We start from the raw sequence: 230,686 nt of genomic DNA on the forward strand, positions 1-230,686 counted from the left end.
GCGGGAGGAATCGGTATCAGATGGTCGCGGTCGAAGACTGCGCGCGGCTCGTCCTCCTGGCCGGCCTCGACCGCGGCTTCGCCGCGTACAACTGCGGGTCGTCCGACGTGCCGCCCATGCGCCGCTGGGTCGAGGAGGTCGCGCGCCGCGCGGGGTCCCGATCGCGGGTGGTGAACCTGCCGGGCGCGCTCGTGAAGCCCGCGCTCGCCGCCCTCGAGGCGGTGCGCCTCTCGCCGCTCCGCAAGGACCAGTACCTCATCGCCGATCTCGACTACATCGTCGACACGACGGCCGCCCGGGCGCGGCTCGGCTGGGTGCCTCGGTACAACGACGTCGACGCCGCGCTTCAAACCTTCGCGTGGTACATCGAGCACAGGAACACGGCGCGCGCAGCGCCGGTCGCGTCGTGAGCGCGGACGCCGCGACGGCGGCGCCTGCGCCGGCGCGCTCGCGGAGGCTGCGGCTCCTGGTCGGGGCGCTCGGCTACGCGGCGATCGCCGCCCTCGCGTGGCGCAACCTGGACCGCGATGGCGTCATCGAGGGCCTCTCCCGCCTCCGGCCTGCCCACCTGCTGCTCATCGTCGCCGTCTCGCTCGCCCACATCGCGGCGCGGGCGCTCCGTTACCACGCCCTCCTCGTGCGCGAACGGCCGCAGGACTACCGCTGGATCGACGGCGCGCGGATCTTCCTCGCGGGGTTGAGCGTCGCGGCGGTCACTCCGGCCAGAGCGGGCGATCTCATCAAGGCCGAGCTGGTCCGCCGGCATGGCGTCGCGCGCAGCGCGGGGGTCGGCCTGGTCCTGGTGGAGCGGGCGCTGGACCTCCTCGCGGTCGCCGCCTCCATCGCGGTCACGGGCGCGCTCCTGTCCGGGCGGGCGGCGGCCGACGCGTGGCGGGGCGCGAGCCTCGCGCTGCTCGCAGGGCTCGCCGCCGGCGTCGCGGTGATCTCGATGCGCCGCGTGCGGACGCCGCTGCTCGCGGCGCTCTCGCGCCTCGCCGGGCGTGTCATGGGATCGGGCCAGAAGGGCCGTGCGCTGGCGCTCCTGGAGGGGCTGTTCGCCGCGTGGGATCGCAGCTTCGGCTCGCCGGCGCGGCTCGCCGCCTACGCGCTGCTGTCGGCGGTCGCCTGGGCGATCGAGTTCTCGAAGCTGTACCTGGTGCTGGTGCTGCTCGGCTTCGAGGCCGAGCTCGCCGTCGTGTTCTTCGTGTACCCGATCTCGATCATCGCCGGGATCCTGACCCTGCTCCCGGTCTCCGAGGGCGTGATGGGGCTGACGGGCGTCGCGCTCCTCACGTCGCTCACGGCGATCGACGCCGACGCCGCGACGGTGGCCGTCGTCGTGGACCGGGCCGCTTCGGTGCTGCCGCCGCTCTGTCTCTGGGGCGCGTGGTCGCTCTTCGGGGCGCCCGGCGCGCAACGCGGCGCGGGCGAGCCCGCGCCGGTCGAGCGAGGCTGACGCGCATGGTCAGGGCGCTCGTCGCGCGCGCGCTGCTCCTCGTCCTCGGCCTCGCCCTGCTCGTGCCGGCGCTCTGGCACGTGGCGACGCTCGCGCAGATCTTCGCGGCTCGCATCGGCTACCCGATGGACATCGAGTGGATGGAGGGCGGGGCTCTCCTCCACACCCATCGCCTGCTGGCGGGAGAGGCGGTCTACGGGCCGCCGTCCCAGGGGTTCTTGCCGTACCCGTACCCGCCAGTCCACTTCACGGCCGTCGGGATCGCCGCCGCGTTCGCCGGGCTCGATTACGCGACGGGCCGCGCCGTTTCCATCGCCGCCTTCGCGCTCGCGTGCGCCGTGCTCTTCGTGGAGGCCATGCGCGCCTCGGGCCGTCGCCGCGGCTTCGGCGTCGCCCTGGGCCTCACCGCGGTCGCGGCGGCCGCGTCCAGCTTTCCCGTGGTGGGCGGCTGGTACGATGTCGTGCGCAACGACTCGCTCGCCATCGCGCTCCCGCTCCTCGGCGCCGCGCTCGTCAGCGGCGATAACCCTTCTCGCAAGCAGCTGATCGCCTCGGCCGCCGTGTTCACCGCCGCGCTGTTCACGAAGCAGACGGGGGTCTTCTTCGCCGCCTGGGTCGGCCTGTTCCTGCTCGTGCGCCGCTTCCCGCGCGCGATCGTGTTCGGCCTGTCGATGGCGGTCCTGTCGGGCGCCCTGCTCGCAGGGCTCCAGATCGCCACGCAGGGCCGCTTCTGGCTCTACACGGTCAAGAACCTCTCGCACCATCAGGTGCGCGGGTCGCAGGCGCTGGACGGGCTGCGGATCCTCTTCGAGTTCGCGCCGTTCCTCGCGCTCCTCCCGCTGCTCGCGATCCTCGCGCGCCGCCGTCGCTGGCTGCGGCCCCGCACCGCGCTCTGGATAGGCATGCTCATCGCGGCATTCCCGGCGGCGATCCTGCCGTTCGCGAAGGCCGGTGGCTTCCTGAACAACCTGATCCCGGTGGCGCTCCTGGCCGGCCCGGTGTTCGTGCTGCTCGTGGGGGACGTCCTCCAAGGCCTCTGGTCCTCGCCCCGCGCGCGCGCCGCCTCGGAGATCGCCGCCCTCGCGCTGGCAGCCGCGTTCTTCGTCCACCACCGGTACGACAAGGCGCGCTACATCCCCTCCGAGGACCTCTGGAAGAGGGCGGTCGAGCTGAACAAGTTCGTCGCCTCGCTGGAGGGCGGCGTGCTCATCCCGAGCCACCCGTTCCTCGCCGTCCGCAACGGGCACACGACACCCCAGTTCCATGACATGCCCTACTGGGATGCCATGGTGGGGAGGATGCGCGGCATCGATCTGCCCGGCTTCCTGAAGCGCACCCAGGCCAGGTGGGTGATCCTGTCGGGCCTCGAAGGGCCGACGATCCGGGGCTGGATCCACCAGATCTACAAGCCGCACAAGCAGCTCCCCAAGCGGGCGCGCGTCAACCCGTTGACGGGCTATCCCTCGGCGCCGCGGCACCTCTTGCGGCTGCGGGAGCCGGTGAACAAGAAGGGCCGGCGCGTGATCTTCGACTTCGAGGCTGGGCTCGACGGCTGGACGACGTCAGGGGACGCGTTCAATCCGGGCGTCGTGGGCGCCTCCCGGCACAAGCTGCTCACGAGCTTTGCTCCCAAGCTCTACGACGAGGCGGTGGGCGAGGCGATCTCTCCCGCGTTCGTCGTCGATCGCGATCGCCTCGGCTTCTTGATCGGCGGCGGCAAGTCCTCGACGACGCGGGTCGAGCTGCGCGTCGACGGAAAGAAGGTCTTGAGCGAGGTGGGGATCGAGAGCGACATCCTCACCGAGGTGACGTGGGACGTGCGGAAGTTCCGGGGCAAGACGGCGCAGCTCGCGGTGATCGACCAGGAGAAGAAGGGCTGGGGCCACATCGCGATCGACGAGGTCGAGCTCTTCGACGAGGCGTCGCCGGCGCGCTGACGCTGCCGGCGCCTCCACGAACGCTCGGCCCTTCACGCGATCCGGGGCGTCTGATACCATCGCTCCCGACCGCGGCGCCTGCCGCACTGGAGCATGACGTGAACTGTCCGAAATGCACCGCCTCGATGGATGTCGTCACCTTCGGCGGGATCGACGTCGACCGGTGTACGGCGTGCGGCGGGATCTGGTTCGACAGCCGCGAGAAGGAGTCCCTCAAGGCCATGGCGGGCTCCCAGCAGATCGACACCGGCGACCCCTCGGTGGGGCGGAAGAACAACCAGATCCGGCGGGTGCCGTGCCCCCGCTGCTCGACGCCGATGGTGCGTATGGTCGACCCGGAGCAGTCGCACATCTGGTACGAGAACTGCAGCGTCTGCGGCGGCGTCTACTTCGATGCCGGCGAGTTCCGCGATTACAAGGAGCACACGCTGAGCGACTTCTTCCGGGACCTGTTCGCGCGCCCGCGCAGCTAGAGCGGCGGTCACCCGCTTCGGATACGGGCCCATCTCGGCGTTTTCGGTGCTCAGCGCACAGGAGTGCGCTTCCGCGCCGAAAACGCCGATCTGGACCCGTCTCCTGTGCGGGAGACCGCCGCTCTGCGTCGCGTGCACCAGAGGCGGGGGAGGGAACCGCTCTAAGGAGCCCGTCCGTCCGCTCCCGGGAGCGTGCTCGGCCCGGGGAGCTCGGGGCCTGAGCCCTCGCGGGGCTCGGGGAACGTCGCCAGGAGCTCGCCGGCGCGGAAGACCCACAGCGTGCCGGGCGTCGCCTTGCGCCATAGCTCGTCGCGCGTGAGCGGCTCGGTGGCCACGACGGCCATGCGCGCGTCCGGGCCGACGCCGTGGAGGTCGTTGAAATTCACCTTGAGATCCGCGTCCACGAGCGTGGCCTCGCCGAACGGGGCCTGGCGCAGGATGCAGGACAGGTGGTCGCCGCAGCGGGCGAAGAGGTGCTCGCCGTCCGCAAACAGGAAGTTGAAGACGCCATCGGCGCCGAGCTCGTTCCCGAGCTCGTACAGCGTGCGCCCCAGCTCCCGTCCGTCGGCCGGGTACCTCTCGCCGTACGAGCTCCGGATCGCCTCGAGGAGGATGCAGAAGGCGTGCTCGCTGTCGGTGTCGCCGACCGGCGTCTCGAGGTGGAGCTTCCGATCCCTGACCGTGGGCAACGTGCCATTGTGCGCGAACACGATGTGCCGGCGGTGGAGGACCCGCATGAAAGGGTGCGTGTTCTTCAGGGCCGCTCCCCCCCGCGTCATCTTGCGCACGTGCGCGATGGCGAGGGCCGTGTGGATCGGGTTCTCGCGGATGAACCGCGCGAGCGGGCTCGAGAAGGCCGGGTGAGACTCGAGGAACGTGCGCGCGAACAGTCCATCGTACAGCGAGACGCCCCAGCCGTCCGCGTGCGGCCCCGTCTGCCCGCCGCGGAGCGCGAGCCCCGTGAACGAGAACACGATGTCCGTCGGCACGTTCGACACCATACCAAGCAGCTCACACATGACGGGCACCCTCCCGCGGCGCGCGCGCGCCATCGACGATCACGAGCCCCGTGACCCCGCCTCCCGCGGAGACGTTGCTGACCTCCGAGGCGGAGAGCCGGACCATGGCGCCCTCCATGCGCGTGGTGAAGGTGGGGAGCGGGCCCTCCACGCCGCGGGCGAAGACGAAGGGGCAAAGGTCGAAATAGACCTGCTCTTCCTCCACGGCGCCGCCGCGGAACGTCGGCATGCGCGCGGTGCGCGGGCGGCGCCGCTCCTGCGCGATGCAGGGCTGATCCGCGGCGGCCCGGACTGCCTCTCTCCAGGCCGCCGGCGTCGCCGTCCACCCGAGGAGCACGCCTTTGCCGCCGTACTCGTCGTTCGGCTTCAACACGAAGCTCTCCTGCTCTTCGAGGAGGAGCTCGACGAGATCCACCTCGCGGCCCCGCCACGCGGCGCGGCCGGCGGTCAGCCGGCGCGTCCAGGGGATGTGCTCCGCGATGGCCGCGCGCTGCTCGGGCGTGAACAGGCCCGAGAACATGGGGTTGCTCAGCACGGCGAACGCCGCCTTCTTGTTGAGGGGCCTGATCCGGAACGAGTTCGCCACGTGCGCCGCGCGATCGCAGTAGGCGCGGATCAGGGGGTGATTGAGGCCGCGCCGCCCGATGAGCTCCTGCGTGATCACGCGCCGGTAGACGAGATCGATCCGCTCCCCGCCCGCTCCGAGGCGGCGGCCATCGTACGTGAGCTCGTCCGGATCGACGATCCTGGTCCGGTGCCCCTCGGCCGAGAACAGGTCGGCGAGCACCCTGAGCTCGGCCGAGGTGTCCAGCGTGGCCCAGTCGACGATGGCTATCGCGGGCCGCGCCTCGCGCCCGCCCCACGCGGCGTAACCCTCGCGCAGGGCGCCGAGGAGCGCCCGGTGCGGCGCCGGCGTGCGCAGGCCATGTCCGTCCCGGAGCGGCGCGAGGTGAGGGAGCTCCATCAGCGTCCGCTCGACGAGGATCTGGTCGGTGAGGCCGGCGGGGGAGTCGGCGTTGTACTCGATGAAGGAGAAGCCGCCGTCGGTGACCAGCATGTCGAGGCGCCCGACCGTGTGGAGCGGCCCCGGACCCGGCACGATGGCCGCGAGGGCGCGCTCGTCCGCGGAGAGCCCGACCTCCTCGGCCAGGAAGTCGTCCCGGATCGCGCGCTGCGCGACCCTCTCCAGCGCGGAGGCGATCTGCTCGGCCGCGCGGGCGATCGCGGCGAGGTCCTGCTCGGCGATGAGGTGCGGCCGCAGGTAGCGGCACAGCGGGCGCGCGCCGTGGACCAGCCCGAGCCGCCGCTGGGCGTCGAGGAACGCCTCGAACCGCGCCGCATCCATCGCCCCCGGCGCGGCGAGCCGGGCGTCGAGCTGCTCCGCGAGGGATCTCGTGGCGTCCTGGCTCATGGCGACCTCACGTCGCGCCCGCGCGCGGGGTCCCCCAGGCGTGCACGGGCGCGCCGGAGTCGACCTCGGCCATGTACCGCTCCAGCATCTTCCTCAGCGCCTCCTCGCGCGACGCGGAGCCCATCTCCAGCGCCGAGAGCGCGCGGAGCTGCCATGTGGCGCCCGTGATGCCTCTGGCGACCCGCGCCTCGAAGATCCGGAGATAACGGCGGGCCTCGTCTCCGTCGACGCCCTCGGTCACGAGCCCCTCCTCGACCCGCGGCAAGAGCGAGAGGAGGAGATCGCGCGCCCGGACGCACCTCGGCGCGGCCCCCGGCGCGGCCGGCCAGACGAGCTCGGCGTCGAGGCCGTAGTGCGCCGCATGGTAGAAGTTCCTCACGGCGAGCTCGAACGGGAACGACGGCAGGAGCTCTCCGATGGAGGGCGCGAGCGCGAGGATGCCCCCGAGCAGGAAGCTCCCGTTCGCGAGCATGTCATCGAGCGTGGGCCCGGACGGCAGGGCGCGAAGCTCGATCCGCAAGTGGCCGTCGCCGGCCGGATCGTACACCGGTCGATTCCAGTTCCAGACGGTGCCGTGGTGCAGGCGGAGCTCGTGGAGCTGCGGTATCCCGCCGGCCCGCGCGCAGCCGACGACGTCCTCGTCGCAGCACACGGGGAGGATGGGCTCGTGGAGCGCGACGCTCTCCATGAAGAGCTCCGCCGCGCCGTCGCGCACCCAGCCGGTCCCGAAGCCGATGCGGGCCGGCATCTTCCAGTCCGCGCCAGGCGCCGGCGGGCGATCGTCGCCGGCCTGCTTGAACACCGCCACCCGCGTCTCGTGCCACAGCCGGTGGCCGAGGAAGGTGGGCGAGTTGCACGCGGCCGCGAGCGCGGGCGCGGTCATCATCATGGCGGCGTTGAACAGCCGCGCGAAGGCGTCGGGCGTGGCCCGGAGGTGGATCTGAAAGGCGGTGTTCGCCGCCTCCATCGCGGGGTCGTCCGACGTGAGCTCCAGCGGCTCGGCGCCGTCGATCCGGATATGGAAGGGCGCCCTGCGCAGCCTGCAGAGCCCCGCGGCGAGCGCGCGATACCGGGGCAGGTTCGTGATCGTCGCAGGGCTGAAGTCGCGCCGCTGGAAGGTCGGCAGGATGCTGACCGGGACCACGCGCGCGCCCAGCGCCGCCGCGCGCTCGCGGATCGCCTCGACGGTCGCGCGCATCTGCTCGCGCAGCGCCGAGAGCGGCCTGCCGGCGAGCGGCACCGGCTGCGTGCTGAGCTCGATGTCGAACGCGCCCATCTCCGGCGTGATCATCGGGCTCGCCGCGGCGCGCGCGATCTCCGCCCCGATCGGCACGGGGCGCGCCTCGCGATCGACGAGGAACATCTCGAGCTCGGTGCCGATCGTCGCTTCCCCGTGGCCGAACCCCGGCCGGGCGAGCACCATCTCCAGCGCCGCGAGGTTCTGCTGGAGCCGCCTCTTGAAGAGCCGATAATCGACGGTCTTGAAGTGGTCTTGCTGGATCTCGATGCCCAAGGGACCTCCCGCTGCGATCCCGGCGAGGGTCCGTCCTCCAGCACGGCGAGCGCCGTGGGCTCCAGGAGAGCTCGCCGACGGGGTCGCGATGTTCCCGCGCCCTACGCGCCGCGCAATGCAAGCGCAGGGCCACGGACGGCGGTCTCGACATGAAGGAGGCCGGAGGCCGCAGCCCGCTGGCCTCGAGCTCGATCGGTGTGGCGCGGATGCAGCCTGTGGCAAAACGCGCCGTGGGCGCTGGGTGAAGGTATCCCCTGGATTTCGCGTAGGTGTCGGGGAGGTTTCAGCCCGGGCGCCGGCTCATCGGTCGACGTGCGGGACGCGCTCGACCACACACGCGCCGGCCTTGCAGCGAGCGACCGAGTCCTCCTTCGGTGCCATGCACTTGGCGACCGGGCAGCTCTCGGCGGCGCAGCTCGCGGCGCGCCACTTCTGGAGCTCCGCGAGCGCGTCGCGGTGGAACGCCTGGTCGCACGGCGGGCACAGCTGGTCGCAGCACTGCCCGGCCCGCGCGCAGGACACCACGCAGTCGGCGTCGGCCTCGCACCGAGCTTCCGACGCCGCGGCGCGCGGCTCGCCGCCGGCAGCCGGCGGGGGCTGCGCCGCGGGCGCGCTCTCGGCCCCCGGCGGGGCCTGCGACGCCAGCGGAGCCTCGACTCCCGGGGCCTGCGGCGCGGGTTCCTTGGTACAGCCGGCGAGACAGGCGAGGCCAGCGAGCACGAGCGAGCGAGAGGGCAGCAGCGATGTCTTCATGCCGGCCATGATGGCACGGGGCGAGCCCGCGGCGCGCGGGGCGATGGCCGATCCATCTGTTCTTTCTGCGACTTTGCGGCTCTGCGACTTCGCGTTGACATCTCCCTCCGGATCCTGCCCGGACCTGCTAGCAGAACGAGAGCGGCTGCCCCGTGGCCTCCACGACGGCCATCCACAGGTCGTCCGTCGGGTCCACCTGCTTGCGCATGCGGACGGCCATGGGCATCGGCACGTGCACGAAGCGGCCGTGCCACCGGCCGATCAGCATCTCGGTGTTGCCCGCCATGGCCGCGTGGACCGCGTTCCGGGCCATGTTCCAGCAATACACGCTGTCCGACGGGGACGCGGGGACGCTGCGGATATGATAGCTCGGGTCCAGGTACTTCAGCGTCGCCTCGACGCCGCGCGCCCGGAAGTGCGCGTTGATGCGGTCGCGCAGGAAGAGGCCGATGTCCTTCAGCTTGAGGTTGCCGCTGAGATCCGTCGCCATGGGCTCCGCGCTGGAGGTGCAGTGTTCTTGCATGGCGCCCTCGGCGACGACGATCACGGCGTTGCCGTGGCGGGCGAGCCGGCGCTCGAGGTGCGCGAGCAGCCCGCACGGGCCGTCGAGCTCCGCGTGGACCTCGGGGATGAGGACCACGTCCACGTCCGCCGACGCGAGCGCCGCCGCGCACGCGATGAAGCCCGAGTGGCGGCCCATCAGCTTGACGAGCCCGATGCCGTTCTTCGCCCCAGAGGCCTCCACGTGCGCGCTGCGGATGACGTCGACGGCGGCGGCGAAGGCGCTCTCGAAGCCGAAGCTGCGGTCGATGAACTTGATGTCGTTGTCGATGGTCTTGGGCACGCCGACGACCCCGATCGACAGGCGGCGCTCCTCGATGGCCCGGACGAGCGACATCGCGCCGCGGATGGTGCCGTCGCCGCCGACGACGAAGAGGACGTTGATGCCGAGGGCCTCGAGCGTGTCCACCATCTGGTGCGGGTCCTGGTTGCCGCGGGAGGTGCCGAGCACGGTGCCGCCCATGCGGTGGATCTCCTCGACGCTGCGGGGATCCAGGCGCATCGGGGCGTGCCCGAAGCGGGCGACGAGCCCCTCGTAGCCGTAGCGGAAGCCGAAGATCTCCGGCACGCCATAGCTCTGCGCCATCGTGAGCACGAGGCCGCGGATGACGTTGTTGACGCCGGGGCAGAGCCCGCCGCACGTCACGATGCCGGCGCGCACCTCCTTCGGATCCCAGAAGACGCGGTTGCGCGGCCCGGCCAGCTCGAACGCCGGCGGCCGCGCGCCGGAGGCGTCCGCGAGGACGGCGGACAGGCGATCGTCGAACAGCACCTTGTCGGCCTCGCCGACGTACACCGTGGCCTTCTCGCCGAGCTTCTCGGCGACGGGCGAGGGGTGCCGGCAAGGGCCGAGATCCTTGATGGCGAGGTCGGCAGGGGTCACCACGCGCAATGCCTCCAGGTGGGGAGAACAGCGCCCCTCCGGCGAGCACCGCCGCGGGGACCCTGCCATGATCGGACGGCGCCTGTTTCGGCCGGTTTTCGGGAGCGATAAGCTATCGTAACGCCGCGCGCCGGGCGGGAGCCGATCGGCTCCGAGCGGTTCGCGCAGGACGGCGCGGCCGCGCTCCGCGGAGGTGCGCGCGTCGATCGTCCGGTGCTCTGGATCTAGAATTCAGCCATCAGCCCTACCGACGGGTAGACGATGAAGCTGTCGAGATCGAGCGCGACCGCCCGCTGACCGAGCACGGTGAGCTCACCGCTCGAGAAGATCTCCGCCATCGTCAGCTCGAAGCCGAAGAATACGTGTTGATAGCCGAGCGCGACGCCGGCCTGGCCGCCCAGATAGAACCCGGTGCCGGAGAACGACGCGAGCTCGCGCTCTCCCGCGTAGCCCGTGAAGGCGGGCAGATCCAGGACGAGCGACGTGTCGAAGGTCGTGAACATCAGGCGAGGGCCGCCCCAGACCCGGTACCATGTGCCGGCCTTCCCGATCTGGATGGGCAGATCGACCTGCCATCGCGTGAAGTCCTCCAGCTCGACGATGCCCAGGATGCTCCCGACGGGGAACTCCATCACGTAGCGCCCGACGCCGGCGCCGGCCGTCAGATCGACGCCGTGCTCGTCGCTCTTCAGGAGCTGGTAGCGGGTGCCCAGGCGGAACGCGCTGCCGGTCGTGCGGAGGTTGAGCTCCCAGCGATCGAGCGCGGTGTAGCCGACGCCGATGTGCGGCGTGACCGAGGGCGGGTTCAACGCGAGCGCGCCGCCCGCCTCGAAGAGCGCCTGCCGCTCGGCCTCGGACAGCTCCCGTGACTCCGCGGCGTCCGCCAGCACGACGCCGGCGTCCACCATCGACGCGAGCGTGCCGGTCGGGATCGAGACGTCGAGCCCGAGCTCGGCCTGGACATGGCCCTTCTTGGCCACATGGGCTGGCTGGAACGTGGAGAGCGCCGGGGCGCAGCCGCAGGTCCACAGGGCGACCAAGGCGAGGGAGCGAGGAAGCATCGGCCGATCACGCTATCATGACCGTCCTCTGGAGGTGCGCGTCGACGAGGGGCGCCGGTCCCGGACACCGGCCTTTAGCTGTACGATGACGGCGAGATCCGCGCGGTGGTGCGGACGGGGACGGTCATCCCGGGTCGGGGCATTCTGACCGGTCGTCGCGCGGCAGGCCGGCTCTCACAGGCGTCCAGGCGGGCGGGTCGCTGGCAGGAAAGGATTGCTGACAGGCCTCGTCCACGACATCACCCACAGGCACGGCCGGCGCGACCCGCGCCGCGGCTCGCCCCGCGCGCTGCTCCCTGGCCGGGCGCGCCTCGTCGCCTGGCTCTCTCGAGCCACTCCGGATCGTCCGCGCCTGCGCATGTCCCATGGTGCGTCCTCCGCCGGCGGACATTGCGCTTCGCCGCCGCCATGGCAAGGTCCTGCGCTGCGCTGACGATCTCGGGCGACCGAGCAGGTCGCGGCTGGCGGAGGGCCGCGCGCGACGTGACGGCGCGGCGGGCGCGGCGATCGAGCGGAGGCGCTCGCGGGAGGAGCCCACGATGGACAAGGCGAACCAACCGTTCCGAGTCGGGATTTCAGGGTCCTACGGCGGCATGAACCTCGGCGACGAGGCCATCCTCGATGGCATCCTCACGCAGCTCCGGGAGTCGATGCCAGCGGAGGTCACCGTGTTCTCGCTGTGCCCGGAGGACACGAAGATGCGCCACCAGGTGGAGCGCGTCGTCCCCGTTCGTGACCTCACACGAATGGAATCGACCGCCGAGATCGATCGCCTCGATCTCTTCGTCCTCGGCGGGGGAGGCATCCTGTACGATCGGGACGCGGCGGTCTATCTGAGAGAGGTGCTCATCGCGGAAGAGCGCGGCGTCCCCGTCGTGATCTACGCCGTGAGCGCCGGGCCGCTGTCGGACCCGAGCGCGAAGCAAGCCGTGCGGGCGGCGCTGAACGCCGCGGACATCGTCACCGTACGAGACAAGCAGGGACGTCGCCTCCTCGAGGAGGTGGGGGTGAATCGCGAGATCCGCCTCACGGCCGATCCGGCCCTGCTGCTGCGCGAGGAGGCGCTGCCCATCGAGGCCATCCGGGCCGAGGGGGTCGAGTTCGAGCGGCACCTCGTCGGCTTCTCCGTCAGGGAGCCGGGCCCGGCCGCGCCCGACATCGACCCTGACGAGTATTATGGCCTGCTCGCCAACGCCGCCGACTTCGTCGTCGAGCGCCTCGACGCGGACGTCGTGTTCGTGTCCATGGAACGGACGGACGTGCAGCACAGCCACGCGGTCGTCGCCCACATGAAGAACGCCGAGCGGGCAGAGGTCTTGAGGCGCCGGTACACGCCGCAGCAGATCCTCAGCCTCGTCGGGCACCTCGAGTTCGTGGTGGGCATGCGCCTCCACTTCCTGATCTTCTCGGCGCTCCGCGAGACCCCGTTCGTCGCGCTGCCCTACGCGTCCAAGGTCGCGGGGTTCATCGAGGACCTCGAGATGGAGACCCCGCCCCTCGGGAGCATCAGCTCCGGGCAGCTCATCGCCAGGCTCGATCGCTCGTGGGACACGCGTCACGAGATCCGCGCGAAGATCCGCCGGCTGCTCCCTGGCCTGAAGGCTAGGGCGAGGGAGACCAACCAGCTCGTCCTCGAGCTCCTCGCGCGGCGAGCCCAGGCGGCGCAGCCCGCGCGGAGGAGCGCGTGAGCGCGGGGAGCTGGCGATGGACGTGATCCGGACCGACGTCGCCGTCATCGGCGGAGAGCTCGGCGGCTTCGCGGCTGCGCTCGCGGCGGCCCGGACGGGCCGCCGCGTCGTCCTGACGGAGGAGACTCGCTGGCTCGGGGGTCAGCTGACGAACCAGGCGGTCCCTCCGGACGAGCACCCGTGGATCGAGGACATCGGGGCGACCCGGAGCTACCGCGCGCTGCGCCAGGGGATCCGCGAGTATTACCGCAGGCATCTACCGCTCACCGCGTCGGCCAGGGCGCTCCCCGAGCTCAACCCCGGCAACGGCTGGGTCAGCCGCCTGTGCCACGATCCGCGGGTCGCGGTGGCCGTCCTGCACGAGATGATCGCGCCGTATCGGCTCAACGGGCGCCTCGTCGCGCTCCATGCTCACCGGCCCATCTCGGCGTCGACGCAGGGCGATCGGGTGACCGGCGTCGTGGTCCGAGGGCTGGAGTCGGGGCGCGACGTCCTCCTCGTGGCCGACCTCTTCATCGACGCCACGCCTCATGGCGAGCTCCTCTCGCTCGCGGGCGTGGAGCACGCGCTCGGGGCGGAGTCTCGCGCGGAGACCTGCGAGCCGCACGCCCCCGAGCGCGCGGATCCGAGGGCCCAGCAGGCGATCACCGTCTGCTTCGCGATCGAGCACCACCCCGGAGAGGACCATACCATCGACAGGCCCCCTCAGTACGAGCGCTGGCGCTCCCTCGAGCCGCCCGGCTGGCCGGGTCGACTGCTGGACTGGACGGCGGTTCGACCCGAGACACTCGAGCCCCTGACTCGAGGTCTTTTCGTCGCGGAAGACAGGCATCCCTGGTGGAGCTTCCGGCGGATCCTCGACAGGACGGTCTTCGAAGAGGGGTTCGCGCCGAGCGACATCACCATCGTGAACTGGCCGCAGAACGACTATTGGTTCGGGCCGGTCTGCGGCGTCGACGAGGTGGAGGCCGCGCGGCACCTGGAGGGAGCGCGGCAGCTCAGCCTGAGCCTTCTGTACTGGATGCAGACCGAGGCGCCTCGCCCGGACGGCGGGGTCGGATATCCAGGCTTGCGCCTCCGCGGGGACGTGGTCGGCGGCACGGTCGACGGCCTCGCGCCAGCGCCCTACATCCGCGAGTCCCGCCGGATCCGGGCCGAGCTCACGGTGCTCGAGCAGGACATCGCGTATCCGCTCCGGCCCGACGGCCCCGCGACGTTCGAGGAGAGCGTCGGGATCGGGTGTTATCGCATCGATCTGCACCCGCGCGTCGGGGGCGCCGGGTACCTCGATCTCGGCTGCTGGCCGTTCCAGATACCGCTGGGTGCGCTCATTCCGGTGCGGGTGGAGAACCTGTTGCCGGGCGGGAAGAACCTTGGCGTCACGCACATCACGAACGGCGCCTACCGGGTCCACCCTGTGGAGTGGAGCGTCGGCGAGGCGGCGGGGCTGCTCGCGACGTTCTGCCTGGAGCGCCGCGTGCTGCCGCGGCAGGTGCGCGCCCGGAGGTCGCTCCGCGAAGAGCTCCAGGCGCTCCTGGTCCGCGAGGGCATCGAGCTGGCCTGGCCGGCGCTGAGGCCGGTCTGAGCCAGCGCCGCGCCGCCGCGTGTGTCGGCGAGACGACCGCGCTACGACGAACGGGGGAGCTTGACGCGGAACGTGGTGCCCTCCTCCAGCGTGCTCGTGGCCTGGATGGAGCCTCCGTGCGCGTCGACGATCGATTTGACGATGAAGAGCCCGAGTCCGAGCCCCTTCGAGCGTTGTACGACCCGCTGGCTCTGCTCGCCCCGGCGAAACGGATCGAAGAGGACGGGCAGCTGCTCGGGCGGGATCGGGGTCCCGCGGTTCGTCACCTCGATCACGACGCCATTCTTGTGCCCGCGCAGCTCCACGTGCACCGGCTCCTCCGGTGGGCTGTAGTCGACGGCGTTGCCGATCAGGTTCGACAGGAGCTGCCCCATCCGGCCCGGATCCCACTTGCCCCGCCCGTCGCCGTGGGCCGTGAAGCGGATGGTGTGCTCCGGGTGGGCGAGCTCGAACTCCTCGACCACGCGCTGGCAAATCGCGCGGAGGTCGACGGGCTCCGGCTCGACCGGAAGACCATGGTGGGAGCGGATGCGCGTCAGGTCGAGCAGCTCCTCGACCATCCGCACCGCCCTCTCCGTGCTCGCGGCGATGCGCTGGGCGAGCCTCGCGATGGCGGTCGTGACGTCCTCGCGCTTGAGCAGGGCGGCGGTGGCGAACCGGATGGCCGAGAGCGGGTTGCGCAGGTCATGCCCGAGGACCGCGATGAACAGCTCGTGGAGCGCGACGTCACGGCGGAGATCGGCCGAGCTCGCGCGCTCGTACTCGACGGCCGCGGTGATCATCACCTCGTCGAGCGCCGAGTGCACGAGCTGGGCCTCCTCGCCGCCGAGCACCACCCCCTCCCGCGCGCACAGGTCCACGATCACGGCGCGAAGGACGCCGAGCTCGCGCAGCTCCTCCGCGAGGGAGTAGCCCTCGGCGATGCGATGCGAGACGTGCACCTTGGCGGCCTCCGAGCTGCCGATCTCCGGGCCGCTGGCTCCGTCCGGCGCGCCCGGCTGCGCGCCCTGCGCGAGTGAGTCGATGAGGTCGTCGAGGAGCTTCGGCGTGTAATCTCTCAAGGTTTCATCGGTGAGCTCACGGGCCCGTGGGATCTTCGGCGCGCTCCGCACGCGCACCATCCACTGGCCTATGATCTCCTCGCTTCGCTCACGGAGCAGGACCGTGATGCGCGACAACGTGTGGCTCACGTGCGCTCTCCCCCCGTCGACGTCGATGCGCCTCGTCATCCGGCGCGGCGAAGCTGGCCATTGTCATGGATCCCGCAAGGCCCCCCAGGAGAAACACGAGCCGGACGGAGCCAGGTAGCCGAGGTGGGAGCCGATCGCGCGTGCGCCGTGGGAGCGTCACCTGCTCCGCATGCTTCCTGCAGGCCGGGGAGCGGGCTCGGGCGCTGGTGCCAGCGGTTCCTGGATCTCCCGCTGCGCGCCGGTCAGGCAGGCCGGGAAGGGTTGCGGTCCTCGGGGCTCCATGCCCCGGAACCTTGATCCAATTCTCGGCTAAGCAAGCTCCGAGAGCTCGACCTGGCGGACCGCCGGCGCTGCGGTCCTGGAGGGCTCCTCCCTGCGGCGCGGGCTCATCAGGGCGTCGAGCTGCTCGATGAAGCAGGTGTTCTCCGCCGGAAGGCCGACGGTCACGCGAAAGTAGTCGTCGTATCGCTCGTCGCCGAACGGCTCGAAGGCCTTCACCCTCACGCCTCGGGCGAGCAGCGCGTCGTGGATCTTCGCCCCGGACCACGCCCCGCGCGCGCGGCACAGGATGAAATTGGTCTGTGACGGATAGGCCTCCAGCGCGCGATGCGCTCCGATGGCCGCCATGAGCCTGGCCCGCTCCCTCGCTGTCTGGTGCCGGACGAATCCGAGGTGTCCGCCGTCCTCGAGCGACGCCATCGCGAGCTCCGCGGCCAGCTGCCCGACGCGGTGCGGCGTCATCTTGGCTTCCATCTGCGCCACCACCGTCGCGTCTCCCATGGCGTACCCCACGCGCACCGACGCGAGCCCGTAGGCGAAGGAGAAGCTGCGCAGCACCATCAGGTTGGGATGGCGCAGCACCAGGTCTGCCACCCGGGTGTTCGGGCTCTCCTCGAGGTAGTGTACGTACGCTTCGTCGATGAAGAAGAGGGAGTCCGGGAACCGGGTGAGCAGCGGACCGAGCTCCTGCCTCGTGATGAGGACATTGCCTGTGGGGTTGTTGGGGTTGCAGAGGTAAACCAGGCCGTCCTGCCGCGAGAGGCGCGACTCGAGCATCCCCACGTCGAGCGCGAAGCCGTTCTCCGGATGGAGCGGGAGCAGCTCGCATCGCAGCCCCACGCGGACCCCGGACGCAGGCACCTTGGAGTAGGTGAGCCGGGTGGTGATGATGGGATACGCCGTGCGCTTCAGCAAATGGCGCAGGGTCCGCGTCGCCGAACGCCTGATCTCGCGCTCGATCAGGAACGGGATGCAGGTCTTGAGCAGCGGGCCGCTCCCGTTGGCGACCAGCACGTTCTCCGGCCTGACGCCCGCGTCGGCGGCGAGCGCGCGCCGGAGATCTCCGTTGTCCCCGGCCGGGTAGCTCCGCAGGGAGATGTTGCCGGCGTGGCGCCGCAGGACGTCCGCGCACCGCTCGGAACAGTAGGTGCCGTGGTTCAGCGCCATGTCGATGGGCGGCGCGCCGGACCGGCGATTCGGTGCATCGAGTGCTTCGCTCGCTTTCGTTCGAGGCTGCATGGAGTGCTCCTCTCGTGGTGTTCAACCAGCATCGACCAGGCGATTCGTCCCCGTGATCCAGGAGGCCACCGTCGCGGGTCAAGCGCAAGAAGGAAGAGCGAGAGGCGCGGGCCCGGAAGCTGTGTGCGAAGGCGTGCGATCAGGGAGAGGATGGGCCGTGGTGCGAGCTCGGCTCACGGAGCGTGATGTCCTCACCGCAGGCGCTCGTGGGCCGGCCGCGCCTGCGCGGACCGCGCTTCGATTCGCCGGCCGGCAGGCGAGCTGGCTCGCGAACGATCACGGCCTTGAGCGCAGCGCACGGCCGCAGGCCCTGTCGATAGCAAAAGGCGGTGTGAGAGAAGACGCCTCCGACGTGGGCGATCGTCGCCCAACTCGGCGATGGGGCCGACGGTGAGCGCTGTTTCGTTGCGCTCGCGAGAGCGCCCTCGATTCGGTGGCGGCCTCGCGCGACAGCTCAGCTCGCGCGGAGCGGCGGCGCCCGCAGCGGGGCGCTCTCTCGCTCTATCGCGAGCGCGGCGCGCAGCACCAGCGCTTCCTCGAAGTGGCGCCCCACGATCTGCAGCCCGAGCGGCAGGCCGGCGCTGGTGAGGCCCATCGGCACGCTGATCGCCGGCTGGCGCGTCAGGCTGAAGGGCGCGGCGAAGGAGGGCGGGAGCGCGCCGCCGTCGATCAGGGGCGCGGCCCCGGCCGACGTCGGCGTCACCAGCAGATCGAAGCGGCGATGGAACACGGCCATGGCCAGGGCCAGCTCCGCGCGCTGCCGCTCCGCCTCGAGGTACGCCACCGCGCTCAGCGCCTCTCCCTGGGCTGCCGCGCTCTGGACCGCCGGATCGAGCAGCGCGCGCTGCTCCGGCCCGAGCTCCCGCACCGTGTGCGCGGCGCGCGCCGCGAACAGCGTCCGCAGCACGCCCCCCGGGTCCGCGAACGGCGGCGCCACCTCCTCCACCTCGGCGCCGAGACGTCGCAGGAGCGCGACCGCCGCGTCGAAGCAAGCCCGCGTATCACCCGGCAGATCGACGTACCCCAGCGTGGCGCTCACGCCGACCCGCACGCGGCGCAGGAACCTCGCGTCGAGCGCGCCGGACGGGTCGAGCGCGTCGGACGCGCCGGGGGCGTCGACCGCGACGAGCGCGCCCAGGTACAGCGCGTCCTCGCGCGGCGGCGGGGCCCGGAACGGATCGCGGTCGTCAGGGCCGGAGAGGACCGAGAGGAGCAGCGCCGCGTCGCCGACCGTGCGCGCGATCGGCCCCACGTGCGGGGGCACCCCCACCACGCTCGCGGGGTGCGCGGGCACGCGGCCGAAGGTCGGCTTGCACCCCACCACCCCGGAGAACGCGCTCGGCACGCGGATCGAGCCGCCGCCGTCCGTTCCGACGGCGAGCGGCCCGAAGCCGGCCGCCACCGCGGTGACGGCGCCGGCGCTGCTGCCGCCCGGCGTGCGCCGCGGGTCCCACGCGTTGCGCGTGATCCCCGTCAGCGGGCTGTCGCCGAGGCCCTTCAGCCCGAACTCGGACGTCGTCGTCTTCCCGAAGAGCACCGCACCGTGCTCCCGCAGCCGGGCGACGGCGGGCGCGTCCTCCGTCCAGGGGCCGGCCGCGTCCACGGTGCGCGAGCCCCGCCGGGTCGGCCAGCCGCGCGTGAGCAGGAGGTCCTTCACCGAGACAGGCACCCCGTCCAGGCGCCCCACCGGCTCGCCCCGAGCCCAGCGCGCCTCGGACGCCCGCGCGGCCTCGAGGGCCCGCTCCTCGTCGAGGAGCGCGAACGCGTTGAGCGGCGCTCCGTGGCGCTCCACATGGGCGAGGACGGCGCGGAGCGCCTCGACGGGGGAAGCGCTCCGGGAGCGATAGAGCGCGAGGAGCTCGACGGCGGTGGCTTGCACGAGCAAGGCGGGCGGCATGTGTCCACTATAACGGATGGTGTGTCCTTTGCAACGGATGCGACGGATGCAACGGATGCGACGGATGCGACGGATGCGACGGATGCGACGGACGCGCGCGTTCGCCTCGGTGTTCCCGCCATGGTCGTTGTCGCGTGGATGGGCCGTGCATCACAGCCGACTGCGACGCCGGGCTCAGATCGAGCTCAGCCGCGACTACGCGGTCGCATCCACGGGAAGCATAAAGGCTTGCGCTCCGGGGGCCGGCGAGGCCGTGCTCGCCAAGGGGGCACAGGGGAACATAGGCGCGTTCGTGGGATTTTTCCCCTCGAGTGTTGAGACGCTGTTCATGATCGCCTGCGCTTTGAATCCATCAGCTCAGTGCAGGCCCCACCCGCGTAGGTGCCCCGAGCTCGCGCAAAATCCGTTTTGACCGACTTCCTCTGGACGCTCGCGCCCATCGAGGCACTCGCTTTGCGGCGTTATCCCCCGACGAGCTCGCTTCTTTTGAGCACCCGGCCAGCCCGGATCGTCGCCAGGCGGACGCGGCGTCGATCCAGGGACGAACTTCGGGAACGATGCTGTACCAGGATGGGTCGACGTGGGCGCGACGAGGTGGTAGGCGTACGAGCCCCAGGCGTGCAACATGGCGCCGACACGTACGCGAAAAGTGAGTCTCTGCGGCAAGGAGCTGCATGGCCTGCAGCACATCTGCGCGTTCTTTGATTCGCGCAAGGAAATGTACGAGGTCCTCAATCCGTACTTCCAGGAAGGAATCGATACAGGCGACGAGGTGGTGACGATCCTCGAGTCGAGCGTGCATGACGACCATGTGAATCGGATGCAAAAGGGCGGCGTGCCCGTGCAGGAAGCGATGGAGCGTGGCCAGCTCAAGGTCGTGCCTTCCGAGCAGACGTACCTCCAGGACAACGTGTTCGTCGCGGACCGCATGTTCTCGACCCTCGAGGGCGTGCTCAAGGGCGCAGCCGAAGGCGAGTTCAAGTCCGTTCGCACTTGCGGCGACATGGAATGGGCGCTGAAGAACCTGCCGGGCACCGAGGACCTGATGGTCTATGAAGCGAAGGTGAACACGCTGGCGCCCAAGCACGACTGCACGCTTCTTTGCTGCTACGACGTCAATCGCTTCAGCGGCCGGGTGATCGCCGATGTGCTCGCCACGCACTCGCACGTGATCATCGGCGGCCACGTGCACGAGAACCCGTACTACCTCGACCCGGTGACGTTCCTGAAGAAGCTCGCGCTGCGGCGGGCGCCGGTGTCTCTCGCGAACGAGGCCTGACCCTCACGCCTTCGGCTGGTCCGCGTCCCTCCGAGAGGTCAGGGGGGCGGAGCGCTCTCCTGAACGACGTCGGCCGCCTGCCCTGCTTCGCGCACCGCCCAGCCGATCGCTGGGCGCAGCGCGAGCCCCTGCTCGTCCTGGGCGACGCCGACGAAGCCGGCGAGGAGCTCCATCGCATACGTCGATCCAAGGTAATGCCACACGAAGGGCACGGTCGAGATCCCGGAAGGGATCGAGTACCATGCTGTGCCCCAGTCCTCCTCGTCCTTGTCGCGGTGTGTCTTCGTCCACCGGTCCACATCAGCGTTCCGCTGGAAGGACTCCTTTTCGGTGCGCTCCCTGAGGTAGGGAAAGAGCACGTTGATCCACCCGCTGACACGAGGCCCCCCCGACCAGTCGAGCTTCTTGAACAACGCCTCCCAGAAGCTCGTGTCGACGCGGCCGCCGGCAGCGGCGACGAACTGGTCGAGGACGGGATCGAGCGCTCGTGTCCACCACGATAGCTCGTACTCCTCGAGCGCCCTGGCGCGGCGGCGGATCGACATCCAGTCATCTCGGGTGCCCTCGAGGGTGATCTCGGGGATACCGCACGCCGTCTCGAACTCATACTTGAAGTAACGTTGAAGCGCGTCCATGAGGACGATCTCCGAGGCGGCGCGCTCGCAAGGGCCGGTGGTCGAGAAGTCGCACACCACGAGGTCGCGCTGCTTCCCGATGTGGCTGGCGATCTGATCCGAGAACGCGCCGAAGACCTCTGGCCAGCGGTTGTCAGGGGCCCCCTTGACGAAATCGTCTCGGACGACCCGGAGCATCTGCTGACCCTCGTGTCTCACGAACTTGCCGCGCAGCCGCTCGGCGTTTGCCTTGACGTGGAGGGCAAGACCCTGGGCGATGCACAGCCAGATGGCGTCCGGCGTGAGGACCAGGGGATAATGGCAGGCGTACGCCCTGTGGACGGTGTTCAGGAGCCCGTGCTCCTCGGTGGGGAGGAACGGCCATGGGTTGCTGCCCCACGCCTCGACCGCCCGGCCGTGGAGCCGCCGCGTCGAGCTCGCGCCTTCGATTCCGGTCGGCATCTCGAGCCGGGCCGTCGTTCGCCTGACGTTCGATACTGCGAAGGTGATCGCCATGGGTCCCCGTTCTCCTCGGCGCGGGAACGTATCACCTCTCCGGCGGTGCGCGCCCTCCCGCCAACCTTGGCGCTCGCTCTACGCGATATCGGAACCTGAGCGCGAGCTCGCCCTGCAAAGAAGCACGGCTTCCGCTGCGTCACGCCCGATCTGCTCGGGGGCCGCGCCGGCAGCCACGACGAGGGGCTCTTTCGCCGCTCGCTCCGCGTGGTATACCGCCGGGCGTGGGACGCTTCGATCATCTCGCCACCACGCCCGCGCGCGGCGCGGCCGACGTCCTCAAGTGGAAGCTCGGCGCCCGCGAGAAGGCCGTCGCCGACGGGTTCGTCACGCCGCACCGCACGTACGACCGCTCGCTCGTCGAGAGCGGCCGCGCCTCGCTCACGTGGATTGGCCACGCGTCGTTCCTGCTGGTGCTGGGCGGCCTGCGCATCCTGATCGATCCCATCCTCGCGACAGGCCTCGGCACCACGAAGCGGCTCGCCCCGGCGGGCATCCCGATCGAGGACCTCACCGAGATCGATCTCGTCTTGATCACGCACAACCACCGCGATCACCTCGACACGCCGACGCTGTCGCGCATCCTCGCGGCGCACGCCGTGCACCCGGGCAAGCTCGGCAAAAAGAACGCGCCGCTCCGGCCCCGCTTCGTGGTGCCGCAGGGCAACGGCGCGCTGCTCGCGAAGCTGGGCGCGGGCGCGATCGACGAGCTCGCATGGTGGCAGTCCGTCCACGTCGGCCAGGTCGAGATCACGCTCGTGCCCGCGCGGCACTGGTCGATGCGCATGCCCTGGGACAGGAACGAGGCGCTCTGGGGCGGCTTCGTGATCCGCGGCCCCGAGGGCGCCGCGTACCACTCGGGCGACACCGGCTTCTTCGACGGCTTCGCCGAGATCGGCGCGCGCAGCGGCGGCTCCATCGACTGGGCCATGTTGCCCATCGGCGCTTACGCCCCGCGCTGGTTCATGGAGCCGCAGCACATGGGCCCGGAAGAGGCCGTGCAGGCGTCCGAGCTGCTCGGCGCGCGCACCTTCGTCGCGATGCACTGGGGCACGTACAAGCTCACCGACGAGCCGACCGGCGAGCCGCCGGTCCGCGCGCGCGAGGCCTTCCTGAAGGGCCGCGGCGACCTGGAGCGCCTCTGGATCCTCGACGTCGGCGAGACCCGCGGGCTCTGAGATCACTCACCCTTTGACGGCGGGGGCAGGCCCGGCTGGCCGTCGATGCTCGTCGTGTTCTTCTCCAGCCGATAGCGCGAGAGGCCCTCCGGCCCCTTGCGCTCCGCCCACTTCGATGGTCTCGACGCCGCTGCCGGTCAGGTCGAGGTTGGCCACCGTCCGCGGGTCGAGCACGCGGAAGGTGTCGTGCCCCTTCACTCCACAGCCTGCGGGGCTCGGTCACGGGATCGGGAACCCGCGGAGCGGCGCGGCACTGCCGTTGTCGCGCCGCGATCGGCCGCCAGCTACGTGATGAGCGGACCTCGACACCAGTCAGCGCGGCCGACAGACGTCACGTTCATGCCGATCGCCCGGGCAATGCTGACATAAACGTCGTTGTGATTGCGCCCACCGGCGTCGAGCATGCGCCCGGTCGTCCAAGCACCTCCACAGCTGCCGGCAACCACGAAAGGTGCGTGTTGGGGCGGGTGGTCGGTCTCGGCGAAGTTCTGGCCGGAGCCCAACTGGCTGCTGCCGTTCTGGGTGCAAAGAACCGCTGCGGTGTTGTCGAGCACCGAGAACTCGCCGTCGGAGAGGCCTTTCAACTTTTCGACGAAATAGCGGAACTCTCCCGCAAAATAGGCCTGGAGCCGGGTGATTTGTTGTCCAGGAGCGCCGTCCGGATCGCCGTGTGAGACGGAGTGCCAGGCTGAGATATCGATGTCACCGAACTTGACGGCTTCGTTGTTCTCGCCGCCGCCCCACATCATGGTCGCCACGCGAGTGATGTTGCAGGCGAAAGCCATCGCCATGATGTCGAGATACAGCCGGCTGTGCTCCGGCATGTCGTTCATCATGGTGTCCTTGCTGAGCAGCGTCGACCCGATCTGCTTGCACGAGCTCTCTGTGGGGATGCTGCCGCCGACATCGCGTTCGAGCGTGCGCAGCGACTCGAGGTAGAAGTCCATCTTGGCGGCTTCCTCCGGCCCGAGCCGCCCGCGGAAGGACCGGACATCGTCCTTGATGAAGTCGAGCACGCTCTGACGGCGGAGCAGTGCCTGCTCGGCGGCGTTCGGCGTGTTCATGGACATGCCGCCCCCGCTGATGCGGTCGGCGATGCGCTGATACGCAGCCAGCGGGTTTTTCACGCTGGGGATGAACCTGCCATCGACCTGAGACAGTCCGGGGATGACGCCGCCGTCGCCGGACGTCTGACCGACCGCGATCTCCAGCGATGCCAGGGGGGTCGTGTCCTTGAGGAACCTGGCGAACTCCTGGTCGATGCTGGTCCGCGCGCCGAGGCCGAACACCGAAAACGACGCCGAGCGGTGCGCGTTACCGCCGTCGCGTTTGAGCGTCAGGTTCTTGAACACCAGGATGTCGTCGCGCACCGCTTCGAGCGGCGCCATGTGCGGCTTGAGCACGAAATTTCTTTCGCCGCCGGTCGGCTCCGATTGATACTGAGAGCCATTTGCGTAGCCGAACATGGCGACGCGCGTGATTCGCGGAACGGTTTGTGCGTAGAGGTTGTCGGCCAGCCCAGAACAGAAGAGCGTTCCGTAGCCGAGGCCACGAAGCATCGTACGCCGGGAAAATTTCACGTTGCGCATGGCGAACTCCTAGTTCCTCCGGTCGATGAAGCTGGGTGACGCGATCACGCCCAGCACCAATTGATCAATCGCGTGCTGTGAGCGCGCAAATTCGTCCACGAGGCGCTCCTTCTCACAGGCGTCGAGCTCCGGCAAGTCGTATCCTGAAGCGTAGGCGGCGAACTGCTGGGCGAAGCAGCCGTAGACATCCGGCTTTTGCGCCAGCTCGTCCACAAGCTCCACGAAGTTGGAAAACACGATTCCGGGAAGCGCATTCTCCTCGCTCGGCAGCGGCAGGCTGCCGCTTGCATCGATCGGCTGCTCGTGCTCCGTCGTTCTGTAGCGACCGATAGCATCGTAGTTCTCGAGCGCAAACCCGATTCCATCGAACAGATCGTGACAGACGGCGCAGCCCGGACTCGCATGAATGCCGAGTCTTTGCCGACCCGTGGCGTCCGGCTCGGCAAAACGGCCGGGATTCGGGATACCGCCGGGCGGCAGCGGCACGCGGTGGCATAGGACCTCTGCGCGGACGTAGGAGCCGCGCCCGACGAGGCCCGTATCTTGGCTGTGCGCGTGGCCCCAGAGAAACGGTAGCGAGGTGAAGATGCCTCGGCGTTCCGTCGGATTGAGCTCGCGACGCACCATGGCGTCGCCGGTCACCCCGCTCAAACCGTAGAGCGGAGCGGTGCGCTCGTTCACGAACGCGTACGTGCCCGTGAACAGCGAGTCGAAGCGACGATCCGCTCCCTCGTCGAAGAGTACGCTGTTCGTGAACAGGCGCAACTCTTCTTTCAAATCGGCGGTCAGCTCGGGCGTCACCATCGGAAAGACGCTGGCCTCTTTCACCGAATTCGAGAGATTCTCGAGCTCCAGCCACTGCTCGAAGAAGTGGTTCATGGCCGGCGCCGCCTTGTCGCGCGCATCGAAGAGGCGCTTGGCCTGGGCCAAGAGCACTGTACGGTCGCGCAGCTCCCCTTGATCTGCGAGCGCGGTGAGCTCAGCATCCGGCGCGCTATCCCAGAGCAGGTACGAGAGCGCCGAAGCGATCTCGTGGTCCGTCAGCGCCGTCACCGCTCCGGTATCCTTCACCGTGCCGAGCTCCGTGCGGTGCAGGCTGTTCGGCGACATGAACAGCGCCTGCACGACGCTCTTGACGCCTCCGGCAGCACCTTCGCCCTGCGCGGCGGTCTTGGCGAAGAGCGCGCTCAAGGAGGTGACTTCAGTCGTCGAGAGCGGGCGGCGCCAGAGCTTTTGCCCCGTTTTGGTGACGAAACCGTCCAGGCAAGGGCCAGGAGCCAAGCTGTCGACGTCGCAGGCGATCCCAAACTTGTCGGGGTTCTGCAGCGCGTGCGCCCCGAGCTCTTCACCGACGGCGAAATATACGTCGGCGAGGAGCGGCGCGATTCGCAGGTCTGAGGCCTGGTTGGCGAAGCCGTCGAGCCTGGCCTCGTCCGGCAAGTTCGCGAGCGCTGCCGGCTGGATGTCGAACTCGTCGCGCAAGGTGTTGGCAAGCTGGGTGTTGGTCAACCGCCAGATGCGCGGTTTGGCCAGCGCAGGGGTGGCGCCACACTCGGCCGCCGGCGGCGTCTCGGTCGCCGGCGCCGTCTCGCCCTCGACTCCCAAGACGCCCGTGCACCCGCTGGCCACGACGATCGCGAGCGGCGCCGCAAGGCCAAACGAGCGGCTCATGAGTGAACGTAGTACACCGATTCGTTTTGCGATTGGCATGGAACGCTCTTGCTAGGATGAAATGTTAGAGGAAGCTGGGTGAGGCCAGGAAATCCAAACGCGATCCGAACATCGAGCTCCTTGTCGTTGCGTCTCCGTTGATGGTTACAATGGCGGCGTTCGTGATCAAAATCGATGTCGCTCCCGGGGTTCAGCGCGAGTCGCCGCGCCACAGCCAGAGCAGCGTCTGCGCGATGACGCCGCTGTCGCCGTGGCGGGCGTCGCGCGGAGCTTGAACCGTCGCATACCGGTGTTCGGTGTCCCAGCCGACCGGAAGTATCGCGGCTGGAAGACCATGTTGAAGGAAGGACGCGATGCGACCGCCGTGTGTCGCGTTTTACCCTAAGGTGGACCCGAGCGTCCGAGAACAATCACGATTCGCTCGAGGTTTCTCGAGAGGCCGTGAAGAGCGCCCATTGCAGTATTTCTGCGCCGGGGGTGGATGCGGCAGACTCGGCCGGTTGGTTCACCAGATGAGCCAGGCTCAATCCAGCGAGAGCGACGATTTGTCGCTGCATATGAAGGCACGGCAGCCTCGACGATGTTGGTTATGTACGGCTGAAAGCTGAGTGAACCGGTGCGTGTGCGGATCGCAGGTGAGGCCTCGCGCTCAGAGCGCGGCATGGCGCGAGCGATGCCCCCGCGAACGCGCCGCTGCACGCGTGCTCGACGACCGAACGAACGTACCCGGTGCCGAGATCGATCCCGATCCCGGGGACGAAGGGCCGGCGCGCACGACGGCCTGTCCAGGGCAAAGCAAAGGACACCCCGAGAAGATATTGTGAGCGTTCACATTGCCGGTGTCAACCAGAAATGGAGCGGCGCGCGGCTGCCATGGTCATCGGCCTGACCATGAACAGAAATTGGTGCACCACGGCACAGGAGCTCACGATGACCACGAGACCTCGCCTGCCGGGCACCTCTGATCACGGCGCGCACGCACCTGCCACGCAGGTTCCAGATCTCCGTTTGGCGGACCCGCTCGCACGGAGCTCTCCGGGCCAGTGCTCGCCTCGGCCCGGCGGGTACGGCCGGGGCTGCCAGGAGAGCGCGCGCCCGGCGCGAGGAGCGGAGAGGGGGATAGTAGAGAGAGGCGCCTCAGAAGGCGGCGTCGCGGAGCTTCGCCTTGTACTCCGCCTTGTACAGATCGTGGCAGGCCTTGCAGCTCGCCTTGGCGCCGTCGATATCGCCCTTCTTGGCCTTTTCCGCGCCATCCTTCGAGATCGCGACCCACTTGGGCATCCCGGGCGGCGGCTTCGACGCCACGTATTCCAGCGCCGACGCGATCTTCGCGCCGTCGCCGCTCGTCGTCGCCGACTGCATCACCGTCTTCATCCAGCCCTGCATCGGACAAGCCTTCTGTCCTTTTGCACCGCAGCCAAAATCCTTCCCCTCGGCAACAGAACCGGGGACGTCCGCGGTCCCGTTCGCGGCCCATGCTGCGCCCGCAAAACCAATGCCGACGCTCATCAACACCGCACTCATCAGCTTCATGCTCATCGACATCCGACGTCTCCTGTCATGCAAGAAGCAACCTCAGCCAAGTCATCGCAGCTCGGAGAATCGTATTGTGAACGTTCACATGGCCGGTGTCAACCACTATCGGCCGACGCGCGGCTATCCTCGATCCCGATGGGCGCGCAGCGGCGGCCGGCCGCGGCGCCCGAGCGCGGAGAGGTCCGGCGAGCGCAGGAGCAGCGGGCGAGCTCGCGCTGGAGCGCGCGTTCGATTCACCGCGCACAAGAGGCGGCGACCAGGCACCGGCGGGCTCGCGGCGTCGAGCGCCAACCGGCGATGCGCTGCTCGGCTTCGAGCGCGTCGGGCGGGCCGGCGATCAACGCGGTCCGGCGTCCGCCCATGTTGACGCGGCGCGCTGGAAGAACCCCGCCAGCCTTGCCCTCCCTCGGGCTCGGGGAACTCCCCGCCGGCCCATCAATTGGCGTTGACACCGGCCATGTGATCGTTCACATTCCCCTCGACAGGTATCCTTTTGCTTCGCTTCGGGTGGGTTGTCATGCGCGCCGAGACCTTCGTCATCTGATCGGTCTTGGCACCGATCCCGTTCGGTCGGTCATCACGGAAGCGAGCGCCGATCGATGGTGCTTGGCGTTTTGTCAATTTCAATGCACTGGAGACCACGGCAAGCCTCGGTTCGGCTGTCGTGAGATCTATTGTCCACCGGAATTCTCCGAGATCCGGCAAGGCGGCCGGACGGCAACTTTGGGTGCGGCGTGACCTATGTTGCGGCGGGCTCTGGTCAGCCCCTCCTCGGGTGCACGGTGTCATCACATCGGCCCGTCCGGGATCAGGTGCTCCAGGTTCCGTCACACTGCGGGACCTGCTCTGGATTGACAGACAAATTTTCTATACGACCCCCCTGGAAAAGCGACGCTACGCCAGCAACTTATCCATGCATCGAAGGGGCCGCCTTCACTCCACAGCCTGCGGAAGCTCGTCCAGGTCCCCTGTAGGCTGACGCGCGGGCAAGCCCCGGTTGACGTCTCTGCCGCTAGCGAGAGGCCCGTGCGCAAACCCATTAGAACTACAACGCTGTTCCTTTCCATGAGCCTCTGCGGGCGGATCCTGCTCGGGCTCTCCGCCGTGACCGCCGCGACGTTCGCGCTCGCGCCCGCCGCGCTCGCCGCCCCCAAGGCGTCGAAGTCGATCGCGGTGCGCATCGAAGGCCCCAACGCGGATGACATCCGCGAGGACATCCTCGCCATCATGCCGGAGACGCTGGGGGTCGTGGACCCTGACGCGTTCTCGAAGTCGCTGAAAGGCGCCGGCCAGACCAAGCCCGTCGGGGATGCGCTCGTGTCGAAGGCTCAGCGGAAGAAGGCCATCGACCGCATCCGCAAGGCAGGCAAGGCTGCGAAGGCAGAAGGGGTGATCTACGGCGTCTCGCGGACCAACAAGAAGAAGAAAGAGGTCCACCTCGTCTACGTCGACGAGAATGCCGGCGACCTCGCCGTGGACAGCGCGGTGCCGCTGAGCGGCTCGCGGGACGACCGCAAGAGGGCGCTGGAAGAGCTGCTCGGCCCGACGCTGGCGCAGATCGCGCCGCCGCCCGCGCCGCCGCCCGCCGAGGAGGACGAGGCGAAGGGCGACCGGGAAGGCGAAGGCGAGGATGGCGACGGGGGGGACGAGGAGAGGGACGCCGACGAGGGCGGGAAGGGCGGCGAGCGCGAGCCGCACGAGGCCGGCTCGGCGCTCTTCTCGATCGAGCTCGGCGTCGAGTTCGTCGGCCGCTGGTTCGACTACTCCGATCCGCGCACGCAGAACCTCCCGCCCTACAGCGTCTTCGGACAGCCCGCGCTGTCGATCTCGGGCGAGCTGTACCCGCTCGCGTCGACGGACATCGCGGTGCTCAAGGGCCTCGGGGTCACCGCGGGGTATGCGCGGGCGCTCGGCCTCAACTCGGCGGTGGGCAGCGGCGACCCGATCAGCACCACCTACGAGCGCATCAACCTGGGGCTCCGGGAGCGGCTGTCGCTCGGCGAGGCGTCCGTGCTCGGGATCTCCGCCGGGCTCCGGTTCCTGACCTTCGAGATCGACGCGCCGGCGGACCTCGCCAGGACGGTGCCGAACGTCTCGTACACCCTGTTCCGGGCGGGCCTCGACGGGCGCTTCCCGGTCGGCCCGATCGCGCTGGCGCTGGGCGCCGAGTACATCCTGCCGCTCTCGTCAGGCCCGGTCTACGAGCGGTTCACCGGGGCGAGCGTGCAGGGCATCGGCGCGCTGGCCGGGGTGATGGTCCCAGTCGCGACCGGCATCGAGGCGCGCCTGCTCGTCGAGTACGCCAGGTTCTTCTCGTCGTTCCAGCCCGAGCAGGGCGACGCGTACATCGCAGGCGGGGCCATCGACCAATACCTGGGACTGCGGCTCGCCGGAGCCTACGTCTATTGAGAGAGAGGTAGCACGTGACGTTCATGACTTCCCTTTACGGGCGCGCCGCGCTCACCGCGGCCGCCCTGCTGACCGGCGGCACGCTCCTCCTGAACTGCGCTGGGACCCTGGACGAGGACGAGTTCCCCCTGGACGACCAGGGCAGCGGCGGCACCGCTGCGGTGACCGGCAGCGGCGGCGCCACGACGGGCGGGGGGTCGAGCGGATGCGCCGAAGCGCCGGCCCTGGTCGCGATGAAGTGCGCCACCGCCGGCTGCCATGACGCGAACTCCAAGCTGGCGGGCCTCTCGCTGGCCGCCGGGTGGGAGAACACGCTCCGGGGCCAGGCGTCCGTGTGCGGCGACGGCAGCACGGTGCTCGTCCCGGGCGACCCGGACGCCAGCACGATCTACACGAAGGTCACGCCGAACCCGCCGTGCAACGAACGGATGCCGTTCGGCGGCGCGGCGCTCAGCGATACCGAGATCGCGTGCATCCGCGACTTCATCGCCGCGCTCCCGCCCTGAGGAAGTGAACGAGCGTCTGGCCGCCACGGCGGCGCGGGCGGTGCGGTCTCAGCCCGAAGGAGGCGGTAGAGCGAGCCCTCGCGCGAACGATCGAACGTGTGAAGTTCGCCGGGGGCCGTCCGGTTGCGAGGAGGGAAGTAGGGCTGTCGTGCACGTGAGGTCGCTGGAACGGCAAACACGGATCGGTTCTACCGCGCATGCCGTGCGCCGCAGCGCGCTCCGAATGGCCAAGACCGGCTCCGGGACCGTGGTACAGCGAACGTCGAGCGAGCTCCGGCTCAATCCGCCGTGGTCAGCGCTCCTCGACCACGCACTCGTGCTGCGCGCCGCGGAGCACCATGAGCAGGTCGGTCTCCCGATCGGCGTCCGTCACTGGTACCCGACGATCCGGTGGGGGACATAGGGCTCCTCGAGGGAGGCGACCTCCTCGGCGCTCAGCTTGACCGACAGCGCGGCCACGGCGTCGTCCAGGTGGGAGCTTCTTGTCTTGACCCCCGCCGGAGGATCGATCCCGAGGCGCCTTCCTGGCGCGGCGCGGATCCGGTAGTCCTCGCCCCGCCTCCGGTCCGCGCATGCCCCCGTCGACCACGCCTCCCTCCGTCGCCCAGCGCCTCGCGCGCGCCCTCGAGGTGCTCGTGCCGGCGCTCGACATCGTCGAGGCCCGCGTCGACGAGGGCGCGCCGCCGGCCTGGTGCGAGGCGCGGGGCTGGACGGGCTTCCTGCTGGCGCTCTCCGACGCCGATCTCGCCCGCTGCGAGGCCGAGGGGCTCGCCGCGTGCATCGACGGCCTCGAGGGCGCGCCCCCGAGCCTCGTGGCCCTGGCGCGGGCCGCGGACGAGGCGGCCAGGCTGCCGCGGCGGCCGGTCGAGCCGCTCCCGCCGGCGTCGCTGGACGAGCTGCGGGCGGTGCCGGCGCGCAAGCGGCTCCAGCTGGAGGCCCTGCTCGGCGCGGTGGCGCCCATGGCGGCCCGCGCCCGCCGCCTCGTCGACGTGGGGGCGGGGCACGGCCACTTCACCCGCCTGGCCGCCGCGCGCTTCGACCGCGATGCGGTCGGCCTGGAGCGCGAGCCCGACCGCGTGGCCACGGCCTCCGCGCTGGCCGCCGGGGGCCGGGCGCGCTTCGTGGCGTTCGACGCCTTCGAGCAGGCGCTGGCGTTCGCTCCGGACGACCTGGCGGTCGGCCTCCACGCCTGCGGCGAGCTCGGGGACCGCACGGTGACGGCCGCCGCCGAGGCGCCCTGCGACCTCGCGCTCGTCTCGTGCTGCCTGCAGAAGATCGGCGCGCCGGCCCGCGCCCCGCTCTCGGCCGCGGCCAGGGCGGCGGGGCTCGTCCTGAAGCGCGAGGCGCTGGGGCTCACCAACCTGACGGCGCGCCCGGCGGGGGTCGAGGCCAGCCTGGACGAGGAGCTTCTGGCCCGCGAGCGGCGGCACGCGCTGCTGTCGCTGCTCCGCGGCCGCGGGCTCGACGTCGCCCTGGGCGAGGAGATGCGCGGGATCAACCGGCGGCGCGCGCACGGCGGGCTGCGCGAGCTCGCGGCGAGGGCGCTCGCGCTGCGGGGCCTCGGCCCGGCGACCGAGGCCGAGCTCCGCGAGCGCGAGGTCGCGGCGCGCGCGGCGTTCGGCCAGATGCGCCGGCTCACGCTGCCGCGCGCGCTCCTGGCCCGGCTCACGGAGGTCGCGGTCGCGCTGGATCGCGCGAGTGCCCTCGGCGAGCGAGGGCACGAGGTCGAGGCGGCCATCGTGTTCGAGCCCGAGGTGACGCCGAGGAACGTCGCGATCTTCGCGAGCGCCCGGCCGGGAGGCCTCGGCGGCTGACGCGGCCCCGCGGTGGGCCGCTCGCCAGCAGCCCTGCGGATCGGGTGCTTCCCTGGCAACAGCGCCGCGCGGCAGACCCTTGATTCCAAGCGTTCCATGGAATGGCACGCACGGTGCACATCACGGCGCCATGCAAAGACGTCAGTTCTTGGGAGGCGCCGCAGCGGCGGTGTCGGCAGCGCTCATCGGAGGCAGGGCCCGGGCCGCAGCGCCCAGCGTGATCCGCGTCGGTGTGCCCGGTGTCGGCGTGGGCAATCGCCCCGTCACCGGAGGAAGCTTCTTCTCCCTCTTGCACCTCCAGGGGACCCTGGCCGAGGAGTTCAAGAAGGACGGCATCGAGGTGAAGTGGAACTTCTTTCGCGGCGCCGGCCCTGCCGTGAACGAGGCGGTCGCGAACAACCTGCTCGACATCTGGACTCACGGTCACCTGCCTTCCGTGGTCGGCCGGGCGAGCGGCCTCAAGACGCGGCTCCTGGCCAGCGCAAGCCGGCGCGGACACGCCTACCTCGTGGTGCCCGCCGACTCGCCGATCACCGGCGTCAAGGATCTGCGCGGCAAGAAGGTGGCCTTCCAGAAGGGCACGGCCTCGCAGCTGTCCGCGAACCGGATCCTCGAGGGCCACGGGCTGAGCGAGAAGGACATCCGGTCCATCAGCATGGATGCCTCCACCGCGAAGGCGGCGATCGCCACGAAGGACATCGACGCGGTGTTCGGCGGCACCGATTACCTCTCGCTGCGCGACCAGGGGATCGCGAAGGTCGTCTACACGACGAAGGGGGATTCCCCGACCTACCCGAGCAATTCAGGCATCATCGCGCGGGAGGACTTCATCAACGAATACCCCGACGTCGTGCAGAAGATCATCACGCTCGCGGTGAAGTCCGCGTCGTGGCTCGCGGACGAGAAGAACCGCACGCAAGCCTTCCAGCTCTGGTCGAAGTCCGGCACGCCCTTCGCGAACTACAAGGAAGCGCAGCAGGGCGAGGACATGAAGCAGAACGCCAGCCCGCTGCTCGACGAGTACGCCATCGCCCGGTACAAGTCGGCGGTCGCCGACTCGAAGAAGTACGGCCTGATCAGGAGCACGTTCGAGGTCGAGCCCTGGACCGATCGGCGCTTCCTCAACCGGGCGCTGAAGGACACCGGACTCGAGCGCTTCTGGGCCGAGTGGGACGCGAACGGCAAGCCGAAGGGCTGACGGCCTGGGGGCGCGGGCCGTGTGGCGCGGCCCGCCCCGCCGGCGCCGGCGACTCGCTGGCTCCCACCACGCTGCAAGGAATGTCCTGATGGAGAAGAGGCGGATTGGATCGGTCGAGGTGTCCGTCGGCGCCGCTCCCGGCCCGCTGAGCGAAGAGGGATCCATGGCCGTTTCGACATCCACGTTGCGTGTTCAGGCTGCCGTCGAGCAGCTCCGGTCCGGTGGCATGGTGATCCTCGTCGACGACGAGGCGCGCGAGGACGAGGGAGATCTCGTCGTCCTGGCGGAGCACGCGACGCCGGCCGCCATCAATTTCATGGCGACCCACGGCCGGGGGCTGATCTGCCTCGCCCTCACCGAAGACCAGGTGGACCGCCTCGGGCTGCCGCTGATGGCGACCCGGCCCGGCGCGCGCCGGTCGACGGCGTTCACGGTGAGCATCGAGGCGCGCGAGGGCGTCACGACCGGCATCAGCGCCCGCGACCGGGCGCGCACCGTCGCGGCCGCGATCGCGCGGGACGCGTCGCCGGGGGACGTGGTGTCGCCAGGGCACGTGTTCCCGCTGCGGGCGCGCCGAGACGGCGTGTTCGAGCGCGAGGGGCACACCGAGGGCGCCGTCGACCTGGCGCGGCTCGCCGGGGCGCTGCCGGCGGCCGTCATCTGCGAGATCCTGAATGACGACGGGACGATGGCGCGCCGCCGGGATCTCGCGCGCTTCGCGGCGCGACAGGGGCTGCCGCTCGTCTCCATCGACGACCTCATCCGCCACCGGGTGCGGAGCGAGGACGTCGCCGCGCGCGTCCGGAGCGCCCCGTTCCGGCCCGCGGGCCTGAGCGGCGAGTGGCGGGCGCACACGTACACGCTACGTCGCGAGAGGCAGCTGCTCCTCCTGACGCACGGCGCGCCGGCGCACGCCGGCGACCCCGCCATCGTGTACACCCACCGCGCCGCGCTCGTCTCGGACCTCCTCGGCGACGCCCATCTGTTCGACGCCCTGCGAGACATCGAGGCTGCCGGCGCCGGCGCGGTGGTCTATGTGCCCCCGCTCGCCGACGCGACAGCCGCGATCGCCGACGAGACCACGGGGCTAGAGCTCGCCGTCGCCGCGCGCGAGCTCGTGGCGCTCGGGGTTCGCCGGGTGACGCTCCTCGACTCGAGGGCGCCCTGGCCCAACGGTCCGAAGAAGGAGATCGACCTCGAGACGGGCGAGCCAGTGACGCCGGTGGGGGTCCACAGCCATCGATCCAACGTGGGCCCGACCGCCGAGCTGCGTGCCTGAAGAGCTCCCGCCCTCCGCCCCCGCGCGCTCGGGAGGACCTCCGTCGCCGCCTCTGCCGACCCCCGCCACGCCGGCGTCCCGGCATCGGAGGCCTGGCGGGCGACCTCGACAGGATTGGCACTCCATAGTAGACAACGTGCCATGGCAGATCTTGACTCAATCGGTGTGCCGCCGGATGGGGAGGAGCTCGAGCTCCCCGATCCCATCCTGGCGGAGGGTGTCGATGCTCGATGTCGCGCGATCGAGATCGTCGAAGGTCCGCAGCTCGGAGTCCTGGCGTTCATCACCGAGGGTTCCGCGGGAGCGACGCGCGCGTGGACCAAATTCGGCCCGGGCTGGGAGCATGCCTGTCAGCTCGCGCGGAGCAACACGTGAGCCTCGCGTATCCGGCCGGGCTGCACGTGGATCGGAACTCGCTCGGCCCCGGGCGACTCGAGTCGATGGCCTGGCACGTGGAGCGGCCGAACCTGGCCCCGCGGTGCCTGCCCCTGGCGGGGGTCGACGCCGACGGGCAACGCAGCCTGATCTGGGTGAACCACGATCAGGCTGCGCCGGACGGCGCGATGAAAGAGCGCTGGTTCGCGGTCCCGTCCGAAGTCCCCGCCGTGCGCCTCGAGCTCGACAGGGTGTCGCTCCCGTCGGGGGTCGGGAGCTCCGGCGCGTTCCAGCTCCAGATCCTGGACGCGGTGGGCTCCGCCGTCCTGATGTCGGCGTCGTTCACGCCCACGAGCACCCCGACGGACTGCATCACGCCATCGCTCGCGGTCACCGCGGGGCTGTCGTACCGCGCGCGGGTCGTCGTTCGCAGCGGCGCGACGCAGGCCACGTTCCTGTGCGGCAGGCTCCGCATTCGCCCGGTGGGCGCCACGGGGGCCCTCTATCCCGACTTCTACCGTCTGGACGTGCACCCGGCGCTGCTCCACGGCTCCAGCGAGGCGGGGTACGAAAAGCTCACTGCCTGGCGCAACCCTCGACATCTCCAGATGTCCAACCTGGCGTATTACGCGTTGTCCACCGACGCCGACGTGTTCGACGTCGAGTATTACGACACGGTGAACCGGCGAAACGGAAACCGCTCCTATCCGTCCGTCTGGGCCGACGGCGAGCCCATCGATCCGGTGCTCCCCGTGGCGTGGAACTCGACCACGTTCAGCAGGGTGAGCGTCCCGGCCGCGCGCAGCACCGTGCCGCGCAAGATCAGAGTCTATTCTGGTCCTCAGATGGCATCGCCGTACACGGCGTCGCTGGTCGCCATCCGTGGCGAGAACCTCGGCGTTTTCCCTGTTGGGATCTACGTGCCAGGCGCATCGATGTTCGAGGTCACGCCTCCCCGGGCTCGCGTGGTCATCGCCGTCGTCGATTCGAAGGGCGCGGGCGCGTACACCGCGTTCTCTGGCATGACGTCGTGGCAGCTCCAGATGCAACGCAAGGGCCTCGAGTTCATGACCCATGGCAGCGGTGGGGATGGCCTCGTGCATCTTACCGGGACGGCGACGCCTTCCGTTGCTGCGTGCCGTGCGCTCGCCAGAAAGATCCTGGCGCACCGTCCCGACGAGGTGATCGTCCAGATTGGAAGGAACGACTTCGCCAACCAGAAAACGACGGCCGCGAACGTGGTTCAGTTCAAGGTGGACCTCGCGAACGCGATCAAAGAGGCCGATCCGCGCGTGGTGGTGCGCGCCATGACCTACACGCGCGAGGTGACCGAGAACGACGTTGCCGGCACGTCCTGGGACGCGCAGCGCGACGTGGAGGCGGCGGCGGTCGCCGCGCTCGCTCCGTGGGGCGAGGTGATCTATGCCGATTCCGCGTGGACGGCGGAGGCGGCGGCCGCGCACAACGCGGCGGACACCGTTCATCCCAACGAAAAGGGGCAGGAGAAGATGACGGCGATATGCGCCGGGGACGACTTCCCGTTCAGCCCGATACACCTTCCGGGGCTCTTTACCTGGGTCAAAGCTGGGTTTGACCTCCCCGGTGGAGCCGTGACCGGGACGCCCACCGGGTTCGGCCCCTCACCGCCTGCCCTGACCGCTGCCGGCACGTCGGCGGTCACTGGCTTGCTGCATGTCGAGGTGGTCCTGGGGGGGCCGCGCGGCACCGCGAGGTTCGACTGGAGCATTCACGGCGGTGGCGTGTGGGCAGAGAATAACGTCCTGGTGCCGTCGAGCGGCGTTGTCGCGCTTGGTGCGACTGGGATCACGCTCACGTTCCCTTCTGCCACGTACAGCAACCTGCATTACTGGAGGTTGCCGCTCGGGATTGGCCAGGCCGTTGACCGGAGCGGGAACTCGAGGCACTGGACGATCCAGTACCCAGGGAGCCCCGCAGCATTCGAGATCGACGGCCTCAACCACGCACCGGCGATCTCGTTTTCTAACATCCTGCAACAGTATCGCCTGAACGGGATCTCCCTCGCCGCGCCATATGCCCTGTTCGCCGTGTTCAAGAAGAATTCCACGGCTCTCGGTGCCATTATCGGAAGGACAAACGCTGGCTCAGGGGCGCTGTTCTACAACAACACGGCCACCTCTCTGGCGTTCAGCGACGGCGCGGTGACCAGGCAGGTCACCGGATATAACCCGCTCGTGGCGCACGCCGCGGGCGTGATCGTGAACGGGGCCAGCTCAGCGATCCTCATCGACGGCACCTCGACCACGGTGTCGCTGAACAACGTGACGGTGACCGGGCTTACGCTCGGCGGAGACAGCCAGAGCAGCTTCCCGCATGACGGCACCATCCTGGAGGCGCTCGCGGTCTCCGGCGTCCCCTCGGCGAGCGCGGTCAGGAACCTGTTCCGCCGCTTCCGGCACGAGTACGGCACCCCGTAACGGCGGCGCCTGGCAGGCCGTGCGCTCTTTTCCGCGCGGCTCGAGCGTGTCCGCGTGGTCAGCATCTCCGGGCCGCTGCAGGCCCGCGCGCAGCAGCACATTGGACGCGCGGAGCTATGGATAGCTGACGGTGATCTCGGCGAGGAAGGTCCTGCCGTTCTGCCGGCTCGTGGCCGAGAGGTAGCTCTCCGCGGCCGGGTAGTCGTACCGCGTGTCCATCGCGTTGTAGATGCCGATCACATAGCGGCTGTGGAAGCGCTGGAGCTCCCCGGACACCGTGAGGTCCGCGACGATCGCGCCCGCTGTCTCGTCGGCCGAGCTGCGGCCGATGCGCCGGGGCGCCTCCAGGTTGATCCGGAGCCCCGCGGCGGCGAGCCGCTCCACCACCGGGACGACGCCGCGAAACGACGCGAGGTGCTCCGGCGCGTTGATCAGCCGCTCGCCGCGCCTGAGCTCGCCGCGCTGGTAGCCGTACGTCGCCGCGAGCATCCAGCCCTGGCGCCACTCGCGGCGGAGCTCGACGTCACACCCCGCCACGAACGCGTCTCGACGGCTGTTCACGTAGCGCACCACGCCGGGCACGCCGGGGATGTCCTCCGCGGAGGTGATCCTGTCCGACAGCTTGCTCGCGTGAACGGCGCCGAGCGCGGTCCAGTCGTCGCCGATGCGCTGCGAGTACTCGATCTCGGCGGAAGCGATGGACTCCGGCTTGAGCACGAGGCCCCGCGCGGGGTCGACGGCGGGCACCTGCGTCTTGCCGTCGGTGTAGAACTGCTCGGAGATGCTCGGGGCGCGGAAGGCGCGCCCGCCCATGATCTTCAGGACCCCTCCCGGCGCGGGCCGGAGGATGACCGCGGCGCGCGGCACGACGATCGGCGCGAACGTGCTGTAGACGTCGAGGCGCGCGCCCCACGAGAGGCGGACCCACGGGGCGGGCGAGCTGTCGAGGATGAGGTAGCCGGCGCCGAAGCGGTACGGCACGGGCTTCGTGTGCGCGCGGCCGTCCGCGAGCACGCTGCTCAGCGTCGCCTCGGCGTGCTCCTGCACCTCGCCGCCGCCGGTGACCCTCAGCCAGGGGAGCGGCGTCCACGCCGCCCTGAGCTCGCCGCCCAGCCAGGTGCCGTGCTGCTGCTCGAAGACCGTCCCCTCGTCGAACGCGTAGGCGCCGTGCCAGACGAAGCGGTTCACGTGGGCGCGCGCCATGAGCTGCAGGTCGGGCGTGAGCCGCGGCTCGAAGCGCACCTCGGCCATCATGTGCGCGTCCTCGTAGCTCGTCCCGAGGTCGTTGAGCCGCGTGCCCACGTAGCCGATCGGGACCAGCTGCTCGCGCGCGTGGTACATCCACTGCGCCGTGAACGGCCCGTACCAGGCGCGCCCGGACGTGCCGCCGGCCCGGAAGGTCTCGGCGCGCTCGGCGATCTGCACGCGCGGCCCCTCGCCCGGGTCCCGCAGCGCCACAGGGACGTCGAACCCGTCGGAGCGCGCCCCGGAGACGCTCGCCTGCACGCCCGCGTCCCTGCTGGCGTTGTAGTGGAACCCGGCGCGCGCGTGGCCCACGCCGTCGTAGTAGGTGCCGGCCGAAGCGTGCGCGCTCGTGGGCTCGTCGCGCCCGCGCGGGACGAGGTTGACGATGCCCGAGAGCGCGCCCGTGCCGTAGAGCAGCGAGCCAGGGCCGCGGACGACCTCGATGTGATCCACGTCGTGGAGGTCGTCGCGCGCGTCGGAGCCCACGAACGAGGCGTTCAGCACGTTGTCGTTCGTCGAGTGGCCGTCGGAGAGGACGAGGAGCCGGTTGCCGTAGTCGAGCGGCTCGCCGAGCCCGCGGATCCCGGCCGAGTAGACGACGTGATCGTTCGAGAGATAGATGCCGCGCGTGCCGCGCAGCGCCTCGGCGATGGTCGGGTACCCGAAGGCGCGCAGCTCGTGCTGCTCGATGACGCTGATGGATGCGGGCGCGTCCTCCAGGCGCTCGACGACGCGCGAGGCCGACGACACCTCCCGGAGCGGCGCCAGCGTGACGTCGCGCAGCTCCGCCTGCTGGCCGGCCGTCACCTCGATCGTCCGCTCGACGGGCGCGAAGCCCCGCAGGCTGACGCGGACGCGGCGCCGGCCCACGGCGACGCCCTGGATCACCGACGGCGTGAAGCCCATGGGGCGGCCGTCGATCTCGACGAGGGCGTCGGGCTCGTCGGCGCGCACGAGGATCGAGCCGGTGAGCGGGCTGAGCGTCGCCGTGATCGGCACCGTCTCGTGCGCGGCGACGGTCAGCGGCTGCGGCGCCGCCTCGAAGCCCGGGCGCGAGAAATGGAGCACGTGGCGGCCCGGCGGCAGATCGAGATCGCACGGGGCGGTGCAGGCGGGCGGCGCGCCGTCGTGGTCGACGTGCACCGTGGCCTCGCTCGCGCCGCGCACGTCCACCCGCACGGTGCCGACGATGCGGCGGAGCACGATGAGGACCTCCTTGCTCTGCCCCAGCTTCACCGGGACGTCGTCCACGGCCACGGGCTCGTAGCCCGCGAGCTCGACGAGGATCCGGTAGCGCCCCTCGGACATGGCGAGCCGGCGCGGCGCCGTGCCGCGCGCGCCGAGGTCCTTGCGATCGACGTAGATCCTGGCGCCCGGCGGCGACGTGACGATCTGGAGCACGGCCACGCGCGGCGCGATCCGCTGGAGCGCGGCCTGGACCTCGGCGACGACCTCCGGGTCGGCCTCGCCCTCGAGCGCGTCGTCGTAGTACCGGTGCGCGTCCGCGAAGCGGCCCAGCTCCTCGTAGGTGAGCGCGATGTTGAAGACGACGTTGCGGTTCGGCACGAGCCGGTTCGACGCGAGGAAGTGCTCGAGGGCGGTCTGGAACTGCCCCTGCTTGTAGAGGTCGCGGCCCAGGTCGAAGTGGAGGTCGGCCTCGTCGGCCTGGCCCTCGCCGTCGGCGCGGGCGGCGGGGGCCTGGAGCAGGGCGCCTGCGAGGAGGGGCACCGCGGCGAGCCTCCACCGGCGAGCGCGCGTGCTCGAGGGCGCTCGACGCATGCCGCTAGCGGTGCTCGCGCAGGCGCGTCGCCTTCGTCGGCGCCGGCTCGCTGCTGGCCGGGTACGGCGACGACGGCGCGAGCACCGCGCGCGGGCGGCCCGCCTTCGCCGAGCCGAGCGGCGCGAGCGCTGCGCCGGCCGTGGCGAACCCGCTCGCCGCGGCGGCCGCCGCGGCCGTGGGCGGCGAGGCGACGTCCGGCGGCGGGAGGGACGAAGGCCCGGGCTCCTCGCTCGAGGGCGCGGAGGGCTCGCCCTGCGCCGGCGCGGCCTGCGAGGCCGCCTCGCCGGCGGGCGGCGCGCCCGCGGCCGGCGCCGCGCCGCGCCCGAGCCACGCGGTCGCCGCCATGCCCCCGAGGAGCGCGACGAGCGCCGCCGCCGCGAGGGGCGCGACCAGGCTTCGCCGGCGCCGCCCCTGTGGATCCCCCGCGGCGGCGCGCTCGCCCCGCCTGGACGGCGCCGCCGTCGGCGCGAGCGACTCGTCCGGGGGCAACGTGTGCACGGAGGGAGGTCCGGCAGCCGGCGCCTGCGCGGGCGGCACCGACGGCGAGGCCGCCGCGGTGGGCGTGAGAGGAACGACCGACACCCGCGCGGGCGGCACCGACGGCGAGGCCGTGGCGGTGAGCGTGAGAGGAGCGACGGACACCCGCGCGGGCGGCATCGATGGCGAGGCCGCCGTCGCGAGGGAGGGTGGAGCGACGGAGGCCCGCGTGGGTGGCATCGAGGAGGCGCGCTCCTTCGCCTGCTCGCTCACGCTGTGCCGGGACCCACGCGTGGGGCCGATCGGCCCGGTCAGGGTCTCGGCTTCCTCGTCGATGGCCCGCGGGCGGTCCGGCGCCGGCGGCGCGTCGACGGCCTCGTTCCCCATCGCCCTGCGCAGGATGCGCGCCACCGTCTGGCGCGCGGACTCCGACCCGAGCGGCTCGAGCAGCGTGGCCAGCTCGGCGATCGTCTGGGGACGGCGCGCCGGATCCTTCTCGAGGCACATCAGGATGACCCACTCGAGCGCGAGCGGGATCTCTGGCCGGTGGCTGCGCGGGGGCACGGGCGCGTCGGTCACGATGCTGACGAACAGCGCCGAGACGGACTCGGTCTCGAACGGCAGCCGCCCTGTCAGGAGCTGATAGAGCGTCATGCCGAGCGCCCAGATGTCGCTGCGGGCGTCCACCGTCCGGGTGCTGCGGATGTGCTCCGGCGACATGTAGCGGGGGGAGCCGAGCACCACGGCGGATGCGGTCAGCTGGGCGTTCAGGCCGAGCACGCCCTCCTCGGACGCCTTCGAGATGCCGAAGTCGAGCACCTTGATCAGGGTCGAGCCGTCCTTGCGGCTCGCGAGGAAGAGGTTGCCCGGCTTGAGGTCGCGGTGGACGATCCCGAGCGAGTGCGCCTCGGCGAGCGCCTCGCAGGCCTCGATCACGTAGCTGACCGCCTGCTCCACGGGCAGCGGGCCCCGCGATTCGAGCAGCGCCTCCAGATCGATGCCATTCAGGTACTCCATCACGAAATAGGGCAGATCGTCGTCGGTCTGCCCCACATCGATGACGCGGGCGATGTGCTCGCTGGCGATCGCCGCCGCGGCCTGCGCCTCCCGGAAGAAGCGCTCCGTGGCGCCGGGCGTGGTGCGCCCCTCGGGCAGCAGGAACTTCAGCGCGACGCGGTGGCGCAGCGAGAGGTGGTGCGCCGCGACGACGATCCCCATGCCGCCGCGGCCGAGCACCCGCTCGACGCGGTACTTGCCGCCGACGACGTCCCCGACGCGCGGAATCCTGCGCCATGAAGCCGGTTCCGCCGCGTCCGAGCCTGCGTGGGCCATCGGCCGCCAGTATACACCAGCACCTCTGGGACCCGGCACAATCTCGGCCGTCCGCCGGCGTCGTGTGCGACACGCCCGCTCCCAGCCCCACCCGCTCTGTCGGGCGGCGATCCAGGCGGGGTGTGGCGCCGCGCGCTCGCAGCAGCGGTTGCGCGGCGAGCGGCGGCGGACGGGGCAGGGGGCGCGCGAGCCGGCGGGCCGCCCGACAACCGCCGAGCGGGCTCCGTCTTTGCGCACCGCGTGGTGGTTCGTCTTCCGTGGATGACGCGCATTGCTATGCTGGCCAACGGTCTCTCAGCGAGGTCACATCGTGAACGAATTCACCGTGATAGGGCCCCTCCTCGGCGGCGCCCTCATCGGCCTGGGCGCGTCTCTCCTCCTGCTCTTCAACGGGAGGGTCGCTGGCATCAGCGGCATCGTCGGAGGGCTGCTCTTCCGGAAGCCTGGCGATACCGCCTGGCGCGCGGCGTTCGTCGCGGGCCTCCTCCTCGGCGGCCTCGCGCTCGCCGCCGCGCACCCGGTCGCCTTCCCCTCGGCGGGGGGCGGCGGCTCGCTCGGCCTCGTGATCGTCGCCGGGTTGCTCGTCGGCTGGGGCGCGCGGCTCGGCAACGGGTGCACGAGCGGCCATGGAGTCTGCGGCCTCAGCCGCCTGTCGGTCCGGTCGCTCGTCGCCACGCTGACGTTCATCGCGACCGCGGCCATCACGGTGTACGTCAGCCGGCACCTGCTCGGGGGCGCGCGATGAGGCAGAGCGCGGTCGCGTTCCTCGCCGGCTTGCTGTTCGCCGTGGGGCTCGGCGTCTCCGGCATGACCCAGCCGTCCAGGGTCATCGGCTTCCTCGACGTGGCCGGCGGCTGGGACCCGAGCCTCGCGTTCGTGATGGCCGGCGCGGTCTTCGTGCACTTCCTGGCCTACCGTGTCCTTCGCTGGCGGCGGCGCGGCGGCGGCGCCGACGCGGCCGGTCTTGCCCGCGCGCCGCTGTTTCCCCTCCTGGCCGATCGCGCGGACGTCCCGACCCGCGCCGACATCGACGCGCGCCTCGTCGCCGGCGCCGCGCTGTTCGGCGTCGGCTGGGGTCTCGCGGGGTACTGCCCCGGGCCGGCGCTCGTCTCGCTGGCGAGCGGATCGGGCGCCGTCCTCGCGTTCGTCGCGGCGATGGCCGCCGGCATGGCGATCGAGCGTTTCACCTCGGCCAGGGCGAGGGGCGAAACGAGCGAGCAGACGACGGAATGAACGGCAAGTGAAGCAATTCGTGGTTTTCTTGGCGTCTTATGGCGTCTTGGCGGTTCAAAAGACCCCACCTTCGGCCAATGCACCCCACCACCCCCTGATGAGCCGCTCACCGTCGCAGCCAGCCCGTGCGCTCGACCATACCAGCCGCGCACGAGCTCGCGTCACGGCTGTGCCGCGAGCCGATCGGGATCTGCAGGCCAGAGCAGGCGGCGCGCGTTGTCGCGGTAGATCTTCTGCAGCACGGGCGCGGGCAGGCGCATACCGTAGATCCTCCAGAACCCCTGGCGGCCGTTCGCGGCCTCGGTGTCGAAGTAGTCGTCGTCGGTCTCGAGGAAGCGCGCATAGACCTCGTAGCCTGCGGTCTTGGCGCTCTTGAGGTCGGTGCCGAAGAGCACGCGGTCCTGGTAGCGCACGAAGAAGCGGTGTGCCGCGCGCGGCTGCCGGCCCAGCTCGCTGATGCTGGCCGACATGTCGACCTGCAGATTGGGGAAGCGATCGAGCCAGCCCGCGAGCTGCTTCAGGTCTTCGGACGAGCTTCCCATGTGCGCGCCCACGAAGGTGACGTCGGGGTGGCGTTCGATCACGCGGTTGCGCTCCTCGAGGAGCCGCGCGCGGGTTGGAAAGCGCGTCCGGTCCGCGAACGACCAGCCCGGGAACTCGTGCAGCTCGTGCCAGCGCTCGTTCTTCGCGTCCAGCGGGGCGAAGAACGCCGCCGGGTCGGCCACGTGCCAGAGCACGGGCCGGCGGTAGCGCGCGCACGTGCGCCAGACCGGCTCGAGCTCCGGGCTGTCGAGCGCGACGCGCCGGCCGTCGGGCGTGCGCACCGTGAGCCCGAGCTCCTTGAAGATCTTCAGTCCCTTGGCCCCGGCGTCGAAGTCGGTCGCGAGCTGCGCGGCCACGCGCTCGCCCCAGCCCGGCGCGCCCACGAGCGCGAGGTCGAGGTTGGCATAGGTCAGGAAGCGCCCTGGATAGGCGCGGTCGAAGCGCTCGAGCTCGCGCAGCAGGCGCTTGCCCGAGGAGCCATCGAGGTTGATCAGGGTCTCGACGTGGAACGCGTCCATGCGCGCGACCTCGGCCGCCACGTCGACGACCCGGTGCAGGTGCGTGTGGACATCGACGGCGGGCACGGCCAGGTGGGTGATCGCGGTGCGCTCGAGCGCCAGAAGCGGTACGGGCTGCCAGTCCGCGAGCCGCAGCGCCGCGATGCCGGCGGGCCGCGACGGCGCGGCGAATGGCGCTTCCGGGCCGCGAGCGCACGCCGCTGGCATGAGGAGAACGAGCATGAGCGCTGCGATGTCCGCGCGGGACACGAGGCGACCTCCGGACGCGAGCATGACGGAGCATAGCGCGCAGGAGGCCGCTCTCGGCATGATATGCTGAGGAGCGCAGGCGGACGGAAAGGGGGCAACGTGCTTCGACTTCGCTTGGCTCTTGGCTACGCGGTGCTCATGGCTGCAGCGTGCGGCAACGATGTGCGCGAGCCGGGCGCGACGGGTGGTGCTGCCGGCAATGGCTCTGGCGGCAGCGGTAGCGGCAGCGGCGCCGGCGGATCCGTCGCGAACAGCGGCGAGGGCGGCGCCGGCGGCTCGGCGGAAACGGCCGGCGCCGGCGGCGACCCGGGCGGCAGCGGAGGCAGCGTCGCGGGCGGGGGCGTGGACAACGCGGCCGACCCGTGTGGGGGAGCGTTACCGATCACGTGTGGCGATCGTTTGAATCACAGCACGACGAGCCAGGGGCGCGCGAATGTGTGGACGGGATACGACCGGACCGCTCGTGCCGAGTCGGGGCGTGAGACGGTCTATGCCTTCTCCTCGACGACCGAGTGCATGGTGGTCGCAAGGCTCGAGAACCTCGCGACGGACCTGGACCTGCTGCTGCTGTCCGCCTGCGACCCCATCCGGTCGAACGAGATGGCTTCCTCGACCCCGCTGGATCTACAGACCGTCGAGACGGTGAGCTGGACGAGCGCGCCAGGCCAGACATCCTATCTGGTGGTGGACGGCTACGCCGGGGCCGAAGGCAGCTACACTCTCTCGGTCGACTGCGCGTGTCGATGATCTGACCGCTCCAATCGCGCCGGTCCTGCCCGTCGCGCAGCGGTCAGAGCTGCGCGACGGCGGCTGAACCCCCTGGCCGGGGAGCTGTGGCGCACCGGGGACCCCGACACCGTCCACAAACTGCGCCACGTCCAGCACCCCCTTCGGAATATGTCACCGTCACGCTGCCCATCCATCCCCTGAAGGGACGGCGGCTTGCTGTGGTCGCGTCCGTGCGTGGCCAGGATGGCCGGCGGTACGTCGACGCCGAGCATCCGCAGGGCTGGACGATCCGTCTTCCGGTTGAGTGGACCGATCGAGCCGCCACATGGGTAACGCCGCGGTTGTACGGCCGCGAAGTCCGTCTGGATGCTCGCGGTTTGCTTGAGCTCGCTGGCGCCGTGCGTACCGCCCTGGACCTCCACCGAGAGACGCCCAAGACAGAGGCGGTGGCACCCGAAGAAACGAGACAACCCGCCCATGCCTCGGCCGAAGATCCCTCGGTGGTCAGCGCTCCCCGCAACGATGCAGCGAGATCTGCTGGGCGCGTGGGCCACGCTCGTCCTCAAAATGCTACGCGTCGAGCCCACACCCGTCGAGGTCGGCCATGAGCGACAAGATCCAGCCGCAGCATCTGGAGCGTCGAGCGATGGTCTACATGCGCCAGTCCACGCTCCGTCAAGTCTACGAGCATCCTGAGTCCACGTCCCGGCAATACGCACTGAAACAGCGTGCGATCGAGCTTGGCTGGTCTGCCGACCGTATCGACGTGATCGATGAGGACCTTGGTCAGAGCGCTACAAGCGCGCAGTGGCGCACCGGCTTCCAGCGGCTGGCCGATGATGTAGCGCACGGACGCGTCGGAGCCATTTTCGCGCTGGAAGTCTCACGGCTCGCCCGCTGCTCAGCGGACTGGTACCGGCTGCTTGACTTGTGCGGCCTTGCCGATGTGATTCTCGCTGATGAGCACAGCGTCTACACTCCACGTGATTCCAACGATCGGCTTCTCCTTGGACTTAAGGGTACTATGAGCGAGGCAGAGCAGATGTGGATGCGCTTGCGACTGCACGGCGGAAAGCTCAGTAAGGCGCGTCGCGGAGAGCTCTTCTTTCACGCTCCAGGCGGCTACGAATGGGATGAAGCTGCGTGCCGTTTCCGACTCGATCCGGACGAGCACGTCCAGCGTGCTCTCCGACTCGTCTTCGAGCGCTTCCGCCTTGATGGGAGCGCCTATGCTGTGATGCGGTACTTCGCCGATCGCGGACTCAAGATGCCGGCGCGTAGCATCGCGACAGGCGAACTGCGCTGGGGGCCTCCGCGGCATGGCACAATCCTTCGCATATTGCACAACCCGACGTATGCCGGCGCGTATGTCTTCGGTCGACATGAGGAACGCCTCGCGCTTGTGAACGGTCAACCGCGCCGCCGCGTGACACGCCTGGCGCAAGAGGCATGGAAGACGTGCCTCCGCGATCGCCATCCGGCCTACATTCCATGGGAGGAATTCATGGCCAATCAACGAAAGCTGCATGACAACCGGACCCATCAAACATCACCTGATCAGCACGGCGCCGCTCGTGAAGGGCAGGCCCTGCTCCAAGGCCTCGCATTGTGCGGCAAGTGTGGTCATCGCATGGTCACGAATTATCAAGGCACGCTGCGGCGGGCATACTACAGATGCCGGACCCCGATCACGCATACCGGCGGCCGGCATGTGTGCTGTACTGTTTCGGCGCGGGTCATCGATGAGGCGGTCTCAAGGCTCTTTCTGGAGGCGACCCAGCCGCCCGATATCGAGATTGGTCTGGCTGTAGTCCGCGAAGCAGAGCGACAGTCAGACGAGGTGAACCGACAGTGGAAGCTGCGACTGGAACGGGCACGGTATGAGGCACGGCTCGCGGAGCGCCGCTATAAGGCAGTTGATCCGGACAATCGCGTCGTCGCGCGCACGCTCGAACACGAATGGAACGAGAAACTTCGTGAAGTCGAGGCGTTGGACCGAGAGCGCCAGGAGATGTTCCGACGTGAGAAGGTCAACATTACCGATGAGGACCGCCGTCGCATCTTGTCGCTTACCAAGGACCTCTCTCAGGTCTGGAACGCGCCATCCACCACGCACGCCGAGCGGAAGAATCTTCTTCGCATGCTCGTTCAGCAAGTCACCTTGAGTCCCATCGAGGTCCCTGCGCGCATGACCCGCGTGCAACTGCTCTGGAAGACGGGTGTGGTCAGTGACTTTACCGTCCCGCGGCACAGCAAGCCCATGGCCGTGGTGACGCCCCCCGAGGCGATCGAGCTTATCAAAATGCTCGTCGCTGACCAGAAGCCCGATCGGGTGATCGCCGACGAACTCAACCGCCGCGGGCTGCGCACAGGCCGCAGCGCTCGATGGAGCGCGATGTCTGTGCGCTGGATCCGCTGGCGCCACGACCTGCGGCGCCCCAGCCTCCCATCCCCCTCCGCACGTCAGCCGGACCGGCGCGCCGACGGCCTGTATTCTATCCACGGCATCGCTGCACGCTTCCACGTCACCGAGCACGCCGTGCGCTACTGGGTCGCCAAAGGCTGGCTCAAGAGCGTCGAGGGCGGTGGCCTTGGTCGTACGTTATGGTTCAAGCTCGACCGGGCAACGACCAAACGCCTGAATGAGGCCAAAGCCCGCGGCTATGGTCCGCGACCTCGAAGACATTCCCAAACCAGCATGCAGGAGGAGAATCAGTATGCGTAGGGCGTCCCGGTCAGAAGTGTTACCAGGGCTCCGCTCGTACAACTGTGCGGCCCCGTCGACCCTCCTGCGCAGCGCCGTCGGCCGTCCTGCGCAGCCCGTTGGCCTTCCTGCACAAGACCCGGCGCCCTCCTGTGCGGCCCCGTCGACCGTCCTGCGCAGCCTGGGCGCCTTCCTGCGCACCCCCGTTGGTGTCCTGCGCAACATTTGCCCTTGTCCTGCGCGGCCTCCGCGCCCCTCCTGCGCGCCCTCGCTGGTGTCCTTTGTCACCATCGTCCGGCTCCTGGGCAGCCCCGTTGAGTCTCCTGCGCAGCCCCGGCGTCGTCTCGCGCGCCTTTGGTGTATGTTGCGCAACTTTTTCTCCCTCGTGCGCCCCCTCCGCCAGCTCCGTGGCCTGCTGCCCGCGGCGCAGCCGCGGCGGGCGCGTCGCCAATTCTCCTCGATCGTTTGAACGCCGCAGCGCGCCCACGTCGTGCGTCGATCCACGCTCATGACAGCGACAGGAGCGACGATCCCGGTGTCGCGTGACCGATACAATGAAGCGGTTGACAGCGACCGAACTCTTCTGATTTAGGACATCGGGGGCATCATTCACCCGGGGAGGGCGGGACGTGCTGCTGAAAACTGACACGGGCGCTGCGGACGGACGCCAGCGCGGTGGCCGCCGATGACGGCCATGATGCCGTGATCGTGGGCACCGGGATCGCCGGCGCGATCGTGGCCCGGCGCGCCGGTCGCTGCCTGTCGTCGGCGAGCGATAGCGCCGCGGGGGCAACGCGGGGTCGCGAGGGATCGGCCGATCGCGAGGCCGACCGAGGGCCCCTCGGCGGATTCGAGGGTTGCGTCGAGCCCGTTCGGTAAGCGATAGAAGTCCCGGAGGAGGAGCGCATGGTCGGGATGGGGAGGGAGATCTGCGGCGACCTGAGGATCGCCGAAGAGCGCGAGTGGCTCGTCACCAACGGCATCGGCGGCTATGGCTCCGGGACCGTGGCCGGCTCGCTCACGCGCGGCTACCACGGGCTGCTCGTCGCCGCCCTCCGGCCGCCCGTCGATCGGTGGCTGATGCTGGTCAAGCTCGACGAGGCCGTCATGTACCGCGGCGCGGCCTGGGACCTCGCGACCAACCGCTGGGCGAGCGGCGCCGTCGCGCCGAGCGGCTTCGTCAACATCGAGCACTTCGCGCTCGAGGGCTCGATCCCTTGCTGGCGCTACGCCTGCGCCGACGCGCTGCTCGAGAAGCGCGTCTGGATGGAGCACGGCCAGAACACCACCTACGTCGCTTACACCGCGCTCCAGGCGCGCGAGCCGTTGCGCCTCACCGCGCGCGCCATCGCCAACAACCGCGTCTTCCACAACACCGGCACCGTCGCGTGGCCGGCCGAGGTCAGCGCCGCTTCGGGCGGCGTCCGCGTCGTCACGGCCGGCGACGCGCTGCCGCTGTTCCTCAAGCTGGAAGGCGGCGCGGCCACCCCCGCGACGGAGCTCTACCGCGGCTTCGCGCTCCCGGCCGAGACGGCGCGCGGGCTCCTCGACCGCGACGACCACGTCCACGTCGCGACCTTCGAGGCGACCCTCTTGCCCGGCGAGACGGTGGTGTTCCTCGCCGCCGCCGGAGACGGCACCACCGCTGTCGATCCGGAGGCCCTCCCGCGCCGCCGCGCGCGCGATCGGGCCCTCCTCTCGGCGTGGAGCGGGGCGTGGCCGTCGGGCGCGGCCGCCGCCCCCGGCTGGGTCTCGCAGCTCGTCCTCGCCGCCGACCAGTTCGTCGTGGACCGCGCGCAGACCCCCGGCGGCAGCCCCGGCAAGAGCATCATCGCCGGTTATCCCTGGTTCGAGGACTGGGGCCGCGACACGATGATCAGCCTCCCCGGCCTCGCGCTCTCGACAGGACAGGCGAGCATCGCCGCGCCGATCCTCCGCACGTTCGCCGCTTTCGTGGATCAAGGGATGTTGCCCAACCGGTTCCCCGACGGCGCCGCGCGCCCCGAATACAACACGATGGACGCCACGCTCTGGTACTTCCAGGCCATCCGCGCCTGTCACGAGGCGACCGGCGACGACGGGCTCCTGCGCGATCTGTTCCCGGTGCTGCGGGACATCGTCGACTGGCATATCCGGGGCACGCGGTATGGGATCCAGGTCGACCCGGGCGATGGCCTGCTCCGCGGCGGGCAGGACGGCGTCCAGCTCACCTGGATGGATGCCAAGGTCGGCGATCGCGTGATCACGCCGCGCATCGGCAAGCCGGTCGAGATCAACGCCCTCTGGTACAACGCGCTGCGGGCGATGGTCGCCTTCGCCGCCCGCCTCGGCGAGCCCGCCGAGCCGTATCAGGGGATGGCGGCGAGGGCCCTCGCGTCCTTCGAGCGCTTCTGGAACGCCGCCGCGGGCTACTGCTACGACGTCCTCGACGGGCCCGCCGGCGCCGAGGTGGCGCTCCGGCCGAACCAGATCTTCGCCGTGTCGCTCCCCGAGAGCCTGCTCTCCCCCGAGCGACAGCGCGCCGTGGTCGACGCGTGCGCGCGGGCGCTCCTGACCTCGTATGGGCTGCGCTCGCTCGCCCCGTCGGATCCGGCGTATCAGGGGTTCTACGGCGGCGATCAGGAGCGCCGCGACGCCGCTTACCACCAGGGCATGGTGTGGGCCTGGCTCATCGGCCCGTTCGTCGAGGCGCACCTCCGTGTTTATGGCGATCCCGACGCAGCCCGCCGTCTGCTCGCGCCGATGGGCGACCACATCAACGCCGCCGGCCTCGGCTCGATCAGCGAGATCTTCGATGGTGACGCCCCCTTCGCGCCGCGCGGCTGCATCGCTCAGGCGTGGAGCGTCGCCGAGGTGCTCCGCGCCTTCACGCTCCTCGACCAGGTGGCGTTGCCCGGATCGCTAAGCCCGTGAGATCCTGATCAGTCGCCCTTGCAGACGTCAGCGCAGGTGCCCGTCGCATCGCTGCACGCGAAGGACGCGCAGTCCGAATCGGCGGAGCAGGGCGAGCCGGCGGCGCCGAGCGGCGCGCACGCGGCGCCATCACACGCCGTGCCGGCCGCGCAGTCGTCGTCCGACGCGCATGGACCGCCCGCCTGCTCGCGCGACTGGCACGTCCCGTCCTGGCTACAGCGAAGCTCCTCCTGGCAGTCGAGGCTTCCTTTGCATGACCCGCCCGTGGCGAGCCGTGGCGCACACGTCCCCGCGTCGGGCGGCGAGGGCTGGTCGCACCGGAGCGCCTCGTCGCAGTCGAACCTCGACGAGCATGGCTCTCCGGCCGCCGCCCTCGCTTTGCATGCCGACGTCGACTGCCCGCTCGCGTCGACGGTGCGCACGCAGCGGTCCCGGGCGCAGTCCCAGTCGTTGCCGCACGTCCCGCCCTCGGGCACGGCGCCGTCCCACGCGTCGCGGCAGGACGGCGTGAACTCGGCGTTCACCCCCAGAAGCACGCCCAGGACTTCAATCTCGGCACAGGGGGCCGCGTCCACCTCGGCGAGGCACGCCTCCGCCTTCTCCGGGACGAAGGTGCCCTTCACCTCGCCTCCGCCGCTGACGGCAACGAGGATCGCTTCGAGCTGCGAGGCGCACGCGTCGGCGGAGCTCGCGTCCAGGTCATGCGCGGCCCGGGTCGCCGCGTCGCAGCACGTGAACGTGCGGTCGCAGAGGGCCTTCGCATAGCTGGAGAGGAAATCGCTGCCTGTCCGCGCCCGCGCCTCGTCGTCCCCGCATCCGGGCACGGCGGACACGGCGACGGCGACGGCCGATAGGAGCGTCGCGAACAAGACAGATCGATGCTTGCGCATGAAGAACCTCCTTGGTTCGATCGTAGATGGAGCGCCGGAGCCGAACCAGCGTGAGCGCCATGGCAAGATCCGGAATCTCCTCGCCAGGGGGTCGAGTGGTTGGCCGTTCCACGAGATCGAGCCGAGCCGGCGCCGGGCGAGCGCGTCTGTTGCGCCCCTTCAGTCGTCGTCCGTTCCTCCGGGCTGATCGCCCTCGCGCGCGGGCGAGAGCGGCCCGTCGCGGAGCTCTCCCAGCACCTCCGCGAGGCTCGACGCGACGTCGGCGAGCGCCGCGTCCACCCGGTCGGCGTGTGTCCTGAAGCTCAGGATGCACATCCGCAGCAGGAACCGCCCCCCGGCCACCACCCCCGTGAGCAGCACCCGCTGCTTCGCGTTCACCCGCGCGAGGAGGCGCCGGTTCAGCGCGTCGAGCGCCGGCCCGTCGTCGACGCCGGGCGGGCGCGCCCTGAAGGCGAGGAGCGACAGCTCGGGCTCCGCCACGACCTCGAGATGCGCCATCTGCCGGAGCGCGCCGGCGGCGCCGCGCGCGAGCGTGAGCTTCTCGTCGAGCTCGGCCCGGAAGACGGAGGCCCCATGCATCTTCAGCGGCAGCCACACCCGCAGCCCGCGCGCGTCGCGCGACAGCTCGGGGCTGATCGCGCAGAAATCCACGAGATCGTCCTCTGCCTGCATCGGCGGCATGTACGACGCGGAGAGCGCGTGCGCGCGCCGCAGCGCCTCGCGATCGCGCACCGCGAGGCAGCCCGTCCCGTACGGCAAGAAGAGGCTCTTGTGCGGGTCCAGCGTCACCGAATCGGCGCGCTCGATCCCCCGCATTGCCGCGCGGCCTCGCTCGGTGAGCGCGAAGAAGCCGCCGTACGCCGCGTCGACGTGCAGCCAGAGGCGCTCGGCCTCGGCGAGGCCGGCGAGGGCGGGCAGATCGTCGATCGCGCCGGTGCCCGTCGTGCCCGCGGAGGCGACGAGGAGGAAAGGCGAGAGGCCGCGCGCCCGGTCGCGCGCGACCGCCTCCGCCGCGGCGTCGGCCCGCATGCGGAAGCGCCCGTCCACCGGGATCTCGCGCACGGCCTCCGGCGGAAAGCCGGCGAGGAGCGCGGCCTTCGTCACCGAGTGGTGCGCTTCCTCCGAGGCATAGAGGGTCCCTCGCAGGAAGTCCGGCGGGAGGCGCTCGCGGCGCGCGGTGATCACCGCGACGAGGTTCGCGAGCGAGCCGCCCGTCGTGAGGATCCCCCCGGAGCCCTCGGGCAGGCCGAGCATGGCGCAGAACCAGGCGATGACGTTCGCCTCGATCTGCACGAGCAGGGGGGCGGCCTGGAAGACGCCGACATACCGGTTCACCGCGTCCGCGATCAGATCGGCCACGGCCGCGTGAAAGAGCCCGCCGCCCGGGATGTACCCCATGTAACCGGGGGACGCCGTGTTCAGGCTCATCGGGATGAGCTTGCCGAAGAGCTTCCGGAGGAGCTTTTCATAAGGCACGCCGCGCTCCGGCAGCGGCTCGCGGAGCGAGCGCGCGACCCGCTTGCCTCCCCGCGTCGCGTGCATCGGCTGCTCCGGCAGGCTCTCGATGTGCCGAACGATGCGGTCCATCGCGAGCTCGACCATCTCGCGCATGGCGTCGCCCGGCAGCTCGAGCGGGTGGGGGCCTGACGGTGGTCGTTTCGGGCGGGCCAACGCGCGGCATCCTACGTCATCGCGCGCTCCACGGCGGGCGGCGTTCGGGGCGAGAGCGCCGCGGGGACGCCGCGAAACGTCCAGCGACGTCCAGCGACGTCCAGCGAGGCGAGCCGCCTCGTCCGGGGTGGGCGCCGGCCTGCGATCGACGCACGAGCCGGGTCCTCCGCGAGCTCGCGGAGCGTCACGCGCGTCCGTACCCTCGTTGCCCGTGCACCACCACCGCGCGCATCTCGCGCTCGGCGTCTTGCTCCTTGATGGTCTCGCGCTTGTCGTGGCTCTTCTTCCCCCGCGCCAGCGCGATCTCGACCTTGGCAAGGCCGCTCTTGAAGTAGAGCCGGGTCGCGACGGCGGTCATCCCCTCGCGGGCGATCGAGAGGTCGATGCGCTCGATTTCGCGCCGGTGGAGGAGGAGCTTGCGCGCGCCCTTCGGCACGTGGCCGAAGGCGGCGCTGGCCATCGCGGCGATGCTCACGCCGTGCAGGAACACCTCGCCCCGGAGCACCGTGCAGAACGAGTCGGTCAAGTCGGCCTTGCCGGCGCGAAGCATCTTCACCTCGCTCCCCTTGAGGACGATGCCCGCCTCGAACCGGTCGCCGAGGTCGTAATTGAAGCCAGCGCGCTTGTTGCGCGCGATGAGCGTCTCGCCAGGCCTGGCCTTTTCCTTGGGCACGAGGGGATCTTATCCGTCGATCCCCAGCGCGGCGAAGCGCCGGGCGAACGAGAGGCCCGACGGGAGCAGCGGGCGCGCCTCGGCGAAGGCCGCGCGCGCATCGGCCTCCCGGCCGGCGCGCGCCAGGAACCAGGAAAGCAGAGCGCCTCGAGCGCCCAGAAACGTCAGCGCGCCGAGCAGGCTGCCGGCGGCCGCGATCCCCCGGCAGGGGGGCGTCATGGCGGGGACGGCGACGAGGCCCCCGGGCTCGCCGCGGTGGCGAACGCGATCCCGCTCTGCAGATCGCGGCGGGTCACGATGCCGGCGAGATCGATATCGAGGCGGACGATGGCCTGGGACACCTCGGGCCGGATGCCCGTCAGGACGACCTGCGCCCCGAGCAGCCGGACCGCCCGCGCCACCTGCAGGAGGGCGCTCGCCGAGGCCGTGTCGATGTCCGGCACGCCCGTGACGTCGATGATCGCCACCCGCGCCTGCCGCTCGACCACCTTGCCCAGCAGGTTCTCCATCATCTGCTGCGCCCGCGCCGCGTCCAGCGCGCCCACCAGCGGCAGCACGAGGACGCCCTGGCTGATGGGCACGATGGGCGACGACAGCTCCAGCAGCGTCTTCGCCTGCATCCGGAGCTTGTCCTCGAGCTGCTTTCGCTTGGTGATCACCTCCGAGAACAGCACGATCCCGCCGATCTCGCCGGTCGTCGTGTGCCACGGGAAGATCCTCCAGCTCCCCCACTCGACGTGCCCGTCGGCCCGCGGGAAGGGCTCCTCGTCATTCCCTTCCGAGGCCCCTGCGAGGCAGCGCTGGTGGATGGCCTTCCAGTGCTCGGGCATGTCGGGGAAGATCTCGTAATGGCACCGGCCAAGGACATCTTCTTCGCGCAAGCCGAAATCCGCCAGGTGGCGGTGACTGGCCAGGATATAGCGCATGTCCCGATCGAACATGGCAAACGCGGCGGGTGTGTAGGTGACAAAGAGGCGCACATGCTCCTCGCTCCGGTGCAGCGCAGCGCGGAGGTGATCCCGCTCTTGGTCCGCCTCCTCCAGCTCCCGGATGCGCTGCCTCAGGCGCTCGTTTTCCGCAATGACATCTTTGTGATCCGATTCACCGTTCATCCGTGCCCCTTGCTCTCTTCTGACCTGTATACCAAAAGCAGCGGCACAGGTCGCGGCCCGGGCTCCTGCCGCCCGGGCTCCCGCCGCCCGGGCTCCCGCCGCCCGGGCTCCCGCCGCCCGGGCGCCCGCCGCCCGGGCGCCCGCCGCCCGATCCGCCGTCGTTCCCCGCGCCGCTGCAGCCCGCCGCGAGCAGGAGAGAAGTGAGCAAGCCCAGACCGAGGGACAAGCGCCGGTACATTCCAAGGACATCGCAATCGGCGCGCCGTCGGTCACCTGAGCATAAGACAATCGATCGTAGGAGTTGCATCCGGAGTCGATGGCATGTCAGGCGGTGGTGTGCCAGGTGACGCTGCACGCCCTGACGACGTGATCGAGGTGCGGCGCGCGCCTCATCGGCGCGCTGCCTACGTGGAGGTACCGTGTTCACCTGTCGACCGATCCTCCAGCCGGAGGGCTCGCTCGCGGTGAGCCAGGGATCGCTTCCCTCTGCTGCTCACTTCCTCGGCGCGACGGCGATGGTGCCCTTGATCATCCCCCATGCCGCACTCGAATCGGAGCTCTCCTGCCTTCAGCTCGGGGAGGTCGATGGTCACCGGCTGTCCGGTCGGCAGCTCCTTGCGGATACCGAGGCTCGGGAAGACGACCTCCTTGGTGCAGTCACCGCTGTCGTGGCGGACGAGCCTGAGCTCTAGCACTACTGCGGGAGCTTCATCGCGGAAAGGGAGGAACCGCCAAGGACGCCAAGAACGCCAAATTCACGGGGAATGAACCACTCGCCTGACGCCGGTACGGACGACGGCCACGTTGAAGGTGATCAAGAGGCCAAGCCGGAGTCTTGCCGTCTTGAGATATGACAGAACCTGCGCAACGTGGATCGCGGCGATGCACTCGGTGGCCTTGAGCTGGACGACGAGCTGACTATCCACCACGAGATCCATACGAGCCTGGCCCACCAGATTCCCCTTGTCGTCCACGCCGATGGGCACTTGCCGGGCGAACGGAATGCGGCGCAGGGAGAGCTCGACGCAGAGCGCTTCCTCGTAGACGGCTTCGAGGAAGCCGGGGCCGAGAGTTCGGTGTACTTCGAGCGCGGCGCCGATGACCCAGTGAGCGAGGCGATCCAACTCCGCGTCGGGCTCGCTCCTCACTTCTTTCTTGGCGTCCTGGGTGTCTTGGCGGTTCATCTCGTGTCTATCGCCATAACCCCGCCCTCAGCTGCGTGCTCCGCCGCAAAACGCGGTTGGCACGTTGGATGCCCTCGAGAGGAGCGCCATGAAGAGCCTATCCCAGGAAGAGATCCGCGATCTGGCCAGGGTCGTCCTCGCGACGAAGCCCGACGAGCTGATCTGCGACGAATGGCTTGAGCACGCGCCGCGGTACGCCGAGCTCGTCGCGGAGGGCGCCCCGGTGCCCGAGGCGCTGGTCGAGGCCGCGCAGCACCTCGACCTGTGCCCCGAGTGCGCCGAGGAGCTGCGCGCCTGCCTCCTCGCGCTGGCGGCGCGCTGACGACCGGAAGTGCCGATTCCATCGCCTGGTCGGTGAGTGAGGCTCCTCCGTTCGCCTAGTTATCGAAGAGGACGTCCGCGCGGCTGTCCGCCAGCGCGTCGTTGCTCTCGCTCCTCCTCGGACCTCCGGCGCCGTGATAGCGGAAGCCGCTGTGGCCCTGCGCCTGGCTCAAGGAGGCACCAGGGACCGCGTCCGTCACGATCATCGGTTGCCCGACGACCGTGGGGAACGCCCCAGGGTGCGCAATCCTCGCGGGGGTTGCGGCGGTCGCCTCGGTGTGAAGACCGGAGTTGGCCTTCAGGTTCGAGGTGGCGGGCGTCGATGCGTGCGCCATTGCCCCGCCGACGAACAACAACATACCACTGATCGCCATGATGTTCTTGCGAACCATGCTCGTCCCCTTTCATTCGATCGTGTGACGTTTGTATCCATCGGACATGATATCCGCGAATGTCGAGCGCATCGCCCGCGCGAACGAGGTCTCCGCAAGGCTCCGCGCATCGAGCCGGCGCCCAAGTGGCGTCAGGACGCCCCGAGCAAAAGCACGCGTCGTGCCCGCCTCTCGCGCCGCCGGCCTGGCGCGTACCGCCGCCGCATCACCGAGCCATGGGCGGGGCGCCGCCGGCTCGACGGCGAGACCCGCGCGCAGCCTGCGTGATCGAGCAAACCGTTGCGCGCAACCTTCTGCCCGGTTTATCACGCTCCTATGCCAGGAGGTCGCCACCTCCGGCGGCGACGTGGCGCGACGGGCCAGCCCGACCAGCACAGGCCAGCTGACGCCGCCATCCGGTCGACGGCGAGCTGCGCCTGGAGCCAGGGGAGAAGGTCCCGGTCCGCCTGGACGGGCGCGAAGGAGATGAACGAATACCGGCCGATCAGGGCGTCTCGGAGAGCCGCGGCGTACACCGGCCCTCCGAGCACACCGCCGTCATTCCCTCCGGATACACGGGCGCGCAGGGAGGGCACGCGACGATCTCTTCAGGGCAAACGAGGGCGCCGAGATCCCCGCTCTGGTTGAGGGCGACGATGCCTTTGCCGTCGCACGACTCGCAGCACCCGACGCCGTCGCGCAGCGCGCAGTCCGCGTCTTTCGTGCATTCCGTCAGCGGGGATTCGCGCACGTCGACGACGACGCAGCGCCCGCTCTCGCATGTGGCGGCGAAGTACTGGGAGGTGCTCTCGGCCTCGCCGACCTCCGGGCATCGCTCGCACTGCGTGTCCCCGCACCCGCTGGCATTCCAGAAATCCGCCACCGCGTCGCGGTGGAGGGCGACGAACGCGCTGGCGTCGACCGGGTCGCAGGAGGCGCAGCAGCGCGGCGGCGCGAGGACGCAATCGCCCGGCGCCGCGCATGCATCCATGTCCGTGGTGGTGCCCTGACAGGTCTCCAGGCACGCCGCGAGCGACTCGAAGCGGTTCGCGTTGCCCTCGCAACCACCATAGATGAACGGAACACACTCGCCGGTGCCAGGGTCGTGCCAGTAGCTCGGGATCGCCGCGTCGCAGGGGCCGGTCTCCTGCGGCAGCGCGCAACGGTCCGGCGATTCGCCGCCGGCGCCGCTGCTCGCGGCCGAGCCGCCGCCGCTGCCAGCGACCGAGCTGCTGGAGCCGCCGCCGCTGCCAGCGACCGGGCCCCCGCCGCCCGGGCCCCCGCCGCCCGGGCCTCCACCGCCCGATCCGCCGTCGTTCCCCGCGCCGCTGCAGCCCGCCGCGAGCATGAGAGAAGTGAGCAAGCCCAGACCGAGGGACAAGCGCTGGTAGTTTCCAAACACGTTGCAATCGGCGCGCCGTCGGTCACCTGCGCATAAGACAATCGATCGTAGGAGTTGCATCCGTGGTCGATGGCATGTCAGCCGGTGGTGTGCCAGGTGACGCTGCGCGCCGTGACGACGTGATCGAGGTGCGGCGCGCCCCTCTCCGGAGCGCCCCCTACGTGGAGGTACCGTGTCCCACCTGTCGACCGATCCGCCAGCCGGGGGGGTGGCTCGCGGTGAGCCAGAGATCGCTTCCCTCTGCTGCTCACTTCCTCGGCGCGACGGCGATCGTGCCCTTGATCATCCCCATGCCGCACTCGAATTGGAGCTCCCCTGCCTTCAGCTCCGGGAGGTCGATGGTCACCGGCTGCCCGGTCGGCAGCTCCTTGCGGATACCGAGGCTCGGGAAGACGATCTCCTTGGTGCAGCCGCCGCTGTCGTGTCGGACGAGCCGGAGCTTCAGCCGCTCCCCCTCGACCGCGGCGATCTTGTCCGGCACGAAGGCGCCGTGGACCATGATCTCGACCACGCGAGGGGCCTTCTGCGGCTCGGCGCTCGCGGGCTGAGAGCAGCCGAGCGCGGAGGCGACCGAGGTGATGCCGAGCGCGATCGAGAAGATTGCGTGCGTGACCTTCATGAGAAGCTCCTTTCAGGTGCCGCGGGAGGACGCGCGGGTCTCCGTCGCATTACAGTCGAGCGTGGGAAACCGGCTCGCCTGCCGGGACCGGCGACGCGCGCCCCCGCCGGGCCCTCGTCGGGGAGATTGACTTTCGGAGCGCGTTTGGATTTCTTAGCCCCATAGCCGGGCGACACTGTCCCGACCCAGGGGGAGGCGACGTCTTGCCGTACCGCGACAAGCTGGATGCTGCTTCGGGCACGGGGAAGCTGATCACGGTCCGCCGCTACCTCGATCCGGTCGCGGCCCAGATGGACCGCACGCTGCTCTCGGCCAACGGCATCGAGTCCCACGTGTTCGAGGCGGCGAGCTACAACCCGATGCTGAGCGGCGCCGCCGGCGGCACGCAGCTGCAGGTGCGCGAGGGCGATCTCCAGCGCGCGGAGGGGCTGCTCGAGGTCCACCCCGGCGGGGAGTCGGCCAGCAACGACGACGAGGAGGCCGCCGGGGTCCGCTGCCCGCGCTGCGAGCTCCCCTACTGCTTCCACGAGCGCCTGCGCCTCGAGGGCTCGAGCGCCGCCGCCGCGCTCGCGATCCTCGCCGCGCCGCTCATGCTGTTCCTGCCGAGGCGCTGGCACTGCCACAAGTGCGGCCATGTCTGGGACGATCCGCAGGCGGGGCCCGCCGCGATGACGAAGCTCGAGGAGGGCGATCCGCGACCGGTCTTCCGCCTGCGGCGGGCGCACTCGGGCATGGGCCTGTTCCTCGGCCTGCTCGCGGGCTTCTGCGGGGCGATCCTGGTCGCGGCCGCCCTGCCGCGCGGCGCCGGTGGGGGGCTCGCCTTCGCCGTGCTCCTCGGGGCGCCGCTCGTCGGCTGGGCCGTCGGTCACTGGTGGCAGTACGATCTCTGCTCCGAGCCGGGCTGCCGCACGGCGCTGGCGTCCGATCGGAGCGAGTGCCCGCGCTGCGGCGGTGCCATCGCCGGCGTCGTTCGGTCGGCTGACGAGCACCACGCGGCGGCCGCGGATTTCCGGCGCGAGCTCAGCGCGCTGCGGGCGGCGGACCGGGCGCGCGAGGGCGAGAGGAAGAAGCGAAGGAAGAATCGGCCAGCCGGCGCCGCGGGTTGAGGACGAATGGCCCTTGCCCCTCGAACGTCTTGGCCGCTTGGAGGATGTCGCCCCCATGCCTGACGGCGCTCTCACCGCCGTGGTCGATGACACGATCTGGACCCTGGACCGCCCCGTGTGGTTCAGCGGGGTACGGATGCGCGCCCGCACGACGGTCGTACGCCTCGAGGACGGCAGTTTGCTCCTGCACACCCCGGCCCCTCCCACCGATGCGCTGGCAGAGCAGCTACGCGCCCTGGGCCCCGTGCGCTGGCTCCTGGTACCCAACTGCTGGCATCACCTCGGGACACCCGCGGCGGCGGCCCGTTTCCCCGAGGCGCGCGTGGTGGGACCGGCGTCGGCGCTCGACAGGAACAAGGCGTTGAGAATCGACGTGGATATCCACGACGCCCGGTTCGGCGAGCTTGTCCCCGAGCTCGAGGCCTTGCCGCTTCGGGGCGTGCCGTTCTGGGACGAGACAGTGCTCTACCATCGGCCGACGCAAACCCTGCTGGGCGCAGACATCGTCCTTTGCGCTTGCGCCAAGGACCACTGGACTTTGCGTTACGCCGCGCGCCTTACTGGCTTCTACGAGCGGGTGCGCGTGCCTCCCGACGCCAGAAAGAAGATTCCGGACAGGAGCGCGGCGGCGCGCTCCATCCGCGCCATGCTGGAGCGACCGGCCCAGCGCCTCATCGTGGGGCATGCCGAGGTCATCGAAGAAGGTTGGCGCGACGGCCTCGCACGAGCCTGGCGACTGGAGGGCGTGGAGGTGTAGGTTGACAGCGCCGCTTCCATGAGGCTCTCGCCGAGCGAAAGCCCCGTCATAGCTCGAGCGAGAAATGAGCCGCCAAGGCGCCAAGGACGCCAAGAACAAAACACAAAACACAATCTTGGCGCGCTTGGCGGTTCAAATCCCTGCTCTTTTCTGGGGTTTCACCCCGTTTGTCGCTCTAGCCGGAGCGCCGGAACAGGCTCAGCAACCGCCGGAGCAGCCCCGGCTTCGCGGCCGGCGCGCTCGCCGCCGGCGCCGGCGCCGCCTGGTCGCGGCGTGTCGACCTCGGCGCCGCATCGCGGGGCTTCGCCACGGCGGCGTCACGGGGCTTTGCTGCAGCGGGAGGCGCTCCGGGCTCCTCGCGGGCGGCCTCCACGCGCTGGTCCGCGGTGGGCTCGGCCGCGCGGCTCGGTGCCTGCTTCGCTGCCTTCTTTTCGGCCCGCGCCTGGACTCTGGCCTTCATTGCCTCCTTGGCGGTGAGCGCGGGCTTCTTCTTCCGCGGGAATGCGGCGCTCGGCGGAGGCACCCATACGGCGTCCCGGCGCGGCTCGGGGGTCGCCGCCGTCTCCGGCGCGGGAGCCGGCGCCACGCCGCGCGTCTCGGCGGGCTGCGGCCGCCGCGACGCCCTGGAGGCGCCGGCCTCTCCCGCGGCGGGCGCGCGCTTCGCCTCGGCGAGCGCGGCGTTGCGCTCCGCCTCGCTCTGCGCGGGGTCTGCGGTGGCGGCCGCGCGCTGCTCTCGCGTGGCGGCGCCCGGCGCTGGATGGGCCGCGGGCGCGCGGGTCTGGGTAGCGCCCCCGGCGCCTGTCCGGCCGCGCGGCGCCGCCCCATCCCGCGCCCACCTGGTCTTGTCCGGCGAGCGGCGCTCGGCCGCGTTGCCGTCGCGCGCCCCGCGCTCGGCCGGGCCGCTGTCGTGTCCTGCGCGCTCCACCGGCCCGCGCCCGCGCGCTCCGCGGTCGGCAGGTCCGCGCTCCGCTGGCCGCGCCGGGCGCCGCGGCGGCGGTTCCTGCGCGGGCGCTGGCGTGCGCGGCCGGCGCATGTCGATGACCCGCGGCGGCCGCGATCGAGCCGGCGCAGCGGCGGCAGGCGCAGCGGCGGCCGGCGCCGCCACGGCGTCTGCCGCGCTCGCTGCGCCCGCCGTCGTGGTCGTGCCGCCGGAAGAGGCCTCCGCGCCCGCCTCCGCCGGCTCTCCGGCGGCTTCCGTCGCGCGCTCCTCGGCGGGCCCCGCGCTCTCCGGTTGCCCCTCCCCGTTTTCCGCTGTGCTTTGCTCGACCATGGGGCTCCTCCATAGCGTTGTCGGGCGCTCCGCGAAACCGGATCTCACCGCCTCGCACGCGCGGCCTGCGCGGTGCGTCGCGTTCGAAGAGGGAAAAGAGGGATGAGGCGGCCGCGCCGCGCGAAGCTGCGCGCCGCGCGCCATTGCGGCAAGCCGGCCCGGTGCGCTCGGCCCCGGCCGGCTTGCCCGGCGGCCCGGCTACTCGCCCAGGTAGGGGACGAGGTTGACGGTCTCGCGATCGAGCTGGTGAATCCCGAAGCGGCCGGCGGCGAACAGGACCTCCTCGCCGCTGGTCACGAACCTCTCGGGCCAGCCCCAGAGCGGGAAGAACGCCTGTGCCTTCGGCGCCTCGGGCTGCTCGAGGGAGATCGCCAGGGCGCCGCCCGGCACCTCGAAGAGCGCCCGCATGTCCGCCGTGTGGCGCAGCGACGCCCACGAGGCGAGTCGGACGGTGGAGAGCTCGTCGAACTCGGGGATCGCGGGGTCCTCCTCCTCCTCGTTCTCCGGCGCGGGCGGCGGCGCCTCATCCGCCGGCGAGAGCGTTGTCAGCTTCTGGTTGGGATCCCAGCCAGCGTACCACCCGCTGCTCGGACGCCAGATCAGGCTGTGGGACAGGACGGGCAGCCCGCGGCCGTCGATGGAGATCGCGTTGACCTGGCGGTCCGGGAACTTCTGGTACTCCTGCAGGTACGCGAGCCCCTCGTGCACCTCGAGCCGCGCGATCGCCGTCTCGATGAACTGCTGGCCCCACACCCTGTCCCTCGCGAAGATCGACGCGCCCTGGATCGCGAGCACCTCGCCGGGCACGTTGATCCCCGGATCGAGCGCCGGCTGCGACGGGTTGGTCAGGTCGAGGTGCGTGAGGAAGTACTGCGTGCGCGGGCGCGGGTCGTCCGGCGCGCGCCCCGCGATCGAGCGCTTGATGTTGAAGTAGAGCTCCCCGTTGTCGTTGAGGACGTTCACGGTCTCGTTGTCGTCCGGCAGCGCGACGGCCGGCGCCACGGTCGGGTGGTCCGGGTCGGAGAGGTCGACCACGTGGATCTCGATCTGTGCCCAGCTGCGGCGCGGGACGTACTCATAACAATACGTCGACGTGATCCCCACGATGTCGTTCCGGTCGACCTCGACCGGCGTGCAGCTCGTGTCCGCGCCGGGGTGGTCCGTGCACTCGGCGAACCCGCCGTTGCAGTACTCCTCGCCGCCGATGTTGCGGCACGTCCGCTCTCCGGCCATGTACGTGCAGCCTTCCTGCCCGAAGCAGCCCGGGTTCTCGACCGAGTTGGTCCGGCACGCCCAGCCGACCCCGAGGTCCTCGGAGTGGCCGATGACGCGCAGGAAGGCGAGGGCATCGCGCGCGGGGTGCACGGTCGAGAACGAGCTCCCCCCGCCGTAGTAGGCGCCCGTGGCGGGGAGATCGCTCGTGTCGAGCGTGCCCGCCCGCCGCGGCGCGGTCGGGTCGGACAGGTCGATCACCTCGAGGTGGGTCACCTTGCCCACCCAGTTCTCGAAGGTGGTCGTCAGCGACACGAGCAGGTTGCCCACCTGGTGGAGCTGCGCGTCGGCCGGCAGATCGAAGGTGGCGATCGGCTGCGCGAGCTGGGTGAGCCCGGCGCTCGGCACGACCTCCGCCTTCATCTTCCGGCTCTCCGCGGGTGTCCAGTAGAGATCGTAAGGCATCTTCACGCGGACGCGGTGCTCGCCGAACGCGAAGACCTTCACGTAATCCGGGGCGAGATCGAGGTGTCCGAGCTTCTCTGGCGTGTCGAGCTTGTCCTGCGCGTAGAGGGTGAGCTCCTCATCGGAGACGTTCGCGGTGGCGATGTCCTCGGCGCGGAACGTGCGGCGCGCGGGGGTCCCGTGCTCCATCACGCCGCGGCGGGTCAGCGTGGTGTCCGAGAAGGTGAAGATCTGCACGCCGGAGAACGGCCGCCTGGTGTTGTCCACGGTCCTGCTCGCGGAGAACGGGAGCAGCACGAGGCCCGTCTCGGGCTCTCCGGTCGCCGCCACGGCGTCCACGGCGTCGTCGAGCACGGTGAACGCGCGGTGATCCCAGTCGGCCTCGGACCAGCTCCAGCCCTGGGCGCCGCCGTCGATCTCGGCGCGCGCCACCAGGGGATCCTGGCTCGTCAGATCGGTGATGTCGTAGAGGCTGGCCGCGAGCTGCCGGCCGTTCTGATCGTTCACGCCGATGCCGATCAGGCGGGTCGCGCCGAAGACCGGGCGGAAGAAGTTGTTCCACCCGGACACGATGAACTCGCTCTCCTCGGTGACGTTCCCGCTCGGATCGATGGAGAAGGCGTGGAAGGGATCCTGGCGCCGGTAGGTGACCGCGAACGCCCTGTCGTCCAGGAAGATGGCGCCGTAGAGCGACTGTTCGGCGCCGAACTCCTCGCTGTCGATCGGCACGATGTTGTCGGGATCGGCCGCGTTCCACGTCTCGAGGTAGCTGGGCGTCCCGTCGGCCCACTGCGGACCGGAGAAGACCCGCAGCATGTTGTCGCGGAAGTCCATGTGGAACTGGGAGCGCACGTAGCTGGCCGTGCTCACGCTGTCGCGCAGCACCATCGACCCGTCGCGGTTCGAGATGTCGATGATCGAGATCTCGCTGGGATCCTGCGACCAGCTGCCGCCGTTGCGCGCCACGAGGAGCACGTCCGCCTCCGCGTGGATGGCGGTCACGGTGTCGCCGAGCTCGATCTCGCTGCGCGGGGCGAGCGCGTCGGCGCCGACATCGAAGCTCCGGACGAGGGTCTTGTTGACCCACTGGAACTGCCCGGGGTTGATCTCCTCGAGCTCCGAGCCGTTCGAGGCGATGTAGAGCGAGCTCGCGCTCTCGCCGCGCGCGAGGCGGCTCGTCATGATGGCGCCCGTGACCGGGTATTGTGACAGGAGCTTCGGCACGGCGCGGTCGGCGATGTCGATGAACAGGACGGTCCCGCCGGTCCGCCGCTCCACGGTGAGGCCGTCGGCCTTGAGCTGGTAACCGGCCCAGTCGTTCAGGAGCACGACCGCGCGGTCGCCGACGACGTACATCTCGACCGGGGTGCCAGCGATCTGCATCTGGCCGAGGAACTTCGGGTCCGACGGGTCCTGGATGTCGATGACCTGCAGGCCGCGGAAGGTGTTGAGGTTGAGGATCTGCCCGTTGCCGAGGACGCGGTAGATGTCGCCTTCCTCGAGCTCGCGGCTCTCTTCCTCTTCTTCCTCCTCCTCTTCCTCTTCTTCTTCCTCCTCGCCGAGGTACCCCTCGGTGAAAGGATCATCGGCCGACACGAAGTCGGTGGGCCCCTCCGGGGTCTCGGGCTCCTCGGGCTCCTCGGGCTCCTCGGGCTCTTCCTTGGGAGGATCAGGCTCCTCCTCCTCGGGCGGAGGGTTCTCGTTCTCTTCTTCGGGTGGGGTCTGCTCCTGGGGCTCGGGCTTGTTGTCGTCGCTCCCGCATCCCTGTCCGAACAGCAAGAGCAGCGCGGCCATCACGCTGGCCTGCGCTGACAGCACACCTCTGAATAGTGCTCTTCTCTTCGCCACTGCTACTCCTCCCTGGTACCTCGATCGAGGTACGGAGACTGCACACATCGATGGGTCAACCACGGTTCAACGTGGTCGGAACGTCGCGGTCCGAGGGCGGCGGTGCGGCGAGTCTCCGGCGAGCGGTCGAGGGCGCGTCCGGCACGGCGCATCCCGCGATCGAGCCGGTCTTCGCGGCTTTGCGCTACCTCGGACCGTAAGCTTGCATCCAGTGGAGTATCCACCTTCTGGAGGAGCCGCTCAACGTGGAATGCTCTGACGGAACGGAGGCAGAGCGGATGGCTCCGCATGACGCAGGATGGGTTCTTGGGTGGAGCGGAGCGCCGGAAGCTCACATGTGGCGGCGTCTGCCCACACGACGGCTCGGACAGCGCTGGTTGCCGTCGACCCGAGCCGGTCTGCGGGGCGCTCGACGCCTTCTATCGTGACGTCGAGCGGCGTGGGGCCAGCGCTCGTCGCGCGCCGGTCACGCGGCCTCTTCCTTCTCCTCCGCCCGCGCCACCGGCAGCGCCACGAAGAACGTCGACCCCTTCGAGACAACGCTCTCCACCCAGATCCGCCCGCCGTGGCCCTCGACGACCCGCTGCGCGATCGCCAGCCCGAGGCCCGTCGAGCGCTCCCCCCCGGTGCTGACCGTCCTCGCCCGCCCGAACGGCCGGAAGAGCTTCCCGAGGTCCTCCGCCGCGATCCCGGGCCCCTCGTCCTTCACCGACAGGATCACCTCGGCCCCCCCGCCGGCGTCCTCCCCCCGGCCGCCGTGGACCCGGACGCGGATGGTCGTGCCCGGAGGCGAGTAGTGGATGGCGTTGCTGATGAGGTTGTTGAGCACCTGCTCCAGCTTGTGGGCGTCGACCTCGACCCGCGGGACGCCCTCGTCGCTCTCGACGACGAGCTCCATGTTCTTCTGCCCCGCCAGCACCATGTTGAGCGCCACGTTGGACTCGACGAGCTGGACGATATCGGTGCTCTTCCTGTCGAGGTTCAGCTTGCCGAGCTCGATCATCGACACGTCGAGCAGATCGTTGATGAGCGAGAGCATGAATTTGCTCGAGCTCCTGATCATGTTGACGATCTCGACGCCGCCCTCCTTGAGCAGCGACGACGGCTCCCCGCGCCGGTGGCTCATCAGCATGAAATCGCTGTAGCCCAGGATGACGCCGAGCGGGTTCCTGAGGTCGTGGGCCGCCATGCCGACGAAGCGGTTCTTCTCCTCGTTCAGCCGGACCAGCTCCGCGTTCTTCGCCGCGAGCTCCTCGTGCATCTGGAGGAGCTGCCGGTTGCTCTCCTCCAGCGTGTCGGCGTACTGCTTGAGCTTGAGCTGGCTCCGCTTGTGCTCGATGGCGTAGCGGATCGTGCGCTCGAGGATCTGCGCGTCGAACCTCCCCTTCACCAGGTAATCGGCGACGCCCGCGCTCATCGCGGCCATGTCGATCTCCTCGTCGCCGACCCCCGTCAGCATGATGATGGGGATCGCGCAGCCGACGTGGTTGGCCTCGCGCACGACGTCGAGGCCCGTCCGGGCGTCGAGCCGGAAGTCGAGGAGGCAGACGTCGTAGCCGCCGGCGCGCAGCGCCCGGATCGCCTCGTCCGAGCTGCTCAGCCACGTCACGTCGTACCGGGTGCGGGGAGCGTCGCGGAGGAGCCTCCGCGTGACGAGGTGGTCGACCTCGTCGTCATCCACAAGCAGGACCTTCATCGCGCTGTCGTTCATCGGGAGCCTCGACCACGCCGGACATCGGCGCTCTCCCGCCGGCAAGCTTCGCGCCACGCCGCCGGTTCTACCCCCGCCGCGGCGGAGGCCCGGGTCTTCGCCCCGCCCCTCATGGCCGGCGCTTCTGCTCTTCCGCGACGCCCACGAGCGCGCGCGCCAGGGTGATGAGCTGCCCCGCGTCGAACGGCTTGACGAGGAACGCCGACGCGCCGAGGCGCGACAGGCACTGCCAGTCGGCCGCGCCCCCGGTCCCGGTCGCCACGATGATCGGGAAATCCCCTTGTGGGAGCTGGCGCACCGCCGCCGTGAGCGCGATGCCGTCCAGCCCGGGCATGTCGAGGTCGAACACGCCGAGCGACGGGCGGTTCGCCTCGATGGCCGAGAGCGCCGCGGCGCCGTCGGGCGCGGTCTCGATGGCCGCGCCGGGCAGCGCCTCCGCGAGGACGCTGGCGAGGAAGCTGCGGAACGACGGGCTGTCGTCGGCGACCAGGACGCGCGTCGTGCGCGCGTACGCCGGCAGGGCGCCGCGCGCGTCGAGCAGCGCCTCGCGCAGCGCCTCCGCGCTCGCCGTGCGCTGGTCGGGCTCCTTGGCCAGCGCCGCGAGCACCGGCGCGTCGAACGACGGCGGCAGATCAGGGCAGATCTCGCTCGGCGGGATCGGGGGCTGATACGCGTGCTGCATGACCAGATCCACCGTGCTCGTGCTCTGGAACGGCAGGCGGCCGGCGAGCAGGTAGTACGCGACCACCCCGAGGGCGTAGACGTCGATGCGCGGCAGCAGCGCCGGATCGAGCTGCCGGCCCAGCGCCACCTCCGGCGCCAGGTACGCCGGGGTGCCGGAGAAGGCGAGCTCGACCCGATCGCCGCGGGGGATCCGCTTCGCGAGCCCGAGATCGGCCACCACGACGCGGAGGGCCTGGCCGACGAGGATGTTGCTCGGCTTCACGTCGCGGTGGGCGATGCCCGAGGCGTGGATCGCCGCGACGCCGAGGCAGGCCTGGTCGAGGACGCTCAGCGCCTCGTCGAGGCCGAGCCGGCCCCCCTTGCTGTGGACATGCGTGTCGAGCGTGACCCCAGGCACGTACTGCATGACGAAATACGGCGCGTTTTCATACTCGCCGAACGCATAGATCTCGACGACGTTCGGGTGGTGGACGCGCGCCATCGCCCGCGCCTCCGCCAGCAGGCGGGCCTGCATCTGCGCGTTGTCGAGCTGCTCCGGCCGGAGCAGCTTGATGGCGACGTCCCGCTGGAGCTGCTCGTCGCGCGCCAGGAGGATGACGCCCATCGCCCCCTCTCCGAGGCGACCGACGATGCGATAGACCCCTCCGAGCAACGTGCCCTCGGGCGGCACCTGAACCGGGCTGCCTCCCTCGTGCAGGCTCGAGCGCGCCGCGGCCCGCCAGAGGTCCTCGTCGCTCAGCGTGGAGCCGTCGCCGTTCCGCTCGGCCGGCGGCTCCGCCCGCGTGGGGGGACGGTCGCGCACCACGGTGTCGACGCCCTGCAGCGTATCCGCGGCGTCGGGCGCGAGCGGCGCGGGGGGATCGCCGCCGTTCGCGCTTCCAGAGCTGAAGCCGGGCGAGCCGTCCGCCGCGTCTGCCATGGTGCGCATGATACGTGCCCTGCGCATGCCTATCAACGGAGAGCGACACGCGCTCCAGCTGCGAAGCGCGGTGCACGCGGCGGTCTGACGGCGCCTCGCGGGCGCGTCACGGTCAGGCGGGATGTCGCTGCTGTGGCAGGATGCCACGCTGCGCGGCGACCGTGGCTTTGCGCCGCGCTCGCCGGCGGGCCAGGCCGTCGGGCGCTCCGAGGGCGTCGATCCCTGCGAGGTACGGGCGACGGCCTCGTGCTCGATCTCCTCGGCGGCGTGCCAGAGCAGGAGCGCCCGCGCGGTCGGGTGCGCGAGGTCGAGCGTCCCCGCCTGGAGCGCTTCCTCCGCCAGGATCGCGGCCGAGCATGGCGACGGGCGAACCAGCACGGCGGCAGGGTCGTCACGATCACCTCGGTCGTGGGCTTGCAGGCAGAGCCGGGCCGCATGCCTGCCTGTCGGCGGAAAGGCGGTTGCCGAGGGAGTAACCGTCCGGCGGTGAGGGGCTTTCCGAAGGCCGACGTGAATCGGAATGGCTATACTCGAATGGCCATGAGGACGCTCTCAGCTTGAGCGCCATCTCGGAGAACTGAAGCGCGCGCGGGATGTCGCGGTAGATCGAGACCAGCACCATGCCGTAATTACTATAGATGAAGGAGGACTCTTCGGCGTGCCCGCGCTGCAGAGAGACGCTCACCCCCTTGGCGGTGAGCAGGGCCCAGAGCGCTGGTCGCGAGGTGTATACGATGGGGAACGACTCGGCGATCAGGCCGATGAGCGCCCGCGCGCCACCGAGGCTTTTGCCTTGGTCCCCGCGAGGAGGTTGAGCCGGCAGAGCGCCTCCTTCTCGCGCGGGTCCGTGAGGAGGTGGGCGCCGTGATTGAGCTGGTTTGCGACATCGAAGGCCCGCTCTGCGATCCCCTGCTCTGGCGACCGAGACAAGAGGAGCCGGCCGAGCTGAATCAGGCGCTCTTCATGCAGCGAGAGGAGGAACTGAATGGCGAAGAAGGGGTTGCCGGGCGTCATGAGCCTGCGTCCCAAAAAAGGAAATGCGGCCAACCAGGCAGGCGGGTCTGGCCACGCTTGCCCGGACGGCGCCCCGCGCCGGCGGCGCCGTCCTGCGCGCGCAGGAGGCCGGGATCAGGGATTGTAGCGGCGGCCGCTGCGGTAGCTCGCGATGGCCAGCTCCACCGGGCGGAACAGCGGGGTGGGCAGCGCGTCGAGCGGGTACCAGCCCCAGCCGGCGATCTTGTGGGGCTCGCGCTCCTCGGGCTCGCCGTCGAACTCCTCCGCGAGGAGCTGGATGTCCACATAGTGCTTGCCGTAGGCGAGGATGTTGCTGAGGCACAGGAAGGAGAGCTTCCTGACGACAAGGCCGCTCTCCTCGCGCACCTCGCGGGCGGCGCAGTCCTCGAACGACTCGCCGAGCTCGAGGTGGCCGCCGCACCACGAGTAGCTGCCGTCGCCGTGGCTCCCGCGGCGCCGCGCGAGCAGCACGCGCCCGTCGCGCACCAGCATCACGCCCACGCCCACCAGCGGTCGCTCCGCGGCGTTCCCTCCGACCATCGCCTCTCCCAAGGACACCTCCCCGCACGCGACGCCGTCGTGCGTGGAGCGCGCTCTAGCACGGCGCGCAGCGGCGCCGCTCGGGAGGCGTCGGGTCGACCCGCCGCGCCAGCCGCGCCGCGCACGGAGCCACCCCGCCCACGGAGCCACCCCGCGCACGTGCAAGCGCCGGTCCCGATTGACTTTTCAGTGAACACGCGTACCGTGCCAGACACGATGGATGCGTCCTTGCCCTGGGAGCTGAACCCCGTCCTCCAGCAGAGCCGGCTCGTCCTCCTGGCGCAGACGGCGGTCGATGTCCGCAACAAGGCGTTCAGCGAGGCGAACCGCGAGGAGGGTGACACCAGCTGGGGCATCGGCTGCAAGGCGCACGAGCGGTTCGGTCATTCCCTCTGCAAGCTGGCAGAGAGCGGAAAACACCCCTGGCTGTCCGTCCATCGAGACGGGCTCTATTTCATGCCGCACATCGAGGGCGTCGCCGTGCGCGTGTACCGCGGTCCGGCCGACAAACCCTCGCAGCGGCACCTCGAGGCCGCGCGCAGCGAGCACGGTCGCCGCTCGGAGTCGCGACAGATGGCCTTCTCGTTCATGGGGCAGGAAACCGAGCCGGATGGCCCGTGGTTCTGGATGATGGCCGTGGAGACGGACGTCGAGGGGAGGGCGCTCCGTGCCGTGTTCTTCCAGGCCAACGAGGCCGGCGGGACCCGACACGCATGGGAGGCCCCTGTCGAGAGGGTGTCCGCCGAGCCTGCGCCTGCGCCTGCGCCCGAGCCCGGAGACAAGCCGGCGCGCCCGGCGCGACCGCGCACGGCACAGGGCCAGCAAGCGAAGGATGCGCTCCTGTCGCGCGACGGACGGCCGCTGCTCCGCGCGCAGACCATGACCCTTCCGCTCGTATCACAGCCGAGCTGACGGCCGGCGAACGAGGCGGATCCGCCGGCAAAGGAGGCTGTCCTATTCTATCGCGGGGCGCAGGTTCGTGCGCTCCGCGATGAGGCGGTGAGCACCCGCCGACACACCCGCGCAGGAGCCCGGGTCATACCGGCATGCCCATCGTCCGGCGGAGCGCGTCGAACTCCTCGGTGAAGCGCCCGTTCCGGCCCCGCAGCACGAGCGGCGGCTCGTCATGGCACGACGCCACGGCCTCGGCGTGGCGCAGGGCATAGACAGAGAACAAGGCCGCCTTGCCCTCCTTGGGCACGACGTCCCGCCACGCCTCGAGCGCGAGCCCGGCCGCCGCCGCCGCCGCCTCGACGCGGGGCCGCTGCCGCGCCGCCGCGCAGGCCACGAACGGCGCGCCGGGAGCGAGCAGCCGCGCGGCCGCGACGCAGTAGTCCTCCACGCCGCCGCGGTGCTCGAAGCGGCACGGCCCGCACTGGAGCCGAGCGGACTCGATGCCGGTGCCGACCGGCAGGTACGGCGGCGTCCCCGTCACGAGCTCCGCGGGCACGAGCCCGTCGAGCACCGCCGGATCGCGCAGGTCCCCCCACCGGACCTCGCCGCGCGCGTCGACGCCGTTCCACGCGACCGAGCGCCGCGCCATCGAGGCGCTCACCTCCTGCGCCTCCACGCCCGCGCAGCGCGCGTCCGGGAAGCGCCACGCGGTGAACAGGAGCACCGTGCCGATGCCGCAGCCGAGATCGACCGTGCGGCGCGGGGGCGCGTGCGCGACCCGCTCGGCCGCGAACCAGGCGGTCACGAGGTCGTCGGCCGACCAGCGGTGCCCGTCGAGCCGCTGCAGGATCCGGAAATCGCCCGAGAGATAGCAGAGATCCTCGCCCGGGCCGGGCCAGACCTCCGGGCGATCCGGCGTCGCCGGCCGCGGCCCAGGGGCGACCCACCCGGGCGGCCGGCGCGCAGGGCGCACGACCCCGCCGCGCGGCGCGAGAGAGGGCTGGACATCAGGGGGAGCGATCATCGACCCCATGTACCACGCCCCCGCGGCGTCAGGGGCGCGCGCAATCCCCCCCGAGCGCGCGGCCCCGCGGCGTCAGTGGTTCTTGCAGCCATCCTCGAGCGAGGGATCATCGCAGAAGAGGCACGGGGTGGTCTCGCAATCCAGCGGAGGGCACGACTTGGGGCAGGTCGGCTCGTTCGGATTGCAGTGGATGATCTGCCAGGTGAGCGAGCTCATGTCGTCCGGGTCGGCCGCGCAACTGCACTTGTTGAAGGCGTGCGATGCAATCATGGTGATCGTGTGGCACTCCTTCTCCGGCGTCACCCCCTCTGCCGGGATTGGCGTCGTGAGATCCCACGTGAGCTCGAAGGGGCGCTGTCCGCCAGCCATGGTCCCGGCTGGGAACACTCGTGGGAACGTGACCCTCCGGAACGGGAGCGGGAACGGGGTATCGTCACTGCTGCGCCGCCCATAATCGATGTACAGGACGCCCTGCAGAGGGGTGCCGTTGTCCTCGGATAGCACCGTCGCGCCGAAATTCTTGAAGCTGTCCTGCTGCTCGACGATGTACACGGGTATGTGCTGGGGAGGGAAGGCCGCCGTGAGCACCGGCGCGGTCCGCTCGGGGTGCTCGTACGTCGGCGGCTCGAGCACGAGGCAGCCCGTGGTCGAGGCGGCGAGCGCCGCCGCCGCGAACGAGCGAGCGAGCGCGGCGGAGCGACGCGGGCGCGCCGCGAGGACAGGGGCACGGCGAAGGGAAGGGCGAGACGGAGCGATCATGGTGCGCTGTGCAGGGGCCGATTGGGGGGTGGGGTCCGTGCTGGGTGCTGGGACTTTACCCATTGGGGCGACGCGCGGTTGATCTAGCTGGAATCCGACCGCCGCCGCGCGGGCAGGCGCGCCCGCGGCCCCTCCCTTCGCGCCGCGGCGTCACTTGCGCGGGCCCGCCGGCGCGCGCTCCAGCGCGTAGACGACCTTCACCTGCGTGCCGAACGGGACCTCGCCGGACGACACGGGCGTCCCCATGTCCGCGGAGTACCCGCCGGAGGCGAGCGCGGCGCGGGGGGCGTAGACGGGGCCGTGCTCGACGACCTCGCTGATCGAGACGACGGGGCCGAGCGAGACGCCCTGGAGCTTGGCGAGCGCCTCGGCGCGAGCCCGCGCGTCCGCGATCGCCTTCTCCCGAGCGCGCGCCTCGAGCGGGTCGGTCGCGTCGAGGCCGAACGAGACGCCCCAGACGTTGTTCGCGCCGGCGGCCACGGCGGCGTCGAGCACCGCCCCGACCTGATCGAGCTTGCGGATGACGACCATCACGGTGTTGCTCACCTGATAGACGTGCGTCGGCGGAGGCGGCGCTGCCGGCGCCAGGTCGGCAGGCGGCGGCTTCGGCGCGGGCGGCTGAGGCGCCTTCGGTCCGCGCCCCGCGGGCGCCGCGGGCGCCGCGGCCGGGGCCGCCGGCGCCGGCGCGACCGCCGGGGCGGGCTGCGCGTGGCCCATGGCCATCCAGGGCGGCACGTCGGGCTGCCGCACGAGCTGGATGGAGTAGTTGCTGGTCTGGATATCCTTCTCGGCCAGGCCGGCGTTCTTGAGCGCGGCGAGGATCTCGGTCATGCGCGCCGCGGCGAGCTTCGTCGCCTCGTGCACCGTCGGCGCCATCACCTCGATGCCCATCTGGGCCCGGGCGACGTCAGGCCTCGCGCTGACGTCGCCGCGGCCGACGACCGTGATGGTGTTGACCTCCGGAGCGGCGGCCACGGGCGGCGTCGCCTGCGCCGCGCACGCGGCGAGCAGCGGTGTGACCGAAAGCATGAGCCCGGCGAGGTACGCGCGGGACAGGGAGCGCTGGTTCTTCATGCCCGTGCAACGCGCGCCGCCCAGGCCGGCTTACAGGGGACGCGCGCTTCGGCGCCCGCGCGCTCGCCGCCGCGAGCAGGCAGACCGACGGGCCGCTTGCCGAGCCGCGCCGGCGACGCCCGAGGCGGCGGCGTTGCTCCCCCTCGGCAAGTTGTTCCACGCCGCGCCGGGTGCGCTATGGTCGTTCACGTGCTCACAATACCCAGCGATGAAGAGGCCCTCGGAGGTCTGCAGGGTGCCACGATCGCCAGCGACCTCTCGCCAAGCATCGGCTACCGGATCGTGTCGCGCGCCGGGGCCGGGGCGATGTTCGTCTCGTTCTACGCGGTCCGCACCGCGCCCGAAGGCGAGACGCCCGTGGTCGTCAAGATCCTCCGGCCGTCGCTCTTCAGGCAGCTGGGTCCGTCAGCGGCCGTCATCGTGAAGAAAGAGGCGGTGTCCCTCGGCCGCCTCAACGAGCAGGTCCCTCCGACCCCCTTCGTGGTCCGGCTCATCGATACCGGCACGTTCGAGGTCCGCCGCGGCACGAAGGCGCTCAACCTCCCCTGGATCACCATCGAGTACGTGCACGGCGGCGTCCAGGGCGTGACGCTCCGGCAGCGGGTGCAGGGGACCATCCAGGCCACGGGCCACGCGTTCGATCCGGCGCGCGCGACGCGCGCCATCGAGTGCATCACGAGCGGGCTGTCGGCGGTGCACGACGTCGGCGTCGTCCACCGGCAGCTCACGCCGGAGAGCATCCTCTGCTGCGGATCCGGCGACGACGAGCTGTTCAAGATCAGCGACTTCGGCATGGCGCGGCCGCGCGGCATCCGCGAGACGATCATGGCCGGCGTCGTCGGCAACGCCGGGGTCGTGCCGCCGGAGATGCTGTCCGCCGATCCGAGCACGATCGGCCCGTGGACCGACATCTTCAACCTAGCGTCCGTCATCTTCTTCCTGCTGACGGGCGAGGAGTACATCATCGCGGAGTCGCAGGCGCAGGCGCTCATGGCCGCCATGGCGCGCACGCGCCGGAGCATCGTCGAGACGCGGTGGCTCCACCCGGCGCTGCGCGGCAACGACCAGGCGTGCAAGTCGATCGACTTCGCGCTCCGCTGGGCGTCCACCGGCGAGGCGCAGGAGCGCCTCCAGGAGGCGGTGGCCGTGGCCGCGATGCTCTCGCCGTACCTCCGCCCCGCGTCGCCGATCTCCGCGCTGGAGCAGCGGATCGTGGCGAGCGCGGGGGAACCGCGCGTGCGCGCCGCGGAGGAGGTCGGCCCGATGACCGTCCCGTCCACGCACCTGAAGGCGCCCGTGCAGCTCAAGGGGGAGCTCGGCCAGACGCTGCTGTCGCCGCGAAACGCCAAGGCCGCCGAGCGCCCGAGCCAGGACCGCCCGCTCGAGGCCGAGATCATCAGCGCGCCCCCGCGCGCCTCGCGGGAGCCCGCGCCGCGCCTGTCGGCGGTCGTCGAGCGCTGGACGTGGAGCGTGCTCCACCACCCGAGCCTCGATTCGGTCATCCGGAGCGTGGCCTGGGACGGCTACGGCCGGTGCCTCGCGGCGGGCACGGGGGGGCTGCTCTTCTGGAACGGGACGAGCTGGAGCGAGGCGTCGTCCGGCGGCCTCCCGAGCCCGCAGGGCGTGCGCTTCGTGCACCGGATCGGGCCCGGCCGGTGGCTCATCGGCGGCGACGCCTCGACGCTCGCGGTGTACACGACGGGCGGCGTGACGGGCGTCTTCCAGCTGCCGGGAGAGCCGCAGAGCCACGTCGCGCTGAGCGGCGACCTCGAGGACATGGGCATCCTCGTCTCGACGACGCCGAACGATCCGCGGCCGCTCCTCCACGCGTTCATCGCCAAGCGCTGGCTGCGGCCGATGCCGGCCGACGGCGTCGCGCTCCTCGCCGCGGTCGCGCGCGTCGAGGACGAGCGGTGGCTGGTCGTCGGCCGGTCGACCAAGGGCGAGGGGCTGGTCGCGCTCTACGCGCCGCTCGACTGGCACCTGGAGCGCATCCCGGCGCCGCCGGCGCGGGCGTTCGTCGCGTGCGCCGGGCGGCCCGATCTCGGCGTGGGCATCGCCGTCGGCGCGGAGGGCAGCGTCGTCTGGCGGTACGGGCAGAGCGTCTTCACGGAGATCATCGAGCCGCGGCGCGCCCTGTCGGCCGCGACGATCGACGCGGAGGGGCGCGCCTGGGCGGGCAGCGCGGGGCGCATCTGGGTGCGGCGCGGCGGCATCCCGCCCATGGCCGGGGTGTGGGAGTGCGTCTGGGAGAACGACGCCTGGGTCGGCCCGGTGGTGTCGCTGTTCGTCGACGGCGAGGTGGTCGTCGCCATCACCGCGGACGGCGGGATCATCGAGGGCCGCGTCACCGGCTGACGAGCCCGGTGAGCCGCGATCACCGCGGCGCGCGGTACCTGCCCACGACGATCGTGATGTCGTCGTCAGGGCTCGGGCACCAGCCGTCGACCTCCCGCAGGATCCGGTCGCGGATGTCGTCGACAGGCGCGTCCTGGGCGGCTTCGACGGTGGCGCAGAGCCGCGAGAGCCCGAACTGCTCCCGGTGCGCGTTGCGCGCCTCCGTCACCCCGTCGCTGTAGAGCACGAGCAGGTCGCCGTCCTCGAGGAGGAGCTCGGCGTCCCTGGTCATCGCGTCGATGGACGGCAGGACGCCGACCCACACGCCGGAGCTCGGGATGCACTCGCTCCTCCGCGTCCTCGCGCGGCACACGATGATGTCGTCGTGCGCGCCCGCGAACGTCACCCGCCCGCCGCGCTCGTAGCGCAGCAGCAGCAGGGTCGCGTGCTCGTCGCGCTTCAGCCGGTCGCGGATGTTGTCGTAGATCGCCCGGTTGAGCGCCGAGACGACCTCGCCCGGTCGGGCGCCCGGATCCCTGCGCGTCATGGCCGCGACCATGCTCTGGATCATCAACATGACGAGGCCCGCCACGAGCCCGTGCCCCGCCACGTCGCCGATCCCGAGCCACCCGCCGTCCCGCGTGGGGAGCACGTCGTAGTAGTCGCCGCCGACCTCCGCGGCCGGCCGCATCATCGCGGAGAGCTCGAGCCCCTCCACATGCAGGTGGGCCGGGACGAGCGTGGTCTGGATGTGCTTCGCGACCAGGGTCTCCTGGTGGACCCTCTCCTGCTCCAGCCGCTCGCGTACCTCGACGTGCCGGACGATCTCCCGGTGCATCGACACCGCCTTCATCGCAGAGCCGATCTGGAGGCGCGCCGCGTCGTAGACCATCTCGTTCGCGCCGCCGTTGACGAGCGCGATGCCGTAGTGCTCCGTCTCGCCGAACGTGAGCGGCATCGCGACGACGCTCCAGCGCTCCGACGAGCTCAGGAAGCCGGGCGGCGCGAGGCACGAGGCCGCGAAGCTCGCGGGCGGCGGCTCCACCTCGCGGCTGTTCTCCATCAGAAAGAGCGACTGCAGGGTGGCGCGCTGGGGATCGTCGAAGAGCGATATGGCGACGTGCGTGAGATCCAGCTTCGGCAGCTCCGCCGCGAGCGTGCGCCGGAGGGTGGGCATGCCGAGGCAGGTCGAGAAGAACATCCCGGTCCAGCTGAGGTTGACCGACGCGCGCTCCAGGTACAGCCGCTTCTCGCCCTCGGCGCGCACGGAGGCGTGGCTGATGAGGATGCGGCACGTGTGCCAGAGCCGCTCGAGGCGGTCGTCGGGGGCGCCGCCGGGCGTCCGGCCGATCTTCGCGCGGAGCAGCGTGATCGCGCCCTGGAACTGGTCGAGGGCGACGCCCTCGCGCGCCGCCGCGTCGAGGAGGTCCTGGAGCGCCGTCACGAAGCTGTCCTCCCGCCCGGCCAGCTCCTCCTCGAGCGCCGACAGCAGCGCTCGGGGCCAGGCCTCACGCGACGCCGCCGGGACGGTCACGCACCGCGCGAGCGCGCGCTCCAGCGGCTCCCGCTGCGCGGCGAGGGAGAGCGGCTCGCGGCGCGGAGGCGCCCCGGTCGCGCGCGGGAGGGCAGCGTAGTAGCCGCAGCCGCACGACTCGCGCCGCGTGAGCTCGACGGGGAGGAGGCTGCACTCCGGCACACGCTCGCCGCGGAGCTGGCGCACGACCGTCTCGACGGCGAGCGCCCCGAGCTCCTTGATCGGATGGCGGACGGTCGTCAACGACGGCCTCGTGACGCGCGAGACGGCGACGTCGTCGAACCCGCACACGAGGACGTCGCGAGGGATGTCGATCCCGTGCGCCTTCAGCGTGTCCATCGCGCCGAGGGCCATGTTGTCGTTGCCGGCGACGACGGCATCGAACTCGACCCTGCGCCCGAGGAGCTCGCGCATCGCGCGGCGGCCGCCGTCGATCAGAAAATCGCCGTACACGAAGAGGCGCTCGTCATAGGGGAGCGCGCGCGCCTCGAGGGCCCTCCGGTACGCCACGGCGCGCAGCTTCGCCTCCTCGTTGTGGGCCGGCCCGCTGATGTAGGCGACGCGCTTGCACGCGTGGTCGTCGAGCACGTGCGCGACCGCCGCCTCCCCCCCGACCGCGTTGTCGACGATGACGCTCGGGACGCCGTCCAGCGCGAGCCCCACGCTGCACACGGGCAAGGACGCGAGCGACCGGCAGAACTCGTGCGCTCCCTCGGGGCCGATGTGGTTCGTGAGCGCCGACGACATGATCACCGCCCCGTCGACCGTCGTCGCGCCGATGAGCGAATAGATCCCGCCCCGGGCGTCCAGCGTGTAGCCCTGGCGGGCGCGCGTCTCGCCGAAGGCCACGATGAGGTTGACGTCGTGCGCCTCGGCCGCGCGCTCGACCCCGAAGCGCGCCTCGGACTGGTACTCGCCGCAGAGGTAGTCGGTCAGGAGGGCGATCGTGTGGCGCTTCGCCGCCATGATCTATCGCTCCCCGTTCACTTGTCGTGGATGGAGACGAGGCCGGGGGACATGCGCTCCAGGGCCGCCAGGCTCCGCCGCTGCCATCCGAGCCTCGCGTCCGTGACGAACCGGATCTTGCAGCTGGGGCCCTGGCCGGTGACGCCGGAGATGAAGGCGATGAACGCCTTCAGGCAGCTCGAGTTCAGGAAGTACAGCGCGCGTATGTCGAACTCGACGGCTGCGAGCGAGAGGCGACGGACCTCGTGCTGGACCTCCTTGCAATAGGCGCCGAGCGGCGCGGCCGCCGCCATGTCGCCCGTCCCGGTGAGCTTGATACTCAGGCGATCGCCGAGCAGCGCCGGCTCGATGCCGAAGCTGTCCGTGGTGATGCGATCAACCCTTAGGCTGTCCATTCATCCTCCACCGCTCGAGCGGCGCGTGCGCGATGATCGTGAGCTCGTTGCCCTCGATCTTGTAGTCGACGTCGAGCCCCCCCTCGGCGCGGACGCGCGCGAGGCCCAGGCCGGAGACGCCCTCGACCATCGCTGTCTCCGTGATGAGGTCGTCGTAGTGCTTCAGCGGGTCGCTCGCGGTCTTCAGGTCGAGCAGCCGCTTCTCGACCTCTCGCAGCCGCTCCGGCGACGCCTCGTTGCGCGCGCGGATCTTCATGATGTGCGACCGCTCGTCCTCCTCCAGCGCGAGCTCGAGGCTGACGCGAGGGCCGGTGGAGTATTTGGTGATGTTCTCGGCGAGCTCGTGCGCGGCCATGTAGAACCGCGAGCTCACATTCGCGTCGTCCAGCACCGCGCCGCAGAAGCTGGACACCAGCCGCAGCACCGCCGTCGCCAGGCGCTCGCTCGGAAAGAAGGTGATGCAGAGGAATAGCGAGGCGCTCTGCGTCGGTTCGGGGGATGACACAATCTGTTATATTACGCCGCCCTCGCGCAGGATCCAACCACTAGTTCCGCGGGCGGCGCGGCTTCTCGTTCCGCGCTCGTTCCTCTCTCGTTCCGCGCTCGTGAGCGCGTGAGCGCGGGCGAGCGCGGAAGAAGGCGGGCACACGGAGCGAACTCCGCCATCGCGCCTCCGATGTAATGCGGTTCTCACCTCGGGATGTGATGCGCTTCGCAGTTCGCGCGGCGGCGCGCTTTCCTCCAGGGCATAACGCGACGCGTTGCCCGCGGCGGAGTGGCATGCTCGTTGATGACGAACGTGGCGTCCATCGGTGCCCAGGTGTGTCCATGGATCCGGTGCGGCCACCGCGCGCCTCGCGCACATACGCCTTCACCTGAGGGAAACATCCGGCCGGGCGACCCAGCAAGGAGGGTAGTGCTGTATGGAACAACGATGCTTCTCGCTCGGGCCGCCCTGGCCACTCGGGCCGTCGCGCCGCCGCCCACATCGCTTGGCGGCGATGACGGGTGTCCCCTTTCTCGTGATGCGCGGCGTCCTGGCCGGCGCCGGCGCGGCGGCGGCGATCGGCTGCAGCACCGCGCCCGGGACGGAGGGCGAGCTCGAGCGCCCCGCCGGCGCGATTCCAGGTGTCGGAGAGGGGGATTCGGCGGCGCTCGGAGCGGCCTCGGCGGCGCTGTCGAGCGATGGTGAGCCGTGCGCCGACGGGGCCGCGATGCCGCCCGATCCGCTGCCGCCCGCGCGGCTCTCCGAGACCGGGCTCTACGCCGACATCACGACGGGATCGCGGGCAGCGGGGACACGTGAGTTTCGTCCTGCTCACGAGCTCTGGTCGGACGGGGCGGCGAAGCGGCGCTTCGTGTACCTGCCGCCCTGCTCCACGGTCGACACGAGCGACATGGATCACTGGTCGCTGCCGGTGGGCGCGCGCTTCTGGAAGGAGCTCCGCGCGGAGGGCGTGGCCGTGGAGACGCGGTTCATCCACCGTTTCGGGCCGGGCATCGACGACTGGCTGTTCGCCGCGTACGCGTGGGATCCGGCGAGGAACGACGCGTTCCTCGTCGAGGCGGGCGTCGAGGACGCGCGCGGGACCGCGCACGACATCCCGCGGACCGCGGACTGCTGGGAGTGCCACGGAAAGCTCCCGGAGCGCGTCCTCGGCTTCAGCGCGCTGCAGCTGAGCCACGATGGACCGGGCGAGACGATGGCGTCCCTGAGCGACGCCGGGCGGCTCACCGTCCCGATGCGGGGAGGGGTGCGCCCGCCGGGCGACGCCCGGGCGGCCGCCGCGCTCGGCTATCTCCATGCGAACTGCGGCAATTGCCACAACAGCACCGGCGTCGCGACCCTGCGGACACGCCTCCTCGCGGCGAATACAACGGTGGAGAGCACCGATACGTACACGACCGGCGTGGGCGTGACACCCAGCTTCTGGGAGCCCGGCGCGCTCTACCGGATCACGCCGGGAGATCCCGAGTCGAGCGACGTCGTGCGGCGGATGGAGCACCGCGGCTCCAGGGCGCAGATGCCCCCGATCGCGTCGGACGCCGCCGACGCGGCGGGCCTCGCGGCTGTCCGCTCCTGGATCGAGGGCCTCGGGCCGCCGCCCGAGGCAGGGAGCGGGGGCGGCGCGAGCGGGGGCGCCAGCAGCACGAGCGCGAGCTCCGGCAGCGGTACCAGCGGCAGCGACGGCGCCGGCGGCGTCGGCGCCGGCAGCGGCGGCTCCGGCGCCGCGTGCGCCGGGGTGCCGCGCCTGAAGCTCACGCAGGTCGCGGCCGGCCTGGCGACGCCCGTCTTCCTCGCGAGCCCGCCGGGCGACCGAGCGAGGATGTTCGTCCTCGAAAAGGAGGGCGTCGTCCGCCTGATCAAGGACGGTGTCCTCCGGTCCACCCCGTTCCTCGAGCTCCGGGGCGGGACATCGTGCCCGCCGTCGCGGCCGGCGAGCGCGAACCCGCTCGTGTGCGCGCCCAGCCCGACCGCGGAGGGCGGGCTGCTCGGGATGGCGTTTCACCCGGGCTACGCGGACAACGGCAGGTTCTGGCTCTTCTACACCGCCGCGCCCACGGGCAACGTCACGATCGCCGAGTTCCGCCGCTCGGCCTCGAACCCCGATGTCGCCGACACGTCGGCGGAGAGCGTGCCTGTCCGGACGCTCCTCGACGCGAGGCACGGCGGCTGGAACCACGCGGGCGGCACGCTCGCGTTCGGCCCCGACGGCTACCTCTACGCGTCGGTCGGCGACGCGGCAGTCACGCCGTATTCGGCCTCTCCAGCGAAGGATCTCTCGTCTCCGCTCGGGAAGATCCTGCGGATCGACGTGGATAGCGGGCTCGGCCCGCCTGGCAACCTCTCCGGCCCGGGCGTGAACCCGCTCGTCTGGGACTACGGCCTGCGCAATCCTTGGCGCATCAGCTTCGACCGGGGCACGGGGGATCTCTACATCGCCGACGTGGGACAGAACGCCTGGGAGGAGCTCGACATCGAGCCGGCGCGCGCCGGGCGGCGCGATTACGGGTGGCCGGCGATGGAGGGCGACCACTGCGTCGCCGCCGGGTGCTTCCGCGTCGGCGTCGCGCCCGCCGTGGAGCACAGCCACTCGAGCGGAGAGGGCGGCTCGATCACGGGCGGCTACGTCTATCGTGGCTCGGCGATTCCGTGCCTCCAGGGAAGGTACGTTTACGGCGACTACGGGACGCGCCGCTTCTGGACGCTGCGGTGGGACGGCTCGAGGGTGCGGGATCACGTGGAGATCACGGCGGACCTCGAGTCGCGCCTGCCCGCGGCCTCGTTCGGCGAGGACGCCGCGGGCGAGCTTTACGTCGTCATGCTGACCGGCGAGGTGTTCCGCGTCGATCCGAGGTGAGACAGCGTGATCGGCGCTCTAGCGCGTGGACCTGGCCGGCACCTTTGCGAACAGCGAGCCGAGGCCTTCCGCCATCGTCGGGTGCGTCAGGACGGCATCTCGCAGTCCTGTGTAGGGCATGCCGGCCAACATCGCCGTCTGCACCACGGCGACCACCTCCCCGGCCTCCGCGCCGAGCATGGTGAAGCCGAGGATTCGGTCGCTCCGCGCGTCGACGAGAGCCTTCATGAAGCCCTGCGTCTCGCCGGTCGTCGCCGCCCGCAGCACGTCGCTCATCGGCAGCGTGGCGACGCGCGCCTCGACCCCACGGCTCTTGGCCTCGCGCTCGTTCAGGCCGACACGGGCGAGCTGCGGGTCGGTGAACATGCAGAAGGGGATGAGCCTGTCGCGCGTGGTCCGGTGGCCCCCGGCCTGGTTGTCGCGCACGACGCGAAAGTCGTCGACGGCGGCGTGGGTGAACTGGGGGCTGCCGGCGCACTCGCCCATCGCCCATACGTCAGGCGCGGTGGTCTCCAGCCTATCGTTGACCTTGATGTAACCTCGAGCGTCCAGCTCGACCCCGGCGGTCTCGAGGCCAATCCCGGCCGTGTTGGGCGTGCGCCCCGCCGCGACCAGGAGGTCGCTCCCTTCGATGGTCTGCTCGCCGTCCGGCGAGCGCACGCGCACGCTGACGTGATCGCCGGACCGGCCCTGCACCCACACCGGCTGGGCCGACGGCAGCACCTCGATCCCCTCGCTCTTGAAGATCTGGAGGAGCGCCCCGGCGACGTCGGGGTCCTCACGAGGGGCGAGCTGCGGCGCGCGGCTGATGAGGGTGACGCGGCTCCCGAAGCGCCGGTACGCCTGCGCGAACTCGAGGCCCACGTAGCCCCCGCCGAGCACGATGAGGTGCCCGGGGAGCCTGTCGAGCTCCAGCGCCTCGACGTGCGTGAGCGGCCCCGCGGCCGGAAGGCCAGGGACGTCCGGGATCGTGGCGTGTGTCCCCAGGTTGAGGAACACGCGATCTCCCCTCAGCACGCGTGTTTTCCCGTCGGATCGCACCTCGAGGGTCTTCGGCGCGACGAATCGCCCCTTGCCGATGATCAGGTCGGCGCCGCTCGCCCGGAAGCGCTCCATGTGCACGGCGATCAGCGCCTCGACCATGTTGCGCTTTCGCTGCCGCACGCGCGCCATGTCGACCGAAGAGGGGCCGGTGACCGTGCCGTACGCGGCCGCGTGGCGGACCAGGTCGGCGACCTTGGCGCTCCAGATCTCGTTCTTGCTCGGGAGGCAATTGGTGTTGGGGCACGCGCCGCCGATCATGCGGTGCTCCCACTCCACGACGGCCGTACGGCCTCCGGCCGGGGCCATGTGCCAGGCCACGTGTTTTCCGCTGGCGCCGCTGCCGAGAACGAGGATGTCGAACTGTTCGGGAGACATGAGGCCCTCCTGGCTTTCGGGGTCATTGGAGCTGACCAGGTCGCGGCGACGCGTCGGCGCGCGCGCCGAGGACGAACCGGTCGACGGCGCTCGCGAACCCCTCGTCGTCGTTCGACGCGGTGACGTGGCGCGCGCAGCGTTGCACGTCGGGGCTGGCGTTCCCCATCGCGATGCTCAGCCCCGCCAGGCCGAACATGAGCACGTCGCTCGGCATGTCCCCGATGCAGGCAACCTGCGAGAGCGGGACGCCGAGCGCGCGCGACAGCCATCGCAGCGCCGCCGCCTTGTTCGCGTCGGGGTGCGTCACGTCGAGGTAGTAAGGCTGCGATCGCGCCGCGGACACCTGGGCTCCGAAGCGTTGGCGCAGCTCGCCCTCGCAGCGCGCTACGAGGGCGAGATCGTCGCTGACGCCGACGATCTTGACGGCGTTCGCGAGGACGCCGCCGAGATCGTCGACGACGATGGGCGCGAACTGTACGGTGTGCTCCTCGTGCGTGACGTGCGGCGCGTCGCGGCGGCGGATGAACCAATCGCTGCCACGGTAGACCCAGACGTCCAGGCCGGCGTTCGCGAGCGCCTTCGCGACCTCCTCGGCGACGGTGGGGAGAAGGCAGCGTTGCTCGAGCACCGTGGCGAGATCGGGCGTCACGAACATGCCGCCGTTGAACGCGATGATGGGCGTCGTCAGCGCGAGCGGTCCGTTCAGCATCGCCATCCCCCGCGGCGGGCGACCGCTGATGACGGCGAGCTCGACGTCGGCCAAACGCAACCGCTTGACCGACGCGCGGGCGCGATCGGTGAGGCGTTTGTCGGAGGTGACGAGGGTGCCGTCGATGTCGGTGAGGAGCAGCTTGATCGCCGGTGACGAGTCCATTGTCTCTCGCCTCCCATGACGGGCCGACGCGGCCCGAGGCGCGCCCTCTACCGCGAGGGGCTCCAGAGCCCGCCGGAGGCCCCGTCGTCCGATGCTCGATGGCGCGACGCTCATGCCCCGCCGGTGGCAGCGGCTAGCAGCGGCCGTTCCATGACCAGGGCGCCCTCGGTATCGTCGAGCTCGTGCGGTCTCCTCGGGAGGGCCGACGGTTTCGGGCGGGATGTCGAGATCAGCCAGGGCGTCGCGTCCGGCTGGGGCATCGACGTCGCCGCCGCCGATGTCGCCCAGGCTCAGCGCGTGCGGGAGCGCTCACGGTTCTTCCGTCGGCTTCTCGCCGTCAAGCGGGCGCGGCGGGACGGGCGGTGGCAGGACCTGCACGGTAACCGCCGGGGTCATCCTGAGCGAATCCCACGTCGCCGGGAGACCGCTACCCGCCCGAGCAGACCTACCCCGCGAGCTGCCCGTCGCCCGCCCGGAGCTTCGCGAAGCGCGGGCGCCAGGCCCGGCTCTGGGCGAGCAGCGGCGCGGTGCGCGCGAGGAGCAGCGCCAGATCCTCGGGGCGGCCGGCGTCGAGCAGGGCGCGCGCCCGCCAGTAGAGGAGCTCGACCCGCTGATCGGCGCTGAGGCCGCCGCCCAGCTCGCCGGGCGGCTCCCCCTCCTCGCGCGTTGTCGCCCGCGTGCGCGTGCTCTCCATGCCGGACCTCGGGTCCTTCACGGCGAGCTGCATGACGCCGAGGAGGGCCTGGGCGTACGGCGGCAGATCCGCGACCGCCCCCTGCGCCCTGAGCCACCGGAGCTGCCGGCTCGCGTCCGCGTGCTCGTCGCGCATCGCGTGGATCCGCGCGAGCAGGAGCGCGCTCCTGTAGGCCGGCCTGTCCTTGAGCTGCTCGTCGAGCGAGCGCGCCTGCCGCACCAGGGGCAGCGCCTCGTCCTCGTGCCCCCAGAGGTAGAGCAGCTCCGCGAGCTTGATCGTCGCGTCCCGCTCCGCCAGGGTGCTCGCCTCCTCGCGGGCCAGCTGGACCGCGCGCCGGAGGTCCGCCATCGCGCGATCCGGGGCGTCGAGCGCCGGCCAGAGCTCCGCGCGGCGGACGAGCGCCGCGCAGAGGTGGCCCCGGTCGCCGCGCTCCTCGCAGCTGCGCACGGCGTCGTCGAAGCGCCGCTCCGCCTCCTCGAGCTGGCCGGACCGCGCGAGCACGCAGGCCAGCAGCGTGAGCCCGGTCACGTGCGTGTCGTGATCGGCCTCGCGGACGCGCTCCACGCCGTGCGTGAGCCGCTCGAGGGCGTCGTCCAGGTTGCCCTTGCGGAAGGCCGAGCGGCCAGCCGCGACCTCGAAGCGCGCGGCGAGCGCGGCGTCGTCGCGGCCCTCGCGGGCGTCGAGCAGCGGGATCACCTCCTCGACGCGCGCCGCCGACTCCTCCCAGGCGCCCGCCCAGTCGAGCGCGGTCGCCTCCTCGAGCAGCGCCTCCGCGATCATCCGCGGGTCCTTCATCGTCCGGGCCAGCGCCCCCGCGGAGCGGAGATCGTCGAGCGCCTCGCCGGTGCGCAGGACGCGGTAGCGCACGCGCGCGCGGCCGAGGAGCGCGAGGTACCGCTGGCGCTGATCGTCGCCGTCGGCCCAGAGGAGCGCGGAGGCGTAGTGGCCCTCCGCCACCGCGTTGTTGTGCCGGTCGCGCTGGAGATCGCCGAGGAGCAGGTACGCGTGCGCCGCGCGCGCGCGCGCCCCGGCGGCCGCGGCGTGGCGCGCGATCGGCTCGAGCAGATCCGGCGCCCTCGGCCGGGCCTCGGCCATGAGCTCCCAGACGGCGAGCGCGTGCCGGTGCATCGCCGCGCGCTGGTCCTCCGCGAGCAGCGCGTAGATCGCCTCCTGCAAGAGCGCGCTCCGGAAGGCGTAGCTGGCGCCGCCGCAGAGGGTGCCCTCGCCGTGCGCGGCGCCGTGCGCGCCGCGGGGGACGAGGAGCCCGCGCGCCACGAGCGCACGGAGCGCGCTCGGGACGTCGACGTGGTCGACGCTCGCCGCCGCTTGCTCGCGTTCGAGCGCGCGTTGCACGCTCGCCGCCACGTCCTCCGAGAGCTCGAAGCCGAGCACCGCGCAGAGCCTCGCGCACGCGGCGAGCTCCGGCGGGAGCGCCTCCAGCTGCCCCGCGGCGAACCACTGCCACGCGGGCGACGGCGGGAGCCTCTCCAGCTCGGCGGTCGCGAGCTGGTGGCCGCTCGATCTCGCCCGCAGCCGCACGAGGCCCGCGCGCTTGATCGCCCGGGTGAGCTCCACGAGGGCGCGGGGGTTGTAGCCGGCCCACGCGCAGATGCGCCGGAGCGTCGCGCTCGGCGGAGGCTCCGCGGGCCGGAGGAGCTCCGCGCAGAGCAGGAGCCCCGCGGCGTCGTCGAGCGGCGGGAGCACGACGTGATCGCGCGCGTGGCCGCGGGCGCTCAGGGCGTGCCGCCGCGGCGTCGGCGAGCAGCGCGCCGGGGCGCCGGCGAGCAGCACCCAGAGCGAGACCGACGCCTCGCGCCGCGTCGCGAGGTCGAGCGCGTCGAGCGTCGCGCTGTCGGCGAGGTGCGCGTCGTCGACGATCACGACGACGGGCCGCTCCATCGCCCTCCGGCGGAGCCCCTCGGCAAGCGCCCGGATCACGCTCCCGCGGCGCGGCGGCGGCCGGCCTGCGGAGCCGCCCGGCCAGCCGAGGATCGCGGCCACGGCGGGCCACACCTCGCCTCCGAGCGGCTCGCCGAGCCGCTCGACGCAGAACGCGCGTGGGTCGCCGGGCGCCGCGAGGGCGCCGTCCCTCGCGCCGAGCACCTCCGCGAGCAAGGCGGCAGCGGTCTGGCCGTGGCCGCCCCCGGGGCGCGCGCCGTGCTCCGGCTCGGCGCGCAGCGAGATCACGAGCGCGCCGGGGTGCGCGCGCCGGCTGCTCTCGGCGATCTCCTCGGCGAGGCGCGACTTGCCGACGCCGCGCTCGCCGATCAGCGCGCAGAGGCCGGGCCCGAGGCCCGCGAGCGCGCGCTCGCGGCTCTCCTCGGCGGCGCTCTGGGCGTCGCCGCGCCCGACGAGCGGCGGCGCGGCGCGCGCGGCGTCGCGATGGCCCGAGGGCGGCGGCGCGTCCGGGGCGAAGAAGTAGCGGCCGTCCTCGCTCGCCGCGGCGACGTCGAACCCGGCATGGGCCGTGACGAGCTCGGCGCTGAGCGCGATGCCGCGCCACGGATCCGCGGGGAGCCACGACTCGGGCCGCTCCACGGCGATGCCGGCGGCGTGGACGCCCTCGCCGTCGCGGCGGAGCTTCAACGGCGCGATGTGGATCGCGAGGGGCGCGCCGACCGAAGCGACGATCTCCCGCCCCGCGAGGAGCGCGCGCTCCGCGGCCGCCTCTTTCGGGCCAGGGAAGATCGCGACGAACCGGTAGCCGCGCTGCCGCGCGAGGTGCCCGTCGTGGCGGGCCACGGCGGCGCGGACCTCGGCCTCGGCGCCGCGGGCCTCCAGGGCGAGCACCACCGTGTCGTGCCGGTCCGTGGAGCCGGTGGCGGCGTCGTCTCCCGCGGTCGCCGCGGCGCCGGCGGCGCCGCCGGTCAGGGCGAGCGCCTCGGCGCCCGCCGACGCGAGCGCGGCCCGCAGGCCCGCGGCGTCGGCCGGGCGGCGCGCGCGCTCCTTGGCGAGGCAGGCGAGGACGAGGGCCTCGATGGACGGCGGGACCGGGGCGATCTCGCTCGGCCTCGGGGGGAGCCGGCCGAGGTGCCCCTGCGCGACGCTCGCGGGATCGCCCGCGAACGGAGGGCGCAGCGTGAGCAGCTCGAAGAGGAGCGCGCCGAAGGCGTAGAGGTCCGCGCGCGCGTCGAGCGGCTCGCCCCGGAGCCGCTCGGGCGACGCGACCTCGGGCGTCCCGAGCATGGCGCCCAGCGTGGTGAGCGCGCTGTCCGCCGGGTGGCAGACGACGCCGCGCTCGCGCTGCGTGAGGCCGAAGTCGAGGAGCCGCACGCCGCCGTCGGGCTCGAGGAAGACGTTCTCGGGCGCGAGATCCAGGTGGACCAGGCCGCGCTCGTGCACCACCTGGAGGCACCTCAGCACGCCGAGCGCGACGTCGAGGGCGGAGCGCAGGTCGGGCGCGGCGGGCAGGCCCTCGAGGCGGGCCGCCAGCGTCTCGCCGCGGAGCCGCTCCATCGCGATGTACGCGCGGCCGTCCTCGAGCACGCCGTTCTGGAGCAGGCGAGGCGAGGCCGGGGGACCGAGCTGCTCGAGCGCCCACGCCTCGCTGCGGAACCGCTCGCGCGCGAGCAGCGAGTGGGCCCTGCTGATCTTGAGCACGGCGGGAGCGCCGTCCTCCGCCCGCGTCGCGGCCCAGAGGACCGAGAAGGCGCCCGCCGCGAGCGGCGAGCCGACGCGGAAGCCCGCGACGGACGGCGGCGTCTCGGCGTCGAGATCGACCGGCGCCGCGCGGGACGGCGCCGTGGCTCCGTCCGTCGGGCAGGAGGTGAGCACTGCGAGTCGGCGATGGCAGGAAGGGCAACGCGGCAAGAAGACCTCGGATGACCTCGGGTGGGGCCCGGCGCGATCCGTGACCGATATTACCGGTTATGCGGGTTGTCACGAGCAGGAAAACCGCATTGCGCGACACTGCCTTATGCCCATGGCGAAAGTGGGGGTTCGGCCTGCTCGGCCCTGCTCGGTCACCCGCGACATCGTGGGTGTCGTGTCGACACCGGAGGACAGCGGCGGCGGCCCTCGCGCTGCGCGAGAGGGACCGCGGCTGTTGTCCTCCGAGCAGCCGGGCGAGCGATCGGCAGGGGTGAATCTCCGTCGAACACCCACCTTCGGAGAGGTGGAGTCGGGTCCGCGCGTGACTGTCGCGCGCGGGCGTCGGCGGTGCTCGGCTGAGCCGCGCCGGCCCGCGAGCTGTGGTGTATGCTGTTCCGAGCGGTCGGAGGGCTGGATGATCCATCGACAGACGGGCGAGATCGAGCTCACATCCGGGCTTCGCATCGGGCCCTCGTACTCGGAAGCGCAGTTCTTGTCGTCGCCGCTCGCGCGGATGGCCAACGCCCTGAGCCAGGCGCAGCCGTGGAGCGGATACCGGACGTCGCGCCAGCGCATCGGCTTCCGGACCTTCCGCATCACGCTGCACTTCTGCAGCGGCAAGATCGCGTGGGTCGAGTTGTTCGAGGTGGGCGCCGAGTCGAAGGCGTTCTGGAACGACTGGTCCGAGAAGGAGGAGGCGGAGCGCAAGGCCAGCCACGACGCCTGGCTGTCGTCGATCCTCGGCGCGCCGCCGTACGAGTATCCCTGGGGAAAGATCACCTCCCAGTACGACCCGCGGGGCGGTTACAGCAGCATCGTCGTGCGCTTCGGCTAGCGCGCCGGGGCGCCGGGGCTCGATGCCGTCGCCGGTGCACGGGCCGGCGCCGCCCTCGGCGTGAAATCCGGTGCGCCGCCGTCCTCGGCGGCGCACGCGGGGCCCTACAGCGCTCGCCGGTAGCGGATCTCCGGGAGGCTGCCGGCGCCGACCCGCGCCCACCGCCGCGCGCCGTCGCGGCTGAAGCCGGAGAGCTCGTAGAAGCGGCGCGCGCGGGTGTTCCCCTCGAGGACCCAGATCGTCATGGTCCTGTGGCGGCGCCGGGCCAGGTCGGCCTGCACCGTGTCGAGCAGCGCGGCGCCGAGCCCGCGCCCCCACGCGGCGGGCAGGAGGTAGATCGTGTAGAGCTCGCCGACGTCGCCCGGGTCGTCGTCGTCGTCGCGCGTCGGCCCGGCGCTCGCGAAGCCGAGCCCGGCGTCCTCGGCGCAGAGCACCCAGGTCCGCGTCCCAGTCGAGGCGTCGCGGCTCAGGATGCGCCGCCAGCTCACCTCGCGCGCCGGCACGGAGAGGGCGTTGAGATCGGCCGCCGGCACGAGGCCCAGGTAGGCCGCCTGCCAGGAGTCGACCTCGATGCGCGCGATGACGGCCGCGTCGGCCGGCCGCGCCCGGCGGATGACCGCCCCTGTGATCCGCTCTGACATGGTGTCTCGCACCCCAGGTTGGCTTTCGCCGCGGCGCCCCGCCAGGGCGCGCTCGCCGGCCGGAGGCGCGATCAAGCGGTCCCTGACGCCGCATTCATCATGATGCTCCATCCCTCGCCCGCGATGGTCCCCTAAGGTCCTTTTATGCGCGATGACGCTGCCGAGCGCTGCAAACGGAACCGAAGGAGGGAACCATGCTGTGCAAGGAGATCATGAAGCAAGACATCCAGAGCGTCCTGGCCGACGACACCATCCAGACGGCCGCGTGCAAGATGCGCGACGCGAACATCGGCTTCCTTCCAGTCTGCGACAGCGCCGGGAGGGTGCTCGGGGCGCTGACGGACCGCGACCTCGCCATCCGGGTGCTGGCCCACAACCGGCCGCTGAGCACGAAGGCGGGCGACGTCATGACGCGCGGGGTGGTCGCGTGCCGGCCCGACGACGACGTGCAGCGCGCGGAGCAGCTGATGGGCCAGCACCACAAGTCGCGCGTCCTGTGCACCGAGGCGGACGGCCGCCTGGTCGGCATCATCAGCCTGTCGGATATCGCGCAGAGCGAGGACGACAGGCACACCGCGCAGACCATCCGCCGGGTGACCGAGCGGGAGGCGGTGCAGCACGAGAGCACGCGGTAGCTCGCCGGGCGGATCGCTCGCGCCGCGGCGCCGCCGGCGCGCCTCGCGGCGCCGCCGGCGCGCCTCGCGGCGCCGCCGGCGCGCCTCGCGGCGCCTTCACCCCGGCGCTCCGCCGCCGATCGCGCCTATCGCCTCGGCCGTGAGCAGGCGCGTCCTCCGGCCCGACGCGAGCGTGAGGTGCTGTCCCCAGCTGGTCTGGTGCGGCATGTCCCCCTCGACGAGCTCGCTCGCCCGGATCTCGAAGCCCGCCGCGCGGTAGGCGGGGCGCAGCGTGTCATCGACCCACGCGTCCGAGAGCTCGGGGAGCCCGAGCCGCGCCGCGTAGGGCCGGTCGTCGAAGACGCTCTGGTTGAGTAGCGCGATGAGCTCCCCGCCCGGCCGGACGAGCCGACGCAGCGCCTCGAGCACCGGCGCCTCGGGCAGCACGAGGGCCGAGAGCAGCGAGGCCCAGGGGAAATTGACCGTGAGGGTGTGGGCGAGCCCGGTGAGCTCCTCGGGCAGCGCCTGCACGGACGCGACGACGAAGAGCGCGTTCGGCCGGCCGCCCCGGGCGACCTTGCGGCTGGCGCGCCATGACACCTCGCGCATCCGCTCCCCCGCGGGGTCGACGCCGATGCAGTACGTATCGGCGTGGGCGCCGGCCGACCGGTACACGAAGCGGCCGTCGCCCGTGCCGACGTCGATGAGGACGCGCGCGTGGCCGGCGAGCTTCGCCTCGAGGTCCGCGCGCGTCCACGTGACGGACGTCTTCCCGAGCTGCACGATCATCGTCGCCTCGAGCGCCGCTCTCCCCGGTCCCTCGCTCAGCCGGGGGCGCCCCCGCCCCCCGCGCGGTGCCCCTCGGCGCTCGCCGCCGCCAGCTCCCGGCAGGCGAGCGCCCGCGCGAGGTCGTCGCTCGCCTCGCGGAGCATCCGGACCAGCATCGGCAGCCGCGGCGCCGCCGGCGCGCCGTCCGGGGCCCGCCCGAGCGCCGCGGTCAGCGCCTCCGCGCCGGCGATGAGGTCCCGATCGACGCGGTACGAGGGGAACAGATGGGTGAAATACGCGGACGCGAGCTCGTGCGTCCGCGTCTCGAAGACGTGCTGCACCCGCTCGAAGAACGCCTGCGCGTACGGCTCGAGCAGCGCGCGCTGGAACGACCAGTTGAAGCCCGACATCGCCGCGCTGGTGAGGTGCAGCGAGCCGTACCCGTCCTCGTGGAAGCGCGCCCACGCCGCGGCCTTCACCGCCGGATCCGGGCGCGCGGTCTCGGCGCGCAGCGCGGCGCGCTGGCCGCGGTCCGACGGGTCGCGCTCGCGCTCGGCCGCGAGCCGCTCCTCCGCGCCCTTCATGCCGCGCGCGATCCACTTCACGGCGACCGTCCAGCGCATCTCCTGGTCGATCTCGAGGCCGTCCACCTCGATCTCGCCGTCCGCGAGGCGCGCGGCCAGCGCGAGATCCGGCGCGGAGTACGCCGCGTTGAAGAGCGCCCGCGCCCACACGATCTGCGCGTCGCCGCGGGGGGCCGACCGCAGGGCCGCGAGGGCGAGGCCGGTGAACGCGCTCGCCTCGGCCTCGCGCAGGGGATCCGGCGCGTAGCGCGCGAGCGCCGTCACCGCGTTCGTGAGCACCGGGTCGACGAGCGAGAGGTCCGGCTCGGCGGGCAGCTTGTCCCTCACCAGCGCGAGGTACGCGGGGGAGGCGAGCTTCTGGTCGCGCACCATGCTCCAGAGCGACGACCAGAGCAGCTGGCGAAGGAGCGGATCCTCCACGCGGCCCATGTGCTCGCGCACGAACGCGAGCGAGGCCGGGTCGAGCGCGATCTTCGCGAACGTGAGGTCGTTGTGGTTGGGGAATACGAGGAGCGGCGCCCGCTGCCCCCGCGCGGCGGCGACCTCGGTGGCCGCGCCGTCGATCTCCGCGGGCACCGAGTCGACGACGAGCGCGCCGTTCTCCTCGCGCGCGAGCGCGACGTCGATGCGGTGCGGCCGGAGGGTCGGGTAGTCGGCGGGCGCCGTCTGCAGCACGCGGAGCCGGCCGATGCGGTCGCCCTCGGGCTCCCACTCGGCCGTCAGCGTGTTGAGGGACGCCTGCTCGAGCCAGAGGCGCGACCACGCGCCGAGGTCGCGGCCGGAGCCCTCCTCCAGCGCGGACAGGAACTCGCGCAGGGTCGCGTTGCCGTACTGGTAGCGCTTGAAGTACCGGCGCATCCCCTCGCGGAAGGCCGGGAGGCCGATCGCCGCGACGAGCTGCTTCATCGCGGCGGCGCCCTTGCCGTACGTGATGCCGTCGAAGTTCAGGAACGTGTGCTCCGTGTCGGCGAGCTCCCCGGCGATGGGGTGCGTGGTCACGAGCTGGTCCTGCCGGTAGGCCCAGCTCTTCATGACGTTGAACGCCTTCCACACGGCCGGCTGGAACCGGGTCGCCTGGTCCATCGCGAGGAAGGCCATGTACGTGGCGAAGCTCTCGTTCAGCCAGAGATCGTTCCACCACCGCATGGTCACGAGGTTGCCGAACCACATGTGGGCCATCTCGTGGAGGAGCACCTCCGCGCGCGTGAGGCGCTGGTGGTCCGTCGGCGGGTCCCGGAAGATCATGCGCTCGCTGTGGGTCACGGCGCCGACGTTCTCCATGGCGCCGGCGTTGAACTCCGGGACGAAGACCTGGTCGTACTTGCTGAAGGGGTAGGGGTAGTCGAAGAACTCCGGGTAGAAGTCGAAGCCCTGCTTCGTGATCGTGAAGAGCTCCTCGGCGTCGAGGTGCCTCGCGAGCGACCTGCGGCAGTAGAGCCCGAGGGGGATCCCGCGGTGCTCGTCGCGGACGCCGCTGTACGGGCCGGCGATCAGCGCGAAGATGTAGGTGCTGAACCGGGTCGTCTCCTCGAACACGCGCGTCGTGCGCCCGAGGCCCGCGCCGAACGTGCGGGCGAGGCGGGCGTTGCCGATGACCTCCCAGTCCTCGGGCGCGGTGACGGAGAGCCGGTAGCTCGCCTTGATGTCCGGCTGATCGAAGCAGGGAAACACGCGGTGGGCGCTGAACGGCTCGAGGTCCGAGTAGACGTAGTCCTCGCCGTCCTCCGGGTCGCGGAAGTGATGGAAGCCGTCGCCTGTGTGATCGTAGTCGTTCTCGTAGACGACGCGCACACGCGTCTCCGGGGCGAGCAGCCTCCCCGGGAGGAGGATGCGGCAGTCGGACCACGCGGGCTCGACGAGGGCGCCGTTGATCTCGAGCCGCTCGATGCGCCGGCCGCGGAAGTCGATGAACGTGTCGCCGTGGCCGCGGACGTCGAAGTAAGCGACCGCCTCGCCCCGGTAGCCGTGGGCGCCGCGCGAGAGGTCGAGGGAGAGCTCGTAGCGCGCGTTGCCGATGCGCGCGGCGCGCTCCTCGGCCTCTTTCTGGGTGAGCACGTCCCTTCCAGGGCCGCCGGTCGTCTCCGTCATGACGGCACACCGTAGGACGAACCGCCGGAGGGTGGCCAGCGATCTGCCGCGGTCGCGAGCGCCGCCCCGCCGCGAGGCGCGGGAGGGAGGCGGTTGCCGGGCGGCCGGTCGAGGGGAGGAGCCGACCCAGGTTGGGAGCCGACCGAGGTTGGGGGAGCCGACCGAGGTTGGGGAGCCGCTCCGTCCCCGGGGGAGCGGACCCAGGTTGGCGGGGGAGCCGACCCAGGTTGGGGCACCGACCGGGGAGCCGACCCAGGTTGGGGAGCCGACCCAGGTTGGGAGCCGACCCAGGTTGGGAGCCGACCCAGGTTGGGGCACCGACGCCGCGGGCGGCCTCCGGAGGGAGCGGCGCGTCCTGGTTCTGTGCCAGAGCGGCGCTGATCTGTGCCATGGGAGGGGGGTCCGGCACCGGCACAAACGCAATGCATTGCGACACACCGGGGTCCGGACCCCGCGAGAACGCTCGGCGGAGCGATTTTCAGGGCAAGATTGTGCCAGAAAACGCATTCTTCGACGAAATTCTGTGCCAAAGAGCCCCCGTACACCCTCCTATTTGTGCCAGCAAGGGGGTCCGGACCCCTCCAGACCGCAATGCAGAGCGCTGGCCGGGGCGCCGGACCCCTCCCAGGACGCAGTGCAGAGCGCAAGCGGGGGTGCGGGCCCCCTGCGGACCGCAGACCAGTGCGCGCGCGGGGGTGCGGGATCCCTCCGGGACGCAAGGCCGTGCGAGCGGTGGAGCGCGGCGCTGCTCGGCGCGGTCCTGAAACGCCCTGACGGGCGGAGCCCGAGCGCGTGCCAGGCCGGGCGCGCGCCGTGGTGGCGCGTGCGTGGGCTCGCTATGCTCGGACCATGCAGCGCGCGCCGACGTCCTGGGAGATCGACCCCGACGATCCTCGGGCTCCCCCGCAGGAGCTCTGGGACCGGATGACGCCGGAGGAGCGACAGCGCGTCCTCGACACGCTTCCGTCGGAGTTCGAGGTCTCGGAGGCGAGCCCGCCCGAGGGCGACTTCCACTTCAACCCGAAGGTGGCGGCCCGGGACACGCTGGGCGGGTATTTCCAGCGCATCGGGCGGCGCGTGTACCTCGCGTGCGAGCTGCCGGTCTATTACCCGGCAGAGCGGATGTTCGCGCCCGATCTCATCGCCGTGCTCGACGTGGAGGTGAAGGAGCGGGCCCACTGGTCCGTGAGCGCCGAGGGCAAGGGCGTCGACCTGGCGCTGGAGATCCTCTGGAGCGGGAGGAGCAAGAAGGATCTCGTGGACAACGTCGCCCGTTACGCGTCGCTGGGCATTTCCGAGTACTTCGTCTTCGACCGGCGCCGTCGCCAGCTCCGCGGCTTCCGGCTCGTCCAGGGCAGCGGGCGCTACCAGCCGATCGTCCCGCAGGAGGGGCGGCTCACGAGCGCGATGCTCGCCCTGGACCTCGGTCTGGACGGCGATCGGCTGCGCTTCTTTCACGGGCAAGATGCGCTGCCGGAGACGCGCGAGCTGCTCGACAGGCTCGGCACGATGGTGGGCGACCTCGAGGGGCGCATCGAGCAGACCGAGAAGCGTCTCGACCAGGAGAGGCGGCGCGCCGACGAGCAGAAGCGGCGCGCCGACGAGCAGAAGCGGCGCGCCGACGAGCAGGGGCGGCACGCCGAGGAGGAGAGGCGGCGCGCCGACGAGGCCGAGCGGCGGCTGGCCGAGGCCCTGGCGGAGCTGGAGCGCATCAGGCGCGAGCGCGGCTGAGCGCACGCCGGAGGCGCGCGCGACTCCCCTGGGCCCAGTCGAGCTCGGCTCAGGGCGCTGGATGGCTGCGGCGCCACACGAGCGCGACGGCGATCCCCGCGAGCGCGAAGGCCGCCTGGAGGAGGTGGACGAGCAGCGAGATCGCGATGGCGGAGCTCTCGGTGAGGCCGAGCAGCGAGGCGGCGAGCGCGAAGGCCCCGTCGGTGGCGCCGACCTGGCCCGGGATGAGGTCGCCGGCCGCCGTGCCGGCGGCGCCCACGCCGTATGCGGCGAGCGCGCGGAGGGGGCCGCTCTCGGCGCCGACGACGGCGAGCAGCACGCCGTACTGCACCGCCTGGAGCGCGCGGCCCGCGAGGCAGGCGGCGAACGGCCAGGCCGGGACGGGCGGGCGCTCGTGGACGGCCTCCTGGAAGGCGGTGGCGAGCTGGCCGGCGCGGGCGAACCGCCGGGTGATCCACGCCGAGGCGGCGCGCTGCCGCGCGGCGAAGGCGACGCCGAGGCCGCTCGCGACCAGGAGGGCGGCGTGCGCGAGCACGCCGAGGGCGAGCGGGGAGGCGCCGCCGCCGAGGTGGAAGAGGGCGATGGCCGCGAGGAGCGACAGCGGGGCCGAGGACAGGAGCGCGAGCGACTGGTTCGCCGTGGCGATCGCGGCCGCGCGCGGGGCGCCGACGTGGGGGGAGAGCAGCGCGGCCTTGACCGCCTCGCCCGCGGGGCGGCCGGCCGGCATCAGCGTGATGACAGGGTAGGTGACGACGTGGATGCGAAGGAGCTCCGCGGCCGGGACGCGGCGCGGCGCGCAGAGCACGCCGGTCGCGAGCGCCTCGCAGCCGATGCGCGCCGCCTCCAGCGCGATCAGGAGAGGCACGAACGGCGCGGCGCGGGTCACCGCGGCGAGCATCTCCGCCGCGCCGACGTGGCGGATGAGCGCGGCCAGGGCGGCCAGGCCGAGGCCGCCGAGCGCCGCGTGGAGCAGCGCCTTTCGCCGCGCGCGGCGGGCGGCGGGCGCGTCCGGGGCGGCGGGCGGAGCGGCAGGGAGGCGCGCCTCGCCGCCGGGCGCGGGACGGGAATCGCTGCCGGCGCATTCCTCTGCCGCTCGGGCCGGAGGCAAGGGAGCCATGGGAAGGGGATGTGCTGCGAGGAGCGTGCCGGCGCCGTGTGGGTGCGGCGTGCGCACGCGGCGGTGAGCTGCCTCGCGGAGCACGCACGCCATGGGCATGCAGCGCGCGCACGCGGCGGTGAGCTGCCTCGCGGAGCGCACCCGCCATGGGCATGCAGCGCGCGCACGCGGCGGCGAGGATTCGAGCTTCCCGGCGAGCGAGAGCTCACGTGGGGACACCTACGGACGAGCCGCGGTGAGCGCCCCGGTGCTCGCGGGCGCGGCCGCTCACGCAGGATCGAGCGGGGCGTGGAGCCGCGTGCCGGGTACGACGATGCCCCCGCGGTCGCCGGGGGTCAGCGCGCCGTAGCGCTCGCGGAACACCGGCGGCAGCGGCCGCGCCCCGGGCGGAGCGAGCCAGAGGCGGAGCAGGTGCCGCTTGCGATCCGGGTCGGGCCAGTCCTCGAAGGCCGTGCGATCGTGGAGCAGCGTGTGGTTGTGCACGAGCTGGATGTCGCCCGGGCGGAGCTCCATGGTCATGTGGAGCGCGGGGTCGTTGGCGAGGGCATCGAACAGGTCGAGCGCCTCGATCTGCCGCGCGGTGAGCGGCGGGACGTCCGGAAAGCGGCGGGCCGACTCGATGTATTGCCGCTGGTAGATGCCGGACAGGAGCCCTGCGTGCCAGCTCAGCACCGGGATGCGGAAATAGGGCAGCTCGCCCGCCGGCACCTCGCTCCGGCGATCGGTCTCGATCGGCGCGAACAGCGCCTCCGTCAGGTCAGGGCGCGCCCGCCGCATCTCGTTGTACAGCGTGACCGAGCTGACGAGCGCCGAGAGCCCGCCTGCACGGGCGGTCCGGAGACAGAGCAGCGCCACGACATCGCACGAGTCGGTGTGGAAGGTCTGCCGCTCGCGCGTCTGGTAGATGCGCACGCTCGGATCCTGGCTCGACAGGCCGAGGTCCTTCACGTGACCGAGGATGTGCCCTCGCGCGTTCTGCGAGCGCGCGCTCCCCAGGTGGCTGCCGATGCCGAGGAACGCGATCGCGGCCGCGCGGAGGCCGCCGCGGTCGAGCCACGGGCCGCGCAGCCCGCGGAGCAGGGCGAAGCCGCGGCCGTCGAGCACCTCCGCGAGCACGCGGCGGAGGCGCGCGGCGAGCGACGGCAGCGGGAAGGCCTCGCTGCGGAGGTGCGCCGGGTCTTCGCCCGCCTCGTCGAAGCGGCGGACCGCGGCCTCGACCTCCTCGAGCTCCGCCTGTGTGATGTGCTCGATCCAGCCGTCGCTCTGCGCCATCGCGGGGCCGTACCAGGCCGCCGGGCCGGTGATCTGCGCCGGGATCTGCGAGAGGTCGGCGCTCGGTGCGGTCTCTTCGGAGCTCATTCGGCGGTTCAATTTCCTCCTGCCTCCCCTCCGGCGCGCTCAGGACGCGCTCGTCCTTCCCGAGCGGCGCGCGCGAAGCACGGCGTCGGCGCTGAACACCGCGAGCCCGGTCCAGATGAAGGCGAAGCTCACGGCCTGGGCCGTCGTGAACGGCTCGTCGTAGACCAGCACGGCCAGCAGGAACTGGCCGCTCGGCGCGAGGTACTGGAGGAAGCCCACGGTGGTCAGCGACAGGCGGCGCGCCGCGTTCGTGAACCAGACGAGCGGCAGGGCCGTGACGATGCCCGTCGCGGCGAGCAGGAGGTGGGTCCGCAGATCGGCGCGGCCCGCGGCGCCGGTGCCCTCGGCGTGGAGGGCGGCCAGGTAGGCCGCGCCGAGCGGGGCGATGAACGACGTCTCCAGGGTGGAGCCGGGGAGCGAGCCGACGGCGGCGACCTTCCGCAGCAGGCCGTACACCCCGAACGTGCTCGCCAGGCCCAGGGCGATCCAGGGGATCGAGCCGGCGCGCACCGCCAGGTACACGACGCCCGAGGCGGCGAGGCCGAGCGCGAGCCACTGGGCGGGCCGAAGCCGCTCGCGCAGGAAGAGCATGCCGAGGAGCACGCTGAGCAGCGGGTTGATGAAGTAGCCGAGGCTGGCGTCGAGCACGCGCCCCACCGCCACGGCGTAGATGAAGAGGACCCAGTTCGCCGACACGAGCGCGCCGGTCGCCGCCATCGCGGCGACGACGCGCCGGTCGCGCAGGGCCGCGCCGAGCGCGCGGCGCTGCCCTGCGGCCAGCGTGAGCGCCACGAACGAGAGCAGGCTCCACACGGTGCGATGGGCCAGGAGCTCGACGGCTCCGACGTGCCGGAGCTGCTTCCAGAAGACGGGGACGACGCCCCAGGAGCTGTAGGCCGCGATCCCGTAGGCGACGCCCCACGCGGCCTCCTTTCGGCTGTCGCGAGCATCTTCGGGCGTGCGCATCGGGGTCGTGCTTCCTCGGGGGGGCGTCGCGCGAGGCCTCGTCCGGCGCCGCTCGTCGCCCGGCGCCGCTCGCGTTCGATCGGACGGCGAACATGGCGAACCTGCTCGGCCGTTTCAAGACCTGCCCGCGAGCGCCGGGCTCGCAGGCTCGCCGCGAGGCCGCGTGGCATCCGCGTTGCTGGATGCGGGGCGCGGCGCTGGAGTCCGCAGCGAGCACAGCGAGGTAGGTATGCGAAGTGTCTACGCTTCAGCAGGGCTATGTGCAGCGATGGTGGTCGCGTGCACGGGAGAAACGACCGGCGAGACGCGGCCTGGAGGCGCACACCCTGAAGACATGGGGTTCGTGACCGTCCAGTGGTCCATCGAGGACAAGACCGACGCCGCTCAGTGCAAGGCGCGCGGCGCGACCGCGGTCGAGCTGGTCCTCATCAACACGAAGAGCAACAAGGTCACGCGGCAGGTGGTCCCCTGCGAGCGGTTCGACGCGAGCGTGCAGCTCGTCGCCGACAACTATGTCGGGACGCTCTCGCTCGTCGACGACGACGGCAGGCCGGTCAGCGATCCGCAGGCGGTGGGGCCGTTCGAGGTCTCCGGGGACGAGTCGACGACCCGCAAGGTCAGCTTCCCCGCCGCCGAGAGGCAGCGCGAACCGCACCGGCGCATGGACAGGTCACGACGGTAGGACACGGGCGGATCGCGCCGGGCGCGCCCGAGCCCCTTCACGCGCCGATCGCGGGCCGATCGCGGCCGCCTGCCCGTGGAGGCGCGCGATCGAGCCGCCCTCACGGCGGCGAGGGCGCTCGGTCCCTCCCCGCACCGCCGGGGAGCCCGCCCCCTTCGATCAGCCGGAGGAGCTTGTCCTTCGTGGTCAGCCCCACGTGACGAGCCACCTCCTTGCCCCCGGCGAACGCGACGACGGTCGGGAACGCGCGGATGCCGAGGCGGCGGGCGATCGCCGGGCACCGATCGCCGTCGACCGCCACCACCTTCAGGCGCCCTGCGCCTTCCTCCGCCAGCTTGTGCAGGATGGGCGCGAGCGCGCGGCACGGCGGGCACCACTGCGCGGTGAGCTCGACGAGGACGGGCACCCCGGCCTCCAGCACCTCGGCGTCGAAGCTCGCCTCATCGATCTCGCGGACAGGATTCGTGGACATGGCGTGGACCTCCATGCCCTGGCAGGTCTCGAGGGCGGCATCCATTACAGCCCTCGCCCGTTGTAATGTGGGCGCGGCTCGACACCTGACCTCCTGGACCATGGGCGCCATCAAGGACGCGGACGATCTCCTCAACCATGTGTCGCACCTTGTGCGCTCCGAGCGTTCGGCGCTCGCGGCGCTGGCGCGCGCGGAGGGGGTGACACCGGAAGACGCGGTCGACTGCGTGCAGGAGGGCCTCTGCACGCTGCTCACGCTCGCGCAGCGGGGCGCCCTCCCGGAGGACGTCGGCGCGTGGGGGGGCGTGCTCGCCGGGACGGTGCGGAACGCCGCGCGCAACCGGCGCCGCCGTCACTTCCGCGCCCGGCCGCACGACGACGTGGACGCGCACCCGGAGGCCGCGGGGGACGTCCCGGCGACCGACGAGGCGATCGCGCGCGCCGAGGAGCACGTCCGCCTGCGCGCGTGCGTCGAGGAGCTCTGCGAGATCCAGAAGGCCGTCGTGACGCTGCGCATGCTCGAGGAGCAACCCGGGGAGGACGTGGCGCGCGCGCTGGGCATCTCGGCCGGCCACGTCGCGGTGCTCCTGCACCGGGCCAAGCTCGCGCTGCGCGCGTGCATGACGTCGCCGCATTGAGCCAACGCGCCGCGCGTGCTGCCGCGCGCCCTCGCGCGAGCCCGCGGCGCCGGCGCGCCGGTGTCTGCTATGTCTTGGGCGAGACGTCATGAGCTCTTCTTCGTCCGCTTCACCAGCGTTGCGCATCCTCGCGCCCGATGAGCCGCCCGCGTTCGAGGTGGTGAACCCCGAGGGCCGCTCCAGCGCGGTCCTGCTCTGCGACCACGCGTCCAACGCGGTTCCGAGGAGCCTCCCCGAGCTGGGCAGGCAGCACGAGGCGCTCCGCGAGCACACCGGCTGGGACATCGGCGCGGCGCGCCTCTCGCGCCGCCTGTCCGCGCTCCTCGACGCGCCGCTCGTGCTCTCCGGCTACTCGCGGCTCGTCATCGACTGCAACCGGCCGCTGGGCTCGCCGACGTCCATCCCCGAGATCAGCTGCGGCGTGCCCATCCCCGGCAACACCATCGACGCCGCGGAGGCCCGCGCGCGGGCCGACGCGTGCTTCTGGCCCTACCACCGCGCGATCACCGCGCTCCTCGACGCGCGGCGGGACCGCCGGGAGCGCACGGCGATCCTCAGCATGCACAGCTTCACGCCCGCGATGCCCGGCCAGGACCGGCCGTGGCACGCCGCCGTCCTCTACGGGCGCGACCGCAGGCTCGCCGCGCCGTTCCTCGAGGCGCTGCGGCGCGAGCCCGGGCTCTGCGTCGGCGACAACGAGCCCTACCGCGTGACCGAGGGCGGCGACTACGGGATCCCCACGCACGGCGAGGCCCGCGGCCTGCCCTGCGTGCTCCTCGAGATCCGCCAGGACGGCCTGCTGACCGACGAGGGCGTGGAGGCCTGGGCCCAGCGCCTCGCGGCGAGCTACCGGGCCATCGAGGCGAGCGGCGTCGACCTGAGCGCCCTCTCTCCGGACGCCGCCGCCGGTCGGTGACGTAGGCGGGGGGGGGGCTCAGGGCCCGACGGCGAGGGGATCGCGCCCCTCGCCGTGGCGGGGAAAGTACGGCCTGCGGTCATTGACAAAAAAAATTGTCAATGATACCCACGGCGGTGTGCTCGACGTCGACGTCATCGAGGATCCGGCCGCGGCCGCGGCCGCGCTCGAGCCTGTCAGGAGCCGGCTGCTCTCGGAGCTCTCGGCGCCCGCCTCCGCCGCGACGCTGGCCACGCGCCTCGGGATCGCGCGCCAGAAGATCAACTACCACCTGCGCGCCCTCGAGGCGCACGGGCTCGTGCGCATGGCCGGGACGCGCAAATGGGGCGGGCTGACGGAGCGCCTGCTGGTCGCGAGCGCGGCCTCCTACGTCGTGTCGCCCGGCGCGCTCGGGCCTGTCGCCGCGGATCCGGAGCGCGCCTCGGACCGCCTCTCCGCGACCTACCTCATCGCCCTGGGCGCGCGCGTCGTGCGCGAGGTCAGCGATCTCCTGCGGCGCTCGCGGGAGGCCGACAAGCGCCTCGCGTCGCTGTCGATCGACGCCGAGGTCCGCTTCCGATCTCCGGCGGAGCGCGCCGCCTTCACCGGCGAGCTCACCCGCGCGGTGACGGCGCTCGTCGCGCGCTACCACGACGACGCGGCGCCAGGCGGGCGATCGCACCGCCTGGTGATCGTCGCTCACCCCACACCCACACCGAACGAATCACCACGAAAGGAGTCATCATGCCCGTGAGAAAAGACGCGTCCGGCCGTCGCAGCGTCGAGGCCGAAGTCGAGGTCCCCGGCAGCCCCGAGGAGGTGTGGCGCGCCATCGCGACAGGGCCCGGGATCTCGTCGTGGTTCGTGTCGAGCGAGCTCGAGGAGCGCGAAGGCGGCACGACCGTCTCTCACTTCGGCCCGGGCAACAGCATGGATTCGGTCGCGACCATCACGGCCTGGGAGCCGCCTCGCCGGTTCTCCGCCGAGGCCCCGGAGGACATGGGACCAGGCAGCCCCAAGGTCGCCACGGAGTGGATCGTGGAGGCGCGGTCCGGCGGGACCTGCGTCGTGCGCGTGGTGCACAGCTGGTTCGCGAGCACCGACGACTGGGACAACCAGTTCGAGGGCCACATGCACGGCTGGGCGGCCTTCTTCCGCATCCTGCGGCTCTATCTGGCCCATTTCCGTGGGCAGCCCTGCGCGGCGTTCCAGCTGATGGGCGCCGGATCCGAGCCCAAGGCCGCGACGTGGGGCGCGCTCATCGGCCCGCTCGGGCTCGCTGGCGCCGCGGAGGGCCAGCGGGTGAGCTCTGCCGCCGGCGCGCCGCCGTTCGCGGGGGTGGTCGAGCGCGCCGGCTCGAGCGAGCACCCGGAGCTGCTCCTCCGGCTCGAGGAGCCGGCGCCGGGCATCGCCCACCTGTTCGCCCTTCCCATGGCCGGGCAGATCTTCCTGCCGATCCGGCTGTACCTGTACGGCGACCGGGCGCCCGCCGCGGCGGCGCGCGCCGAGCCCGCGTGGCAGGCGTGGATGGCCGAGCGCTTTCCGGTGCGCGCGCCCGGTTGACCCTCCGAGGCACCTTGTCTCACGTGTGACGGCCTGACGCGGGCGAGCCTCCGCCGGGGGCGGCGGAGAGCGCCGCTCCGGGACGGCGCACATCGCTGCGAACAGCCCGATTCCCATCGGTTTCCGGCAAAGGCTCGGGGCGGCACCGTTCGTGTATCGCCAGGCTCAAAACAGCGCTCGGCCCTCGCGCCGGCGCTCGTTCAACGGAGTCGATGGAGGTACCGATGAACCATGCAGTCAATCCGAGGTGGTGGGATGATCACAAGACGTCCGGCTGGGACCGCGTGAAGGAGGCGCTGCGCCGCGACTGGGAGCAGACCAAGGCGGACTTCACCGACACCAAGGGGCAGGAGCTCAACCAGGACGTCGGCGATACGGTGAAGCAGGCGCTCGGCAAGCAGCCGATCCCGCCGCGCTACGCGCCGAACACCGACTGGGACCAGGTCGAGCCGGGGCTGCGCTACGGCTGGGGCGCGGCGAGCCATTACAACGATCACACCGACTGGGACGATCGGGTCGAGAGCAAGCTCAAGGAGGAGTGGAACGACCTCAAGAGCGGGCGCACCTGGGACGAGGCCAAGAGCGCCGTGCGGCGCGGGTGGGAGTCGGCGCGGCGCAAGGTCTCCTGAGCCGCGCGCGGGCGCCGGGCCCGGAGCGAGGCGCGGGCGCCCTGGCCGGCGACGGGGCGCGGGAGTCCGCTGCGCCCCTGCGCTCAGCCGCCGATGAGGTGCCGCGCGTAGCCGTACACGTAGACCGTGATGAGCGCGGCGGCAGCCACGTTGAGCAGGAAGCCTGTCCGGATCATCACCGGGAGCCGCACGTACCCGCTGCCGAACACGATGGCGTTGGGCGGCGTGCCCGCCGGCAGCATGAAGTCGCAGGACGCGGCGATCGTGGCCGCGAACAGCACGCCGAGGTCCTGCGGAAGCACGTTGAGCGCCACGTTCACGGTGGCGGTGTTGGAGGCCAGCGCCGACAGGGCGATCGTGCCGGCGCTGGCGAGCCCGAGCTGCGCGAGCAGCGGCGCCTCGGCGACGACCGCGAGCTTCGCGGCCATCCACGCCGAGAGCCCGCCGCCCTCGATGCCGGCCGCCATCGCGAAGCTGCCGCCGAGCAAGGCGAGCGTGCCCCAGGGCATCCGGCGGACGGAGGCGAGCGAGAGGGCGCGCAGGGCGAGCAGGCCGAGCGCCGCAAGGACGGCCACGGTCGCCTCGTAGTGCTTGCCCTGCACCTTGAAGCCGGCCGCGGCGCCCATGCCCCTGAGCGCGTCCTGGAGGGGAGGCGCGAGCGCGGCGCGCAGCGGATCGCCGAGGATCCAGAGCGCGCTCGCCGCCGCGAAGATGGCGGCGACCGTCTTCTCGCCGCGGCTCATCGGGCCCATGGCCGCGAGCTCGCGGTCGAGCGCGTCGCGCGCACGGCCGGGGCCGAGCCCGTCCCGCTTGCCGACGCGCCACAGGGCGAGCCAGAGCAGCGGGACGAAGAGGACCACGAACGGCAGGGCGATCGCCATGTACCGCAGAAAACCGAGATCGTGGCCGAGCTTGTCGGCGAGGAAGCCGCAGAAGATGGAGTTCGTCCCGGTGCCGATCTTCGTGCCGACCCCGCCGACGTTGGAGGCGTAGGCCACCGCCAGCATGATGGCCGTCCCGTAGTGCGTGAGCCTGCGCCCTCCGGCGGCCGACTCCAGCTGCGCGAGCAGGGCGAGCCCGATGGGGACCATCATCACGGCGGTCGCGGTGTTGGAGATCCAGAGCGAGATGGAGCTCGTCGCGACCAGCATGCCGAGCAGGAGGCGCTTCGGGTCCGTGCCGACGGCCCGCATGATGTGGAGCGCCACCCGGCGGTGAAGGCTCCACTGCTCCATGGCGGCCCCGATCGCCATGCCGCCGAGGAAGAGGAAGATGTAGGCGTCGACGAACGGCGCGGCGGCGCGGGCCGCGTCGCCCGCGAGCCCGCGGCCGAAGACGCCGAGCAACGGGAAGAGAACGAGCGGCAAGCAGGCGGTGAGCGCGACGGGGAGCACCTCGAAGAGCCACCACAGCGCCATCCACGCCGCGACCGCGGCCGCGTACGCAGGGCGGTGGCCATAACCAGGGACGGCGTGGAGCCCGCTCGGGACGAGCGCGATCGCGAGGGCGGCGGCCGGACCAGAGGCGACGCCGAGGCAGCGAAGCAGGCTGAGCCGCGCAGGCGGCGGGTGGCCTCGGTGAGGGGCGCCCGGCGGCGCGGCGGCGTGATCAGGGGGGCCCTGCATGGCGACTCTATCGCACACGCGCTCCTCGCCGGCAGGCCGCGCCCTGCGCGCAGCGCGGCGGGCGCGGCGCGCGCGTGCTAGGCGTCAGCCGCTCCGCACGGCGCTCGCGGCGCCCGCAGGGCAGGAGAGCCGCCGTGTCCGATCCCCTCGTCGTCAACGATGCGCTGACCGCCCCGGCCGCGCTCCTCAGCTGGAGCGCCGTTCGCGCGTCGGGGCCCGGCGGTCAGAACGTCAACAAGGTCGCCTCCAAGGTGGAGCTGCGCTTCGACTTCGGCGCGTGGCCGGAGCTCGCCGACGACGCCAAGGCGAGGCTGCGCGTGCTGGCGCGCGGTCGGCTCGACGCCGAGGGGCGGCTGTTCATCGTGAGCCAGCTGACGCGCGACCAGCTGCGCAACCTGGACGACGCGCGCGAGAAGCTGCGCGCGCTCATCCTGCGCGCGCTCGAGGTGCCGGTGCAGCGAAGGCCGACGCGGCCGACGCGTGCGTCGAAGGCGCGGCGGCTCGACGAGAAGCGGCGCACGGGCGAGAAGAAGCACGTGCGCCGCGGCGGGGGCGATCACGAGTAACGGGGCGCGCGGGCGCGCGGGCGCGCGGGCGCCGGGGGAGCGCGTCCAGCGCGCGCCCGCGCCGTGGCGGCCTTCGCTCAGCGCTTGCGCCGGGAGCCGGCGACGACCTCGGCCGCGGTCGTCGCGGTCGCCGCGCGCTTGATCCATCGCCGTAGCTTGCCCAGATCCTCGCAGCCGGCGATCGCGCGGGCCACCTCGGCCGGCGTGGCGACCCCGCGCGACTCCAGCACCGTGAGGATGGCCTCCTGCGCCATCCTGATCTCGCCGCGCGCCTCGCCGCGCGCTTCACCGCGCGCCTCGCCGCGCGCTTCACCGCGCGCCTCACCGCGCGCCTCGCCGCGTGCTTCACCGCGCGCCTCGCCGCGCGCCTCACCCTCCGCGAGCGCTGCCTCGAGCGCGGGCACGCGCTTGTCGAGCAGCGCGCGCGCCACGGCGTCGTCCGAGGACGTGGCCTCGAGGAGCGCCTGGATGGGCAGCGGGCGCACGAGGCAGGGATCCTCGATGACCGCATCCTTCGGCAGCGGGCGCCAGCCGTCGGTCTCGCGCGACCACTCCATCACCCGGCGCTGCTTCACCAGGATGCAGAACACCCGCCGCACGCCGCGGGCGATCAGCAGGCGCGCCTTCGTGGTCGGAACGGCGAGGGCCTGCTTGTCGCTGACCTCGAACGCCAGCTCCTCCAGCCGCCGCCGGCCCGCGCGGTCGGGCTTCTGCGCGAAGACGCTGGCGTCGGCCGCATAATCGCTGCCGAGGTCGGTCCGGGTCAGCATGTCCACGGCGCCCCGGTAGCCTTCGGCGACGTGGGCGCCGAGGACGTAGGTCAGATCGAAATGCTGCGTCGCGTGCGGCGGATCGGCCGGGGCGGCGTAGACCTCGACGCCGTGGAGGTACTCCACCCGCGTCTCGGGCGGCGCCAGCCGGTCGTCCACGTGCGGCACGTGCGGGCGCCCCCTGCCGGCCGGAGGCGCGTGGACCGTGCGACCGGAGGCGCCGGCGCCGGGAGCGAGGAGGACGTGGTCGTGCCTGCGCATGAGCTCCATCCTAGCGCAGCCAGCGACCGGCGGGGATCGCGGCGCCGGCGTCCGCGCGCTCCCGCCGCGCGGCGAGGCTCAGGCGCTCGCTCTCAGACAGCCCAGCTCGTAAAGCCCCATCCACCCGACCTCCGGGTCGGTGCAAGCGCCCTCCCTGAGCTGCTCCACGAAGTCCTCGATCGGCTTCTCGACCACGTCGATGAACTCCGTCTCATCCAGCGCTTGCGCCCTGTCGCGCGCGCAGTCCACGGCCAGGAACGCGTGTCGCTCGATGGTCGAGTAAGCGCACTCCAGCGGGCGACCGAGCGGCACGAGCCGCCCGGCGACATACCCCGTCTCCTCGAGGAGCTCGCGCGCCGCCGCCGCCTCCGGGGCCTCGCCAGGCTCGACGCCGCCCCCCGGGAGCTCGTCGAGGATCCGATCGGGCCCCGGCCTGTACTGGCGCGCCAGGATTACCCTCTTCTCGCGGGAGATGGCGAGGACGCAGACGACTCGCCCCTCTTTCTTGAGCGAGAACGTGCGGACCTGCCCGTCCGGGAGCTCGAAGGTGACGTCCTCGATCCTCCGCCACGGCGAGTGCTGGACCACGCGCCGCTCCAATGCCTTCCACCGCACGACCGTCATGACCAACCCACATCGTTCGCCCAGGCGGCGCGCTCGGTCAAGACATTGGCGCCGCCGGTCAAGGACGGGACGCGCGCTCGGCATCATCCTCCCTGGCATGACCTACCTCATCCCGAGCCAAGAACAGGCGCACGCGGGTCTGCGTGCCATCAAGGTCGTCCTTACCTCGGCCGGCCCCCTCGACGGGTCGCGGCGCGACGCGATCGCCGCGGTGCAGCGGCACCTCCTTCACACCGACCTCGACATCGACGCGCTCGCCCCGATAGCGCCCGAGGAGCTCGCGCGCGCCGTCGAGGATCCCGCGCTGCGCGAGCAGCTCATCAACGGTCTCTGCGCGATGACCCTGTGCGGCGAGCGCGTCGACGAGCGCGAGCTGCTCGAGGTCGAGCGCTTCGCCGCGGCGCTCGGGGCGCGGCCGCACGCGGTCCGCCAGCTCCACCACCTCTACGAGCGGCGGCTGCTCCTCCTGCGCATCGACATCAGCCGGAGCTCGCTGCTCGGCAAGAACGTGCGGCGCATGCTCGATGAGGGCGGCCTTTATGGGCTCGCCAGGAACGTCGCGAGCTTCGCGGGCATCCTGGAGAACGAGCCAGTCGCCGCGCGCTACCGCTCGCTCGAGGCGTACAGAGAGGGCACCCTCGGCAAGGCGCTCTTCACGTTCTATCGAGAGAACGGCTTCTCGTTCCCCGGCGAGAAGCGCGGCGTGCCCGAGGGCGTGCTCACGCACGACCTGAGCCACATCCTCGCTGGTTACGGCACGGACCTGCGCGGAGAGGCGATGACGATCGCCTTTCAGGCCGGGTATCGCCGCGAGAACCCGTTCGGCATCCTCGTGTTCCTGCTGGTGCAGCTCCAGCAGGGCGTCCAGCTCACCGTGCTGGCGCCCTCGCAGCAGGGGATGCTCGCGACGCGCGGGCTCGCCGACGAGCTCGTGCGATCGTTCGTTCGCGGAACGAAGATGAGCATCGACCTGATGGACGACTGGGACTTCTGGTCCGACATGGCGGTGGATCTCGACGAGCTGCGCCGCCGCTACGGCGTCGTCCCCTGGGAGGCCGCGGCCTGATCCGGGGCCTCCGCCGAAGCAGCCGAGAGGCGAGGAGGGCTCGCCGCCGCGCGGGGGGGGCGGGCGGCGAGCCGGGGGCGCGCGCTTCACCCGCCGAAGCCGCCCGCGACCGTCTTCGAGAACGACGCGCCGCCCTGGCTGGCGCGCACCGCCGACTGGGAGAACAGCGCGAACGCCTTGCGGATCTCCGCCGCGTCGCTCTTCGGCGTCAGGATCCAGCGGTCCTCGATCCCCATGTCGCGGAAGACGGCGCGGAAATCGGTGTTCCCGTCGTCGATGCCGATCGCCGCCACGATGTGGGCCTCGGCCCGCCGCATGTCACGGACGAGGGCGCACACGTCCCTGGCCTTGGCCCACGTCGAGCCCGCGTCGGCGCCGTCCGAGATGATCAGCGTGACGGTGCGCGCCGGGACGCCGCTCAGCGCGAACTCCTGCGCCTTCGCGATCACCGTTCCCAGCAAGACCACCGTCTGATCGTAGAGGGGCGTGCCGAGCATGGGATCGTAGTTCTTCGTGTCCATCTTCAAGGCCTGGGCGATCGGGCAGTACGGATACAGCACCGCCCCGTTCAGGTAACGGTTGTGCGCGAGGATCGAGTCGCGCTGCCTGGAGTCGGAGAGGGCGCCCACCACGAGGTTGTGCCCGTCCCTCACCGACGGGGCGTTGCCAGCGAATTTGATGGATCCCGAGTCGTCGGGCATCACCGTGACCAGCACGACCTCCGACGACGCGACGTCGTCCACCTGCACGCCGAAGCCGGCCTGGATCTGCGCGCCCAGATCGGTGATGTGCAGCGCCTGCATCGCCTCGGGCGAGAGCGCGCCGTCGTCCCGCGCCGCCTCGAAGAGCTGCTCGATGTCGAGCGAGCCACCGCGGCTCGCTCCGCTGTCGTTCTCCTTGTTCTTGCTCATCGGATCCTCCACGGTCATGCGCCCAGGCACGGAATCGGGTCGGTGCTCTTCACGAGGTTCATGCCGGCGGCGGCGAAGCGGGCGAGCGCCTTGTCCGCCTCGGCGGTGAAATCGACGGCGAAGCCCCCCTTGCCGTCGGGCACGGTGACCGGCGACATGCAGTCGGTCATCACGTAGATCTTCTTGGCCAGCGCGCGGTCGGTGAGCGCGATCTCCGTCAAGATGTCCTCGATCGAGCTGCGGACGCAGTGGCTCGCGGCCTGGCCGGCGATGATCACCGCGTCGGCGTGGAGCAGCGTCCTCAGGAAGCCCGTGCTCCGCTGCGCGAGCGGCTGGCCGTCGTGGCGCGTCAGCACCTCGGGCTGCATCACCGAGTAGTTCTCGGTGAGCGGGTTGCCGCCCTTGACCTCGACCCACGACTGCACCCCGCGCGCGAACGCGTGGAACATCCGCGCCTCGTGCACGACGCCCGCGAGCGCGTGGCCGTCGCTCCCGAGGATGCAGTGCGGCGGCCACAGGTAGAGCTTGTATTTCCCGGCCTTCTCGAGCTCCTCGCAGTAATACCGGACCTGCTTCATGAGCCACGGGTAGCTCCCGCCGCAGAGCCACTTCGCCACCGCGGGGTTCGGCCGCACCTCCCCCGCGTCGATCTGCGCCGTCGTGATCTCGCGGTGCGCGGTCAGCGGGCGGTCCTCGCGATCCACCCAGAAGGCCGGGAAGAAGATCTGGTAAGCGAAGTGGGTGTCCATCGTGACCGTGATGTTCGTGATCGACGCGAGGTTCCTGTAGATGAACTCGGCGATGCGGCGGCTGTCGTCGACCGCGCCCGTGCCGCTCCTGCCGGCGACGTAGAGCGAGCCCTGCGGGAAGCAGAAATCCTTCTGCACGTCGATGAGCAGGAGGTGGACGTTCTGCGCGTCCGCGGCCGACGGCTTCACGCCGTGCGCCTTGCGCCACGCGGCGGCGGCGCCGTGCAGCGCCTCTTCATTGGGGTGAAAGCCCCACCGCTCGGCGTTCTTGGCGTCATAGAAGGCGGGCAGGGGGAGCTCTGTCGATTTCATGGTCTCTCTCTCCTCTCGATCGGCCCGCGAGCGCGGGCCGTCAGCTCAGCGTGGATTCACGAGATGCGAAGCAATGTGATCGCCTGTGCGTCGACGACGAACAGGCCCTCTGGGCCGACGAGCAGCCGGGAAGCCTGGGTGACGAACGGCTCGGTGCCGGGGAACTGCCGTGTCTCGACGAGCGCGCCCCCGCGGACCTCGACGCGGACGACGCCGCTGTCGGTCGCCGAGAGCAGGAACCCGGAAGCCGCGCACTTGCCGGTCAGCGCGCCGAGCCACGAGCCGCCTTCCCCCTCGCCGTCGGCGACCGCCTCGACCGCGCCGTCCTCGCGCACGACGACGCACCGGTGCACGGTCCGGCCGGCTTGCTCGGCGGCGAGGAACAGCCATGCGCGCCCGGCGCGGGGGCGCCCGCGGCCGTCGTTCGACGACGAGCTCGGGCCGGCGTCGAAGACGCAGGTCGCCGCCGTGAGCTTGCCGCCCGGGAAAGGCAGCTTGACCGTGTCCTTGAGGCCGGGCCGATCGGCGTCGAAGACGAACGCTATCGAGACGTTCCCGGCGCGGTAGAAGCCGAGCCCGAAGCTCTGGCCCACCCAGAACAGCGTTTGCCCGGCGAGCACCTCGCCCATCGGCACGGCGTCCGCCTCGCCCGAGAGCGCGGCGGCGCCCGGCCTCCCGCTGCGCAGGAGCTGCCCGCCGCGCGTCCAGTAGCGGGCGCGCGCGTTGACGTCGAAGATGGGCCTCGTCCCGACGCAGTCGACCTGGATCCGCTCGGGCGCGGCCCCCGGCGAGAGCACCACGAGATCGCCGCCCCGGCCGATCAACGTGGCGCTCCCGTGCACCGCGAAGCGCGTCGCCGGGTGTGGCGCGCCAGACATCACGACGGACCGGTCCTCCCGCAGGAAGCGGCCGCCCTCGTCCACGAGATAGCAGAGCCCGCCCGGGCCGAGGGCCGCGGCCAGGATCACCCCGCGCGTGCTCAGGATCCGCGTCGCCAGCACCTCGCCGTGCACGACCGTCGACTCCTTCACGACGGCCGGCGCGGCGCCCGCGCAGGCCGGGCAGGCGGGGCGCGCGTGCTCGACGCCGCACGAAGGGCACCTCGTCCACGCGAGCGCGTCGAGCAGCCGGCGCGGGAACACGCCGCGCCGGTCCTCGACGAAGACGCGATAGAGCGCGTCCAGGAGGTCGTCCGGCAGGACGCGGTACGGGATGGCCGGCTTCGGATACCGCACCTCGCGGTCGAACACGGTGATGCGGCGGAGCGGCCTCGCGCTCTCGGGCACCCGCGCCGACGCGGACCGCGGCCGGAAGACGCCGCCATAAGGCCCCACGCAGAGCAGGCTCTGCATGACCATCACGGCGAACGCGTACCAGTCGGAGTCCTGCGAATACGGCCTCGACAGGAGCGGCCGGGGGAGCGAAGGGTCGCAGAGCAGCGGATCCACGAAGCGCTCGGTGAACACCTGGCAGAGGTACGGGCCGAACTGGAAGCTGTCGGCGTCGATGACGAACACCTCGCCGCCGGCGACGAGCACGTTGAGATCGTTGAAGTCGCCGATCACGACGCCCCGGTCGTGGATCGCCGCGACCGCCCGGTGGAGCCGCGCGAGCACCTCGGAGACCGCGGCCGACGAGAGCCCGCCGTGGCGCATCGACGGCTCGCCGTAGCGCAGGAGCGGCTCCGCGCCGCGCACGAGGCGCATGGCGTAGCCCACGACGCGCTTCCTGGCCCTGTCGGTCGCGAGCTCGAGGGGCGCGATCACCTGATCGGGCAGCGCCGGCGGGAACGCGCGCAGCTTGTCCTGGTGGCGCTCGATGCGCGCCTCGGCGGCGCGCTGCTCGGCGTCCTGCCCGGCATAATCCGGGTGAGCGGGCGTCTTCCAGACCTTGAGCGCGCGGCCGTCTCCGAGGTCGAACACGTCCGCCTCCCCGCCTTTGCCGATCGAGGCCCGAGGGTCGAGCCGAACCCGCTTTGAACCGAGATAAACGTCCACAGTCGCCTCCTCCGGACGCAATCAAACGCAATCGAACGCAATCGAGCGCAACCGAGCGCAATCGAGCGCAATCGAGCGCAATCGAGCGCAGACGCCCTGTCGTTTCCCTCCGCGACTCCTGCGCCTCCGCGCAGGGCCGCGCCTCAGTCGCGGGCGCCCTGCGCCCTCCGCACGACGACCACCGTCGTGTCGTCGCGGAGCAGCCCGCCTTCGCGCTCCATCCGCTCTTCCTTCCACACGGGCCGCGCCACCGATCGGTTGATGAGCGCGAGCCGCCTCCTCACCGCGTCGGGGTTCCGGAAATACCGGTCGTCTTCCCAGAACCTCGACAGCGGGCCGACCTCGCCGCCCCCCGGGATCTGCCGTGACGACGACTCCAGCAGATCGATCGCGCCGTCGGTCCCGAGCAGGGCAGTCCGGAGCGTGCTCGACGGGAAGGCGCGGTGCACGGTGAAGCGCGGCGCCTCGCCGCCGGGCGGCCGATCGAGCAGGCCATACGCGAGGTACGGGGGCTCGTCCCTCGGGAAGGGGCCGAGCCGCAGGAGCTCGTCGCCGAGCGCGATGAGGCCGTCGCCGAGGGAGAACGCGCACGCCCTGTCGCCGGAGATCGCGAGTCCGACCACGGTGAAGAGGAAGAAGGTCGACAGGACCTCGGTGAAGCTGCCGCCCATGCCGGCGGCCACGTCGCGGAGCGGCGCGAGCGCCGCGCGCCGCACCTCTTCCCACGTCGCGGGCGAATCGAGGTCTCCGCCGCGCCGGAGCGCGCCGAGCACCTGCTCGGCCACGATCCGCGCCCCGAGCGCCGCGCCCACCTCGCTGCGCGCGCCGCTGCCGCAGCCGTCGCAGACCACCGCGACGAGAGAGCCGCCCTCGGCACGGAAGGCATAGGCGTCCTGGTTGGGCCGCCCCGCGACGAGGTGATCGGTCCCGGTCACCGTCCCTCCGGCGACCTCGAAGGCCGAGCCCCCTCCCATGTCAGCCAAGAAAGCGACGTCGCGAAGCATGGAGTTCCCTTCTGCGCCCGGCGAGGGCGCGCTGCGGCCGGACCCGGGCAGACGGAGGCCGGGGCGCGGTCCTCCCGGCGCCGGAGCTCCACCGTCCGCTCGGCGGTCAACGCCGACCGTCAGCGCCCGCGCCCGGCGAGCACCCGATCGTTCGTGTATCTTACACACCAAGCTTAGTGTTCTTAGTACACGTTGTCAACCCGGGCGCCGGCGTTCCGGCCACGCTTCCTGGAGGCGTGCGAGCGCGTCGCTGACACGCGAGCGGGCATCCCGCTTCAGATCTCGAAGCTGAAGCCGTCCTTCTCGAGCCGCTCGTACTTCCGGCGGTCGAACCGGTAGAGCCGCGCCGCGCGGTGCGCGACGTCCTGCTCCACCTCGTCGAGCTCGACGAGCAGCCCGGTGCCGAGCGCCTTCTTCCGGAAATTGCGCTTGTCGAGCGGGCGCTCGAGGATCGCCTCGTAGAGGCGCTGGAGCTGCGACAGCGTGAACTTCGGCGGCAGGAGCTCGAACCCGATCGGCCGGTATCGGACCTTGCCCTTGAGCCGCTCCAGCGCGACCGGGAGGATCTCGTCGTGATCGAAGGCGAGCGCCGGGGTGTCGTCGACCGCGAACCACGCCGCCTCGCGCGCGTCGGTCGCGGCCTTGACCCGGTGATCCCCGAGCTTCACGAGCGCGTAGTACGCCACCGAGACCACGCGCTCGCGCGGGTCCCGCCCGAGCGCGCCGAACGTGTAGAGCTGCTCCAGGAACACCCCCGAGAGCCCCGTCTCCTCCGCGAGCTCCCGCCGCGCGGCGTCGTCGAGCGCCTCGTCGACGCGCACGAACCCGCCCGGGAGCGCCCACCTGCCGCGGAACGGATCGAGCTCCCGCCGGATGAGGAGGACCTCGAGGTCCTCCTCATCGAGGCCGAACACGACACAATCCACCGTCAGCGCAGGCCGCGGGTGCTCGTAAGAGACGAACATTCAACCCTCCGTGTAATTTGCACATGAATCTTGGTGTTGATCGGACACCATGTCAACCAGCGCCGCGGAGCTCGGCGGGCCGAGCGAAACGTCATCGAACGTCGACAACCCCTCGACGGCCGGGGCGCGTGCGCGGTAGAACGCGCCCATGACGGGGGACGCGGGGTCGAGCACGGCGGGGGCGGAGACGAGGGAGGAGCTCGAGGCGAAGCTCCGTGAGGCGCAGCTGCTCCTCCGCGCGATCCTCGACACCCTGCCGATCACCGTGGCCATGTACGACCGCGAGGGGGTCTTCACGTTCCAGGACGGCAGGGGGCTCGAGGCCGCCGGCTTGAAGCCGGGGCAGTTCCTCGGAGCGAGCGTGTTCGATATCTTCGCGAGCGACCCGGCGGGGCTGGAGACGAACCGGCAGGCGCTCGCGGGGAAAGGCGCGTACAACGTCTATGAGACGTACGGCGCCGCCTGGGAGACATGGCATATCCCCGTGCGCGACGGGAACGGGGAGCCCGACGGCATGATCACCGTCAGCCTGGACGGCTCCGCGGCGAAGCGGCGCGAGCAGGAGCTCCGGGCGAAGGTCGAGCTCATCGAGACCCAGCAGGAGGTCATCCGCGATCTGTCGACGCCCATCATCGAGGTCTGGGACAAGGTGCTGACCCTCCCCATGGTGGGCGTGGTGGACAGCCTGAGGATCTCCGAGGCGATGGACAACCTGCTCTCGGCGATCGTGAACAAGGACGCGCGGTACGCGATCCTCGATCTCACCGGCGTCGACGCGGTCGACACGCGGACGGCCGGCTACCTCATCGAGATGATCAAGGCCATCCGGCTCCTCGGCGCGGAGGGGATCATCACGGGGATCCGGGCGAACGTGGCGCAGACGATGATCGCTCTCGGACTCGACCTCTCCGGCGTCACGACCGTCGGCAACCTCCGCGCCGGCCTCAAGCTCTGCATGCGGCGCATGGCCGCGGCGGGCGAGGGGGGCGAGCGCGCCGAGGCGGCCAGCGCGCCGGCGAAATAGCGGCTTCCGGCAGGCGCGCGCGCACGCGCCGCGCGGCGGCGGCTCAGCGGTGGATCACGATGCGCGTGGACGGGTCGTCGCGCGTGGCCTGGACCGCGTACCACTCATCGGGCACGGCGGGCTCGGTCCAGTGGAAGAGCCATTTCGCGTCGGCCGGCGAGAGGTTCACGCATCCGCCGCTCTGCCCCTCGCCCCAGCGGTCGTGCCAGTAGGCCGCGTGAAGGAGGTACTTGCTGAAGAAGTGCTGGCTCCACGGCACCTCCGCCTCGATCCAGTCGTCCGCGTCGACGTGGGGCGTGATGAGCGTCTTCGTCACCCATTTGCGGCCGATGCTGTACTGGCCGAGCGGGGTCGTGGAAGGCGGCACGAACGGCTCGGCCTTCTCCGGCTCCTCGGCCCCGTTGCGCCCGGCCGAGATCAGCGTCGCGAACACGGGGCGGTCGTCCTCGTAGGCGATGAGCCAGCCGTCGAGGGCGGCGATCTCGATCCACGTGTTCCTGCGCCCGTCCGCCGGCGCCGAGGGCGGCTCCCCACCGAGCTGGATCGGGTGGCCCCACGGGTTCCGCGCCCGCCGCGGCTGGACGACCACCGCGTCTCGCTCGAGCACCCAGTGCCCGTCGTCCCGGGTCTCGAGATACGTCAGCTTGCCGACCCGCTTCGATCGGCCCGTCAGCCCGACCCGGGCGAGGCGCTCCCACACGGCGTCCGTCTTCGCGGGCGGGCCTCCCTCCGTGAGGCGGTACTTCGGGCGCGCCTTGCGGCGAAAGAAGGCCATCGGCAGGCGCGCCTCGGCGCCGAGGTACACCCCCTCGAAGGTGGCGGGCTCGTACGGCTTGACCTTGTCCTTCGGTATGAACGTCAGATCCGACGCCCAGAGCCAGGTCGCCCCGCCGGCCTCGACCTCCTCGGTCCAGGCGACCGACGAGCGCGGGCGGACCTGCATGTGCCGCAGATCGTGGAGCCCCTCGGGCCACGCCGGCGCGTCGATGCCGTCCACGCGGAGGAGGCGCTTGAGCCCGAGCGACTCGCCGTAGCGGTACGGGAGCGGCAGATCGGCGCGCGGGGCATGGGGGATCAGCGCCTGGCGCACGGGATCGGCGGTGTCCAGGGTGGCGCGCTCGCCGTCGACGCACACGTAACCGCGCGGCTCCACCGCGTAGAACGCCGGGCAGCCGCCGGCGCCGCGGATGGGCTCGACGCTCTTCAGGCGGACCGAGCCGCCGATCGAGAGCATGCCGATCCACTGGGCCTTGGGCCGCGGTGCGGACCGGATCCACACCTCGCGGCCCTTCGAGTACACGCGCGCGGATCGCGCCCGCGCCGCCTCCACCTCCGGGGCCGGCGCGGCCGGGGCCGAGGCGGCCAGCGCCTCCGGCGGCGGCTCCGGCGCGCTCGAGCGCGCGGAGGGCGCGCTGGAGGGCGAGGGCTCCGCGACCGCCACGCCCGCGCTCCCGGCCGCGTCGGCGCGCGAGCCGGCGTCTTGCCGCGACGGCGTGCACCCGAGCCACAGGGCGCCGAGGGCAACGGACCACGAGCGGCCAGGCATAGGCACGAGACCCTAGCACGTCGAGCCCGGCCGGCGGAACGACGTGCCAGTCTGGACGAAGGCGCTCGCGCCGCGAGCGGAGCGGAGGTCGTCGCTCGTGCCGCGATCTGCGGCGACGGCGCCTGGCCGCCAGGATTTCGATCGCCGCGGGTGTCACGCTCACCCCGCTCGCGCCTAGAGCCGAGGAAGGCCGGCGAGGACAGCCGGCCAGAGAAGACAAGGAGAGATCCCATGCGTCGTTGGCTCAAGGTGACCCTGATCGCGGCCGTCCTCGGAATCCCGGCGGTGGCCTATGCTGGAACGCAGCTCACGGGCGGCTGTCCGTGCGCGGATTGCCCGTGCCCCGACTGCCCCTGCGGCTGAGCACCCAGCGCCCTTGGAACCGCGCGCGCGATCGCTGCTCAACGCGTCGATGAGACGCCTCGCCGACGGCGATCGCGCGGCGTTCGAGCCTGTCTATGCCGCCCTCTGGCCGGCGATCGGCGCGTTCTGCCGTCGCATGCTCGGGGGCGGCGCGGACGCGGAGGACGCGGCCCAGCAGGCGCTGCTCAAGGTGTTCGACCGCGCCAGCTCGTTCGATCCCGACGGGGATGCGCTGACCTGGGCGCTCGCCATCGCGACGTGGGAGTGCCGCACGACGCGGCGGCGGCGGTCCCGGTCGAGGGAGGCGCCGGACGAGCATGTCCCGTCGATCGCGGCCGACGTGCCCACGCCGGAGGAGACGGCGATCGCCCGGGATCTGGACGACGCGGCGCGCGAGGTGCTCGGCACGCTGGCCGAGGCGGATCGCGAGACGCTGAGGGCGACCCTGCTGGAGGTCGATCGCGATCCGTCGGTGTCGAGCGCGGCGCTGCGCAAGCGCCGCGAGCGCGCGTTTGCGCGCCTGCGGGAGGCGTGGAGGAGGATCTATGGAACGTGAGGCGCTTGCGGGCCTGAGCCTGAAGGAGAGGGCCTATCGCGCGTACGAGCGGGGGAGGGCGAGGCGGGCCGCCTGGGCAGCGGCGCCGACGATCGCCGTGGCGCTCGTGGCGGCGCTGATGAGCGATCGTCCGGTCACCACCGCGATCCTCGGCGCGGCGCTCTACGTCGCGGCGGCGCTGCTCTCGTGGCGCGGGCAGCAGCTCGCGCGAGGCGTGCTCCCGGGCGTCGCCGCGGGCCTCGTGCCCTTCGCGGCGGCGCACGCGGCGCGCATCTACGGTCACCTGTGCACCCCGGAAGGGTGCGTGTCCATCTGCGTCCCTGCCTGCCTGGCGGGCGGGGTCGCCGCCGGCGTGCTGCTCTCGCGGGTGCTGCGCCGGTCGGAGCGGCTCGGGGCGTCCTGGGCCTCGGCGTGCGGCGTCGCCGCCCTGACGGGCGCGCTCGGCTGCGCCTGCGTCGGCTTCGGCGGCGTGGTCGCCCTCGCGGCGGGGCTGCTCACCGGCACCGCGCCGCTCGCCCTCCGCCCTGCACGCTAGAGCGACGGTCACCCGCTTCGGATACGGGCCCACCTCGACGTTTTCGGTGCTCAGCGCACTGGAGTGCGCTTCCGCGCCGAAAACGCCGATCTGGGCCCGTCTCCTGTGCGGGTGACCGCCGCTCTGCTGCGGCTCTGGATGGTGCAGAGGGGGGCGGAAACCGCTGTAGGCTCTCCGCATGGCGGAAGCCGCTCGCAAGCGCCTCGCGCTGGCCCTCCTGATCGTCGCGGTCATCCCGGTCGGCTTGATCACGCGGTTCCACGGCGGCCCAGCGTGGCTGCGCAACGGCGCCGGCGCGGTGCTCTATGAGGTCGTGTGGATCGCCGGGGCGCAGATCGTGTGGATCGCCGCGCGCACGCACCGGCTGGCGCTCGCGGTCTTCGCCGCGACGTGTGGGATCGAGCTGCTCCAGCTGAGCCAGGCCCCCTGGCTGTGGGCCGCGCGCAGCACCACCCCGGGGCGGCTCCTGCTCGGCGCGAACGGCGGCTTCGATCCCGGCGACTTCGCGCTGTATGGCCTCGGCTGCGTCCTGGGTTATGGGCTCTGCCGGCCGTTCAGGGCCTCCGCATGAGGCCCGCGCCGCGCCGAGCGCGCGCGCCGGTTGCGGCAAACGCCGCGAGGGGCCAGGCTGGCGATCGCGAGATCCAGGAACCAGGAGGCGATGGCCATGTCCGAGGCTCACCACACCGGCGGCTGTTTGTGCGGCGCGATCCGCTACCGAGCGCGCGGCGCGCCGGTGAGCGTCAATGTCTGCTATTGCAGCCAGTGCCGGCGCCAGACCGGCGCGCCGATGCCGGCGTTCGCGTCCTTTTCCGACGAGCAGTTCGAGCTGCTCTCCGGCGCGCCCGCGACCTACCGCTCATCGAGCTCCGCCGTCCGCCAGTTCTGCGCGACCTGCGGATCGTCGCTGTTCTGGCGCCGTGACGGGGCGCGGGAACTCGACATCTTCCTCGGCACGATGGACCGACCCGGCGACGTGCCGCCGCCCAGCTTCCAGCTCTGGACCGCGCACCGCGTGCCCTGGCTGCCCGCCATCCAGGGGGCCACCGACTACCGTGGGGACAAGGCCGGCAGCCAGAGCTGACCCGACGTCGCCGAGCGGACGGCTGTCGGCGGTCATGAGCAGCCGAGCCGCAGCTCACCCGCGTCGGCAGCGCGCCCCGCCGGAGGGCCGCGCTCTCCTCAGGGGCCTTCGCCGGCGCTGTCTCCGCCGGCGGCCTCCTTCGCTTCCTCCTCCGCGATCTTCGCGCGCACCTCGTCCATGTCGAGCGAGCGCACCTTCTCGATCACCTGGTCGAGCGCCGACGCGGGCAGCGAGCCCGCCTCCGCGAACAGGAGGACCTTCTCGCGGAAGATGAAGAGCGTCGGGATCGACCGGATGTTGAAGGCCTGCGCCAGATCCTTCTGCTCGTCCGTGTTGATCTTCCCGAACACGATGTCCGCGTGCTTCTCGGAGGCCTTCTCGAAGACGGGCCCGAAGACCCGGCACGGGCCGCACCAGGGCGCCCACCAGTCGACGAGCACGATGCCGTTCGACTCGACCGTCTTCTCGAAATTCTCCGCGCTGAGCTCGATGGTACTCATCCGCGGAGCATACCCCCGAGACCCGCCCGTGTCGCCGAGCGAGCGGCCAGGCGCCGCCGGCGGCGCTCAGGGCGCGTTGCAGACGATGATGGGCTCGATCGCCTCGACGAGGAGCTGCTCGACGCGCTCTTTTCCGATGTCGGCGGCGCGGGCGGACCGCTCCAGCGTGCTCCGCCACCGAGGGAGAGCCCCGCGTCCCGGCTCCGCGCGGGCGCCGTGCTACACCATCGGCAAGGCTTACCGTCGAAGGAGAGCTCGCCATGATGAACGCGTCTGTTCAAGCCCTCGCCGATGCGATGGATCTCGGATCGTTGCTGCAGGAAATCCGGGATCGACATGGCGAGTTCGATCTCCTTGCCCACTGGAAGCAGGGCGAGTTCCACCACGACGTGGTCCTCCGGGTGCACCGCTTCGCGCCGCTGCCGGCGCCGGTGCTCGTCGTGAGCACGAACTGCAACGGCGGCGTAAAGGAAGTGCTCTGCTTCGGCGACGTCCCGGAGCGTTATGCCCTCTGGCACCATCGCTGCCCCGGGGTGCCGGAGTTCTCTGGCGAGCTGCCGTCCATCGCCGCGCAGGCGCGGACGTCGCACTACTTCGATCCGTGCGAGCTGCTCGCGGCCGACGCGCGCAGCGAGCTGCGCCCCGAGTTCCGCGAGCGCGACGTGGGCGGAGGATGGCGCCCGCGGTGCGGACAGGCCGGTTCGCCGTTCGACGCCGAGCCCGGAGGAGCGCGCGGGTCAGCGAAAGGGGAGACGTGCTCGTGATGTGCCGGTGATCCCGGCCGCGCAAGGCCTCTCCTGCGGGCGAGCTCGCTCAGCGGCGTCTTTCGCCCATCGCGCCGCGCCCCGTGGTGCGGGCCGCGCAGAAGGCCGCGTCCAGCCGCCAGGCCGCGCGCGACGCCTCGCCCGCCGTCGCGCCGCGCGCGCCCGCTGCCGCGGCGATCGCCTTTCTGAAGTGCGCGCCGGCCCTGCGGCGCTCGATCGCGACGAGCGCCAGGCAGAGCGCGACGAGCAGCACGTCGCGGGCGCTCGGCTCCGGCAGCGTCCACGCGAGCCAGCCGGTGGCGATCGCGAGCATCACGGTACAGAGCTCCCAGGACGCGGCGCGCTCGGCGCCCTCCGACTCCGCCGTGGCGGCCAGCGCGCGCGTCACGCTGGGTGGCGGCTCGAGCTCCCCTCCGGAGAGCTCCGGCGCCCCTGCGCCGGGATCAACGGTCGCACCGGCGCTCGCCACGGGGCGCGCCAGGGACGCTGCGACTGCGTTCGTTGCCGCACCGGGATGGATTGAGCTCATACAAACACCCTCCTCGCCTTGCCGTCCGGCCCTGCACGATCCCCAGGCTCGCACGTTGCGCGCCAACATGAAAAGAGCGACCCGACGTGCTCGGCGAGTATTGAGCACGCATTACGTGCGCATCTGTTGTGCAGGACACGCAATCGGTGCATCTGTTGTGCAGGACACGCAATCGGCCCGTGCCGCTCGAGGCTTGCTCGCACCGGGGCGTAGGGGGGCTTGTCGCTCTATATCGTACCTTGGTTGGTCTGGCGCGAGGCGCGGGCTCTCTTGGCGGGGCGGAGGGGCGCGGCGGCGTCGCTCAGGGCGGGGACCGCGATCGCCGCGCCGCTCAGTCTCAGGCAGCGACCTCGCGCGCCGGCAGCGGGAGGCCTTGCCGGATCACGCTGTCGATGAAGGGCTTCACGATCTCCTCCAGCTTGCTCCCGAGGTCGTCATCGACGTCGAGCAGCCCGTCCTCCCCGAGCCGCAGCGCCTTGTCGAGGAGGAACAGCCCCGCGACGACGTGCCGCGCCCCGAGCGACTGGAGCACCGGACGGAGCGCGTAATCGATGGCCAGCACGTGCGCGAGCGTCCCGCCCGTCGCGAGGGGGAGAGCTGCCTTCCCCGCGAGCCCGAACTGCGGCAAGAGGTCGAGGAACGCCTTGAGCGCCCCCGTGTACGAGGCCTTGTAAATGGGCGTCGCGATGACGACCCCATCCGCCTCCGCGACGACCCGCGCCGCGTCCGCCAGGGCGGGGGAGTCGACGCGCCCGAACAGGAGATCCTCGGCCGGGAGCTCGCGGACGTGGATGGTGGTGACGCGAAACCCCTCGCGCACGAGCCGCGCCGCGATGCGGGCCGCGAGCGCCGAGGTCTTCGAGCGCGCAGAGACACTTCCGGTGATGATGGCAATGCCTGACATGAGCGCAGCATACCAAGGCCCGAGAGTGATGTCTACTATAACGGACGAATTGTCCGTCGCAACGGATCGCGCTGCCGGGGGTCGGCCCCGGGGGAGGGGCCGTGTGTGGGCGCGTGCTGGAGGATCGGTATCCGAGCGCAAGAGAACAAGAGAACAAGAGGGCGCCGGTAGGGGGCCGGCGCCCTGGTCATGAGCGAACGCTCGCTCGCGCGCTCACGAGCGCTCGCTCGCGGTCAGTTCTCGAACCGCACGTTGTCGAGGTAGTATGGACCGGAGTTGGCGGTCACGTTGAGGTTGAACTGCAGCTTCACGTCGCTGGCCCCTGCGTTCAGCGCGTTCTTGGTGGCCGTCGGCAGCTGGGCAAACTGGATCCTCACGAACTGGCCCCGGGGGAGCGGGGTGAGCGGGACGTTGCCGGCCCACTGGTTGTGGATGCCGGCCGACGGGATCGAGATCAGCACTTCGATGTTCCCGCCCCAGCTCGGGCTCGGCTGGACGGGAGACACGAAGAGATCGAGCGTGATCTTGTCGCCCACCGGCGCGAGGTTCGCCGAGCTGAAGCTCGGGCTGACGATCTCGTTGAACGGGGAGGGCGTCTTCACCTGGAGCGACGAGATGCCCTCCACCACCCGGCCCGTGTGGACCGACAGCTGGGCCTGCGCCGACGTCCACGCGCCCGGCTTCTCGAACCCGAGGATCGGGTCGTTGAGGAGGAACTCCGCCATCACGTTCTTCCGGAACGGGATGAACACGCCCGTGAGGGCCTCCGAGATCTTGAAGCGCTGCCCGCCCGGCTCGTCCGGATCGGCCTCCAGCTGCTCGGAGGTCTGCGTGAACGGCCTCAGCTTCGCCAGCGTCGCGGTCGTGCCGAGATCGAGCTCGACGGTAGGGGAGCCCGTGGCGTCGCCGATCGGCTCATGGCACCCGCTGCACGACAGCGAGAACGCGCGCCCCACGACCTGATCCGGGGTGAGCGCGCTGCCCATCGCGGTGAGCTTGCTCTGGATGCTTGTCCTGAGGGCCGAGGGCCCGGCGCCGAACGTCGCGAAGTAGTTGTTCTGGAGGCCGATCATCTGGCTCTCTCCGGCGTTCATCGTCGCCGGATAGCTCGGCTCCAGGGCGAAGCGGTTGATGTCGTCGGCCGCGGCGAGCCGCTCCACGAGGTCCGGGAACGACGTGCTCCTGAAGGCGACGGCGCGCGCGTCGGTCGAGGCAGGATCGAAGAGCGGCGCGGCCGGGTTGTCCTTCACGAACGACGGGGTCACGACCAGCGTGGCGCTGCTCCCTGAGCCGCTGTGAAGGAGCCTGAACTCCCGGAGGTTCCACGTGGTGAAGGGCTCGGGCGGATCGCCGTCGACCTCGGGGGCGAAGAGGAACTCGTTGGTCCGGATCTGGCCGCCGTACGGCCCCGCGTTCTGGCCGTAGTGATCGATGTGGAGGACGGGCTCGAACCCCCCGGGCAGGCCGTCGAAATAGAAGGCGAGCAGCTCGTCCCGCCGCGTCTCGAGGCTCTTCGCCGGATCCGACAGGTGGTACCAGAAGTCGACGACCGGGCGGCACCCTTCCCGTCCGAGGCTCGGCGACGGGTTGGGGAGCCGGCCCTCGAAGATGATGAAGTTGCGCATCTGGAACGCGCTCTCCGGGATGCCCGAGCGCCTGGCGAAGACGACGCGGTACTCACCGCAGTTGGCGCCGTCCGGCGGGGCGAGGTCGAAGCGGTTCGCCAGGGTCGTGGCGACGTAGGCGTTCGGGGCTTCCTCGTCGGCGAAAGGATCCCTGTCGGCCTCCTCGCCCACGACGCGGGGGCAGTCGATCGGCCACCCGTTGATGGACCCGGCCGAGCCGGGGATCACCACGTCATCGCAGTGCGGGCCGAGGCCGATCCCGTCCGCGGCCTTCCGGTTCGTGTCCATGAACTGCCGGAAGAGCTGGAGGGGCGTCAGGCCGACGCCCGCCTGATCGATGAGCTGCTGGAGCACGTCCTTCAGCTTGAAGGCGCCGAGGATATCGGTGTTCGTGACGACGAGCGACCTCCGCTCGTTGATGGGGAAAGGAAGCGAGAGCGCCTGGCCGGCCTCCGCGATCTCACCCTCGGCGAGATCGGCCGGAGCGCCGTCCGTGGGCCCGAGATCCGCGCAAGAAACCGGCAGGATCGCGAGCGCGGCCAGCGCGGCGCGCCGCGCCCCCCGCCACGCGCCGGGGGAGGCAGGATCGGAATGAGAGCGCACCGGACTGCTCGAACTCGACAGCTTCGACGACATGAAACCTCCTGAAATGACCCCGAAGAACGGCGGAGCCGCGCGAGAGCGCGAGCGCGCCCTCGCGGATGGACGGGGCGGCCCGAGGAGGACGACCGCCGGCGAGCGCCCGCGTCGGTCCGCAAAGAGACGACGCCCGGCGCGCGCCGCATGGGCGACGTGCCTCGCCGAGGCCAGCGCTGCCACGGCAGCCTGGCCTCATCGAGCCGCTGAATCCACCGTTCTGCGATGAAACGCCCCGGCGCCGCCGCCTCTCGGCGCGGCCGCCCGTGAACGCGGACCGTATGTTAATACTGTTTACGTACAGGGCAAGCGATATGAATGCTCGTGTTTGTACTCGCGTTAATTTTTCGCGGTCCGTGCGAGCGTCGTTTTCGTGTCCGTTTCATGTCGTCCGGACGAGCGTCGATGTCGTCGCCGCCGGCGCAGGCGAGGATATCCCGCTCGTGGGCTCGAGCGTGGTGTGGAGTTTGCTGTTCGCTGGTGGAGCCGTTGTCGTGGAGGCAATCACCGAGCCGCGCCGACGATCCGGCGCAGCGGCTCGGCGAAGGAGCTCGATGGATACCGCGCGAAGAACGCCGCCGCGCGCGCCCGCGCCTCGTCGGCGCGCCCGAGGCGCACCAGCGCGCGGATCGCGATGAACTCCCGCTCTTCCGCGAGCCGCCCCTTCGGGAACTCGGCCTGGTGCCTCTCCAGCGCGGCGAGGGCGGCCCCCGGATCCTGCGCGAGCGCCGCTCTCGACGCGTCGACGAGGTTGGACTCCCGGACCAGGTCGTCGCCGTCCGCCGCGGCGGTCGCCTCCAGCGCTGGCGCGGCCGGTCGGGGGCTCGGCGGCGCCTCGCGGCGGAGGGCGGAGGGAGTCGGGCGCGGCGCCTCGGCCGACGGGGCCTGGGCCGACGGCGACCCGGCCGCCGCGCGGCCTTCCGCGCGGGAGAGCAGCCGCTCCAGCGGCAGATCGGTGAGCACCGGAGGCGGCGCGGTGGCGCTCGGGGCCTCGCCCAGGGCGGCGTGGAGCCCCGCCCCGCCCGCCCCGATGCCCGCCGCGAGGAAGATCCCCTTGATCCACGCCGGCATCGTCGCGCCGGCGGCCGCGCCCGCGGCCGTCTCGAGCGGGGCCACCCGGGCCGCGGTGCGCGCGAGCTCGGCGGAGGTCATCGGGCGGATCGGCGCGGCGGCGCGGAGCAGCTCGCGTGCGCCGGGCGGGGCGCCTCCTCCTTCCTGGTTCCAGCGCTTCGGATCGCTCATCTGGCCCCCCTGCGCGCGCGCTCGGCCTCGGACTTTTTCAGGAGCGTCGCGAACTCCTTCCGCGCCGCGTGGAGCCGCGAGTAGACGGTCCCCACGGGGACGCCGACGAGGCGCGCGATCTCGTCGCACGGCATCTCTTCGATCTCGAACATGACGAACACGGCCCGGCGATCGAGATCCATGGCCTCGAGGATGCCCTCGAGCTGCAGCCGCGCCTCGCGGCTGGAGGTGATCTCTTCCGGGCCGCGCGCGGAGTCCGGCACGTCGTCCATCACCTCGCCGAGCCGCTCGCGGCGCGTGTGGGCGCGGCGGCGGTGAGACGAGGCGACGCGGCGGCAGATGGCGAAGAGCCAGGTCGTGATCGGGCAAGCCCAGTCGAAGGACGGGAGCCGCTGCTGGACGACGACGAAGACATCCTGGAAGGCATCCTCCAGGTCAGGGTGCTGGATGCCGAACCGCTGGAGGGTCGCCCAGACGAAGCTGCCGTGCTCGGCGTGCAGGGCGACGAGGCTCCGTGGCGGCTGCTTGGCGTCGCGCAGGACGTCGGCTCGTAAGCACTGCTCCACGGAAAACTGAATGCCGGCAGCCCGGGGATCCTTCATCAAAATGTGAGGCCGACCCCCCCGAACACCGCGGCGGCGAGCGCGGCCTGCTCCAGGCCCGTCGGCAGCCCGCCCTCTAGCTGGAAATCGTACCGTGTCACTGGAACGAAGAGATCGATGCCTGTCTCGAGCCGCAGCGGCCCGATGACACGGACGCCGAGCCGCGTGCCGGCCCCGAGGCTGAGCCACGCGCGGGCGCCGACGTCGGTCGGCAGGATCGTCGGGGGGACGTCGTCGTCCCCGTAGATGACGGCGTAGATGGCGCCCGCCACCGCCCTGCCGCAGAGCCCGAAGGCGACCGAGCGGCTCCGGACCATTTCGAAGCACGCGCCGAGCCAGCCCGCCGTGAGCCCGAAGGCGAACGTCCGCCGGGCCGCGTGCTGCTCCGGGAGCCACAGCGCGCCCGTCTCGAGCGTCCACCGCGGCAGGATCGACCACTCGCCCGACAAGGCGACGCCGAACCCGGGTGAGGGGACGATGCCCGTGGAAGCGAACCCGCGCCAGGAGACCGAGAGCCGGGGCGGCGGCGGGCCCTCGGCCGGGGGCGGCGTGGTCTGGGCCTGCGCCGGCCAGGGGAACGGCGGCTCCGGCGCCCGCTCCGCCGCCGGAGGGCGCGCGGGCAGCGGCGGGGGACGCGGCGCCTCGGAGGCCAGCGGGGGGCGCGGCGCCTCGGCGCTCGGGGGGGCGAGGCCGGCCTCCGGATCGGTCGCGAGAAGGATGTGCACCGCCGCAGCGGCCACGATCCCGTCGCAGCTTTGCCGGTCGTCGGAGAGCTCGCGGACCGTCGGCGGGGCGCCGTCGCACAGCTCGGTCCGGATCGTGGCCGACCAGGCCCCGGGCTGACCCTGCACCACGGCCTCGATCGAGGCGGCCTTGCCCGTCGTGACGAGCTCCCGCCCGAGCCGCCGCGAGATCTCGGCGCGGAACCGGGACGCCGACGGGCACCGCCCCTCCGCGCCCGCGAGGCGCACCCAGGACACGTCCGCGGCCGCGCGATCGCACTCCGCCCGCGCGCGCGGCACGCCGGTGAGCGTGAGCGCCGCGCAGGCGCCCAGCGCCGAGACGAGCGCTCGTACGGCCGGCGCGCTCACCGTCCGCTCCCTTCCTCTCGCCCGATCGATCCCTCTGCGGGGAAAGCCGCGGGCTCGTACGGCGGGCGCGCCATGATGGCGAGAAGGGGTCGAGCGATGGCCAAACGGATCGGCGATGCTGTACACCCGGACGATTCGCGAGTCACAGGAATTTCTGGCGGGCGGCGGTGAACGCCGTCGGTGAGCGAGACGGAGATCCGGTATTCATCCATTCACGAGCCCGCAGCCCATGCACTCCCGCCCGACCACCATCGGCGTCCTCACGCCCTTCCTCGACGGCTTTTATTTCACCTCGGTCCTCAGGGGGATCCACCAGGCGGCGCAGGAGCGCGGCCATCGTGTCTTGGTGGTGCGCGGCACGCCAGCGTACGTTCAGGCGCCCTCGCTCGCCCGGGACCAGGTGGACGGGTGGATCGTCGTGCTCGCCACGGATGGCATCGAGCTCCTCGCGCAGGCGCGTGTCCCGCTCGTCACGGTCAGCTCCTGCGCCCCCGAGGCGGGCTGTCCGACCGTCATGCCGGACAACCGCGAGGGCGTCCGGAGCGCGGTGCGCCACCTGATCGAGCATGGACACCGGCGCATCGCGTTCGTCGGTTGCATGGATCAGGACGACATCCGCGCGCGCTTCGACGGTTACATGGCGACGCTCGTCGAGAGCGGGATCCCCTTCGATCCCGGCCTCGTCTTCGACGCCGACAACAACTGGCACTCCGGCGGCCAGCGCGCCGCAGAGGCGCTCATCGCGCGCAGGGGAGAGCTCACGGCCGCGGTCGTCGCCACGGACAAGAACGCGCTCGGGATGATGCCGGCCCTCCAGGCCGCCGGATACCGCATCCCCGACGATCTGGCGATCATCGGCTTCGACGACATCACCGATGCGCAGTGGTCGACCCCTCCGCTGACGACCGTGCGCCAGCGCTTCGACGCCCTCGGGGCGCTCGCGTACGAGCTCGTGCTGGCGCGGCTCGCAGGCCAGGTCGTGCCGTCCGGGCCCGTGCTCGCGCCGACCACGTTCGTCAGGCGGCGGACGTGCGGGTGCGACCCGCTCCTTGGCTTGCTCCACCGGAAGGGCGCGGCGCCCGACGATGATCTCGGCGCCATCGAACGGAAGATGGTCGAGCTGCTCCTCCGCCTGCCGCTCCCGCCCGAGACGCCCCCGACGGCCGTTTGGCCCGGCGTCACCGCCGTGATCGCTGGATATGCCGCGGCGCTCGAGGGCGCCGCGCCCCCGCCCGCGGCCGAGATCGACGAGGCCTGTCAGCAGGCCGTCCGCCTCACGCCAGACGTGGAGAGCCTCATGGGGATCGTCCGCCTCCTCGGCCGGTCCGGAAAGCGACGCCGCGCGCGCCTGGACAGGGAAGCCGCGGAGTCCGCGGAGGAGCGAGCCGAGGAGTTCCAGGAGCGGCTGCGCCTCTCGCTCATGCTGGCTCGCGTCGAGACGGAGCGGCAGTTCGTCGACGAGCTCGGGGCGCTCACGCGGTCCGATCACGAGGTGAGCCTCGCGCTGCTCGGCGGCACCCAGGAAGACTCGCGCTCGCTCTCCTGGCTCGACTCGACCGCCGCCGTCTGGGGCTGCCTCGCGCTCTGGGAAGACCCGGCGACCCGCGCGCGCCTCGTCATCGCCGGCGCCTACAGCCGCGATGGCAGCCCGACTCCCTCGCTCGGCGCCGCCTGCGCGCGGGAGGATTTCCCGCCCGCCGAGCGCTTGCCAGCGTCGACCGCCGGCGGCCCGTTCATGGTGACGCTCCTGCCGATCCGCACGCTCCGCCACGACTGGGGGGTCCTCGCGATCGTCGGCCCGAGCTCGATCGAGGTCGCCGGCGACGAGGGCACCATCTCCATCTGGGGGGCGCTCCTCGGCGCCGCCCTCGAGCGGGACGCGCTCGTGCAGTCGCTCTCCGAGCAGCACGCGAGCCTCCAGGAGGCCTATCAGCGCGAGCGCGCCCTCTCGGCCGCGGTGCGCGAGCTCGGCTGCCCCCTCATCCCGCTCATGCCCGGCGTGCTGCTCGTCCCGCTCGTCGGCGAGCTCGATGGAGATCGCGCCCGGCAGATGCTCGAGCGGGTGGTCGAGGGGGTGGGCCGACACGGGGCGCGCTGCGTGCTGCTGGATGTCACCGGCGTCCCGAGCCTCGACGCCCAGGTGGCCCACGCGCTCGGGCAGACGCAGCGCGCGGCCTCCCTGCTCGGCGCCCGCGTCCGCCTCGTCGGCGTGCGCCCCGAGCTCGCGATGCGCCTCGTCGCCCTGGATATCCAGCTGGGCGATCTGTCCAGCCACCAGTCGCTGGCGTCGGCGCTCGAGGACCTCGTGTCGACCGGAGTCCCCTCGCTCCGCCCGAGACGGAATGACGCGGCGGAAGCGCCGCCGCGCTCGTCGCGCAACGCGACCTCGGACACGGGGCGTCGCGGAGGATCGGAGTGACGCTCCGCGCGTCGCGCTGAGCGCGCGCAGCGCTGTGGACCCCCCATCCACTGCGCGCCGCCCGCGCGGGTCTCGTCTGGCGCTGAGCACGTCTCGAACGAGCATGTCGTCTGCCAGGGTTGGACGGCGAGGCGCGCGAGGTGCTGAGCGCGGCGAGCGTGTTCGGCGACGTCTTCTGGAGCAGGTGGGCGAAGGCGCTCCTGTCCTCGATCCTGCTCGCTGCGGGCGCCAAGCAGCGGCCGGCGGGTGGCTCGCTCCGCCGGACCGCCGCGCCTTGGCGCGCAGGCACGCCGGCGTATGGTAAAAATGTTCTGTGCCTTCCACGAACTCGGCGCGCTCCCCGCGGCTCCACCCCGTCTCGGCGGGATTGCGGCGATGGCTTCCCCGGGCGCTGGCCGGCGCGTGCTGCGCCTGGGCGATGGGCTGCGCGGAGAGCGCGCCCTCCTCGACGGCGCCGGCGGCGCGGGTCCCCTCGACAGCGCGGGCCGCTGCGCCGGCGCCCGCCGCGAGCGCCGCGCCCGCCGGCACGCCGCAGGCGTCTCCGCCAGCCGAGGGGGAGCGACCTGGCGACGCGCCGGCGCGCGAGCGCTGGGTCGGTACGCTGGCGCTGACGAAGGGCTCGCAGCCCCTCATCGCCGGGAGGATCCTGTCGCGCGAGGACGCCGAGCGCTGGCTCGGCCCCGAGTGGCGCGCGCTGGCCGGGCAGCGCGTCCGCGTGCTGGCGGTGCTGCGGGACCACGTCTGCGAGCCGCACGCTCAATGCATGATCGGGGGGATCATCCCGCTGCTGGAGCAGGTCGCGTCCGTCGAGCTGTGCAGCGGCGCGGGCTCCTCCGGCGGGACGGCGGTCGTCGATTGCGCGCCGTCGCCCGCCCAGAAGGAGCGCTGTCAGGACGAGTGCCGCACGCTGAGCGAGGACTGCAGTCGGAGCGCCGACGGCGACCGCGGACGGCTGCGCCGCTGCGGGTGCGCCAAGGTCACGTGCGAGCACGGGTGCGAGGAGACCGGCGAGCCCGCCTTCACGTGCAGGTGATCGCTCCCGGCCGGGAAGGGCAGGGGGCCAGAAGGGCAGGGGGCCAAGGGGACAAAACGACGAAGGCCGCCTGGCACCCGCCAGGCGGCCTCCGCGAGCGAGCCTCCGCTGCGCTGGATCAGGCGCCTTCGCGCGCGAGGACAGGCGCCGGCACCGGCCTGGCCGGGGGCTCGCTCTCGACGGCATGCGCGCCGCCCTCGCCGAGCGAGTAGGCCTCTTCGCCGTGAAGGGCGACGTCGAGGCCCTCGTCCTCGATCTCCTCGTCGACACGGAAGCCCATCACCGCGCTGATCCCCTTCACGAGCACGAAGGTGACCACCGCCGCGTAAGCCGCCGCGACAGCGGCCGCGATCGCCTGCTCGGTGAGCAGCGCCGAGTTGCCCTTGAGCAGGCCGTCCTGGCCGGCCGAATTCCACACCTTGGAGGCGAACACGCCGGTGAGCAGCGCGCCGAGCAGCCCGCCCACGCCGTGGATGCCGAACGCGTCCAGGCTGTCGTCATAACCCAGCTTGCCCTTCAGCATCACGGCGCCGTAACACACAGCGCCCGCCGCGAGCCCGATCGCGACAGACGCCATCGGCCCGACGAAGCCCGCCGCCGGGGTGATGGCGACGAGGCCCGCGACGAGCCCCGACGCCACGCCGAGGAGCGACGGCTTGCCGAAGCGCACGGCCTCGATCAGCGCCCACGCGAGCGCCGCGATCGCCGCGGCGATGTGCGTGTTCACGAACGCCACGGAGGCGAGCCCGTTCGCCGCGAGCGAGGAGCCGCCGTTGAAGCCGAACCAGCCGAACCACAGGAGGCCGGCGCCGAGCAGCGTCATGGTGAGGTTGTGCGGCACGATCTTGCGCGTCGGGTAGCCCTTGCGCTTGCCGAGCATGATCGCCATCACGAGCGCGCTCGCGCCCGAGGAGAGGTGAACGACGGTGCCGCCGGCGAAGTCGAGCGCGCCGCGCGAGAGGAGCCACCCGCCCGGGTTCCAGACCCAGTGGCAGAGCGGGCTGTAGACGAGGAGCGACCAGAGCAGCGTGAACACCACATACGACGAGAACTTGATGCGCTCCGCATAAGCGCCCGAGATCAGCGCCGGCGTGATGATGGCGAACATCATCTGGAACGCCATGAACAGGAGGTGAGGCACCGTCGTCCCGGCGCGCGGCTCGGTGCCAACGCCGTTCAGGAACGCGTGGTCGAAGCCGCCGATGAACCCGCCCTTGGATTCGGCGAACGCCATCGAGTACCCGAGCGTCACCCACGCCAGGGTCACGATCCCCATGGCGAAAAAGCTGTGCATGAATGTGCTGAGCGTGTTCTTCGTTCGGACCATGCCCCCGTAAAACAGGGCCAGCGCTGGCGTCATCAGCAGAACCATTGCCGACGAGACCAGGAGCCAGGTGGTGTCCGAGGCGTTGATTTCGTTCACTGGTGGCCTCCTCGACGGCGACACTAAGAGAAGGCAGTTTTCCGGAATGTTTCGTCGGCATATACTTCGCGACAGCACGAAACATACCGCGACGACGCAGCGAGTCAGCGCGTGGGCGCCTCCGCGGTCAGCGCGCTGGCTGACTCGCTCCTACAGCGGGTCGACGGATTTGCAGTGAGACTATATCGCCGGTGGGCCCGAGAGGGCGTGAGACGGCGGGAGATGAAGCGTTATCCGCGCCCGCTGGACTCGATGCTCTCGCGCACCCGATCGAGCGCGGCCCGCACCTCGGGATCGCGATCGAGCGCGGCGGGCGGCGCCGGCAGCCGGAGCGACCAGTTCTGCGGCCCCACGGTCCCCGGGACGTTGATCCGATCGCGCGTGGCGAGCACGTCCTGGAGGAGCAGCAGCACGAGCTCGCTCTTCGAGCCGAGGATCAGGTCGAGCAGCGCGCGGTGGGTCTCCTTCGTGAACTGCGGCCCGAGCTCTTGCCGGCGCGGCGCGAGCTGCGGCAGATCGAGGACCCCGGCGCGCTCCCGGTCGTCCCGCGACTCCCACCACACGACCACGGAGTCGGTGTCGTGCGTCCCGAAGCAGGCCACCGAGAGCGCCGGATACTCCGCCGGATCGCGGAACACGACGTCGTGCTTCTCCCAGATCAGCACCTTGTAGCCCGGCACCCCGAGCTCCGAGAGCGACTCCCGGACCCACCCCGGCACCGCGCCGAGATCCTCCGCCACGAGCTGCGCCCCGGTCTCCGCCGCCCCCGCCAGCATCGCCCGCACGACCCGATCGCCGTGCTCGCGCTGCTCCGCCTCCTCCGCGGGATCGAAGGTCGCCCTGGGCCGCTCGGCCCCCTGGGCCGCTTGCCCTCGCTCCGGGAAGATGTACGTCCGGTAGAAGCCGACCAGGTGATCGATGCGGAACCGGTCGTAGAGCAGCCCCGTGTAGCGGCAGCGCCGCCTGAGCCACGCGAAGTCGTTCTCGCGCATCCGGGCCCAGAAGTACGGCGGGAGCCCCCACCGCTGCCCCTCCGTGTCGAACTGGTCGGGCGGCGCGCCGACCGTCATGTCGTGCCGGAACTCGCCCTGGTGCGCCCACACGTCGGCGCTGTCGCGCGACACCATGAACGGGAGATCCCCCATGATCTCCACGCCCTTGCCCCGGAGATCCGCGCGCGCCGCCTCCCACTGCGCGTGCGCGAGCCACTGGACGTACTCGTAATAGAGGATGTCCCGCGCGCGCTCGCGCCGCAGCGCCTCGAGCGCCTCCGGCCTGCGCTCGCGGATCGCCTCGGGCCAGTCCCACCACGCCCTGCCCTCGAAGGCGTCCTTGAACGCGCGGAACTGCGCGTAGTCGGGCAGCCAGTCCGACTGCCGCTTCACGAACTCGCCGAGCTCGGCCGCGCGCGGCGTCTGCTTCGCGTGGTGCTCGCGCTCGAACACGTCGAAGGCGAAGCGCAGCGCCCGCCCCTTCACGCGGCGCACGAGATCGTAGTCGACGCGCGCGCTGTTCCGCGCGCGATCGAGCGCCCCGAGGTCGTCGCCGAGCGCCTCGCCGAGGCGCTCCGCCGGGAGCTCGGGCACGGCGGAGAGCGAGATGAACATCGGATCGATCCCGAACGCGGAGAGCGCCATGTACGGCGACGTCTCGCCCCCCGACACCTCGCCGAGCGGCAAGAGCTGCACGAGGCGCAGGCCCGCGGCGCGCATCCACGCGGCGAACTCGGGGAGATCGCCGATCTCGCCGATGCCCCACGAGCGATCGCTGCGCAGGGAGAAGAGCGGCACCGTCACGCCCGCGATGCGGCGGCGCGCGTCGGAACCGGGAACGGAGGGCGACGATGAGCTCTGGGACTGATTTTCAGCAGAGGGGGAAGACATGGGCGTTTTTCGCTTGGCTCCAGGCGTTCGGGGGCGAAGTCTATCCCGGGTCGCGCCGCCCTGGATGCTCCTTCTGCGACCGTGCGGTAGCGCCGCCGCGCCGCCGCGCCGCCGCGCCGCCGCCGAGGTCGCGGCCGCTGCCGAGCTCGCGCAGGAGGGCCGCGACATGGCGCGCGGCGCGAGGGCGGGCCCGCCGAGCGGCCGGATGGCGGGCGATCCCGGGGGCGGCGGCCGAAAAATCAGGCCGCGCGCGCTTGTGTCTCGACAGCGGCGCCGATCTCGCGAATAGGGCGGCTTCACAGGTTTTTCAGATGACCAGACGCATATGGCCCGGCACACCCACCCCGCTCGGCGCCGTCTTTGACGGCGAGGGGGTCAACTTCACGCTCTTCTCCCAGTCCGCCACCAAGGTCGAGCTCTGCCTCTTCGAGGCCGTCGACGATGTCGTGGAGCGCGAGCGCATCGAGCTCCCCGAGCGGACGGCCCACGTCTTCCATGGCTACGTGCCGGGGCTCAAGCCCGGCCAGCTCTACGGCTACCGGGTGCACGGGCCCTACGACCCGCGCTCCGGGCAGCGCTTCAACCCGGCGAAGCTCCTCGTCGATCCCTACGCGTACGCGCTCTCCAGCGAGCCGAACTGGAAGGCGCCGCTCTTCGCCTACGACCGCGGGGGGCACCCCGAGCGCGGCGAGGGCGGCGCTGGCCGGCCCAAGGAGGCGGGCCGGGACGGCGCGGCGCCCGAGAAGGGCGAGGGCGGGCGCGGGGGCAAGACGGCGAGCGATCGCCGCGCCGCCGAGGCGCGCGGGAAGGACTCCACGCCGCCGTCCCCGCCGCCCCCGCCGGCCCCGCTCGACGACCTGGAGATCTGCCACCGCGACAGCGCCTGGGGCGCGCCGAAGTCCGTCGTCGTCGACCACCGCTTCGCGTGGGACGGCGACCGGCCGCCGGCGACGCGCTGGCAGGACACGATCATCTACGAGGTCCACGTCAAGGGCTTCACCCAGCGGCACCCGGGCATCCCGAAGGAGCTGCGCGGCACCTACGCCGGGCTCGCCTCCGAGGCGGCGATCGCCCACTTCAAGAAGCTCGGCGTGACGGCGATCGAGCTGCTCCCCGTGCACGAGATGGCGAGCGAGCGCGAGCTCTGGGAGCGCGGCCTCGTCAACTACTGGGGCTACAACACGCTCGCGTACCTCGCGCCCGCGGGCCGCTACTCGTCGAGCGGGCGGCTCGGCCAGCAGGTGACCGAGTTCAAGGCGATGGTGAAGGCGCTCCACGCCGCCGGCATCGAGGTGATCCTCGACGTCGTGTACAACCACACCGCGGAGGGGAACCACCTCGGCCCGACGCTCTCCCTGAAGGGGATCGACAACTGGACCTACTACCGGCTCGTGCCGCACAACCCGCGCTACTACATGGACTTCACGGGCTGCGGGAACACGGTGAACACGCGTCATTACCAGACGCTCCAGCTGGTGATGGACAGCCTGCGGTACTGGGTGACCGAGATGCACGTCGACGGCTTCCGCTTCGATCTCGCGTCGGCCCTCGCCCGCGGTCACCATGACTTCGACCGCCTGAGCTCGTTCTTCGACATCATCCATCAGGATCCGGTCCTCTCGCGCACGAAGCTCATCTCGGAGCCGTGGGACGTGGGCGAGGGCGGCTATCAGGTCGGCAACTTCCCGGTCCTCTGGACGGAGTGGAACGACCGTTACCGCGACTCGGTGCGCCGCTTCTGGAAGGGAGATCTGCTGGCGGCCGACCTCGGCTACCGGCTCACCGGGTCGAGCGACCTGTACGCGTCCAGCGGGCGCCGCCCTTACGCGAGCATCAATTTCGTGACGGCGCACGACGGCTTCACGCTGAACGATCTCGTCTCGTACAACGAGAAGCACAACGAGGCGAACGGCGAGTGCAACCGGGACGGCACGAACAACAACCACAGCTACAACCACGGCGTCGAGGGCCCCTCCAGCGACCCCGCGGTCGTCGAGCTGCGCGAGCGCCAGAAGCGCAACCTCCTCGCGACGCTCCTCCTCTCGCAGGGGGTGCCGATGATCAACGCCGGCGACGAGATCGGAAAGACGCAGCTCGGCAACAACAACGCCTACTGCCAGGACAACGAGCTCTCCTGGCACGACTGGGACCTCGACGAGCGGCGGACGCAGCTCTTCGAGTTCACCTGCCGCCTCATCGCCCTGCGCCGCAGCCAGCCCGTGCTGCGCCGGCGGATGTTCTTCTCGGGCGGCTACGTGCACGGGAGCGGGCTCAAGGACATCGTGTGGTTCCGCCCCGATGGCGCCGAGATGACGCCGGAGGACTGGACCCACCCGAACGCCCGGGCGATCGGCTACCTGCTCGGGGGCGACGCCCTGTCGGCGCTCGGTCCGCGCGCCGAGCCGATCTCCGGCGACACGCTGCTCGTGCTCATCAACGCGAACCACTCGCCGCTGGAGTTCGTGCTGCCCGCGATCGAGTTCGGCGAGCGGTGGGAGGTGCTCATCGACACCCGCACCGCCGGGGAGCCGGCGCGCACGGTGCCCGCGAGGGCAGGGGGAGAGCGCTACCTGCTCGTCGACCGGTCCGTGGCCGTGCTGCGGCTCCTGGAGCGCAAGGAGAAGAAGAAGGTCAAGCGGGTGAAGGCGCAGCGGGCGTAGTCGCCCCGGCGCTCTCTCTCAGACGGCGATGAGTCGATGTCACCCGTGAAGCGCTGTTCGATCACGTTCAGGCCACGCGAACCCGTGTCGCGCGACCGGTGTCGTGCGGTGCAACCGATGTTGTGTCGCGGCCTGGACGCGCACATCGGCGGCGGACCGGGGGGCATGAGGGGGGCGCTGCTGCTCCGGTGCGGCGGGCGGCGTCCGTGGCCCGTACCCTTGGCGCCAACCATCAACAAGTACAGCAGCGCTGCGCCTTGCGACGCTGCCGCGTGGGCCAACAGGCGCACGTGCGCGAGCAGGGCGGGGGGTTCGCCGTTCAAAGGCATCCGCATTCGCGATACGCTGATGACATGTCGTCGCCTCTCTCCTCAGGTCGTTGTCCCATGGACGCATCGACCGGTCCGGGAAACGGCGGCGGCACGAAGATCACCGGCGTGTTGCAGCCGCCCTCCCTGGGGCGACCGCCCGATTCCTCGGCGAGAGACGCCGCGCGCGACGCCACCACGCTGGGCGGGCAGCCTGCGCCGCTCGGTCCTCCTGCGCAGGGCGGCGCAGGGCGGGACGAGGCGCGCGCCGCGCTCCTTCCGGGCCGTGTGGTGGCCGGGCGGTACCGGCTCGTGCATCCGCTCGGCCAGGGCGCGATGGGCGAGGTGTGGTGCGCGCACGACAGCGTTCGGCGCTTCGAGGTCGCGCTCAAGTTCCTCGTTCTCCCGCGCCAGAACCTGGCCATCGACGCGATGGAGCGCTTCCGTTTCGAGGCGCAGGTCGCGGCCCAGCTCGGGCGGAAGACGGATTTCATCGTCACGGTGCACGACGCCGGTGAGGATCCCGAGGCGGGCCCGTACCTCGTCATGGAGTACGTGCGCGGCCGGTCCCTCCGGCAGCTGATCCACGAGCGAGGGCCGGTGCCCGCGGCCGAGCTGGCAGCGCTCCTCCGTCAGATCGGAGAGGCCCTCTCGGTGGCGCACGGCCTCGGGATCGTGCACCGCGACATCAAGCCGTCGAACATCCTGCTCCGCGAGGGGCGCGACGGGCGCCTGCGCGCCAAGGTCGCCGATTTCGGGATCGCCAAGTGGATCCGCCAGGATCTGGCGGCCGATTTCCCCCGCCAGACCGCGGAGGGCGTGGTGCTGGGCACGCCGGGCTACCTCAGCCCGGAGCACACGTGCGACGGGCACGCGGACCCGCAGCTCGACATGTGGGCCCTCGCGGTGGTCGCGCACGTGGCGCTCACCGGCGAGCAGCCCTTCGCCGGCCGCACCATCGCCGATGTGCTGGCCTCCATCCTCGAGGGCGCGCGCCCCCCGCTGTCGACGCTGCGCCCCGGCGCGCCGCCGGCGCTGGAGACGTGGTTCGCGCGCGCCTTCGCGCTGGATCCGGCGGAGAGATTCCCCTCGATCGAGCCGATGATCTCCGCCTTCGTGGCCGCGGTCGGCCCTTCGGCTGCGCCGAGCGCGCCGGCGCCCGCCGCGCCGGTCCGACGGACCGGGCTGCACCTCGCGGCGGCTGGCCTCGTCGTGGCGCTCGGGCTGGGGCTCGTGCTCACCACTGCGCTGTCCTCGCAGCGCCTGGAGGCGACCGCCGAGCTGCGGGTGATCCGCGGCGAGGTGCTCTCCGCCGCCCGCGGCGCTCTCGTGGCGCAGGCGCCCGCGGCACCCCAGGCGAGCGCGGCCTCGACGGCTCCCGCGGCCGCGCCCGCGGCGGCGCCGCCGCAGCCTCCGGAGCCCGCGCCGCTGCCGGCCGCGGCGCGCGCCGTCCCGACGCCTCCGGCGTCCACGCCGCTGCCAGCCGCGGCGCGCGCCGTCTCGACGCCTCCGGCGCCCGCGCCGAGGCCAGCCGCGGCGCGCACCGTTCGTGCGCCCGGCGCGCCGGCGAGCACCGGCAAAGCGCCCGCGCGGAAGCGAGACGCAGGCACACAGAAGAGCGCGATCTTCTGAGCGTCGACCGCGAAGGGCGCCCCGGCGCCCGCTGGTGGAGCCCCGAGGGGGCTTCCGGCGCGCCGTGATCGCCGGGCCGGCCCGTCATCCGGCGGGCGCGCGGCTTGGGGTCGACCGCGTCGACGGCGTCGACCGCGGCCGAGCGAAGAGGCGGAAGAACGTTCGAGCCAGGCGCCTGTCGCCCTGGAGCTCGACCGGCGCGTCCGCGAGCTTCTGGTCCCCGAAGACGACCGCCCGCAACGTGGCCGGGTCGGTCGCGATCACGGCGTCCGGCGCGCGCGGAGCGCCCCGGGCGATGGTGATGGTCGCGCGATCGACCTCGATCGAGAACCGCTCTTCGCCGAGCCGGAGCTCGTAGGTCGCGCGGAGGTCAGCCGCCTCGCACGCGACGAACGTCGCCTCGAGCGCGATCATCAGCGCATCGACGCTCAGGGCGCCCGCGGGCCGGACGGGCGATCGCGCGCCCCAGCGGCCGAGCTGCACGAGCAGCGGATGGAGCTCGCGGCCCCAGTCCGTGAGCTCGTACGTCGGCGCGCCGACCTTGTGCCGCCGCACGACGCCGCCGCCCTCGAGCTCGCGGAGCCGCTGCGACAGCACGTTGGGGCTCGCGCCGGCGAGCCCGTCGCGGAGATCCGTGAACCGCTTCGGACCGAGCAGGAGCTCGCGCACGATGAGGAGCGCCCACCGCTCGCCGATGAGATCGAGCGCCCGCGCGATGCCGCAGGGATCCCCGTAGCTTCTCAGACCGGTCATGGCGGCCGCATCCTACATCACTTGCAAAAGAGGACCAAATGGTCCTAAATCAGGACTGACACGCGACGCGGGCAGCAGGAGGAACAGCATGCGCAAGCTCACGGTCTTCAACCAGATCTCGCTGGACGGTTATTTCTCGGACGGCCACGGCGACATGAGCTGGGCACACAAAGCGGACGAGGAGTGGGGCGCGTTCGCCGCGGAGAACGCGCGCGGCGGGGGCGAGCTCGTCTTCGGCCGGGTCACCTACGAGCTCATGGCGAGCTTCTGGCCGACCCCCGCGGCGCTGGAGCGGGCTCCCGCCGTCGCCGAGCGGATGAACAGCCTGCCGAAGGTCGTCTTCTCGAGGACCCTCGACAGGGCGTCGTGGAACAACACGCGGCTCATCAAGGGCGATCTCGCGGAGGAGGTGCGCAAGCTGAAGGCGGAGCCCGGGCCGAACATGGTGGTCATGGGGAGCGGCAGCATCGTCGCCCAGCTGACCGACGCGCGTCTGGTCGACGAGTACCAGATCGTGGTGAACGCGATCGTCCTCGGCAGCGGAAGGACGCTGTTCGAGGGGGTCAAGGAGCGGGCGAACCTCCGGCTGAAGAAGACGCGCAGCTTCAGCAACGGGAATGTCGTGCTCTGGTACGATGCGACGGAGTGACAGGGCCTGACGGAGGCGCGCCGCGCCCGCAGGCTGGCTGCGGTCTCCAGGACCTGCGCCGCGGCGAGGACGTCGTCGCTCGGATCTGACTGCCGGACCGACCTCGGCGCTACCGAGGGTTCCTCGGCACCCGGAACAACGTCACCGTATGCTGGAAGAACGCCGGCGCCGCGACCACCCTCCGGGCCGGATCGAGCCCGATGTCGTTGATGGCGGTGAGCCCGTCGTCCCTGAAATCACGCACCAGGGTCGAGCTCTTCGACGTGACCCAGTAGACGGCCGGGGGCGCGTTCACCGAGACGAGGTATCCATCCCTGTATCGCTCGATGCCGTCCAGCTTCGCCTCGAGCGTCCCGAACCGCGTGAGCTCCTTGCTCTCGAGATCGAGCATCCAGACCTTGCCCAGCGAGGAAGGATCCCTGAACGTGCCGAGCGTGACGATGGCCAGCTTGTCGCCGTCCACGAGCAGGCCGTTTGGAACGTTGAGGAGCGGCGACCAGAAGAAGGGGGCGCATTGCTCGTCCTTGCAGCGCCACACGGTGCGGGTGAAGCTGTCGCTTATATAGACGGTGCCATCCTCGGCGAGCGCGAGATCGTTCAGGAAGATCGCGCCGAGCGCCGGGATCCTGCGCACGCCCTTGGTGGCGAGATCGATGATCAAGAGCTCATCCATGTCGGAGGTGTAAAGCTTGCCCTGCGCGACGCGGATGCCCTTGGGCGCGTTCATCCCCGAGAGCCACTTGGCCTCGACGATGTTGCCGCACCGGTCGAGCTTGCTGATCCAGCCGCGACCGTCCTTGAACCTGGGCCTCTCGAGCATCTCGTCAGGTACGCCGGCCATGTTGGCGACGTACCACGCCTCCGTCCCCTCGTCCCAATAGGCGCTCTCCGGCGTCTCGAAGCCGGCATCGAGGCCGCCCACCGTTCGCGGGAAGCGCAGGCAACCGCCGCCCGAGGCATCGCCGTGCGAGAGCGGGGCAGCGGCGGGCGGATCCTCCGCGCCAACAGGCGGATCGTCGGCGGAGCAGGCAGGGAGCGCGAGCAGCGACAGGAGCGCGATCGCGGCGAGCGGAGAACGGTTCGCGGGCATGGGTTGCCTCCTTGCGGCGGCGCATCGTCGCGAACACTCGCGGCGATCGTGCCATCACAATGCCCGCCATGGTAGGCGACGCGACATCAACTCACCTGTCAGGATGGACCGCAATCCAGTCTACGGAGGGCCGCTGCGGCATCAGCCTTCGTCGAGGGTGGAGTCGCCACCGACGGTTGCGCCCTGGATACCGCACGTGGCGGAGGACTGGCGCTCGTAGGTGCGCTCGGACGAGACATCGAGCGCGACGGAGCCCACCGGCGCCGGAGGAGCGCAGCCGCGCTGGGCGGTGCTGGAGGGATCGTCTGCCGCCTCGCGCGGTCGTCGCGGTTCGGCCTTGACGTCCTCGAGTCGTTTTGGTCTTCCTTCTCGCACGGGGGATTCACGAGGAGAGCGCCATGTGGAAGCAAGCTGGTGTCGGTTTGACGTTGGTCGCGCTGACCGGGGCCTGCCTGCCCCGGACGCAGCCGCGCGACCCCTTTGCGGCCGGCTCGGAGACCGCCGAGCCGGAGGTCGTGTCACCCGAGTTCAACGAGACCCGGGCCGATCTGGACGCCGCGATCCAGAAGGCGACGGAGGGCTACGCGCCGGGCGACAAGCTGAGCGGCAAGCTCGATGGCTTCGCGCCGCACGAGATCCCGGTCTCGCGTGGCACGTGTTACGTCGGAGCGCTCGTGCTGGACGACGGCGCGGCGTTCGGGGACCACGCGCGCAAAGGCGCCACCGTCGAGTCGACGCTGCCGGGGGGGCTCAAGACCGCCCACACAGAGGCGATCCACGGCCCCGGCGCGGTGTTCGACCTGGGTTGCCCCGAGGCCGCTGGAAACGCGACAGTCGACCTGATCGCTGTCTACGGCTCAGCCATGGACACGAGCCAGATTCACGAGCTGGGCAAAGGGGGATACACGCTGCAGATCTACGGCAAGAGCATCGGCGAGGCGGATCTGGTCGCGCTGAAAGCCAGGGAGAGAGCGCTGGCGGAGCAGCAGGCCGAGGAGCGACGTGCCTTCGCAGAGCAGGAGCGGCAGCGCGACGAGCAGCGAGCGCGGGACCGCGCCGAGCTCTCCGCCGCGCCGGCCGCCCGCGCGGGCGGGGCGGATGGCTCGGGATCGCAAGGCCCTCAAGTGGTTTCGGTCAGCCTGCGCAGCCGGTGCGGGAAGACCGTGAAGGTGTTCTTCGGCAAAGAGCCGAAGTTCGGCAGCGGAACGACCTCGTCGATCGGCGGCAACTCCGTGCAGAATCACAGCTTCAAGCCGGGCGACATGGTGTGGCTCGTCGACGACTCCGGAAACGGGATCGCCAGCGCCACGGCGTCGCCCGGGATGCGCGAGATCGAGATCACGAGCTCTTGCACCGGCCTCGCCTCGCGCTGAGCCGCGAGCGAGCCGTTCACGGCGAGTCGAGGGCCCCCTTCGACAGCGTCTGCTCGACGAGCGTCACCCAGTAGCTCGCGCCGATGGGCAGGATCTCGTCGTTGAAGTCGTAACCAGGGTTGTGCAGCATGCGGCTCTCGCCGGCGACGCCGTTGCCGAGCCAGACGTAGGCGCCGGGCCTCTCGCGCAGCATGAACGCGAAGTCCTCGGCGCCCATCGTGGGTTGAATGTCGGTGAGCACCTTGTCAGCGCCGATCACCTGCGTCATCGCCGCGATCGCCATGGCGACCTCCTTCGGTGTGTTGATGATGGGCGGGTAGCGGCGCTCGTACCGCATCGTGACCTGGCAGCCATGGGCGGCGGCGATGCCATCGCAGACGCGGCGCATGGCGCCCTCGACGAGCGCCTGCACCTCGGGCTTGAGCGCCCGCGCCGAGCCGCGCAGCGTGACCTTGTCCGGGAGCACGTTCCACGTGTCGCCGGCGTGGAACTGCGTGACGCTGACCACCGCCGCGTCGACCGGGCTCACGCCGCGGCTCACGATCGCCTGCAGCGCCTGCACGAGCGCGCTCCCCGCGACGATCGCATCGACGCCGTGGTGAGGCATCCCCGCGTGGGCGCCGCGGCCCGTGATCTTGATCTCGAAGATATCGAAGCTCGCCATCATGATGCCGGGCATCACGGCGAGCTGGCCGGCGGGAATGCCGGGCCAGTTGTGCATGCCGAAGACGGCCTCCACCGGGAACTTCTCGAACAGGCCGTCTTCGACCATCACGCGGCCGCCCCCCTCGTTCTCCTCGGCGGGCTGGAAGATGAAGTGGACGGTGCCGTCAAAGGCCCTCGTCTCGGCGAGGTGCCTGGCGGCGCCGAGGAGCATCGTCGTGTGTCCGTCGTGGCCGCAGGCGTGCATCCTCCCTTCGTTCCGCGAGCGGTGGGCGAACGTGTTGGCCTCGTGGACGTGCAGCGCGTCCATGTCCGCCCGGAGCCCGATGGCGCGGCGGCCCGACCCGGCCCTCAGCGTGCCCACGACGCCGGTCTTCGCGAGGCCGCGGTGGACCTCCACGCCGAAGGACGAGAGCTTCTCCGCCACGAAGTCCGAGGTGCGGGCCTCCTCGAACGCCGTCTCGGGGTGGGCGTGGAGGTCACGGCGCCACGCGGTCATTTCGGCGTGGAGGGCGTCGATTCGAGGGATGGTGGGCATGGCGAAGGTCCTAGAGCCCCTTGGCGTCGAAGGTGACGAGCCGGAGCTCGCAGGTATACCGCTTGCCGTCCGCGTCCGTCAGCCAGAGATCATCGATGCTCGGCAGCATCTCGGCGACGCTCACCTTCGCCGACGCGTCCAGCTCGCTGGCGCGCCGGAGGATCTTGGCGATGGTGTCCACGAAGATCGGGCTGTCGAGGTCCGCGTAGTACGGCTTGGCCTCGAAGGGCGACTTGAGGAAGATGAACCGCGGCAGCCCGTGCGCGCGCTTCCAGCGCCGCGCGGCGAGCCAGCGAGCGAGCGGCTCCTCCTCGCGCGCGAAGGTCACCTGCGACGCGACGAAGCGCCAGCGCTCCCGCGCGACCACGAGATCGCCGATCTTGAGCCGCGGCGTGTGGTCCTCTGCCGGCAGGACGTCGAGGGCGTTGGTGACCATCGACGAGAGCATCATGCCCATGAAATCGAGGAGGCCGCCGCGGTAGCCGCCGCCCCGCGCGTGGACCTCCAGCGCCCCGTCGTGGTCCACCACGACGAGGTCCGCCACGCGCAGCGTCCGCGCCGCAGGGGCGGGAGAAGGCTCCCGCGAGAACGCATAACGGAGGTCCCCGGAGCCGAGGGCGATCTCGTTGATGCGCTGGCACCATTGCGCCTTCGGCAGCACGGGGATGACGCTCGGGGCCGGGTTGTCGAGCTCCCAGAGATCGATGAGCTCGCGCATCGACGGGTGCTGGAAAGCGAAGCAGGACGCCGTCAGCGTGTGCGTCAGGTGCATCTCCCCCATCACCAGCTCGCACTCCCCCCGGCGTAGGGCCTCCACGTCCCTGGCCGCGATCATCAGATCGGGGCACATATAACGAGCCCTGGCCCAGCCCGGGCGCGGCACGTCGAACGCGCGCCGCACGTCCGCCAGCAGCGCGGCCGGATCCCGCTCGACGGAGCGCGCGCCGGCCGGCACCTGGAGGATCTCGGCCCAGCGGCGCTGCAGCTCGTGCTGCACCTGCCCGACCCACTCCGGCATGCCGCGCATCTCCCGCATCCACGGCTCGATCTCCGCGAGGGCCTTGTGGAACACCGTGAGCTCGACCGGGCCGCCGCCCTGCTGCGCCGAGAGCCGCTCGAAAAGGTCCCGCAGCACCCCGACGTACCGGCGCCCGACCTCGTAGGTCACCCAGCGGCCGCTGAGCAGCAGGAGCGACAGCGGCGGAGCGAGCTTCCGGAGCAGCGGAGCGCCGATCTCCAGGTCCAGGTCGCGCCTGCAATCCTCGTAGACGAGCGTGCGCGCCGCGTACATCTCTCCATCGGAGCGCGTCGTGGCCGCGCCGGTCAGCCGGTGGAACGTGTCCTCCAGGCGCGTCATGGCGGCGTCGAGCGCCCGGGAGTCGCCGGCCGCGGCGGCGACCTCGTCGCGCGCCCGCTCGAGCTCGTCGAGGGGCAGGAGCGCGCGCTCGCGGAGCGCCGGATCCTCGATCCCCGCGAGCGCGCGCCGCAGCGCCTCTTCCGGCGACAGCTGGAGCGCGACCTCGAAGTCCCAGGCCATGACGCCCATCGCGCACGCCCTGTCGAGGATCTCGAACACCTCCGCCTCGCCGCCGAGCCCGAGCGACGGGTCGCTGGTGAGCCGCCGCGCGAGCGCCCTCGCGGTCGTCACGCCGTCGCAGCCCTCGAGGACCGCCGCCTGCGCCGGCGTGAGCGGCATCGCCCCGACGGTCGGCACCTGCAGAGCGCCCCCATCGACGCGGATGTAGGGGAGCAGCCGGGGCGCCGCGAACGGCCTGAGCTCCGGGTCCGAGCTCAGCCGCGACGCGATCGCGTCGATGGCCCAGCTCTCGAAGTAGACCTTCCGCGCGGCGAGCAGGCGGGGCCCGGGCCGGGCGGTCATCGCCTCGGGGCCACGGCCGATCCGGCACCAGCCGATGGGCCCGAAGAAGCCGATGGAGTCGTTCTTGACGCAGTAGCGTTGCAGGTAGGAGGCGACGAGCGCCTCTCTCTGCCGCGTCTTCTTGTCCCGGTGGCCGGGCGGCTTGCGCAGGAGGCCGTCGAGCCCCGTGTGAAGGGCGCGCCGGTTCTGCCAGACCACCGCCTCGCGGAACCGGTCGTCCTGCACCGCCGCGCGCAGCGCCTCGCTGACGCGCGCGGTCTCCACCTCGAACGAGCGCTGCAGATCCGCGTGAATCACGGTGTTCGCCGGGGCGGCCCCTTCGGCGTCGAGCACCCTGTCGAGCATGGCGGCGGTCCCGGGGGCCGCGAGCGAGAGGATGGTCTGCGCCGGGAACCCCGCGCCGCGAACACACGCGATAGGCCACAACCCGAACGGTCCCCCGGCTAGCGGCACCAGGTGGCTCGACGCGCCGCCTTCAACGTCCTGCTCGGACGGGCGGCGCGACTGGCCCTCAATGTCCAAAGCAGGCGCTTCGGCGGCGAGCTTCATCGTGTCAGACATGATCTCTCCTCCGTGGCATGGCGCCTGGTGCGGGCGACGCCGCGCGTGTCTCACGCGTCGCCGGAAGCCTCCGGGGATCCCGTCTCCGGGGTGCTCGGCGGGGCGACGACCTTGGTCATCTCGGCATGACTTATCTGCGAGAACAGGGACAGGTACGGCATGAGGAGCGCTCGTGACCACGAGGACGGGAACCACATGTAGCTGTACAGGGGGTGACCCACCGCGCCGCGGCGTCGCTTCGTCTTCCACGTGCCGCCGCTGAGCCATATCCGTTTGGCGCCGAGCGCCACGGCGCGCTTGATCGGCTCGTAGAAGACGAGGCTGAAATACAGCGGCGAGTCGTCCTGCCCCTGATCGTCGGTGCGGCCTATGCGGTAGACCCAGAGGTCGTCCCCCTTGTGGAGGATCGACGCGAAGCCGACGACGGTGGAGCCGTTGCGCGCCACGATCGCCTCCGCCCTCGGGCCGAGGTGGCGCTCGAGCCGAGCCCAGAACGATTCCGGATGACGGAAGTGCTCCTCGCCGTATTTCGAGTACGTCGTCTCGTAGAGGCGCTCGAAATCGCCGCCTAGGGAGCCGAAATCCGGCGTCACGGTGAACTGGACGCCGGCCTCGCCGACCATCCTCATGTCGCGCCTGAAGGACTTTCGCTCCTTGCTCCGGAAGCGCGCGAGGTAGTCGTCGAAGGCCTTGAGCTCGGTGTCCAGCCGGTTGTCATAAACCAGGAAGACCTCGTCGAACCCGCTCCCACGCAGCGATCTCCTGAGCTCGGCGCGCTCGGCGTCGACGCCATAGAAGCAGAGCGGCAGCCGCTCTCTCTGCGCCTCCTCCTTGAGCGCGTCGAGCACCGCGCGGTGCGCCTCCTGCACCGCCGCCGGATCGACGGGCGCCACGGCGATGCCCCCACGGTAGCTGAGCGGGCTCGCGGCGAGCACCCACCCGTCGATCCCCGAGCGGGCCGCCCGCGCGAACGCCCGGTAGGCGTTGACCGCCCGGACGACCCACTGGCTCCAGCGCGCGCTCTCTGGGTTCATCCTGACGAGCTCGTCCTGCCAGGAGACGAAGAAGAACTTCTCCAGCGAATAATGATAGTAGATCGAGCGACTGCGCGTGACGAGGAACGGGCAAACGGCGATGAGGCGGGTCCCCTCGCGCACCAGGACATAACGCAAGGACAGCTCCCCCCGGACGAGCGGCGCCAGATCCAGCGTGTCGAGCATCCGCAGCCAGCGGCGATCGAGGAACACGTCGGCTTCCGCCGTGACGTCGTCGAGCTCCGCGTCGTCCACGGCGTCGAGGGATGTGCAGATGGTCGTCGTCAATCTCACCGATGGCGTTCCTTTCGTTGCACCCGAGCGCCGCGAAGAGCCGCGCGGGGCCGGCGTGGGGCCGGTCCATGCCCGGCGCCGGCCCGCTCAGGGCGCCTCGCGCCGGGCCCGCTCGATGAGCGCGCGGAGCTTCCGGGCGACAGGCTCGACGCCGGGCGCCTGCAGGATCGAATAGTGGTCGCCCCGCACGCGCTCGACCTCGACGCCCGAGGGCGCCAGCCGCCGCCAGGCGTCCACCGCGTCCGGCGATGACGCCCGCCCGTCGATGGCCTGGAAGACCGTGATAGTCCCGCCGTACGGTCCGGGGTCATACCCATAGAGCGCCTTCATGTTGCTCATGAAGACACGGCGCAGCGCCGGCAGCGCCTCCTCGGGGGGCGGGCTGCCGCCGGCGACGCGGGCCAGATCGTGGTCGAACAGGGCGTGAAGGAGGTGATCCGTGTCCGCAGGCGGCGCCCCGGGCCGGACGCCCTCGACCTGCGCGTCGATGAGCGCGAGCACCTCCACGCGCTGCTCGCTGCGCTCGAGCTGCCGCGCCATCTCGAACGCGACGACGCCTCCCATCGACCAGCCGCCGAGCAGGTAGGGCCCCGACGGCTGCACCGACCGCACCGCGCTCACGTAGAGCGCCGCCATCTCCTCCACGCTGGCCGGCGGCGCCTGGGCCCCGTCCAGCCCCGGGGACTGCAGCCCGTAGAACGGCTGCTCCGCGCCGAGCTGCCGCGCGAGCTCGCGGTAGCACAGGACGTTGCCCCCGACGGGGTGGACGCAGAAGAACGGCCGCCGCTCGGCGCCGGGCGTGATCGTCACGAGCGGCGAGCTCGGTTCGAGGCGCCCCTCATCCCGGAGGAGCGCGGCGAGGCGCTCCACCGTCCCCCCCTGGAACAGCGCCGCGAGCGGCAGCCGCTGGCCGGTGCGCGCCTGGATCTCCGCCATGAGCCGCACGGCCAGGAGCGAGTGGCCGCCGAGATCGAAGAAGTCGTCTCGGACGCCCACGCGCTCCGCGCCCAGCACCGCGGCCCAGATCGCCGCGAGATCTCGCTCCAGCGCGTCTCTCGGCGCGACGAAGCTCTCCGCCGCGCCGCTCCGATCGGGCGCCGGGAGCGCCTTGCGATCGACCTTGCCGTTCGCGTTGAGCGGCAGCGCGTCGAGCAGCACGACGAAGGCGGGCACCATGTACTCGGGCAGGAGCTCCCTTGCGTGCTCCTTCAGCAGGGCGGCGGAGCCCGGCGAGCCGGCGGCCGGCACCACGTACGCCACGAGCTGCTTGTCCCCTGGCCGGTCTTCCCTGGCCACGACGACCGCCTCGGCCACGCCGGGATGCCGCTTGAGCGCCGACTCGATCTCGGCAAGCTCGATCCTGAAACCCCTCACCTTGACCTGGTGGTCCAGCCGGCCGAGGAACTGGAGCTCACCGCTCGGCAGGTACCGCGCGAGGTCGCCGGTCTTGTACATGCGGGCCCCGGGCAGGGGGGAGAACGGATCGGGCAGGAACACGTCGGCCGTGCGCCGGGGATCCCGCAGGTAGCCGCGCCCCACGCCGACACCGCCCACGAACAGCTCGCCCGGAACCCCGATCGGCGCGGGCTGACCCCGCCGATCGAGGAGGTAGAGGCGCATGTTCGCGACCGAGCGCCCGATGGGGACGTGCGCTGCGGTGGGCACCTCCCGCACGCGGTGATGCGTCACGTCGTCGGAGCACTCGGTGGGGCCGTAGGCATTGAGGAGCGGCACCGCGGGATAGGCCTCGATCCACTGCGCGCACAGCTCCGGCGGCAGCGCCTCTCCGGTGGCCACCATCCACCGGAGCCCCGAAAGCTGCGGCGCGCGCGCCATCGATCGCGCCTCCGCCAGCACCGCGCGAAGCATGGAAGGGACCAGCTCCACGATCGAGAGGCCATGCTCCTCGATCGCGGCGAGCAGCCGGGCGGGATCCCGGACGACCTCCTCTCCCAGGATGTGAACGCGACCCCCGAGGAGGAGCGCGACGAGGAACTGCCAGACCGAGATGTCGAAGCACTGAGAGGCGGTCTCCGCGACGCAGTCCTCCGCGGTGAGCTCGAGATCTTGCACCTTCGCGAAGAGGTGGTTGAGCATGCCGCGGTGCTCGACCATCGCCCCCTTGGGCGCTCCCGTCGAGCCCGACGTGTAGATGACATAGGCGAGGTTCGACGGGCGAGCGTGCGGCAGCGGAGCGCGCGCTATCTCGGCGCCCGGCGTGAGCGCGTCCTCGAGGGGAATGACCTGCGGCGCGGCCGCCATTCCCTCGAGGGCGCGCCGCAGCGCGGCCTCGAGCGGCCCTGAGACGAGCACGCGCCGCGCGCCGCTGCTCTCCAGCACCTGGGCGATCCTGTGAGGCGGGTGGAACGGATCGAGCGGCAGGTAGGCGCTCCCGGCCTTCCACACGCCGATCATGCCGCCGAGGAAGTCGAGGCCGCGCTCCGCGAGCAGCGCGATCACCTCGTCCGGCCCCGCGCCGTGGCGCACGAGCGCGCGGGCGAGGGCGTCCGCGCGCTCGTCGAGGGCCCGGTAGGTCAGCGAGGCGCCACCCTCGCCCACCGCGGCGATCGCGCCTGGCGTCCGCTCCACCTGGGCCTCGAAGAGCGTCGTGAAGCACTCCTCCTCGGGGAACGGCATCTCGGTGCGGGTCCAGTCGTCGAGGAGGGTCCGCCGCTCGTCGGCGGGCAGGAGCGGCAGCGACGAGATCGGGCGGGTCGGGTCGCGCACGATCCCCTCGAGCAGCTGCTCGAGGTGCGCCGCCATCCGGGCGATCGTGGGCGGATCGAAGAGATCGGCGTTGTACTCGATGTGCCCCCCGAGCTGCTGCTCTGCCTCCGTCAGCGCCAGGGTCAGGTCGAACATCGCCGTTCCGGTGAAGACCTCCTCGGTCTCCAGCGCCTCGGCCCGCGAGGCGCCGGTGGGATCCTGCAGGATGAACATCACCTGGAAGAGGGGGGCATGGGCGCGGCTCCGCGCCGGGTTCAGCTCCTCCACCAGCTTGTCGAACGGCAGATCTTGATGCGCGTACGCCTCCAGCGCTGTCCGGTGCACCCGCTTGAGCAGATCGAGGAAGCTCGGATCGCCGGAGAGGTCCACGCGCAGCGCGACGGTGTTGAGGAAAAAGCCGATGAGCCCGTCGAGCTCCTGCCTGCTCCGCCCGGCCACGGGGGAGCCCACGACGATGTCCTGCTGCCCCGAATAGCGGTGGAGCAGGACCTGGAAGGCCGCGAGGAGCGTCATGAACAGCGTCACCGCCTCGCGCCGGCTGAGCGCCTTGAGCGCCTCGGTCATCGCGGCGGAGATGCGGATCGCGTGCCGCCCGCCGCGGTAGCTCAGCACCGGCGGCCGCGGGCGGTCCGACGGCAGCTCGAGCACGGCGGGGACGCCGGCGAGCGCCTGTTTCCAGTAGGAGAGCTGCGCCGCGAGCGACTCCTCGCTCAGCCACTGCCGCTGGCACACGGCGAAGTCGGCGTACTGGATCGGCAGCTCGGGCAGGGGAGAGGGCCGGCCGCTGGAGAACGCCTCGTAGAGCGCCGTGATCTCGCGGGCGAGCACCCCGAGCGACCAGCCGTCGGTGATGATGTGGTGGAGCGCCACGACCAGCACGTCCTCGGCGTCGCGGAGGCGCAGCAGCTCGACGCGCAGGAGCGGCCCCTCGTCGAGATCGAACGGCTCGAGCGCCAGCCGGAGGTGCCGCTCGCGGGCCGCGTCCAACCGCGCGTCCGGCCGCAGGCCCCGCAGATCGGTGACCGGTACCGGGACCTTCGCCGGCGGGGCGATGCGCTGGACCGGCCGCCCGTCGACGCTCGGGAAGCTCGTGCGCAGGATCTCGTGCCGCCTCGACAGCTCGGTCACGCTCCGCTCGAGGGCGGCCGGGTCGATGGCCGACGAGAACCGCACGCTCCACGCCACGTTCTGCGCGACGCTCTCGGGGCTCAGCTGGTGCAGGAACCACATGCGCTCCTGCGCGAGCGAGAGCGGCAGCGGCCCCGCTCGCTCGACGCGCCGGAGCGGCAGGAGCTCGGCGGCGCCGGCGCTCGCCTCAATGTGCCGGGCGATCGCCGCCACGGTGGGCGACTGGAAGATGAGCCCGAGCGGCAGATCGACGCCGAAGGCGCTCCTCAGCCGGGCCACCACCTGGGTCGCGAGGAGCGAGTGCCCGCCGAGCGCGAAGAAGTCGTCCTCGACGCCCACCCCGGGAACGCCGAGCGCCTCGGCCCAGATCTGCGCGACGCGGCCCTCGACCTCGGTGCGCGGCGCGACGAAGGTCGAGCTGGCCATCGCGTGCTCCCCCGAGGGCCGCGGGAGCGCCTTGCGATCGATCTTGCCGTTCGCCGTGAGCGGGAGCGAGCTCAGCGCCACGACGACCGACGGGACCATGTAGTCCGGCAGCCGATCGCGCACGAAGCGCTTGAGCTCCGCCTCGTCCACGGACCGCTCCGGCGCCGGCACGACATAGGCCACGAGCCGCCGGTCCCCGGGGGTGTCCTCGCGGACCGAGACCACCGCGAGCGCGACCGCCTCGTGCTGCGCGAGCATCGCCTCGATCTCGCCGAGCTCGATGCGGAAGCCCCGCAGCTTGACCTGATGATCCGTGCGGCCGAGGAACTCGACGGTGCCGTCCGGCAGCCACCGCACCCGGTCCCCCGTCCGGTACATGCGCGCCCCCGCGTCGCCGGAGAAAGGATCCGGCAGGAACCGCTCCGCGGTCAGCGCCGGGCGTGACAGGTAACCTCGCGTGACGCCCTCGCCGCCGATGTACAGCTCCCCCTGCACGCCGACAGGCACCAGCTGGAGGTGGCGATCGCAGACGTAAAGCGCTGTGTTGTCGATGGGCCGCCCGATGGACGCCCACCCCGTTCCGGCCGCCCGCTCGACGAGGTGCGTGGAGGACCAGATCGTCGTCTCCGTGGGGCCGTACATGTTGAGCAGCGCGCCAGGGAACGTCTTGCGGATCTCCTCGACGAGATCGAAAGGCAGCGGCTCACCGCCGAGGAGCAGCGCGCGCAGGCTGGACAGGGCAGCTGCCGCCGAGGGCTCCAGCATCATGCCGCGCAGCAGCGACGGCGTGCACTGGAGGTAATCCACCTGATGACGCTCGATCTGCCGCGGCGCCGAGGTGTCCTCCAGGCTCCGCCGGTCCTCTCGCTCGCTCAGGCGCTTCAGCTCGTCGAGGTACGGCAGGCTCGCGAGCACGGCGTCGGGTTCGACGCCGAAGTCGATGAGGCAGCCGATCTCGTCGACCCCGATCTCCTTGAGCTGGGCGACCCGCTCCAGGCAGTCGCTCGGCGTCCCGAACAGGCCGCTCGTCTCGACGTACCTGTCGAAGGCGTGGGAGACGAGCAGGTCCAGGTCCTCCTCGCGGACGGCGCCGTCCAGATCGATGCCCAGGCTGCGGCCGAGCCCCCGCATCAGATCGGCCGAGCTGCGCAGGTAGCTGCGGAACGGCGCGCTGATCCGGGCGCGCACCAGATCGGCGTCCCGCTCGACGAAGGTGTGCAGCATGAGCGTGACGTGCCCCTCGCCCTCGTGCCCCGCGCGGCGGCGCGCCTCGCGGTAGATAGCGATCCGCTCCGCGAGATCATCGATGCTCTGGCCGAGCAGGTGCGTGAGGATGTTCATCCCGCCCCGGCCCGCGGCCTCGAAGGTCTCCGGGTTGCCCGCCGCCGTCAGCCAGACGGGCAGCTCGCGCTGCACCGGCTGGGGCCGGATCTGGATCTCCGTCGGTGTCCCCGCGCCGTCCGGGAACGTCAGCCGCTCGCCGCGCCAGAGCCTGCGGACGGCGTCGATGCCTTCCAGCATGATCCGCTTCCGGTCGGCGTACCGCTCCGGGGCCAGGACGAAGTCGCGCGCGTGCCAGCCTGACGCGAAGGAGACGCCGACGCGGCCGCGCGAGATGTTGTCGAGGAGCGCCCACTCCTCCGCGATCCTGACCGGGTGGTGCAGCGGGAGGACGACGCTGCCGGCGCGGATCGCGACCCGCTCCGTCATGGCCGCTATCGCTGCGCCGACGACCGATGGATTGGGGTACAGACCGCCGAACGCGTGGAAGTGGCGCTCGGGCGTCCACACGGCCATGAAGCCGTGGCGGTCCGCGAACTTGGCACCTTCCCAGAGGAGCCGATACCGGTCGCCGCCGCCCTGGTCGGCGTCATCGGCGAAGTAGAAAAGGCTGAAGCCGAGCGGCCGGCGCGCGCCGGGGCGGCCCTTCACCTGCCGCCGCGGCGCCCGGCGCCGCTGCTCGCCCTGGAGGATCACCGTCAGGCCGCGTGTGAGCGTCCACAGGAGCTCCAGCACGGAGATATCGAAGGAGATGCTCGTGACCGCGAGCCAGCGCGCGCCCGGAGCGACGGGGGCGACTGGCCCGAGCGCTCGATCCATCGCGCTGAAGAAGTTCGCGACGCTCCGGTGGGGCACGACGACGCCCTTGGGCTTCCCCGTCGAGCCCGACGTGTAGATGACGTACGCGGCGTTGGCCGGGCGCGCGCCGGCCGCGGGCGGCGCGCCCGTCTCCGGTCGGCCCTGGCCCCTGCCGAGCATCACCGCGCGCGCCTTCGAGCCCGCGAGCCGCGTCGTGAGGTGCTCTTCGGTCACGACAACCGGCGCGCCGGCGTCGTCGAGCATGTAGCCGATGCGGTCCGAGGGGTACGAGGGATCGAGCGGCAGGTAAGCGCCGCCCGCCTTCAGGATGCCGAGCAGCCCCACGAGCATGTCGATCGACCGCTCCGCGCACAGGCCCACGATCACCTCGGGCCCGACGCCGAGCGATCGCAGCTCGCCCGCGAGCGCGCCCGCCCGCGCGTCGAGCTCGCGGTACGTGATCTCCTCGCCCTCGAAGACGCACGCGGTCGCGTCCGGTGTCCGGCGGACCTGAGCGCTGAACTGCTCATGAATGCACGCGTCGGTCCACGCCGCACGCGTCGCGTTCCAGCCCGACGTGACGAGCCGCAGCTCGTCCTCGTCCATCACGGTGGCCTCGGACAGGCGGCGATCGGGGCTCGACGCCGCCGACAGCAGCAGCGCGCCGAGGCGCGAGGCCATCCGGGCGATCGACGCGCCGTCGAAGAGATCGGCGCTGTACTCGAAGTAGCCCTCGAACCCGTCCTCGCCGCTCCTCAGGGAGAGGGTGAGGTCCACCATCGAGGTGCCCGGATCGATCTCCACCGGGCGCGCCGTGAGCCCCGGCAGCGCCGGGAGATCGACCTCCCGGTCCGGGAGCAAGATCAACATCGCCTGGAACAGCGGCGAGAAGCTCTGGCTGCGCGCCGGCCGCAGGTGCTCGACGACCCGCTCGAAGGGAACGTCCTGGTCCGCATAGGCGTCGACCGCGACGTCGCGCACCTGCGAGAGCAGCTCCCGGAAGGTCCGGGCGCGGGACAGATCGACCCGCAGGACGACGGTGTTCGTGAACATGCCGAACAGCCCGCTCAGCTCCGGCGGGCGGCCGGCGACGGCGGAGCCGACGCACACGTCGTCCTGGCCCGAGCAGCGCCCCAGCAAGAGCGCGAAGCCGGCGAGCAGCGCCATGTACGGGGTGACGCCCTCCTGCCGGCAGATCGCCTCCAGGGCCTCGCGGAGAGCGCGGGGGAAGCGCACCGGCAACCTCGCGCCCCGGTAAGTCTGCACCGCGGGTCGAGGGCGGTCCGTCGGCAGCTCGAGCAGCTCCGGCGCGCCGGCCAGCCGCGCCCCCCAGCGCGTGAGCTGATCCGCGGCGGCGCCGCCGTCGAGGCGCTCGTGCTTCCAGAGGACGTAGTCGGCGTACCCCAGCGGCAGATCCGCGAGCCCGGGCGGGAGCCCTCGCGAGAAGGCCCCGTAAAGCGCCGACAGCTCGCGGGCGAGGACCCCGAAGGACCAGCCGTCCGCCACGAGGTGGTGGGCCACGACGAGGAGCACGTGCCGCCGCGGCTCGATGCGCAGGAGCGTGGCGCGCGCGAGCGGGCCGCGCGTGAGCTGGAACGGGCGCCGCGCCTCCTCGCGCGACCGCCGCTGCGCCTCGACCTCCCGGGCGGACAGGGGCAGGCCCGTCAGGTCCACGATCTCGAGCGGCAACGCCCCCTCCGCCGCGATCACCTGGACCGGCTTCCCGTCTCGCTCCTCGATGCTCGCGCGCAGCGGCTCGTGGCGGCGCGCGATCGCGTCGAGCGCGCGCTGCAGCGCCGCCACGTCGAGCTCGCCGGAGAGATCCACGGCGACAGGGATGTTGTAGACGGGGTTGTCGGGATCGAGCTGCGCCAGGAACCACAGGCGCTGCTGCACGGGCGCGAGCGGCAGCGGGCCCGGCGCTCTCCGGGGCGTCAGCGCGGCCGCCAGCCCTCCCGCCGGCCGCGACGCCGCCGCGCGCTGCGCGGCCACGTGCCGCGCGAGCGCGTCCGGGCTCGGACCCCGCAGGAGCACGTCGAGCGGCACCGGCGCGCCGAGCTCCTGCTCGAGGCTCGAGGACAGCTCGACAGCGCGCAGCGAATCCAGGCCGTAGCGGGTGATCGGCGCCTCCGGATCGAGCCCGCCCGCGGGCCCGCCGAGCGCCCTCGCGAGGTAACCGCAGAGCCACGAGCGCAGCTCCTCCACGGTCGCCGCATCGCCTCGGGGCGCCGCGCGCGGCGGCGCCGGCTGGAGCGCGGGCGTCGCGGCGGCATTCGCGTCCGCATCCAGGCGCGCGCCGCTCCTCACCTCGTCGGCGCGCCAGAGCAGCTCGGTCTGGAGCTCTCCGCCGAGGAACGCCGCGCGGCACGCGTGTCGCTGGATCTTGCCGCTCGAGGTCTTGGGAATGCTGCCCGGCGGGAGGAGCGCCACCGCGTACGGCTGCAGGTCGTGCTCCATGGCCAGCCGCTCCCGGATCGCCCCGATCGCCGCCTCGCAGGCCGAGAGGCGCGCGCGCAGGTCTCGCTCCTTCCGGACGTCGATCTCCAGCGCGAGGGCGAGCCGCTCCTCGCCGTCGGCCTCCACCGCGAACGCCGCCGAGCACCCCGACCGGATCGCCGGGTGGCTCTGCTCGACGGTGAGCTCGATGTCCTGCGGGTAGTGGTTTCGGCCGCGGAGGATGATCAGGTCCTTGCGCCGCCCCGTGACGAAGAGCTCCCCGTCCTTCAGGAAGCCCAGGTCGCCCGTGCGGAGGAACTCGCCCGGCTCGCCGGTCGCGAGCCGCGCGCGGAAGGTGCCCTTCGTCTCCTCGGCGCGACCCCAGTAGCCCTGGGCCACGCTGGGACCACGGAGCCAGATCTCGCCGACGTGCCCAGCGGGGCAGGCGGTGAGCGCCTCGGGGTGCACGACCACGAGCTCCTGGTCCGGCAGCGAGCGGCCGCAGCCGACGAGCCGCCGCGCCCCCGCCTCACCGGCGGCCGCCTCCTCGGCGCGCCCCTGCTCCAGCGCCGCCGCGCTCGAGGCGCCAACGATGGGGCCGCTGCCCGCTTCCCCGCCGGAGACGATGAGCGTCCCCTCCGCGAGCCCGTAGCAGGGATAGAAGGCCGTCCTCCTGAACCCGCACGGCCCGAAGGCCGCCGCGAACCGATCGAGGGTCTCCGGCCGCACCGGCTCCGCGCCGCAGAAGGCGACCTCCCACGAGCGCAGATCGAGCGAGCGCCGCTCCTCGGGCGAGCTCTTGCGAACACACAGCTCGAAGGCGAAGTTCGGGCCGCCGCTGATGGTGGCTCGTTCCTCCGAGATGGCCTGCAGCCACCGCAACGGGTGGCGCAGGAACGTCAGCGGGGACATCAGCGCCACGTTGAACCCGTGGTACAGCGGCTCGAGGATGCCGCCGATGAGCCCCATGTCGTGGTAGGGCGGCAGCCATATCACCCCTGTGCTGCCCCGGTGCGCGCCGAAGCACCGTGAGATGCTCTCCAGGTTGTGCAGCAGGTTGCGGTGGCTCAGCATCACCCCCTTCGGGGTGCCCGTGGATCCCGACGTGTACTGGAGGAAAGCGAGCGACGCCGGGCCGACCGCCGGCGGCCGAAAGGCGCCCTCGCCCTCGGCCGGCAGCTCGTCGGTCGCGACCCAGCGCGCCGCGCCGAGCTCCGGCGCGCGCTCGAACAGGTGCACGGCCATCGACGTGATCGCGCCCGTGGAGAGCACCAGCCCGGCCCGCGCGTCCTTCAGGATGGCGCAGAGCCGCGGCAGCGTCCGCTCGATGCGCGCCGGATCCGGCGGGTACGCCGGCACGGCGACGAGCCCCGCATAGACGCAGCCGAAGAAGGCGACGATGTACTCGAGCCCGGGCTCGTACAGCAGGATCGCCCGCTCTCCGGGCTCCGCGACCTGGCGGAGCGCGGAGGCGACCTGGCGGGCGCGGCGGGCGAGGTCGGCGTAGCTCATGCGAGCCACGATCTTCCCGCTGTCGTCGCGGAAGCTGGCTCCGCACGTCTCGGCGCTCCGCGCCTCGAGCAGATCGATCAGTGTGGCGTACCGCGGTTCTCGTTCGAGCGTCGTCATCTACAAGCTACCTCTGTTACAGACGGCATGTTCACGCCGCCGACATCGAGCTTCCCGATCGCCGTCGCCACCGGACCGACGCGCCACGCGAGGCGCGAGGCGCGCGGTTCGCGCACGGTTCACTTGCCTCAGCGCGCCATCTCGAAGAAGAAGTCGTCGACCACGACGCGCTGGCCTCGCGCGCTCGCGACGTCGTAGACCCATCGGCCGACCGCGAGATCGAGCACCCCGAGCCCGAAGGGCGAGAAGATCGCCGGCTTGTCGCGGCCGATCCGGCGCTCGCCCCGCATCAGCTGGGCGAGGGTCCCGGTCACGAAGCTCCGGCCCCCGGTCAGCCGCTCCGCGAGGTGCGGCGACGTGTTCGCCTTCATCACGTGCTCGACGTCATCCACGATGTTGTAGGACCCGAGCAGGATCTCCGGCGCGAGATCGCGGAGAGAGATGTTGAGCACCAGCGGGTTGTGCGAGAACAGCGCCGGATCCAGGATGTAGGGCTCGCCCGCGACCGTGGCGAGGACGATGAGGTCGCTGCCCGTGATCGCGGCCTCGGCGCTTGAAACGCAGTCGATCGCGCCGTGGCGACCCGGCTTGCACACCTGGGTCGCGAACCGCTGCGACTCCGCCTTATTTAGATCGTGCAGCAGCACCGACCCGATCTCCCAGCCGAGCGCGAGGAGGAAGTCGTAAATGTACCTCGCGATGAGGCCGTTGCCGATGATGCTCAGCCTGTTCACCGCGCGCTTGCCGCCGTTCATCCACTCGGCCGCCAGCGCCGCCGAGCCGGCCGTGCGGGCGGCGGAGATGATGGAGCTCTCGAGGCAGGCGAAGGGGTAGCCCGTCTCGTAGCTGTTCAGGAGGAGCGCGGCCGAGGCCCGCGGGATCCCCCGGCGAATGTTGTCGGGGTAGCTCGCGATCCACTTGATGCCCGAGACGCCGACGTCTCCCCCGAGGAACGCGGGCAGCGCGATGATGCGATTCTTCGGCTGCTCCGGGAACCGCAGGAAATAGCTGTCCGGGTTCACGGTCTGCCCGTCCTCGTGCATCAGGTAGGCGCTCTTGACGCGCTCCACGCAGGCGGGGATGTCGGCGTGGATGATCTCGTGGATCACCTTGCCCGTAATGATCGAGAAATCCATTCTGATGCGATCTCCGTTGTCTCACGCTGGCCCCGAGCCTGGCGTCGCTCCTCCGAGGCAGCGCGATCGCCGGTCAGAGACATGGGTTGAAAGATGGTGGTCGGCCGCCCGGGCTCCGCTCTGCCTCGCTCGTCACGAGCCGCGCCAGGAGATCCCCTTGGACCAGATCCTCCGGGGCGTGCCCTCTACGCGCCGAGCCTGGACGTCCAGGCGTCATTGAAGATGGTGTCCGCGTACGAGATGCCGCGGTCAGCGCAGACGAACAGCACCGATGGGCGGCTCGTGGAGCGCATCCTCGGGAGGAGCTTCTTCACCGCGGCGTAGCACGAGCCGGACGAGCCCCCGACGAGCAGCCCGTGCCGCGTGAGGAGCTCGCGGCAGGCGCGCACGGTCTCGACCTCGGAGACGAGGACGACGTCGTCGATCTTCGCCTCGTCGACCAGCTTGGATCGGACGCTGGCGCCGATGCCCGCGATGTGGCGCGGCCCTGGAGCGCCCCCGAAGATGACCGAGCCCTGCGCGTCGACGGCGATGATACGCGCGTTCGGGAACGCCTCCTTCACCCGCCGGGAAATACCGGCGATCGTCGCTCCTGTGCTCACGCCCACGAAGACGTAGTGAAGCTCGGAGAAGGCCGAGCAGATCTCCTCGCCCGTGAAGCGGTAGTGGGCCCCGACCGCGTCCATGTTGCCGTACTGGTTGGTCCAGTACGAATCGTGGATGCTCTCTCGCAGCTCCCGGAGCTTCTGGAGCCGCGCCTTCAAGAAGCCGCCCATGTCGTCCGGCTCGGTCACCTTGACGACGCTCGGGCAGAGCCTTCGCAAGAGGGACTCGTAGGCCTCCGTGGTGTTCGGATCGATCACCGGGATGAACTCGAGGCCGAGCTGGCGCGCGTAGAACGCGAGCGCGACGGCGAAGTTCCCCGAGGAGGACTCGATGAGGACGGTCTTGTCGTGGATCTCACCCCGCTTGATCGCCTGGTGCAGGATCCAGAGCGCGGGACGATCCTTCAAGCTCCCTACCGGGTTGTGCCCCTCGATCTTGGCGAAGAGCTTGACCCCATCGCACTCGAGGGGGAGCACGGTCGTTTCTCGAAGGGTCCCCAGGAGCGAGGCGACCTTCGTCAAGAGTTTTTCAGCCATGGGAGTCCACTCTCGTGAGCTAACGTGAAGTCCATTCCACGGGGCGACCTGAGCGAGCTCCGTTCCGCTGGCTGAACGGGCGGCGAATGACTGTATTTGAAGGTAATTGAAGGAGACTGACGGAGACTGACAGTGACCGATGGAAACTGATCGCGACGGACGACGTCGAATTACAAGGCCGTCGCTCCACCAGCGAGGAGGCGCTCGATACAGCTCTGGACCGAGAGCGCTTCACGCAAGCTGGCGAGGGTGTGCGAGCCGCCCCGCATCATCGCCGCGAGATGGTCGAGCAGCGCCGTCCGGTTGCGCGCGAGGGCCTGCTCCGGCGTCGCGGGGCAGAGATCGACCCAGCTCGCGCCGTCCTGGATCTCGGCGCTATACCAGTGGTGGGTGCGACCCGCTCCACGCTCGCCGATCAGGGTGAAGGCGTTGAAGTCGTCCTCTTCTCCACCCACGCAGGCGCTCACCTCGAGGGGAATGGCCCCCGCGGTCAACCGGGCCTGAATCGCTGTCTCCGACCCGACGCCGTCCGCCGGGAAATCGACGCGCGAGCGCTCGACGCGCAGCGCCCCGAGCAGGCGCTGCGCCAGGAACACGAAATGCGACAGCACCTCGCGGACAAACCCGCCCTCCTGCCGGCCGGCGAGCCAGCCGCCGGCGGGCTGCCACGGTCGAGGCCACGCGCGAAACGAGGCGTCGATGCGCGCCTGCCGCACCTCGCCGATGCGCCCGGCGCGCAGCGCGTCCCCGAGCGCCTGCACCGGCGGCGAGACGGCGAAGCCGAAGTTGACGGCGGCGCGCACGCCGGCCCGCTCGAGCCGATCCACGGTCGCCGCCGCCGCTTCGACGTCGACCGCGAGCGGCTTCTCGCACAGGATCGCCTTGCCCGCCCCTGCGGCGAGGCGCAGGTGCTCGAGGTGGGTCGCCGGCGGCGAGGCGATGTAGATAAGTTCAACCGGAGCAGCGACCACCTCCGCGGCGGTCCTCCGCCGGCAAGCCCTGTCGAACGCCTCGATGCGCTGAATCGCCTCGGCGGATGGGTCCCACGCAGCGACGACCTGGAAATCAGGGCGCTGCGCGAGGAGGCGCGCGATCCGCTCGCCTATCGTGCCGAAGCCGATGATTCCAACGCCGATCTTGCGCATACTCAGCCGTCCATCCTGGATTTTTGACGGACTCCGGTGGGGTATACTACGGAGCTACCTCACAACGCAAGCGTGACCGCGCGTCTTCGATCCTCACATCCCGTCATGCCGCGCGATGAATGTCACGCCAACGTCATGCGGGGGTGCGCCGCGCATCCGCGTCGTCCGATTCGGGTGGAACGATGCGCACACGCTCTCTGGTCACGCCGGGGCGCGTGTTCGCAGATGCCTTTGATCCGCAAGCGCGCTCCTCGCAGGAGAGCTCCTGTCGAGTCGAACGTGCGAAGCACGCTCGACGACGGCTGAGCTCGGCGTGCCTCCGATAGCGGCTGAGCCCGTCACTCGTCCTCCGCAGCTGCGCCTGATCCCGGCGTGGTCCATGGCGCCAGCCTCATCGCTGCCGCGTTCCCCGTAGGCGCATCAGGCCATTCCTTCGTGCCGCACGCCGAAACGACAGGAGCCGCGCGAGCTGCGCAGATCCGCGGATGCTCATCGCTTCGTTCGCAGTAGATTCTGCCGCCGGAGGCAACCGAGGGATGACCGGAACGTCGGATGAACAGCAGACGAGCGGCCATGCGGACGGCGCTGGCCTGCAGGCGATGGCAGCGCGGCTCGCCGACGCGGCGTGCGAGGGCGTGGCGCCTCGCCTGCCGCGCGCCACCTACCGCGTGCAGCTCAACAAGGACTTTACCTTCGAGCAGGCGCGCCAGGTCGTCGTCTACCTCGACGCCCTCGGCGTCAGCGATCTCTACTCGTCGCCGTTCTTCAAGGCGCGGCCAGAGAGCATGCACGGCTACGATCTCGTCGACCACAACGCGCTCAACCCCGCGATCGGCGAGCGCGCCGATCTCGACCGGCTCACCGGCGAGCTCGCGGCGCACGGCATGGGCCTCCTGCTCGACTTCGTCCCCAACCACATGGGCGTCGGCACCTCCGACAACGCCTGGTGGAACGACGTCCTCCAGAACGGCCCGAGCTCGCTCTACGCGCCGTTCTTCGACATCGACTGGGCGCCGCTCAAGACGGAGCTCAAGCACAAGGTGCTGCTCCCCGTGCTCGGCGACCACTTCGGGCGCGTGCTCGAGCGCGGCGAGCTCAAGATCGAGTTCGACAGCGGCGCGTTCGTCCTGCGGTACTTCGATCACGTCTTCCCGGTGAACCCGCGGACGTACGGCATGATCATCGGGCCGCTCGTGCCCGGGCTCGTCGCCGCGCTCGGCGAGGAGCACGACGCGCTCCTCGAGCTGCAGAGCATCCTGACCGGGCTCCGCAACATGCCGCCGCGCACCGAGACGCAGCGGGCCAAGGTGATCGAGCGGCGCCGGGAGAAGGAGATCCTCAGGCGGCGGCTCGCGTCGCTCGTCGCGGACTCGCCCGACGTCGCGGCGGCGGTGGCCGAGGGCGTCCTGCGCATCAACGGCAAGCCGGGCGATCCGCTGAGCTTCGACCCGATCGAGGCGCTGCTCGAGGAGCAGGCCTACCGCCTCAGCTTCTGGCGCACCGCCGCCGAGGAGATCAACTACCGCCGGTTCTTCGACATCAACGACCTCGCCGCGATCCGGATGGAGCACCGGCCGGTGTTCGCCGAGGCGCACCGCCTCGTCTTCGAGCTCTGCGAGCGGGGCCAGGTCACGGGGCTGCGCATCGACCACCCCGACGGCCTCTGGGACCCGATCGGCTACTTCGAGCAGCTCCAGCAGGGCTACCTGATCGAGCGCTGCCGGCGCCGCTTCCTCGCCGAGGCCTCGGACGAGCCCGAGCAGAAGAGCTTCCTCGACCCGCGCCGCCGCCCCGAAGCGCGCTTCGCCCGGCTGGAGCCGGCCCTCCGCGCGGCCCTCTCGGAGCGCGGCTCGCGCGGCTCGCTGAGCACGCCGCTCTACGTCGTCGTCGAGAAGATCCTCGCGCGCGGCGAGACGCTGCCCGAGGCCTGGCCCGTCCACGGGACGAGCGGCTACGACTTCACCGCGCTCGTGGGCGAGCTCTTCGTCGACGCCTCGAGCGAGGGGCAGATGACCGCGATCTACGAGCGGTTCATCGGCGAGCACATGCCGTTCGAGGCGCTCGTCTACGAGAAGAAGAAGGTGATCCTCCGGACGGCCCTGGCGAGCGAGCTCAACGTGCTCACCCACGCCCTGAACCGCCTCACCGAGCGCGACCGCCGCTTCCGCGACTTCACCCTGGGCTCGCTCAACGAGGCGCTGCGCGAGGTCATCGCGTGCTTCCCGGTCTACCGCACCTACATCAACGATCGGGCGCCGGGGATCTCCGATCACGACCGCGTCGCCATCGGCCGCGCCGTCGCCCTCGCGCGCCGGCAGAACCCGACGATGGAGAGCTCCATCTTCACGTTCGTGCGCTCGGTCCTCATGCTCGACGGCACGGATCTCTTCCCCGAGGAGGACCGGCACCTCTTCTGCGACTTCGTGATGAAGTTCCAGCAGCTCACCGGGCCGGTGATGGCCAAGGGGCTCGAGGACACGTCGTTCTACATCTACAACCGGCTCGTGTCGCTGAACGAGGTCGGGGGCGAGCCCGAGCGCTACGGATCGAGCGTCCTCGCGTTCCACCGCGGCAACGTGCAGCGGCACAGGGCGTGGCCGTACTCGATGCTCGCGACGTCGACGCACGACACGAAGCGGAGCGAGGACGTGCGGGCGCGCATCAGCGTGCTCTCGGAGCTGCCGTCGGCCTGGGAGGAGGCGCTCCACCGCGCCGCCGCCGCCGCCGCGCCGCTCAAGGCCGAGATCGATGGCCGCCTCGCGCCGGACAGCAACGAGGAGTACCTCTTCTACCAGACCCTCCTCGGCAGCCTGCCGATCGAGCCGCTGCTCGGCGCCGCCGGCGACCCGCGCGCGCCCGAGGGCGACGCGCTCTCGGCGTACGCCGGCCGCATCGTGGACTACATGCGCAAGGCCACGAAGGAGGCGAAGGTCAACACGTCCTGGATCGACGCGCAGCCCGAGTACGACGCCGCCGTCGAGGCGTTCGTCCGCAAGGCGCTCTCGTCCGCGGAGGTCGTGGGCGCGCTCCTGCCGCTCGCGCGCGTGGTCGCGTATCACGGGATGTGGGGCTCGCTCTCGCAGACGCTCCTGAAGCTCACCTCGCCGGGCGTGCCCGACATCTACCAGGGCAACGAGGTGTGGGACTTCAGCCTCGTCGACCCGGACAACCGCCGCCCGGTCGACTACGCGGTGCGCGAGCGGGCGCTCGCGGAGATCCGCGCGCGCTGGCGATCGAGCGGCGAGGGCCGCGCGCTGGCGCGCGAGCTCTGCGCCGAGGCGCGCGACGGCCGCGTCAAGCTGTTCGTCACGCACGTCGCGCTCGATCTGCGCCGGCGCCACCCGGCGCTCTTCGGGGCCGACGGGGACTATGTGCCGCGCGCCGTGATCGGCGAGCGCGAGGCCCACGTCGTCTCCTTCGCGCGCCGCGCGCCGGACGGGCGCTCGATCGTCGTTGTCGCGCCCCGGTTCAGCGCGCGGCTGCTCGGCGGCGCCTGCTCCCCGCCGATCGGCGCGGCGTGGGCCGGCACCTCGGTCGACGTGGAGCCCGGCCTCTACACGGATCTCTTCACCGGCGCCGAGCTCGAGGCGTCGCCTCCCGCCGCTCCGCCGCGCGGCTCGGACGCGCCGCCCGAGCCGGGCGACGGCGCGTCGCTCCCGCTCGACCGCGTGCTCTCCGATTTCCCCGTCGCCCTGCTCCTGCGGGCGGCGCAGCGAGGCCAGTGACATGAAGGCGAAGCGCACGATGGGCGCGTGGCTCGAGGGCGGCGCGGTCCGCTTCCGCGTCTGGGCGCCCGACCACGATCGGATCGAGATCGTCACCTACGGGGCCGACGGCCAGGAGGTCACGGGCGCGCTGCCTGCGGCCCCGACCGGCGGCGGCACCTTCGAGGCGACGGCGCCGGGCCTCGGGGCCGGCGCGCTCTACAAGGTGCGGATCGACGGCGAGGGGCCGTTCCCGGACCCGTACTCCCGCGCGCAGCCGCTCGGGGTCCACGGCCCGTCGGCGGTCGACGACCCCTCGTTCGCGTGGACCGACGCGGGGTGGCGGGGCGTCGCGCTCGAGGATCTCGTCCTCTACGAGGTCCACGTCGGCGCGGCGACCCCGGAGGGCACGTTCGACGCGCTCACCGGGCGGCTCGCGGAGCTCCGGGAGCTCGGCATCACGGCGATCGAGCTCATGCCGGTCGCGAGCTTCCCGGGCGAGCGCGGGTGGGGGTACGACGGGGTCGACCTCTTCGCGCCGCTCGCGGCCTACGGCGGCCCGGCGGGACTGCGCCGCCTGGTCGACGCGGCCCACGCCGCGGGGATCGGCGTGATCCTCGACTGCGTCTACAACCACTTCGGCCCCGACGGGAACTACCTTCGCGCGTACGCGATGCGCTACTTCACCGATCGGCACAAGACGCCCTGGGGCGACGCGGTGAACTACGACGGCGCGGGCGCCGAGCAGGTCCGCGCGCTCGTCCTCGAGAACGTCGAGATGTGGATCCGCGACTTCCACATCGACGGCCTCCGCCTCGACGCGACCCACGCGATCGTCGACGACTCCGAGCCGCACATCCTCCGGGAGATCGGCGAGCGCGCGCGGGCGGCCGGCGAGGGGCGGCGCGTGCTCGTGATCGCCGAGGACAGCCAGAACGACGCGCGCCTCGTGACGCCCGTCGAGCAGGGCGGGTACGGCCTCGACGCGGTGTGGTCCGACGACTTCCACCACGAGCTGCGCGTCCTGTTCGCCGGGGATCGCGACGGCTACTTCGAGGATCACACGGGCACCGCGGAGGACATCGCGGCGACGATCCGCAAGGGGTGGCTCTACGAGGGGCAGATCTCGAAGCACACGGGCAAGCCGCGGGGCACGCCCGCGGATCCGGTGCCGCCGCCGCGCTTCGTCCACTGCATCCAGAACCACGATCAGATCGGCAACCGCGCAGTCGGCGATCGGCTCGGGGACAAGGTGAGCCCGGCGGCCTTCCGGACGATGTCGGCGCTGCTCCTGCTCACGCCGTACACGCCGCTGCTGTTCATGGGCCAGGAGTGGAACGCGCGGACGCCGTTCCAGTACTTCACCGATCACGAGGCCGAGCTCGGCCGGCTCGTGACCGAGGGCCGCCGGCGCGAGTTCCAGTACTTCGCGGCGTTCGCGGGCGCGGAGGTGCCGGATCCGCAGGATCCGCGGACGTTCCAGCGCTCGAAGCTCGACCACGCCGAGCGGCAGCGGCCCGAGCACGCCGGCGTGCTCGCGTGGTACCGCGAGCTCCTCCGCCTCCGCGCCTCGCACCCCGCGCTGCAGAGCCGCGCGCGCGGCGCCTTCTCGGCCGACGCGCTCTCGCCGGACGCGATCTGCATCGAGCGCCGCGGCGGCGGGGCCGCGGTGATCGCGCTGTGCGCGCTCCGGGGCGCGCTCTCGCTCGACCTCGGCCGCCCGGAGGCGCGTGCGCTCGCGTTCAGCGAGGAGCCGAGGTTCGGCGGCGCGGCGCGGCGGCCCCCGATCGAGCGCGGCTGGGTGGAGCTCGAGGGGCCGTCGGTCCTGATCGTCGAGGTGCCCGACGCCTCCGGGGCGCGATGCTGAAGCCCGTCACGTTCACGCCCATCGGCGTGGTGCGCACGCCGTTCTCCGACAAGGTGAGCGCGCCGCGGCAGCCCCACGCCGCGGGCAGCGCGGAGGGGACCATCGAGCTCGTGCCGGGCCTCGGGCTGGAGCACGCGCTCTCGGACATCGAGGGGTGGGACTACCTCTGGGTGGTCTTCTGGTTCCACCTCAACGAGGGATGGCGCCCGAAGGTGCTGCCCCCGCGGAGCGCCGGCAAGCGGCGCGGCGTGCTGTCGACGCGCTCGCCGCACCGCCCGAACCCCATCGGCCTCAGCGCGGTGAGGCTCCTCGCGGTGGACGGGCTGACCCTGCGCGTCGGCGGCGTGGACATGATCGACGGCACGCCGGTGCTCGATCTCAAGCCCTACGTTCCATACGCGGACGCCCACCCGCACGCGCGCACCGGCTGGCTCACGCCGCTCGCGGAGGAGCCGGGCGGGGGGGCGCCGGTCGACCCCGAGCCCGGCTTCGAGGTCGCGTGGGGCGCGCGCGCCGCCGAGCAGGCCGCGTGGATCGAGGAGGCGCACGGCTTCGCGCTGCGGGAGCGCGTGGACCGGGTGCTCGCGCTCGGTCCGCAGCCGCACCCCTACCGCCGGATCCGCGCCGACGGGGACGCGATGCGCCTCGCCGTGACGTCGTGGCGGGTGCGGTTCAGGGCCGAGGGGCGGCGGATCGACGTGCTGTCGGTGGCGACGGGCTACCGCGAGAGGGAGCTCGTCGGCGGCGAGGGCCCCGATCTCGAGGCGCACCGGCGGTTCGTGGAGCGGTTCGGCCGCGGCTAGCGGCGCGTCTAGCGGCCGGCGATCGACCAGCGCGCCGCCTGCTCGCGCTCGCCAGGCACGCGCGGATCGCCGGGTATTCCTCGGATCTCGCGTGACGATTCACGCTCGCGCGGCCTGCAGCACGCGCTCGAGGCGGACAGATGCTGAGTGTGTTCATCGGGGACATCTGGCCTGGGTTTCGAGCCGGCGCGCTCGACGGAGATGCCTGCTGACGGTGCGACCGGAGCGTTGCTTGAGCGCCGGCGGCTCGTCCTGGAGACCGGGCGCGGGAGCACCGCCCAGCGGCGCGCCGAGGCCGAGCTCCAGCTGCGGGAGCGCGACGAGGGGCTGCGCCGCGCCATCATGGCGACCTCGTTCCCCATCATGAGCTACGCCGAGGTCGGGCACGTTGTCTGCGTCAACAGCGCGTGGACCGACATGAGCGGCTATACCCGCGAGCAGATCCCCCACGGTCACGGCGTGGCTCGACAGGGCGTTCGGGGCGAGGAGCGCTGCCATCCACGCCCGTGTGGCGTCCCTGTTCGATATGGATGAGGCGTCACGCGAGAACGAGCTCACCCTCGCCACGGCGAGCGGCGCCGAGCGCACGTGGGTCTTCAGCTCCGCTCGGCTGGGGAGGGACGCGGCGGGCCGGCGGCTCCTGGTCACCATCGCCTGCGACATCACCGAGCGGAAGCGGGCCGGCGACGCCTGGGAGGCGACGCTGAGGGAAGCGGACCAGCGTAAAGACGCTTTCCTAACGATGCTGGCGCCGGGTGACGGTCGCGCTGCCGGCGACGCCGGACGGCTCCGCCGTGATCCGCGTCCGTGATACCGGCATCGGCGTCGAGCCGGCGACGCTGGCGTGCATGTGCGTTGCGCGATCTTGAAAGCCTTGGAGGAGAGCGCGGACGTCGCCCCGTCGCTTATGATCGCGCTGACGGGTTATTGCCAGGAGAGGGACAGCGCCGGGTCCGCGAGGCCGGGTTCGATGTGCACTTCGTCAAGCCGATCGATCCGGCCTCGCTGCAGAGCCACCTGGCCTCCGTGGCTGGCGATGCGGGCGTGACGGCAACGACGGCGCTGGCGTGACGGCGATGACGGCGGTGGCGTGACGGCAACGACGGCGCTGGCGCGCCGCTGCGCCGGCCCGGCGGCTCGATGTGGCTCGCCCGCACACAGGCGCTGGCTCGACCTTTGAAAAGGCCTCCGCCTCAGCGCGGAGGATCATGGAGCGTCGGGGCAAGGGCTGGATCGATCTTCGTGGCGGGCGCAGGGGCCGCGGCGGCGGCGCGCGGCGGCGCGCTCGCGCAGAGCGCACGCCTGCGCGCGATCTGCACGGGCCCGCCGGGATCGCGCGGGTGCGCGCGGAGGTGGCCGGCCTCTTCGGAGACGCTGCGCGCGCCGCGCGCATCGAGCGCGACCTCGCGGCGATCCCCGGCGTCGTGTCCGCGCGGGCGAGCGCGCGCACCGGGCGGGTGCTCGTGCGCGTGGGGGAGGACGCGGCCGACGAGGCCGCGCTCGTGCTCGGCGCCCACGCCGTGCCCGGCGCCCCGCCGCCGCCGTCCGCGCGCCGCGCCGTGCGGGCAATGGCCGAGGGCGTGGGCGCGCTCGTGCGCGCGGCGCGCCGCTGCGCGCGCCCCCGTGAGGGCGCGGCGGGCGAGGGCGAGCGCCGCGCGTGGCAGGCGCGGGCCTGGGGGAGCCAGGTCGCGCCGGCTGGGCAGGGTGGGGGCGCGCCGGCCGGGCGCGGTGAGGTCGCGCCGGCCGGGCGCGGTGAGGGCGTGCCGGCCGGGCGCGGTGGGGGCGTGCCGGCCGGGCGCGGTGAGGGCGTGCCGGCCGGGCGCGGTGAGGGCGTGCCGGCCGGGCAGGGTGAGGGCGCGCCGGCCGGGCAGGGCGGGGGCGAGCGCGCCCGCCGCGTCGACGTGGCGCTCTGCGCCCACGCGGAGGACGCGGGCGAGGTCGCCCGCGCGCTCGGCGTCGATCCGCGCGAGGGGCTCCCCGCGGCCGAGGCGCGCCGCCGCCTCCGCGCGCTCGGCCCGAACGAGCTCGCCGGCGTCGCGACCCGCTCGTCGATCGAGATCCTCGCCGGGCAGATCTTCACGGTGCCCACGGCGATGCTCCTCGGCGCGGCGGGCCTGTCGCTCGCGCTCGGCGACATGATCGACGCAGGCGCCGTCCTCCTCGTCGTCGGCGCGAACGCCGCGATCGGCACGTACACGGAGTCGCGCGCCGAGGAGCTCCTGCACGCGTGGGGCGACCTCCGCGTCGGGTGGGCGCGCGTCGTGCGCGACGGGCGCGAGCAGCGGCTCGCCGCGTCGGAGATCGTGCCGGGCGACGTGCTCGCGCTGCGCGCGGGCGAGCCGGTCGCGGCGGACGCGCGCGTCGTCGACGCGCACGGCCTCGCCGCCGACGAGAGCACGCTGACCGGCGAGAGCGAGCCCGCCGAGAAGTGCCCCGCGAGGGTCGACGGCGGCGCGCCGCTCGCCGAGCGCCGCGGCATGGTGTACGCGGGCACCACCATCGCCTCGGGCGAGGGGGCGGCGGTGGTCGTCGCGACGGGCCGGTGGACCGCGCTCGGGGACATCCAGCGCGCGCTCTCCCGCGAGTCCGAGCGCACCCCGCCGCTCGAGCAGGAGCTCGCCTGGATCGGCCGGCGCCTCGCGACCTTCGCGCTCGCGAGCTCGTCGGCGGTGATGGTCGTCGGCCTCGCGCGCCGGAGGCCGCTCCGCGCGCTCGTGCGGAGCGCCGTCGCGCTCGGCGTCGCCGCCATCCCCGAGGGGTTCCCCACCGTGGGGACCACGGCGCTCGCGCTCGCGAGCCGCCGCCTGCGCGGCTCCGGCATCGTGATCCGCCGCCTCGCGGCGGCCGAGACGCTCGGCGCGGTGAGCGTCGTCTGCGCCGACAAGACCGGCACCCTCACCGAGAACCGGATGCAGGTGGCCGAGATCTTCCTCCCCGGCGAGGGCGCGCTGCGGGTGGAGCGCGCCGCGCGCGGGGACGGCGGCGCGGGGCCTGGGCGCGGGATCGCGCTGATCGGCGAGGACGGGCGCGAGGTCGACGCCGCCGCCCCGCGCGTGCACGCGCTCGCGCGCATCGCGGCCCTCAACGCCGACGTCGAGCTGAGCGAGGCGGGCAAGGTCGTCCAGGGCAGCGGCACCGAGCGCGCCCTCGTGGAGTTCGCGCTCGCCGCCGGCTACCCCGTGTCGGCGCGGCGCCTCGCGGCGCGGCGCGTGAGCGAGGCGCGGCGCTCGGCCGAGCGCGCGTTCATGGTGACGGTCCACGACCACCCGGAGCTCGGGCACATCGAGCTCGTGAAGGGCGCCCCCGAGCAGGTCGTCGCGCGCTGCGACGCGCCGCCTCGGCGCGAGGGGGCCGGCGACGAGCGCGGCGAGGTGCTCCGGCACAACGACGCGATGGCCTCGCGGGGGCTGCGCGTGCTCGCGCTCGCGTGGCGGCAGAACGGCCGGCCGGACAACGACGCTCCGCTCGAGTTCGCCGGCCTCGTCGGCCTCCGCGACCCGCCGCGCCCCGGCGTGCGGGAGGCGCTCGAGGCCCTCTCTGGCGCCGGCATCCGCACCCTGATGCTCACGGGCGACCAGGAGCGGACCGCGCGCGCGATCGGCGTCGAGCTCGGCATCCCGCCGGACGCCGTGCACAGCCGGGTCACCCCGGAGGCCAAGCTCGACATCGTACGGGCGCTCCAGCAGGGCGGCGCGATCGTGGCGATGACGGGCGACGGCGTGAACGACGGGCCCGCGCTCAAGGCGGCCGACGTCGGCGTGGCCATGGGCAAGCGCGGCACGGACATCGCGCGGGCCGTGGCCGACGTGGTCCTTGCCGAGGACGATCTGCCGAGCCTCACCGAGGCGGTCCGCGAGGGGCGGCGGCTGCACGACAACGTCCGCCGGGCGATCGCCTACTTCGTCGCGACGAACGCGAGCGAGGTCCTCACGATGCTGGTCGGCGCCCTCTGCGGCGCCTCGCCGCTCACGCCGCTGCAGCTGCTCTGGATCAACCTGCTCACCGACGTGGCGCCGGCGCTCGCGCTCGCGCTCGAGCCGGCCGAGGCCGGCGTCATGCGGCGCCCCCCGCGCGACCCTGCGGCGCGGCTGCTCGGCGCGGCCGATCTCCGCGCGCTGGGCGTGGACGCGGCCGCGATGTCCGGCGCGTCGCTGTCGGCGTACGCGCTCGGCGGCCGGGCCACCGCGGGGACGAGGGCGTTCACGGCGCTGGTGACCGCGCAGCTGCTCCACATCCTGGCCCACCGCGCCGGCGCCGGGGAGGGCGCCGCGGCGGCCGCGCTCCGCCGGGACAGCCCGCACGTGGCCCGCGCGCTCGCCGCCACGTCCGCGCTCCAGGCGCTCGCGCTCGGCTCCAGGTCCCTGGGCCGCCTGCTGGGGGCGCAGCGCCTCCGCGCCGGGGAGCTCGCGCTCGCCGTGGCCGTGGGCGCGCTGCCCGCGCTGCTCCGCGGTCCTCTGGGGCGCTCCGCGAGCGCCGGCCGCGAGATCGTGATCGTCAACGGCAGGCGCGCGGAATCGGAATCGGACTCGGACTCGGACTCGGACTCGAAATTGGAGTCGGGGTCGGAATCGGAGTCGGAATCGGAGTCGGAATCGGAGTCAGGAGCGGAATCGGACGCGTCAGCAGAAGCGGAAGCAGCCGCCGCGAGAGCGGAAGCGGAAACGGACCAGGGCGCAGGCGAGGATGCGGGGGCGGCCGCGAGACGCAAGCAAGGCGTGCGCGCCGCGCGCGTCGCCGGGCCGCGCAAGGGAGACATGGCATCATGAAGTTCCATCCACCGTCGTTCGCCCTGGGGGTCGGCACGGCCGTCCTCCTGATGGGCAAGAAGCAGCACCTCCGCCCGGTGGTCGTCGAGATCGCGGCGCTCGGGCTCCACCTGGGCAGGCTGGGCCTCGGCTTGCTCGAGCGCCAGCGGGAGCACGTCGAGGATCTCTTCGCCGAGGTCGCCGAGCGGGTGCATCAGAAGGCCACGGGCGGGGCGCGCGGCGAGCGGGCTGCGCGCAAGAGCAACGGCGCCGCGGAGCTCCACGGCGAGCCGTCGTCATGACGTCGCTGGCGGTCCTCGTCGTCCACGCCCTGGAGCGGCGCGTCCGCCTGCGCGCGCCGGCGCTGGCCGGCCATCGTCGGGTGTGCGAGCGGATCGCGGAGCAGCTCGCGGCCGATCCCGCCTGCGAGGTCGTCTCGATCCGCCCGATGACGGGCTCGGTGATCGTCGAGCGCTCCGAGGGCGGGCTCGATCCGGAGCGGCTCCGCGCCCGCCTCGCCGGGCTGGTCGACGGGGCGCGCGAGGACGACGGTCACCCGCTCGGCGCGCCGCGGCCCGAGGGGCACCCTGGTCCTACGCGCGTCGCCCGCGCGGTCGCGCACGCCTTTGCCGGGATCAACGCCGATGTGCGCGAGGCGATGGATTACCGCGCGGATCTGGGCACCATCTTGCCGGTCGTCTTCGCGGCGGCGGGGCTCGCCGAGGTCGGGGCGACGCGCAGGCTGCCTGTGCCGGCCTGGTTCAACCTGCTCTGGTGGTCGCTCCGGTGGTTCATGACGTTCAACCCCGGGGCGATCTCGGAGGAGCTGAACAGCGGCGGCGGGGCGCAGGGCCAGCCGGGCGTCGCGGGCGAGGGCCCTGGCGAGGCGGCCCCCGTCTGCGACGACCTCTAGAGCGACGGTCACCCGCTTCGGAGACGGGCCCACCTCGACGTTTTCGGTGCTCAGCGCACAGGAGTCTCAAGATCCTACACATCTCGCTTGATGTGTGCTGGGCGACGTGATCAAAGCTGCGGATGGGTTCACCTGCAGCAGAGCACGCAGCGGCACTCGCCGAGGAGATGAGCGACGCGCACTTCGGCGATGCGCGGCTTTCGAAGCGCCAGACCAAGCTGGTGCAGAAGCTGGCGCAGGCGCCGGACAAGAGCTTCCCCTCGCTCTTGTCCGACAGCGAGCTGGAGGCGGCGTACCGTTTCTTCGGCAACGACGCCGTCACGCCCGCGGCGATTCTGGCTCCGCATGTGCGCGCCACCCTCGCGCGCATGGAGGCCGAGCCGGTCGTGCTCGCCATCCATGACACCACGACCCTTTCCTTCCGCTCGGACGGCCAGCGGCAGGGGCTCGGACGGCTGCGCTCCTCGGGGCAGACGTTCTTCGCCCACTTCACGCTGGCGGTCAGCGGCGATGGAACGCGCCGCCCGCTCGGCGTGCTCGATCTGAGCACGCACGTGCGCGACGACGGCACGACGGACAACGAGCACGACCGCTGGGGAGAGCAGGTGGAGCGAGTCGCGGTCTTGGGCGCTGCGCCGCACGATGTGGTGCACGTCATGGACCGCGAAGGCGACGACTACGGCCTGTTCGCGCAGCTTCTGAGCGCAGGGCATCGGTTCGTGATTCGGCTCGCGCACAATCGCCTCGTCGAGGCTGACGCCCTCGGAGCGGAGGCCAAGCTCGAGCAGGCGCTCGCGCATGTTCAAGCGGTGGCCGTGCGCGAGGTAGAGCTTTCGCCGCGGCCGGCAGGCAATCGCAGCCCTCAACAGAAACGGCTGCATCCTCCGCGTGCAGGACGCTTGGCCAAGCTCGCCCTTGGAAGCACGCGCGTGACCCTGCGGCGACCGAGATCCCAGCCGCGCGAGCTGCCTGCGACGCTCTCGTTGCGGGTCGTACGCGTCTGGGAGATCGAGCCGCCGCCGGGCGAAGCGCCGGTCGAGTGGGTGCTGCTCACGAGCGAGCCGGTCGAGTCCGTCGAGCAGCTGACGCAGCTGGTCGACTGGTACCGGGCGCGCTGGATGGTGGAGGAGCTCTTCAAGGCCCTGAAGACCGGATGCGCCTACGAGAAGCGCCAGATCGAGGACCTGCACGGCCTGCGCAACGTGCTGGCGCTCTTCGCGCCCATCGCCTGGCAGCTATTGCTGCTGCGCAGCGAGGCTCGGCGCGCTCCGGAGCAGCCCGCGACCGCCGTGCTCACGCCCACCCAGCTCGCGGTGCTGCGGGTCTTCGCGCGCAAGCCCCTGCCCGAGAACGCCACGGCCCGCGATGCCTTCCTGGCGATCGCCGGGCTCGGCGGACACCTCCGGCGAAACGGCGAGCCCGGCTGGCAGACCTTGGGCCGTGGCTACGAGCAGCTGCTCACCCTCGTCCAGGGCTGGAGCGCCGCGAGGGAGGTGGGGAAAATATGATCAATCCTGAGACAGGAGTGCGCTTGCGCGCCGAAAACGCCGATCTGGGCCCGTCTCCTGTGCGGGGGACCGCCGCTCTGCACGTGGCGGAGGTGGGCGGAAACCGCTGTGGAGAGGCATGTCCGCTCCGCGGACGCATCGCCGGTTGGGGGGCTCCGGGCGCGGCTGAAGGCGGGCACATCGGCTTGGTGCGCGGGGGCAGCGCTCGGCGGAGCTGCTACCGCGCGCTCGCGCGGAGGGCAGGAGAGCGTGGGACGAGGGCATTCCGCCAGCGGGGCCACGATTCTCGGCGTTCACCTCGCCTCGGACATCTCCTTGCGATCGCGGCGCGAGCGTGTCGGCGCGCTTTCGAGCCCGTGGCGCCGCCTGTCGACCCCGACGTAAAGCGGCGATGTCGCACAATGGCTCGGGAATAGATTGAACCTTGGTGGCCGGGCGCGTACCTTCCTGGTCCGGATCGTAAGCCCCGGAAGCAGAGGGGAACACGTTGATGGCGCGACTGCAATTCCCGGTGTGGCTAGGCCTGACTGTTGCATCGCTCGCCGTGTCTCCGGGCTGTAGCTGTGGCAGTCCCGACGTGTCCGTGGCTGGGGCCGGGTCGGGGGGTGAAGGTCTCGGGGGGGCTGGCGGGGCTGGTGCAGGCGATCCTGTGGCTTCGGCGGGCGGGGGTGGCGCAGGTGGGCGCCCCGAGGTGGGGGATCGGGGCATCGCCGCGGGCGAGATGGTCAGCGCGGGGAAGGTCGTGAGGAGTCCGAGCTATCGCATGGTCTTCACGCTCGGTCAGCCGACGCAGAATCAGGGAAAGACGACCTCACCGAGCTACCGCGTGCAGGGCGGTCTGGTCGGGGCGAACGGGAGCGTGCCATGAACGGGATGGGACGGCGTGTCCTCGCGATGGGTGTTCTTCTCGCCGCCTCCGTCGGCCTCGTGCGCGGCGCGGCCGCCGCCGTGCCGATGCAGATCTCGCATCAGGGGCGGCTCTTCACGGCCAACGGCGAGCCGGTCAATGACGTCCTCTCGGTGACGTTCGCCATCTACGCCGCCGAGGACGACGACGAGCCGCTCTGGAGCGAGGTGATCGCGCTCTCGTTCGACGAAGGCTTTTTCTCCACGGTGCTCGACTTCACCGAGGAGCAATCCGCGAAGGTCTTTGACGGCTCGGTTCGCTACATCGGAATCACGGTCGGGGACGATCAGGAGATGGAGCCTCGCGCTTCGATCGGGAGCGTCCCGTATGCGATGGTCGCGAACAACGCTGTTGGTGAGATCACGCCGAAGCTGGTGAAGATCGGCGGCAGGGTCGTCATCGACGAGAGCGGCAACTGGGTGGGCGACTCGAGCGGAATCGCGGGGCCGATGGGGCCGGCGGGTCCGACAGGACCCCAGGGACCGACGGGGCCGGACGGACCGACAGGGCCGAAGGGGCCTGATGGGCCGACGGGGCCCGTGGGCGCGACAGGGCCCGAGGGGCCGGCGGGGCCGGCTGGCCCTCCCGGCGAGAGGGGACCGATGGGGCCCGAGGGACCGATGGGACCCCAGGGGCCGATGGGACCCGAGGGACCGATGGGACCCGAGGGGCCGATGGGGCCCGAAGGGCCGATGGGGCCCGAGGGTCCGATGGGGCCCGAGGGACCGATGGGGCCCGAGGGACCGACGGGTCCAGTGGGCGCAACAGGGCCTCAGGGGCCGACGGGTGTGGTCGCGACGATCGCGATTGCGGGCAACGTTGCTCCGCTTTTTGATGGTGGCAGCGCCGCGTATGTCTTCGTCGGCCCCCCGGGGACGGTGACCATCACCGGCAGCCAGCGCGTGACCGGATCGGCCTCTGCGCCGCTCGGGCTGCAGCCGTCCCGCGCTGCGTTCGTCGCCCCGCTCGGCCTCTGTTACCAGCGGCGCGGCGGCACCGGCGAGATCGTCAACTTCTTCGGCGGCACCTTCGCGAGCCACTACTTCACGCCGACCCGCACGACCTACTCGGTCTCTGCCACGACGGTGCTGCCAGAGGGCGAATGGAATGTCGGCATGTGCGTCCGCAATGAGGGGACCAGCCCGATCCAGGGATCGACCACGTCGACCGGCAACGGCATGGTGAACGGCTGGTTCATCGTCACGAACGACTGAGGGCGAGCCCGCCGTCCGGGTTCGTGAGCCCGCCTCCGCTCCCGTGAAGTCGGCGGGCCCCGTGCGGGGGCGTCCACCGCGGGGCGCGGAGAGGGCCGGTGTTGGTTCTGCTCTCAGGAGGGCAGCCGGCCCCGTGGGGGAGTGCCCGTCGCGGGCCGGGCGGCTCGGCACAACTGCCCGAGCCACCCGGAGCCTCTCTTCGCCGCGCCGGCGCCTCAGATCACCTGAGCGCCACCGGGCTCCGCGCGAGGTACTCGTCGTAGGACAGGGTCCGCAGATCCTCGATCCTCTTCGCGCGCATCGCCCCGATGACCGCCCGCGCGAGCTGGAGGTCCGTGAGGAGCGGGATGTTCGCGTCGACCGCGCGCCGCCGGATCAGGTAGCCGTCCGGACGGCCGAGCTGGTCGTACTCGCGGGGGATGTTGATCACGAGATCCACCTTCCCCTGCTCGATGGCGCTCATCGCCGTCTCCCCCTCGTCGGGCTGCTTCGCGAGGCTCGTGCACGCGAGCCCGAGCGCCCGGAGCGCCTCGGCCGTGCCCGGCGTCGCGAAGATGGGGAGCTTCAGGTGCTCGGCGATCACGCGGGCCTCGTCGGCGAACCAGTACTTGTCCTCGAGCGGCCCGAGCGACAGCAGCACGCCCTTCTTGGGGAACCTGAAGCCGGTCGCGAGCAGCGAGTGCAGGAGCGCCTCGTGCATGTCGTCGCCGAAGCAGCCGACCTCGCCGGTGCTCGCCATCTCGACGCCGAGCATCGGATCGGCCCCCACGAGGCGCGAGAACGAGAACATCGGCGCCTTCACCCCGACGTAATCGAGGTCGAGCCCGCGGTTCTCGACCGGCTGCGACACGCCGAGCATCCTGCGCATCGCCTCCCGGACGAAGTTGTTCCCCGTGACCTTCGACACGAAGGGGAAGCTCCGCGACGCGCGCAGGTTGCACTCGATCACCTTGACCGTGTTGTGCTTGGCCAAGAACTGCATGTTGAACGGCCCGGTGATCGAGAGCGACCGCGCCACCTGCTGGGCGATCTGCTTGATCCTGCGGATCGTCGCGATGTAGAGCGACTGCGGGGGCAGGACGAGCGTCGCGTCGCCGCTGTGGACACCGGCGTTCTCGACGTGCTCGCTGATCGCCCAGAGGATGATCTCCCCGCGATCGGCGACCGCGTCGATCTCCACCTCGCGGGCGTGGGTCTCGAACTTGGACACGACGACGGGGTAGATGGGGGAGACGGCCTTGGCCCGGGCGAGGATGCGATCGAGCTCGTTGGGCTCGTGCGCCACGCTCATGGCCGCGCCGCTCAGCACGTAGCTCGGCCGCACGAGGACGGGGAAGCCGCCGAGCTTGTTCACGATCTCGCCCGCCTGGCCCGCGTCGACGACGTGCGCCCAGCGCGGCTGGTCGATCTCCAGCCGGTCGAGCAGATCGCTGAACTTCTTCCGGTCCTCGGCGGTGTCGATGCTCCCCGGGCTCGTGCCGAGGATGCGCGCCCCCGCCTCGTGCAGCCGGAGCGCCAGGTTGTTCGGGACCTGCCCGCCCATGCTGACCACGATGCCGTAGGGCTGCTCCCGCTCGTAGATGTCGAGCACCGTCTCGAAGCTGATCTCGTCGAAGACCAGCTTGTCGCACGTGTCGTAGTCGGTGCTGACCGTCTCCGGGTTGTAGTTCAGCATCATGGTCTCGTAGCCGAGCTCCGAGGCCGCGCGGATCGCGTTGACGCAGCACCAGTCGAACTCGACGCTCGATCCGATGCGGTAGGCGCCGGAGCCGAGCACCATGATCTTCTTCCGCCAGGACGGCGCGACGTCCGTGGCCGACGCGTGGTAGCTCGAATAGAGGTAGTTCGTCTCGGCGGGGAACTCGGCCGCGAGCGTGTCGATCTGCGCGAGGTGCGGCACGACGCCGTGCCGCTTCCTGGCCTCGCGGATCGAGCCCCGCGGCGCGCCGGTCAGCGTGCCGATCATCCGGTCGCTGAAGCCGAGCTGCTTCGCCTCCCGGAGGGTCGCCTCCTCGAGCGCCGGCTCCTGCGCGGTCGCGGCCTTGTCGGCCTGCGCGGGGACGGCGACCTTGAGCGTCTTCAGATCCCGGTGCATCCGGACGATCGGCTCGATCTGGTTCAAGAACCACCGGTCGATCTTGGTGAGGTTGTGGATCTCGTCGACCGACATCCCCTCCTGGAGCGCGCGGGCCACGGCGAAGATCCGGAGCGGCGTCGCGTTCTGCAGCTCGTCGCGGAGGTCCTTGAAGGTGAACGCGTCGGGGTCGAGCCCCTTCACCCCGATGTCGAGCATGCGGAGCGCCTTCTGGATGACCTCGGGGAACGTCCTGCCGATGGCCATGACCTCGCCGACGCTCTTCATCTCGCTGCCGATCCGCATCGACGCGCCGCGGAACTTGCCGAGATCCCAGCGCGGGACCTTGCAGACGAGGTAGTCGAGCGCCGGCTCGAAGAACGCGGTCGTCCTGCGGGTGATCGCGTTGGCGATCTCCGGCATGGTGTAGCCGACGGCGATCTTCGCGGCGACGTAGGCGAGCGGGTAGCCCGTCGCCTTGCTGGCGAGGGCGCTCGACCGGGAGAGCCGCGCGTTCACCTCGATGACCCGGTAATCGGCGCTGTGCGGGTCGAGCGCGTACTGGATGTTGCACTCGCCCACGATGCCGAGGTGGCGGATCGTCTTCAGCGCGACCGAGCGGAGGAGCTGGTACTCCTCGTCGTTCAGCGTCTGCGACGGGGCGACGACGATCGACTCCCCGGTATGGATCCCCATCGGGTCGAGGTTCTCCATGTTGCAGACGGTGATGCAGTTGTCGCGCCCGTCGCGGACGACCTCGTACTCGATCTCCTTCCAGCCGCGGAGGCACTCCTCGACGAGCACCTGGGGCACGCCGCCGGCGAAGCCGCGGCGCACGGCGTCCTCGAGGTCGCGCTCGCTCTCGACGATGCCGCTGCCCTTGCCGCCGAGCGCGTAGCCGCCGCGGAGCATCACGGGGAACCCGATCTCGCGCGCCGCCGCCATGGCCTCGGCCGCCGAGCGGCAGGCGCGGCTGCGGGCGGTCTTCACGCCGATCTCGTCGAGGCGCTCGATGAAGAGCCGCCGGTCCTCGGTGTCGCGGATCGCCTTGATCGGCGTGCCGAGCACCCGCACGCCGTACTTGTCGAGGATGCCCGAGTCGTGGAGCTCCAGCCCGCAGTTGAGCGCCGTCTGCCCGCCGAAGGAGAGGGCGATCGCGTCGACCTCCTCCTTCACGATGATCCGCTCGACGAACTCCGGGGTGACCGCGCAGAGGTGGATGCGGTCGGCGAGCCCCTCGCTCGTCTGGATGGTGGCGATGTTGGGGTTCACGAGGACGGTGGCGATCCCCTCTTCCTTGAGGGCCTTGATCGCCTGCGACCCCGAGTAGTCGAACTCGCCGGCCTGACCGATCTGGAGCGCGCCGGAGCCGAGCACGAGGACGCGCCGGGGTTTCTTGGGGAGATACGCGCCGTACATGGCTCAGCTCCTTCCTGCGGTGGGGGTGGCGCGGGGATCCGCGGCAGCGGCCCCCGCGGTCTTGAGTCGCGAATCGGAGGACCCCTTCATCGCGCCGCAGAGGCGGAGGAAGTCGTCGAACAGGTAGCCCGCGTCCTCGGGCCCGGGCGTCGCCTCGGGGTGGAACTGGACGCTGAAGAAGGGGCGGAGCCGCGAGCGGATGCCCTCGTTGGTGCCGTCGTTGATGTTGACGAACCAGGGCTCCCACTCGGCGGGCAGCGACTCGTGCTTCACCGCGTACCCGTGGTTCTGGCTCGTGACGTAACAGCGGCGGCTCAGGAGGTCCTGCACCGGCTGGTTCACGCCGCGGTGGCCGTACGGCAGCTTGAAGGTGTCGCCGCCGGCGGCCAGCGCGAGGATCTGGTTGCCGAGGCAGATGCCGAAGATCGGCTTCGTGTAGGTCCCGAGCAGGCCGCGCACCGCGGCGACCAGCTGGCCGAGGTCCTTGGGGTCGCCGGGGCCGTTGCCGATGAGGATGCCGTCGGCGCTCTCGGCGAGCTCGGCGATGGGCGCGTGGTAGGGGGCGCGGATGACGGTGACCCCGCGCCGCAGGAGCGAGCGGACGATGTTGTCCTTCGCGCCCGCGTCGATGAGCAGCACCTTCAGGGGGCCGCCCTCGTACGTGACGGGCTCGCGGGGCGAAACGAGGCGGAACACCTCCTCGCGCATGTCCACGGCCTCGGCCGAGCGCTTCACCCGCTCCAGGTCCATCTCGGCCGGGAACAGCCAGCCCTTCATCGTCCCGACCTCCCGGAGCCGCCGCGTCAGCGTCCGCGTGTCGATGCCCGTGATCGCCGGGATGCCCTCGCTGGCGAGCCAGGCGCCGAGCGAGCGGACCGCGGCGTGGTGGCTGTAGCGCTCCACGTAGCTCTGGACCACGAGGCCCTGCACCTGGATGCGGTCCGCCTCGTAGGGCCCGTCGACGCTGCCTGCGTTGCGCGGCGCGGGCACGCCGTAGCTGCCCACGAGCGGGTACGTGATCGTCAGGATCTGGCCTCTGTACGAGGGATCCGTGAGCGTCTCGACGTACCCCGTCATGCCGGTGTTGAAGACGACCTCGCCGCTCACCGCGCGCGGGGCGCCGAAGCACCGGCCCGTCATGGTCGTGCCGTCTTCGAGTACGAGCTTCATCCGATTCGCATCCATCCTCTTTGACCGCCTGGGCCGCCGCGGCGCGGACCCTTACGCAGGAGGGGCCGTGAGCGCATGCAGCGCCGTTGGCCCATGGGGTACCAGGTCCGCGCGCACGCCGCGCGGCGGGCCGGCATCATGCTCGAGGCAAGGCGTCCAAGCACCCCCGGTCGTCGGAACCGGTTGCTCCGGCGCTCCGTCGAGGTGGGGCAGGGCGCCCGGCGTCCCGTTCTTCCACATGCCGGGGACGCCCATTTGCCGTCCCCCCGCTCCACGTCAACCACGAACTTTCGGCCGAGCCTCCACGGCCGCTTCCGGCGGGCATTTCGTGGCCTGCCAGGAGCCCGCGCGGTCTGCCTAGAGGGCCGGCGCGCGCTCGAGGTAGGCCCGCTCGAGCACGAGCACGTCCATCTTGGTCCGGAGGAAGCAGTCGAGCGCTTCCTTTGGGGTGCAAACGATCGGCTCGCTGGCGTTGAAGGAGGTGTTCAGGAGGACGGGCGTGCCCGTCTGCCGGCCGAACTCGCTGAGGAGCGCGTGGTAGCGCGGGTTCTCCTGGGCGGTCACCGTCTGGAGGCGCCCCGTGCCGTCGACGTGGGTCACGGCGGGGATCTCGGCGCGGCGCTCGGGCTTGATCTTGTAGACCTTGACCATGAACGGGTCCGGCGAGGTCTGCTCGAAGTAGTCGCCGACGCGCTCGAGGGGCAGCGCCGGCGCGAAGGGGCGGAACATCTCGCGGCGCTTGATCCGCTCGTTCATCGCGTCCTTGATGTCCGGCCGCCGCGGGTCGCAGAGGATGCTGCGGTTGCCGAGCGCGCGCGGGCCGTACTCCATCCGCCCCTGGAACCAGCCGACCACCTTGCCCTCGCTGATCGCCCTGGCGACGCGGGGGATCAGGTCCTCGTCGGGGAGGGTCTCGAACGCGACCTGCTCCTTCCGGAGCAGCTCGTCGATGGTCTCCTGCGAGAAGGCCGGGCCGAAGTAGCTGTGCGTCTGCTGGAAGCCGCGCGGGTTGTCGAGCTTGTGGTGGTGGACGTAGAGCGCCGCGCCGAACGACGTGCCCGCGTCGCCGGCCGCGGGCTGGATGAAGACGTCGTCGAACAGCCCCTTCGGGCGGATCTTCCCGGCGGCCACGCTGTTGTAGGCGCAGCCGCCCGCGAGGGCGAGGCGCGGCGAGCCGGTGAGGTGCTTCGCCGTCGCGAGCAGCTCGAAGTAGACCTCCTCGAACGCCGCTTGCGTCGAGGCGGCGACCGCCATGAAGCGATCTTCCATCGGGCTCTTCGGGCTGCGGGCGGGGCCGAGCAGGTCGATCAGGCGCTCGGAGTGGATGGGGCCGTAGCGGGGCTCGCCCTCCCAGGTCATCGCGATGCCCTTCGTGTGGTGCTGGAAGTACTCCAGCCCGAGCTCGAACGCCCCGTCCTTGACGCGCACCACCTGCCGGAGCTTGTCGAGCAGATCCGGCTGGCCGTAGGCCGACAGCCCCATGACCTTGTACTCGTCGCCGAACTTGGGGAAGCCGAGGTACTGCGTCAGGCCCGAGTAGAACAGCCCGAGCGAGTGGGGGAAGCCGACGTGCCGGAGGATCTCCAGCTTGTTGCCGCGGCCGCGCGCCCACATCGTGCTGACGAAGTCGCCGAAGGCGTCGATGGACAGGACCGCCGCCTCGTCGAAGCCCGAGGGGAAGAACGCGGACGCGAGGTGCGCCCGGTGGTGCTCGACGTTGTGCGACGCGGCGCGGATGCGCTTCGGGTCGACGCCGAGCGCGGCGCCGAGGTGCACCTTCGGGTCGCTCGCGCCGAGCGAGCCCTTGAGGAGCCCCGCCGGCGAGCGCCGCGTCAGCGCGTAGAGGAGCTTGTCGCCGAGGTGCGCCCTCGTGTCGCGGCTGATCGCGATGTGATCGATGTCCTCGACCCGCGCGCCCGCGGCGCCGAGGCAGTACTCGACCGCCAGCCGCGGGAAGCCCGCGCAGTGCTTGATCCTGCTGAACCGCTCCTCCTCCGCCGCCGCGACGAGCTGGCCGTCGACGAGCAGGGCGGCCGACGCATCGCCGTGGTAGGCGTTGATCCCGAGGATGAGCATCGCTCCGCCATCTTCCGGCGCCCCCGCGCGAGGGTCAAGGTGAGCCCTCCGCCCGAGCGCGGCGTGATCGAGCGCGGGGTCGTGACGTAAATTCGCCGGCCGCGTGGCAATCCCGCGCGCTGGAGGCAATGCCGCGCGCCGTGGGGAGCGCGCGGCATTGCGCGGCGCGCGGTCAGATCTCCGCGAGGCGGATGGCCTCGAGGCGATCGCCCTCGTCGATGCGCTCCCGATGGGCGGGCACGAGGACGAGCGCGTCGGCCTCGGCGAAGCTCGTGACGGCGCCCGACGCCTGGTTCGTGGCGATGCGGGCGACGAGCTCGCCGCTCGAGGCGTCGAGGCGGGTGCGGAGGAACTCGGCGCGACCGGGCTGGCGCCTGAGCGCGCTGTCCGCGCGGACGATCACGCGGGGCGGCCGCGGCGCCGCGTCGCCCTGGAGCGCGCGGAGCAGCGGCACGCCGAAGAGGACGAACGTGAGCGAGGCCGACGCCGGATTGCCTGGCAGCCCGAGCACGTGGACGACGCCGCACCGCGAGAGCTCGGCGCGCCCCACCGCGAGCGGCTTGCCCGGCTTGATGGCGACGCGCCAGAAATCGAGCGACACGCCGGCTGCCTCGAGCGCGGGGCGGACGATGTCGTGGTCGCCGACGCTCACGCCGCCGACGGTCACCACGAGATCGGACCCGCGCAGCGCCGTCGACACCGCCTCGGCGGCGCGCGCCGCGTCGTCGGGGACGAACGGCGCGATGCGGACCGCAGCGCCCGCGGCGCGCGCTGTCGCGGCGATGAAGTAGCTGTTCGACTCCGCGATCGTGCCCGCGGGGCCAGGCGAGCCGGGCGCGCGCAGCTCGTCGCCGGAGCACATCACCGTGACCACGGGGCGGCGCGCGACGAGGACGCTCGGGCGATCGAGCGCGGCCGCGAGCGCGACTTTCCCCGGGGTGAGCCGCGCTCCTCTGCGCAGCGGGACGGCGCCCTCCGCGAGGTCCGCGCCCCGGCGGCGCACCCAGGCGCCCGCCCGCGGCGCTTCCTGCAGGGTGATCTCGTCGCCGCTGCGCGCGGCGTCCTCCTGCGGCGCGATCGCGTCGGCGCCGGGCGGCAGCCGCGCGCCGGTGAAGATCCGACACGCCGTGCCCGGGTGGAGCGCCGGCAGCGGGCGGCCGGCGGCGCTCTCGCCGCGGACGAGCAGCCTGAAGGGCCCGCTGCCCGCGAGGTCGGCCGAGGCGATGGCGTAGCCGTCCATCGCACTGTAGTCGAAGGCGGGCATCGCGTCGGCGGCCGCGATGTCCTCGGCGAGCACGCGCCCAGCCGCGTCGTCGAGCGACACCCGCTCGGGGCCGACCGGGGCAGCGGTCGCGAGCAGCCGATCGAGCGCCTCTTCGAAGGGGATCATCCGCGCTGCTCCTCGCCCTGCGCGGGCTGCGGGGGCCGGTGGTGGTGGCCGCCCTTGCCTGACGCGAGCGTGACCGCGTGCGCGAGGACCGGGCCGATGATCTGCGTGACGGCGAGCTCCACCGCCTTCGGGCTGCCGGGCAGCGCGATCACCACGAGCCCTCGCGCGACGCCCGCCGCGGCGCGCGACAGGATGGCGTTCGGCCCGATCGCGTCCCAGCTCAGGCGCCGGAACGCCTCGCCGAAGCCGTCGAGCGTCTTCTCGAAGAGCGGCGCGAGCGCCTCGAGGGTCCGGTCGCGCGGGGCGATCCCGGTCCCGCCCGTCGTGACGACCGCGTCGGCCGAGCCTGCGTCCGCGATCTGAACGATCGCCGCTCGCAGCAGCTCGGGCTCCTCGCGGAGGACGGCGTGGGAGGTCACGGAGAAGCCGGCGCGCTTCAGGAGCTCGCCGAGGAGCTGTCCGCCCTCGTCATCGTCGAGGGTGCGGGTGTCACTGAGCGTCAGCGTGGCGACGCGCACGGGGGAGCGGCTCATGCGGCAGGTTTACGCCTGTCCCCCGCGGTTGGCGAACTCTTGACGACACCGGCGCGGCGTCGCGGCGGGCTTCGCGCGGGCGCGGTGGCCTCGCCGCGCGGCGGCGCGGCGCTCGACCGGGCGAAGGCGGCCTCGCTGCGTCCCTGGCGCCCCCGCCGCGCTGAGCGCGCCCCCGCCGCGGCCTTGTCGCTCCGACGTCATCGACGGCGGATGGCTTTCGCCTCGTCGCTGCGCTAGGGGAGCGACGTGTCAGGCCCTCTGATCCCTTACATCGAGCTCCCCGAGATCCCGCTCGCTTTCCTGGAGCACATCCCGCTCGTGGGGCAGCTCATCGATCCGGCGAAGCCGCCCTCGATCAAGCCGTTCGGCACGCTCGTGGCGCTCGGCGTCTACATCGGCGCCGTGGTTGCCACGCGGCACGCGCGCGAGCGGCGCCTCGACGAGAAGAAGATGAGCGAGTTCATCTTCTGGGTCGTGGCGGCCGGGTTCATCGGTGGGCACGTCCTCGACGCGATCTTCTATCACCCGCAGCGGGTCGCCCGAGATCCTCTCTACCTCTTCGCGCTCTGGGACGGCCTGTCGAGCTTCGGCGGCTTCACCGGCGCGCTGATCGGCGCCTTCGCGTGGCGCTTCTATCGGCGCGAGCGGATCATGCCCTACTGCGAGGTCGTCAACAGCGCGTTTCCGCTCGCGTGGGTCTTCGGGCGCGCGGGCTGCGCGTCGGTCCACGATCATCCGGGCCGTATTTCCGACGCATGGTTCGCGGTCCAATACCCGCTCGGGACGGGACATGTCGGCCGGTTCGATCTCGGTCTATATGAGTGTGTGCTCGCGATCCCGCTCGCGATCGCGTTCGCGGTGCTCTGGCGCCGGAACCCCCATCGTCCGCTCGGTTTCTACACCGGGATCATGTGCACCGCGTACGCGCCGGTGCGGTTCGCGCTCGATTTCCTGCGCGAGCGGGAGGGCACGGTCGTCGGCGGCGATCCGCGTTATGCCGGTCTCACCCCCGCGCAGTGGGCATGCTTCGGTCTGTTCGCGGTGGGGCTCTATTTCCTGCGCATGGCGGCGCGCGGCGAGCCGTCGAGCGCCGGGGCGAGCCCGCTGGACGGCGCTTCGCGCGTCGCGGACGACGATCCGTCCGACGAGGACGATGAGGCCGAGGCGCCTCGGGCCTCCCGCGCCCGGGCCGAGAGGTGATCCCGCGTATGGGCGCCTTGGACCGGTCGTTCCGGGTTTCGGGCGGATCCACGCCGCGCGATGCGCTCATTCGCCGGGCGGCGCTGGGCCGCTCGGCCCTCCCGAGCGCCGGATTTCCCGAGCGCCGGCCTGGCGACACCCGCCTGTGACGGAGCGCGCGCTGCGGGGTCCCTGGTCGCCTGGACCGGCGCTCGCGTGAGGGGTGAAGGCAGGGTGAAGGCGCGGAGGGGCCCGGGACGGCTCCTTCCTGGCCTTCATTTGGCTCGCCCGCCCGTGGCGGGTCCCTTGACGCGCCAGGGGCGCCAGATATCGTGGGGTGGAGTTTGCACCAGAGGGTCGGCCCGCCGACCTTCGCTCGATTGAGCTCGGTCGCTCCTTCCGCCGACGGAGGGGCGGGAGGGGCGATCGAGAGGCGCGCTCGCGAAAGGCTCCGCGTCATCGACATCGATCACGGAGCGAGTGGACCAAATAAGAGGGAACGCAGGGGCCAACCCCAGGTTTTTCTACAATGGCTGAAGATTCGCGTAAGTTGTTCGTGGCGGGCTTGCCCGACTCCATCACCGAAGACGTTTTGCGGCAGCTCTTCGAGGCCACCGGCGGCAACGTCGTCGAGGTCAGTCTTCCGAAAGATCGCGCGACGGGTCGTCCGCGCGGGTTCGGCTTCGTCACACTCTCGACGACCGGCGAAGCCAACGCCGCGCGCGAGTCGCTCGACGGTTCATTTCAGGGCGGCAAGTCCATCTCGGTCCGCCCCTTCCAGGCCGAGCCGCCGCGGCGCGAGGGGCGCCCGATGGGCCCCGGCGGCGGCCCTGGCGGCGGCCCAGGTGGCCCTGGCGGCGGTGGCGGTATGGGCGGCGGCGGGCCGGCTGCAGCGCCCGATCGCACCCTCTACGTTGGCAATCTCCCCTACGACGCGAGCGTCGAGGAAGTCGAGGGGCTCATCGGCTCGACCGGCGCCGGTCCGGTGGTGCGGGTCCACCTCCCCATGGATCCTGACGGTCGCAAGCGCGGGTTCGGCTTCGTGACGATGGCGAGCGCCGAGGCGGCGCGCGCCGCGATCGATGCCCTGCGCGGCGTGGACGTGCGCGGTCGGCGGCTCGTCGTCAACCTCGCTCACCCGAAGGGTGAGCGGCCGGCGCGCGAGGACCGCCCGGGCGGCTTCGGCGGCGGTGGCGGCGGCTTCGGCGGTGGTGGCGGCGGCTTCGTCGGCGGTGGCGGCGGTGGCTTCGGCGGCGGCGGCGGCTTCGGTGGTGGTGGTGGCGGCGGCGGAGCTCCTCCGCCGCCTGCGCGCAAGACCTTCGATGATCGCCGGCGGCGCGGCGGTCACGACGGGGACGGTCCTCCCGGCGGCGGTGGTGGCGCAGGTGGTGGTGGCCGGCGCAGCAACAACAAGAACTGGGATCGCGGCCGCGGCGGTGACGACTGGGACGACGAATGAGCGCTCCCGGTTGACAACTGCATCGTTTCTCGTAGGGTAGCGCCCTCCAGACGGGCGGTCGGGCGTCGCTGATCCGGCCCACGTCCCCTGGTGCCCCCGCCGGTTGCGGTGCTAGCGCTCCCGTGCTGCCCGTGCCTAGGTTCAACCAGGGCCGCCTGTGGAAACAGGTCGGCCCTGTCTTCGGAGACCTCCGATGCGCGACATCATCAAGCTGACGTGCGGCAACTGCGGCCGCGCGAACTACCACACGACGAAGAACAAGCGGACGATGACGGACAAGTTCGTCATCAAGAAGTTCTGCCCGACCGAGCGCAAGCACACCGAGCACAAAGAAGGCAAGATCTCGAAGGGCTAGGCCACGCTGCACCGCTGGCCGCTGCCGCAGGGCCCGCGCAAGCGGGCGCCTGGTCGGGCTGCTGCGTCCTCCGCGGTGCTCGGTTTAACCTTTTTCCTTTCTAGGGCGAAGCGATGATCTTCGACTGGCTCTACGGCCTGTTCTCGAACGATCTCGCGATCGATCTCGGCACCGCAACCACCCTCATCTACGTGAAGGGCAAGGGGATCGTGTCCTGCGAGCCCTCGGTGGTCGCCGTCCAGCGCGATGCTCGCGGCGGCAAGAAGGTGCTCGCCGTCGGCCGCGAGGCGAAGGAGATGCTCGGTCGCACCCCCGGCAACATCCAGGCGGTGCGACCGCTGCGCGACGGCGTCATCGCCGACTTCGAGATCACCGAGGCGATGCTCCGGTACTTCATCGCGCGCGCGCACAACCGCCGCACGCTCGTCAAGCCGCGCATCATCATCTGCGTCCCGTTCGGCATCACCGAGGTCGAGAAGCGGGCGGTGAAGGAGAGCGCCGAGGGCGCTGGCGCGCGCGAGGTCTACCTCATCGAAGAGCCCATGGCGGCCGCGATCGGCGCCGGGCTGCCGATCACCGAGCCGAGCGGCAACATGGTCGTCGACATCGGCGGCGGCACGACCGAGGTCGCCGTGATCTCCCTCGCCGGCATCGTCTACTCGCAGAGCGTGCGCGTCGGTGGCGACAAGATGGACGAGTCGATCATGGCCTACATGAAGCGCAAGTACAACATGGCCATCGGCGAGCAGACCGCGGAGCGCATCAAGATCACGATCGGCAACGCGTACCCGCTGGAACAGCAGCTCACGATGGAGGTCAAGGGGCGCGACATGGTCGCGGGCATCCCCAAGACGGTCATCGTCAACTCCGACGAGATCCGCGACTCGCTGAGCGAGCCGACCAACGCCATCGTGGACGCCGTGCTCATCGCGCTGGAGCGCACGCCGCCCGAGCTGGCGGCCGACATCGTCGACAAGGGCATCGTGCTCACCGGCGGGGGGTCGCTCCTCAAGAACCTCGACGTGCTCCTCCGCGAGGAGACGGGGTTGCCCGTGATGGTGTGCGACGACCCGATCAGCGCCGTGGTGCTCGGCAGCGGCAAGGCGCTGGATCACCTCGAGCTCTTGAAAGAGGTCACGATCAGCTGAGGGTCGTCTTCGTGTCCCGCCCGTGAGCACGCCGGCGGGGGTGTTTGCGGCGCGCGGCGAGCCGCCCCGCGCCGGGGTGGGCGCAGCGCGCGGCGTCGAGAGGGGTGGCCTCGCGGGGCGCCTCGTACTACCTGGGTCCGGGAGCCACGGTGAACCTCAAACGCTACCGCGACTTCGTGATCGTGCTGTTGGCGCTCGCGGTGCCGTTCTGGTTCCTGCGCGCGAGCATGCGCGACCCCAAGCAGAACACGGGGGCCGACCGGATCATCATCAGCATCGCGGCGCCGATCCAGTACGCGGCCGCGACGCTGGCGCGCGGGCTCTCGAACCTCTGGGGCGACTACATCTACCTGGTCGACGTCAAGGAAGACAACGCCAGGCAGGCCTCGCAGATCGCCCGCCTCCGGGAGCGCGTGCGGAAGCTCGAGGCGCTCGAGGAAGAGAACCGCCGCCTGCGCAGGCTGCTCGACCTGCGCCAGAGCCTCCGGACCGACGTGGTGAGCGCGCAGGTCGTCGGCAAGAGCACCAACGATTTCTTCCGGGTGGTCCGCGTCACGCTCGATCGCGAGGCGCGGGACATCGGCTCCAACTTGCCGGTCCTCTCCGCGGACGGCGTCGTCGGCACCACGCTGAAGAGCGCCGGCGACACGGTCGACGTGCGGCTCGTCGTCGACGGGGGCAGCGGCGTCGACGTGGTGGTCGAGCGCACCGGCGCGCGCGGCTTCGTCCGCGGCACGGGCGACGAGAGCAAGTACTCCTGCAGCGTCGAGTACGTGCAGCGCACCGACGAGATCGAGGTCGGCGACCTGCTCGTGACGAGCGGCGTCGGCCGGCGTTTCCCGAAGGGGATCCCGGTCGGGACCGTGACGCAGGTCGTCCGCCGCGACTTCGGCATCTACCAGCAGGTGTACGTCGCGCCGGCGGTCGATTTCTCCCGGCTGGAGGAGGTGCTCATCGTGACGACGACGCCTCCGGAGGAGACGCCCCCCCAGGCGCAGCGGAGGTGACGCGATGAGAAACTCCGCGTTCCTGGCGATGGGGGCCGCCCTGCTGATCCTTCAGTCGAACCTGTTCCGGCTCATCGGCAAGCTGAACATCCCGGGCTCCACGCCGAGCCTGCTCCTCCCGCTCGTCGTGTTCATGGGGGTGCACGAGTACTCGATCGCGCGGGGCGCCGCGCTCGCGTTCCTGCTCGGGTACCTGCTCGATCTCTTCACCGGCGCGCCGGTCGGCCTGTTCACCTTCATCACCGTCGCGACCTTCGTCGTCTCGCGGGCGGCCGGCGTGCGGCTCGCCGCGCAGACGCTCCTCACGAAGATCGCGCTGGCCTTCGTCTTCGGCCTCGTCGAGGGGGTGCTCATCGTGATCCTCACCGCCATCTTCGGGGGCGACGCGGCGCGCACCCGCGCGCTCGCCCGGCTCGTCGCGCCGCACGCCATCTCGACGGCGCTGTTCGCGCCGTTCGTCTTCCGGCTGGCCGAGCGCGTGCACCAGGCGACGATCAACGTCCCGCGGCCAGGGGAGAGCCCGCGGTGAGCCTGCTCGTCCAGCGCTCCGACGTGAGCGAGTTCCGCCGGCGCTTCCGGTGGATCGCGCTCGGGATGGTCGTCGGATTCATGGTGCTCCTCGGGCGCCTGTTCTACCTGCAGATCCTCGAGGTCGACGAGAACAAGGCCATCGCTCGCGAGAACATCGTTCGGCGCGTGACGCTCGCGACCACGCGCGGGATCATCCGGGACAAGAACGGCAAGGTGCTCGCGGCGAGCCGGCCGTCGTACAACGTCTACGTCGTCCCGCGGCGCCTCGACATGGAGACGATCTGGCCGAAGCTCGTCGAGTACCTCGGCATCGGGATCGAGGAGCGCGCGCGGCTGGAGGCGCTGATCACCTCGATCCGCGCCGACGAGGGCCCGCGCAAGAACCAGCAGATCCTGCTCAAGGAGGACATCTCGCGCGACGCCGTGGCGACCTTGGCGACGCACGACGCCGAGCTGCCGGGGGTCGACGTGGTGCCCGTCCCGGTGCGCTACTACCCGTACGAGGAGGTCGGCTCGCACGTCCTCGGCTACATGGCCGAGGTGGACGCCGAGCGGCTCGCGTCGCTCCGCAGCATCGGGTACATCGAGGGCGATCGCATCGGCGTCACCGGCATCGAGCGCGCCTGGGAGAGCTACCTGCGCGGCACGCGCGGCTGGGAGAAGGTGCTCGTCGACGCCAGGGGGCGGCGCAGGACGGGCGGCGACGGGATCATCGAGGAGCCGCGGCGGGTGGACCCGATCCCCGGCCGCGATCTCCGGCTGACGCTCGACGCCGACATCCAGAAGGCGATCGACAAGGCGATGCGCGGAGAGCTCGCCGGCGGCGTCGCGGTCATCGACGTGCGCACCGGGCGGATCCTCGGGCTGTACTCGAAGCCCGGCTACAACCCGAACGCGCTCTCCGGCGGCTCGGGGAAGCAGGTCATCCGCGACGCGTTCCGGCGGCTCTACTCCGATCCGCTGAAGCCCGCGCTCGACAAGACGCTGTCCGGTGCGTACCCGCCCGGCTCGACGTTCAAGCCGTTCACCGCGCTGGCGGCGCTCGAGAAGGGGCTCATCGATCCCCGCCAGTCCTCGCGGTGCCGGGGCGCGCTGACGTTCGGCAAGCGCACCTTCCGGTGCACGCACGTGCACGGGCCGGTCGCGATGCAGCAGGCGATCGCCGAGTCGTGCAACGTCTACTTCTACCGGCTCGCGGCGGAGTACGGCGTCGGCATGGACGTCATCGCGGAGATGGGCCAGCGCTACGGGCTCGGCGCGCGGACGGGGCTCGGTATCAACGCCGAGGCGGGGGGCAGGATGCCCACCCGGGCGTGGATGACGCTCCGGAACAAGGGCCAGTTCCGTCTCGGGTTCGGCCTGAACGCGGCGATCGGCCAGGGCGCGACGACGGTGACGGTGCTCCAGCTCGCGCTCGCGTACGCGGCGCTCGCGAACGGCGGTACCCTGTACCAGCCGCAGATCGTGCGGGCCGTCGAGACGAGCGCCGGCACCGTCGTCCAGGAGTTCACGCCGCGCGTGCGCCGCCAGATCGACATCCGGCCGGAGAACCTCTCCCTCGTGCACCGGGCGATGGTCGCCGGCGTGAACGAGGAGGGCGGCACGGCGTTCAAGGCGCGCGTCGCGGGCGTGGAGATGGCGGGCAAGACGGGGACCGCGCAGGTCTCGCACCGGCTCACCCGCGGCGTCGAGGCCGAGCGGGTCTGGTACTTCAACCGCGAGCACGCCTGGTTCGCCGGCTACGCGCCGGCGCGCTCGCCCGAGGTCGCCGTTGTCGTGCTCGTCGAGCACGGCGGCACGGGCGGCAAGCACGCGGCGCCGGTCGCCTTCGAGGTCGTCCGCGCGTACCAGGAGCTCGCGAAGGAGCGCCGCGGCGGCCCGAACGAGGGGCCGCGCGCGGGCAAGAGCAGCGCGGGCCGCGCGCCCGCCGCGTCGGGGCGCGCGCCATGATCCGGGGTGACTCTCTCTCTTCGCGCGATCGCGATCATTTCGACTGGCCGCTCTTCATCGCCGCGGTGGCCATCGCGGTGCTCGGCGTCGTCAACCTCTACAGCGCGACGAGCGTCTACTCCGGCGCGCGCGCGGAGCTCTACATCAGCCAGGTGTACTGGCTGTTCGTGGGCGGCATCATCGGCGGCGTGCTGATCGCGCTCGACTACCGGCACCTCGAGCGCCTCGGCTACGTGCTCTACACGTTCGGCGTCTTCTCGCTGGCGCTGGTCTTCGTGCTCGCGCGCGACGTGCGCGGCTCCGCCCGGTGGATCGAGTTCGGCGCGTTCCGGTTCCAGCCCAGCGAGTTCATGAAGGTGTTCCTGGTGATCGCGCTGGCGAAGTTCCTGCACGACGATCCGCGCAACGAGGGCCGCACCCTCCGCGATCTGGCGATCCCGGCGGCGCTGACGGCGGTCCCCGCGCTCCTCGTGCTCAAGCAGCCCGATCTCGGGACGGCGACCATCCTCGTGTTCGTGTTCCTGACGATCGCGGCGGTCACGCGCGTGCGGTGGAGGAGCGCCGCGCTGTTCGTCGTGTCCATCGCGGTGGCGATCCCGATCATCTGGGAGTACGTGCTGCTCGACTACCAGCGCGCGCGCGTGCTCGTGTTCCTCCACCCCGAGGAGGACCTCCTGCACCGCGGCTGGCACGCCCACCATTCGCGCGTGGCGATCGGCAACGGCGGGCTGTTCGGCAACGGGTACCTCCGGGGCACGCAGAACCAGTTCCTCTTCCTGCCGGATCAGTTCTCCGACTTCCCGTTCCCTGTCTTCGCCGAGGAGTGGGGGTTCGTCGGGGGCGTGGTGCTCGTGTGCCTCTATGCGTTCCTGGTCGTGTGGGGGATCCGCATCGCGTCGATGGCGAAGGACCGCTTCGGCGCGGTGCTCGGCGTCGGCTGCGCGGCGATCATCTTCTGGCACGCGGTCATCAACCTCGGCATGACCTCGGGCGTTCTGCCGGTCGTCGGCGTCGGGCTGCCCCTGTTCTCGTACGGCGGATCGAGCGTGACCACGGTGATGGTGGCGATCTCGCTGCTCATGAGCGTGTCGATGCGCCGCTACTCCGGCGTCGCCTCGCTCGATCGCCTGTGACGGCGCGGCGGGCGTGCTCCCGCCGTGCGGCTCGCGTCAAATCGCGCTCTCTGCGAGCCGCGCCTCGATGACGAACGCGAAGGCCTTGAGCGCGTCGCGCTCGGTGATCTCGCCGCCGGCGCGCGCTCTGCGGACCACGGCGCGAAAGCCGAGGTAGCGGCGCCCGTCCAGGCCGAGCAGCGCCGGCACCGTCGCCGGGTCGCGCGCCGTGCCGCTCGAGCCCGCGAGCTCCGCCGCTTTGTCGAAGATCCCCGCGACGAGCGCGTCGCAGCGCTCGAGCGCGACCGCATACCGCTCCGCGGCGATCGTCGCCTCGATCTCCGCGATCGCCTCCCGCTCGGCGGTCGGCCAGAGCGCGACGAACGAGAGGCCCGGCTGGGCGAGGTGCCTCGTCTCCGCGGACGGGCCGTCCGCGCGCGCTGTCGCCGGGGCGTCCGCCGGCGCGACCAGCCTCCGGGCGGCGATCCGCAGCGACGGAGGGAGCCCGCGGCTCACCGGATCCCTGACGCCGGCGCTGCGCGGCGCGAGCTCGCCGCCAGGTGATGCGGTCGCGCCGGGCGCGGCGGCGCCCTCGCTCGGATCGCCGATCGTCGAGTCCGGTGGCATCGTCGACCACGGCTTGCTGGGCGGCGCTAGCCGCGAGATCACCGCGTCGAGCGGCGCCGACGGCGGCGGCGACGCGTCGCGCAGGGCGGTGGCGAGCCCGCCCTCGATCGCGTCGAACCCGGCCAGCCCGCTCCCCATCGCGTCGGGCAGGCGGCTCTCGAAGGCGCGCAGGACCGCGGCGCTGATCTCCTCGAGCCCCTCGTAGAGGCCGAGCCCCGTCTTCGCCGACGTGGCCAGCGAGAAGACGCGGGACGGGTTCAACATCGCGTCGAGCTCCGAGAGCGGCAGCAAATCGGGCAAATCGCGCTTGTTGTGCTGGAAAATGTGCGGGACGTGCTCCAGCGCCCGCCCCTGCTCGGCGAGGTTCTCGCGCAGGTTCTCCATGCTCTCCATGTTGGCGTCGGCGCGAACGGCCTGCGAATCGCTGACGAACACGATGCCGTCAGCGCCCGTGAGCACCAGCTTCCGGGTCGCGTTGAAGTAGACCTGCCCTGGCACCGTGAAGAGCTGGAGCCTCACGTTCATCCCGCGCAGCTGCGGGAGCCGGACCGGCAAGAAGTCGAAGTAGAGCGTTCGATCGACGGGCGTCGCGAGGGAGACGAGCTTGCCGCGGTACTCGGGCTTCGCCGTGGCGTGCAAGTACTCCAGCGTGGTCGTCTTGCCGCCCAGGCCGGGCCCGTAATAGACGATCTTGAAGACGAGCTCGCGCGACAGTGGGTTCACCGACGCCATGGGCGGCGGCGACGATACACGAAAAGGCGAACGAGAGCGCCGGGGTGTGCGCGGGCACATGAAAGCCGGCCGCGCGCCCCGCGTGCCCGCCAGGGCGGGGCACCGGAGGCGCGGCCGGCGCGGCGCGCCGTCAGCGGAGGCCGACGAGTGGCTCGAACTTGTCCTTCTGGCCGATCTGGAGCATGAGCGCGACCTGGCCCCGCTGCGCCTGGAAGTAATCGAGCCGCAGCCGGTGCGTCCCCTCCGTGAGGCGGGCCTCGCCGTCCACGGTCTTCGCGCTGTGGACGCCGTCGTTCGCGAGCACGCGCTTGTCGTCGATGTAGAGGACCGCGCCGTCATCCGAGGTGAGCCTGAGCTGGAACACGCCTTCCTGGGGCGCCTTGAACTCGCCCTCGAACCGGATCGCGAACCACTCGTTCTGCGTGAGCGCGCCCGGGAAGCCGCCGGAGAAGTCCTGCGACTTCACCTCGAACTTGTCCGTGTACAGCACCGCGAACGGCACGAGCCCGTCGAAGGTCGGGAGCTTCTGGGTGTTCTCGGGGATCACGTACGCGAGCCCCCGGAAGGCGCCGCCCTCCCCGTTGCCGAACGCGTTCGGGGCGGTGATGCGCGGCGCGTTGTTCGTGGGCAAGCGCCACTTCGGGGTCCTGCGCCGCTCGGGCTCCGGGTCGGGCTTGGCCGGCTTGCGCGACTGGGAGGTCTTCTTGGCGGGCGGCGGGGGCGGCGGCGAGGCCTCTGCCGGCGTGTTGCCGCTCTGGATGGTGACATGGCAGCCGCTGAGGAGAGACGCGGCAAGCACGCACGAGGCGATGTGCGACGAGGTTCGGACCATGACGTCTCCTGAGAGGGAACGGACGGATTGGCCCGCCCCCACGTGAATGCGAGGATGGCGCTTAGACGTTCGAGCCGTGCGCCGCAATCAGCGTCACGTCGCGTCAGGAGCCCCCGGCACGAGCGAGCCCGCCGGTCGAGGGCCGAGCGCCTCGAGCGCGTTTTCGGGAAACCCACCGGCTTGGCCGTGCAGCACGGGCCCGGGCGCCTCCTGCCGCGCGTTCCCGTCGAGCGATTCCACGGCGCGCCAGACCGGCGAGCGCTGGGCGAGCGCGAGCGCGGCGAGGCAGGCGAGCACGCTGGCGAGCGCGCCGGCGTTCATCACGCCCTCGTACCGGCCCCGCGCGGGGCCCGCGTAGGTCAGCCCGAGCAGCGCGCCGCTCACAAGGCCCCCGATGTGCGCGGCGTTGTTGATGCGGACGCCCGTGCTCGACGCGTTCACGACGAAGCCGAAGAGGACGATGTAGAACACGGCCTGGAGCGCGAGGTCCTTCCATCGCGGGTCGCGGCGGCGGAGCAGCCAGCCGAGCAGGAGGCCCATCACGCCGAACACGGCGCCGCTCGCGCCCGCGGTGCACACGACCTCGGGCTGCACGAAGAGGTTCCATGCGGCGCTCGCGCAGAAGCCGAACAGGCCCGTGAGCACGTACGCGATCGCGAACCGCGCCGAGCCGACGGCGGGCTCGGCGGCGCGGGCGAGCATGCCGAGCGTCACCATGTTCATGCCGAAGTGGAGGACGCCCATGTGGACGAAGACCGCGGAGAGCAGCCGGAACGGCTCGAAGGGCACGCCGGGCGCGAGGAGGAGCGCGCCGAAGCGGAGGTAGCTCGACATGTCCCACGCCGAGAGGAGGCCGAGATCGCGGGAGTGCGCGGCCATCAGCTGGCCGACGAACACGAACGCCGTGAGCCCGCCCAGGATCTTGGTCGCGAGCAGGCTTCGCCCGTCGAGGCGTCCTCGGGTGGGCGCGGCATGGGCGGGAGGCGCGAGGAGCGGCGCGCCGCAGCGGATGCAGCGGCTGAAGTCGCCGCCGTTGAGGGCGCCGCAGCGCGCGCAGTGCAGCGCGCGCCTCCGTTCGCTGGACGGCCCCGCCGTCACAGGGCGGCCCCGAAGCGCTGCCCGGCGCCGGGGTGTGGGGGGGACCTGAACGCTGTATCGAGGGTCACCTGGGCTCCTTTCACGCCGGACGCTCGGCGTGGAGGCCGGCACAATGTGGCGGCTCCTGGCCGTAAGGTCCACGGGTTTGGGCCGTTGTCGAGGGGTGAATGCCGTGGCCCTCCCGCGCTCGGTTCCGCCTGTCGCCGGCGAGCCGCCGCGCGCCCTCCTCGCGGGGGGCGCGCGGCGGCTCGCCGGCGGCGCGCGGGCGCTCCTTCCCCGCGGGGCGCGCCGGCCCGAGAGGGGCGCGAGGCGGACACCGGTGCGCTCCGTTCTGCGTCCGGGTATCGTCGCCGCTGTGACGGCGGTGGCAGCAGCGAGGCCCGATCTCGAGGCGGAGCGCCTGCTGTGCGAGCGCGCGGCGCAGGGCGATCGCCTCGCGCTCGGGCAGCTGCTCCGCAAGTACGGGCCAGCGCTGTACCGCGCGGTGCTGTTGCCCCGCCTCGGCTCCGACGCGGCCGCGCAGGACGCTCTGGCCGAGACGTACGCGCGCGTGATCGAGCGGTTCTACCAGTTCCAGTGGCAGAGCTGCGGCATCTATCCCTGGCTCCGCGTCATCGCGCTGCGCATCGCGCTCGACATGCTCCGCGCGCGCCGCCGAGAGGCGCTCTTCGAGCCCGAGGATCTCCAGCGCGAGATCGACGCCGCGGAGACCGACCTCACCGCGCGCGGAGAGGCCGAGCTCTGCGAGAAGCGCGATCTCGCCGACGCGCGGGCGCGCGTCGAGGACGCGCTCGGGCGCCTCAACCCCCGTTACGCCGAGGCGATCCGGCTACGGGTGCTCGACGAGCGGCCCCGCGACGAGGTGGCCCTCGCGCTCGGGGTCAGCGTGGCGACGTTCGATGTCGTCCTGCACCGCGCCATGACCGCGCTGAAGAAGGCGCTCGCCGCGCCGCGCGCGGAGCGCAAGGAAGGAGCGCGATGAAGCCGCGGCCGCCCTCGGATCCGCGCTCGCCGCCGACCGGCGACGGGCCCCTGGAGCGCCGCGCCGGCGCGGATCGCGGCCGGCGGCTCGCGCTCGTCGTGCCCGGCGCGGAGCCCGTAGCGCCTGCGTCCGACGACGAGCTGGGCGCGGCGCGCGCGCTCGCGGAGGCGCTCGATCGCGGCGAGGTCCCGCTCGCGGACGCGCTCAGGGCGGCGGCCCGCCCCGCCGGGCTCGACAGGGCGGACCACGAGGCGCTGCTCGCGCGCGCGCTCGGCGACGAGGGCGCGCCGCCGACCAAGGCCGAGCTGCGCGCCGCCGAGCGCCTGCGGGAGGCGCTGGAGCCCCGCGCCGCTTCCGGCGGCGGGCCGGGGCGGGGCGGCGGCTCCGGCGGCGAGGGGGCGCTCGGCTCGCCCGACGCGCGCGACGAGCTCGCGGAGCTCGCTGTCGCGCTCCGGGCCGCGTGGCGTCCGGCGGCGCTCCCGGAGCTCCCGGGGCGCGCGCTCATCGACCAGGCCCTCCGCGCCTCGCTCGCGCGCGGTCCCCGGCGCATCGCGCCGGTGACGATGGCGGCGCTGTCGACCCTCGCCGCGGCTGCGGCGGCCGTGGCGCTGATCGTCGGCCAGATCAGGGAGGAGCGCGCCTCCGTCGCGCGCGCGCCCGCGGCCGCTGCTCCTGCCGCGGCGCTCGCCGCGCGGCCCCTGCTGATCGAGGCGCGCTCGACGGCCGCGCTCTTCGATCCGGCCGCGCCCTTTCCGCGGGAGGGCGGTCAGACGGAGCGGATCGATCGCATCGCCGCCGCGCGCGCGTCCGATCTGCGCCAGAACCGCTACGCGGCGTGGGGGGTGCGCTGATGCGGGGCCCGCGCCTCGTCGCCGCCTGCCTGGGGCTCTTCGCGGCGGCGCACCTCGGGTGCGCCCCGGGCGACGAGCGGGCGCGCGCTGCCGGGGGCCCGGGCGATCCGGCGTGCACGTGCGCCCCGGCCCAGGTCGTCGATCCCACGCTCCTCGCCTTCCTATCGAGGGCGCGCGCGGCGCACCATGCCGCCGACGTCGCGCTCGGCGCGGGCGATCGCGCCGCTGCGCTCCGCGCCCTGGAGGGGATCATCGCCGCGCCGAGGCCGCCGGGGCCGCCGCCGGAGGTCGCCGAGGTGACGGCGGACACGTACGCCCGGCTGGCGGAGCTCCGGGGCGAGGCCGGCGAGTTCGACGCCGCGGCGCGCGACATCGACGCGGGCCTCCGGTTGGCGCCGGCGCCTTCTCATTATCAAGGCCACCTCTACGAGGTCGCGGGCGTGGTCGAGGAGCGCCGCGCGAAGGCGCTCGAAGCGAAGGGGGATCGCGAGGCGGCGACGCAGGCCCGCGCGCGGGCGGTCGGGCTGCTGGAGCGGGCGATCTCGATCCAGGACCGGGTGATCACCGAGGCCCTGACGGGCCCCGGGGAAAAGCCGCGCTGAAGGGCGCGCTCGCCGTGGTCTGCAATTGCGACGGGCGCGCGTTCGTCGTTAGACTCGAGCGGGAGGGGGCCGCCGCTCGACCCGATGACGTTCCGTGTTCCAAGGCCGAAGCCCGGGTACGATCTCAAGTCGCTCCCGCTGAAACCCGCGGAGGCGTTCCTCCTGTCCCGCATCGACGGCGTCCTGACGGATCGGGATCTGTCCTTGATCACGGGAATGTCGCACGGCGATACCGTCGAGGTGCTGCGCCGCTTGCGCGACCTCGGCGCGATCCTCCTGGACGGGGAGCCCTCCGGACAACCTCCGCCGCGGGACGCCGCGCGGCGCGCGGCCGCGGTGGATCCGGAGAAGACGATGCCGTCCGGGTCCGAGGCCGCCCCGCTCGGCCGGGACGCGCTGCAGCACATGGAGTCCCTGCCGCTCTACGATCCCGCCGAGCTCGACGAGCCGGTCGAGCTCGCCCCCGACCGGAAGCGGCGGATCCTCGACCTCTACTACCGCCTCGAGGATCTCAGCTATTACGCGCTGCTCGGCGTCGCGGATCAGGCGGACAAGAAGCAGATCAAGAGCGCCTACTACCAGCTCGCGCCGGAGTTCCATCCGGACACCTATTTCCGGAAGCAGCTCGGCTCGTACAAGCCGAAGATCGAGGCCATCTTCACGCGCATCACGCTGGCGCACGACACGCTGACGTCGAAGCAGCGGCGCACCGAGTACGACGCGTACCTCGAGCAGACCCACAAGAACCGGACGATGGCGGCGCTGATCGAGCAGACGCCGCGCGACATCGCCACGATAACGACCGCCGTCGACGCCACGGTGCGCGCCGCGTTCGCCGATCCGCGCGACATGGGCGCGTCGCCCGGGCGTTATTCCTCCGAGCGCGCGCCCGCAGAGCAGGGCGCGTCCGCTGTGTCCTCCGGCGTCGCCGCGCCGGTTCAGCCGTCGCCGGCGCAGCCGCCCGCGGGAGGACGCTCGCCCGACAACGGAGGCGCGCCGGCGCGGAGCGCAGCGCCGGCCTCGCCTGTCGCGCCTGCCCCCACCGCCAAGGACCGGCGTGAGACGTTCGCGCGCAAGCTCACCGGAGGCTTGCGGCGCGCTCCGCCAGGGGCGCCCTCTGCATCGACGGCCGCCGCGTCCGGGGCGGCTACCCCGCCGGCCGCGGTGACCGCTGCGCCTCGGGCGGCTACCCCGCCGGCCGCGGTGACCGCTGCGCCTCGGGCGGCTACCCCGCCGGCCGCGGTGACCGCTGCGCCTGGAACGGCCGTCGCGCCAGCTGCGGCGGCAGGCGCCGCTGCGGCGCCGCCGAAGACCGCTTCCGGCGTGCGTTCGCCGGAGTCGATACGGGCGGTCGAGGCGCTCAAGGCGCGTTACGAGAACGCCCGCAACGAGGCGCTCCGGAGCCAGATCGCGCGGTACTCCGACGTGGCTCGGGCCGCGCTCGAGCGGAGCGAGTTCGCGAGCGCGGCCAACGCGTACCGGATCGCCGCGTCGCTGGCTCCGGAGGACGCCGAGCTCCAGAGCGCGTCGGCCGAGGTGGAGCGCCTCGCGGCGGTGGCGCTGGCGGACGGGTACCTCAAGCAGGCCGAGTACGAGGCACAGAACGGCCGCTGGGTCGAGGCGGCGCTGAGCTACGTGAAGGTGTGCAACGGCCGCCCGGACGACGCCGGCGCGCACGAGCGGGTCGCGCACGCGACGCTCCAGGCCGGGGAGAGCTCGCGGCGGGCGGTCGAGTTTGCGCGGCGGGCGGTGGAGCTCGTGCCAACCTCGGTGGAGTACCGGATCACGCTCGCGCTGTCGTACGCGGCCGCGGGGCTCGCGAAGAGCGCGGCCGGCGAGCTCGAGCGCGCCGCCGAGCTCGCAGGGAACGATGGTAGGCTGCGCGGTCTCATCGCGCAGGCGCGCGAGCAGGCCAAACAGCAGGGGAAGCAAGTCTAGCGCCGGCCCTTACAGAAGGCGCGCCGGCCTCGGGCAAGCCCGGGGCGGCGCCTTCCGCATGGCCGGCGCACGATTGGCCCGCTCGGCTCCGCGAAACGGTCTAGCATCGTGGGCTCAGCGGCCGTTCGGGCCGAAGATCACAAGAGGAGCAGCGGCATCGATGGAGCGTGTCATCGGCATTGACCTTGGCACCACGAACTCGTGCGTTGCCATCGTCGAGGAGGGCGTCCCGACCGTCATCCCGAATCGCGGTGGGTACAAGACGACGCCGTCCATGGTCGCGATCACCGAGGCCGGCAAGCGGCTCTGCGGGCACATCGCGAAGCGGCAGGCGATCACCAACGCCGAGAACACGGTCTACGCCGCGAAGCGGCTGATCGGCCGGAAGTGGTCGTCCCCGCAGGTGAAGAACGCGATCCTGACCGCCTCGTACAAGATCGTCGAGGGGCCGCACGGCGACGTCCGCATCCAGCTGCGCGACAAGACGTACTCGGTCCCCGAGATCAGCGCGATGGTCCTCCAGGAGATGAAGCTGTTCGCCGAGGACTACCTCAACGAGCCGGTCTCGAAGGCGGTCATCACGGTCCCCGCCTACTTCAACGACAACCAGCGGCAGGCGACGAAGGACGCGGGCCAGATCGCAGGGCTCGACGTCATCCGCATCGTCAACGAGCCGACGGCTGCAGCGCTCGCGTACGGGTTCGGCAAGAACGTCGAGAAGACGATCGCCGTCTTCGACCTCGGCGGCGGCACGTTCGACATCTCCGTGCTCGAGATCGGCGCGGGCGGGGTCTTCAAGGTCATCGCCACGGCGGGGGACACGTTCCTCGGCGGCGAGGACTTCGACGCGCGCGTCATCGACTGGCTGGTGCAGGGCTTCAAGGAGCAGCACGACGTCGATCTGCGGCAGGACCGGATGGCGCTCCAGCGGCTCAAGGACGCGGCCGAGAAGGCGAAGTGCGAGCTGTCCAGCGTCCTGGAGACCGAGATCAACCTGCCGTTCATCATCTCGAGCGCGCGGAACGAGGCGCTGCACCTCCAGCGGACGCTCTCGCGGGCCACGCTGCAGGAGCTGTGCGAGGACCTCGTCGAGCGGTGCATCGAGATCTGCAGCCAGACGCTCGAGGACGCGCGGCTCGACCGCGACGAGATCGAGGACGTCGTGCTCGTCGGCGGCATGACGCGCATGCCGAGGGTGCAGGAGGCCGTCCGCGACTTCTTCGAGCGCGAGCCGTGCAAGGGGGTGCACCCCGACGAGGTGGTCGCGCTCGGCGCGGCGGTGCAGGGCGCCGCGCTCGTGGACGAGACCAAGCAGATGATCCTGCTCGACGTCACGCCGCACGCGCTCGGCATCATGACGTTCGGCTCGAACTTCGAGGAGCTCATCCCGCAGAACACCACGGTGCCCACGAGCCGCTCGAAGATCTTCACGACGAGCCGTGACAACCAGACCGCCGTGAAGATCCTGGTCATGCAAGGCGAGCACCAGAAGGCGACGGACAACGAGCTGCTCGGCGAGTTCATCCTCACCGGCCTGCGCCGCGCGCCGAAGGGGCAGGTCGAGATCGAGGTCACGTTCGAGATCAACAGCGACGGCATCGTCTCGGTGAGCGCGAAGGATCTGGAGACGGGCCAGCAGCAGTCGATCCAGGTCACCGCGTCGAGCGGCCTCACGAAGGAGGAGGTCGGCGAGATGATGGAGGCGGCGAAGGAGTACCTCGTCGATCGCCGCGCGAGCGACCAGTTCGAGGGCGTCCGGCAGGAGGCCGAGAAGCTCATCGCCGAGATCGAGCGGATGTTCCCGCAGGTCGAGCAGATCGTGGCGTCCAGCGACTTCGGCCGCGACGCCATCGGCAAGGCGCGCGGGATCGTGGAGCGCTCGCGTCAGGCCATCGGCCGGCGCGACGCTGCCGCGGTCAAGGAGCAGATGGAGGCGCTCTCGCGCACCCACCGGATGTTCAAGGGTGTCGTAGCCAGGCCACAGGGGTGAGGGATGGCCGCGATGAGGGAAGACGATGCGGTCGGTGCCGCCTGACTCCAAGACCCTGGACTCCTCCTGGGGGCTCGACGAGGTGGACGAGCTCGAGGACACCCAACCGGTCGCCTCGGAGGAGCTCCTCGCGCTCGCCGCGCTCGCCCGCGAGGAGAAGGGCTCACCCCGCATGGAAACCCCGCCCGCCGGCACGCCTCTGCAGCCGGACGGCGAGGGCAAGATCACGCTCCCGCCGCCGATCCCGGTCAGCGACTACGTGGCAAAGATGATGACCCGCCGCTCTCACTCGAGCTCCGAGATCACCGCCCAGCGGCAGCGCCCTCCGGAGTCCTTTCCACCGGAGGGGTATCCGCCCGCCCCGCCGCCGCGCAGGACGATCCCCTGGGAGCCGCCGCCCGGCTCCTCGTTCTCCGGCAAACACGGCGCTCTCGGCCGAGAGACCGCGAGGCTCGGCCTGGAGTGCGACGAGCCCGGGGTCCCGTCGCGGCCCGGCGGGCGGATGGGGTTCGGATCGCTCGACGTCGAGCGCGATTTCGGGTCGGAGCTCGACGACGATCTCCTGCGCGAGCCGAGCCAGTCGTACCCGCGCAGCTTTGGCGAGATCGACGTCTTCGGTGGCCCGCCGGTCGATGCGCGGGACGTCCACGTCCCCCCGGCGGCGAAGGGGCGCGTCCCTCGTCCGGACGACGGCGGGCCGCTGGGCATCGATTTCCGCCTCGATCTCGGGTTCGAGGAGCCGGGCCCTCCGATGGACGAGCCGCCGATCACGCCGCCGCCCGGCACGCTCCGTTACGGCCTGCTCGTGGAGGACGACGAGCCCGCGTTCCGCGGCGGGACGGGGGCGCTCGCCGGTTCGACCTCGTACAGGGTATCGGCCGAGGCGCAGGGCGCGGCGCGCGCTCCGCGCCGATCCGAGACCGAGCGCGCGCCTGCGGCCGTCACGAAGGTCGACAAAGGGGTTCATTCACGCGCGACCGAGCCCCAGCTGAGCGCCCAGGGGCCGCGGGAGCAGATGCAGCACCGGTTCGATCAGGGCGATTTCGGCGGCGCGCTCATCCTCGCGGAGGGCCTGCTCGAGGAGAACCCGAAGGACTGGATGGCGCGGCAGTACGCGGACAGCTGCGTCGAGATGCTCCGGCAGATGTACCAGTCGCGCCTCGGAGACGGCTCGCGGGTGCTGCGGCTCGCGGTGTCCCCGGATCAGCTCCGCTCGCTGAACCTCGATCACCGCGCGGGCTTTCTGCTCTCGTGCATCGACGGCTACAGCTCGATCGACGAGATCCTCGACGTGTCGGGCATGCAGTCGCTCGAGGCCTTGCGGCTCCTGTACGAGCTCGTGCAGGAGGGGATCGTCTGCAGCGTCTAGGCGCCGGCCTCGCCTGACGTCGCGGCGTCGCCTCATCGCTCCGAGCGGACCGCCGCGACCGCCGCGACCGCCGCGACCGCTGCGTCCCCAGACCCGCCTTTCCCCGATGCCGCAAGCTCGCTAGGTTGCACCGGTGCGCACGGCTCTCCAGGCCGCTGTCGGTCTCCTCCTCGCGCTGCTCGCCGGCCGCATGGGCGCGTCGCTCCTCGCGACGGTCCAGCCGATCGAGCCCGACGCTCCGGCGCGGCGGTCGCCGGCCGCTCCCTCCGGCGCGAGCGCCGCGCCGGCGCCGGCAGCTCCGGCGCCCGCGCCTCCGCCGGACGCCGAGCTCGCGGCCCACGCCGATCCGATCGCGAGCTACACGCTGCGCGCGAGCCTCGATCCGGCGCAGCACACGATGCACGGCGAGGGCACGCTGGTCTGGCGGAACGCGTCGCGCGAGCCGCAGCGCGAGCTGTTCGTCCACCTCTACCTGAACGCCTTCAAGGACCCGCGCACCGTGTTCCTCCGCTCGTCCATTGACGGCTTTCGCGGTGGAGAAATGCTCTATGATTACGGGCATATCCAGGTGACCCGCTTCGCGGTTCGCGAGATGGAAGGCGCGGACGTGTGGCCCCGCGGGAAGCCCACGACGCCCGGCGATCCCGACGACGAGACCGACATCCGGGTGGAGCTGCCGCGGGCCGTAGCGCCGGGCGAGGCGATCACGATCGATCTCGCGTGGGACGCGGACCTCCCGTCGCTCGCGCTCAGGACGGGTCACCACGGGAGCTTCCACATGGTGGGGCAGTGGTTCCCGAAGATCGCGCGCCTCGAGCCCGACGGGCGCTGGGCGCACTTCCCTTACCACCGGCTCTCGGAGTTCTACGCCGACTTCGGGGCGTACGACGTGACGGTCGACGTCCCGGAGCGCTTCGTGGTCGGGGCGACCGGCCGGCTCGTGGAGGAGCGGCGGGCCGACGGGCGAGCGATCCGCCGGTTCGTGCAGGAGGACGTGCACGACTTCGCCTTCGCCGCGTGGGACCGCTTCCGCGAGCTGCGCGCCACGACCGGCGACGGCGTCGCGATCCGGTGCCTCTTCCCCGAAGGGAGCGAGCGCGAGGCGGCGCTGGAGATCGACCTGGTCCGGTTCGGCCTCGAGCGCTTCGGCGCGGCGTTCGGCCGCTACCCGTACGGCACGCTCACGATCGTGCACCCGCCCGAGGGCGCCGAGGAGGCGGGCGGCATGGAGTATCCGACGCTCATCACGACAGGCGGCAGCTGGCTCTGGCCCGCCGTGGGCGTGCGCTTCGTCGAGGCGGTCACGGTGCACGAGCTCGCGCACCAGTGGTTCTACGGCCTCGTCGCGACGAACGAGCACCGCTACCCGTTCCTCGACGAGGGCCTCACCACCTACGCGGAAGCGGACGCGCTGCGCGCGCGCTACGGCGACGGCTCGTGGGCGCGCCTGCTCGGCCTCGAGATCGACCTCCGCGCGCAGTACCGCGCCGACGCGCTCAGGTCGGGCCACAACGGCGCCGTCGCCCAGCCGGCCGCGGGCTTCGTCGACGGAAAGGACTACCTCGGGCTCGTGTACGGGAGGCCCGCGGTGCTCCTCGCGACCCTCGAGGGCGTGTACGGCGAGGACCTCGTGCGGCGAGCCGTCGGCCGCTACGCGCGCGAGAACCGGTTCCGGCACCCCGGCCCCGAGGCGCTGCTCGACGCGGTGCGGCGGGAGGTGGGCGACGAGGCGGCCGAGGCGCTCCGAGCCGGGCTCTTCGAGCGCGCGTGGGTCGACTACACCGTCGAGGCGTTCGACGCATGGCCCGCGGACACCGCGGCGCCCGCGCCGGGCGAGGCCGGGATCGAGGCGGCGGGCTACCGCGGCCGCGCCGTCGTGCGGCGCCGCGGCTCGCTCGTGCTCCCCGTCGAGGTCGCGCTGCACGGCGAGGACGGGAGCGTGCAGCGGGCGCGGTGGGATGCGCGTGAGAGCACCGCCGCGATCCCTTACGCCGGCGCCTCTCCGCTCGCCGCGGTGGTGATCGACCCCGACCACCGGGTGCTGCTCGACGAGGACCTCGCGAACAACGCGCGCCGATCGCGCCCCGACCTCCTCGCGCCCGGCGTGCTCTCGCGCGCGAGCTTCGCCGTGGGGCTCGCGCTCACGCTCCTCGGGCCATGAGCGCGCCGGCCGAACGGGGCGCGAGCGATCCGGGCTCGCAGGGGGCCGCGGTGGCCGAGCCAGGGCGCGCGCGGCGCGCGGCGGGGCGCCCCGCCGCGCACGAGCGGCCAGCGGCGGTCGCGCTGTACTTCGGCTACCGGGCGCTCGCCTCGCTCGTGGTCGCGGCGCCGCTGTCCGTCTTCGTGGCCCAGATCGTCGGCGAATACCCGCGCGGCGACGCGATCCTCTTCGATCCCGGCGGCCTGATGCTCAGCGAGCTCGCGCGTCTCTCGGCGCACGCCGCCGCTGCCCTCGCCACGCAGCTCGGCCTGGGCACCCTGCTGGCCGCCGCGCTCGGGCTGCTCCCGCTCGCGGTGCTCCTCGCCGCGCTGAGCCAGAGGGGACCGCTCTCCGCGCAGGACCTGGGAGGCCGCGCGGCGCGCGCCCTGGGCCCGCTCGCGCTGCTCTGGGGCGTCGCGCTCGCGGCGCAGGTCGCCGCCGCGGCGCTCGTCCTGCTCCCCGGGACGAAGCTCTGCGCGGAGCTCCCGATCCTGCCGCGCGGCCGCGACCTCGCGGCGATCGCCGTCGCCGTCGTCGCGCTGGTACCGGTCGCGGCCATCGCCCTGCTCCACGATCTCGCGCGGGTCGCCGTGGTCGGCGAGCAGCGGGGCTTCTACACCGCCGTCTCCAGAGGGCTCGACGCGCTGCGTGATGCTCCGCTCGCGGCCGTCTGGGCCTGTGCGTCCCGGGGCGCCCTCGCGGTCGTCGCGCTCGCCGGCGGGGCGTTGGGCATGCACCTCGCCGGGGTCAGCACCGGCCCGCGCGTCGCGGCCGCGCTCGCCGCGCAGCTCGCGGCGCTCGCCGCCGCGGCCTACCTGCGGGCCTCGTGGCTCGCGGCCGCCTTCCGGCTGCTCGATCGCTCCGCGGAGCGCGCCGAAGAATTCCTTGACATTCGGCCACATCCGCGTAACGTAGCCCGCCCGTGACCGACGCTTCCGGCGTAAGCGCGGGGCCCGCAGCAAGCCCAGGTAGCTCAGTTGGTAGAGCAGAGGATTGAAAATCCTCGTGTGGGCGGTTCGATTCCGTCCCTGGGCACTATTGTTCTCTTGCTTGGATCGGCGAGCAAACGCCGCCGTACCGTCCTCACACGCTAGCGTGAGCAGCCGTTCTGCACGGCGCAGCCGCTTGTCGTGGGTTCGCAGGTCTGCGGGCAACTCCTCCTCTCGCCAGCTGGCCTCGGCGGCTCGCTGCGGGTGAGCGCGCAGCGGTCTGTTCAGGAGTACTTTCGCGGGTTTGGCCACATCGGGTGACAGTGGAACTTGGTTCCGGTGCGGTAGCGATCCTGATAAGGTGACGGGGGGATCACTCGTTGCAACCTGAACACTCCGGAGGCGCCCCAGGGAACGGCGCCTCCTCATGGAGGCTCCCTCATGGCCGATCGTCGTGTCGACTCCTCGCGAAAGAGCTCTCCGGAAACGGCCTCCGCTTCCGACTCGGCGCCGCGGAGCCGGCCGTCCGCGCCAAGTAGCCAGCCCAGCGAGACCGCTCGAAAGAAGAAGATCCTCGTCGTCGACGACTCGCTGACTTCGCTGCTGTCACAGCAGCTGACGCTCGGCGTGGACGACTACGACATCATCATCGCGCGCAACGGCAAGGAGGCCATCGCGAAGGCGATTGCGGAGCGCCCCGATCTCATCCTGATGGACGTCGTCATGCCGGCGATGGACGGCTTCCAGGCCTGCAGGTGGCTCCGCGCGTTCGATGCGACGAAGACCGTGCCGATCATCATGATGACGACGAGGAGCGATCAGACGAGCATCAAGATCGGCTTCGCGAACGGGTGTACCGACTACCTCATCAAGCCTTTCGACAGCAATACGCTGCTCACGAAGGTCCGCACCCACCTCGGCGAATAAGCGATCTCGCCCCCTCGGCGCGCGCCAGGCGCTGCTTCGATCGAACCCTGGCGACCGGAAAGGCCCTCCGCGCGCAGGAGCAGCTTGCAGGAAGACGGGACGGCAGGCGCCGCGCGAGGCCTGCCGCAACACATACCCGAGCGCGCCTCGCGCGAGGCGCCCTGTCGCGAGGGGCGCAGAGGAGCCACGCGGCGCGCGCGACAGGCTCGGCGCCGGCCGTCGATCAGAAGAACTGGGCCACGACGGCGCCGTACACGGGCAGTCCGGCGCATTCGCGCAGGTTCTCTAACACCGTGTTGCACCCGGCGATGGCGACGTCTCTGCCGTCGCACACGAACTCATCGTCGATGCAGGAGATGGCCTCGTCGAACTGGTCCTCGCAGCCGTCGTACCCCGCGGATCTCTCGGCGTCCTCGAGGGCGTCCACGCACTCCACCTCGTCTCTTTCGCTGCACGAGCCAGTGCAATCGCACTTGTCCTCGCACAGGCCGGACAGCGAAGCACCACAGCCCGGAAGCATGGCGAGCGCGAGGGCGATCGTGAACGAGGGGACGAGCTTCAAGGGGTATCCTCCGACCTGGACGCGCAGCGCGCGAGCTACGATGACGGTGGCCCTCTTATCGCGTCCGCGGAGGAGGCACAAGCCGCACGTGCGCCGCCGGCCGTATGCCAGGGAGCTGGTCAGTGTGCGATACCGCCTCCCTCTCAGTTCCGCTGGCCTCGTTTGGCTCCTTCGGACCGCGCCGGCCAGAGCCGGCGGAAGCCGACGCCGAGGAGGGTGCCGTCGTCGCGCCGCACCAGGCCGCCGAAGCGGCACTTCTCCACCAGCGTGCCTTCGGCCAGATCGCCGCCGTCCTGAAACCGGATGCGCTGGCCCTCGCTCAGGGCCGCGAAGACGCGCGCGTCGGCCGCGATGGCGATGAGCGACTCCGGCGCAGCGACGCGCAACGGCGCGAGGTCGGCAGGGCGCGCTCGGTGAACCACGCCCCGGCGGGTCACGGCGCTCGCGTGGCCCAGGCCTCGCGCTTCGTCCGGGGTGGATGATGCCATTGTGGTGGTGTCAATCCACACATCGACGGTGACGCCACCCCTGTACAGGACCACCCCGGGGAGCGCCTTGCCTGTGGCGGTGGTCAGCAGGACCAGCTCGCCCACGCCGGGCTCGGTCGACGCGCGCCCGCCGAGGCGCTCACGCACCGCGTCCACCGTGGGCGTGGCCGACGCAGGCGCCGTCGCGCGGTCGGCGTGGGCCCGGTGGAGCAGGGGGAGCGAAAACTTGCGCGTCATCGGCCCAACCATTCTACGCGAACCGACGCGTCCTCGCTCGGGCGCGGCCCTGGAATCCGCGCCTGAAGCCGCCCGCGTGTCTTCCACCAGGCCGCCGCTCGCGGCCCCCGGCTACAGGCCGATGGCGCCGCGGTACATCCACCCCGTCTTGCCGCGGTGCTCGATCTTGTACCAATCGTTCTGCCGGCCAACGAGCTTGACCCGAGTGCCACGCACCAGCCGCATCACCACATCACCCTCCTTGGGCGCGCCGCGGACGAGCGCAGTATCCCAGCTCACCGTGGCCAGACCGCTCACGGCGGTCTCGCTCGTGGTCGTGCCGGCGGCCTGCTCCTGTTCGCCGCCGCCTGCCTCTGCCTTCGCGGCGTCGGCCTGCGCGCCCGGGGGGTAGAAGGTGGCAGTGTATACGAGGGAGTACCGGCGGTACTTGTGCGGGACTTCCTCGAGGGACACGTTCGAGAACTCCCGCGCTGCGCACTGGAGAATGCCGCTGACCGTCGAGGCCGGCAGGCTCGTCTTCTTCCCCTTGACGACCTGGACCTCCTTCTTCTCGAAGTTGAGCTCGAAGCCGATCGGGAGCTTGCCGTCCACGCCGAGCGCCGCCGGACACTGGGCGAGCTCCTTCAGCCGGGGCAGCGCGATCGGATCGAACTGGAGCTCTCCGCAGTCCTCGACCTTCTTGTTCTTCTTGTCGGAGCAGCGCGTGATCCTGCCGGGGCCGACCACGACCTGCTGCTGGTTCTTCGCGGCGGCCTCGGGAGGCTTGGCCTCGGGCTCCGCGCTCCCGGGCGCCGCTGCCGCGGGGGGAGGGGACGCCGGCGCCGCCGTGGCCTCGGCCGTCGCCTTGACGTCGGAAGGCACGGTCGGGCCGATGCGGACGCCGGCGAGCTTGGGCCACGCGACGCCGACGACAAACCCCACCAGCGCGATCACCCCGACCCGCGACCAGACCGGCTGCTCATCGCCGGGACGGGGGATGTCGACCGTCAGCGGGCGCTGCCTCTTCGCCATGTCCGCCTTCGCCATGTCCAGCACGTCGCCTAGCACAAGTGAGCCATCAGAACGAAATAGTCCGTTCGATCGGGCCGCGGACCGCTCAGTCGCCCGCGATGCCCGCCGCCTCGAGGAGCGGTCGCACCCGGGACTGCGCGATGGCGTAGACCGCGCGCACGCCGTCGCGCCGGGCGTAGACGACGTTCGTGCCACGGAAGGCGTCGCCCGCGCCGATCGCGATCGTGAACGACCCCACCGGCGCCCGCGGCGGGACCGCGTCGCTTTCCTCCGCCGGGGCGGCCTGCGGCCGGGAAAGCTCGACGGTGACCCGGAGGCGCGGCGGGCTGAGGCCATGGCGCCGCTCCGGCTCGCCCAGCGCGACGGCGCCCTCGGCCCGAAGATCGGCCAGCGCGTCCCGGACGCTCGCGGCCAGCGCGGCCGCGCTCGCCTGATCGGCCGCTCCCGCGATCGTGAAGCCCTCCGGCGAGCGCTCGATCACGACCGGCTTCGCGCCCCGAGGGGCCAGCGTCACCCGCGCGATCTCGTGCGGCGGGACGAGGAAGACGTCGCGGCGGAGCAGCAGGCGACCGGCCGCGGCCTCCAGCGCCGGCGGCGCGACGAACACCGCGGCGCCGTCCCCGGCGCGCGCGAAGGAGCCCGCGCCGCTGCGCGCGCCGAGCGCCACCCGGGCCGCGCGCGTCGCCGCGCCGGTGCTTCCACCGCCGGGATCCGGCGCGGGGTCGAGCTCGGCCTCGACCACGAGCCGGGGCGCGCCGAGCCCGTGGCTCTGGCCAGCATCCTCGGCGATCCAGCGCTCGGCCTGGAGGCCGGCGAGCAGCTCGGCGAGCTCGTCCGCCAGCCCGCTGTCGGCCGCGAGGCCCTCACCGGTCGGTTCGACGAGCCGCCAGGCGCCCTCGTCCGTCCGGCGGAGCCGCTGGACCAGGCCCGGGCGCTCGATCCGCAGCGCGCTGACCCGATCGGGGGTGAAATCGAACACCTTCATGGAGCGCAGCGACACCTCGGAAGGGAGGAGCGCGCCGGCGGCCAGGGCCGGGATCTCGGCGATCGCGCCGTCCTCGAGCCGCCGGACGTGCACCACGCCGGCCTGCTCGGCGCCGATCTCGAGCGTCTCGATCCGCTCCAGCGGCTCGCCCTCGGCGACCGCGCCCGGCGGCGTCGAGACGACGCGGAGGGTGGCCCGGGGCGAGGCGAGGCCGAGCGCCGCGCGATCGCTCGCCGCGGGCAGGAGGCGCGTGGCGCGGACGTCGAGGATCGCCTGGACCAGGGCGCGGCCCGTCTCCGTCGGGACAGGCCGGTCCTGCGGGGCCTGCAGGTGCCACTCGCTGCCGGCGCGCGCGAGCTCCAGCGAACGCTCGCCGGCGGCGAGCTTCACCTCGGCGACCTCGTCGAGCGGCGCGGCGACGAGCGCGAGATCGACGAAGCGCGACGCCTCCTCGGTGAGCGGATCGAGCACGCTCGCGGGCACGCAGGCGGCCGCGCGCGCGGGCTCGCGCCGCACCGCGACGACGTGGTCGGGCCGGCCCGGGCAGGCGCCGCCCACGTCGATCACGCCGCGCTTCGCCGCGGGATCGCTCGGCTCCAGCGTCAGCGTGACCCGGGGGCCGCCGGAGGACGCTGCCTGCCGCGCTTCCTCCTCCGAGAGGAACGCCTCGGCCTGCATGCGGCCGAGCGCCGAGAGCACGAGATCGAGCGCCGGCGCGCTGACCCGGACGCCGCTGCCCTCGGGCGAGCCCTCGGCGAAGCGGAAGCCGGCCCCGCGGCCGCCGCCCCAGGGGGCGCGCGAGAACCGCCGCGATCCGCCGTCGCCGTCGAGCGTGAGGCCCGAGAGCTCCGCGGCGACGTAGGGGACGAAGCTCCGCGAGCGGAAGCGATCCGGCGGCACGTCGAGGGCCGACGCCAGCTGCTTCGTGATGACGAAGACGCCTCGGCCCGCGACCTCGGCGTAGACCGCGCCGGGCGGCGTCGGGGCGCCGCCGCCGAGCAGCAGGCGCTCGCGGCGCGGGCCCATCGCGAGCGCGATCGAGAGCCTGGGCGAGGCCAGGCCGAGGGCGGCCGGGTCGCTCGCCTCCGCGGAGACGCGCCGCTCCGCCGTCGCGAACTCCAGTGTGCCGAGGAGCTGGTCGACCGTGGGCTCGTCGGCCGGGTAGCGCTGCCCGTCGATCTCGACGTTCCAGGGGCGCTGGCCGGCGTCGTCGACCTCGCCGCGGGTGAGCCGCGCGGTCCGCGGCGCGCCGGGCGCGGCCATCGTCACGGTGAGCTCGGTGATCTCGTCGGGCCGCCACGCCTCGATCAGGTGCTTCTTGCGCCGCTCGGCCTCGTCGGTGGACACCGAGCCCCGGTCGAGGACGAGCAGCGCGACGGCCGCCGCGGCGGTGAGCGCGACCAGGAGCAGCGTCGTCGCGTGCCGGCGCAGCGGCCGCATCACGGCGATCCTTCGCGTTCGGCCTCGGCCGACGCGCCGCGCGCGCCGCGTCCGGCCGGCGCGCCGGGGCCCCCCTTGTCGCCGGGGCGGCGCTCGGAGCCGCGCCGCGCCAGGTACACGGCGAGGCCGAGGAGGGCCGCGGCGAGCGGCATGTACACGATGACGTAGCGGAAGATCCCGGCGAGCGAGTCCTCGCTGATCCGCAGGCCCGCCGTGAACGCCGGCTTGTCCGGGATGTCGAGCATGGGCGGGCTCGCCGCGAGCCATGACAGCGCGCTCTCGACGAGCACGGCTGTCCCGCGGAGCTCGGGGCTCTGCCAGTTCGCGCCGTAGAGCACGCCGGGCGAGCCGACCACCACGACGCGCGGCCCGTGCGCGGCGCTGGACCCCGCGGGCTTCGGCAGCTCCGAGGCGCAGGCGACCGTGAGCGGACCCGGGTGATCGCCGTCGCGCGGCTTCGGTTCGGACGGATCTCGGGCCCAGCCGAAGAAATCGACCATGCCGAAGGCCTGGTCGCTCGTCACGAGCAGGGGCGCCGGGACCACCGGCCCGCTCGCCGTGGGCGCGAGCGAGCTCGCCACCGTGAGCACCGGGCCGAGCCCGAGATCGGCCGCCTTGATGAGTCCTTCGGTGATCGGGTGCGGCCTGACGATCGGCGCGAAGGTCTCGCCGAAGCCCTGCGTCGACCGGAGCTTCGGGTCGAGCTCGAACACGAAGTCCGACCGGAGCTCGACCCCCGCCACGGCGAGCAGGCCCGAGAGCCCGAGGTCCACGTACCGCTGATCGCTCTCGTCCGGCACGGGCCCGAGCGCGATCAGCGCGCTGCCGCCCTTCTCGATGAACGCGCGGTAGCGGGCCACGTCGCTGGCCGGCACCGGCCGGCTCGGCCCGGCGAGGACGAGCACCCGGCAGCGGTCGAGATCGACCTCCGGCGCGGGCTCCGGCGGCGCGGCGAGGGCCTCCTCCTCGTCGTCGTGGCCGTCCGCGCCGCGGCCGCCGCCGAGCGCCACGACCTCGTAGTTGTTCTTGTTGAGCCGGCCCTTCAGCGCCGCGAGCCCGCCGGCGCCGCCGGCCTCGATCGACTTCTCGCCGTGCCCGGCCGCGAAGCAGATCAGCGGCCGCTCGCTGCGCAGGACGCTCCGGAGCGCGCCGGTGAGCGCCTGCTCGAGCCGCGGGCGCGACCGCAGGTCGTCCTCGTCCTCGACCTCGACAAGGTCGCTCGCCGTCAGGAAATGGGGCCGATCGCCGCGCGCGACGATGATCGCCGCGTCCGTGACGATGCGCCCGTCGTCCGTCTTGCCCGCGACGACGCCGTAGCGCTGCTGCACCGCCAGGAACTCCGCCGGGCGCCGGTCCGGATCGGTCACCTCGACCTCGATCCGCGGGTTCTCGGCCCGGTACGCGTCGAGCAGGTGCCGCACCGAGAGCGTCAGGGGGTCGCCCTCCGAGAGCAGGACGTAGACGCGGATCGGCTCCTCGATCGAGCGCAGCGTCGAGACGGTCGCGTCGCTCAGCGTGTACAGGCCGCCCTGCGTCCAGTCCCAGCGCCTGTAGTGGCGGGCGACGAGCAAGTTGACCAGCACCGCGAGCACCATCGCCGCGATGATCCCGACGCTCGCCGAGAGCTTCTCGCCGAGCGAGGTGCCCGGCGGCGGAGCCCCGGCTTGCGCGGGCCGCTCTCCGGACATCAGCCCCACCTCCACGCGTCCACCGCGCGCACGGTCACGAACAGCGGCAGCGCGACCACCGTCCCGTCGAACACGAGGCGGCGCAGATCGACGATCCCGCGGGAGAAGTCGTTCATCTGCGTCCACACCGAGACGTAGGCGCAGAGGTCGTGGGCCGGGCCGTCCGGGAAGATGAACTCGCCGATGCCGAAGATGAACATGCCCATCACCGCCATCGTGCTGAGCACCGCGGCCATGAGCTGGCTCTTCGTGAGCGCGCTGGTCATCGTCCCGATCGCGAGGTAGCCGGCGCCGACCGCGAAGACGGCGAGGTAGCTCGACCCCACGACCCGCCAGTCGAGCTCGCCGGTCCTGCCGATGAGGACGACGTAGAGCAGCGTCGGCGCCCACATCGCGACGTACGTCACGAGGGCCGCGGCGTACTTCGCCAGCACCACGCCGGCGGAGCCGACCGGCGCCGTGAGGAGCGCCTCGATGGTGCCGCTCCTGCGCTCCTCCGCGAAGAGCCGCATCGTGAGCAGCGGGCAGACGAAGAGCAGCGGCAGGTAGATCAGGATCGTCTGGCCGAAGAAGACCTGCACCGGGCCCGTGTCGGCGGAGAGCTCCACCTCGCCGGCGAACTGCGTCGCGATCAGGAAGAAGTGCGCGCCCTGCACCAGCAGGAACGTGGTGATCAGCACCCACGCGAGCGGCGTCACGAAGAGCGAGAAGAGCTCCCGCTTGAAGATCGGCCAGAAGCCCCTCACCGCCGCTCCTTCCCCGCGCCGCCCTCGCCGCGCCGGGCCGCGCTGCCCTTCTTCCGGTTCCCGGCCGCCGGCCGAGGCGCCTCGCCGCCCTCGGCCCCGGGCTCGGCCGGCTCTCCGGCGCCGCCCCGCGCGCCGGCGTCGTCGGCCGCGGTCAGCTCGGAGAAGACCTGCTCCAGCGAAGGGGCCCAGGGGACGAGCTCGCGCACCCCGATGCCCGCGGCGACCAGCGCGGCGACGAGGCGCTCGGCGGCCTCACCCGCGTCGGCGCCGGCGTCGAACTCGACCGTGAGCCGCGCCGCCTCGCCGGCGTCCTCCGCCTCGGCCGAGCGGACCTGCGCCGCGCCGCGCGCCACCGCGAGCGCCGCGTCCGCCGCCCCGCGCACGACGACGCGCGCGCCGGACGACCGGCGCATCGCGCGGATCTCGTCGATCGAGCCCTCCGCCACGAGCCTCCCGCGGGCGATCACGAGCGCCCGCGTGCACGTCGCCTCGACCTCGGAGAGGATGTGCGTCGAGAGGAGCACCGTGCGGTCGCGGCCGAGCCGGCGCACGAGCGCGCGCACCTCGCGGATCTGGTTCGGATCGAGGCCGGCCGTCGGCTCGTCCAGGATGAGCAGCGGCGGGTCGCCGACGAGCGCGTCCGCGAGGCCGACCCGCTGGCGGTAGCCCTTCGAGAGGTGGCCGATCAGGACGCTCGCGACGTCCTCGACGCGCGCGTCGCGGAGGGCGCGCGCCACGGCCTCGCCGCGCGCGCGCCGCGGCACGAGCTTCAGCTCGGCGCGGAACGCGAGGTACTCCGAGACGCGCATCTCCGGGTAGAGCGGCGAGGTCTCGGGCATGTACCCGAGCGAGGCCCGCGCGCGCATCGGCTCCTCGGTGATGTCGTGGCCGGCGATCCGCACCCGGCCGGACGTCGCGCCGAGGAACCCCGCGAGGATGCGGAGGGTCGTGCTCTTGCCTGCGCCGTTCGGCCCGAGGAACCCGACGATCTCCCCCTGGCTCACCTGGAACGAGAGGTCGCTCACCGCCTGGTGGGGGCCGTAGGACTTGGAGAGGTGCTCGACCTCGATCATCGTGGCATCGGGCGCAGGGGGTCAGGGCCGCCGGCGCGGTGCGCGCGGGCAGGCCGGTCGATCGCGCGGAACGCTTAGCGCACCGGGCGGGGCAGGGGAAGCGCGCGCCGGTCTGGCGTGGTCTGGCGGTGGTCTGGCGACGAGCGGCGCCGGCGAGTAGCCAGAGCCGCGCGTCTCTGGTAACCCTGCGCCGTCGCGCCCGGCGGCCCGGGCGCTCACGCCACGGGCCCCTCTGCAAGGCGACGCACCCGGTGCGCCGAGCGCCGCGGCCCCCCTCACACCCACCGCTGCACGATGGATCAGACGCTCCTCCGGTCGTATTTCTCGACCATCTACGAGTTCCCCACCCCGGCGGGGACGCTGCGCGTCTCGCTGGACGGCGAGATCGTCCAGGATCAGGCCGGGCTGCCCGAGCTCCTGACCCGCAAGTTCGCGGTGCTCACCGCCTACAACCCGCGCTCGATGCTCATCCCCCGCCGGGTCAACGATCAGCGCCACCACGTCCTCCGCGATCTCCTGATCCTCGGCTGTTACCGGGTGGAGCCGTGCGTCGGCTCCGAGGCGGAGCCGGAGGGCATCTGGCGCGAGCCGGCGTGGCTCGTCCACGGCATGGACCGGGACGAGGCGATCGCTTTCGGCCGCGTCTTCCGGCAGAACACGATCGTGTTCGCGCAAGGCGGCCGGCCGGAGCTCATCATCACCGATCCCACAGCCGACGACATCGGCCGAACTTTCCAGGGGAACTGGCGGGTGCGGTCCTGACCCACGCGGCGGCCGTGGACGCCGATCGCCGATTCCATGTTGAAACGTACCCGCAAAATGTGGGTTCATGCCTTGGCGTTTAGGGATGGGCGGACCGGCCTCGCTCACCACATGAGGAGACAGAGCAGAATGCGCACCCAGGTCACCCTCGCAGCGCTCGTCGCAGCGCTCGGGCTCGTCGCCGGCGCTGGCGGCTGCGGCCAGAACAAGGTCTCGGAGTGCAACGCGCTCATCGAGGTCATCAACAAGGGCGTTCAGAGCATCGAGAAAGGCACCAAGGCCGGCACCGACCAGGGCGGGTCGAGCGAGCTGAAGGCGATGGCCGACGCGATGGACAAGGTGGCGGCCGACGCGGCGCAGGTGAAGCTGACCACCCCGGAGCTGCAGAAGTTCTCGGGCGAGTACCAGGCCATGGCGAAGGACGTCGCCAAGGCGGCGCGCGATCTCGCGACCGCGGCGGACGCCAACGACGCGGAGAAGAGCAACGCCGCCCAGGCGTCGATCGAGAAGGCGATCAAGCAGGAAGATCCCCTCGTCGACAACATCAACAAGTTCTGTCAGGCGCCCTGACGGGGCGCGCCCCCGAAGCGCTCGCCCTCCGTCGCGGCGGGCTCGGGCCGCCCCGCCCGCAGCGCGGCGCGCCCTTACAGCGATTTCCGCCCACCTCCGCACCATGCCGAACTGAGCGACGGTCTCCCGCACAGGAGACGGGCCCAGATCGGCGTTTTCGGCGCGCAAGCGCACTCCGGTGCGCTGAGCACCGAAAACGTCGAGGTGGGCCCGTATCCGAAGCGGGTGACCGCCGCTCTAGGGGACGAAGCGGTAGCCGACGCCGCGCACCGTCAGCAGGTGGCGCGGCGTCGTCGCGTTCTCTTCCAGCTTGTTGCGGAGCTGGAGGATGAAATTGTCGATGGTGCGCGGGGTCCCGTGGTGCGTCGGGCCCCAGACCTTGGCCTGGATCTGCTCCCTCGACAGGACCCTGCCGCCCGCCTCGGCGAGGCAGAGCAGCACGTCGAACTCGGTCGCCGTGAGCTCGATCAGCGCATCGCCGCGGCGGACCTCGCGCGTCGCCGCGTTGATCACGATGTCGCCGGCGCGCAGCTGCGCCCCGTCGGCGCGCGCGATCGCGTCGCGCCGGAGCACGGCCTTCACGCGCGCGAGCAGCTCGGCCAGGCTGAACGGCTTCGTGATGTAGTCCTCGGCGCCGAGCTCGAGGCCCATCACCTTGTCCATCTCGGCGCCGCGCGCGGACAGCATGATCACCGGCAGGGTGCGCCGCTCGTTCCGGAGGATGCGGAGCAGCTCGAAGCCGTTCAGCCGGGGGAGCATGACGTCGATGATGATGAGATCGATCCCGCCGGCGCGGGCGAGCGCGAGCCCGCGCTCGCCGTCCTCGGCCACGAGGACGCGGTAGCCCTCGGCGGTCAGGTTCATCTCGAGACCCATCGCGATGCTGGGGTCGTCCTCCACGAGCAGGACGGTCCGCGCCGGTGTCTGAGGGGTTCGGGTCATGCTGAGGAGGTCCTCTAGCATGTTCATGTCCTGACCGGCGGCGGCCGCGCTACGGCGGCGCGCTCGCGTCAGCGCCGTGATCCACCGCGTCGTTGTGCGCCGCGGCGATCCCGGGCGAGGCGGCCTGCGCGCGTCGCTCGGCGGCGCCCGCCTTCGGTGTGCTCCGGAGCGGGAGCACGAGGGTGAACGTGCTGCCCTTCCCGGGCTCGCTGTCGACGAGGATCTTGCCGCCGTGCGCCCGGATGACATGCTTGACGATCGACAGCCCGAGCCCGGAGCCCTCCTGCTGCCGGGCCAGGAGATCGTCGACCCGGTAGAACTTCTCGAAGATCCGCTTGTGCTCCGCGCGGGCGATGCCCTTGCCGTTGTCGCGGACCGTGAGCATCGCCGACCGGTTGAGGACGTGGGCGGAGACGCTGATCTTCCTCGGCTGGCCGCCGTACTTGTAGGCGTTCGAGAGGAGGTTCACGATCGCGTCGACGAGCGCGCTGCGATCGCAGAGCACGGGCGGGAGGTTCGCGTCGATGGAGACGTCGAGGTCGACGCTGCGCTTCTCGCGGGTCGGCTCGAAGGCGTGGATCGCCTCGTCGGCGATCTCCCCGAGGTGGTGCTCCGAGAGCTCGTAGACGCGCCGGCCGCTCTCCATCCGCCCCCAGTCGAGCAGCCGATCGATGAGCTGCTGGAGGCGGGCGCTCTCCTTGGTGAGCGCCTCGATGCAGCGATCCTCGCTGATCGTGTCGCCGCGCCGGAGCGTGAGGGTCTCGGTGAACATCCGGATCGACGTGAGCGGGGTGCGCAGCTCGTGCGAGACCTTGGACACGAAATCGGCCTGGAGCTCGGACAGGTTGCGCTCGCGCCGGAGGAAGACCCACACGAGGATGACCCCGGTCGCGAGCGTCCCGCAGAACGTGAGGACGATGATCCCCATGATGAGGTTGTACTGGGCCTCGCCGAGGACGAGCAGGAGGAAGCCGACGCCCGACAGGAGCACGCCGGGGATGATGACCAGGTAGACGAGGAGCTGGATGATCCGCCGGTAGCCGAGCGTGGTGAGGTCGCGCCTCGGGGTCCGCATGCCGGCAGCTTAGTGGGGCCCCGCGCCGCCGGCGAGCCGCCGCGAGCGCCCGCGCGCGGCTATGCCTCGATCCGCTCCAGCACGAGCGCGGGCGCCTCGGCGGGCGCCGGGCCGAGCCGGAAGGCGGCGCGGACGCGATCGGCCGCGGCCCGCGCGTCGTCCGCCCGGCGCGCGTGGATGCGGGCGAGGGGCGCGCCGCGGTCCACGCGATCGCCGCGCACCGCGGCGAGCTCGATCCCCACGGCGGGGTCCACGCGCTGGTCGGCGCGCGTCCGCCCGGCGCCGAGCGCGACCGCCGACAGGCCGATCTCCAGCGGATCGACGGCGGCGACGTACCCCTCGTCCTGGGCGGCGACCTCGACCACGACGGGGGCGCTGGGCAGCCGGCCGGCGTCCTGCACCACGGCCGGATCGCCCTTCTGCGCGGCGATCATCCGCGCGAGGACCTCGGCCGCCGCGCCGCTCGCGATGGCGGCCTCGAGCTTCGGCCGCGCCTCGGCCGCGCTCGCCGCCGCGCCGCCGGCGATCAGCATCTCCTCGCCGAGGGCGAGCGTGCACGCGACGAGGTCGCCCGGCCCTCGGCCGTGTAGCACCTCGATCGCCTCGCGGGTCTCGATGGCGTTGCCGACGGTGCGCCCGAGCGGGGCGCTCATGTCGGTGAGCAGCGCGGAGACGCGCTTGCCGGCCGCGGTCCCGACGCACACGAGCGCGGTCGCGAGGGCGCGGGCGTCGCCGAGGGTCTTCATGAACGCGCCGCGCCCGACCTTGACGTCGAGCACGAGCGCGTCGATGCCCTCCGCGAGCTTCTTCGAGAGGATGCTGGCGACGATGAGCGGGATCGACTCGACCGTGGCGGTCACGTCGCGCAGCGCGTAGATGCGCTTGTCCGCGGGCGCGATCCGCGCGGTCTGCCCGATCATGCACGTGCCCACCTCGCGGACGATGCGCGCGAACGCGTCGGCGTCGAGCGCGACGTCGAACCCCGGGATCGCCTCGAGCTTGTCGAGGGTGCCCCCGGTGTGGCCGAGGCCGCGGCCCGACACCATCGGGACGGGGACGCCGCAGGCGGCGACGAGGGGGGCGAGGCAGATCGAGACCTTGTCGCCGACGCCGCCGGTCGAGTGCTTGTCGACCTTCCGTCCGGGCACGCCGGACAGATCGAGGACGTCGCCCGAGTGGAGCATCGCGCGCGTGAGCGCGACCGTCTCGGCGTCGTCCATGCCGCGGAAGAAGATCGCCATGAGCAGCGCGGCCATCTGGTAATCGGCGAGCTCGCCGTCGCTGAGGGCGCGGATGATCCGCGCGATCTCGTCCTCGGACAGCCGCCCGCCGTCGCGCTTCTTCGCGACGAGCTCGACAAGGGTCTGCATCGGCGCCGAGCTTACCCGGGTTCGCCCCTATTTGTCCCTGGCGCGGGCCCCCCTATGGTCGGCGGGAGCGCGCGGACCGTCCCCGCAGGAGAGCGGACACGGCACAGGGAGCGGTCGCGCGGGAGAAGGGAGCCGCAGAGGGCCTCATGAACAGCCTCCTCTATGCCCGGGCCCAGATGGGCCTGTCGCTGGCATTTCACATGATCTTCGCCGCCGCCGGGGTGGCGCTGCCGCTGATCATGGTCATCGCGGACGCGCTCTGGCACCGGACGGGCGATCGAGACTACCTCGAGTTCTCGAAGCGCATGGCGAAGGGGACGGCGATCCTGTTCGCGGTGGGCGCCGTGTCGGGGACGGTGCTCTCGTTCGAGCTCGGGCTCCTGTGGCCGAGCTTCATGGGGACGTTCGGAGAGGTGATAGGGCTCCCGTTCTCGCTCGAGGGGTTCGCGTTCTTCACGGAGGCGATCTTCCTCGGCATCTACCTCTACGGGCGCGGCAAGCTCTCGCCGAGGCTGCACCTGCTCTCGGGCGCGCTGGTCGCGCTGAGCGGCGCGCTGTCGGCGTTCTTCGTGATCCTGGTGAACGCGTGCATGAACCACCCTGCCGGGTTCACGATGGTCGACGGGCGCCCGGCGAACATCGACCCGGTCGCGGCGATGTTCAGCCCGCCGTGGAAGCACGAGACGCTGCACGGCATCCTCGCGTGTTATCAGGCGACGGCGTTCGTGATGACGGGGATCCACGCGCTGGTGCTCCTGCGGCACCCGTCGAGCCCGCTGTTCCGCAAGGCGTTCGCGGTGACGTTCGCGATCGCCGGGGTGACGGCGCTGGCGCAGCCGCTCGTCGGTCACTACGCGGCGGTGGAGGTCGGGAGGGGGCAGCCCGCCAAGCTCGCGGCGATGGAGGCGCACTTCGAGACCTCGGCCCGCGCGCCGCTCCTCGTCGGCGGCCTGCCCGACGTGGAGCGGGGCGAGGTCGACTACGCGATCGAGATCCCGGCGGGGCTCTCGGTGTTCCTGCACGCGGATCCTGACGCGGTGGTGACCGGGCTGGATGCGATCCCGCGGGACGAGTGGCCGCCGGTCACGGCGACGCACCTCTCGTTTCAGGTGATGGTGGGCGCGGGCTCCGCGATGGCGCTGCTCGCGGTGGTCGGGGCGGTGCTCGCGTGGCGCCGCAGGGGGATCCCGGATCAGCGCCCGTTCCTCTGGGCGGCGATCCTGGCGAGCCCGCTCGGCATCGTGGCGATGGAGGCGGGCTGGCTGGTGACGGAGCTCGGTCGCCAGCCGTGGATCGTGCGGGGCGCGATGCGCACGCGCGACGCGGTGACCCCGTTCCCGCACCTCGCGGCGCCTTTCTGGACGTTCACGGCGCTCTATGTCTTTCTCGGCGTGGTGGTTGTCTACCTGCTCGTACGCCAGCTCCGCGCGGCGCCGCTCGGGGTGACGGGCGGCGGCGCGCCGCTCGGGGGGACTGGCGGCGGCGGCGCGCCGCGCGCGTCCGGGGGAGGCGAGGCCGATGCGCACTGAGTGGTTCATCGGCGGGGTGATGATGGCGGCGCTCGTTCTGTACGCGCTGCTCGGGGGCGCCGATTTCGGCGGCGGCGTGTGGGATCTGCTCGCCTCCGGCCCGCGGAAGCGGGAGCAGCGCGCCCTCATCGAGCGGGTCATCGGCCCGATCTGGGAGGCCAACCACGTGTGGCTCATCCTGGTCGTGGTGCTGCTCTTCACCGCGTTTCCTCCCGCGTTCGCGGCGATCTCGATCGCGCTGCACGTCCCCCTCACGCTGTTCCTCGTGGGCGTCGTGTTTCGCGGCTCGGCGTTCAGCTTCCGCAGCTACGACTCCCGGGGGGATCGGCGGCAGAAGCGCTGGGGGTTCGTCTTCTCGCTCGCGAGCGTGATCGCGCCGGTGCTGCTCGGCATGATCGTGGGCGCGGTGGCGTCCGGGCGGATCCGGGTGGCGTCGGGGGTGGTGACGAGCGGCTTCTTCGCGCCGTGGCTCTCGCTGTTTCCGTTCGTGGTGGGGCTGTTCGCGCTGGCGCTGTTCGCGTTCCTCGCGGCGGTGTACCTGACGAACGAGGCGAAGGAGCCCGCGCTCGTCGACGATTTCCGGCGGCGCGCGCTCGCCTCCGGCTGCGTGGTGGCTGCGCTCGCGCTGGCGTCGTTCGCGGCGTCGTTCCGGGGCGCCCCGCTCATTCGAGAGGGGCTGACGGATCATCCGATCACGTGGCCGCTCCACGTCACGACGGGCCTCGCGGCCACCGCGGCGTTCTTCGGGTTGTGGACCCGCCGATTCCGTCTGGCGCGCTTCGCGGCGGCGGCGCAGGTCACGCTGATCCTGCTCGGCTGGGCGGCCTCGCAGTACCCGTTCCTGGTCGTGCCCGACGTGACGCTCGAGGGCGCGGCGGCGAACCCGAGGACGTTGCGATTGCTTGTCTGGGTGCTCGGCGTCGGATCCGTGCTGCTGTTCCCATCGCTGTACGTGCTCTTCCGCGTCTTCGGCAGCGGCCGGGCGGGGGCTGCGTCGGACGGCGACGACGACCATTGAGCGGGAGTGGCGTCGACGTACGTGGAAGTCGCGGCGGCCCAATCGGATGCACCACCTCGACCTACCCGCAGGAGAGGCGTGAGGACGGCTGGCTGAACAGCGGCTCTGTGTCCGTCCGGATGCTAGGGGGCGATGGCGCGATGCCGGTCGCCGATTGCATTCCTGGGACCTGCAACCCGCTCTCGCGGCACCCCCGAAAAAATGCGAACGCTTTCGCGGGCCTCCCCACGGCGGTCGAACCGTGTTACGCTCGCAGGCGCGAAGTTTCAGGATGCTTGTGGGGGAAGGAGCCCTGTAGAGATGGCGAACATGGCTAGATACCGTCGACACGCGATTGTGGGGTTACTTGCAGCGACAGCCGGTGTGACGGGCTCGTTCGCCGCGTGCACGGACTCGTACCGTCATGGGCTCACCGGCTCCGGCTCGGGCCCCACCGGGACCGGCGGCGGCGGCGGCGGCACCGGCGGCGCGGGCGGGGAGGCGGGGAGCACGGCGACCTTCGGGGAGGGGGGGCGGTGCGAGTACACGTGCTCCAACGATCTGAAGAAGGTCATCAGCTGCAACGGCGCGACGATCGAGGAGTGCAAGCCTGACGAGGGTTGCGTCAACGCGGAGTGCGTGCCCAACCCGTGCGAGGCAGCGGAGAGGTCGAAGAGCTCGTACGGATGCGACTATTGGGCGCTCAAGACGGCCCTCCGGCCGACCGCTCAGGGGGCCTGTTTCTCCGCGATTGTCGCCAACACGTGGGACCTGCCGGTCCATATCAATGTCGAGCGCGGTGGGCAGCCGCTCCCTGTAGAGAACTTCGCCTACATTCCGGAGGGGCAAGGTTCCATCGAAGACATCCAGTATAAGCCCTACGATCCGGTCGCTGGGCTCGGCGTCGGAGAGGTCGCTGTCCTGTTCCTCTCGAGGCTCTCTGCGGGATCGAGCGTCGTTGATTGCCCTGAACCGGGCGCGTTGGATGAGGAGACTGGTGTCGATGGCACCGGTCGCGGAACAGCGTTTCACATCACGACCGACTATCCAGTCGTAGCCTATCAGATGCTGCCCTACGGCGGAGGGCAGGCCGCCATCACCTCCGCGACCTTGCTCCTGCCGACCAGCGCCTGGCACACCAACTACGTTGCCATCAACGGCTACTCGTCATCGGACTCGGCCGCCTACCGCGGTGCGTTTCCCTCGCTGGCCATCGTTGCCCATCAGGACGAGACGGATGTGACTATCTTGCCGAAGGTGAATATTCAGGAGAGCACCGGTGTAGAGGGAGCCGAACAAGGTGTGGCGAAGACGTACCGGTTGAGCGCCGGTGAATTCCTGCAGATTACCCAGGCGGATGAGCTGACTGGCAGCCCTATCGAGTCGACGAAGCCCATCGGCCTCTTCGGAGCCCATGCTTGCATGGTCGTGCCGAACGGCGTCGCTGACTGCGATTCAGGTCAACAGCAAATCGCGCCGGTTCGGGCTACCGGGAGCGAGTACGTGTCGGTCCGCTACCGGAACCGCATCGCGGATCGCGAGGAGTCGCCGCCCTGGCGGATCGTAGGCATGGTGGACGACACGAAGCTCACCTGGGAGCCGTCCAAACCAGAGGGCGCGCCGGATACCGTCAAGCTCGGTGAAGTGTATCAGTTCGATAGTGGCGAGCCTTTTATCGTCAAGAGCCAGGACGTGAATCATCCGTTCTATGTCGGTCAGTACATGACCGGCGGTAGCGCTTACACGAACATCGGCGATCCGGATTGGGTCAATGTGGTCCCGCCGTCTCAATTCCTGGATTACTATGTGTTCTTCACCGATCCGACCTACCCCGAGACGAGCCTCGTCGTCGTCCGTACCCGTTCCAGGCTGAATAACGAGTTCGCCGACGTCGAGCTGGACTGCGCAGGCAAGCTTACTGGGTGGACACCGATCGGAGACTACGAGTACACCGTCGTCGATATTACCACAGGGAACTTCGAGCCGATAGGTGCTTGTGCCAATGGCCGGCACGAGATGCGGAGCGATCTTCCCTTCGGGGTCACGGTATGGGGGTGGGGCGCGATTCAGCAAAACTATCGCGTTTCTTACGCTTACCCAGCCGGTGCTGGGTTCCTGCCCATCAACGACGTCGAGATTCCACCCATTGCCAACTAGCTGACGCGGCGAGGGCGAGGAGGTCCAATCGAAGCGCCACCCGCCATCGGTCACACCAGGACGCTCCCCGGCTCCGAGCGCCGGGGGATCCCTGCGCGTCCCCTTCGGCGCCTCCACGAACGCCCGAAATCGCCCTACCGTGACCTCGTAACCCACTCCCCATCCGCGCACTGCCGGGGCGTGTCGCCGACGCAGTCGCGCTCGCCGTGCGCGCAACCCCCGGCGCCCGAGATCGAGGCGCTGTCGCCGCCGGCTCCGCCTCCCCCCAGCACCCGCCCGCGGAGCGTCCTTGAAGTCGTCAAGCCCGAGCACCAGGCCGCAGCTGGTCATCCCGGCCGCGATCGCCAGCGGAGCCATCCGCGCGCCCGCGCCGTGGCCCGTTCGCCGCTTTTTCACGGTCGCCACGCGGCCCACGCCACACGCGGCGCGGAAGTCGCGGAAGCACCGCGCGCCGGCCCGCCGCCTCAACCCCGCGCGCCCCGGACACAGCCGCGCCCTCTCGCCGCCCTCCTCGCACCTCCTGGCTCGACCCAGGAGACATCCTCCCCCGGCCCGAGTAGTCTCCCGCCCGGATGCCGGCCCGCATGCGGCGGAACGCCCGCGTCAACCTCGTTTTTCGAGCGTTGCTTGGAGGACAGCTCACCGTGATGGATCGACGAAACCTGCCGGGCCGTGCGCCGCGACGCCCGTCGCGCCTTCGCTGCGCGCTGACCGCAGCGGCCCTGGCCGCACCGGCCCTCGCCGCGCTGGCGCCCTCCGCCGCCCGCGCGCAGGACCGGACCTTCTACCTCGATCGCCTCAGGATGGCCGGCGCCCCCGACGACGGGTTCGGCGTCTGGCGCCCGCACATGGGGGAACGGACGCGCTTCTTCGGGCAGCTCGGGATGGGGGTGTCTGTCCACCCGCTCCGCGACGACAACTACGTTGACAACCTCGCCACCGAGGAGCAGCTCGAGGGCGACGGGCCCGTCACCTCCCAGCTCATCACCTACCTGAACGCGGGCGTCGAGATCCTCGGCCGCGGCGCCCTCCAGGTCTCGTTCCCCATCGTCCTTTTCCAGGACGGCAACCAGACCTGCCACCCCGATCAGGACCTCGGCCTGGACCAGTGCGTCGACCTGAAGACCGCCACCCCGATGGACCTCCGGATCGACGCGCGCTTCGTCGCCCTGGAGCTCGACGAGCGCCGCTTCCGGCTGGGCCTCACCGGCGCGGTCTTCGTGCCCATCGGCAACACGTACTCGTTCGCCGGCGACCGGGGCGTGAGCAGCTCGTTCGGCCTCGGCGCCGAGTACGATTTCAAGGATTTCGTCGTCACCCTGAACACCGGCGTCGCCATCCGGCCGCGCGTGAAGCTCCACGAGCTCGTCGTCGGCAGCGAGCTCACGTACGGCGTCGGCGGCTACGTCCCGCTCGTCGACGGCAAGCTCCGCGTCGGGGCC

General features: G+C 71.7%; 178 protein-coding genes, 1 tRNA gene and 1 pseudogene (2 of these 180 only partly in view). 85 read left to right on the plus strand and 95 right to left on the minus strand.

The window, feature by feature from the left end; all coding sequences use genetic code 11:
* From WMF34_RS11760 to WMF34_RS11775, 4 genes are all read left to right on the plus strand, one after another.
* A protein-coding gene (locus tag WMF34_RS11760) for an NAD-dependent epimerase/dehydratase family protein (RefSeq protein ID WP_437993349.1) crosses the window boundary here: on the plus strand, positions 1-410 show its final stretch. The gene continues 628 nt to the left of window position 1, outside the view; 410 of the gene's 1,038 nt are visible here — the last part of the coding sequence; its start codon lies beyond the left edge, outside the window; it ends in the stop codon at positions 408-410.
* Positions 407-1,456 carry a lysylphosphatidylglycerol synthase transmembrane domain-containing protein gene (locus WMF34_RS11765; RefSeq protein ID WP_012234883.1) on the plus strand — a complete coding sequence of 350 codons (1,050 nt, stop codon included), beginning with the start codon at positions 407-409 and terminating at the stop codon, positions 1,454-1,456. Before WMF34_RS11760 ends, WMF34_RS11765 begins: the two co-directional genes overlap by 4 nt.
* A gap of 5 nt (positions 1,457-1,461) precedes the next feature.
* Positions 1,462-3,393 (plus strand): hypothetical protein, encoded by a 1,932-nt coding sequence (locus WMF34_RS11770; protein ID WP_437993350.1) that lies wholly within the window; start codon positions 1,462-1,464, stop codon positions 3,391-3,393.
* A gap of 98 nt (positions 3,394-3,491) precedes the next feature.
* Positions 3,492-3,866 carry a zf-TFIIB domain-containing protein gene (locus WMF34_RS11775; RefSeq protein WP_080598842.1) on the plus strand — a complete coding sequence of 125 codons (375 nt, stop codon included), beginning with the start codon at positions 3,492-3,494 and terminating at the stop codon, positions 3,864-3,866.
* A 161-nt stretch (positions 3,867-4,027) separates the two neighbouring features.
* On the opposite strand, the gene WMF34_RS11780 is transcribed toward WMF34_RS11775, so the two are convergent.
* The 6 genes from WMF34_RS11780 to WMF34_RS11805 form a co-directional block, all read right to left on the minus strand.
* A complete protein-coding gene (locus tag WMF34_RS11780) occupies positions 4,028-4,885 on the minus strand; it encodes a class II glutamine amidotransferase (protein WP_012234886.1) in 858 nt (285 codons plus the stop codon).
* A complete protein-coding gene (locus WMF34_RS11785) occupies positions 4,878-6,296 on the minus strand; it encodes a hypothetical protein (protein ID WP_437993351.1) in 1,419 nt (472 codons plus the stop codon). The genes WMF34_RS11780 and WMF34_RS11785 overlap by 8 nt, the downstream gene beginning before the upstream one ends.
* 7 nt (positions 6,297-6,303) lie before the next feature.
* On the minus strand, positions 6,304-7,809 hold the full coding sequence (locus WMF34_RS11790; RefSeq protein ID WP_437993352.1) for a hypothetical protein: 1,506 nt from the start codon (positions 7,807-7,809) through the stop codon (positions 6,304-6,306).
* Positions 7,810-8,109: 300 nt separating this feature from the next.
* Entirely contained in the window at positions 8,110-8,562 is a 453-nt protein-coding gene (locus WMF34_RS11795) for a hypothetical protein (RefSeq protein ID WP_231864791.1), read from the minus strand.
* A 127-nt stretch (positions 8,563-8,689) separates the two neighbouring features.
* On the minus strand, positions 8,690-10,009 hold the full coding sequence (locus WMF34_RS11800; RefSeq protein WP_012234890.1) for an ATP-dependent 6-phosphofructokinase: 1,320 nt from the start codon (positions 10,007-10,009) through the stop codon (positions 8,690-8,692).
* A 221-nt stretch (positions 10,010-10,230) separates the two neighbouring features.
* Positions 10,231-11,067: a hypothetical protein gene (locus WMF34_RS11805; RefSeq protein ID WP_437993353.1), complete on the minus strand. Its 837-nt coding sequence runs from the start codon at positions 11,065-11,067 to the stop codon at positions 10,231-10,233.
* A 539-nt stretch (positions 11,068-11,606) separates the two neighbouring features.
* On the opposite strand from WMF34_RS11805, the gene WMF34_RS11810 reads away from it, so the two are divergent.
* Positions 11,607-12,755: a polysaccharide pyruvyl transferase family protein gene (locus WMF34_RS11810; RefSeq protein ID WP_012234892.1), complete on the plus strand. Its 1,149-nt coding sequence runs from the start codon at positions 11,607-11,609 to the stop codon at positions 12,753-12,755.
* A 16-nt stretch (positions 12,756-12,771) separates the two neighbouring features.
* A complete protein-coding gene (locus WMF34_RS11815; RefSeq protein WP_437993354.1) occupies positions 12,772-14,340 on the plus strand; it encodes an FAD-dependent oxidoreductase in 1,569 nt (522 codons plus the stop codon).
* Positions 14,341-14,381: 41 nt separating this feature from the next.
* Here WMF34_RS11815 and WMF34_RS11820 read toward each other — a convergent pair whose 3' ends face one another.
* The 3 genes from WMF34_RS11820 to WMF34_RS11830 all read right to left on the minus strand — a co-directional run bounded on the left by WMF34_RS11820 (position 14,382) and on the right by WMF34_RS11830 (position 18,945).
* Complete coding sequence (locus tag WMF34_RS11820) at positions 14,382-15,530, minus strand: ATP-binding protein (RefSeq protein WP_437993355.1); 1,149 nt, start codon at positions 15,528-15,530, stop codon at positions 14,382-14,384.
* Positions 15,531-15,839: 309 nt separating this feature from the next.
* The gene (locus tag WMF34_RS11825) at positions 15,840-17,048 is read right to left on the minus strand and encodes a pyridoxal phosphate-dependent aminotransferase (RefSeq protein ID WP_012234895.1); all 1,209 of its coding nucleotides are present in this window, start codon (positions 17,046-17,048) and stop codon (positions 15,840-15,842) included.
* A 454-nt stretch (positions 17,049-17,502) separates the two neighbouring features.
* A complete protein-coding gene (locus WMF34_RS11830) occupies positions 17,503-18,945 on the minus strand; it encodes an amidase (RefSeq protein ID WP_012234896.1) in 1,443 nt (480 codons plus the stop codon).
* A gap of 625 nt (positions 18,946-19,570) precedes the next feature.
* On the opposite strand from WMF34_RS11830, the gene WMF34_RS11835 reads away from it, so the two are divergent.
* Positions 19,571-20,224, plus strand: a complete 654-nt coding sequence (locus WMF34_RS11835; protein ID WP_012234897.1) for an MEDS domain-containing protein — start codon at positions 19,571-19,573, stop codon at positions 20,222-20,224.
* Positions 20,225-20,262: 38 nt separating this feature from the next.
* Here WMF34_RS11835 and WMF34_RS11840 read toward each other — a convergent pair whose 3' ends face one another.
* A complete protein-coding gene (locus WMF34_RS11840) occupies positions 20,263-21,354 on the minus strand; it encodes a DUF4419 domain-containing protein (RefSeq protein ID WP_437993356.1) in 1,092 nt (363 codons plus the stop codon).
* Between the two features lie 224 nt (positions 21,355-21,578).
* Between WMF34_RS11840 and WMF34_RS11845 the strand changes: the two genes are divergently transcribed.
* Complete coding sequence (locus tag WMF34_RS11845; RefSeq protein WP_012234899.1) at positions 21,579-22,532, plus strand: MBL fold metallo-hydrolase; 954 nt, start codon at positions 21,579-21,581, stop codon at positions 22,530-22,532.
* A 284-nt stretch (positions 22,533-22,816) separates the two neighbouring features.
* On the opposite strand, the gene WMF34_RS11850 is transcribed toward WMF34_RS11845, so the two are convergent.
* From WMF34_RS11850 to WMF34_RS11865, 4 genes are all read right to left on the minus strand, one after another.
* Entirely contained in the window at positions 22,817-24,121 is a 1,305-nt protein-coding gene (locus WMF34_RS11850) for a DUF1552 domain-containing protein (RefSeq protein ID WP_437993357.1), read from the minus strand.
* A 9-nt stretch (positions 24,122-24,130) separates the two neighbouring features.
* A complete protein-coding gene (locus WMF34_RS11855; RefSeq protein ID WP_437993358.1) occupies positions 24,131-25,792 on the minus strand; it encodes a DUF1592 domain-containing protein in 1,662 nt (553 codons plus the stop codon).
* A 1,137-nt stretch (positions 25,793-26,929) separates the two neighbouring features.
* Complete coding sequence (locus tag WMF34_RS11860; protein ID WP_231864794.1) at positions 26,930-27,331, minus strand: hypothetical protein; 402 nt, start codon at positions 27,329-27,331, stop codon at positions 26,930-26,932.
* A gap of 432 nt (positions 27,332-27,763) precedes the next feature.
* Positions 27,764-27,970 carry a hypothetical protein gene (locus WMF34_RS11865; protein WP_437993359.1) on the minus strand — a complete coding sequence of 69 codons (207 nt, stop codon included), beginning with the start codon at positions 27,968-27,970 and terminating at the stop codon, positions 27,764-27,766.
* A 423-nt stretch (positions 27,971-28,393) separates the two neighbouring features.
* Here WMF34_RS11865 and WMF34_RS11870 point away from each other — a divergent pair, with 423 nt between their 5' ends.
* Together WMF34_RS11870 and WMF34_RS11875 are read left to right on the plus strand one after the other, a co-directional pair.
* Positions 28,394-29,737, plus strand: a complete 1,344-nt coding sequence (locus WMF34_RS11870) for a hypothetical protein (protein ID WP_437993360.1) — start codon at positions 28,394-28,396, stop codon at positions 29,735-29,737.
* 23 nt (positions 29,738-29,760) lie between these two features.
* Complete coding sequence (locus WMF34_RS11875; RefSeq protein ID WP_437993361.1) at positions 29,761-30,243, plus strand: hypothetical protein; 483 nt, start codon at positions 29,761-29,763, stop codon at positions 30,241-30,243.
* Between the two features lie 369 nt (positions 30,244-30,612).
* Here the strand turns inward: WMF34_RS11875 and WMF34_RS11880 are convergent.
* Positions 30,613-30,729, minus strand: a pseudogene (locus WMF34_RS11880) (aldo/keto reductase); the annotation flags it as partial.
* Positions 30,730-30,815: 86 nt separating this feature from the next.
* On the opposite strand from WMF34_RS11880, the gene WMF34_RS11885 reads away from it, so the two are divergent.
* From WMF34_RS11885 to WMF34_RS11900, 4 genes are all read left to right on the plus strand, one after another.
* Positions 30,816-32,057: a methyltransferase gene (locus WMF34_RS11885; protein WP_437993362.1), complete on the plus strand. Its 1,242-nt coding sequence runs from the start codon at positions 30,816-30,818 to the stop codon at positions 32,055-32,057.
* A 130-nt stretch (positions 32,058-32,187) separates the two neighbouring features.
* Complete coding sequence (locus WMF34_RS11890; protein WP_012234920.1) at positions 32,188-33,255, plus strand: ABC transporter substrate-binding protein; 1,068 nt, start codon at positions 32,188-32,190, stop codon at positions 33,253-33,255.
* A gap of 163 nt (positions 33,256-33,418) precedes the next feature.
* Positions 33,419-34,534 carry a 3,4-dihydroxy-2-butanone-4-phosphate synthase gene (gene ribB, locus WMF34_RS11895; protein WP_437993363.1) on the plus strand — a complete coding sequence of 372 codons (1,116 nt, stop codon included), beginning with the start codon at positions 33,419-33,421 and terminating at the stop codon, positions 34,532-34,534.
* Between the two features lie 371 nt (positions 34,535-34,905).
* Positions 34,906-37,365 carry an SGNH/GDSL hydrolase family protein gene (locus WMF34_RS11900; protein ID WP_437993364.1) on the plus strand — a complete coding sequence of 820 codons (2,460 nt, stop codon included), beginning with the start codon at positions 34,906-34,908 and terminating at the stop codon, positions 37,363-37,365.
* Positions 37,366-37,479: 114 nt separating this feature from the next.
* On the opposite strand, the gene WMF34_RS11905 is transcribed toward WMF34_RS11900, so the two are convergent.
* Together WMF34_RS11905 and WMF34_RS11910 are read right to left on the minus strand one after the other, a co-directional pair.
* Positions 37,480-40,338, minus strand: a complete 2,859-nt coding sequence (locus tag WMF34_RS11905; RefSeq protein WP_437993365.1) for a TonB-dependent receptor domain-containing protein — start codon at positions 40,336-40,338, stop codon at positions 37,480-37,482.
* A gap of 55 nt (positions 40,339-40,393) precedes the next feature.
* Positions 40,394-42,199 (minus strand): protein kinase domain-containing protein, encoded by a 1,806-nt coding sequence (locus tag WMF34_RS11910; RefSeq protein WP_437993366.1) that lies wholly within the window; start codon positions 42,197-42,199, stop codon positions 40,394-40,396.
* Between the two features lie 310 nt (positions 42,200-42,509).
* Here WMF34_RS11910 and WMF34_RS11915 point away from each other — a divergent pair, with 310 nt between their 5' ends.
* Entirely contained in the window at positions 42,510-42,944 is a 435-nt protein-coding gene (locus WMF34_RS11915; RefSeq protein ID WP_437993367.1) for a YeeE/YedE family protein, read from the plus strand.
* The gene (locus tag WMF34_RS11920) at positions 42,941-43,432 is read left to right on the plus strand and encodes a DUF6691 family protein (protein WP_437993368.1); all 492 of its coding nucleotides are present in this window, start codon (positions 42,941-42,943) and stop codon (positions 43,430-43,432) included. The genes WMF34_RS11915 and WMF34_RS11920 overlap by 4 nt, the downstream gene beginning before the upstream one ends.
* A 161-nt stretch (positions 43,433-43,593) precedes the next feature.
* Here WMF34_RS11920 and WMF34_RS11925 read toward each other — a convergent pair whose 3' ends face one another.
* Positions 43,594-44,766: an amidohydrolase family protein gene (locus WMF34_RS11925; protein WP_437993369.1), complete on the minus strand. Its 1,173-nt coding sequence runs from the start codon at positions 44,764-44,766 to the stop codon at positions 43,594-43,596.
* A 114-nt stretch (positions 44,767-44,880) separates the two neighbouring features.
* On the opposite strand from WMF34_RS11925, the gene WMF34_RS11930 reads away from it, so the two are divergent.
* The 3 genes from WMF34_RS11930 (at position 44,881) to WMF34_RS11940 (ending at position 51,088) form a co-directional block, all read left to right on the plus strand.
* The gene (locus WMF34_RS11930; RefSeq protein ID WP_437993370.1) at positions 44,881-45,489 is read left to right on the plus strand and encodes a hypothetical protein; all 609 of its coding nucleotides are present in this window, start codon (positions 44,881-44,883) and stop codon (positions 45,487-45,489) included.
* A gap of 586 nt (positions 45,490-46,075) precedes the next feature.
* Entirely contained in the window at positions 46,076-48,196 is a 2,121-nt protein-coding gene (locus WMF34_RS11935; protein ID WP_437990100.1) for a recombinase family protein, read from the plus strand.
* A gap of 885 nt (positions 48,197-49,081) precedes the next feature.
* Entirely contained in the window at positions 49,082-51,088 is a 2,007-nt protein-coding gene (locus tag WMF34_RS11940; protein ID WP_437993371.1) for an amylo-alpha-1,6-glucosidase, read from the plus strand.
* An 8-nt stretch (positions 51,089-51,096) separates the two neighbouring features.
* Here the strand turns inward: WMF34_RS11940 and WMF34_RS11945 are convergent, their stop codons facing one another.
* The 7 genes from WMF34_RS11945 to WMF34_RS11975 form a co-directional block, all read right to left on the minus strand.
* The gene (locus tag WMF34_RS11945) at positions 51,097-51,978 is read right to left on the minus strand and encodes a hypothetical protein (protein ID WP_437993372.1); all 882 of its coding nucleotides are present in this window, start codon (positions 51,976-51,978) and stop codon (positions 51,097-51,099) included.
* 159 nt (positions 51,979-52,137) lie between these two features.
* A complete protein-coding gene (locus WMF34_RS11950; protein ID WP_437993373.1) occupies positions 52,138-53,649 on the minus strand; it encodes a pyridoxal phosphate-dependent decarboxylase family protein in 1,512 nt (503 codons plus the stop codon).
* A 184-nt stretch (positions 53,650-53,833) separates the two neighbouring features.
* A complete protein-coding gene (gene smpB / locus WMF34_RS11955) occupies positions 53,834-54,322 on the minus strand; it encodes an SsrA-binding protein SmpB (protein ID WP_012234932.1) in 489 nt (162 codons plus the stop codon).
* A gap of 9 nt (positions 54,323-54,331) precedes the next feature.
* Positions 54,332-54,541 (minus strand): hypothetical protein, encoded by a 210-nt coding sequence (locus WMF34_RS11960; RefSeq protein WP_437993374.1) that lies wholly within the window; start codon positions 54,539-54,541, stop codon positions 54,332-54,334.
* Entirely contained in the window at positions 54,538-55,434 is an 897-nt protein-coding gene (locus WMF34_RS11965) for an STAS domain-containing protein (protein ID WP_437993375.1), read from the minus strand. Before WMF34_RS11965 ends, WMF34_RS11960 begins: the two co-directional genes overlap by 4 nt.
* A 404-nt stretch (positions 55,435-55,838) precedes the next feature.
* The gene (locus WMF34_RS11970; RefSeq protein ID WP_080598846.1) at positions 55,839-56,189 is read right to left on the minus strand and encodes a cupredoxin domain-containing protein; all 351 of its coding nucleotides are present in this window, start codon (positions 56,187-56,189) and stop codon (positions 55,839-55,841) included.
* Complete coding sequence (locus tag WMF34_RS11975; RefSeq protein ID WP_012234935.1) at positions 56,190-56,618, minus strand: GxxExxY protein; 429 nt, start codon at positions 56,616-56,618, stop codon at positions 56,190-56,192. It abuts the gene before it with no gap.
* 88 nt (positions 56,619-56,706) lie between these two features.
* Here WMF34_RS11975 and WMF34_RS11980 point away from each other — a divergent pair, with 88 nt between their 5' ends.
* On the plus strand, positions 56,707-56,940 hold the full coding sequence (locus WMF34_RS11980) for a hypothetical protein (RefSeq protein WP_437993376.1): 234 nt from the start codon (positions 56,707-56,709) through the stop codon (positions 56,938-56,940).
* Positions 56,941-56,995: 55 nt separating this feature from the next.
* Here WMF34_RS11980 and WMF34_RS11985 read toward each other — a convergent pair whose 3' ends face one another.
* The 3 genes from WMF34_RS11985 to WMF34_RS11995 all read right to left on the minus strand — a co-directional run bounded on the left by WMF34_RS11985 (position 56,996) and on the right by WMF34_RS11995 (position 59,331).
* Positions 56,996-57,331 (minus strand): hypothetical protein, encoded by a 336-nt coding sequence (locus tag WMF34_RS11985; RefSeq protein WP_157906620.1) that lies wholly within the window; start codon positions 57,329-57,331, stop codon positions 56,996-56,998.
* Positions 57,332-57,815: 484 nt separating this feature from the next.
* On the minus strand, positions 57,816-58,673 hold the full coding sequence (locus WMF34_RS11990) for a BPTI/Kunitz domain-containing protein (RefSeq protein WP_044964676.1): 858 nt from the start codon (positions 58,671-58,673) through the stop codon (positions 57,816-57,818).
* A 286-nt stretch (positions 58,674-58,959) separates the two neighbouring features.
* A complete protein-coding gene (locus WMF34_RS11995) occupies positions 58,960-59,331 on the minus strand; it encodes a cupredoxin domain-containing protein (protein ID WP_012234939.1) in 372 nt (123 codons plus the stop codon).
* Between the two features lie 203 nt (positions 59,332-59,534).
* Between WMF34_RS11995 and WMF34_RS12000 the strand changes: the two genes are divergently transcribed.
* Both WMF34_RS12000 and WMF34_RS12005 read left to right on the plus strand, forming a co-directional pair.
* Positions 59,535-60,437 carry a hypothetical protein gene (locus tag WMF34_RS12000; RefSeq protein ID WP_437993377.1) on the plus strand — a complete coding sequence of 301 codons (903 nt, stop codon included), beginning with the start codon at positions 59,535-59,537 and terminating at the stop codon, positions 60,435-60,437.
* Between the two features lie 55 nt (positions 60,438-60,492).
* Complete coding sequence (locus tag WMF34_RS12005) at positions 60,493-61,194, plus strand: DUF4336 domain-containing protein (protein WP_437993378.1); 702 nt, start codon at positions 60,493-60,495, stop codon at positions 61,192-61,194.
* A 175-nt stretch (positions 61,195-61,369) separates the two neighbouring features.
* On the opposite strand, the gene WMF34_RS12010 is transcribed toward WMF34_RS12005, so the two are convergent.
* From WMF34_RS12010 to WMF34_RS12035, 6 genes are all read right to left on the minus strand, one after another.
* Entirely contained in the window at positions 61,370-62,464 is a 1,095-nt protein-coding gene (locus WMF34_RS12010) for a hypothetical protein (protein WP_437993379.1), read from the minus strand.
* A 198-nt stretch (positions 62,465-62,662) separates the two neighbouring features.
* Positions 62,663-65,959, minus strand: a complete 3,297-nt coding sequence (locus WMF34_RS12015) for a beta-propeller domain-containing protein (RefSeq protein ID WP_437993380.1) — start codon at positions 65,957-65,959, stop codon at positions 62,663-62,665.
* Positions 65,960-66,455: 496 nt separating this feature from the next.
* Entirely contained in the window at positions 66,456-67,685 is a 1,230-nt protein-coding gene (locus WMF34_RS12020; RefSeq protein ID WP_437993381.1) for an ATP-binding protein, read from the minus strand.
* Between the two features lie 124 nt (positions 67,686-67,809).
* A complete protein-coding gene (locus WMF34_RS12025; RefSeq protein ID WP_157906622.1) occupies positions 67,810-69,303 on the minus strand; it encodes a protein kinase domain-containing protein in 1,494 nt (497 codons plus the stop codon).
* Positions 69,304-70,056: 753 nt separating this feature from the next.
* A complete protein-coding gene (locus tag WMF34_RS12030; protein WP_044964680.1) occupies positions 70,057-70,317 on the minus strand; it encodes a hypothetical protein in 261 nt (86 codons plus the stop codon).
* 114 nt (positions 70,318-70,431) lie between these two features.
* A complete protein-coding gene (locus tag WMF34_RS12035) occupies positions 70,432-70,857 on the minus strand; it encodes a nucleotide triphosphate diphosphatase NUDT15 (protein ID WP_437993382.1) in 426 nt (141 codons plus the stop codon).
* A gap of 228 nt (positions 70,858-71,085) precedes the next feature.
* Between WMF34_RS12035 and WMF34_RS12040 the strand changes: the two genes are divergently transcribed.
* Positions 71,086-71,769, plus strand: a complete 684-nt coding sequence (locus tag WMF34_RS12040) for a hypothetical protein (protein ID WP_437993383.1) — start codon at positions 71,086-71,088, stop codon at positions 71,767-71,769.
* A gap of 124 nt (positions 71,770-71,893) precedes the next feature.
* Here the strand turns inward: WMF34_RS12040 and WMF34_RS12045 are convergent, their stop codons facing one another.
* The 3 genes from WMF34_RS12045 to WMF34_RS12055 all read right to left on the minus strand — a co-directional run bounded on the left by WMF34_RS12045 (position 71,894) and on the right by WMF34_RS12055 (position 74,608).
* On the minus strand, positions 71,894-72,775 hold the full coding sequence (locus WMF34_RS12045) for a tRNA1(Val) (adenine(37)-N6)-methyltransferase (protein WP_437993384.1): 882 nt from the start codon (positions 72,773-72,775) through the stop codon (positions 71,894-71,896).
* 72 nt (positions 72,776-72,847) lie between these two features.
* Entirely contained in the window at positions 72,848-73,534 is a 687-nt protein-coding gene (locus WMF34_RS12050; RefSeq protein ID WP_437993385.1) for a hypothetical protein, read from the minus strand.
* 150 nt (positions 73,535-73,684) lie between these two features.
* Complete coding sequence (locus WMF34_RS12055; protein ID WP_437993386.1) at positions 73,685-74,608, minus strand: SIMPL domain-containing protein; 924 nt, start codon at positions 74,606-74,608, stop codon at positions 73,685-73,687.
* Positions 74,609-74,797: 189 nt separating this feature from the next.
* Here WMF34_RS12055 and WMF34_RS12060 point away from each other — a divergent pair, with 189 nt between their 5' ends.
* Positions 74,798-76,966: a serine/threonine protein kinase gene (locus WMF34_RS12060; RefSeq protein WP_162143984.1), complete on the plus strand. Its 2,169-nt coding sequence runs from the start codon at positions 74,798-74,800 to the stop codon at positions 76,964-76,966.
* Between the two features lie 19 nt (positions 76,967-76,985).
* Here the strand turns inward: WMF34_RS12060 and WMF34_RS12065 are convergent, their stop codons facing one another.
* Genes WMF34_RS12065 through WMF34_RS12075 form a run of 3 tightly spaced genes read right to left on the minus strand, consistent with a single transcriptional unit; the run spans position 76,986 to position 80,345 of the window.
* Positions 76,986-79,445 (minus strand): SpoIIE family protein phosphatase, encoded by a 2,460-nt coding sequence (locus tag WMF34_RS12065; RefSeq protein WP_437993387.1) that lies wholly within the window; start codon positions 79,443-79,445, stop codon positions 76,986-76,988.
* A gap of 17 nt (positions 79,446-79,462) precedes the next feature.
* The gene (locus tag WMF34_RS12070; RefSeq protein WP_012234954.1) at positions 79,463-79,840 is read right to left on the minus strand and encodes a hypothetical protein; all 378 of its coding nucleotides are present in this window, start codon (positions 79,838-79,840) and stop codon (positions 79,463-79,465) included.
* Entirely contained in the window at positions 79,821-80,345 is a 525-nt protein-coding gene (locus WMF34_RS12075) for a hypothetical protein (RefSeq protein ID WP_044964684.1), read from the minus strand. The genes WMF34_RS12070 and WMF34_RS12075 overlap by 20 nt, the downstream gene beginning before the upstream one ends.
* Positions 80,346-80,841: 496 nt before the next feature.
* Between WMF34_RS12075 and WMF34_RS12080 the strand changes: the two genes are divergently transcribed.
* Positions 80,842-83,202 carry a PQQ-dependent sugar dehydrogenase gene (locus tag WMF34_RS12080; protein ID WP_437993388.1) on the plus strand — a complete coding sequence of 787 codons (2,361 nt, stop codon included), beginning with the start codon at positions 80,842-80,844 and terminating at the stop codon, positions 83,200-83,202.
* An 18-nt stretch (positions 83,203-83,220) separates the two neighbouring features.
* Here WMF34_RS12080 and WMF34_RS12085 read toward each other — a convergent pair whose 3' ends face one another.
* The 3 genes from WMF34_RS12085 to WMF34_RS12095 all read right to left on the minus strand — a co-directional run bounded on the left by WMF34_RS12085 (position 83,221) and on the right by WMF34_RS12095 (position 89,963).
* On the minus strand, positions 83,221-84,621 hold the full coding sequence (locus WMF34_RS12085) for a mercuric reductase (protein WP_437993389.1): 1,401 nt from the start codon (positions 84,619-84,621) through the stop codon (positions 83,221-83,223).
* 22 nt (positions 84,622-84,643) lie between these two features.
* Positions 84,644-85,495 carry a Cof-type HAD-IIB family hydrolase gene (locus WMF34_RS12090; protein ID WP_437993390.1) on the minus strand — a complete coding sequence of 284 codons (852 nt, stop codon included), beginning with the start codon at positions 85,493-85,495 and terminating at the stop codon, positions 84,644-84,646.
* Between the two features lie 445 nt (positions 85,496-85,940).
* Positions 85,941-89,963, minus strand: coding sequence for a serine/threonine-protein kinase (locus tag WMF34_RS12095; RefSeq protein ID WP_437993391.1), 4,023 nt, complete (start codon positions 89,961-89,963; stop codon positions 85,941-85,943).
* A 451-nt stretch (positions 89,964-90,414) separates the two neighbouring features.
* Between WMF34_RS12095 and WMF34_RS12100 the strand changes: the two genes are divergently transcribed.
* Positions 90,415-90,834, plus strand: coding sequence for a hypothetical protein (locus tag WMF34_RS12100; RefSeq protein ID WP_012234959.1), 420 nt, complete (start codon positions 90,415-90,417; stop codon positions 90,832-90,834).
* A gap of 104 nt (positions 90,835-90,938) precedes the next feature.
* On the opposite strand, the gene WMF34_RS12105 is transcribed toward WMF34_RS12100, so the two are convergent.
* The gene (locus WMF34_RS12105) at positions 90,939-91,475 is read right to left on the minus strand and encodes a GNAT family N-acetyltransferase (protein ID WP_012234960.1); all 537 of its coding nucleotides are present in this window, start codon (positions 91,473-91,475) and stop codon (positions 90,939-90,941) included.
* A gap of 194 nt (positions 91,476-91,669) precedes the next feature.
* Here WMF34_RS12105 and WMF34_RS12110 point away from each other — a divergent pair, with 194 nt between their 5' ends.
* A complete protein-coding gene (locus WMF34_RS12110; protein WP_437552138.1) occupies positions 91,670-92,110 on the plus strand; it encodes a CBS domain-containing protein in 441 nt (146 codons plus the stop codon).
* Positions 92,111-92,206: 96 nt separating this feature from the next.
* Here the strand turns inward: WMF34_RS12110 and WMF34_RS12115 are convergent, their stop codons facing one another.
* Positions 92,207-92,878: a class I SAM-dependent methyltransferase gene (locus tag WMF34_RS12115; RefSeq protein WP_012234962.1), complete on the minus strand. Its 672-nt coding sequence runs from the start codon at positions 92,876-92,878 to the stop codon at positions 92,207-92,209.
* 35 nt (positions 92,879-92,913) lie between these two features.
* Positions 92,914-95,529 carry an aminopeptidase N gene (pepN, locus tag WMF34_RS12120; protein WP_437993392.1) on the minus strand — a complete coding sequence of 872 codons (2,616 nt, stop codon included), beginning with the start codon at positions 95,527-95,529 and terminating at the stop codon, positions 92,914-92,916.
* An 849-nt stretch (positions 95,530-96,378) separates the two neighbouring features.
* Here pepN and WMF34_RS12125 point away from each other — a divergent pair.
* Complete coding sequence (locus WMF34_RS12125) at positions 96,379-97,260, plus strand: Uma2 family endonuclease (protein WP_044964688.1); 882 nt, start codon at positions 96,379-96,381, stop codon at positions 97,258-97,260.
* Positions 97,261-97,309: 49 nt separating this feature from the next.
* Here WMF34_RS12125 and WMF34_RS12130 read toward each other — a convergent pair whose 3' ends face one another.
* The 3 genes from WMF34_RS12130 to rarD all read right to left on the minus strand — a co-directional run bounded on the left by WMF34_RS12130 (position 97,310) and on the right by rarD (position 100,702).
* Positions 97,310-98,377 carry a lysylphosphatidylglycerol synthase domain-containing protein gene (locus WMF34_RS12130; RefSeq protein WP_231864802.1) on the minus strand — a complete coding sequence of 356 codons (1,068 nt, stop codon included), beginning with the start codon at positions 98,375-98,377 and terminating at the stop codon, positions 97,310-97,312.
* 267 nt (positions 98,378-98,644) lie between these two features.
* On the minus strand, positions 98,645-99,736 hold the full coding sequence (locus WMF34_RS12135; RefSeq protein ID WP_044964690.1) for a TauD/TfdA family dioxygenase: 1,092 nt from the start codon (positions 99,734-99,736) through the stop codon (positions 98,645-98,647).
* A 39-nt stretch (positions 99,737-99,775) separates the two neighbouring features.
* Positions 99,776-100,702, minus strand: a complete 927-nt coding sequence (rarD, locus tag WMF34_RS12140) for an EamA family transporter RarD (RefSeq protein WP_012234967.1) — start codon at positions 100,700-100,702, stop codon at positions 99,776-99,778.
* 334 nt (positions 100,703-101,036) lie between these two features.
* Between rarD and WMF34_RS12145 the strand changes: the two genes are divergently transcribed.
* Entirely contained in the window at positions 101,037-101,384 is a 348-nt protein-coding gene (locus tag WMF34_RS12145; protein ID WP_044964692.1) for a hypothetical protein, read from the plus strand.
* Positions 101,385-101,484: 100 nt separating this feature from the next.
* Here WMF34_RS12145 and WMF34_RS12150 read toward each other — a convergent pair whose 3' ends face one another.
* Complete coding sequence (locus WMF34_RS12150) at positions 101,485-101,856, minus strand: thioredoxin family protein (protein WP_012234969.1); 372 nt, start codon at positions 101,854-101,856, stop codon at positions 101,485-101,487.
* A gap of 100 nt (positions 101,857-101,956) precedes the next feature.
* Here WMF34_RS12150 and WMF34_RS12155 point away from each other — a divergent pair, with 100 nt between their 5' ends.
* From WMF34_RS12155 to WMF34_RS12175, 5 genes are all read left to right on the plus strand, one after another.
* Positions 101,957-102,493 carry an RNA polymerase sigma factor gene (locus WMF34_RS12155; protein ID WP_044964694.1) on the plus strand — a complete coding sequence of 179 codons (537 nt, stop codon included), beginning with the start codon at positions 101,957-101,959 and terminating at the stop codon, positions 102,491-102,493.
* 88 nt (positions 102,494-102,581) lie between these two features.
* Positions 102,582-103,409, plus strand: a complete 828-nt coding sequence (locus tag WMF34_RS12160) for an N-formylglutamate amidohydrolase (protein ID WP_012234971.1) — start codon at positions 102,582-102,584, stop codon at positions 103,407-103,409.
* 118 nt (positions 103,410-103,527) lie between these two features.
* Positions 103,528-104,142 (plus strand): ArsR/SmtB family transcription factor, encoded by a 615-nt coding sequence (locus WMF34_RS12165; RefSeq protein ID WP_012234972.1) that lies wholly within the window; start codon positions 103,528-103,530, stop codon positions 104,140-104,142.
* Complete coding sequence (locus WMF34_RS12170) at positions 104,133-104,951, plus strand: SRPBCC family protein (RefSeq protein WP_437993393.1); 819 nt, start codon at positions 104,133-104,135, stop codon at positions 104,949-104,951. The genes WMF34_RS12165 and WMF34_RS12170 overlap by 10 nt, the downstream gene beginning before the upstream one ends.
* 224 nt (positions 104,952-105,175) lie before the next feature.
* Positions 105,176-105,580 (plus strand): hypothetical protein, encoded by a 405-nt coding sequence (locus WMF34_RS12175; protein ID WP_437993394.1) that lies wholly within the window; start codon positions 105,176-105,178, stop codon positions 105,578-105,580.
* A gap of 83 nt (positions 105,581-105,663) precedes the next feature.
* Here WMF34_RS12175 and WMF34_RS12180 read toward each other — a convergent pair whose 3' ends face one another.
* The gene (locus WMF34_RS12180; RefSeq protein ID WP_437993395.1) at positions 105,664-107,205 is read right to left on the minus strand and encodes an SLC13 family permease; all 1,542 of its coding nucleotides are present in this window, start codon (positions 107,203-107,205) and stop codon (positions 105,664-105,666) included.
* A 134-nt stretch (positions 107,206-107,339) separates the two neighbouring features.
* On the opposite strand from WMF34_RS12180, the gene arfB reads away from it, so the two are divergent.
* Positions 107,340-107,771: an alternative ribosome rescue aminoacyl-tRNA hydrolase ArfB gene (gene arfB, locus WMF34_RS12185; protein ID WP_012234976.1), complete on the plus strand. Its 432-nt coding sequence runs from the start codon at positions 107,340-107,342 to the stop codon at positions 107,769-107,771.
* 77 nt (positions 107,772-107,848) lie between these two features.
* Here the strand turns inward: arfB and WMF34_RS12190 are convergent, their stop codons facing one another.
* Positions 107,849-108,802 carry a Uma2 family endonuclease gene (locus tag WMF34_RS12190; RefSeq protein ID WP_012234977.1) on the minus strand — a complete coding sequence of 318 codons (954 nt, stop codon included), beginning with the start codon at positions 108,800-108,802 and terminating at the stop codon, positions 107,849-107,851.
* Positions 108,803-108,880: 78 nt separating this feature from the next.
* Positions 108,881-109,426, minus strand: coding sequence for an NUDIX hydrolase (locus tag WMF34_RS12195; protein WP_437717309.1), 546 nt, complete (start codon positions 109,424-109,426; stop codon positions 108,881-108,883).
* Between the two features lie 97 nt (positions 109,427-109,523).
* Between WMF34_RS12195 and WMF34_RS12200 the strand changes: the two genes are divergently transcribed.
* Positions 109,524-110,492, plus strand: coding sequence for a hypothetical protein (locus tag WMF34_RS12200; RefSeq protein WP_437993396.1), 969 nt, complete (start codon positions 109,524-109,526; stop codon positions 110,490-110,492).
* Between the two features lie 86 nt (positions 110,493-110,578).
* Here WMF34_RS12200 and WMF34_RS12205 read toward each other — a convergent pair whose 3' ends face one another.
* The 5 genes from WMF34_RS12205 to WMF34_RS12225 form a co-directional block, all read right to left on the minus strand.
* The gene (locus tag WMF34_RS12205) at positions 110,579-111,403 is read right to left on the minus strand and encodes a hypothetical protein (protein ID WP_437993397.1); all 825 of its coding nucleotides are present in this window, start codon (positions 111,401-111,403) and stop codon (positions 110,579-110,581) included.
* 14 nt (positions 111,404-111,417) lie between these two features.
* Complete coding sequence (locus WMF34_RS12210) at positions 111,418-112,464, minus strand: nicotinamidase (RefSeq protein ID WP_437993398.1); 1,047 nt, start codon at positions 112,462-112,464, stop codon at positions 111,418-111,420.
* Between the two features lie 56 nt (positions 112,465-112,520).
* Positions 112,521-114,461 (minus strand): hypothetical protein, encoded by a 1,941-nt coding sequence (locus WMF34_RS12215; protein ID WP_437993399.1) that lies wholly within the window; start codon positions 114,459-114,461, stop codon positions 112,521-112,523.
* Between the two features lie 143 nt (positions 114,462-114,604).
* Positions 114,605-115,465 (minus strand): protein phosphatase 2C domain-containing protein, encoded by an 861-nt coding sequence (locus WMF34_RS12220; RefSeq protein WP_437993400.1) that lies wholly within the window; start codon positions 115,463-115,465, stop codon positions 114,605-114,607.
* Positions 115,466-115,740: 275 nt separating this feature from the next.
* Positions 115,741-116,430 carry an NUDIX hydrolase gene (locus WMF34_RS12225; RefSeq protein WP_437993401.1) on the minus strand — a complete coding sequence of 230 codons (690 nt, stop codon included), beginning with the start codon at positions 116,428-116,430 and terminating at the stop codon, positions 115,741-115,743.
* A 148-nt stretch (positions 116,431-116,578) separates the two neighbouring features.
* On the opposite strand from WMF34_RS12225, the gene WMF34_RS12230 reads away from it, so the two are divergent.
* A complete protein-coding gene (locus WMF34_RS12230; RefSeq protein ID WP_437993402.1) occupies positions 116,579-117,454 on the plus strand; it encodes an STAS domain-containing protein in 876 nt (291 codons plus the stop codon).
* 43 nt (positions 117,455-117,497) lie between these two features.
* Here WMF34_RS12230 and WMF34_RS12235 read toward each other — a convergent pair whose 3' ends face one another.
* A complete protein-coding gene (locus WMF34_RS12235; protein WP_437993403.1) occupies positions 117,498-119,000 on the minus strand; it encodes a L,D-transpeptidase in 1,503 nt (500 codons plus the stop codon).
* Between the two features lie 231 nt (positions 119,001-119,231).
* Between WMF34_RS12235 and WMF34_RS12240 the strand changes: the two genes are divergently transcribed.
* From WMF34_RS12240 to WMF34_RS12260, 5 genes are all read left to right on the plus strand, one after another.
* Complete coding sequence (locus WMF34_RS12240; protein WP_269454239.1) at positions 119,232-119,363, plus strand: hypothetical protein; 132 nt, start codon at positions 119,232-119,234, stop codon at positions 119,361-119,363.
* Between the two features lie 49 nt (positions 119,364-119,412).
* On the plus strand, positions 119,413-119,919 hold the full coding sequence (locus tag WMF34_RS12245; RefSeq protein ID WP_437993404.1) for an RNA polymerase sigma factor: 507 nt from the start codon (positions 119,413-119,415) through the stop codon (positions 119,917-119,919).
* Entirely contained in the window at positions 119,909-120,454 is a 546-nt protein-coding gene (locus WMF34_RS12250; RefSeq protein ID WP_012234988.1) for a hypothetical protein, read from the plus strand. Before WMF34_RS12245 ends, WMF34_RS12250 begins: the two co-directional genes overlap by 11 nt.
* 178 nt (positions 120,455-120,632) lie before the next feature.
* Positions 120,633-121,025: a DUF2809 domain-containing protein gene (locus WMF34_RS12255; RefSeq protein ID WP_012234989.1), complete on the plus strand. Its 393-nt coding sequence runs from the start codon at positions 120,633-120,635 to the stop codon at positions 121,023-121,025.
* 96 nt (positions 121,026-121,121) lie between these two features.
* Positions 121,122-121,538, plus strand: coding sequence for a GFA family protein (locus WMF34_RS12260; protein ID WP_044968333.1), 417 nt, complete (start codon positions 121,122-121,124; stop codon positions 121,536-121,538).
* A 98-nt stretch (positions 121,539-121,636) separates the two neighbouring features.
* Here WMF34_RS12260 and trxA read toward each other — a convergent pair whose 3' ends face one another.
* Positions 121,637-122,038: a thioredoxin gene (gene trxA, locus WMF34_RS12265; RefSeq protein WP_012234991.1), complete on the minus strand. Its 402-nt coding sequence runs from the start codon at positions 122,036-122,038 to the stop codon at positions 121,637-121,639.
* Between the two features lie 260 nt (positions 122,039-122,298).
* Here trxA and WMF34_RS12270 point away from each other — a divergent pair, with 260 nt between their 5' ends.
* A complete protein-coding gene (locus WMF34_RS12270; protein ID WP_012234992.1) occupies positions 122,299-122,802 on the plus strand; it encodes a hypothetical protein in 504 nt (167 codons plus the stop codon).
* A gap of 49 nt (positions 122,803-122,851) precedes the next feature.
* Here WMF34_RS12270 and WMF34_RS12275 read toward each other — a convergent pair whose 3' ends face one another.
* The 6 genes from WMF34_RS12275 to WMF34_RS12300 all read right to left on the minus strand — a co-directional run bounded on the left by WMF34_RS12275 (position 122,852) and on the right by WMF34_RS12300 (position 129,431).
* A complete protein-coding gene (locus tag WMF34_RS12275) occupies positions 122,852-123,271 on the minus strand; it encodes a hypothetical protein (RefSeq protein WP_437993405.1) in 420 nt (139 codons plus the stop codon).
* Between the two features lie 397 nt (positions 123,272-123,668).
* Positions 123,669-124,235 (minus strand): NADPH-dependent FMN reductase, encoded by a 567-nt coding sequence (gene ssuE, locus WMF34_RS12280; protein WP_012234994.1) that lies wholly within the window; start codon positions 124,233-124,235, stop codon positions 123,669-123,671.
* A gap of 233 nt (positions 124,236-124,468) precedes the next feature.
* A complete protein-coding gene (locus tag WMF34_RS12285) occupies positions 124,469-126,463 on the minus strand; it encodes a hypothetical protein (protein ID WP_437993406.1) in 1,995 nt (664 codons plus the stop codon).
* Positions 126,464-127,000: 537 nt separating this feature from the next.
* A complete protein-coding gene (locus WMF34_RS12290; protein ID WP_437993407.1) occupies positions 127,001-127,738 on the minus strand; it encodes a hypothetical protein in 738 nt (245 codons plus the stop codon).
* Positions 127,735-128,304 carry an RNA polymerase sigma factor gene (locus tag WMF34_RS12295; protein WP_437993408.1) on the minus strand — a complete coding sequence of 190 codons (570 nt, stop codon included), beginning with the start codon at positions 128,302-128,304 and terminating at the stop codon, positions 127,735-127,737. The genes WMF34_RS12290 and WMF34_RS12295 overlap by 4 nt, the downstream gene beginning before the upstream one ends.
* A 35-nt stretch (positions 128,305-128,339) precedes the next feature.
* On the minus strand, positions 128,340-129,431 hold the full coding sequence (locus WMF34_RS12300) for a hypothetical protein (protein ID WP_437993409.1): 1,092 nt from the start codon (positions 129,429-129,431) through the stop codon (positions 128,340-128,342).
* A 229-nt stretch (positions 129,432-129,660) separates the two neighbouring features.
* Here WMF34_RS12300 and WMF34_RS12305 point away from each other — a divergent pair, with 229 nt between their 5' ends.
* Together WMF34_RS12305 and WMF34_RS12310 are read left to right on the plus strand one after the other, a co-directional pair.
* Positions 129,661-131,850 carry a substrate-binding domain-containing protein gene (locus WMF34_RS12305; protein WP_437993410.1) on the plus strand — a complete coding sequence of 730 codons (2,190 nt, stop codon included), beginning with the start codon at positions 129,661-129,663 and terminating at the stop codon, positions 131,848-131,850.
* Positions 131,851-132,163: 313 nt separating this feature from the next.
* Entirely contained in the window at positions 132,164-132,883 is a 720-nt protein-coding gene (locus tag WMF34_RS12310) for a hypothetical protein (protein ID WP_437993411.1), read from the plus strand.
* Positions 132,884-133,001: 118 nt separating this feature from the next.
* Here WMF34_RS12310 and WMF34_RS12315 read toward each other — a convergent pair whose 3' ends face one another.
* Both WMF34_RS12315 and WMF34_RS12320 read right to left on the minus strand, forming a co-directional pair.
* Positions 133,002-134,306 (minus strand): ammonium transporter, encoded by a 1,305-nt coding sequence (locus tag WMF34_RS12315; RefSeq protein ID WP_437994630.1) that lies wholly within the window; start codon positions 134,304-134,306, stop codon positions 133,002-133,004.
* Between the two features lie 230 nt (positions 134,307-134,536).
* The gene (locus WMF34_RS12320; RefSeq protein ID WP_437993412.1) at positions 134,537-136,189 is read right to left on the minus strand and encodes a 4-alpha-glucanotransferase; all 1,653 of its coding nucleotides are present in this window, start codon (positions 136,187-136,189) and stop codon (positions 134,537-134,539) included.
* A gap of 311 nt (positions 136,190-136,500) precedes the next feature.
* Between WMF34_RS12320 and glgX the strand changes: the two genes are divergently transcribed.
* Both glgX and WMF34_RS12330 read left to right on the plus strand, forming a co-directional pair.
* Entirely contained in the window at positions 136,501-138,849 is a 2,349-nt protein-coding gene (glgX, locus tag WMF34_RS12325; protein ID WP_437993413.1) for a glycogen debranching protein GlgX, read from the plus strand.
* Between the two features lie 386 nt (positions 138,850-139,235).
* On the plus strand, positions 139,236-140,789 hold the full coding sequence (locus WMF34_RS12330) for a serine/threonine-protein kinase (protein ID WP_437993414.1): 1,554 nt from the start codon (positions 139,236-139,238) through the stop codon (positions 140,787-140,789).
* 84 nt (positions 140,790-140,873) lie between these two features.
* Here the strand turns inward: WMF34_RS12330 and WMF34_RS12335 are convergent, their stop codons facing one another.
* A complete protein-coding gene (locus WMF34_RS12335; protein WP_437993415.1) occupies positions 140,874-141,542 on the minus strand; it encodes a winged helix-turn-helix transcriptional regulator in 669 nt (222 codons plus the stop codon).
* A gap of 88 nt (positions 141,543-141,630) precedes the next feature.
* Here WMF34_RS12335 and WMF34_RS12340 point away from each other — a divergent pair, with 88 nt between their 5' ends.
* Positions 141,631-142,191, plus strand: a complete 561-nt coding sequence (locus WMF34_RS12340) for a dihydrofolate reductase family protein (RefSeq protein ID WP_437993416.1) — start codon at positions 141,631-141,633, stop codon at positions 142,189-142,191.
* A 109-nt stretch (positions 142,192-142,300) separates the two neighbouring features.
* Here WMF34_RS12340 and WMF34_RS12345 read toward each other — a convergent pair whose 3' ends face one another.
* Positions 142,301-143,281 (minus strand): hypothetical protein, encoded by a 981-nt coding sequence (locus WMF34_RS12345; RefSeq protein ID WP_437993417.1) that lies wholly within the window; start codon positions 143,279-143,281, stop codon positions 142,301-142,303.
* A gap of 398 nt (positions 143,282-143,679) precedes the next feature.
* Here WMF34_RS12345 and WMF34_RS12350 point away from each other — a divergent pair, with 398 nt between their 5' ends.
* On the plus strand, positions 143,680-144,654 hold the full coding sequence (locus WMF34_RS12350; RefSeq protein WP_437993418.1) for a hypothetical protein: 975 nt from the start codon (positions 143,680-143,682) through the stop codon (positions 144,652-144,654).
* A gap of 16 nt (positions 144,655-144,670) precedes the next feature.
* Here the strand turns inward: WMF34_RS12350 and WMF34_RS12355 are convergent, their stop codons facing one another.
* From WMF34_RS12355 to WMF34_RS12385, 7 genes are all read right to left on the minus strand, one after another.
* Positions 144,671-145,855, minus strand: coding sequence for a M20 aminoacylase family protein (locus WMF34_RS12355; protein WP_437993419.1), 1,185 nt, complete (start codon positions 145,853-145,855; stop codon positions 144,671-144,673).
* Between the two features lie 10 nt (positions 145,856-145,865).
* Positions 145,866-148,295, minus strand: coding sequence for a lantibiotic dehydratase (locus WMF34_RS12360; protein ID WP_437993420.1), 2,430 nt, complete (start codon positions 148,293-148,295; stop codon positions 145,866-145,868).
* Positions 148,296-148,345: 50 nt separating this feature from the next.
* Positions 148,346-149,623 (minus strand): peptidogalycan biosysnthesis protein, encoded by a 1,278-nt coding sequence (locus tag WMF34_RS12365; protein WP_012235018.1) that lies wholly within the window; start codon positions 149,621-149,623, stop codon positions 148,346-148,348.
* An 87-nt stretch (positions 149,624-149,710) separates the two neighbouring features.
* Entirely contained in the window at positions 149,711-160,048 is a 10,338-nt protein-coding gene (locus WMF34_RS12370; RefSeq protein ID WP_437993421.1) for an amino acid adenylation domain-containing protein, read from the minus strand.
* Positions 160,049-160,176: 128 nt separating this feature from the next.
* The gene (sbnB, locus tag WMF34_RS12375; RefSeq protein ID WP_437993422.1) at positions 160,177-161,184 is read right to left on the minus strand and encodes a 2,3-diaminopropionate biosynthesis protein SbnB; all 1,008 of its coding nucleotides are present in this window, start codon (positions 161,182-161,184) and stop codon (positions 160,177-160,179) included.
* Positions 161,185-161,369: 185 nt separating this feature from the next.
* A complete protein-coding gene (gene sbnA / locus WMF34_RS12380) occupies positions 161,370-162,326 on the minus strand; it encodes a 2,3-diaminopropionate biosynthesis protein SbnA (protein ID WP_012235021.1) in 957 nt (318 codons plus the stop codon).
* Positions 162,327-162,496: 170 nt separating this feature from the next.
* Complete coding sequence (locus WMF34_RS12385) at positions 162,497-163,471, minus strand: Gfo/Idh/MocA family protein (protein WP_437993423.1); 975 nt, start codon at positions 163,469-163,471, stop codon at positions 162,497-162,499.
* A gap of 536 nt (positions 163,472-164,007) precedes the next feature.
* Between WMF34_RS12385 and treY the strand changes: the two genes are divergently transcribed.
* The 12 genes from treY (at position 164,008) to WMF34_RS12445 (ending at position 179,132) form a co-directional block, all read left to right on the plus strand.
* Entirely contained in the window at positions 164,008-167,196 is a 3,189-nt protein-coding gene (treY, locus tag WMF34_RS12390; RefSeq protein WP_437993424.1) for a malto-oligosyltrehalose synthase, read from the plus strand.
* A 1-nt stretch (position 167,197) separates the two neighbouring features.
* On the plus strand, positions 167,198-169,042 hold the full coding sequence (gene treZ / locus WMF34_RS12395) for a malto-oligosyltrehalose trehalohydrolase (RefSeq protein WP_437993425.1): 1,845 nt from the start codon (positions 167,198-167,200) through the stop codon (positions 169,040-169,042).
* A complete protein-coding gene (gene tsaA / locus WMF34_RS12400; RefSeq protein ID WP_437993426.1) occupies positions 169,036-169,845 on the plus strand; it encodes a tRNA (N6-threonylcarbamoyladenosine(37)-N6)-methyltransferase TrmO in 810 nt (269 codons plus the stop codon). The genes treZ and tsaA overlap by 7 nt, the downstream gene beginning before the upstream one ends.
* Positions 169,846-170,046: 201 nt before the next feature.
* Positions 170,047-170,379 (plus strand): hypothetical protein, encoded by a 333-nt coding sequence (locus tag WMF34_RS12405; protein WP_437993427.1) that lies wholly within the window; start codon positions 170,047-170,049, stop codon positions 170,377-170,379.
* Positions 170,372-170,656 (plus strand): hypothetical protein, encoded by a 285-nt coding sequence (locus WMF34_RS12410; RefSeq protein WP_437993428.1) that lies wholly within the window; start codon positions 170,372-170,374, stop codon positions 170,654-170,656. Before WMF34_RS12405 ends, WMF34_RS12410 begins: the two co-directional genes overlap by 8 nt.
* Positions 170,657-170,700: 44 nt before the next feature.
* The gene (locus tag WMF34_RS12415; RefSeq protein ID WP_437993429.1) at positions 170,701-170,916 is read left to right on the plus strand and encodes a hypothetical protein; all 216 of its coding nucleotides are present in this window, start codon (positions 170,701-170,703) and stop codon (positions 170,914-170,916) included.
* Positions 170,917-171,053: 137 nt separating this feature from the next.
* Positions 171,054-174,611, plus strand: coding sequence for an HAD-IC family P-type ATPase (locus WMF34_RS12420; RefSeq protein WP_437993430.1), 3,558 nt, complete (start codon positions 171,054-171,056; stop codon positions 174,609-174,611).
* The gene (locus tag WMF34_RS12425; RefSeq protein WP_012235028.1) at positions 174,608-174,892 is read left to right on the plus strand and encodes a hypothetical protein; all 285 of its coding nucleotides are present in this window, start codon (positions 174,608-174,610) and stop codon (positions 174,890-174,892) included. The genes WMF34_RS12420 and WMF34_RS12425 overlap by 4 nt, the downstream gene beginning before the upstream one ends.
* Positions 174,889-175,503, plus strand: a complete 615-nt coding sequence (locus tag WMF34_RS12430) for an HMA2 domain-containing protein (protein WP_012235029.1) — start codon at positions 174,889-174,891, stop codon at positions 175,501-175,503. Before WMF34_RS12425 ends, WMF34_RS12430 begins: the two co-directional genes overlap by 4 nt.
* Before the next feature lie 167 nt (positions 175,504-175,670).
* Complete coding sequence (locus WMF34_RS12435; RefSeq protein WP_437993431.1) at positions 175,671-177,011, plus strand: IS4 family transposase; 1,341 nt, start codon at positions 175,671-175,673, stop codon at positions 177,009-177,011.
* A 691-nt stretch (positions 177,012-177,702) separates the two neighbouring features.
* Positions 177,703-177,879 (plus strand): hypothetical protein, encoded by a 177-nt coding sequence (locus tag WMF34_RS12440; protein WP_437299446.1) that lies wholly within the window; start codon positions 177,703-177,705, stop codon positions 177,877-177,879.
* Positions 177,876-179,132, plus strand: a complete 1,257-nt coding sequence (locus WMF34_RS12445) for a collagen-like protein (protein ID WP_437993432.1) — start codon at positions 177,876-177,878, stop codon at positions 179,130-179,132. Before WMF34_RS12440 ends, WMF34_RS12445 begins: the two co-directional genes overlap by 4 nt.
* A gap of 220 nt (positions 179,133-179,352) precedes the next feature.
* On the opposite strand, the gene carB is transcribed toward WMF34_RS12445, so the two are convergent.
* The 5 genes from carB to WMF34_RS12470 all read right to left on the minus strand — a co-directional run bounded on the left by carB (position 179,353) and on the right by WMF34_RS12470 (position 187,794).
* On the minus strand, positions 179,353-182,625 hold the full coding sequence (gene carB / locus WMF34_RS12450; protein ID WP_437993433.1) for a carbamoyl-phosphate synthase (glutamine-hydrolyzing) large subunit: 3,273 nt from the start codon (positions 182,623-182,625) through the stop codon (positions 179,353-179,355).
* A 3-nt stretch (positions 182,626-182,628) separates the two neighbouring features.
* Positions 182,629-183,795, minus strand: coding sequence for a glutamine-hydrolyzing carbamoyl-phosphate synthase small subunit (carA, locus tag WMF34_RS12455; protein WP_157906630.1), 1,167 nt, complete (start codon positions 183,793-183,795; stop codon positions 182,629-182,631).
* A gap of 357 nt (positions 183,796-184,152) precedes the next feature.
* Positions 184,153-185,871: a carbamoyltransferase family protein gene (locus tag WMF34_RS12460; RefSeq protein WP_012235033.1), complete on the minus strand. Its 1,719-nt coding sequence runs from the start codon at positions 185,869-185,871 to the stop codon at positions 184,153-184,155.
* Positions 185,872-186,043: 172 nt separating this feature from the next.
* Positions 186,044-187,261: a molybdopterin molybdotransferase MoeA gene (locus tag WMF34_RS12465; RefSeq protein ID WP_012235034.1), complete on the minus strand. Its 1,218-nt coding sequence runs from the start codon at positions 187,259-187,261 to the stop codon at positions 186,044-186,046.
* Entirely contained in the window at positions 187,258-187,794 is a 537-nt protein-coding gene (locus tag WMF34_RS12470; RefSeq protein WP_012235035.1) for a MogA/MoaB family molybdenum cofactor biosynthesis protein, read from the minus strand. Before WMF34_RS12470 ends, WMF34_RS12465 begins: the two co-directional genes overlap by 4 nt.
* Positions 187,795-188,040: 246 nt before the next feature.
* Between WMF34_RS12470 and WMF34_RS12475 the strand changes: the two genes are divergently transcribed.
* The 8 genes from WMF34_RS12475 to rodA all read left to right on the plus strand — a co-directional run bounded on the left by WMF34_RS12475 (position 188,041) and on the right by rodA (position 196,556).
* A complete protein-coding gene (locus WMF34_RS12475) occupies positions 188,041-188,994 on the plus strand; it encodes a prolipoprotein diacylglyceryl transferase (protein ID WP_012235037.1) in 954 nt (317 codons plus the stop codon).
* A gap of 508 nt (positions 188,995-189,502) precedes the next feature.
* Positions 189,503-190,432: an RNA recognition motif domain-containing protein gene (locus tag WMF34_RS12480; protein ID WP_012235038.1), complete on the plus strand. Its 930-nt coding sequence runs from the start codon at positions 189,503-189,505 to the stop codon at positions 190,430-190,432.
* Positions 190,433-190,625: 193 nt separating this feature from the next.
* The gene (gene rpmG, locus WMF34_RS12485) at positions 190,626-190,787 is read left to right on the plus strand and encodes a 50S ribosomal protein L33 (protein WP_012235039.1); all 162 of its coding nucleotides are present in this window, start codon (positions 190,626-190,628) and stop codon (positions 190,785-190,787) included.
* A gap of 113 nt (positions 190,788-190,900) precedes the next feature.
* Positions 190,901-191,935: a rod shape-determining protein gene (locus WMF34_RS12490; protein WP_012235040.1), complete on the plus strand. Its 1,035-nt coding sequence runs from the start codon at positions 190,901-190,903 to the stop codon at positions 191,933-191,935.
* A gap of 149 nt (positions 191,936-192,084) precedes the next feature.
* Entirely contained in the window at positions 192,085-192,942 is an 858-nt protein-coding gene (gene mreC / locus WMF34_RS12495) for a rod shape-determining protein MreC (protein WP_012235041.1), read from the plus strand.
* Between the two features lie 4 nt (positions 192,943-192,946).
* On the plus strand, positions 192,947-193,471 hold the full coding sequence (locus WMF34_RS12500; protein ID WP_012235042.1) for a hypothetical protein: 525 nt from the start codon (positions 192,947-192,949) through the stop codon (positions 193,469-193,471).
* Complete coding sequence (mrdA, locus tag WMF34_RS12505) at positions 193,468-195,423, plus strand: penicillin-binding protein 2 (protein WP_012235043.1); 1,956 nt, start codon at positions 193,468-193,470, stop codon at positions 195,421-195,423. The genes WMF34_RS12500 and mrdA overlap by 4 nt, the downstream gene beginning before the upstream one ends.
* Positions 195,420-196,556 (plus strand): rod shape-determining protein RodA, encoded by a 1,137-nt coding sequence (gene rodA, locus WMF34_RS12510; protein WP_012235044.1) that lies wholly within the window; start codon positions 195,420-195,422, stop codon positions 196,554-196,556. Before mrdA ends, rodA begins: the two co-directional genes overlap by 4 nt.
* A 36-nt stretch (positions 196,557-196,592) precedes the next feature.
* Here rodA and WMF34_RS12515 read toward each other — a convergent pair whose 3' ends face one another.
* The 3 genes from WMF34_RS12515 to WMF34_RS12525 form a co-directional block, all read right to left on the minus strand.
* On the minus strand, positions 196,593-197,894 hold the full coding sequence (locus WMF34_RS12515; protein ID WP_012235045.1) for a GTPase domain-containing protein: 1,302 nt from the start codon (positions 197,892-197,894) through the stop codon (positions 196,593-196,595).
* Between the two features lie 130 nt (positions 197,895-198,024).
* Positions 198,025-198,726, minus strand: coding sequence for a PA14 domain-containing protein (locus WMF34_RS12520; protein ID WP_012235046.1), 702 nt, complete (start codon positions 198,724-198,726; stop codon positions 198,025-198,027).
* Positions 198,727-198,819: 93 nt separating this feature from the next.
* A complete protein-coding gene (locus WMF34_RS12525) occupies positions 198,820-199,824 on the minus strand; it encodes a rhomboid family intramembrane serine protease (RefSeq protein WP_012235047.1) in 1,005 nt (334 codons plus the stop codon).
* A gap of 319 nt (positions 199,825-200,143) precedes the next feature.
* On the opposite strand from WMF34_RS12525, the gene WMF34_RS12530 reads away from it, so the two are divergent.
* The 10 genes from WMF34_RS12530 (at position 200,144) to WMF34_RS12575 (ending at position 211,612) form a co-directional block, all read left to right on the plus strand.
* On the plus strand, positions 200,144-200,806 hold the full coding sequence (locus tag WMF34_RS12530; protein WP_272103245.1) for an RNA polymerase sigma factor: 663 nt from the start codon (positions 200,144-200,146) through the stop codon (positions 200,804-200,806).
* On the plus strand, positions 200,803-201,657 hold the full coding sequence (locus WMF34_RS12535) for a hypothetical protein (RefSeq protein WP_437993434.1): 855 nt from the start codon (positions 200,803-200,805) through the stop codon (positions 201,655-201,657). The genes WMF34_RS12530 and WMF34_RS12535 overlap by 4 nt, the downstream gene beginning before the upstream one ends.
* On the plus strand, positions 201,657-202,259 hold the full coding sequence (locus WMF34_RS12540) for a hypothetical protein (RefSeq protein ID WP_437993435.1): 603 nt from the start codon (positions 201,657-201,659) through the stop codon (positions 202,257-202,259). The genes WMF34_RS12535 and WMF34_RS12540 overlap by 1 nt, the downstream gene beginning before the upstream one ends.
* A gap of 84 nt (positions 202,260-202,343) precedes the next feature.
* Entirely contained in the window at positions 202,344-204,197 is a 1,854-nt protein-coding gene (locus WMF34_RS12545) for a DnaJ domain-containing protein (protein ID WP_437993436.1), read from the plus strand.
* 160 nt (positions 204,198-204,357) lie between these two features.
* Positions 204,358-206,187: a molecular chaperone DnaK gene (gene dnaK / locus WMF34_RS12550; protein WP_012235052.1), complete on the plus strand. Its 1,830-nt coding sequence runs from the start codon at positions 204,358-204,360 to the stop codon at positions 206,185-206,187.
* Between the two features lie 34 nt (positions 206,188-206,221).
* Positions 206,222-207,556, plus strand: coding sequence for a hypothetical protein (locus WMF34_RS12555; RefSeq protein WP_437993437.1), 1,335 nt, complete (start codon positions 206,222-206,224; stop codon positions 207,554-207,556).
* 133 nt (positions 207,557-207,689) lie between these two features.
* Complete coding sequence (locus WMF34_RS12560; RefSeq protein WP_437993438.1) at positions 207,690-209,717, plus strand: M1 family metallopeptidase; 2,028 nt, start codon at positions 207,690-207,692, stop codon at positions 209,715-209,717.
* Positions 209,714-210,682: a hypothetical protein gene (locus WMF34_RS12565; protein WP_012235055.1), complete on the plus strand. Its 969-nt coding sequence runs from the start codon at positions 209,714-209,716 to the stop codon at positions 210,680-210,682. Before WMF34_RS12560 ends, WMF34_RS12565 begins: the two co-directional genes overlap by 4 nt.
* Positions 210,683-210,718: 36 nt before the next feature.
* Positions 210,719-210,791 (plus strand) — tRNA-Phe (locus tag WMF34_RS12570).
* A 335-nt stretch (positions 210,792-211,126) separates the two neighbouring features.
* Positions 211,127-211,612 (plus strand): response regulator, encoded by a 486-nt coding sequence (locus WMF34_RS12575; RefSeq protein WP_012235056.1) that lies wholly within the window; start codon positions 211,127-211,129, stop codon positions 211,610-211,612.
* Positions 211,613-211,835: 223 nt separating this feature from the next.
* On the opposite strand, the gene WMF34_RS12580 is transcribed toward WMF34_RS12575, so the two are convergent.
* The 7 genes from WMF34_RS12580 to WMF34_RS12610 all read right to left on the minus strand — a co-directional run bounded on the left by WMF34_RS12580 (position 211,836) and on the right by WMF34_RS12610 (position 219,842).
* The gene (locus WMF34_RS12580) at positions 211,836-212,174 is read right to left on the minus strand and encodes a hypothetical protein (protein ID WP_044964719.1); all 339 of its coding nucleotides are present in this window, start codon (positions 212,172-212,174) and stop codon (positions 211,836-211,838) included.
* 143 nt (positions 212,175-212,317) lie between these two features.
* Complete coding sequence (locus tag WMF34_RS12585; protein ID WP_437993439.1) at positions 212,318-212,899, minus strand: hypothetical protein; 582 nt, start codon at positions 212,897-212,899, stop codon at positions 212,318-212,320.
* Between the two features lie 111 nt (positions 212,900-213,010).
* Positions 213,011-213,925 carry an SH3 domain-containing protein gene (locus tag WMF34_RS12590; RefSeq protein WP_044968355.1) on the minus strand — a complete coding sequence of 305 codons (915 nt, stop codon included), beginning with the start codon at positions 213,923-213,925 and terminating at the stop codon, positions 213,011-213,013.
* 70 nt (positions 213,926-213,995) lie between these two features.
* Complete coding sequence (locus tag WMF34_RS12595) at positions 213,996-216,335, minus strand: DUF4340 domain-containing protein (protein ID WP_437993440.1); 2,340 nt, start codon at positions 216,333-216,335, stop codon at positions 213,996-213,998.
* The gene (locus tag WMF34_RS12600) at positions 216,335-218,023 is read right to left on the minus strand and encodes a GldG family protein (RefSeq protein ID WP_437993441.1); all 1,689 of its coding nucleotides are present in this window, start codon (positions 218,021-218,023) and stop codon (positions 216,335-216,337) included. The genes WMF34_RS12595 and WMF34_RS12600 overlap by 1 nt, the downstream gene beginning before the upstream one ends.
* Positions 218,023-218,769 (minus strand): ABC transporter permease, encoded by a 747-nt coding sequence (locus WMF34_RS12605; protein WP_437993442.1) that lies wholly within the window; start codon positions 218,767-218,769, stop codon positions 218,023-218,025. Before WMF34_RS12605 ends, WMF34_RS12600 begins: the two co-directional genes overlap by 1 nt.
* The gene (locus tag WMF34_RS12610; protein ID WP_012235063.1) at positions 218,766-219,842 is read right to left on the minus strand and encodes an ABC transporter ATP-binding protein; all 1,077 of its coding nucleotides are present in this window, start codon (positions 219,840-219,842) and stop codon (positions 218,766-218,768) included. Before WMF34_RS12610 ends, WMF34_RS12605 begins: the two co-directional genes overlap by 4 nt.
* Positions 219,843-220,136: 294 nt before the next feature.
* On the opposite strand from WMF34_RS12610, the gene WMF34_RS12615 reads away from it, so the two are divergent.
* Both WMF34_RS12615 and WMF34_RS12620 read left to right on the plus strand, forming a co-directional pair.
* Complete coding sequence (locus WMF34_RS12615; RefSeq protein ID WP_012235064.1) at positions 220,137-220,604, plus strand: DUF3293 domain-containing protein; 468 nt, start codon at positions 220,137-220,139, stop codon at positions 220,602-220,604.
* Positions 220,605-220,733: 129 nt separating this feature from the next.
* Complete coding sequence (locus WMF34_RS12620; RefSeq protein ID WP_437299476.1) at positions 220,734-221,174, plus strand: hypothetical protein; 441 nt, start codon at positions 220,734-220,736, stop codon at positions 221,172-221,174.
* 237 nt (positions 221,175-221,411) lie between these two features.
* On the opposite strand, the gene WMF34_RS12625 is transcribed toward WMF34_RS12620, so the two are convergent.
* From WMF34_RS12625 to WMF34_RS12635, 3 genes are read right to left on the minus strand one after another with little or no spacing between them, the layout of a single operon-like run.
* Complete coding sequence (locus WMF34_RS12625; protein ID WP_044968357.1) at positions 221,412-222,116, minus strand: response regulator transcription factor; 705 nt, start codon at positions 222,114-222,116, stop codon at positions 221,412-221,414.
* Between the two features lie 49 nt (positions 222,117-222,165).
* Positions 222,166-223,191, minus strand: coding sequence for a sensor histidine kinase (locus WMF34_RS12630; RefSeq protein WP_012235067.1), 1,026 nt, complete (start codon positions 223,189-223,191; stop codon positions 222,166-222,168).
* 59 nt (positions 223,192-223,250) lie between these two features.
* Complete coding sequence (locus tag WMF34_RS12635) at positions 223,251-224,561, minus strand: thymidine phosphorylase (RefSeq protein WP_437993443.1); 1,311 nt, start codon at positions 224,559-224,561, stop codon at positions 223,251-223,253.
* A gap of 146 nt (positions 224,562-224,707) precedes the next feature.
* Here WMF34_RS12635 and WMF34_RS12640 point away from each other — a divergent pair, with 146 nt between their 5' ends.
* The 4 genes from WMF34_RS12640 to WMF34_RS12655 form a co-directional block, all read left to right on the plus strand.
* Positions 224,708-226,090: a cytochrome ubiquinol oxidase subunit I gene (locus WMF34_RS12640; RefSeq protein WP_437993444.1), complete on the plus strand. Its 1,383-nt coding sequence runs from the start codon at positions 224,708-224,710 to the stop codon at positions 226,088-226,090.
* Positions 226,080-227,108, plus strand: coding sequence for a cytochrome d ubiquinol oxidase subunit II (locus tag WMF34_RS12645; RefSeq protein WP_437993445.1), 1,029 nt, complete (start codon positions 226,080-226,082; stop codon positions 227,106-227,108). Before WMF34_RS12640 ends, WMF34_RS12645 begins: the two co-directional genes overlap by 11 nt.
* A 300-nt stretch (positions 227,109-227,408) precedes the next feature.
* Positions 227,409-229,244: an IgGFc-binding protein gene (locus tag WMF34_RS12650; RefSeq protein WP_437993446.1), complete on the plus strand. Its 1,836-nt coding sequence runs from the start codon at positions 227,409-227,411 to the stop codon at positions 229,242-229,244.
* A gap of 647 nt (positions 229,245-229,891) precedes the next feature.
* Positions 229,892-230,686, plus strand: partial view of an OmpA family protein gene (locus WMF34_RS12655; protein ID WP_437994631.1) — the beginning only. The gene runs 942 nt beyond the window's last position; 795 of the gene's 1,737 nt are visible here — the first part of the coding sequence; it begins with the start codon at positions 229,892-229,894; its stop codon lies off the right edge, out of view.

Origin of the sequence: Sorangium sp. So ce145 (assembly GCF_051525985.1) — a bacterium.
Lineage (GTDB): Bacteria > Myxococcota_A > Polyangia > Polyangiales > Polyangiaceae > Sorangium > Sorangium cellulosum_B.

Excerpts from the sequence above, each read along its gene's own strand:
- WMF34_RS11770 (WP_437993350.1), top strand. The coding sequence starts at position 1,462 with ATGGTCAGGGCGCTCGTCGCGCGCGCGCTGCTCCTCGTCCTCGGCCTC.
- WMF34_RS11780 (WP_012234886.1), bottom strand. The coding sequence starts at position 4,885 with ATGTGTGAGCTGCTTGGTATGGTGTCGAACGTGCCGACGGACATCGTG.
- WMF34_RS11785 (WP_437993351.1), bottom strand. The coding sequence starts at position 6,296 with ATGAGCCAGGACGCCACGAGATCCCTCGCGGAGCAGCTCGACGCCCGG.
- WMF34_RS11795 (WP_231864791.1), bottom strand. The coding sequence starts at position 8,562 with ATGAAGACATCGCTGCTGCCCTCTCGCTCGCTCGTGCTCGCTGGCCTC.
- WMF34_RS11805 (WP_437993353.1), bottom strand. The coding sequence starts at position 11,067 with ATGCTTCCTCGCTCCCTCGCCTTGGTCGCCCTGTGGACCTGCGGCTGC.
- WMF34_RS11810 (WP_012234892.1), top strand. The coding sequence starts at position 11,607 with ATGGACAAGGCGAACCAACCGTTCCGAGTCGGGATTTCAGGGTCCTAC.
- WMF34_RS11815 (WP_437993354.1), top strand. The coding sequence starts at position 12,772 with ATGGACGTGATCCGGACCGACGTCGCCGTCATCGGCGGAGAGCTCGGC.
- WMF34_RS11825 (WP_012234895.1), bottom strand. The coding sequence starts at position 17,048 with ATGCAGCCTCGAACGAAAGCGAGCGAAGCACTCGATGCACCGAATCGC.
- WMF34_RS11830 (WP_012234896.1), bottom strand. The coding sequence starts at position 18,945 with ATGCCGCCCGCCTTGCTCGTGCAAGCCACCGCCGTCGAGCTCCTCGCG.
- WMF34_RS11835 (WP_012234897.1), top strand. The coding sequence starts at position 19,571 with ATGGCGCCGACACGTACGCGAAAAGTGAGTCTCTGCGGCAAGGAGCTG.
- WMF34_RS11840 (WP_437993356.1), bottom strand. The coding sequence starts at position 21,354 with ATGGCGATCACCTTCGCAGTATCGAACGTCAGGCGAACGACGGCCCGG.
- WMF34_RS11850 (WP_437993357.1), bottom strand. The coding sequence starts at position 24,121 with ATGCGCAACGTGAAATTTTCCCGGCGTACGATGCTTCGTGGCCTCGGC.
- WMF34_RS11855 (WP_437993358.1), bottom strand. The coding sequence starts at position 25,792 with ATGAGCCGCTCGTTTGGCCTTGCGGCGCCGCTCGCGATCGTCGTGGCC.
- WMF34_RS11860 (WP_231864794.1), bottom strand. The coding sequence starts at position 27,331 with ATGAGCATGAAGCTGATGAGTGCGGTGTTGATGAGCGTCGGCATTGGT.
- WMF34_RS11870 (WP_437993360.1), top strand. The coding sequence starts at position 28,394 with ATGAGCCTCTGCGGGCGGATCCTGCTCGGGCTCTCCGCCGTGACCGCC.
- WMF34_RS11875 (WP_437993361.1), top strand. The coding sequence starts at position 29,761 with ATGACTTCCCTTTACGGGCGCGCCGCGCTCACCGCGGCCGCCCTGCTG.
- WMF34_RS11885 (WP_437993362.1), top strand. The coding sequence starts at position 30,816 with ATGCCCCCGTCGACCACGCCTCCCTCCGTCGCCCAGCGCCTCGCGCGC.
- WMF34_RS11890 (WP_012234920.1), top strand. The coding sequence starts at position 32,188 with ATGCAAAGACGTCAGTTCTTGGGAGGCGCCGCAGCGGCGGTGTCGGCA.
- ribB (WP_437993363.1), top strand. The coding sequence starts at position 33,419 with ATGGCCGTTTCGACATCCACGTTGCGTGTTCAGGCTGCCGTCGAGCAG.
- WMF34_RS11910 (WP_437993366.1), bottom strand. The coding sequence starts at position 42,199 with ATGGCCCACGCAGGCTCGGACGCGGCGGAACCGGCTTCATGGCGCAGG.
- WMF34_RS11920 (WP_437993368.1), top strand. The coding sequence starts at position 42,941 with ATGAGGCAGAGCGCGGTCGCGTTCCTCGCCGGCTTGCTGTTCGCCGTG.
- WMF34_RS11925 (WP_437993369.1), bottom strand. The coding sequence starts at position 44,766 with ATGCTCGCGTCCGGAGGTCGCCTCGTGTCCCGCGCGGACATCGCAGCG.
- WMF34_RS11930 (WP_437993370.1), top strand. The coding sequence starts at position 44,881 with ATGGCTGCAGCGTGCGGCAACGATGTGCGCGAGCCGGGCGCGACGGGT.
- WMF34_RS11935 (WP_437990100.1), top strand. The coding sequence starts at position 46,076 with ATGAGCGACAAGATCCAGCCGCAGCATCTGGAGCGTCGAGCGATGGTC.
- WMF34_RS11940 (WP_437993371.1), top strand. The coding sequence starts at position 49,082 with ATGGTCGGGATGGGGAGGGAGATCTGCGGCGACCTGAGGATCGCCGAA.
- WMF34_RS11945 (WP_437993372.1), bottom strand. The coding sequence starts at position 51,978 with ATGCGCAAGCATCGATCTGTCTTGTTCGCGACGCTCCTATCGGCCGTC.
- WMF34_RS11960 (WP_437993374.1), bottom strand. The coding sequence starts at position 54,541 with ATGACGCCCCCCTGCCGGGGGATCGCGGCCGCCGGCAGCCTGCTCGGC.
- WMF34_RS11965 (WP_437993375.1), bottom strand. The coding sequence starts at position 55,434 with ATGAACGGTGAATCGGATCACAAAGATGTCATTGCGGAAAACGAGCGC.
- WMF34_RS11975 (WP_012234935.1), bottom strand. The coding sequence starts at position 56,618 with ATGAACCGCCAAGACACCCAGGACGCCAAGAAAGAAGTGAGGAGCGAG.
- WMF34_RS11980 (WP_437993376.1), top strand. The coding sequence starts at position 56,707 with ATGAAGAGCCTATCCCAGGAAGAGATCCGCGATCTGGCCAGGGTCGTC.
- WMF34_RS11985 (WP_157906620.1), bottom strand. The coding sequence starts at position 57,331 with ATGGTTCGCAAGAACATCATGGCGATCAGTGGTATGTTGTTGTTCGTC.
- WMF34_RS11995 (WP_012234939.1), bottom strand. The coding sequence starts at position 59,331 with ATGAAGGTCACGCACGCAATCTTCTCGATCGCGCTCGGCATCACCTCG.
- WMF34_RS12005 (WP_437993378.1), top strand. The coding sequence starts at position 60,493 with ATGCCTGACGGCGCTCTCACCGCCGTGGTCGATGACACGATCTGGACC.
- WMF34_RS12010 (WP_437993379.1), bottom strand. The coding sequence starts at position 62,464 with ATGGTCGAGCAAAGCACAGCGGAAAACGGGGAGGGGCAACCGGAGAGC.
- WMF34_RS12020 (WP_437993381.1), bottom strand. The coding sequence starts at position 67,685 with ATGAAGGTCCTGCTTGTGGATGACGACGAGGTCGACCACCTCGTCACG.
- WMF34_RS12025 (WP_157906622.1), bottom strand. The coding sequence starts at position 69,303 with ATGGCAGACGCGGCGGACGGCTCGCCCGGCTTCAGCTCTGGAAGCGCG.
- WMF34_RS12030 (WP_044964680.1), bottom strand. The coding sequence starts at position 70,317 with ATGACGCCCGGCAACCCCTTCTTCGCCATTCAGTTCCTCCTCTCGCTG.
- WMF34_RS12035 (WP_437993382.1), bottom strand. The coding sequence starts at position 70,857 with ATGGTCGGAGGGAACGCCGCGGAGCGACCGCTGGTGGGCGTGGGCGTG.
- WMF34_RS12045 (WP_437993384.1), bottom strand. The coding sequence starts at position 72,775 with ATGATCGCTCCCCCTGATGTCCAGCCCTCTCTCGCGCCGCGCGGCGGG.
- WMF34_RS12050 (WP_437993385.1), bottom strand. The coding sequence starts at position 73,534 with ATGATCGCTCCGTCTCGCCCTTCCCTTCGCCGTGCCCCTGTCCTCGCG.
- WMF34_RS12055 (WP_437993386.1), bottom strand. The coding sequence starts at position 74,608 with ATGAAGAACCAGCGCTCCCTGTCCCGCGCGTACCTCGCCGGGCTCATG.
- WMF34_RS12065 (WP_437993387.1), bottom strand. The coding sequence starts at position 79,445 with ATGGCGGCGAAGCGCCACACGATCGCCCTCCTGACCGACTACCTCTGC.
- WMF34_RS12070 (WP_012234954.1), bottom strand. The coding sequence starts at position 79,840 with ATGGACAGCCTAAGGGTTGATCGCATCACCACGGACAGCTTCGGCATC.
- WMF34_RS12080 (WP_437993388.1), top strand. The coding sequence starts at position 80,842 with ATGACGGGTGTCCCCTTTCTCGTGATGCGCGGCGTCCTGGCCGGCGCC.
- WMF34_RS12085 (WP_437993389.1), bottom strand. The coding sequence starts at position 84,621 with ATGTCTCCCGAACAGTTCGACATCCTCGTTCTCGGCAGCGGCGCCAGC.
- WMF34_RS12090 (WP_437993390.1), bottom strand. The coding sequence starts at position 85,495 with ATGGACTCGTCACCGGCGATCAAGCTGCTCCTCACCGACATCGACGGC.
- WMF34_RS12100 (WP_012234959.1), top strand. The coding sequence starts at position 90,415 with ATGATCCATCGACAGACGGGCGAGATCGAGCTCACATCCGGGCTTCGC.
- WMF34_RS12105 (WP_012234960.1), bottom strand. The coding sequence starts at position 91,475 with ATGTCAGAGCGGATCACAGGGGCGGTCATCCGCCGGGCGCGGCCGGCC.
- WMF34_RS12110 (WP_437552138.1), top strand. The coding sequence starts at position 91,670 with ATGCTGTGCAAGGAGATCATGAAGCAAGACATCCAGAGCGTCCTGGCC.
- WMF34_RS12115 (WP_012234962.1), bottom strand. The coding sequence starts at position 92,878 with ATGATCGTGCAGCTCGGGAAGACGTCCGTCACGTGGACGCGCGCGGAC.
- pepN (WP_437993392.1), bottom strand. The coding sequence starts at position 95,529 with ATGACGGAGACGACCGGCGGCCCTGGAAGGGACGTGCTCACCCAGAAA.
- WMF34_RS12125 (WP_044964688.1), top strand. The coding sequence starts at position 96,379 with ATGCAGCGCGCGCCGACGTCCTGGGAGATCGACCCCGACGATCCTCGG.
- WMF34_RS12130 (WP_231864802.1), bottom strand. The coding sequence starts at position 98,377 with ATGGCTCCCTTGCCTCCGGCCCGAGCGGCAGAGGAATGCGCCGGCAGC.
- WMF34_RS12135 (WP_044964690.1), bottom strand. The coding sequence starts at position 99,736 with ATGAGCTCCGAAGAGACCGCACCGAGCGCCGACCTCTCGCAGATCCCG.
- rarD (WP_012234967.1), bottom strand. The coding sequence starts at position 100,702 with ATGCGCACGCCCGAAGATGCTCGCGACAGCCGAAAGGAGGCCGCGTGG.
- WMF34_RS12145 (WP_044964692.1), top strand. The coding sequence starts at position 101,037 with ATGGGGTTCGTGACCGTCCAGTGGTCCATCGAGGACAAGACCGACGCC.
- WMF34_RS12150 (WP_012234969.1), bottom strand. The coding sequence starts at position 101,856 with ATGTCCACGAATCCTGTCCGCGAGATCGATGAGGCGAGCTTCGACGCC.
- WMF34_RS12155 (WP_044964694.1), top strand. The coding sequence starts at position 101,957 with ATGGGCGCCATCAAGGACGCGGACGATCTCCTCAACCATGTGTCGCAC.
- WMF34_RS12160 (WP_012234971.1), top strand. The coding sequence starts at position 102,582 with ATGAGCTCTTCTTCGTCCGCTTCACCAGCGTTGCGCATCCTCGCGCCC.
- WMF34_RS12170 (WP_437993393.1), top strand. The coding sequence starts at position 104,133 with ATGCCCGTGAGAAAAGACGCGTCCGGCCGTCGCAGCGTCGAGGCCGAA.
- WMF34_RS12175 (WP_437993394.1), top strand. The coding sequence starts at position 105,176 with ATGAACCATGCAGTCAATCCGAGGTGGTGGGATGATCACAAGACGTCC.
- WMF34_RS12180 (WP_437993395.1), bottom strand. The coding sequence starts at position 107,205 with ATGCAGGGCCCCCCTGATCACGCCGCCGCGCCGCCGGGCGCCCCTCAC.
- WMF34_RS12190 (WP_012234977.1), bottom strand. The coding sequence starts at position 108,802 with ATGCGCAGGCACGACCACGTCCTCCTCGCTCCCGGCGCCGGCGCCTCC.
- WMF34_RS12195 (WP_437717309.1), bottom strand. The coding sequence starts at position 109,426 with ATGACGGTCGTGCGGTGGAAGGCATTGGAGCGGCGCGTGGTCCAGCAC.
- WMF34_RS12200 (WP_437993396.1), top strand. The coding sequence starts at position 109,524 with ATGACCTACCTCATCCCGAGCCAAGAACAGGCGCACGCGGGTCTGCGT.
- WMF34_RS12205 (WP_437993397.1), bottom strand. The coding sequence starts at position 111,403 with ATGAGCAAGAACAAGGAGAACGACAGCGGAGCGAGCCGCGGTGGCTCG.
- WMF34_RS12210 (WP_437993398.1), bottom strand. The coding sequence starts at position 112,464 with ATGAAATCGACAGAGCTCCCCCTGCCCGCCTTCTATGACGCCAAGAAC.
- WMF34_RS12220 (WP_437993400.1), bottom strand. The coding sequence starts at position 115,465 with ATGCTTCGCGACGTCGCTTTCTTGGCTGACATGGGAGGGGGCTCGGCC.
- WMF34_RS12225 (WP_437993401.1), bottom strand. The coding sequence starts at position 116,430 with ATGTTCGTCTCTTACGAGCACCCGCGGCCTGCGCTGACGGTGGATTGT.
- WMF34_RS12230 (WP_437993402.1), top strand. The coding sequence starts at position 116,579 with ATGACGGGGGACGCGGGGTCGAGCACGGCGGGGGCGGAGACGAGGGAG.
- WMF34_RS12235 (WP_437993403.1), bottom strand. The coding sequence starts at position 119,000 with ATGCCTGGCCGCTCGTGGTCCGTTGCCCTCGGCGCCCTGTGGCTCGGG.
- WMF34_RS12240 (WP_269454239.1), top strand. The coding sequence starts at position 119,232 with ATGCGTCGTTGGCTCAAGGTGACCCTGATCGCGGCCGTCCTCGGAATC.
- WMF34_RS12245 (WP_437993404.1), top strand. The coding sequence starts at position 119,413 with ATGAGACGCCTCGCCGACGGCGATCGCGCGGCGTTCGAGCCTGTCTAT.
- WMF34_RS12250 (WP_012234988.1), top strand. The coding sequence starts at position 119,909 with ATGGAACGTGAGGCGCTTGCGGGCCTGAGCCTGAAGGAGAGGGCCTAT.
- WMF34_RS12255 (WP_012234989.1), top strand. The coding sequence starts at position 120,633 with ATGGCGGAAGCCGCTCGCAAGCGCCTCGCGCTGGCCCTCCTGATCGTC.
- WMF34_RS12260 (WP_044968333.1), top strand. The coding sequence starts at position 121,122 with ATGTCCGAGGCTCACCACACCGGCGGCTGTTTGTGCGGCGCGATCCGC.
- trxA (WP_012234991.1), bottom strand. The coding sequence starts at position 122,038 with ATGAGTACCATCGAGCTCAGCGCGGAGAATTTCGAGAAGACGGTCGAG.
- WMF34_RS12270 (WP_012234992.1), top strand. The coding sequence starts at position 122,299 with ATGATGAACGCGTCTGTTCAAGCCCTCGCCGATGCGATGGATCTCGGA.
- ssuE (WP_012234994.1), bottom strand. The coding sequence starts at position 124,235 with ATGTCAGGCATTGCCATCATCACCGGAAGTGTCTCTGCGCGCTCGAAG.
- WMF34_RS12290 (WP_437993407.1), bottom strand. The coding sequence starts at position 127,738 with ATGAGCGATCCGAAGCGCTGGAACCAGGAAGGAGGAGGCGCCCCGCCC.
- WMF34_RS12305 (WP_437993410.1), top strand. The coding sequence starts at position 129,661 with ATGCACTCCCGCCCGACCACCATCGGCGTCCTCACGCCCTTCCTCGAC.
- WMF34_RS12320 (WP_437993412.1), bottom strand. The coding sequence starts at position 136,189 with ATGTCTTCCCCCTCTGCTGAAAATCAGTCCCAGAGCTCATCGTCGCCC.
- glgX (WP_437993413.1), top strand. The coding sequence starts at position 136,501 with ATGACCAGACGCATATGGCCCGGCACACCCACCCCGCTCGGCGCCGTC.
- WMF34_RS12330 (WP_437993414.1), top strand. The coding sequence starts at position 139,236 with ATGGACGCATCGACCGGTCCGGGAAACGGCGGCGGCACGAAGATCACC.
- WMF34_RS12335 (WP_437993415.1), bottom strand. The coding sequence starts at position 141,542 with ATGACCGGTCTGAGAAGCTACGGGGATCCCTGCGGCATCGCGCGGGCG.
- WMF34_RS12340 (WP_437993416.1), top strand. The coding sequence starts at position 141,631 with ATGCGCAAGCTCACGGTCTTCAACCAGATCTCGCTGGACGGTTATTTC.
- WMF34_RS12345 (WP_437993417.1), bottom strand. The coding sequence starts at position 143,281 with ATGCCCGCGAACCGTTCTCCGCTCGCCGCGATCGCGCTCCTGTCGCTG.
- WMF34_RS12350 (WP_437993418.1), top strand. The coding sequence starts at position 143,680 with ATGTGGAAGCAAGCTGGTGTCGGTTTGACGTTGGTCGCGCTGACCGGG.
- WMF34_RS12355 (WP_437993419.1), bottom strand. The coding sequence starts at position 145,855 with ATGCCCACCATCCCTCGAATCGACGCCCTCCACGCCGAAATGACCGCG.
- WMF34_RS12360 (WP_437993420.1), bottom strand. The coding sequence starts at position 148,295 with ATGTCTGACACGATGAAGCTCGCCGCCGAAGCGCCTGCTTTGGACATT.
- WMF34_RS12370 (WP_437993421.1), bottom strand. The coding sequence starts at position 160,048 with ATGACGACGCTCGAACGAGAACCGCGGTACGCCACACTGATCGATCTG.
- sbnB (WP_437993422.1), bottom strand. The coding sequence starts at position 161,184 with ATGGATTTCTCGATCATTACGGGCAAGGTGATCCACGAGATCATCCAC.
- sbnA (WP_012235021.1), bottom strand. The coding sequence starts at position 162,326 with ATGGCTGAAAAACTCTTGACGAAGGTCGCCTCGCTCCTGGGGACCCTT.
- WMF34_RS12385 (WP_437993423.1), bottom strand. The coding sequence starts at position 163,471 with ATGCGCAAGATCGGCGTTGGAATCATCGGCTTCGGCACGATAGGCGAG.
- treY (WP_437993424.1), top strand. The coding sequence starts at position 164,008 with ATGACCGGAACGTCGGATGAACAGCAGACGAGCGGCCATGCGGACGGC.
- treZ (WP_437993425.1), top strand. The coding sequence starts at position 167,198 with ATGAAGGCGAAGCGCACGATGGGCGCGTGGCTCGAGGGCGGCGCGGTC.
- tsaA (WP_437993426.1), top strand. The coding sequence starts at position 169,036 with ATGCTGAAGCCCGTCACGTTCACGCCCATCGGCGTGGTGCGCACGCCG.
- WMF34_RS12405 (WP_437993427.1), top strand. The coding sequence starts at position 170,047 with ATGCCTGCTGACGGTGCGACCGGAGCGTTGCTTGAGCGCCGGCGGCTC.
- WMF34_RS12410 (WP_437993428.1), top strand. The coding sequence starts at position 170,372 with ATGGATGAGGCGTCACGCGAGAACGAGCTCACCCTCGCCACGGCGAGC.
- WMF34_RS12420 (WP_437993430.1), top strand. The coding sequence starts at position 171,054 with ATGGAGCGTCGGGGCAAGGGCTGGATCGATCTTCGTGGCGGGCGCAGG.
- WMF34_RS12425 (WP_012235028.1), top strand. The coding sequence starts at position 174,608 with ATGAAGTTCCATCCACCGTCGTTCGCCCTGGGGGTCGGCACGGCCGTC.
- WMF34_RS12430 (WP_012235029.1), top strand. The coding sequence starts at position 174,889 with ATGACGTCGCTGGCGGTCCTCGTCGTCCACGCCCTGGAGCGGCGCGTC.
- WMF34_RS12435 (WP_437993431.1), top strand. The coding sequence starts at position 175,671 with ATGAGCGACGCGCACTTCGGCGATGCGCGGCTTTCGAAGCGCCAGACC.
- WMF34_RS12445 (WP_437993432.1), top strand. The coding sequence starts at position 177,876 with ATGAACGGGATGGGACGGCGTGTCCTCGCGATGGGTGTTCTTCTCGCC.
- carB (WP_437993433.1), bottom strand. The coding sequence starts at position 182,625 with ATGTACGGCGCGTATCTCCCCAAGAAACCCCGGCGCGTCCTCGTGCTC.
- carA (WP_157906630.1), bottom strand. The coding sequence starts at position 183,795 with ATGAAGCTCGTACTCGAAGACGGCACGACCATGACGGGCCGGTGCTTC.
- WMF34_RS12460 (WP_012235033.1), bottom strand. The coding sequence starts at position 185,871 with ATGCTCATCCTCGGGATCAACGCCTACCACGGCGATGCGTCGGCCGCC.
- WMF34_RS12465 (WP_012235034.1), bottom strand. The coding sequence starts at position 187,261 with ATGATCCCCTTCGAAGAGGCGCTCGATCGGCTGCTCGCGACCGCTGCC.
- WMF34_RS12470 (WP_012235035.1), bottom strand. The coding sequence starts at position 187,794 with ATGAGCCGCTCCCCCGTGCGCGTCGCCACGCTGACGCTCAGTGACACC.
- WMF34_RS12480 (WP_012235038.1), top strand. The coding sequence starts at position 189,503 with ATGGCTGAAGATTCGCGTAAGTTGTTCGTGGCGGGCTTGCCCGACTCC.
- rpmG (WP_012235039.1), top strand. The coding sequence starts at position 190,626 with ATGCGCGACATCATCAAGCTGACGTGCGGCAACTGCGGCCGCGCGAAC.
- WMF34_RS12490 (WP_012235040.1), top strand. The coding sequence starts at position 190,901 with ATGATCTTCGACTGGCTCTACGGCCTGTTCTCGAACGATCTCGCGATC.
- WMF34_RS12500 (WP_012235042.1), top strand. The coding sequence starts at position 192,947 with ATGAGAAACTCCGCGTTCCTGGCGATGGGGGCCGCCCTGCTGATCCTT.
- rodA (WP_012235044.1), top strand. The coding sequence starts at position 195,420 with ATGATCCGGGGTGACTCTCTCTCTTCGCGCGATCGCGATCATTTCGAC.
- WMF34_RS12515 (WP_012235045.1), bottom strand. The coding sequence starts at position 197,894 with ATGGCGTCGGTGAACCCACTGTCGCGCGAGCTCGTCTTCAAGATCGTC.
- WMF34_RS12520 (WP_012235046.1), bottom strand. The coding sequence starts at position 198,726 with ATGGTCCGAACCTCGTCGCACATCGCCTCGTGCGTGCTTGCCGCGTCT.
- WMF34_RS12535 (WP_437993434.1), top strand. The coding sequence starts at position 200,803 with ATGAAGCCGCGGCCGCCCTCGGATCCGCGCTCGCCGCCGACCGGCGAC.
- WMF34_RS12540 (WP_437993435.1), top strand. The coding sequence starts at position 201,657 with ATGCGGGGCCCGCGCCTCGTCGCCGCCTGCCTGGGGCTCTTCGCGGCG.
- WMF34_RS12545 (WP_437993436.1), top strand. The coding sequence starts at position 202,344 with ATGACGTTCCGTGTTCCAAGGCCGAAGCCCGGGTACGATCTCAAGTCG.
- dnaK (WP_012235052.1), top strand. The coding sequence starts at position 204,358 with ATGGAGCGTGTCATCGGCATTGACCTTGGCACCACGAACTCGTGCGTT.
- WMF34_RS12565 (WP_012235055.1), top strand. The coding sequence starts at position 209,714 with ATGAGCGCGCCGGCCGAACGGGGCGCGAGCGATCCGGGCTCGCAGGGG.
- WMF34_RS12575 (WP_012235056.1), top strand. The coding sequence starts at position 211,127 with ATGGCCGATCGTCGTGTCGACTCCTCGCGAAAGAGCTCTCCGGAAACG.
- WMF34_RS12585 (WP_437993439.1), bottom strand. The coding sequence starts at position 212,899 with ATGACGCGCAAGTTTTCGCTCCCCCTGCTCCACCGGGCCCACGCCGAC.
- WMF34_RS12590 (WP_044968355.1), bottom strand. The coding sequence starts at position 213,925 with ATGGCGAAGGCGGACATGGCGAAGAGGCAGCGCCCGCTGACGGTCGAC.
- WMF34_RS12595 (WP_437993440.1), bottom strand. The coding sequence starts at position 216,335 with ATGCGGCCGCTGCGCCGGCACGCGACGACGCTGCTCCTGGTCGCGCTC.
- WMF34_RS12600 (WP_437993441.1), bottom strand. The coding sequence starts at position 218,023 with ATGTCCGGAGAGCGGCCCGCGCAAGCCGGGGCTCCGCCGCCGGGCACC.
- WMF34_RS12610 (WP_012235063.1), bottom strand. The coding sequence starts at position 219,842 with ATGATCGAGGTCGAGCACCTCTCCAAGTCCTACGGCCCCCACCAGGCG.
- WMF34_RS12615 (WP_012235064.1), top strand. The coding sequence starts at position 220,137 with ATGGATCAGACGCTCCTCCGGTCGTATTTCTCGACCATCTACGAGTTC.
- WMF34_RS12620 (WP_437299476.1), top strand. The coding sequence starts at position 220,734 with ATGCGCACCCAGGTCACCCTCGCAGCGCTCGTCGCAGCGCTCGGGCTC.
- WMF34_RS12625 (WP_044968357.1), bottom strand. The coding sequence starts at position 222,116 with ATGACCCGAACCCCTCAGACACCGGCGCGGACCGTCCTGCTCGTGGAG.
- WMF34_RS12630 (WP_012235067.1), bottom strand. The coding sequence starts at position 223,191 with ATGCGGACCCCGAGGCGCGACCTCACCACGCTCGGCTACCGGCGGATC.
- WMF34_RS12635 (WP_437993443.1), bottom strand. The coding sequence starts at position 224,561 with ATGCAGACCCTTGTCGAGCTCGTCGCGAAGAAGCGCGACGGCGGGCGG.
- WMF34_RS12640 (WP_437993444.1), top strand. The coding sequence starts at position 224,708 with ATGAACAGCCTCCTCTATGCCCGGGCCCAGATGGGCCTGTCGCTGGCA.
- WMF34_RS12645 (WP_437993445.1), top strand. The coding sequence starts at position 226,080 with ATGCGCACTGAGTGGTTCATCGGCGGGGTGATGATGGCGGCGCTCGTT.
- WMF34_RS12650 (WP_437993446.1), top strand. The coding sequence starts at position 227,409 with ATGGCGAACATGGCTAGATACCGTCGACACGCGATTGTGGGGTTACTT.